The organism is Pseudomonas sp. R11-23-07 (assembly GCF_003852295.1).
Lineage (GTDB): Bacteria > Pseudomonadota > Gammaproteobacteria > Pseudomonadales > Pseudomonadaceae > Aquipseudomonas.
In genome coordinates, this window is the sequence record NZ_CP027761.1 from 3653839 (window position 1) to 3884524 (window position 230686).

Consider the following 230686-nt stretch of genomic DNA (forward strand, 5'->3'; position numbering starts at 1 on the left):
GTGGGACGCCTGATGATTGTCGATGCGATGCCTTTTTATACATTGCTGTTCGATCCCTTCGCGACCCGTGAAACGGCGACCCCGCAGGCGGCTGCGATGCGCGACGCAATGTTGACCGCAACCCCTGAACAGGCGCAAGCCCTGCAGCATGCCTCCATCGCCCGTCTCGCCAAAACTGAAGCGGTCAGGCCAGCCTTGGTCGCAGCGGGGATAAACTCGGACCGAGAGACTATGGCCAATGCCATGTATGAGCTGATGGTCACTGACCTGCGCCCTGAGCTTGGACGCATCAAGATGCCTGTCGAGGTCGTCTATGCCTATGACCCGCTTTACGGCATAGAGGCGTCCCACGTTGATGCCATGTTCCGTAACGCCTACGTCTCGACCCCAAATATCAGCTTCAGGCGTATCGACGGTAGTTTTCACTTCATCATGCTGGATCAGCCAGAACTGTTCGCCGACGCTGTCAGCAAGTTCCTGAATCCGTGAACGGCGGCGGAACTGCTAGAGTGATGAATTGCCCTGATGATCGGTAAATGGTACGGCGAAGCGACCACCCTCGACGGTAAACGTACGCAGCAACTGAGTGAACGTCGCGCCGATGGCACTTTCAACGTGAATTTCCGCGTGACCGACAAATCCGGCCAATGGTTTGAGCAAAAGGAATTCGGCCTATGGGGAGTGTCCGGCAAGATCTACTTCACTATCACTGCTTTAAGAGCAGTCCGTTACGAACGTGCACGATGTAACCCTGACCACCCGCCATTACGATCACATGAAAAGTTGATTCCACTTCCAACACGCAGTTGAAGCGGCAGGACCCGGTGAGCCAGCAAATCGAGATCATTTTTTTGGGACGTACCCTGGGCTGTGACTTTCGGGCTCACCGGGATCAGTCTCCGGCAGATCATCACGACGCACCCACTCCCCCAGATTGAACGCCTGATAAAGCTGGAAGCAGGCTGCATGAGCGTCCTTATCGGCAAAGAAGTGAATCAGGGCCGTCCACACGGCCCCCCCCAAACCCATTCAGCGATAAACCGGATAACGCCGGCACAGTGCGACAACCTGTTCGCGCACGTGGTGGCCGACCTTGTCACTGTCGCCATATTCCAGGGCGTCGAGTACGTCGCACAACCACCCTGCCACTTGCTCGCAGGCCTCGACACCGAAGCCCCGCGTCGTCACCGCCGGGCTGCCGATGCGCAAGCCGGAGGTCACGAAGGGTGAGCGTGGGTCATTCGGCACCGAGTTTTTATTCGCGGTGATGTAGGCGCTGTTCAATGCCGCATCGGCGTCCTTGCCGGTGTAGGGCTTGTCGGACAGATCGATCAGCATCATGTGGTTGTCGGTTCCGCCCGAGACGATCTTGTAGCCGCGCTTTTGCAGCACCGCCGCCATGGCGCGGGCGTTGGTCACCACTTGGGTCTGGTAGACGCGGAACTCGGGCGTCAGCGCTTCCTTGAACGCCACGGCCTTGGCTGCAATCTGGTGCATAAGCGGGCCGCCCTGCACGCCGGGAAACACTGCCGAATCGAGTTTCTTGTAGAAGGCTTCGTCCTGGCCCTTCGACAGAATCAAACCGCCCCGTGGGCCGCGCAGGGTTTTGTGCGTGGTGCTGGTGACCACATGCGCATGGGGCAGCGGGTCCGGGTATTCGCCGGCGGCGACCAACCCGGCGACGTGGGCCATGTCGACCCAGAATATGGCGCCGACCTTGTCGGCGATGGTGCGCATGCGTGCCCAGTCCTTGTAACGCGAGTACGCCGAGAAGCCGCCGATCAACATTTTCGGGCGCGTCTGCAGGGCAATTCGTTCCATCTCGTCGTAGTCGAGAAAACCAGTTTTCGGGTCCAGCCCGTAGGGCACGATCTTGTAATGCCGGCCCGAAAAGTTCGCCGGGTTACCGTGGGTCAGGTGGCCGCCCTGGGCCAGGTTCATGCCCATCACCGTGTCACCGGGGTTGATCAACGCGAGGAACACCGCCGCGTTGGCCTGCGCACCCGCGTGAGGCTGCACGTTGGCGTAGTCGCAGTTGAACAGGGTCTTGACCCGCTCAATCGCCAGGCGCTCGGCCACATCGATGTATTCACAACCACTGTAGTAGCGCTTGCCGGGATAGCCCTCGGCGTACTTGTTGGTGAGTACCGTGCTCTGGGTCTGCATGACCAGCGGGCTGGCGTAGTTCTCCGACGCGATCAGCTCAATGTGGTCTTCCTGGCGATGCGCTTCGTTATGAATCGCCTCACGCAGTTCAGGGTCGAAAGCATCCAGGGTGAGCGTTGAGTCGTACATGGTGGGGGCGTCCTCGGTTAACAAATTCAAACAGCGGGCGACAGCAGGCGAATGACACGTGCGGCGATCTCGTCGATCTGTGTGTCATCGCAGATCAGTGCGGGCAACAGGCGCACGGTGGTGCCACGGGTGACGGTGATCAGCAGGCGTTGTTCTTCACGGGCGCGGTCGACCAGCTCGCCGCACGGGCGGTTGAGTTCGACGCCGACCATCAAGCCGATACCACGAATGGCCACCACCTCGGGATGGTTGCCCAGCGCCAGCTTGAGCGCGGCCAGCAGGCGTCGGCCGCTGGCGGCGGCGCGTTGTGGCAGGTGCTCACGCTGCATGATGTCCAGCACCGTGCACCCCACGCGGCAGGCCAGCGGGTTACCGCCAAACGTGGACGCGTGGTGACCGGGGGAAAACAGCTCGGCGGCCTTGCCCCGCGCCAGGCATGCGCCTATCGGGTAGCCGTTGCCAAGTGCCTTGGCCAGGGTGATGACATCCGGCTCGATGCCCGCGTGTTGAAAGCCAAACCAGGCGCCGGTGCGGCCCATGCCGGTTTGCACTTCATCCATCATCATCAGCCAGTCGTGTTCATCGCACAGGGCGCGCAACCTTTGCAGGTAGCCCGCGAACGCCGCGTGCACCCCGCCCTCGCCCTGCACCGGTTCGACCAGCACTGCAACGATGTTGGGTGACTGCGCCGCAACCGCCCGAATCGCCTCGATATCGTTGTACGGCACACGCACAAAGCCGCGCATCAACGGTTCGAAACCGACGTGCACCGCCGGGTTGCCGGTGGCCGCCAGCGTGGCGAGGGTGCGCCCGTGGAAGCTGTTGTCCATCACCAGCACCTGCGGCTGGGCCACGCCTCGGGCATGGCCGTGCAGCCGCGCCAGTTTCAGCGCGGCTTCATTGGCCTCTGCGCCGGAGTTGCAGAAAAACGCGCGCTCCATGCCGGACAACAGGCACAACCGCTCGCCCAGTTGCTCCTGCCACGGGATGCGAAACATGTTGGTGGTGTGCAGCAACTGCGTGGCCTGCTCGGCGATGACGGCGGCAATTTCCGGGTTGGCGTGCCCCAGGCTCGTCACGGCCACGCCGGCGATGGCATCCAGGTATTCAACGCCATCGGTGTCCCACAGGCGGGCGCCCAGGCCTCGGCTGAACGAGACCGGCTGACGGGACGAGGTGTGCATCAGGTAAGCGGGTGCTGCGGACATTGCAGGCCTCCTATAGAGATCAATCAACGTTAAGGGGCGAGCGCCGGCAACTCGTCGTCGTTGCGCGGTCTAGCGTCGGCCGTGGGCCAGTAATAGGCATCGGGCATGGCCCGGGCACCGAAGATGGCTTGACCGACGCGTACCACGGTTGCACCCTCTTCAATGGCAATTTCAAAGTCGCCCGACATTCCCATCGACAACTGCTGCAGCGACACGCCCTCGGGCACATGCGCGAGCAAGCGGTCGCGCAATTCACGCAAGCGCACGAAGCAGGGGCGCACCCGCGCCACGTCGGCGCAAAATAGCGCCAGGGTCATCAGCCCGCGAACCCGCAGCGCTGGGAATGCCGGCAGCGCCGCGATGAACGCCGCCACATCCTCGGGAGCCAGGCCATACTTGCTGGCTTCGCCCGAGGTGTTGACCTGCACGAACACATCCATCTGCCGACCTTCGAGCTGCAGGCGATGGTCCAGCACTTCGGCCACGCGCAGGCTGTCGAGCGCCTGGAATTCACTGGCAAAACGCGCAACCTGCTTGGCCTTGTTGGTTTGCAGGTGGCCGATGACCGACCATTGCAGGCCGTGCAGGTCGCTCATGGCTTGCGCCTTGAGCTGGGCCTCCTGCACCTTGTTTTCACCGAGCAGGCGGCAACCGGCGGCATAGGCCAGGCGCAGATGGGCTTCGTCGAAGGTCTTGCTGACCGGCAGCAACCGCACGGTGGCCGGGTCACGCCCGACGCGGTGGCAAGCATCGATGATGCGTTGCTGCACAGCGGCGAGGTTGCGACGAAAGTCCTCGACGCTGACCGCCTGCGGATAGCGACCATGATCGGCGTGGAGCGTGGTGAGGTGTTCGCCTTGCCCATTCATCAGTGGGTCGCTCCCTTAGTGGTCACCGCAGCAGTTTTTTCACGACGTGGCAGTTGTCCATTGAGTACCGCATACGCCGCGAGGCCGATGAGCAAGCCCCAGAAGGCGCCGCCAATGCCAAGCAAGGTGATGTTGGCGGCGCACGCCAGAAAGGTGATCAGCGAGGCTTCACGGGATTTGACGTCCGCCATGGCATTGGCCAGGCTGCCGCCGATGGTGCCGAGCAGCGCCAGCCCGGCCAGGGTGGTAATGAACGTCGCCGGAAAGGTCATGAACACCGCCGCCAGGGTTACGCCAAAAATCCCCACCAGGATGTAGAACACCCCTGCCGCTACCCCGGCGATCCAGCGTTTGGAAGGGTCTTCGGACGCTTCCTTGCCGGTGCAGATCGCCGCCGTGATTGCCGCGATATTGAACGCATGGGAGCCGAATGGCGCCATCAGCAGCGAACCCAGCCCGGTCACGCTGAGAATCGGGTTGGCGCTGGTCTTGAAGCCGTCATTGCGCAGCACCAGCATGCCCGGCATGTATTGCCCCGTGAGGGTAATCAAAAAAAGCGGCAACGCCACGCTCAGCAACGCATTGAGCGAGAACTCGGGCCGCGTGAATACCGGTGTGGCGAACTCCAGCGCCAGTCCGGAAAAATCCACTCGCCCCTGCATCAGCAAAAAGCCTAGCCCCAGCACCAGAATGCCGACCACCGCGTAGCGTGCGCTCAAGCGTTTGAACACGATGTAGGCGCCGATCAGCAGCCCCACCAACAGCGGGTCGACCGTCATGCTCGCGAATGCACCGATGCCGAACTGCAAGAGAATGCCGCCCAGCAGGCCCGCCGCAACGCCGGGCGGGATCAGGCGCACAGCCCTTTCAAAATAGCCGGAAACCCCCAGCAGCACGAACGCCGCCGCTGAAATCAAATACGCACCAATCGCCTCGGCGTAGGGCGTGGTCGCCAGGGCAACGATCAAGAACGCCGCCGCCGGGGTCGACCAGGCGGTGATAATCGGCTCGCGGCTCACCCAACTGAGGAACAACCCGGTCACACCGACGCCAATCGACACCGACCAGACCCACGACGCCGTCAGCTCAGGGCTGAGGCCGGCAACCTTGGCGGCCTGGAACACTAGAATGAAGGTGCCGCCGTAATTGACGATCACCGAAATCAGCCCGGCAACCACCGGGTGCAGCACATCCCGCAGACGCAGGGACGACTGGGATTGAGTAGAGGGCATAAGTCTTGGCTCCTTGCTGGACAATGGATCAGGCCGTGGCCAGGCGGTCATTTATAGCCGTTGAATGGTGGGGTTTGCCCCTACGCTTGTGCGCAGCAGACCAGACCACTTTTTCGCGCAGGGGCGCTTACCCATGTGCGCGTGCGAAGTCAGCCATAAAGTCAGTCAGCGCCTCGACTGCGGTTAACGAGACGGCGTTGTAGAGGCTGGCGCGCAGGCCGCCGACACTGGCGTGGCCTTTCAAGCCGTTGAGGCCGGCGTCTTCGGCGCGGCGCAAGAAGGTCTTCTCCAGCGTCGAATCCGCCAGCACGAACGGCACGTTGTTGATCGAGCGGTACGCCGGCTGCACCCGATTGCGGTAGAACCCGCCGCTCTCGTCGATGGCGCGATAGAGCCGGTGCGCCTTGGCCTGGTTACGCTCATGCAAGGCCGGCAGGCCGCCGTTGTGCTTGATCCACTTGAGCGTCAGGCCGGTGAGGTACCAGGGAAACGTCGCTGGGGTATTGAGCATCGACTGCGCATCACTGATGTGGGCGTAGTTGAGAATGTCCGGAGTGAAGGCATGGGAGCGCTCCAGTAATGCGGGGTCGACGATGACCACCGTCAACCCGGCCACCCCCATGTTTTTCTGCGCGGCGGCATACACCAGGTCATGCCGGGCGACGTCCATCGGCTTGGACAAAAGGCTTGAACAGGCATCACACACCAGCGGCGCGGCGCTATCGGGCGGGGCGATGAATTGCACGCCGTGGACCGTCTCATTCTCGGTGTAATGCAGGTAGGCGGCGTCAGGATTGAGGTGCCAGCTCGCTGCGTCAGGCACGCGGTCGAAGCCGGTTGCGCGGGCACTGGCCGCGATTCGCACATCGCAATAACGCCGCGCCGCTTCAATCGCCTTGCCCGACCAGAGGCCGGTGTGCAGGTAGTCCGCCGTGCCTTTGTCGCCCAACAGGTTCATCGGCACCTGGGCGAACTGCAGCGAGGCGCCGCCTTGCAAAAACAACACTTTGTATGCGTCCGGCACGCCGAGAATGTTGCGCAGGTCCTGCTCCGCCTGGCGGGCAACGTCCATGAACACGCGGGAGCGATGGCTGATCTCCATCACCGACATACCGGTGCCGGCAAAATCAAAAAATTCTTCGTGTGCCTGGGTGAGCACTTCCAGCGGCACCGCCGTGGGGCCGGCGCTGAAGTTGTGGGATCTGGCCATCGTCGCGTAACTCCTGTTCAAGAACACTCGCATCGTGCAGGCTCGCCACGCGCCGGGGCCGGGCTGGCGAGGGCTGGATTCTACGGATAGACTGGCCTGCCATTACAGGCCAATTCCAAAGGATGGAGCAGACCGCATGGCAAAAACCTTCGAGCTCGAAACCCTGAAAATGCGCCTCAACGACGTGGAGTTTCAGCTGCTGGACTTGCACCAGCGCATCCAACGGGCGTTGCGCGCACTGATCCTCGACGGCGCCCTCGGCCCCGGCCTGAAACTGCCGGCCACACGGGTATTGGCAAAGTCACTGGGGTGCGCCCGCGACACCGTCGAGAACGCCTACGTGCAGTTGCATCGGGACGGGTTTATCGTACGCCGCGAGGGTGCCGGCAGTTACGTCTGCGACACGGTCGGCGTCGAATTGCGCGGCGCCACACGCCGGCGCATCAAGGCCCAGGAAGTGCGCAGCAACGCCGCCGCGCCCGGCGTCGAGCTGAGCCAGCGAGGGCGGATGATCTTCGAAACGGGCGGCGTCAGCGACCAGCAAGTCATCAAGGCCTTCGCCACCGGTTTGCCGGAAACCCGCAGTTTCCCCACGGATGTCTGGGAACGCCTGCAGCGCCAGGTGATGAAGGACTATCGCGCCAACGTGCTCTTGCACGGCGACCCGCAAGGCGCCGAGCCGCTGCGCAAGGCGATTGCCACCTACCTGAACCTAGAGCGCGGGGCCAAGTGTTCACCCGATCAGGTGCTGGTGCTGAGCAGCACGCGCCAGGCCTTGTACCTCTGCGCGCAGTTGCTGGTGGATGCCGGCAAGCCGATCCTGCTGGAAAACCCTGGCTATTACGGCGCACGCAAAGCCTTCGAGATCGCTGAAGCCAAGGTGCTGCCCATCGATGTCGATGAACGCGGCATCCGCACCGACCTGCTGTACGCCGACCGCAGCGGCGCCAACTGCGTGTACGTCACACCGTCGCACCAATACCCCACCGGCGTGACGCTGCCGCTGGAACGGCGCCTTGAGTTGATCAACTGGGCGGCGGAAAAAGGCAAGTGGCTGATCGAGGACGACTACGACAGCGAGTTCCATTACGACGGACAACCCACCGCCTGCGTGCAGGGTCTGGACAAGTATCAGCGCACGCTCTACATCGGCACGTTCAGCAAGACGCTCTACCCCGGCTTGCGCATGGGCTACATGGTGCTGCCCCACGAACTGGTCAAGCCCTTTGCCTACGCGCGCAGCATGATGGACGGGCATACGCCGCAAGTGCTGCAACTGACCCTGGCGCGGTTTATGGAAGACGGCCATTACAACGCCCACGTGCGGGCCATGCGCAAGCTCTATGCCGGGCGCCGCTCGATCATGCATGACGCCATTGGCAAGTACCTGGGCGAGGTCGTCACCGCCCAGTTGCCGCCGGGCGGGTTGCAGATTCCCTGTCTGCTGAAAGCGGGCTGGAGCGAAGAAAAAACCATCCGCCAGGCGGCCACCGCCGGCGTGCAATTGTCCGGACTCAGCAAGCTGTACGCAGGCGAACCGCAGCAATACGGCTGGCTGCTGGGCTACTCGTCGTTGACCGCGTATGAAATCGAAGCCGCCATGCTGCGCCTGGCCAATGCGCTGAAAATCTAGAGGCAGCCGCTCAGTAAGGCAGCTTGAAACGCTTGGTCAGTTCGCCGATGCCTTCGCGAATCGAGCGCTCGGTGCGACTGTCGAGGGCGCCGCTGCGCACGCCGCCGAGCATGGCGAGGATCATGTCGCCGATCTCGCGAAATTCATCCACGCCCATGCCCCGCGACGTGCAGGCCGCGCTGCCGATGCGAATGCCGGAGGTGGCACTGGGTTTGACCTCGTCGCCCGGCACGATATTTTTGTTCACGGTAATCCCGATCGCTTCCAGCGCCTGTTCGGCGACATTGCCGACCAAGCCCCACGGCCGCAGGTCAATCACGCCAAGGTGACAGTCGGTGCCGCCCGAGACCACCGACAACCCGCCTTCGGCCAAACGCCCGCACAAGGCCTGGGCGTTCGCAATCACCGCATGCGCGTAGGTGCTGAACGCCGGTTGCAAGGCTTCGCCGAGCGCCACTGCCTTGGCCGCCAGCGTGTGCATCAGCGGCGCGCCTTGCAGGCCGGGAAACACCGCCGCATTGATTTTCTGCGCAATGCCCGGCTCGTTGCACAGGATCATCCCGCCGCGCGGCCCGCGCAGTGTGGTGTGGGTGCTGATGGTGGTGACGTGGGCGAATGGCACCGGCGACGGGTACGCACCGCCCGCTACCAGTCCGGCGACATGGGCAATGTCGGCCATCAGGAAGGCCCCGACTTCGTCGGCAATTGCGCGAAAGCGCGCGAAGTCCAGCGCCCGTGAATAGGCCGAAGCGCCGACGATGATCAATCGCGGGCGTTCCTGGCGGGCCATCTGCTCGACCTGGTCCATGTCGACCCGATGGGTCAGCGGATGCACGCCATAACTGAGGGCCTGAAACCAGCGCCCGGACATATTGAACGCCGCGCCGTGGGACAGGTGCCCGCCGGACTTGAGGTCCAGGCCGAGGATCTTGTCGCCCGGTGCCAGCAGCGCTAGAAACACCGCCTGATTGGCCTGGCTGCCCGAGTGGGGTTGCAGGTTGGCGTAGGCACAGTTGAACAACCGCCGGGCGCGCTCGTTGGCCAGCTCTTCTACCGCGTCGACGTTGCAGCAGCCGGCGTAATAACGGCGCCCCGGATACCCTTCGGCATGCTTGTTGGTGAGCACCGAGCCCTGGGCTTCAAGCACTGCACGGCTGACAAAATTCTCGGCAGCAATCAGCTCGATTGACTGCATCTGGCGCTGGCGCTCGGCGTCGATGGCACGCCACACATCCCCGTCCGCCTGGGCCAGTGCGACGCCACTGAGCACCGGCAGCGCGTGCCCGTCTCGATAAGCGGAATGCGGCATGGTCACTCCCTGTGAAAACGTCGATTGGCAACGGCGTCTACCCTAGCGGCCCACGGCCCGCGCCGGTATACCAGTTTGCGCCAGCGTTGCAGACCACTGCGCGGCGCTGCGCCACGGCGCGAAACCAGTAGCGCTGCAAAGTGGTCTGGTGAACCTTTGAACATTGGACTATTCCGCAAGACCAACGCCCCACTAAGCTCTGCGCCGGTTTTGTCACCCCCATTCCACAGGTTCTGCCATGACGTCTTTTCGTATCGGACTGCTGCCGCAGGTCGCAGCCGCGCACTTTGTCAGTCATCTGCACATCATGGTGCTGGCGGCGTTGTTTCCCCTCCTCGCGGCTTTTTTCGACGTCGATTACGTGCAGTTGGGCCTGGCCCTGAGCCTGTTCAACATCGTCACCGCTCTGGTGCAGGCGCCGATGGGATTTGCCGTGGACCGTTTCGGCGCACGGCGCCTGCTGTTAGCCGCGCTGGCAGTGGGCAGTAGCAGTTTCCTGTTGATTGCACTAGTGCCCAGCTACCTTTGCTTGCTGATCGGCATGGCGCTGGCCGGCGTCGCCAACGCGGTTTACCACCCGGCCGACTATGCCCTGCTGTCCCGCCATATTGATCCTGCCCACATTGGCAAAGCGTTCTCCGTGCACACCTTCGCCGGCTTCCTCGGCGCCGCCGTGGCCCCGGTGTTTTTGTTGAGCATCGCCGTGGCGAGCACGCCGGCCATGGCGTTTGCCGCCGCCGCAGGCGTAGGGTTTGTCACGCTGGCGGTGTTGTCGATACCTGGCGCGGCACTGGCCCAAGTCAATTATGTGTCACCAGCGGCCGACCCGGCGGCCCTCGACACGCGTCGGCGCTCGTTGCTTTCGCCCTTGGTGCTGAGCCTGACGTTGTTGTTCGTGCTGCTGAACCTGAGCACCGGCGCAATTGAAAAATTCTCGGTCGCGGCCCTTATGCAAGGCCAGGGCGTGGCCTTGACCTGGGCCAACTCGGCACTCACCGCGTTCCTGTTTGCCAGCGCCTTTGGCGTGCTGGCAGGCGGCGCACTGGCCGACCGCACCCGCCGCCATGGCGTGGTGGCCGCCAGCGCGTTTGCCCTGGCCAGCGGGTTGATATTGTTGGTCGCCACGGCGCACTTGAGCGAGCTGGCACTGGTGCTGATACTCGGTGTAGCGGGTTTCCTGACCGGGGTGATCGCACCGTCCCGCGACATGCTGGTGCGCGCAGCGTCGCCGAAAGGCGCGGAAGGCAAGACCTTCGGCATTGTCTCCACCGGCTTCAATATCGGCGGCACCATCGGCCCGGTCGGGTTCGCCTGGCTACTCGACCAAGGCCACCACAACTCGATTTTCTGGGCCAGTGCTGCCTTTATGGGCCTGACGGTCGCGCTGACCCTGATGCAGGAACGGCACTTGGCCAAAGTCCGGAAAATGCCCGCATTACACCCGCAATTCAACTGACCTGGAGCAATATCCCCAGCGTTTTTTTGGCGCAAACTTGAAGGGCAACGTCCCGCATTTATTACGCGGCAACCCGCTTGTGCGGCCCCGTCGTGTTTACAAAGGACTGCACTCTTAACCCGAACACCAATAGCTGTTTTCTTTGGAGCTAAAACATGGACCGTTTGAATTGTGGTACCGATGACGTGGTACAAAACATGCTCGCCAAGTTGTCCGGGCTCTGGAAAACCCGCGCTGCCGTGAACAATCCGCAACCGGATTACTGGGGCCTGACCTTTGACCCGAAGAAGCAGGATTTCAGCCTGTCGCTGCTGCCGTTCCGTCATCACCAGGCCTGGCTCGAAGCACCGCAGGACCTGCAATCCAAGTGCCTGTCCTACGCGTGGGGCATCTACAACCTCAAGACGATCTACATCGAATGCGACGTGGTGGTGCCCGCCTGCGAGGACATCATCAAGACCCCGCCACACAGCCAGAACCGCGCCCTGCTGCAGGACGTGATGTCCCAGGCACTGCTGGACGAAGCCCTGCACACGCGCATGTCGATCATGGCCTGCAACTACATCTACGACATGCGCAAACTGACCCCGCTGGATTTCAGCGCGTTCAACCTGGTGACCTGGCGTGAAGCCCTGCTGGCCGACTGCACGGCCGAATGGGAGCGCCGCCTGACCCGTTTTGGTGTGGCGTGCGCGAGTGAAACGCTGATCACCGATTACCTCAAGACCATGGCCGAAGACACCAGCATCCAGGCGGTGTGCCACGAGGTCACACGCACCCACGCCATCGATGAATGGAGCCATTCCAGCGTGTTCAGTTTTGTCGCCTCCGACATCGTTCATGGCCTGAGTCGCACCGAGCGCGAGTACCTGCGCTCAATCATCCTGCGCACCGTGCAGATGTTCGCCAACAACGAAATGGGCGCATGGGCCAAGGTGTTCTCGATACTGCAGATGCCGCATGCCAGCGAGATCCTGCATGACGTGGGCGACAACAACGAAATCAGCGTATACACCGACTCGCTCCAGGCCCTGATCGACCGTATCGGCCTGACCGGCAAAGGCCTGAGCAGCGCCGAACACGCCATCGAAACCTTGAGCGAGAAGGCCCGCGCATGAACGCCATGACCCCACTGCAGGCCCGTTGCGAACGCGTGACCATTGAAACCGCCGCGATCAACGTCTTCAGCCTGCGCGCCGTGGGCGCCCACGCCGAGTTCCTCGACCGCCTGGAACCCGGCAAGCACGTGGCGCTGCGTTTTCCGGACACTACGGGCACGCCGCAGCAACGGCTGTATTCGATCACTCGCAGGCAAGGCGCCGACGGGTTCGAGATTGCGGTCAAGCGCGAAGGCCATGGCGGGGTCTCGGACCAGTTGCACGCTACCTTGCAGGAGGGCTCGCAGGTCGCGGTGGAGTTTGTGGCCGGGGACATCAGCCTGGGGTCGATCATCGGCTGCAAGCACGTCGGCATGCTCGCTGGCGGCATCGGGATCACCTTGCCAATCGCCTTGCTGCGCGGCCTGCTGGAACGCGCACGACGCGGCCTGGCGGTGCCCGAGGTAAGCCTGCTGTTGTGTGTGCCGACGGTGGCCGACATTCCCTTCCTGCATGAGTTGCTGGACCTGGAACTGAACACCCGCTGGTTTTCGCTGCAGGTCTTCATTACCCGCGAAGCTGTACGCAGCAACGGCCATTTCAGGGCCGGCCGCCCCACCGCCGCCGACCTGAACCTGCTGGGTAACCCGGACACGTTGGTGATCTGCGGCAGTCATCGTTTTGCCCAAGGCTTGCGCGACCAAACGCTGGCGCTGTTTCCGGACAGCCAATTGCTGATCGAATCCTTCACACCGCCGGTCAGGGCCGCGCAGGCGCAACCTGCGACCAGCGATGCGCTGCGCCTGCACATCAGCCACACCAACGAGTTACTGGAACTGCCCGCCGGCAAGAGCCTGCTGGAGATGCTCGAATCCAGCGGCATTGCAGTGCGCAGCCTGTGCCGCGCCGGGATCTGCGGCCACTGTCGGATCAAATTGTCCGAGGGCGAATACACCCTCGAACCCGACTTTTGCCTGACCGATAAGGACAAGAGCGAAGGCTTTGCGTTGGCCTGCTGCACCTTCCCGCAATCGGGGACGATCAAGGTCGACCTCAACCCCACTGCATAAACCGTCACGCCCTTATTTCAACCGCTGAGTGTTTCCATGAAAACTGCTATTGCACTGCGCCACATTCATTTTGAAGACGTGGGCACCCTGGATGTGGTGCTGGCCGATGAAGGCTACACCCTGATTTACCTCGACCCCACCGTGGACACCATCTATAGGGAGCAGGTGCTGCAGGCCGACTTGCTGATTGTGCTCGGCGGCCCGATTGGCGCGTATGACGAGGACCTGTACCCGTTTCTGCACGACGAACTGGAGCTGGTGCGCCAGCGCGTGGCGTCCGGCAAACCGTTGTTGGGCATCTGCCTGGGCGCACAGCTGATCGCCCGCGCCATGCACGCCAAGGTCTACCCGTTGGGCGTCAAGGAGATCGGTTTTTCCGCGTTGACCTTGACTCCGGCCGGCCAGGACTCACCGCTCGCCGCGCTGATGGACACGCCCGTGTTGCACTGGCACGGCGACCAGTTCGATGTGCCCGAAGGTGCCGTATTGCTGGCCAGCACACCAGTGGGCGCCCACCAGGCGTTTGCCGTGGGCCGCACGATTCTGGGCCTGCAGTTTCATCTTGAAGCCAACACCACTCACATCGAACAGTGGCTGGTTGGCCACGCCAGTGAACTCGCCCACGCCGGCATCGACGTCGTCGCACTGCGCGCCACGGCCGCTGGCCTGGGCGATCGCCTGACCCGCGCCGCTGGCAACGTGATGCGCACCTGGCTGAACAACCTGGGCCCCCGTTAACCCACTGGCGGCGGGCAACCGCCGCCGTTTAAGACCACCTGAAAAAAACCGTCAAGGATGAGGAGTCAAACATGATCGTCGTGTTATTCGAATTGCAGGCACTGCCCGGTCAGGGCGAGACCTATGTGGACCTGGTCAATAAGCTGACCCCGTTGCTGGAACCCATGGACGGGTTTATCTCCGTCGAGTGTTTTCAGAGCACGCTGAACCCCAAGAAGGTGATGTCGGTGACCACCTGGCGCGATGAGGAAGCCGTGGTGCAGTGGCGCAACGTCACCGCGCACCTGTCTGCACAACGCGCCGGGCGCGACAAGATCTTCGACGATTACCGCGTTCGCGTGACTTCGGTCATTCGTGATTACGGCCTGCGGGATCGTGAGCAAGCGCCGTATAACGTCGTTGTTGATGGAGCACACGCCACGGCGTAACGCCATGCTGATCGTTCCCACGCGGAGCTTGGGAACGATCATGGATTGGGCGCTGAAGGGCTGTCGCAGAGAGAGCGCTGCCGTAAGCATCACAACAACTGTTTGCGCCGCTGCTTCCTGTATGACAGGCATTGGAGCACTAAACCGCGGAGAACCCTGCCACCTTCAACCCATCTGCTCGAACCGCCGCCGCTTTAGGAACAACCCCACCCCCAGTGCAACGGCAAAGATCGACAGCAACCCCAAGTCAAATCCAAGCAAGCGGATGTGGCTCGCCGCAACGCAGCCGACCGCCCCCATCGCCACCAGCAGTACCCCTAACCACTTGCGAAGCGGGTACGACTTAAGAAACCGATCGAGCAGAAAGAACAGCACCAGAGCAGCGACCAGTTGGGTAATATCAGACATGGGTTTCTCCCGTCAGGTCTTGATGATCAGTGTCGAGGCGGTACGTTGCGGGCCGATACCGCCGTTCACCTGCGCCTCGATGCTCACCAGTATGTCGCCTGCATGATAGGTGGGCAGGGTTTCATTCACATACATGCGCACACCGGCGCCGACGGGGGGCCCCACGTAGGGGGAGGCAACGTAAGAGGTGACGCCCGCGAAGGCCGAGGCCGCCAAGTTGGCGATTCTGGTGCGCTGGGCGTTGAGCACATCGCCCTGCTGCCGAGTCAGCGGCTTGGAGATGCCGATCATCATCAGGCACGGCAGGTTCTTGGCCAGCATCTTGTCGTACACCTCGACGACCTTGCGGTTGACCTCGTAGTGCGCGCTCTTCGCCTCACCAAAATGCAGCTCGCGCAGCCGCCCGCGTTCGCTGTCGGTGAGGGTGATCTGCGAGACGTTGAACACGATCCCGTGATTGCCCATGTATTGGAAAGTCCCTTCGAACTTCATCGCACGCATCCTTTCGAGCCAAAGGCGGGGATTGTCTAGAAGGCGGGCGCTGGATTCAAATCATTTCACCTGGCTGGCAAGGTGCACAGCGCGGCGTAAGGTGCTGACGGTCATAATAATTGTCGAATTCACTGCTTTCGACGAACACGAAGCCATGGCGGGTGTAAAACGGTTCGAGGCACTTTCTTTGAGGGCACCTACTGTGATCGGCAGTGCGGCTGCATCCGCTGCTTCGAAAATCTGTGCGAGTACATCCGAGCCGATCCCCGAACCCTGCGCGCTCGGCCTCACGTATAGGTGCTAGTCCCTAACAGCGCATTAATTTTCGTATTAGCTATCCCGCTTTTCATCGCGAAATTTACCCTGCTTAGCGCTTATTTAAGGGACGTCGACTGGCGGTTCTTGGCCGATTCTGTTGAAAAAGTCGGCTTCGGTTTCCATGGCAGAAAAGTACGCGTCTGAGAGTGAAATCTGTGTTTTGCGCAGAAGGTTCAGGGCTCAGATTTGACGTAGCAGCGAGCAAAAAGGCGTTTTCACCGCTCAATGCATGGGTACTCAGGCCGGGTCGACTTTTTCAACACAATCGGCCGAATGTTGCCTGTCGTGAGGGGCAGGAAGCGACCCTAAGCTGACTGTGGCGACAGATGGAAGTCGGCCCCGAACAGACATTCAAGAGGGGACATCATTGGGATAGCTACGAAGCACCTCATAGGTCAATCCACTCAAAATATATGAGGCTCTCCATTCGAGAGATCCTGCATGTGACTCGCACAGCAAGCGAGCGATACATCCAGCTTCACCCATTGAAATCTCTTCCACTTCCGCGATATCTCCAGGAGCCACCTCCCGGGAGTTCAACCAATCAGAGAGCACTACCTTTGCTTGGCCAACATCGATCAGCTTTATGATGTCGCCTTTGGAAAGTGTCATGAAGTCTCGCCTAAACTTGTGCCGGTATCTGGTTTGTAAACGCGCTTGGAGATTTGCGAAAGGACTGCTTCTGGTCCCCCCGCTTTTACGATGGTAGCCTGACCCCGTTTTTACGCTACAGCGTCGGTAACCGGTCCAACGCACAAGTACGTTCTATTTTCGGCTCACCGGCGGTGGGCAAGCGTACGCCCGAATCGACATTGAATATGTCGATGTAACACCGGCTCAGCGAGCCCGGGACGTCGACAATCCCTCCCTTGATCACATAGCGTGCGCCCGGCGCAAATTCGCTGACAAACGCTACGCTGCACGAGCGATTGGCATTGGCCACGCCGCGCATTTCCAAGTGCAGCGGTTTGCCGGCTTCAATCGGAAAAAAACCCTCCGGCGTCGAGACATTCTTATAAACGGAAACCAACTGCTTCCCCATCCCCGACTCAGTCGCCACGGTTCTGCCGTATTTGCAGCCGATGGCAGGCGCCTGGACCAGAGTCACGCCGTTTCGATAATTTTCCATAGAGACCAGTTCGCTGCGGATCATCGCCTGGGGCGCCCCCGCAGGCACAAAATATTTCGGCGCTGGGGCGCAGCCTGCAAGCAGCAGAACTGAACACAGGTAAAGAGGCTTCATAATTTCCTTATTAATGGCGGAAGAGGCGGCGTTAACAGACCTGATCAATCAGAATGAGTCAAGCAATAAGTGAGAAGAACGAGCGTCTTACCAGGCTTGAAATAAAGGTGAATCGCCCCTGGTTTACTAGATAGGCGCAATGGCTGCATTTGGCCGTTAGCTGTCAGTCGCTCCATAGTCCCCACACCACCGCGAACCGTGCCGCAACCGCTGATCGCCCCACCCTTGCTCCGGCGCATGGCTCACCACCACTGATGCAGTTGCACTCCCAAAACTGGGAACAACCCACTGCGCCGATAAGTCTACCCGTCTCTACCCATCGTTAAGGTACAGCGCAATGGACAAGACAATCACCCTGGATCAACTGGCTACCACTGACCTTCGATCGATCAACGAGATATGGCTCGGCGGGGCTCATACCCCGCTATGTCTATGGCGGGGTGAGCAAGTCTTCACCCATGAAATGCTCAGCGAGGGCACCCACGATCAGAATGTCCGGCGTCTGTGCTTGCTGTTGGTCAACGCTGACGATCAAGGTGAAGTTGCCAGCGTTGAGTCGATCGCGCGCCAACGTCTGGAAGAGATGGGGAAGAACGGCGAGTTCTATCCGGCTGAGGAAGCGGACACTCATCAATAGTCGCCCCGCTTGGCCAGGCGCAGACGCCAATTCCCACCGTGTTGGAGATCGCATTCTTCCTCGGAATCGAATCCTACGCAGCGGTGCAGTAACGGCAGATCCACACCGGCATCGCTCAGCGCGGTGCCTGTCAGTTCACGCATTCGCTGGTCTTCTCCCTTGGCCAGGGCTTGCTCCTTGCTTGTTCGGGTATCGAATACCCAGATCACTCGCAGGCTTTGGGGGAAAGCGGCGTAGTTCACTTCGTGGGTCAGCCATTCAAAGCCAGGGATTTCAGCCTTGGCGGTTTCACAGGCTTCGGTCAGGGCGGCAACCAGACGACGTTCGATACCTGCGCTGTCGCGTTTGGTGGAGGGCATTGCGGGCTCCGGTGGGAAAGCGAAAGATTAACCAATAGAAAATATCACAGAGTGGCTTTATGCGATCTAGTCTCTATCAGGCAAAACAGCAACTCATAAGGACAGTAAACAGTACCCATCGCTTAATTAATCGAGGGATCGAACATGTTGAAGTCACTCAATATCATGGCAACTGCATTGGTGTTGGCCGGAATAATCTCCACCAGTACTTACGCAGCCGACACACCAAAAGCTGAAGCGGCGGCGCGCGGTCAGAGTATCGGCACCGCAACAGTTGCAGCGAATGCTCCAATGCCATGCCCACCTGCAAACCGAGGGGCCAGCGCGACGGGAACCGCGCCTGGCACCGATCATGCCGCCTGCACAACCGCCAAAAATAATGCGAGGGAGGCATTGCGCGCCCAAGTGCCTCAAACCTGCGCGGCTTACATTTCGTCAACCAAACCCTGCAAGGTCGTTAACTAGCGCACCCTGGGTTCAACTTGAAAAGTCCGCCGCAGAACCTGCGGCGGCCACCAAAACTGTAGGTTTAGCAGGCGCCCCCTTCAAAAAACGTTGTTCATGATCGGGGTCGGGCAGCAGGCAGGTGTCATATTTTCCGAAGAGTCGATAGCGGTTTAAAGCAATGCGATCGTAGGCCCAATCCCGAATTGGACGTGGGATGCCACGCAACAGCCCCAGTGGGCGCCAGCCGGCAGGCAGTTGGGCAATGATTTCGAAAACCGCATCTGAGCGCACCCAGTAATGCCGGTCACGAATTACCGCCATGGTATCGAACTGATTCAACGGCAGCCCCGCCCAGGCGAGCAGCGCCTGGCCCTCTGGCGACTGTACAGCCGCCAATCGCACGCGCCGTTGACGATCATGGCGAATCAGGAACCGAGCCCAGCCATTGCACAGCTTGCACACGCCATCGAAGAGCACCACGGTCTCGCCTGGTTTGAGGAAAGGCGCGGGAGAGGGGCGGGTTTGGGAGGCAGGCATGAGCATGGGTCCAATCGGGCCGGGTTCATCAGGACCGACTTACCCTCAGCCCTTCAACTCACTGGCCCGATTGCTCGCCGCATCATCGTAAGCCACATACAGCGACTCGGCGATTTGGCTCTTGATAGCCTTGCTGGACTCCAGGCCCAACACAAAACCCTCGGCTTTGCCGCCGGCGCGGTTGAGTTCTTCGTGGGTGGCAGCGCCGGTGATGGCGTCGAGGAGTTTGGCAGCAACGGGCCCGACGCCTTTGGGCAGGGAGATTTGGTCGATGGACATGGCGGTACCTTTAAAAAATGAACGGTAGCGCATAGATCACTGCCGGGATGGGCATGGTAGACCAGCTGGCAAGGAAAGGGGCTACTTTGCGCCGAAAGTGGCTAAATACCTGCCCCTCTCGCTCAGCCTCACACAACCCATTGCGCCGTTACTACGCCTGCGCCGCGCGCCGCGCATACATCGCCCGTTCCGTCTCCGCCGTGGCCCGCTCACCTTTGTAGGTCAGTTGAATGATAAAAAACCGTTCCCTGCCACCCTTCACATCCGAGGGGTCATAGGTTCTGAACAACGGCGCCAGATCAATGGTCTTGGCGAAATTTTCGTTGGTCAGGCTGTAGTAGCCCATGCCGCTGCCGGACCAGGGCGAGCCGGCGTCTGTCATGTCGATGGCGGCGTTGCGGAAGGTCACCGCGGCCGTTTTCAAATCAGCGGAGCCATTGAGCAGTTCGGTGAGCCGCTTGATATTCGCGTCGCTCAGCTGACCGGCCTTGTCGATGACTTTCAGGCGGCCATCGGCTTCGACGGTAAAACCATAATCGGTTCTGGCCAGGTCGGGGGCGGTGCTCTTAAGGGTGGATGCGAACGCGGTGAAGGCGCTTTTGAGCACCGCCTGGGCACTATGGAAGCGGTCGACGAAGCGAGGAAACTCCGGTGATTCGGAGCGCCCGACCCACACGTCGGTCACCTGCGGTGGCTCGCTCGCGGTTTGGGCGGCTTCGCTGGGATGATAGACCGCAGCCGGCCCGGCATCTGCCAAAGGTTGCTTGGCCGCCTCCGGCAGTGCCTGGGGCGTCAGTTTCTGCTCGGAAGGCGCAAGTCGGATATTGGCAGGGGCTATGGTGGTAGCGCTGATGGAGAGTGTCATTTCAATCTGTCCATGATTGGCGGGTTCATGAAGGTTATCGACGTGAAAGGCTTGATCTTTAGACCAGCTCGGGACGTAAACAACCGTCGTTGAACCTCGAGCACCAACGGCCTGGGCGCGCCCACCTGCCTGCCCTCAATCAGACGCCTGCGACAATGGTCGCGCCACCTGCTCCAACGCCTTGCGCTCGGCCGCCACACCCCAAATTGCCTGCACCAGGGCAGCCGCACACATCAACGCTGCCCCGATCAAATACCCCACGAACAAACTCCCGCGCTGTTGCGTCTGTATCAATTGCCCGAACAAGGTCGGCCCGATGATCCCGCCCAGCCCGGTGCCGAACGCATAGAACACCGCAATCGCCAGCGCGCGTATTTCCAGCGGGAAGGTCTCGGCCACGGTCAGGTACGCCGAACTCGCCGCTGCCGAGGCGAAGAAGAAGATCACCATCCAGGCCACGGCTTGCTGGGTCACGTCGAACCAGCCTTGCTGGAACGCGTAGCCACTGAGCGCCAGCAACACGCCGGAGGTGGCGTAGGTGAAGCTGATCATCACGCGCCGGCCGACCACGTCAAACAACCGTCCCAGCAGCAACGGCCCGCAGAAGTTGCCGAGGGCGAGCGGCAAGACGTACCAGCCGACGCGCTCGGCGGGCACGTCATAGAAGTCGGTGAGCACCAGCGCGTAGGTGAAGAAGATCGCGTTGTAGAAGAAGGCCTGGGCAGTGAGCAGTGTCATGCCGACCAGGGCGCGACGGCGAAAGCTGACGAACAGGGTGTGGAAAATCTCCGCCAGCGGTGTGTGGTCGCGCGCGTGCAGCCGCAACGGCGGGGCGGTCACTGGGGCCAGTGCGTGGCCTTGTTCGCGCAGGCGCGCTTCGATGCCGTCGACGATGCGTCGCGCTTCGTCGTGCTGGCCGTGAATCAGCAACCAGCGCGGGCTTTCCGGCAGCCACAGGCGCATCACCAGGATGATCAGGCCCAGCGCGGCACCGATGCCGAAGCACAGGCGCCAGCCGAGGTCGCCACCCACGACCTGCGGGTCGAGCAACACGATGGCGCCACCGGCCCCCAGGGCTGCGCCCAGCCAGAAGGTGCCGTTGATGGTCAGGTCGACCCAGCCGCGATAGCGCGCCGGGGTGAATTCCTGGATGGTCGAGTTGATTGCGGTGTATTCGCCACCGATGCCCATGCCGGTCAGGAAGCGGAACAGCAGGAAGGTTTCCAGGTTGAAGGAGAACGCCGTGGCTGCGGTGGCGCCCACGTAGAGCCACAGAGTGATGAAGAACAGTTTGCGTCGCCCCAGACGGTCGGTTAGCCAGCCGAACAGCAGCGCACCCAGCACGGCACCGGCGATGTAGACGCCACCGGCAAGGCCAATGTCGAGGTTGCTGAGGTTCAGGCCGGTGCTGCTTTTCAGCGCGCCGGACACCGAGCCGGCCAAGGTCACTTCCAGGCCGTCGAGCAACCAGGTGATCCCGAGGGCGAACACCAGCAAGGTGTGGAAACGGCCCCAGGGCAAGCGGTCCAGGCGCGCGGGCAGGTCGGTCTCGAACAGCGTGCCAGGGGTGTTTGAGTGTGGCTGGGTCATTGTCACATCCGTCCATGTGCACTGCCTCGTCCAGTTAGGAGTGAGGCTGTGGCGAGGGAGTTCAACGTGGTCGCGCTGAACGAACGGCGGGTGGGTGGAGTCGCAGTATCAGGCCCCGGCAAGGAACCCACTGATGCCTCTGAATAATGCTGCCCTCGCGATGCTGCTCACCCTGGCCGCCAGCACGGCGGCCATGGCCCAGGAGCCGCTGCGACTGGAAAACCTGAAACGCTGCGGCGACCTGCTGCAAAGCCGGGAGCAGGATTGGTGCCTGAGTGTGCACGGGCTGGGTGAAGCAACGCCGCAGGTGAAACTGGCGGGCAAGGCGCTGCCGGCGCAGACGCTCCAGCGCGACGGCGACCAGTTGCGCCTGCGCCTGGACAGCACGCACTACCAGAGCGGCCCGCTGTGGCTCGAAGACGGCCCGCGCGCCAGTAACGCGGCCTGGCTGACTCTGCGCAATAGCCATGTCGTCGCCGCCGGGCCCAGCGAAGTGGCGAAGAACATGGACGGCCTGACCACCTATGTCGACCTGGTCAGCGTGCTGATCGAGGAAGACCACGACGGCCGCCAGGAAGCCGAGCGCCTCGCGCGCAAATACGGCGCGAGCGTGGTCGGCAGCATCGCGCCGCTGAACCTGTTCCAACTGCGCCTGCCGGCCACCGACCTGCTGCAGCGCGACGCCTTGGTGCTACGCCTGGGCAGCGAGACCAGCGTGGATGCGGTGGTGATCGAAGAATCCGCCGCCGAAGAAACCGAGCACGCCGCCACGCGCCACGAAAAACCGCAGAAGCCATCGCCCGACTCCGATGAATGGGCCGCCAACCGCTTTCTCGACGCGGTGGCCTATTATCAGCGGCGCATCCCGGGCCAACACACACCTATCACGCCGCAACCGGTGCGCATCGGCCTGATCGAGCGCGGCGTGGATTTCGACACCGCAGATTTCGCCGACTACCTCGGTGCCTGCGCCCCCAGGCGTACCTGCGTCTACGCCCGCGATACGGGTGCGGCGAGCAGCCATGGCACCACCGTCGCCGGTATCCTTGCGGCAGGCTGGGACAACGGCGGCAACACCGGCTTTTTGCGTGGGCTGGACAAGGCCGGCGGTGGCTTTGACGTGATTGTCGAACGCAACTCCGATGCCGGCATCACGGCCAACATCGCCGCCTCGGTCAACCTCGTGGAGGACGGGGTGCGCGTGCTCAACTGGAGCTGGGGCATTCATCGCGTCGGAACCAAGGACGTCAATGGCAATGACGTCGACTCGCTGGTGCGCTCGGGAATTGCCATGAGTGGCTACGAAGAACTGCTCGAAGAGTTCTTCCTGTGGCTGCGCAAGGAACACCCCGATGTGATCGTGGTGAACTCCGCCGGTAACGGTTCGGCATTCTCTGGCAGCGACGAGTACCGCCTGCCCTCCTCCTTCATCACCGAGCAGTTGCTGGTCGTGGGCGGACACCAGCGTAACGTGCGTGGCGGCGTTGCCGTCGATGACCCAGCCTATGCCCTTACACGCAGCTCCTCGAATGTGGACATGCGCGTCGACATCACCGCTGCCGCCTGCGCCCACGCGTCCACGCCCGACGCCGGCCAGGAAGGCGCCGTGCATTGCGGCACCTCCTACGCCACGCCGATGGTCGCAGGCTTGCTGGCGGCGATGCTGTCGATCAACCCGCAACTGCAACCCGAACAGCTGCGCATGCTGTTGCGCCGCAGCGCCATGGCGATCGGCGAGAACCACGACTTTGAACGCAGCGACGCCCAGGACCTCACCGCGCCGATCCTTCCATCGGAGCGCAACTACCAGCTCAACGACAAGGACGTCGGGCGCTCGGCTCGGTTGGATATGCAGAAGGCGCTGGACCTGGCGGTGCAAAGCCGGACGCGGGTGCGCTGAACCGCACCTGATCGTTCCCACGCTCTGCGTGGGAATGCCTCCTGGGACGCTCCGCGTCCCACCTACTGCGCACAGATGATCAGGAATGCTCCAGCGCCACCGGTTTGACCGCCTGCCCCTGTTGACGCGAAGTGACCAGGCCGATAAAGGAGATCACCAGGGCCAGGCCAATCGTCGAGGACACTTCGGTGCGGTGTTCCGGCGTCACCATCATCACGGCCAGCGCCGCGCAGATGAACGCGATGACCAGATAAGTCAGCCAGGGAAACAGCCACATGCGAAAGGTCAGCTCGACGTTCTGCTTGAGCAGCAGCCGACGCATGCGCAGTTGCGAGATGGCGATGACCAGATACACCAGCAACGCGATGGCACCGGAACTGGCAAGCAGAAACTGGAACAGCCCGGCGGGCATGAAGTAACTCAGCAGCGTCACTCCCGCACCCAGGATGGTGCTGGCAATCACCGCCGCCCTGGGCACGCCCGCCGCTGACGTGCGTTTGAGGGCGCGTGGCGCATCGCCGCGTTTACCCAGGGAGAACAGCATGCGCGAGGAGATGTAGATCGAGGAGTTCATGCAACTGGCCACGGCGATCAATACCACCAGGTCGACCATGAACTTGGCGTTGGGAATGTTCATCAACTCCAGCGCACGCTGGTAAGAACCCACGGATGCCAGCAGGGGATCGTTCCACGGCACCACGGAAATAACGATCGAGATCGACAACAGGTAAAACACGCCGATGCGCCAGATCACCGAGCGGGTCGCCTTGGCGATGTTCTGCGCCGGGTTGCTCGATTCGGCCGCGGCGATGGTCACCGCCTCGGTACCGATGAAGCTGAACATGATGGTGATGAACGCCCCCACCACGGCCGACAGGCCATTGGGTGCAAAGCCGCCGTGCTCTTGCATCAAGCGGCTCAAGCCGCTGGCTTCACGATCCGGAATCCAGCCCATCAGCACGCTGAACCCCAGGCCGATGAAACCGACGATGGCGATGACCTTGGCCATCGCGAACCAGAACTCGAACTCGCCATATTTGGCAACGCTGAACAGGTTGGTGATCACCAGCAAAATGATCGACAACAACGCAAACAACCATGCATCGACCTGAGGAAACCACTGATTGAGCACATGCCCGGCAGCCAGCGCCTCGATCGGAATCACCAACACCCAGAACCACCAATACAACCAGCCGATGGTGAAGCCTGCCCAACGGCCAATGGCCTGGTCGGCATAGGTGGAAAACGAGCCGGTGTCGGGGCGCGCCACCGCCATCTCCCCGAGCATGCGCATCACCAGCACCACCAGCAGGCCGGAGCACAGATAAGCCAGCAACACCGCCGGCCCCGCCGCCGCGATGGCATGCCCGGAGCCGACAAACAACCCCGCGCCGATGATGCCTGCGATCGACAACATGGTGACGTGGCGCGGCTTGAAACCCTGCGCCAGCTGAGCGTTGGAATCGTTGCAGTTGAGGCTATTCATTGTTTTTGTTGTTCTCGGGCGACCAATACCCCTCACCTTAAGTGCGCAGGACAACGCCAAAGTAGCCTGAGCGCGGCATCATCGTGTCTGATCTCGACATCGGCCAATCGACTGCAACGTTTGAGGGCACAGCATGCGCACCGGGCAATCAATGGGGACGCATGATTGCCCGACAGCCCATCACGCTGCTGTACTGGACTTGAATAGCTCGCTCATGAGGTCGGTTGCCGCCCCATGCCCGAAGACATCAGCGGAATCACGCTGGGAAGGATCCAGTGTGCCTTCGGCTCTGATGCTTTGCCCGGTATAAACCAACGTTCCTTCCAGCACTTCGACCGCGCTGTGATAACCCAAGCCGACCAAAAACGCACCCGCCCCTGCCGCACGCGCATAGCGCTGGTCCTGCTCGGCCGGCGCCAAGACCGACATAGGCATGATGGTGCCACCGTCTTGAGCGCGGGGACCATCGGGCAGCGCACCCACGTATTGATCGTGTGCGCTTACGCCGCGCAGCATGTCCCAAGCCTGTAAAATCTCGGCCGGCGACGCTGACATATGCCCGACAAGCGGCTCGGTCGTTTCTTTGACGCGGGCCGTCCCAATGTCAAAAACCGCCCAGCGATTGTCAGGAATACGTTCAGATGCGGGGACATTGAGTGCCTTATCCGCTTCCAGCCCGCTGTTATGTACGCCTGCTCGAAAAGGCATGTCGGCCGGCGAATTGAACGAACGGACCTTTCGTTCAGCGCGTTTATCCGGGCCGACAACCGCAGAGCCGCCTTGCTCACGCAAGTGCTGGATGGCGACAGTATCCGGCACCTCCAGCCCCTGGGCTTTGAGCAGATGGTTGAGGGCTGTCATCAGCCCCTCATCTGCATTGCCGGGGGTGGTGTAAAACCCGCCGATATCGCCCATCAGTGCGATAACCACCGCTCTATCGGTGGCGCTCGCAGCCACGCTGCCCGTTGCCGCCTGCGCGCCTGCGGCTCGCGCCAATGCTGCAAGCAAGTCATCCGTCGTTTTTCCAGCCAGCAGCCGTCCTTCCCCCAGCAAATGAGCACCCATCATTTTCTGATGTTCTGCGCTCAGGTTCGAGACCACGCGATGCAACACCTTGGCTGCCGCCGCAAGCTCTCCGGTCAGGATGTCACTGGGCTTGTAAAGCACGCTTCTCGCCGCGACGGTCTGTGCGAAGGCCAACTCTTTGGTGGTCGCCCGGGAAGCCTGTCGCGCCGGGTCGCCATGGGTGATTTGCAGGTGAGCGGCGTCCTTGGCCTTAAGCACATCATTAAAGGCAGCGGCGTCTTTCGCGGCATTTTCCAGGGCGTGATAATTCATGAAAAGCTTATCGCCAATATGCTCGAACCCGGGTCTACCCGAAAAATCCTCAAGCAATTTATTCTGGACCTTCGGATGCGTCAGCGCGTATGAAATTTCATCCATCGAGTGCCCGCCATCCACGTAAATGAACAGCAAGGCCTGGATGGCCAAATAGGTTTCAAGGTCGTCAGGGTGTGTATCGGCATGCACCGCTTTGCAAGCACGTACCGCCCCCTGTTCAATCACGATTGAACCCGACGGCCCGTTGACGTAAGTCCCTGTGCCTTTTTCAAAAAGCGTCTTCATATAAGAACCGGGTTGAGATGCATCAGGATGTTCAGGATCCTGCATCTCAAGCCTGTCGGGGCAACGGGTGCTGGCGCTGGCTAACAACTGGTTCTTGTAGTCATTTTCATACGTAATATTAAAAGGTTCGTTCAGGCGCAAATCCCTGGGCGCCGCGTCGATGTTTCGCAAAATACCGACGTTGTAACTGTCGGCCTGCCTGAACAGGTTGCCTTCTCGGGCATTGAGTTCTATACGGCCTTTGCCCGGTGCCCTGATGGGATCAAACACACCGTCCCAATGACCTGCCGGGAGTTTTGCCTCGGCATCCGGTTCATTTTTCAGCGCGTAGCTCAAATATCGGTGTTTGTAGATATCAAACAAGGCCGCTCTGGCCTCGGGTGAAATACTCAAGGTTTCCAAGGTTTTCTCGGCACGCGTGTAGAAACCCTGAAGCTGATCCAAACCGACGATGCGGGTGTCGAAACTTTGATTTTTCCAAGCGGCCTCATATTTCTCGAACAACGGTGCGCTGACATAGTTGTCCTTGATGTAATTCACTTGGTTGTTTGAGATAGCGCAGAAGGTTTTATAAATGTCCGGCGAGCGGAAGTAATCCTGCAACGCATGTTTGGCATAGTAGCTTTCGAATGCACGCCGTACCGGGTCGTTGACCATTTTCAGCTTCATCGCACCGTCAGCAACTTGCGCTGAGCCGTTGACGACCAGCTTGACCAGCTCTGCTTTACGCTGATCAGGATCGTGGATACTGCGCAGTCGAGTGAGAATTTTCTGAGTTTGGGTTTCAGTCGGCCCCGCCATCCTGAACCTGTTCAACCCCAGGCTCAGCGCACCATCCTTGATTAACGCCTTGCCCGGCAAGATACGGTCCTGAGAGTATTTTTCAACGATATCACTGGTGATAACGGCGTTATAAATGGCGCCATTTCTGATTTGCGCGGGCTGCGCGTCGCCGTAGAGAAAACTGACCGGGCGCGCCTGCCCCTCAGCGTTGAGTGTGACTGTGGGCACTGCGTTCGACTGCAGTTCAATTGGCTTGTTTTTCAGGTAATCGAAGTTCTTCACGAACTCGACATTCTTCAAGTTGCTGTCAGGGTCAGACGCTAGCTCGGCCGACGCTCTTAAAACGGTAGTATTGTTAATCGGCACAGTGTTCACTCTCATTGGATAAGATAACTAACGTCGGACGATGCTTACTTGAAAATGCCGTGCAGCGATATCATCAGCCTGAAAAACCCATCCAACGCCCCCTGCAGATGTGTGGCTGAACCACTACACGTATCATCCAGCAAAGCCTTGACTTCGTAACCACGTAGACCTTTACCCAACACGGCCTGGCCCGTGACTACCGATGGCAATGGGTATTGCAGTGCAAGCAGCAGTTTTTCCGCATGAGTATTCAGCGTGGCGCCGTTCAAGGTAGTTAACTCACTCCACATCCACACCCTGTGATGATCAGCAGTCAGCATGATCGGGCTGATAGTTTTAAAGTTAAGTACGATCGACGAGTGACGATCAAAGTGCCCTATTTGTTCTTGGGGCACGCCAAAATCCAATAAAGTCTTGCGTAGTGTTTTCGATATATCAGAATTCACAGCCTATGCCCTCAAGCGTCAGCCACTGTGCCTCAAGCGGTTACAACCGACCTTCCTGAATTATCCAGATGCCCCCTTTCAATGCATGTAAGAGGGGCGGACTATGAGTGGCGAACTTCCACAAACAGTTCCACCTGGCAACTCACGCACCGTTCGTGCGTTAACCCGCCTGCATCATCATCTGCCACAAGGAAGCCCCCACGCCGGTGATGCTCTCGCCGGCGATAAGCCCGGCCGCTGCGGTAATCGCAAAACGCTCGGTAAGGCTTGGCCAACGGCAGCTGATCACCCAGGTCACCACCGCCCCCAACGCCATCATCAGCGACACGGAGGCCGGCAATACAAACGCCAGTCCCAATGCCGCCGCGCTGGGCAGATAGCGGGCACGATCGACAGGCAACATGCTGTCGAGCATACCCAGCGCTGCACCGATCAAGGCCGCGATGGCAATCGCCCAGCGAATGCTCGGCGACAGTGAGTCCAGCCCGTGGGTCAGGGTTTGCGCCACGGCTTTCCAGGTGGCCACGGCCGGCGCCGGCCATTGCTCGGTGAGCAGCATGCTCTGGGGGTCGGGGATCAGTGCCAGGTAGGCGAATACGCCGACGATGCTGCCGACGAAAATCCCCAGGATTTGCGCGATAACCTGCTTGTGTGGCGTAGCGCCAATCGCCTTGCCCACCTTGAAGTCGTTCATCAAGTCCGTGCATTGCCCGGCCGAACCGCCGGCCGTGTTGGCGCTCATCAGGTTGATCGGCACCTGCCCCGGCGCGGCGATGCCGAAGCTCAGTTGGGACAGCTGCCCGATTGCGCCAATCGGCGGTATACCAGTGGCCCCCACCACCCGCGCCGCCACGGCAGCCAGGCAGATTGCCAGGGGAATGGTCAACAGTGCCATCCACAGGTTGATACCGAACAACAGCGCCTGCAGGCTCACCACCAAGCCGATCGCCAGGATGAAGCCGGCGGCAGGGCCCGGCTTGGGCAGCGTCCACGGCGTGCCGCCGCCCGCCCGGGTGGAGCGATGCAGCGCCCACAACCGAATCGCCAATGACGCCAGGGTGGAACACACCATCAGGCTCACCCCTGGCCACAGCAGCCATTCCACCAGCGCGGCAAATTGTGGGCCGCTGCTACCCGCCGCAATGTTCACCAGTCCTTGCGCCAACAGCCATGGCCCCAGCCCGCCCCAGGCCAGCACGGCGCCGAGCAGCAAGGTCAGGCCGACGCGAATGCCGATGATGCCGCCGAACCCCAGTAACAGCAGCGAAGGGTCTGCGCTAAACGTCAGTCGCTCAAGCTGTGCGGTCGGCGACCAGCGCGGCAGCGCCCACAGGAAGGTATCCACCCACTTGACCAGCCCCGACAACATGGCGGCGCTGAGCAGCACTTTCAAGCGTGTCGCGGCTTCGCGCCCGTGGTTGTAGATGTGCAGCAAGGTCTCCAGGGTGGCCATGCCTTCGGGAAACTTCAGCGCCTTGTCATTGAGCAATGAGGGCCGCAGGTACCACGCGATCCAGATCCCCAGGAAGCTCACCGAAAACACCCAGGCGATCATCGGGATTGCCTCCAGCTGGTTGCCCGTGAGCAAGGTGTAAGCCGGGATGGGCGCGACCAGCCCGCCGGAAATGATCGACGCGGCGGCCGAGGCGACGGTCTGGTTGATGTTGCTTTCGTGCAGCGTCCACGGCACCGCCGCAGCAGAGCGCTTGGCCAGGCCTTGCCAGACCGCATAGCCAATCAGCAACGCGATGATCGACATGTTGAACGACCAGCCGATTTTGAGGCCCGCGTACACATTGGACGGGGTCAGCAGGATGCCGAGCAGGACCCCGGTGATGACTGCCCGCAGGCTGAGTTCGCGTTCTACGGGGAGGGGTGACGAGATGGGATGCATGCAGATTCCTTTCGACCAGAAGACAGCGCCACTGGTTAAGTGAGCGCTGCCTGGCGCAAAGGTTCAGCGGTCCTTCATGCGCCTCTATTTGGCGAACGCATACTCACCGCCCTGCTCCACTGCCTTGCGATAAGCCGGTCGTTGCTGGAGCTTGTCTACCCATGCCGCCAGGTTCGGGTATGCCTGCAGCTTGCCCTGCGCCTTGGCAATCTCGCCGATAAAGCTCATCTGGATGTCCGCACCGGTCAGCTCGTCACCCACCAGGTACGGGGTTTGCCCGAGCACGTCATTCAGGTAGCCGAGGTAGTTGGCCAGCTCCGATTCAATGCGCGGATGCAGCGGTGCGCCGGCTTCACCCAGGCGCCCGACGTAGAGGTTGAGCATCAACGGCAGCATGGCCGAGCCCTCGGCAAAATGCAGCCACTGCACGTATTGATCGTAGCTGGCGCTGGCCGGATCGGGCTGCAGTTGGCCGTTGCCGTGGCGGCGGATCAGGTAGTCGATGATGGCGGCCGATTCAATCAGTACACGGGAGCCGTCCTCGATCACCGGCGATTTGCCCAGCGGGTGAATGGCCTTGAGCTCGGGAGGCGCGAGGTTGGTTTTCGGGTCGCGCTGGTAGCGCTTGATCTCGTAGGGCAGGCCCAGCTCTTCGAGCAACCAGAGGATGCGCTGGGAGCGCGAATTGTTGAGGTGGTGAACGGTAATCATAGGGGGCAGCTCCGTTAGGGTTAAGGAGAAGACTACGCGGCAGCGGCAGAGTGCCCTGAATGGGCGCTCAGTCCAATCGAAACCGCGCCGTGTTAGCACTCAACGCCCGGCTGCCCTTGCTCAGGCTGTCGGCGGCCTGATTGACCGCCCGCGCGCCGTCGAGCAAGCGCCCGGCCGCCTGGTCCACCTGCTGGATATTGCCGCTCACCTCGTCGGCCGTTGTGGCCTGTTCTTCCACGGCGGCGGCGATTTGCGCAAGGGTGTCGGTGACGTTCTGCACGGCACCGGCGATTTCGCCGAGGCGCGTGCCCAGGCCGGTGACGGATTCGGCGTCACTGAGCGCCTGGTTGCAGGCGGCGCCCATCAGGCTGACGGCCTGGCTGACCGTGGCGCGCAAGCTGTCCACGGTGCTGGCGATCTGCGCGGTGGACGCCTGGGTGCGTTGCGACAGGCTGCGCACCTCATCGGCGACCACGGCGAATCCGCGACCTTGCTCGCCGGCGCGGGCAGCTTCGATGGCGGCATTGAGGGCCAGCAGGTTGGTCTGCTCGGCGATCCCGCGAATGGTGTCGACCACCGATTGAATCTGCTGGCCCTGCTGGCTGACTTGTTCCAGCGCGTTGGCGGTGTCGGTCAGGCGCTGGTTGAGTTGCTGGATGCTGGCCGTGGTGCGCTGGCTGTCGCGGCTGCTGTCCTCGGCAATACGCCGGGTCTGCTGGGCGCTGTCGGCAGCCTGCTCGCAACTTTTGGCGACGCCCAGGGAGGTGGCGGCCAACTGGGTGGCGGCTGCGGCAATCTGGCTGATCTGGTGTTGCTGGTCTTCGACTTCGGTGAGGGTGCTGCCCGATTGCGCGTTGAGGGTGAGCACGGTGGCGCCCAGCTGCTGGGTTTCATGATTGACGCCGAGCAGGCTGGCGCGCAGTTGCACCACGGCGACGTTGAGCGCCGTGCTGATGGCGGCCAGTTCGTCGCGCCCCTCCACCGCCACTTCGACGCGCAGGTTGCCGTCGCGCAAGGACTCGGCCAGCGTCGTGATGCCGCTGGCGCTGCGGCGGATCGACGCTTGCAGGCAGACGAACAGGTACAACGCCGCCAGCGCCAGCAGGCTGAACGTCGCCGCCACGGGGATGAAGTGCTGCAGCGAGCGCTCACGGTAGTAACTCAAGCGCGCGTCGAGCGAATGCAGCGACTGGCTGCGCAACGCGCCCAAGGCCGCGAGCATGGCGTCAACGCTTTGGTTGAACGCGGCGGTGTCGAGCTTGATGGTGCCGCCGAAGACGCCCTCGTCCAGGGTCTTCAGCTCGCTGTCCAGGCGTTGCAGGCTGGTTTCGTACTGCACCGTCCAAGGCTCGAGGCCTGGGTATTGCCTGGCTTTGAGCGCGCCGGCTGCCTTGACCAACTGGTCGCGCGCATCTCCGATGCGGCCGCGCAGGTCGCGCATCTGCAAACGGCTTTGCAGGGTGAACTGGCCCGAGGCGATCGAGGATTGGCCGACGCTGGCCGTGCGCCCGATACGCTCGATCAGGTCCGGGGTGTGCTGGCTGGAAATCTGCATCAACAGGTAGGTTTCCAGCCATGGATCGAGGATCAGGCCGGCGTCCAGGGTGATCTGTTCGCGCAGCGATTGCATGGCGGTCAGGGCCGCGGTGAAGCGGTCATAGCCATCCGGCCACCAGCCGACGGTGCGCAGGGCCTGGGTGTCCATGCCCTTGACCGCTACCTGCAAGGTGTCGAAGCGCGCCAGGGTATCGGCGCTGGCGTTATGGGTTCTGAGCGCGTCGCCCAGGGTTTGCAGGCCTTGCTGGATCACTGGGCTGCCAGCGTCCACCTTGTCCATTGCGGCCTGGGCGGCAGGGGTTGGCGTATGCAGGATGTCCAGGGCTTTCCAGCGGGCGGCCAGGTTGCGTTGGGCGGTCAGTTGCACATCGAGCGAGTCCAGCGCCAACAGTTGGCGCACACCGGACTGTTCGCTGGAAATCACCGCGAGCTTGTCGCGGTAATCCTGGCCGATCATCCACAGGCTCCCGGCCAGCGGCAGCATGAACAGGAAGAACAGCACCTGGAACTTGCGCGCGAAACCGAACCGCCCAAGCAGGCGGATACCCGGTGATAAAAGTCTTTGCATGCCCTGCAACTCCCCTGAACGAACTCAAGCTTCACAGCGTGTGAAATAACTAACGGCAAAATGCCATGTCATTGATTAGCAAGATATGGGCCGCAGGTTGAAACCTTGGCGATACGCGTGATGGCACCGCGAAACGGGACGGCGGTGCGCGAAAATGGGGCAAAAGCACTCAGTGGCGGGCACGCTCTGTAACCGCCGGGGACAAAAGTTTCGGGGGCGCTACGCTGTACGCGGCGGCGTTCAGCCCAGCACATGGGTAATCCATTGGATGTGCTGGGCAATTTCTTGCCGTTTTGCTTGCGGCACCGACTGCCTGGCCTTCTCGAAACCGGCAAGCGTCTTGTGTTTCTCGCGCAGCAGGCGTTGCCATTTCGCCACGAACATCAGGGTGCGCGCCTGCAGGTGCAGTGGCCCGAAGTACAGCTGCTCATCGGTGTAGTTCACCGGCCCGCTACGTTCGGCGACGATGATTTCGTAGTAGAAGCGATTCTCATGCAGCAGCTCCTCGTGCAGGATTCGGTAGCCGTTGTCCATCAACCAGTGGCGCAACGGTTGCTCGCCGCCGTTGGGTTGCAGGATCAGGCGTTCCCGGCCGCTCAACCGCGCTTTACCGCTGTCGAGGATGTCGCGGATCGTCTCGCCGCCCATGCCGCACAGGCTGACAGCGGTGATGGCGTCGTCCGGTTCGATGGCTGCCAGACCATCGGCCCGGCGTACGCGGATGCACTGCTCCAGGTCGTTGGCGTGTACGGTGCGCTGGGCCGCGCGAAAGGGCGTGGCCGCGACCTCTCCCGCCACAGCGTGGGCAATCACACCACGACGCATCAGCGCCACCGGCAGGTAAGCATGGTCCGAGCCGATATCAGCCAGGCGCGCGCCAACCGGCACCCATGCCGCCACGCGCTCCAGGCGCATGGACAATGTGTGTTCGTTCAACAGAGAGTCCTTGTCATTCGCCGGAAAATCGATCCCGGCTATTGGTCAAATGCAGCACCATCGCCGCCCGCGCGGCATCCGGATCCTGGCGCTTGAGCGCATTGAAGATCGCCTCATGCTCCAGGTTCGCCAGTTGCCCCAGCTTGGCAAAATCCGCGCCGCCGCGCTCGGCGCCCAGCACCAGGGCACGGGGGATCATCGCAGTGCCCAGGTGCTGCATGATTTCGCTGAAAAACGTGTTGCCGGTGGCCTCGGCGATTAGTTGGTGAAAGCGCTTGTCTTCTTCCACGCAGCTGTCGTTGTTGGCCAAGGAGGCCTGGTAGTCGTCCAGCGCCTGACGCATGTGCGCCAGTTGCTCGTCGGTACGGCGCAGCGCGGCCAGCGCCACGGCTTGCACCTCCAGACCCAGACGCAGCTCCAGCATGTTGCGCACGCTGGCGACCGTGTCCACATGCAGGCGCAAGCCTTGCTGGGGGTGTTGTGCCAGGACGAAGGTGCCGATGCCGTGGCGCGTCTCCACCAGGCCAGAGGCTTGCAGCTTGGAGATGGCCTCGCGCACCACCGTACGGCTGACCCCGTGCTCAAGCACGATGGTGGATTCGGACGGCAGTTTTTCACCGGGTTTGAGCTGCCCGAGCAGGATGCGCTGGGTCAGTGCGTGGACCACGCCCTGGGCCAGGTTGGTGGAGCGTTTGCGCACAGCGGGGGCGTTTTCAATGGGCATTGCCAGGTTCCACGGGGTTGGGCTGGTGGGAGCTTAACACTGGGCTCAGGCGCGGCGTTGGGTTGATTCATGAAACGTCCAACTTGTATGACAACCAACCTAAAACACATCAATTCCATTCCTGTATCGGGGATTTTTTGCCGGGGATTCTGACGGCTACAAGGCTTTTAAACCCATTAAAAATCTATTACATAACCAAAAGAACGCCTGCTCTTCGCTTTTATAAGAATAAATACAGATCCCAACGCATTGCGGTTTTCAAAAAACAACTTGTATGATGTCTGGCAACAAGACACGCAAACCCGCATAAAAACAAATCAGGGGGAGTTTTGAATTGTGAACAATTCAAGCTATGCATCTGCCACACCAGAAACTGATTCGGTGCTCACCCGCGCCGTGAGCAAAGTGAAGGGCCATGTGCTCCCACTGTTCGTGATCATGTTCATCCTCAACTACATCGACCGGGTCAACATCGGCTTCGTGCGCACGCACATGGAGCACGACCTGGGCATCGGCGCGGCGGCCTATGGCTTCGGTGCCGGGCTGTTCTTCATCGGCTACGCGATCTTCGAAGTGCCGTCGAACATGCTGCTGCAAAAAGTCGGCGCGCGCATCTGGCTGACCCGCATCATGTTCACCTGGGGCATCGTCGCCACGATGATGGCGTTCATCCAGAACGAAACCCACTTCTACATCCTGCGCTTTTTGCTGGGCGTGGCTGAAGCGGGCTTCTTTCCCGGCGTGATCTACTACTTCACCCGCTGGTTGCCAGGCGTGGAGCGCGGCAAAGCCATTGCGATTTTCCTCAGTGGCTCGGCGGTTGCGTCACTGATCTCCGGCCCGCTGTCGGGTGCGCTATTGCAGATCGAAGGCCTGGGCTTTCACGGCTGGCAATGGATGTTCGCCATCGAAGGCCTGGCCTCGGTGGCGCTGGGCTTCTTCGTCTGGTTCTGGCTGGACTCCAAGCCCCATGACGCCAAGTGGCTGAGCCGCGAAGAACAGGACGCACTGGTGGGCGCCATCGATCAGGAACAGCGTGATCGCGAAGCCCTGACCACGGTCAAACCGACCATCGGCAAACTGCTCAAGGACCGTCAGATCATGCTGTTCTGCGCCTTGTATTTCTGCATCCAACTGACGATTTACGCAGCGACGTTCTGGCTGCCGAGCATCATCAAGAAAATGGGTGACCTGAGCGATGTGCAGGTCGGGTTCTTCAACTCGATTCCCTGGCTGATCTCGATCATCGCCATGTACGCCTTCGCATCGCTGTCGGGCAAGTTCAAATTCCAGCAGGCCTGGGTCGCGGCAGCCTTGTTGATCGCGGCAGCCGGGATGTTCATGTCCACCACGGGCGGGCCGATCTTCGCCTTCGTGGCGATCTGCTTTGCGGCCATCGGTTTCAAATCCGCTTCTTCGCTGTTCTGGCCGATCCCACAGGGCTACCTCGACGTGCGCATCGCCGCCGCGGTGATCGCGCTGATCAACTCCATCGGCAACCTGGGTGGCTTTGTCGCACCGACCACCTTTGGCTTCCTGGAACAAACCACCGGCTCGATCCAGGGCGGGCTTTACGGCCTGGCCGGCACCTCTGTGCTCGCGGCCATCCTGGTGTTTTTCGCCAAGACGTCACCGTCTGCCGGCTTGATGTCGCCCAGCGTTGCGCCAACCGGCGCCGCCGTCAGCAAATCTATTTGAGCGTATAAGGACTTTGCCATGAACACGCCTGTTGTCACCCATTTCCAAGTCATCCCGGTCGCCGGCCACGACAGCATGCTGCTGAACCTCAGCGGCGCCCACGGCCCTTATTTCACCCGCAATATCGTCATTCTCAAGGACAGTTGCGGCAACACCGGCGTAGGCGAAGTGCCCGGTGGCGAGCGCATCCGCGAAACCCTGGAAGACGCGCGCGGCCTGGTGATCGGCCAGCCCATCGGGCAGTACCAGCGCATCCTCAATCAAATGCGCACCACCTTTGCCTCGCGGGACGCGGCCGGTCGTGGGCTGCAAACCTTTGATCTGCGTATCACCATTCACGCCGTTACCGCGATGGAGGCTGCCCTGCTCGACTTGCTCGGGCAATTCCTCGAAGTTCCGGTGGCGGCCCTGCTCGGAGAGGGCCAGCAACGCGATGCGGTAAAAATGCTCGGTTATCTGTTCTACGTCGGTGACCGCAGCGCAACGGACCTGGCCTATCGCAACGAGGCCGACGCCGACGACGACTGGTTCCGCCTGCGCCACGAGAAAGCCCTGACCGCCGACGCCGTGGTACGCCTGGCCGAAGCCGCCAAAGCCAAATACGGCTTCAACGACTTCAAGCTCAAGGGCGGCGTGCTGAGTGGCGATGCAGAAATCGAAGCCGTTACGGCCCTGGCCGAACGCTTCCCCGATGCGCGTATCACCCTCGACCCCAACGGCGCCTGGTCACTCAAGGAGGCGATCCGCCTGTGCCGTGACCAGCATCACGTACTCGCCTATGCCGAAGACCCCTGCGGTGCGGAAAACGGTTACTCGGGCCGCGAAGTCATGGCCGAGTTCCGCCGCGCCACAGGCCTGAAAACCGCCACCAACATGATCGCCACCGACTGGCGTGAAATGGGCCATGCGATCCAGCTGCAATCGGTGGACATTCCCCTCGCCGACCCGCACTTCTGGACGATGCAGGGCTCGGTGCGGGTAGCGCAACTGTGCAACGAGTGGGGCCTGACCTGGGGTTCGCATTCCAACAACCATTTCGATATTTCCCTGGCCATGTTCACCCAGGTGGCCGCCGCCGCACCCGGCGAGATCACCGCCATCGACACCCACTGGATCTGGCAGGACGGCCAGCGCCTGACCAAGGCGCCCCTGCAGATTGAGGGCGGCTACGTAAAAGTGCCGGCCAAGGCGGGCCTTGGGGTGGATATCGACATGGATGCCGTGGCCAAGGCCCATGAGTTATACAAAGGCATGGGGCTGGGCGCGCGGGACGACAGCGTGGCGATGCAGTACCTGATTCCAGGTTGGAGCTTCAACAACAAGCGACCTTGCCTGGTGCGGTGAGACCTCGAGGCAAAGCCGGCCACTGTCTTCAGTGTCATGGTCGATTATTGGCCGGCCGTCGCCGGCTTTGCCCCAGGCGCTTGCTTGCTCGCAATCGGCTGCACCGTCAGCTCCACTCCGAGTGCCACCATCAACTTCTGGATCGTCTCATAGCGCGTTTTGGAGCCGCCTTTGAGGGTTTTATAAAGACTCTCCCGATTAACCCCCGCCGCCTCGGCCACCTTGTTCACGCCCTGGGCCTTGGCCACCTCGGCAAGGGCCTTCATGAGGACGTGCGGGTCCTGAGACTTCATGCTCTGCGCCAGATAAGCGCTGATAGCCTGCGGATTGTCGAGGAAGCGTGAAGCTTCGTAGACACGGGTACCGGATGTATCCAGATCGAGGATCGGCATGTCCTCGGGTTTGAATTTCGATTTGCTCATTTCATCCACCTCTCAGGGCATCGAGGATCTCTTTTGCCCGCTTGATTCCTCTTTTCTGGTCGGTTTTATCGCTTCCCCATAACATCAAGTAAGCGGTGATGCCCGTGCGTACAAAATAAATCCTGTAGCCTGGCCCGACAAATACACGCATTTCGCTCAGGCCGTCGCCGACAGGCGCACAGTCGCCAAAATTGTTCTCTTCGGCGCGGTCGAGACGGGTCAGCACCGCTGCTTTCCCCCAAACATCCTTCATACCGTCGAGCCATGTATCGAACTCGGGCGTCCTGCCAATCGTATTGATCACAAAGCCACATGTAGCCTACTGGCTACTCCCTGTTGATGCCAGTGAATTTTTAATTGCGATGAAAGCCGCAAGCAAAACCCTAGTCCAGCACCCGCCCGAGCGGCCGATCGATACTATTAGCACCTGTTTCCCCCGCGTTTAAAGCGGCCGATCAAACAACGGCGCCCCGGCGTGGCGCCCTGATCGCCCGCTGACACAGCACACATCCAATGTGGGAGGGGGCTTGCTCCCGATGGCGGTCTATCAGTTAAAAAATGGCTGACTGACACACCGCCATCGGGAGCAAGCCCCCTCCCACATTTGGATCGGCGGAGGCCAACCCCTGTAAAAAGTCACCTGGCTCGCATTATTCTGTCCTGACGCTCGCAGCCCGAACCGGAGGCTTTCCATGAGTTCACCCAACATCAGCACCTTCATTACCCAATGGCCCTCACTCGGCCTGACTCCCCCAACCGCCTGGCAGGTATCCCAAGACTGCGAAAACCAGGTGCTAGCCCTGCTTTCGCGCCTTGGCCCAGGCTTTCGCCGCCACGGTGACTGCGCCATCCATGAAAGCGCCATCGTCGAAGAAGGCGCTGTGCTGAAGGGCCCGATTATCATCGGCGAAGGCTCATTCGTGGCGGCGGGTGCGTACCTGCGGGGCGGGGTTTATCTGGGCAGCCATTGCATCGTGGGGCCCAGCTGCGAATTGAAAAGCACCTTCATGCTGGGGGGCAGCAAGTTGGCGCACTTCAATTTTGTCGGCGACTCACTGATTGGCGAAGGCGTGAATATCGAGGCCGGCGCAATCATCGCCAATTATCGTAACGAACTGGATGGCGCGGCGATCAGGATCCGCCATGCAACCGGCGTGATAGAGACAGGCGTGAACAAATTCGGTGCCCTGGTGGGCGACGGCTGCAAGATTGGCGCAAATGCAGTCATCGCTCCCGGCGCGATATTGCTACCCAACAGCCATGTTCCACGTCTGGGGTTGGTTGACCAGTTCGCTTACGATTGAGCAGCAGGCGGCTTTCCTTGTTCAGGATGATCCGTAAAGCGTTCGGCGGTAAAAGGTCTGCGCGCCTACCAAAACTGCCTGTTCCAGTTCATGCTGCGCCCTCACTTCAAGGACGATAAAAACAGTGAAAACCGCCCTCGCCGCCCTGTTCCTGATTTGCCTGACCGGCCACGCATTCGCCAACGACTACCCTGTCGGCTTCAAAACCGTCACGCTGTCCGATGTACACAACCTGCGCCCGCTGGAATTAGTGGTCTGGTATCCCGCGATAACCGAAGCCACGCCACGGCTGATCCGAGACGACATGGTTTTCTACGGCACCCTCGCCGTACCCGACGCACCGCCGACCAACGGCGAACACCCGCTGGTGGTGCTTTCCCACGGCTATCGTGGCAATTGGGGCAATCAGGCGTGGCTGGGCAGTGCGTTGGCCCGTCAGGGTTATATCGTGGCGGCGGTCAATCATCCGGGCAGCACTACCAAAGATCGCAGCCCCGCCGCAGCCGCACGATTGTGGCAGCGGCCCGAAGACCTGAGTCGTGTCATTGACTCGGTGCTTGCACAGCCCGAGCAGTTCGGCGCCGTGGCGCAAAGCCGCATTGCACTGGCAGGTCACTCCCTCGGCGGCTGGACCGTGCTGGAAAGCGCCGGTGCGCGTTTTGATCCCGCGCGCTTCGCCAAGGATTGCGGCGTCCATCCACAACTGAGCAGTTGCAGCGTCTACCAGCAAATGAACCCCGCCGGTGCTCCGGCTGGCGAGGCTCAATTGTCTGCTGCCTTGAGCGACAAGCGCGTCACTGCGGTGGTGTCCCTGGACATTGGCCTGTCGCGCGGTTTTACCGATGCAAGCCTGGCCGCGCTGCCAGTGCCGGTACTGGTAATCGCCGCTGGCGTGCCATCCGTGGAATTGCCTACGCAACTGGAGTCCGCCGACCTGGCCAAGCGGCTCCCCAAGGCGTCAACGCAATACGTGGAAATCAGCGATGCGAGCCACTTCAGCTTTATGGCGCAGTGCAAACCCGGCGCAGCGGCAATGCTCGACGAGGATGCGCCTGGCGACGGCATCATTTGCCAGGATGGCGCGGGCGGGCGGCCTCGGGCGGCGATCCAGCAGCAGGTGGTCACGCTGATCAGCAAGTTCCTCGCACATTAATCTGTGGCGAAGGCGCTTGCTCCATCGCCGCAGGTACAGCGCATCCTTGACAGGTGCCTTTCAATCCAGGACCACGGCCACAGTTTTCAAACTGGTATCATCCGCGCCCTCCCCCATCAGGCCAACGCACATGAACCGCCAGAAAAAACTCAAGCAGCTCTTCAAGGCCAAGGCCAAAAAGGCCAGTGCCAAACTGGCGCCGAAGAGCAAAGATACATACGTCAGCAAGGCGGACCGTTTAAAGCTGGCGGCCGAGACCGGCCAGGAGTCGGTTACGCCCCCTGAGACGCCGGCTGAATAAGGCGCATCGCTGAAGGCGTGCCCGCTTCATATTTGCCCCAGATACGCCGCAGATGGCGCGCCGAACCAAAGCCTGCGCGTTCGGCGACGGTTTCGATGTCCAGGCTCGACTCCACCAGCAGCTTGCGAGCCACGGCCAGGCGCAGACGGTGCAGGTAATCCAGCGGGCTGATGCCGACATGCTCGTGGAACAGGCGCGCCAGATGGCGGCTGCCGGTGCAGGCCAGGTCCGCCATGCGGGTGACAGTCCAGGCGTCGCAGGGGGCGGCGGCAATGGCGTCTTGTACACGATGGACTGCCGGGTGCAGGTGATTACGACCGGCTATCCACGGCGATAACTGCGGGTCGGTGCCGCTGCGACGCAGGTACACCACCATGTCCCGCGCGACGGCGCACGCCAGCCTTGGCCCGGCACGCTCGGCGACCAGGTGCAGCATCATATCGATACCGGCGGTGATCCCGGCGCTGCAACTGACCCGACCATCGGTGACGTACAGCCGGTTTTCCAGGACCCGGGCCTTGGGCGCGAGAGCCTGAAGGGTGGCGCACAGCGTGTGGTGCGTGGTGCATTGGCGCCCGTCGAGCAGCCCGGCGCGGGCGGCAGTCAGCGCACCGGCGCACACGCATATCAAGCGCTCGGCTGAGGGTGCAAACACCGTCTGCAACCATTGCACCAGGCTGTCGCTGGCGGATTCGAAGGCCTGCTGGCGTGCTTTGTCCACCTTCATGCTGGAGCCGACCAACACCACCAGGGTGCCCGGCGCCAAGCGGGTCGGCAAGGGCGCCAGGCCGGTTAACGGCAAACCGATGGAGCTGTGCAGGGATTCCACCGGGCTGACGTACTGCAGCTCGAAATCCACCGCCGCCGGGTCGTCGGCCTGCGCGGCCAGGCGCAGCACTTCGGCAGGCCCCGCCAGGTCGAGCATCAGCACATTGGGCAACAGCACGAACAGCACCGGCACGCTCATGGATTCACCCCGCCAATGCCTGGGCGACGGTGACGATGCGCGCAAACCGATCCTCCAGCACCAGTTCCGTACGCTCGCGAATCTCCGCCGAGGTATACACCCGGCCGCTGCGTGCGTGGGTCATCGGGAAGGTCAGTGTAGCCTCGCTGACGAAGTCGACGCTAAACCCACTGTCCGACGCCTGCCGCGTGGTGGTTTCACAGCACTGTTCGGTACGAATGCCGCTGATGATCAAAGTGGTGACGCCCATCTGTGTGAGGCGCGCGGCCAGCGACGTACCGGCAAAGGCGCTGTGGTAGTGCTTATGAATGACCAGCTGCGGATCGATCGATAACTCGCTCAATGTCTTGACGTTACCCGATGCCATCGAAAAGTGCCCCTGGTCTTCCACATGAAAGACTTGTACCACCGGGATGCCCTGCTGAACACAGCCGTCGATGAGGGCCTGCTGGTTTGCCAGGTAATTCGGCAGGTCGTTTTCGGACCAGTAGGATGAATGACGGAATGAATGCTGGGCATCAATCACGATCAGGGCTTTGCGGTTCATGGCGGGTCCTTTTGGCTTATGTATGGAGGCAGTGCTGCAAGCCATGGTAAAGACCCTGCCGGATGCACAACAGGCGCAAGGCGGACCGGTTCAGGACCGATTCGGACATGTCAGTGGATGCCATGGCCGGCAGCTGCCAGCCAGGCGACTATGAACCGCTCGTTCAGCAACCACTCAAGGCGACCTGAGGCCGTTCGCCGGCGAAGAAAAACGGTCGCAGGCGTACGCCCACGCTATTGCCGATAAACGCCGCCACCAGCCACAGCCAACCATGCAGGCTCCCCGAGGCAATGCCGCTGAAGTAGGCGCCAATGTTGCAGCCGTACGCCAGGCGCGAACCATACCCGAGCAGCAAGCCGCCGATGACCGCCGCGATCAACGAGCGCGCCGGGATCTTCAAGCTCGGCGCGAAACGCCCGGCCAGGCCGGCGGCCAACAGCGCGCCAAGAATAATGCCGATGTCCATGACGCTGGTGATGTCTTCCCAAACCGGTGCGGCCAGGGCCTTGGCATTGCCCGGCACCTGCCAGAACGCCCAACTGGCCACGTCCACCCCCAGCCCGCTCGCCACCTTGGCGCCCCACAGCGCGAACGCTGAAGTAATGCCCCATGGCCGCCCGGCCAACGCCAGCGTGGCGTAGTTGAGCAAGGCCAAGCCAATCGCCCCCCACACCAACGGCCACGGCCCGCGCAGGAAGCGACGCAGCCCCCGATGTTCGCTTTTCACGCCGGCTTCGAGTTGGCCATGGCGGCCCTTCTCCAGGCGCACGGTCACCAGCGCAATGAGCGCGAACACAGCCAGGCTCAGGAGCAACGCCGGCAATACGCCGAAACTTTTGACGATTGAAACGGGCGGGAACGACGGCAAGGCAAACCACCAGTCGACGTGGTGCGTAGCGATCAACGATCCGCAGATAAAAAACAGCAGAGTCACCAGCATGCGCGCATTACCACCGCCCACGGTGAACAGGGTACCCGACGCGCAACCGCCGCCCAGCTGCATGCCGATGCCGAAGATAAACGCGCCGAATACCACTGACACCCCGGCCGGCGCCACCAGCCCGACCACCGGCTGGCCGAACAAGGTGCCCGCGCCCAGCGCCGGGAAGAACAACAACACCGCCACCGCCAGCATCACCATCTGCGCGCGCAAGCCGGCGCCGCGCCGATCATTGATAAACACGCGCCAGGCCGAGGTAAAACCAAAGGCGGCGTGGTACAGCGTCAAGCCCAATGCGGCGCCGACGACCAGCAACAACACCTGGCGCACACCCACTGTGTTTTGCAGGAATACGGCGCCCGCCACCAGGACGATAAAGGCCACCAATGGCGCGAACGGCTTGCGCGCCGGGGTCAGGGAAAGGGGAGTGCTCATGGGGACCTCAATGTGTTTGAAGGTGGCCAGTATAAACCCAGAGCGGTTGCAGGTAGGCGGCGCATTGCTGGCATGCCTACTGCGCGACCCAACGCTTTCGCAACCCTGCTTAAGCACCGCTGTCTTGCATAGGGGGGGCGGGTATGCAATTCTCGGCATAGGTAGGGGGGGTATACCATGGGCCATCTGGCATCGAACAAAGACGATCTGCTCAAGCGCGTGAAGCGCATTGCAGGCCAGATCCAAGCGGTAGAACGGGCGCTGGAGTCAGATCATGACTGTGCCAAAACGCTCCACCTTGTGGCCGCCACGCGCGGGGCCATCAACGGCCTGATGGACGAAATCATCGAAAATCACGCCAGGGAGCATGTTGCTGATCCGGCACTGAGCGACGAAGAGCGCGCCAAAGGCGTCGAAGAGCTTCTGGTAGCCATTCGACGTTATTCCAAATGACGAACGCAGGCGCAAATTTCATGAACGGCAACACTGGCTTCACGCACGAGCACGTATATCTCGGCGCGGCACATGATGAGAATGCAAAGCGCACCCTCTGGGTGGTGCTACTGACGGTTGTGATGATGGTCGGTGAGATTGCTGCTGGGTACATCACTGGGTCCATGGCGCTGCTGGCCGACGGGTTTCATATGGCGACCCATGCGGGAGCGCTGGGAATCGCAGCGGTGGCGTATGCATATGCCAAGCGTAATGCCTCCAGCACTCGATTCAGTTTTGGCACCGGCAAAGTTGGTGATCTGGGTGGCTTTGCGTCAGCGCTTATTCTGGGATTGGTCGCCCTGGGAATTGGCGCTGAATCGGTCATCCGCCTGCTCCAGCCTACCGACGTCCAGTTCGGAACGGCGACGCTGATTGCCGTCGTTGGCCTGATGGTCAACATAGTGAGCGCGCTCTTGCTCGGCCACGGTCACAGCCATGACCATGACCATCACGACCATAGTCATCACGCAGGTGATAACAACCTCAGGTCAGCGTACGTCCATGTGATCGCGGATGCCCTGACGTCTGTTCTTGCCATCGCTGCCCTGCTCGCTGGCCGCTACCTCGGATGGGTCTGGCTTGATCCGGCCATGGGTATCGTTGGCGCGATAGTCATCGCACGGTGGGCCTGGAGCCTGATGGGCGCATCTGCGGGTGTTCTACTTGATCAAACCGACGAGCATGTTGCAGAGGAAATTCGCGAGCTGGTTGAACAACCTGGCGACGCCAAAATTACCGACCTGCACGTGTGGCGGGTCGGTCCGCAAGCCCACGCTGCGATTGTCAGTGTTCTCGGTGACACTACAATCAATGCAGATAACATTCGGGAACGGCTGAAGCCTGTTCATGAAGTCAGTCACCTGACGGTTGAGTTTCGAGCATCGCTTCCTGCAGCGTAGTGCTCGTTAATACCACGCTGTTGCCGGGTCAAATCCCGGACAAAAAAAAGCCTGCATCTCTGCAGGCTTTTCTCTATCTGGCTCACGACCTGGACTCGAATAGAAAAATAAGCAACTGTTTTACAATGAAATTATTCTGATGTCTAAAATTTCTATCCCTATGTTTATCCTAATAAAACCCGTATTTTATGTGAATTCTTTACTGTGGTGGATGAGGAAAACACATCGGAGAGACTGCTTTGGCTGTGGATTCAACCGGTCGATACAACACGGTTAAAGGGGCCATGAGCGTGAGTCATTTACTCGCTGTCGGCAGCGATCTTCTTCAGGAAACTTTTCGGACACGGATATACTTTGTCTGAACCAATTCACATGGACGAATAATGATTGCCGCTGATGCCGCAACAACTGAAATCCTCCGAGTTCAAGCAATCGGTAAGCTTCGATCTGAGCTCAGCAAAGATATTGCTTTGACCGCAGATGTAGCGGCCGGCTGCGGCCTTTGGGATCTTTTACGATTGTGCTATTTGCTGAGAGTCACCCGGATGCTCAGCATGCCTGTTCCCGGTGCATCAGAGACATTGAGTCACGCGGAACAGGTTGCCTTGGATCTGGGCACTGAGTCCCTGAAATACGCGATCGCATTGCTAGCAAAGCACGGACAATGGTGTGATGACACCTCTGCGGACAAACCTCTTGATGGGTTTGACAACGAGCGTGTTATGACCATTTCCCAATATACGCGGCATATAAATACCAAGTTCGAAACCGAAATTGTTCTGCACTTTGCGAACGTGCGCCTTGTAGGGGACCGTGGCCAGAACTGTATGATCGACTTTGCCGCCGGCCTTGATGATCCGCGGCGTACAGAGTACTTACATTACGGATTGCGGGTTGAGTCTGCATCAGGAGGAAACGACGGTACCGTTCCAATAATTGACCTGATGAAAAAGCTTCATGACGATTACTCAGACGTCGCAGATTTGTTTGCAACCGCCACGGGGGTCACCCTGGAGGTCTATTGTGAAGGGATGCTTGAACTACATTCTGCGCTTGTTGCGCGTCTTCAGGAGGCTGAAGGTAGATGCGGTCTCCATGAAGATGGCGGAATAGATCTAACGCATGCGGAGTCTTTCATCGCCATTGCGAACGCGATGTTGTTTACAGACTCCGAGTTGGAAGCTGCTTTCAGTCCAGAGTTCGTAACCTACTTGCGTAGTCATACTTTTGACGGAACTGCTTTCAGCGACACTGAACTGCGATTCCATTATTTATCCAGGCGCCCTTTCTTATTTGGTGAAGGCTTTGCCATTTTCAGCCCTGAGCTAATCTTCGATAGTGTCTTGGGCAATACGCATTTCACCTTGCTAGAAAGCCCTGTAGCCAAGGCTAAGTACATGGAGCACAGATCAGCCCAGTTCATCGATAAGGTGGCGATGGTAGCAGCGGGCGCTGGTTATGAAGAGTTTGAACGGGAACTTGATTTGAAAGAAGGCAGGTACGATATAGGAGACATTGACCTAATTTTGCGCCACCCAAAAACGGGGCACACTGTATTGGTTGAAGGCAAGGGCCATTCATTACCCCTTCCTGTTTATTTTAGAGCGCCAGATGCTGTTGAAGACCATGTAAAGCGTACCCGAGACTGGGAAAAGAAAGTTCAGCGTAGAATCGATCATCTCAAAGGTAGTTCTTCAAGTTACCCTATCTCAGGAGCCTGGGATTATATAATTGTCAGTCTGATGCCTGAGCCACTTTCGCAGCACACCCACTTATTGGTACTCAGTATAGATGAGTTCGAATACTGGTTAGATCAGGACCCACGGCCAACCGCTTTTGCCGATCTTTTTAGTGCATTTTATGATCGTGCAAAAACGCCTCTCTCCATGGTTGAGTTACAGGAGCTCCAGGAAAGTGGTTTTACTCTGATCGGCCCGAACTCGCCTCCTGAATAAACTCACGGAGAGAACCAGGGGATGCTTTTAATGAGGATGGCGACCGCCTTGTAGTTCTGGCTAATCATGCTAAACAGCCATCTGCAATGCAGTTGCCTCCCAATACCTTTTTTGAGAGTGATACGCATGCAACGCCTGCAAAAAAAACGGTCTATTGAAGAAAGGTCTGATTCCCCCAAGAATCACACGAATCAAAACAATCACCCAAACACTCTGGATGTTTGGCTTTCTCGGCTGAGCCACATCTCTCAGTTCGGTCTTTTTGCGCTCACCATAGGTGCGCTTTATTTTACGGTGATACCTCTGTACAAAACAGCGGCTTTAGAGGAAAGCATTGCACGTCGTGAATCAGAGCTAAGCGCCACCAATACGAAGCTTGAGGCTGCAACTGTTGCGCTTGCAAAGGTAAAACTTGAAATGTACGAGCGTAATAGAAACGATTTGGTTAAAGGAATAGTTTCCGCTGCACCACTTTGCTCAGGGCTCATGGAGCCGCCGCGCGCCCTTGGTTCAGATACGAGCAATCATTACGCAGAAAGCTTATTAAAGGTCAACGCAGGCCAATGTTTACAGGATGCATTTCGAGAAAGTAATGCCGAAACGAAACTCACACCCGATGACCTTTCTTATCTAAAAGGAGCTATCGAAACCATTTTGACGAGCTTGGCACAGATGCAAAAACAGGCATCTTTTGAGATAGATTCTGTTCCAGAGCGAGCCGCAATAGACCCGTCCATCTTGGTTATAGAAGGACCTGAGATAGAGGACGTGGAACGTCTGGATAGGCTCATTAACGGCCTAGCACCTAGCTTTATTAACGGAAGTATGAAGTTGCAAGTCGCGATAGATAGTACGCGCAGTAGAATTTATTTCGCTTTCTCCAAGGCTGTCGTCAACGAAATCCTTAAGCTTAGGGATTTGGATTGGCCAAAAGGTAAATAGCGAGCTTTAAGAAAAGCTCGCTGAGCTATCGAGATTTTTTAATAAAGCGCACGTGAAGCCGATCAATCATTTCCATATTCCGGCTCGTACTCCATTTCTCGTTCGCTTTCTTCGGAGTACTCGTCGGAAAGACCAGCTTCGTCCAATGCGTCCTCGCCCTCGAGGTGTAGTTGGCAGGTTGGGCAGTAGAACTCCATAGGGGAGTAGAACTCATTGACCGTCTCGTAGCCTGAACCAAAGTCTTGATCAATCACTTCCTCATCTGCCCGATCGCCCCCTAGGAAGCCTGTGCAGGTACACGCAGGGCAGGTTTGCTCCCAGTGGTGATCCAAGGAATAACGGAAGTTTTCGAGGTAAGAGACGCTGTTAAAGCTTCTTGCCGCAATCTGAAGTGCCTCCTGGTCTTTTTTGGTGTGGTCTTTGACAAACGTCGCCTTCGCATCGGCAATTCTATGTCGCGCAGCCTGAGCCTTAATGTCACGAAAGTGTCGTAGCAATTCCAAAGGAATTTGGGACTCAGCGCCTACCCAAGCCTCTAGATCCAGACCCATTGAGATTAAGATAAGCTGCGCGGCGCTCCAGAATTCGCCTTCCCACGCGTCCAACGGCATCCCGGAAAATGCTGCGTGACCGGAATGAAGTTCGGCATTTCGGCGAGCTGATATGCGCTTGCAAGCCTCAGCATTGGGTGTGCCGAAATTCGGAACTGTATGCTTGAGCCGGGCAAAAACGACGTTAGCATCAACCGTTCTTACTACTGTGTTGGTATTGAATCCGCACGCTTCAAGAAGGCTGTTTGGATTGACGGCATCGACGACAAGGCTGGGATGAATTTTTGCTAGCGACGCCTTTGCTAACAGCTCCAAAGCCAAGGCCGCCCACATCTGGAAAACGTCATTATCCGCACCATCTTTGGCTTTCAGCGCACGATGTGCGAAAACTCGAGACTTCGCAAAAAGCGCGCCTGCGGATAGCGTCACAGGCTCGTGTTTGCCCGGCGTCGATTTCGAGTGCTTATCCATCTTTTCCATGTCGCTCATCGTCACTCCATTACCGTTGTGCGAAGAAGATAGCGGGAAGAGTCTTGCTCGGCATTCGCTCGCCGATGCAGGCATCGCCAATTGTCGATTACTGCGATTAGCCCAGGCGCCCATGCAATTTCGTCTGAGACCGAGGTTCCTTCTTCCTCTACCGTTTCCTGCAGGCGCTGCGCGGTTGAGTCCAGAGGAAACATACAGCCCGGATCAAAGCGGTAGTACGACTGTAGTGGACTTGTGACCGTCGCGTAGAAACTGTTGGCGCCATTGGACACCCTGAAATTTGCTTGCCGGGCCGCGTCGCTATTCAGCGCAAGGCATTGACGGGCATCCCAGATGATGGTTGCTGCCGTGTTTGCTGAAGCTTGCGCGCAGGCTAAGACCAAGTAACGAGGGGGAACCGGCCAGTGTGCGCCATCGGTGTGCCACGGAAATGATCCAGTACCATAAAGCGCACTTAAGGATCTAGGTTTAGCTGTGCTGGCATTGGTGGGTCGAAGATGATCTACCAGATCGCCTCCCTTGCGGTTGGCCCTAGGCGATCCCAGTTGCTGGGCTATATCGAAAACCTGATCCTGAAGGGTTTCCACTGCTGAGCCGGGGGCAGTGACTACAGCCCAGCCGTTTGTGACCAGCCTTTCTTTCACGCCCTCAAGCCGATCGCGCATTTATGGCTTCCTGTGGCGTCGTTGACATTGATTAATTGGAAAAGTGGGTCAATTCGAATGCAAACGTCTAGTCGAGTGTAGAAGTTCTGAACAGTTATGTTGGATTCTTTTTCAGTGGATTTTGCTTGGATAGAACCTGGCACGCAAAGTAGAAACGCGCAAGGTTGCTCGACTCGGTAGTAGAGTTAGGAGACATCCAGGATACATGGGCCTTGAACGCTGAGATCAGGCACAAAAAATCGATTGCGGCGATGGACTTGTAGAAGTTGATTGGCTTTCCATAGTCTTCGTCGGCGTACGCGCCATGAAGAATTCCGTGTCGGTTTGTCATATCGGGGTGCGGATATTTTTCTGACCCAATGTACATATTCCCTTCAGTAAAGTCCGAGAAGGAATCCATCATTGAAGCCAGTTCGCCCACTGCGCCTTTGTCGTTCTGAATGGCGTCTTTTTTGCAATCATCAGCAAGCGCTTTGAATCCGGGCCGAATATTTCCAAAGTGCACCCCACGATCGGCTGCGATCCTTTTGGCAGCACCCTCGATCACCGGCATCAAGCCAGCCACCGCGATGTGATCAAGCCCCATGAAATGAGCTTGAACTGCCTCAGAAATGATTACCTTGTAGTCCTGAACGAATGGGGTGATTGGGTATCGCTCTGTGACCATGGCCGCTAAATTGACTGGGGAGTACGCGAGCGCTAGCACATCTTCCAGATCATTTTGAGTAAATGACTTACCTTTCTTATTGATATTCGTACACACAGTACTCAAAAAACCGAGGCGTATGTATGGTGGTATGAACCACCCAACACTACCCAGCGTCGATCGGAAATGTTCCAAAGTCCCTTGCATATCAATCTCACATTCTTGACCAAGAGCAATCCTCCACGAGTCGCTCGTCGGCTTTACTTGCCGGCTAGGAAAGGTGGAGCCCAAAGCGTGCATCCGACGACGCCAGCATAGAAAGTTCAGAAATTGCGCCGCTGTACTCCCGAATTTCTGATAAAAGTTTTCGAACCAACACTATCAGGAAATCCCATGGCGTTTTTAGTAAAAACCGCAACACTCATAGCCTATCGTTCGGGGTACATCTGCAATAACCCAACGTGCAACGTACTCACGATTGGACCAGCAACCTCTGACCCACTGCTCAGTTTGAAGAAAGGAGAGGCAGCTCACATAGTCGGTGAAAAACCTGGCGCAGCACGCTACGAAGCTATCGGAAAAGCGCAGATTGAAAGCCCGGAAAATGGACTGTGGCTTTGCGTTGGGTGCCACACGCTGATCGATAAAAACAACGGCGCGGACTATAAAAAGGAAGTACTTATCGAATGGAAGCGTGACCATGAAGAGCTGATGTCAGTGCTGGTCAGAACACACCGTAGCCCGCTACCATTGGTGCGGCGCTATAGTGTTAACACCAAGGTTGCGCAAGACATGGTCGATACGCTTTCTCACCGTGGTGTCATGTTTCAACCGCATGTTATGGAAAATCCGCAGTACGCAATCGAGTCAATTAATCAGATCAAGCTCAGACTCCAACGATGCTTGCGACAGATTGATCTCGACAACAGGCTCAGGGACATCTGTAGCGATTTGATCAGTGCCTGTCGTGACGTGATGAACGAAAATTCGCGCGACGAGCGTTACTTTAACTCGTACATCGACATACTTCGGAGACGGTGTGGGCTTTCTCTGTACCGATTGCAGGACGAGTTTGGCTGCACCATAACGGGTGACATCACTGCAATAGTTCATCAATAAAACAGGATCAGCTCGCGGATGGCAGCCCTTTATTTCTGCCGAATAGTTTTATTTGAGCCTTACAGGCCGCTTTCACAAGCGGCTTTTATTATCAAGCGAACCCAAGATTTTTATTGTACTTGGCCAACTGATCCTCCCCGCCCACGCGAAAGATGTTCGCCAAATAATCCAGCAACACTACTTCCTGGCCATTGATTATCTGCCGCACATAAATCGCCGAAAACGGCGTCTCGCGCCTACCCACTAATCCCATGATCAAACTCCTCTCGAAGCCAAACCTTTAAAACCATCCCCACGTCATCCCGCCACGAATGTTGAGTGTTATCAGGGATCAAGGCCCCTGCGACCTGTGAGGGTTGTCCACTCACGCGGGACTGACGGCTCCTTACGACTGGGAGCTTGGGCATCTCATGATCTGGCCTCCTGAACACCTCCGAAGAGGTGGGCGGGTGGAGGCTGCGCTAACTGACGAGACCAGCGCCGGGAGATCCTGAGTCGGGTGAAGGCAGTGAAGCGATGACCGGGGCATGCCTGGCTGTCAGTCAGGTGCAGTCCATTCCGTGGGCTGCGGCACCATCATCTGCATCGCTGTTGCTGGTGACTTCGGTGTTTGTCACGCCGATTGTCACGAAGATAGTTGCGGCAACGCCTTGTACGACATGGCTGCAGCAGCGGTAGGAGCGCCCGTCTCTTTCCGGGAAAAAGAGACGGGCGCAGGTTGGCGCAAGGAAATGGCCAAGCGGATAGGTTGCTGCAGGGCAGCTATGAAAGGGAATGAGTTGCCGCAGTGGGCACGCTGGTAAAAGTAGGCATCCGTCACATCGCTGTGACCGTGCGAGCCGCCGGATGCTAATCGCACTTTGGGAGAACCACCACGGTATGGCGTAGCCTTAAAGGTTCTGGCTACCTGGGTTGCTGTCAACGACAGCGCTTTGCCCGATCTTTTCTACGCCTGTGGAGAATTTGGGTCAAGGCTCGAGTTTTTGGGAGTTCTGCGGCTGTTTATGAAATTATCCACTAATGGAAAACCGTGGTTTTCCACAGACAATTGCGTGGGCTTTAGTGAGGTCCATCCAAGCAGGGCGGCTTTGCAGCCCTGTTTGGATGGACCCGCGTGGACAAGCGGATCACTGAGGTATGAGAACCGAGCGCTTACTCAGTTGCGCCACGTTTTGCTTTTAATCGAGTGACATTCGCCCCCGCCTGATTGGCGAATTCGCGTGGGCTGACATGCTTCTGCTGATTAGCCTCAAGGTAGCGACTCCACCAATTCATGATCAGCCTGCGCTCCTCGATGAACTCGGCCTTGTGGATGTAAGCGGCGCGGACGTTGTTCCGCTCTTTGTGGCTCATCTGCTTTTCAATGGCGGTCTCGGACCACAGTCCTGATTCAATCAGCGCGCTGCAGGCCATCGACCGAAACCCATGCCCGCAGACCTCGGTTTTGGTGTCGTACCCCATCTTCCGAAGTGCGCTGTTCACTGTGTTTTCGGACATCGGTTTCCAAGACTTGGTATCGCCTGCGAACACCAAATCAAATTTGCCGGTGAGGGCGTGGATCTGCTCGAGCAGGGCGACCGTTTGCGGCGATAAGGGTACAAGATGGATATCGCCTGCCATCTTCGTACCCCTTGTGGAAAAGGGTACGCCTTCCAACGCTGGTCGCGTGTCGGGTATTTCCCAGACGCCACGTTTGAGGTCGAACTCGCTCCAGCGGGCGAAGCGCAGCTCGCTGGAGCGGACAAACACGTGCAGCGACAGCAAGACCGTCAGCCGGGTAAGTGCGCGGCCTTTATAGGTGTCGATCCGTTCCTGCAACTCAGGTAAGCGCGATAAGGATAAGGCGGGGCGGTGGACGACCCGCGAGGCTTTGATCGAGCCTACGAGGTCGTAAGCAGGGTTTACGGTGATAAGCCGGAGGCGCTTTGCCTCGCGCATGATGCTCTGCAGGTAGTTTTGTACCCTTAAAGCAATGTCTATCGTTCCGCGCTTCTTAATCGCGTCCAGGGGCCGCATAAGGTCGTGGGTATCAAGGTCGACAATGGCGCGGGTGCCGATCAGCGGGAAGAGGTGAGTTTTGAGACGACTCATCACTGTCTTGGAATAGTCCGGTGCCCACTTGGCTGACATTTCCGTGTGCCAGCCGAGGGCAACGCTTTCAAAGGTGCGGCCTTTGATCAGAGCGTCCGTCTTGGCTTGGTTCTTGGCTCCTATAGGGTCAATGCCATCCGCCAGCATTCGCTTGACCTCCAAGCGCTTGCGGCGAGCATTCGCGAGGCCAACGATGGGGTAGTTGCCGAATGAGGTCAGTCCTTCGCGGCCATCAGGTTTGACGTATCTGAGACGCCAGCCTTTGCGGCCATTGGGTTGGACTAGAAGGTAAAGGCCGTCGCCGTCGAAAAGCTTGTAGGCGCGGTCTGTGGGCTTGGCCGAACGGCAAGCGGCGTCGGAGAGTGGAGCAGTGGTGCGCGACATAAGGGTACTCCCTTTTATCGAACTGATCTTTATCCCAAACTCTACCCTTAAAACGGCTGGTACCCACCAGAATCCGGCGGAACGCCAAAACGAAAAAACCCGCCAGAAGGCGGGTTTTTCGGGGGTCTCAGAGATTTTAGTAGCTTTCTCTGGAACCTAGTCTGGCTCCACGACCTGGACTCGAACCAGGGACCCAATGATTAACAGTCATTTGCTCTACCAACTGAGCTATCGCGGAATGCGCCGTATGTTACTGATTAAAAAGAAGAAGTCAAGCCTCCTCTGACGTGTGTCACGCCGTGGTGGGATGACCGGTCGCAACCGCCTGCTCCCTGGCCAGTTCCAGCCATGCGCGCGCGGCGGGTGGCAAGTGGGCACTGGCGCGCCAGGCCAGGGCGATATGCCAGTCGGTGTGGGGCTCGTCCAAGGGGATCAATGCGATGCCGGCGTGTTGGTGTGTGTGCGCCAGCATCCGTGGCAGGAAGGCGACGCCCAGGCCGGCGGTGACCAGGTCGACGATAAAGTCGATCTGCCCACTACGAGCCGTCACCTTTGGCACTACGCCCTTGCGTTCGCAGGCGGCGAGGATTTTCGCGTTGAGGGCGAAACCGGCTTCGAACAGGATGAACGGCGAGTCTGCCAGGTCGGTGAAGTCGATGCGTTCGCGGCGCGCCAATGGGTGGCTGACAGGCAATACGGCGATCAGCGGTTCGTTGCGTACAGGCTGGTAGTCGAAGCCTTCATCCACCGGCAGCAGCAGGGCCGCCAGGTCGACCTCCCCGGCTTCCAGGCATTCGCGCAGTTTTTTGCTGCCGTATTCGGTGAGTTCGATGTCGATGTCGGGGTAGCGCGTGCGGTAGGTGGCGAACATTGTCGCAAACAGCACGCCGCAACCTACCGGTGGCAGGCCGATGCGCAGCACGCCGCGCTTGAGACCGCGCAGGTCGTTGATCTCCACCACCAGGTCATTGTGTTCGGCAAGCAGCACCAGGGCGCGGCGGTAGGTAATTTCGCCGGCGGCGGTGAGTTCGTTCTTGTGGCCAAGACGATTGAGCAGCGGTGTGCCCAACTCATCTTCGAGGGTCTTGACCGCCTTGCTGACTGTGGACTGGGTCAGGGACACCACCTCGGCCGCCTGGGAAAAACCACCCTGGCGCACCACTTCGACAAACGCTCGCAGGGTTCGCAGGTTCATCAGTATTCCTTTTGCGACTGGATTGCAGCGATAAAAGTTGTTTTTATCATGCCAGAACTTTGCTTATCGTGGGCCACTTTGCCGAGTGGAGCCCAAGCCATGATTATTTCGTCCGCCTCCGATTACCGTGCTGCCGCCAAGCGCAAGTTACCGCGTTTTCTGTTCGACTATATCGATGGCGGCGCCTACGCCGAACACACCCTGCGCGCCAATAGTTCGGACCTGGCAGAGATCAGCCTGCGCCAGCGCATCTTGCGCAATGTCGACAACCTGAGCTTGAAGACCTCGCTATTTGGCCAGGAGCTGGCCATGCCGGTCATCCTCAGCCCGGTCGGCTTGACGGGCATGTATGCACGACGTGGTGAAGTGCAAGCGGCCAAGGCGGCGGCGAGCGCTGGTGTGCCCTTCTGCCTGTCGACGGTGTCGGTGTGCCCGATCGAGGAAGTCGCCTCGCAAAGCCCGCAGTCGATCTGGTTCCAGCTGTATGTGCTCAAGGATCGCGGCTTCATGCGCAATGCCCTGGAGCGGGCGCAGGCGGCAGGCGTGACGACACTGGTGTTCACCGTTGACATGCCAACCCCTGGCGCGCGTTACCGTGATGCGCACTCGGGCATGTCCGGGCCGTATGCGGCGCAACGGCGGATATTGCAGGCCGTGACCAAGCCGCAGTGGGCGTTCGATGTGGGCTTGATGGGCCGCCCCCACGACCTCGGCAATATTTCCAGGTACCTGGGCAAACCCACGCACCTGGAAGACTACATTGGCTGGCTGGCCACCAACTTCGACCCGTCGATCAGCTGGAAAGACCTGGAGTGGATCCGCGACTTCTGGAAGGGCCCGATGATCATCAAAGGCATTCTGGACCCGCAGGACGCCAAGGATGCCGTAAGTTTCGGCGCCGACGGCATCGTGGTCTCCAACCATGGCGGCCGCCAGCTCGATGGAGTGCTGTCTACCGCCAAGGCGTTGCCGCCGATTGCCGAGGCCGTTGGCGATGACCTCACCGTGCTGGTGGATTCCGGCATTCGTTCCGGGCTCGACGTGGTGCGCATGCTCGCGCTCGGCGCCAAGGCCTGCCTGCTGGGGCGCTCCGCGGTGTATGCGCTGGCCGCCGATGGTCAGCATGGCGTGGAAAACCTGCTGGATATTTTCGCCAAGGAAATGCGCGTCGCCATGACGCTGACAGGGGTCACTTCCATCGCGCAGATTGACCGTTCTACGTTGGTAACCCCCTCTTCAAACATTCAATATTAGTCAGAGAAATGGCGCGACTGTTTGTCGACGGTTTTCATTAAAAACCAGTTCATTGATTTATATAGGTATTTATTAATTCAAACGATTGGCACGAATCTGGCTCTAACCCACTCACGCAGGTCAAGCGATGACAAGACGTGTGGCAGTGCCCTGGGCTTATAACCCGGCGTAAAGCGGTCTAAACTGTTTCCAATGTTTTACGGAACTGAAGGAACAGTAAGACGCTTGGCACTTGCCACTCTCATCCCGCCTGTAAGACAGTCATGTGCTTAGAGGCCGCCTACGTATGAAAACACCGACCCAGACCAACGCAATTGACTTTGACAGTGCCAAATTGCAACGCCTGGGGTTTGGTCAGCCGTCCCTTCGCCCCCATCGCCCCGCCACCCTCGGTCAGCTTCGCCAGCAACTGAACCAGCAATTGCAGACCAGCCTGGAACCGGAACGCATCCTCGGCTTGTTCTTCCGTGAAGTGCAACGCCTGGTGCCGCTGGACGCCCTGCAATACCGCTACGCGATCAGCGACCTGCGCCTGGAGTTCGGCCATCGCGGCCATCATTCGGTGAGCTACACCTTGAGCCATGAGGGCGAACACTTGGGCGAACTGGTGTTCCGTCGCAACCAACGCTTCCTCGAAGAGGAACTGGGCCAGCTCGAGTCCCTGCTCGCAACGCTGCTCTATCCAATGCGCAACGCCCTGCTCTACCGCGCCGCCACCCGCAGTGCCCTGCGCGATCCTTTGACCGAAACCGGCAACCGCGTGGCCATGGACCAGACCCTGCAACGGGAAATTGACATGGCTCGGCGCCATATGCACCCGCTGTCCCTGTTGATGCTGGACATCGATCACTTTAAGAAGATCAATGACACCCATGGTCATGCCGCCGGCGACAGCGTATTGCGCGCCGTGGCCGCAGCGATCAAAAGCCAGTTGCGCAACGTGGACATGGTGTTTCGATTCGGCGGGGAAGAATTTCTGATCCTGCTCTCCAACACCGGGCGCGATGCGGCGCGGATGGTCGGCGAGCGCCTGCGCCAGGCGGCACAAGCCCATGATTACTGGGTGGAGGGTACGCGGGTCGACTTGACGGTAAGCCTTGGCTGTTCGACGTTATTGGCGGCCGAGTCGGCGGAAAGCCTGCTGCGCCGGGCCGACAATGCCTTGTACGTGGCCAAGCGCGAAGGCCGCAACCGCTTGGCAATGGCGGGGTAAAACCCCGCCATCACAATGCCAGTCAGTTAACAGATGGCGCAGGTAATCGGTAACTTGTGGCGAGGGAGCTTGCTCCCGCTGGACTGCGTAGCAGTCCCTTCTTTTTGAACAAACAACAGGGCCGCTGCGCGCCCCAGCGGGAGCAAGCTCCCTCGCCACAGTACCGCGATCCTTCTTAAGTGAGTGGCATCAGCCATCACGGGTGCATCACGCCTCGCTGGCGACGCGCGCCTGGCGCTCACGAACGAGTACGGGCGCCTTTTCTTTCTCTTGCTCCAGGCGCATGCAGCTTTCCAGGAACAGGTACATATAGTCGTAGCTCTTGCACACCGCCTGGCGCAACTCCACCTGCAGAGCCGCGCTCGGGTTCGTGCCGGCCAGGGTGCAGATGATTTCCAGGGCTTCCCAAGGGTGCGCGTCATCATACTGGGCGTGCATCTTCAGCCACTTCATCGCGCGCTTGCGTTCTTCCTCCGGGAAGGCGGCGGCATACACGCCGGTGGAACAGACCACGGCAGACCACTCCCCAGTGGCGCCCTCGATGGCATAGTTGGTGGCGGCAATCGCAACGATCAACGAATCCGCCGAACTGGTGTGCCAGCACCAATGACTCAATGCGTGCAACTCCGGGGGCACGTCCTGTGCCTGCAGCTCTTCGAGACTGACGCCGTGGGCACGCGCCCAATGCACCCAATAATCGGCATGGTTCAATTCCACGCGGATATTGCGCATCAGCCAACGACGCGCCATGTCCTCCCCCGGATGGCGGGCAAACTTGGTCTTGGTGAGGTTCTGTGCCATGTACAAGGCGAACTGCTCCACCACGGGCCAGCCACCGATCAGGTAGTGGCGCATGGTCTTGGCGCTGAGCGTGTTATCGCGCATGCGTTGGTACAGTTCGTGTTCGACAACCCGACGCTTGCTCTCGCTACAGTCCAGGATCAATTGCTGCGCCCAGGCGGGGTAACTCGAGGCTTCCATAAGCGGGCCGGTTCTGTTGAAGGTGTCGATCACTGTAGGGCTCCTTTTTAAGTGTGATGTACAGACCAGCAAAGTTTCAGCGGAATGTGCCGGGCGCCTTGAATAACAGGGGCTGCGGCCGCGCAGGTCGGCACTGCAGGCTATCGAAGGTAAACAATTGCGGACGTTCGATCAGATAGCCCTGAGCGTAGTCCACGCCTATCTCAAGTAATGCCTGTTCGATCTGCGACGTTTCAACAAACTCGGCGATAGTGCGCTTACCCATCACATGGCCTATGTGATTGATCACTTCGACCATGGCGCGGTTAATCGGGTCGTCCAGCATATCCTTTACGAAACTTCCATCGATCTTCAGGAAGTCTACAGGTAAATGTTTGAGATAGGCGAACGAGGACATTCCGGCACAAAAGTCATCCAGGGAAAAGTGGCAACCTAACGCTTTGAGTTCATTAATAAAACGAATGGCACTGCCTAAATTGGCGATAGCGCTTGTCTCGGTTATTTCAAAACAAATCATTTCCGGAGGGATGTTGTAAGTGCCGAATTTCTCACGTAAAAAACCAAGAAAATCGTCATCGCCAATGGTTATTCCTGACAGATTAATCGCACACATGGCCATAGGTCGGCCCGGACGCTCGTGCATGCAACGCGCGATGATCTTGAAGACGTTCTCCACCACCCACCGGTCCAGGGAAGTCATCAAGCCGTAACGCTCGGCCGCCGGAATAAAACTGTCGGGCAGAATGATTCGCCCCGCCTCGTCGTGCAGCCGCAGGAGAATTTCGATGTGCCCATTGCCCGCTTCGGTATGGCCCAGAGGCGAGATTTCCTGGGAGTACAGGCAAAAACGATTCTCTTCCAACGCCATGTGCAAGCGCTGTACCCAGGCCATTTCGCCAAAGCGCAGGGACAGCTCCGAGTCATCGGCGTGATACACCTGCACTCGGTTACGCCCCTTTTCCTTGGCCATGTAGCACGCCATATCGGCGGCGCGCAGGGACGTTTCCAGGGTGGTCGGGGTGTGTGAGATATGCACCAGGCCGATGCTGACGGTGGTCATGAACGGCCGGCCCTTCCACACGAAATGCAGGTTCTGCACGGTATGACGCAGGCTCTCGGCGATCTTCTCGGCCACTGGCGCCGGGCAGTTCTCCAGGAGGATGCCGAACTCATCGCCGCCCAGCCGCGCCAGGGTATCGCCTTCGCGCAAGTCCGATTGCAGCAGCGCGCAAATGTGCCGCAGCAACTCGTCGCCCGCAGCGTGGCCGCAGGTGTCATTGACCAGTTTGAACTGGTCCAGGTCGAGAAACATCAAGGCATGGCGGCCGTTTTGCTGGCGTGTCACCTGCTGCAGTACCTGCTCCAGGCGGTATTCGAATTCACGCCGGTTGGCCAGGCCAGTCAAGGCATCGTGGGTCGCCTGCCAGGAAAGATTGGCGATGTACTGGCGCTCCTGGGTCATGTCATGCAGCACCAGCACCGCGCCACTGACCTTGCCGGCGCTGCGAATCGGCGCGCCCACCAGGGTCACGGAAACGGTGCTGCCGTCCAGGCGCTGGATCAACTTGGAATGTTCACTGCCGCCACTGAGTTCGCCCTTGATGATGTGCTCGATCAGGGTGAAACCATCCGGTTCCGCGTTTTCATCCAGCAACTTGAACAACGCCGCCAGCGGCAGGCCTTGGGCCTGGGCCGACTGCCAGTGGGTCAGCGCTTCGGCGGCGGGGTTCATGTAGGCAATCGCACCGTCCACGTCGGTGGTGATGACACCGTCGCCAATCGACTCCAGGGTAATCTGCGCCCGCTCCTTCTCCGCCTGCAGGGCATCGGCAAACGCGTGACGCTGGGCCAGCAACTTGTGCGTGCGCAGCAACGCCAGCACGATCAGCCCCAGGGCCGTGGCCAAATTGGTGATCAACAACAGGCGCAGGATCATCCGCGACCCTTCACCCAAGGCATCACTGAACGCCTTGGCCGCCGGTGTCACACCTTCGTTGATGGCCGTGATGCGCGCCTTCCACAGGCGCACATCGTCAGCATTGACCCGATCGGCAGTAACGGCGCCATGCATTGCCTGGGCGAGGTCGTCCAGCTGCAACAAGTAGCCGTCGCCCACCGTCCAGAGTTCGATGGCTTTTTCCAGGTAACTGAAATGGCGGAAGTTGAGGTACAGCCAGATCAGGCTGGAGACGTCGTCCGGGTGGTTGCCACCCTTGATGATGCCCTGGCGTGCGGCGGGGATATCCGGGGTGGGACGGTCCAGCGCAACGCGCAATTCATGCCCGCCCTGGGGCACGGCAATCGCTTGCTGATATTTGAGGTAAGTGGCGGCTTCGCGGTTATCGGCGTAAAGGGTCAGGTAGTAGATGGCGTCCTTCTGGCCCTTGGACCACAGACTTTCGCCAGCCACATAGCCACGCACCGCCGAGAGCACGTAGAGACTGACGCAGCCTAACAATGCCTGGAACAGCACGACGGCAATGAAGGGCCAGACAATGCCCAGCAACCGTGGCGTTCCGAGAGTCCGCTTTTGCTTCATGAAGTCCCTTGCACATGCACAGCTCAATACGCACGCGAAAATCCGCTCCCGGTCGCACAACCTAAGCTAAATCACCGCACTTGTTGCAAGTGTCCATACAATTTGGCGTACAGCCCCCCGTCGGCAATCAATTGCTGATGGTCGCCATCCTCGGCGATACGCCCGCCATCGAACACCAACACCCGATCCGCCTGTTTCACCGCTGAAAGGCGGTGGGCGATGATCAGTGTAGTACGCCCGCTGAGAAACCGCGCCAGTGCCTGGTGCAGGTTGTACTCGGTGGCCGCGTCCAGCGCCGAGGTGGCTTCATCCAGGATCACCACCTTGGGCTCGGCCAGCACCATGCGCGCGATGGCCAGGCGTTGCCGCTGGCCGCCGGAAAAGCGCACGCCAGAGCGACCCACTATGCTGTCCAGGCCCAACGGCAATGCCTTGACGGTCGCCTCCAACTGGGCGATTTCCAGTGCCTGCCAGCACGCCTGATCCGTACGCTCGCGGCCCATTGTCAGGTTGGCGCGCACGGTATCGTTGAACAGTGCCGGGTGTTGCAGCACCACCGCGACGTTTTCGCGAATGGTCGCCAGGCCGATGTCCTGCTGGGTCGCGCCGCCAAAACGGATGCTGCCGGCCTGGGGTGTGTAGAGGCCCAGCAACAGTTGCACCAGGGTACTTTTGCCGCCGCCGCTGGCGCCGACAATCGCCACCTTCTCCCCCGGCGCGATGGCCAGGTTCAATTGGTCGAGCACCAGGTCATCGCCGTAGCCGAAGTTCAGGCCGCGCACGTCGATGCCAACGGTTGCACGCCCGGTGAACGGATCGCTCCCCCCGGCGTACTGCGGCTCGTCGGCGCGGGCCAGCAGCTCGTTGATGCGCGTCAACGCGCCGCCTGCCGCGTAGTAGGCATATTGCAGGTTCAGCAATTGCTCCACCGGGCCGATCATGAACCACAGGTAGCTGAACACCGCCAGCATCTGGCCGATGGACAGGTCGGAAAACAGCACGGTGAGCATCGCCGCTGCGCGAAAAATGTCGATGCCGAACTGGAACAGCAAGCCACTGGCACGGCTGGACGCGTCGGTTTTCCATTGCGAGTGAATGGCGTAGTCGCGCACTTCCTGGGCACGCTGGCCCAGGCGCCCGAGGAAAAAGCCCTGGCGGTTGCCGGCGCGCACTTCCTGGATGGCGTCCAGGGTTTCGGTCAGCGCCTGGGTGAAGCGCGAGGTGCTGTCGTTTTCCAGTTTCTTCAAGTGTTTGACGCGCTTGCCCAACTGCACCGTGGCGTAGATCACCAGCGGGTTGAACAGCAGGATCAGCAGCGCCAGTTGCCAGTGCATCCACACCAGGATGGCCGAGGTGCCAACCAGGGTCAGCATCGCCACCAGAAAGCGGCTGAGGGTTTCGCCGACGAATTTGTCCAGTGTGTCCAGGTCGGTGACCAAGTGGGTGGTCACCGTGCCGCTGCCCAGGCTTTCGTATTCGCCGAGGGAGATGCGCTTGAGCCGCTCGATCAGCCGCACGCGGATGCGGTAGACGATGTCCTTGGCCAGTCGCGCAAACAACCGCGCCTGCACCACGTTGAACACCAGTGCGCCGCAGCGCAGGACCAGGGTGATCACCAGCATCAGGCCGATATAGCCGGCGGCCTGCTGCCAGCCCAGCGGCAAGGCGTGGTTCATCACCTTGAGCGCGGCATCGCCACGGCCCAACAGCACTTCGTCGACCAACAGCGGTAACAGCAACGGGATGGGTACGCTGCACAAGGTCGCGAGCACGGCCACGCTGTTGGCGATCCACAGGGATTTCCTGTGGCGCAGGGCCAGGCGGCGAATTTCCGCCCAGGTCAGGCGGTCGGTGCGCTTGGGTTCAGGCGTGTCGGGCTGATCATGCACAGGTGGCGCGCTCCAGCCATCGCCCCAGCAATGGCGACAATTCGGACAAGGGCTGGTAGCCATTGGTCAGCAGCGCCAACTGGCCATTGCGCTCGGCCAGCAAGGTCGGGAAGCCCGCGATGCCCAGGTCCTGTACCCAGGTGAAATCGGCGGCCGTGGCCGCGTGCTGTTCGGCGCGGTCGAACTCGCCGGCAAACTCGATACGCGGAATACCGGCCTGCTCGGCCAGCTCCACCAGCACATGGGCAGAGGTGACGTCACGGCCTTCTACATAGAACGCGTGCTGGATCAGCCCAAGCAGCTTCCAGGCGCAATCGGGCGCCAGGCTGCGCGCCGTGACGATGGCGCGGCACGCAGGCTCGGTGTCATAGACAAACCCATCGGGCAGCGCGCCTTCGCGCTTGAACGGCTGGCCGGTGGCGTCAGTCACCGCCTGCCAGTGCTCGAGGATATAGCGCCGGGTGTTCGGCTCCAGCGCCGCGCCGCTGCCGGTGCGCAAGCCGCCCACCACCAGGTGCAACTCCACACCGCCCGCCCGGGCCTGCTCAACCAGCGCCTGCGCCACCGGGGCAAAGCCCCAGCACCAGGAACACATCGGGTCCATCACATAGAGCAGGCGCGCGGGCATGGTTCAAGCCTCGGAAGGGGTTTGCTTGTAGTTGAAGCCAATCGGGTGCGGCATGTTGCGGGCCTTGGCCAGTTCGATCTGCTTTTGCCGGTCGATGGCGCTGCGACGGGTTTTCTCCGGCAGCTTATCCCAGCAATGCGGGCAACTGATGCCGGCCACGTAGTGCTCGGACGTGCGGTCTTCGACGCTGACCGGTGTGCGGCAGGCATGACATTGATCGTAGTCGCCTTCGCTCAAGTCGTGGCGCACCGTCACGCGATTGTCGAAAACAAAGCAGTCGCCCTGCCACTTGGTCTCTTCCTGCGGCACTTCTTCGAGGTATTTGAGGATGCCGCCCTTGAGATGATAGACCTCGTCAAAGCCCTCACTGAGCATATAGCTCGAGGCTTTCTCGCAGCGAATGCCACCGGTGCAGAACATGGCGACTTTCTTGTGCCTGGCCGGGTCGAAGTTGGCTTTGATGTAGTCGGGAAATTCGCGAAAACTGGTGGTTTTCGGGTCGATCGCGCCTTCAAAGGTGCCAATCGACACTTCGTAGTCGTTGCGGGTGTCGATCAACAGCACTTCGGGGTCGCTGATCAGCGCGTTCCAGTCCTTTGGGTCGACGTAGGTGCCGACCTGTTTGTTCGGGTCGACGCCGTCGACGCCCAAGGTCACGATTTCTTTCTTGAGCTTGACCTTGGTGCGGTAGAACGGCTGCTCGTCGCAGTACGACTCTTTGTGGTCGATGTCGTCCATGCGTGGGTCGTTCTTCAGCCAGGCCATCAGGCCATCGATGCCTTCGCGGCTGCCGGAAACGGTGCCGTTGATGCCTTCTTCGGCGATCAGCAACGTGCCTTTGATGCCGTTGTCGACCATCGCCTGCAACAGTGGCTCGCGCAGGGCAACGTAATCTTCAAGGGTGACGAACTTGTACAGTGCCGCCACGACGATAGGTTGGGTCATGGGTGTTCTCTCCAGGTGGCTACCCTCGTAAAGGGTGAACCGGATAAAAAAACGCGCCGGCCAGGCGGCGCGGCGCGCATTCTAGCAAAACCACGCCGCCGCCGCATCGACACACAGCCGCTGATATTGCCTCAACATCCTGGCGGCGATCGACTTCAGCGGTGTGGGTTGCGTACGCCCTCCACTCGGTACTTCTGGCCGCCGAGGTGTTTGAACATCAAACGATAGGCACTGCGACCACGAGAAGCGGCGTAACCGTGCAAGTCAGCAGACCACAGTTGATCTCTGTGGAGATGCCAATGAACCGCGCCAAAACGCCCTTCCTGCAAATGACTGAGGGTAAGGGCGATACTGCGGTCCTCGCGGCTCGACGAACTGATATCTCCAAGCACCTCGGTATCGATCTGCATCCGTGGAGCAGCGCCTCTTATCGCCCTCGGCACCCTCATCGGCAGTTGGGCCTGCGCTTGCCGACCACCGCGTGCGCGACTGGAACCGGCAACCTGTGTCGTCGCCCCCACCTCAAACGTGCTTGCCCCCGCCTGCTGACCGACAGCGGCAGCGGACTCACGCCCTGGTCTTCGCAGCAGTGCCGCGCCATAGCCCATGCGTTTCAACTCAGGCATCGGGTTACGACTGTCCATCAGTACGCCCTCGACGCCCCCCGATTCACCCACAGGCCCCGCATAGCCATAGATGGCCCCTTCCGATGCATGGAGGTAAAGGGACATGCCTCCCTCGGCAGGGCGGCGCGCATAGGCAAAATTCACCAGCCGCTCCGTTTCTTCGTGACTCAACCGTGCCTGCTGCGCCAACTTGATCGCCAGCTCTGAAATATCCCTGGCGAATTGTTCTTCCACTTGTTCGGCGGCCCTTGCCACGGCCTGCGGTTGCATTTGCAGATAGGCATTCAGGCGACTGGTACCAAACAGTACACCGCCCACCAGAGCCCCGATGGAAGCCCCCACCGTCGCATTCCCAAGCAGCGCCCCCACGCCCAGGCCCAGCAAGACCAAAAGCAGGAGGATTACAGTACCGCCCTGTATTTGGGTATTTTCCACATCGGCCGGCAGCAGCCCCATTGAATCAACGAATGTGATCGGGTTGTTGAACGCCATGAGATAGGGATTCAACTCTGCCCCGTCCCCTAGGGGGTCGGGGCTTATCCAGCGCTGTAACCAAGGGGCGTAGTAGCGGAAACCGTAGTAATACAAGCCGTTGCTGTCACGCTCTTTGCCTGAATATCGGCGCGTCTTGCAGCGACCCTCCACCTCGCTGCGCGATGCCCACCACGCCGTCCCTCCATAGGGAAAATAACTCTCCTGGCTCAATAACTCTGCCTGTTCGCCCAACTCCAGCCCATGACTCGATTGCTGATCCGTCAGGCAAAAGCGCAGGGTTGCATCGGCTGCTCCCTCATCGAGCCCCAGCTCCCATTGCAAGACCTCAACCGTGCACCGCTCCACTTCAAGACGCACAACATTCAGCCGGCGCAACGGTCGATGGCGAATTTCCAGGCCTGGCAGGTAATACACACGCGCCGTCTGCCGACTGCCGGCGACCTGCCGGTGCGTGAGCTTGAGCGCGCGCTGGCCGTCGCCTGCGTACACATAGGCCTCCTCATCCGGGTCCCCCTCCTCTCGCAGAATCGTCGTGACCTTGGTCAACTGATTACGCACGTTCCACGCCATCGGCAGGCCACGCCCCAGCTGTTGCTGATTGCCATTGGCATCAAAACCCTGCGCCCACTCGTCAACCGGATGCTCGCTCGACAACGCACGATTACTGCCAGTTGCGACCTGCATGTCGCGGGTATAGCCGACACCACTGGATGGCACATGGCGCAGGCGGGTCAGGTTGCCCCCCTCGTCATAGGCATAGTGCTGGGTATAGTTGCGCCATAAACCGGTGTCGGTCGAACCGAACGAAATACGCGCGGGCAGTGCCGGGCCGATGGCGGCGGCAGTACTTTCCCGGCCTGTGGCCTGGGTCAGTTGGTACAGCGAGTTGTACTCATAGCGACAGGAGGCATCTACTTGCGTGTTGTGGCTCCACCTGGTCGGTTGTGCCTGATCCTGCAGGCTTGAAACATTTCCCACGGGATCATAGTCGTAGCTCAAATCCTGTAGCGGCGCCGCCCGCTCGTTTTTGCGGTACGCCATCAGCCGACGCATACGGCCATCCTCGGCCCGATAGGTGGCCAGGCTACTCACGCCATTGCCCAGCAGGGCCGTCTCCACCTGGCCGGCGGCAGTGTAGACGTAGCCCTCTACCACGGTCTTGCGCGTACCACTCTTCAAGGTGAGGTGAATATTTTTCGCCTGCCCGTCCAGCCCATAGGCGAACTGTCGGGCATTGCCCTTGGCGTCGAGCTGTTCCACCGTGGTGCCCAGGGCGTCAAACGCCCAGCGTGTGGTGTAAAGCTCAGGTTGCAGTTGCTGGTCCTGATCGGCCGGGGCAAGCGGCCAGTCAACAGTGCCCGGGGCCTCGCGAAACCGCCGGGTTTGGCGCAGCACCTGCCCGGTCATTCCATAGGCGTCGAACACCTGCGTGCCCGCCGGGTCGGCATGGCGTACCAGGCGGCCACTGCGGTTAAGTGCGCGGTGCTCAGGCGTTGGCGCGGCATACGCCAGGCGTTCGACACACCGGAGTCGCGCTTCGTCGGCAGTTTGTTCGAACACCGCCACCGGACGCTGCAAGGTGTCGTAGTCGTGGCGCTGATAGGCACCGCGGCCGTCCCAGGCATGCAACAGCTGTCCCGAAGGCGCCGCCAGCATCAGCCGCATGCCGGCGTCCACATCGTTGCTGCGGATCAAGGTACCAGACAGGCTGTACACCGAGGCCTGATTCGCCTCGGTCAACGGTTCGCGCGATTTAAGGGCAGAAAGGCGCGGGTCCCACTGCTCAAGCAAAAGGCCGCTGGCCCCATAGACTTGACGCCTGACACGGGCCGTCGGCGCAGCCTGGGAGGTAGCGCATAGATAAGCGACGCTGCGCACGGTCAATCCACGGGGGTCGAAGGCCGCAAGCGAGGGCGTGTTTCGATGAAGTGAAGCAGACATGATCACATGACCTGAATTGCACAATGGTCAGCAAAGCCTAGGGTCCATGTCTGCACATAGGTGGTATCGGTGTATGGATGCCTCAACCGGCGGGGGCCGACGCAGCCTGTAAATAGCTATGCCTGGCCCCGTTAACCTGCGTGATAGCGTTTTTGATTGCCCGCCGGACCCATCGGCGGGCGTGAAGGAACGTATGAATATGCAAGCCGACAGCAGCTCCTTGCTCGCTCAACTGATTGATCACGCACACCCTCCCGCCCCCGGTCGGGACGATTTCAACACCGCGCTGCAGCGCCTCGACATTCATTCGGTATTCGACATTGTGCGTCTCAGCGAAAAGGCCTTCGCAGAGCAACTGGCCACCTGCAACGATGACGATGCCCACGCGGTATACCGCAAGGCCAAGAGCGCTGCAGCGCAACTGGAAAGGTTGTTTCGCGAACAGCAGGTCTCGTCGCAGCGCCCTACCCTGCGCGCTAAACGCGATGTCGCCGCCGATACCGATGCCACCTACCAGGCCTTGTTCAACGAAAATCGCGAACAGTTCTGCGCCAACGCGTCCATTGCCGCGGTCGATTCGCCGGCTGCCTACCTGCGCGCGCTTTATCTGTTCGCCCTGCAACTGGAACAGAATGCCAAGGGGGCCGACGTGCTCAAGCTGTCCGCCCGGCGTGCAGACCTCAAGGACCTGTTGATCGACCAACACAGCGTTACGGGCCAGGTGCCCATGTTGTCGATCATCAATCAGACCTTGCTCAGCAATATCGCCGACGCCAACGACGCCTACTCGCTGCTGAGCAATACCTGGTACCCGTTTTCGCTGCCGTATCATTTCCACCACCAGCAATGCCGGCTGGGCTTGTCGGGCGACAAGCCGATGTTGGGTGAGTTGAACTATCGCATCAGTCGCCAGTTGCCCCTGGCGGGAGCAACCAGCACTTACGGGCAAGTCGTTACCCGCAACAATGAGGTGCAATGCCTATTATCCGGGCTGAGCCCAGAACAACAGGCCCTGCTGAAAAGAGACTGGGTAACGGCGCAGGGCGCGCCAACCTTCTATCGCACGTACTTCAACTGGACGGCTGAAAAGGGGCCGGAAGACGTCACTGATTTCCTGCAGCATACGCAACTGGATGCCGAACAACTTCAAGCGCTGCTGGCACAGCAGACACAAGCACCGCGCCAATCGCCAAACTGCAAACAGCCCACCGGCCTCACTTACGGTGCCTGTTACATCAACGGCGCGCTTGCATCTGCCCCCACACTCGCGATCAGCCTGAACAAAGACGCCCCCGCCAAGCTGGTCAACGTGAGCCTTGAACGCTTCGACAGGCTGCAACGGATGATTCGCCTGCAGCGCTGGCTCGGCCTGCCTTTCGCGCAACTGGACACGTTGCTGGTCAGCGCGATGCGCTGCGAAGGCGCCAGCAACCGCGCGCTGCTGATCACCCATAACACCCTTCGGGCGCTGGGGGTCTTTTGCTATCTGAGCAAGCGCTACAGCCTGCAAGCCGAAGAGTTTGCCGCCTGGCTCCATCAGTTGCCCGTTCACGGTTCGGGTGAGCGCGTGTCGTTGTTCGATCAGGTGTTCAACCGCGCGGGTTCGGCCCTGCCTGCGCTGTGTCTGGACGAGCAGGCATTCGACGCAACCACCCGGCAACAACTCTGCGCCGCGCTGGGCCTGCAAGACACCCAGGACTCGCTGCAACTGCTGATCGCCGATGAGCCCGAAACCCGCACGGTCGAGACCGTCAGCGCACTCTATCGGCAAGCGCGAATCGCTCGGCTGTTCGGCTTGTCGGTCATGGAATGCCAGCAACTGCTGCAGTTGCCCGGCACGACGCCCTTTCTTACGCAACTGCGTCACCCAACGCTGAGACGCAAGCCGAAGGGCGCGGCTGACTTTCTCGATATGCTCATGCACCTGGAATGGGCCAGCCGTTGGCTCAAGGAGAATGGCAACAGCCTGTCACTGTTGAGGCACCAGCTATTGCTCGATCAGCAGGTCCAGGACCCGGCCATCAACCTGCTGTTGAAAGAGTTCGCGGCCTATGATCAGGCTTCTCTCTCCAAACAGCTGAACCTGCTTGAACTTCCCCAGCAACCCGCTGATGAAGCAGTTCGCTTGCCTGCCGTGGACTGGGAAGCCCTGGCCCTGCAAGTACTGCAACGGATGCGCTCAAACACGAGCATTGAGGTGGCGGTCGAGCAAGCGCTGTCCGCCATTGCCATCAGCACGGACGCTAATCGCACAACCTACTATATCGAGAGAGCCAAACCCAAGCTTCGTACCCTGATGGAGACGGTGCGTAATGAGTTCTGGGCGCTGTATCTACGCCTCAAAGAGATCATCCGCGCCGTACCCCAGCTGCCAGGCGATGCCAACGGTCATCAAAAATATGACAACCATTTCCTGCGCTTGCACGCGCCTGCAGCCCCACCCCTGCAAACCCTCGGCTATCTGATATTGCTGCTCCCCCACGCCGTCGATGTTCTGCAATTGCCGCTCAGCCGCCAGGCGCTTGATCAGTTTCTGATAAACCCACACTGGCTGGACAATGACTATCAAGCGTCTTCGGTCCTTGAACTGACCCCGCACACCCTCTACCTCATTCAGCAGTTCAACCATTGCATTGAGCGTTTTGGCCTGACGGAAGGGCAAATTCTCGATTACTTCGGACAGGCCAACGCGCGGCCCAATCGCGCGGCACAACACAACACTGAAGAAACCAGCGAGCATCTCGCCCGACTTTTTGGCTGGAGTGCCAGCGAAATAACCGTCTTCAGCAGCCAACTGAACCCTCCACGCATTACCTCCATGGATCGCCTGGACTGGCTGCTGCGCTGCCGCCAAGCCAGCACTGCAACCGGCCTGTCGGCCACCCTGCTGATTGCAGCCAGCCAACTTGAAACCAACTCGACGTTCGCTCAATGGAAGGCCGTCGGTGAGGCGCTCACGAGTGCCCATGCCTCTCCCGTCAACACGCCTTTACCTACCGACCTGCTCAAGGACTGATCATGTCTCACTCGCTTGACCAACAGCTTAATGAAAGCCTGCGCGACGCCATGCTCGCGTACTACCTCACCCATAAAGTGCCTGATGCGCTTAAGGCAACCATCGGCAATGCCGATGACCTTTATGCGTATTGGCTACTCGACGTACAAGTCAGCCAAGCCGTGCCAACCAGCCCGGTAGCCTGTGCCATTTCCAGCCTGCAGCAATACATCAGCCGCATTGAACTGGGCCTGGAGCCGGGCTATGCCCATCAGGGCATGACCGCGCAACAAAACAAGATCTGGCGCGAACAGTTGCACACCTACCCGCTGTGGAGTGCCAGTCAGCAATTGCACTACCACCCGGCCAACTATCTGGACCCGACGTTACGACGGAACAGGACCGACAATTTTCACCAGTTGCAAAACGACCTCAGCCAATACCGAATTCAAGCGGACACCGTCACCACGGCGGTTCAGCAGTATCTGGCCAGGTTCGAGGAAACCGCCAACATACGCACACTCAACGGCTATATAGACGCCGACTTGAACAACCTGCACAGCGGCACCTATTACTTCGTCGGTAAATCCACCTCCGAGAACACCTATTACTGGCGCTCGCTGGACCTGTCCAGGCGCTCCGGCGCGGTGCTCTTGCAGGACGCCTGGTCAGACTGGAAAAAAATCAACCTGTCGGTCTCCGACGCCACCGCCGAGCAAAGTATCCGGCCGGTGTACTTCAATAGCCGGCTATTTTTCATCTGGGCCGAGTGCATCAAACCCACCCCGTCCAGTTCGTTCAAGCCGGCGCGATCGGATTCGGAGGAAAAGGAAGATCTGGCCGATTGGATCAACACCCACTACGTCAAATTCCGGCTCAATTTTTCGTATAAGAAGCATGATGGCAGTTGGAGCGTGCCTCAGGCGTGCATTGAGCAATATTGCGCCACCGAAGACGTTAACGCATCCAGTTCGGAGCTGCTCAAAGGCATTACGCAAACGGTGGCAATCGTCGACAGCAAGAGCACGCCCGTGCTTTTTTTAAGTGTGCTCGCTACCAGCCGTAAAGATCCTAAACAGCAGGATAATTTCATTGGCAGGTTTTTCCAGGCCGTCCATATCGACCAGTCCTTCACTATCACCACCGTCGCCGATGGCGGCAGCCCCGGACGCTATAGCGTGCTGCCCGGCTCAGCGCTGGCCGAAGAAATAAACCGGCTGATGGAACCCTTCGACCCGTCCCAGAAGACCGAAGTACAGGCCATACTCAAGGGCGAGGTGCAGAGCACTAACGGGTATTACAGCGAATTGCTGCCTGACAGCGCCCGGCAGTTTCTCACGCTCTTCGCTCACAAGAACCAGGGCAACTCGCAGTTTAAAATAGCGCCCAAAGCCGACTACGAAATTACTATCGCGTCGCAAATGATTTTCACAGAAAACGACCATTGGAATTTTGAAAAAAAACAGACAAACATAAAAAACACCGATACCACTGACGTTTCTTTCGATTCAAACACTCAGGAACTTGTGTTCTCTTCTACTCTCAGTGGCCGTTTCCAGCACCAGTACGCCGTCACCTTAGACAAACAGCGGGATGTCACTATCAAGCTGATGACCCGTGATGCGCTGGATGACCCCAAAGCCACTCAACTTAAATTGAGCAAGGGCTCTATGATCAGCGGTGCCTCCACAAAGCAGAGAACTGAGTACTGCGCACTGTATTTTAAAAATTCGACCACCCATGAGGAATTCCCTAACGCTGTATGTGATGCTGACGGCGCACTGTTTACCCATCGAACAGACGCGCAAAACAACCTTTTGTTGGACGGTAACTATGTCGACAAAAACGCTTTCGTAAATCTATACACACACAAACAGTTCCATATCAACCTCGACCGTTATCACGTCTACACCAGTCCAGAGGATAATAAAAACAAGCTGCATTCGGAAAACACACTGATAGTCCAAAAGGCAAACGTGACCACGCCCAACTTACGCGCCTATAAACACGTCATCATGAGTGCGAACTTCAAAGACTACCCATTCACCGAAAACATCACTGCCAACTCTCATCGCATCATCAGTTTCCAGGACACCGCTCACGAAAGCCTCACCGGGTCCAGTCCCGAATTGCCTGAGGGGCATCGGGTCACGACGCGCATTCCGGTGACGCAGGCGCAGATGAAGTCCGGTTTCACCCTGCTACATGGGGTGGTGACGCTTGAGCCTGGCGAAGGCGGCGCGAAAATCCTCGGCTATGCATTGAATACGGCCACCCTGACGCTGACCACACCTGTTTCTGACCCCACGCCCAACCCGCAACTGGCGCCGACGATCAAAAGACTCGAATCGGGCGAACTCGGCACCGCTGAATTCATCGACTTTTCCAACAATTCGGCAAGCCTGCCTGCCGACATGCCCGCCACCCTGCGCATGAATACCTGTATTGCCGCCAAGCTGGTCCAGGCGGCCAATGTCAGCCTTGACTATTTGTTCTCGTTAACGCCAGAAACCTGGAAAGAGCCGCCACTCACACCTGGCGGCACAGCAGAAGGCATCGACTTCACGGGTGCTAACGGCAAGTACTTCTGGGAGCTGTTCCTGTACGCGCCCTGGCTGATAGCCCATCGCCTGAATCAGGAGCAACGCTATGCCGAAGCGCAAGCCTGGCTCGGCTATCTGTTCGACCCTGGGCGTGCCGCCGAGGCGTCCAGCAAACGGCCTGCCTTTTGGGGTTTGCGCGAACTGGCCCGTGAAGAACGGCTGCCCGGCTACACCAGCCACGATCCCCACGAACTGGCGATACGCTCACCCGTGCATTTTCGCAAGGCGATCTACCTGTTTTACCTGGATATCCTGCTCAATCGCGGCGATGCAGACTATCGCCAGCTCACCCCGGACAGCCTGACCCAAGCCAAACTCTGGTACACCCGAGCCCAGCATTTCCTTGGCCCACGCCCCAGGGTCAGCATCACTGAACCGTGGGCGCAAATCACCCTTGGCGCGCTGGCCACGCAGGGCTCTGAGGCCCTGGCCAAACTTGAGCAAACCAACCCGACCATCGACGTCAACCTGTCGGTCGAAGGCGATGCACTGCCTTGGCTCACGGACACCGATAATCTGCGCCTGCCTTTCAACGCCGAACTGGTGGCGCGCTGGGACAAGCTCGAAAGCCGTCTGCATAATCTGCGGCACAATCTGGACATCACCGGTAAACCCTTGCACCTGCCGCTCTACGGGGCGCCGCTGTCGCCTCTCAAACTGCTGGCCGCCCAAGGCCAAGGGGCTTTCGGCGAAAGTGGTGCCGCGCCGTTCGTCGACGCGCACGTCGGCCATTATCGCTTCCAGGTCATGTCGGGCCACGCGCTCACGGCCGCCGAAGCGGTGATTCAATTCGGCAGTACGGTGCTGACCCTGATTGAACGCAAGGAACAGGCGGAATATCTGGAGCTACAGCAACAACAGGCGTGGGACCTGGCCAATATCGTCGTGACCCAGCAAACCCAGGCGTTGCAGATCGACGCAAGGAACCGCCAGGCACTCGACGCCAGCCGACGCATGATCGAGTCGCGGATGCACTACTACGCACACCAGCTCACCGAAGGCATCAGCCCCGGCGAATCCCAGGCAGGCTTGCTCTACCTGATCAGCACCGGGTTCGACACCGCCGCTTGCGCCGCCGCCGCAGCGGCCGGCGTCGCGATGGTGGCACCCAATATCTTCGGTACCAGTGTCGGCGGCTCGCGCTGGGAAGGCCCGTTCTATGCCGCCCAAGCCATCGCCCAAGGCGTTGCCACGGCGCTGCGCGGCACCGCCGCAGACTTGGACCGTTCCGAGCAATTCAACCGCCGGGCGCAAGAGTGGGCCCATGCCCAGGAGCAGGCCCGACTCGAACTGGCCCAGGTCGATGCCCAATTACAGGCCTATGCCGAGCAGGAAAAAGCCACGCGCCTGCAATTGCGCCTGGCCCAGACCTCCCTGGCCCAAGCCTGGTCGAACTATCAATTGTTGGCCAAGCGCTTTTCCAAGGCACAGCTGTATGACTGGCTCAACGCTCAGTTGAGCACGTTCTATTACCAAGTCTATGACCTTAGCCTTTCCCTGTGCCGCAGCGCCCAGGCGTGCTGGCAATACGAGATAGCGGACTATGCGCGCACGTTTATCCAGCCTGGCGCCTGGAACAACAACTACCGAGGCTATCTGGCGGGTGAAGCCCTGAAGCTGTCGGTGTTGAACATGAACGCGGCCTATTTGAACCATAACGTGCGGGATCTGGAGATCGTCAAGACCATTTCCCTGCGCCACCGCCTGCACGAGTGCGAGCTCTCCCCCCCCGCAACCGACACCTCCCAGACGCCGCCTCCCACGACTGAAGAGAAGTGGACTGCTCATAAACGACAACTGGTCACTAAAGGCACGCTGTGCTTCAAATTACCCGCAGCACTGTTCGAAGAGGATTACCCCGGGCACATCCTGCGACGGATCAAGGGCATCAGCGTATCGTTGCCCGCGACCCTGGGCCCCTATGAAGACATCAAGGCGATACTGACCCAGACCCGCAACCAAATCGAACTGCCCACCGGCGAGCAGCGCACGGACCGGCGTGCCCATCAGCAAATCGCACTGTCCACCGGGCTGGATGACAACGGCCTGTTCACCCTCACGTTCGACAGCAACGAGCGTTATTTGCCGTTCGAATACACGGGGGCCATCTCCGACTGGACCCTGCAATTCCCCAACCCGAGCGGGCAAAAAGCCGTCCTGGAATCCATCAACGATATTGTTATTCACCTGCGCTACACCGCCAGGGCAGCCGCTGCCAGTGGGGGTCAGGCATGAGCGACGACACTTCCCTGCTACAGGTCAATACCCCGGCCCTGCCCAAAGGCGGTGCGGCCATCCAGGGCACCGGCAAGGGCTGGGGCGATATCGGCTCCAGCGGTACGGCAAGCTTTGAAATTGCCTTGCCGATTTCGCCCGGGCGTGGCTACGCGCCGGCCATGTCGCTGACCTATCACAGCGGCGCCGGTAACGGCCCCTTCGGCCTTGGCTGGGGAGTTCCCCAGCCTGCCGTCAGCCGGCGCACCTCCCATGGCGTGCCTGGCTACACGATGCACGATGTGCTGGTGGGCCCCGACGCGCAAATCTGGCTACCGGAACGCGACGCCGAGGGCGCGATCATCAGCAGCAGCCACGCGGCATTCAATGGTTTGCCACTGCCCATCGCGTATACGGTCACCCGCCACTTCCCCAGGGTCGAGGGCCGCTTCGACCGTATCGAACATTGGCAATCGGCAACCGACACGGCCGGCTTCTGGTTGATACAGGGTGCCGATGGCAGCCAGCACTTTTACGGAAAAACCGCGCTGGCCCGGATTGCCGATCCAGACCAGCCGCACCATGTGGCGCAGTGGTTGTTGCAGGAAAGCCTGAACGCCCACGGCGAGCACATTTATTATCACTACACGAAAGAAACCGACACCGCGCGCTACCCCAGGGACTGCCGCGCCCGGCACTACCTGCAAAGCGTCTGCTACGGCAACTTCACCGCCAGGGAGCAGGAGCAGCTTTACCTCTGGCAGACCGACGATAAACCGGACGTGGGCTGGCACTTCCAATTGCTCTTCGATTATGGCGAACGCGCCCTCGAACTGGATAAGCGCCCGACGTATTTGAAAATCCAGGACTGGCCGGCACGGCCCGACCCCTGCTCGGATTTTGCCTTCGGCTTCGAGTTACGCACCCTGCGCCGCTGCAGCCAGATCCTGATGTTTCACCACTTTCCCAAAGAAACGCAAATGGGTGCCGACCCGGTGCTGGTCCAGCGCCTGCTGCTGGAATACCGCATCTCCTCGCAAGTCAGCCTGTTGAGCGCGGTGCATGAGCAAGCCTTCGACAGCGCGGGCAACAGCGTGAGCCGCCCGCCGCTGGAGTGCCTTTATGAGTCGAGCCAGCTCAAGGTTGACCCTGGCCGCTACCAGGCATTCGCTGCATTGCCCAAGCCGCATGGCGGCGCTCGTTATCAACTGGTGGATCTGTATGGCGAAGGCCTGCCCGGTGTGTTGTACCGCGCAGACAAATGTTGGTATTACCATGAACCGCTCAGGCCGCAACACCCGTGCACCAGCAACGAGGTGACCTACGGCGCGGCCGTGGAGTTGACGCGGCTGCCGGTGGCCGACAGCACCCGGCCCATCCACCAGGCGCTGGCCGATGTGACCGGCGACGGGCGTTTGGACTGGCTGGTGGCGGGGCCCGGGATGAACGGTTTTTTCAGCCTGGACGAACAGCGCAACTGGTCAGCCTATACGCCGTTCGATGCATTCCCGTCGGAGTTCTTCCACCCGCAGGGCACGCTCGCTGACTTGATGGGGGCAGGCCGTCATGATTTTGCGATGATCGGCCCGCGTAGCGTGCGCCTGTATGAACATCGCCGGGCGTCCGGCTTCGCACCCGCCACCGAGGTGCCGCATGGGCCCGACGATGGCTTGCCGGTCATTTCCTCCTCGCCCAACGAACTGGTGGCGTTCAGCGATGTACTCGCCACCGGCCAACAGCATCTGGTGCGTGTCCGGCATAACGAAGTGAAATGTTGGCCGAACCTGGGTCGCGGCCGTTTTGGCCAGGGGTTCGTATTGGCCACGCTGCCGTTGCGTTATCAAACGTTCAACGCGGCGCATGTACTGCTCGTCGACCTCAATGGCGGTGGCGCGGCAGACCTGCTGTATTTGAGCGCCGCTCACCTGAGTATTTTCCTCAACAAAGGCGGCAACGGCTTCGAGACACAAGCGATCAACGTCCCGTGGCCAGATGGCGTGCAATATGACGACCACTGCCAGGTCAGCGTTATCGACGTGCTCGGCCTGGGCTGTCCGAGCCTGATCCTGACCGCTGCCCACCAGAGCTCCATCCACTGGCGCTATGACTTTTTCAGCCACAAGCCCTGGCTCCTCAGGCGCACCGATAACAACATGGGCGCCCAGGCGTTGATCAACTATCGCAGCAGTGCCCAGGAGTGGCTGGACGAAAAACGCGAGCTGCATGCCACGGGTCAGCCTGCAATCAGCCGGTTACCCTTTGCGCTGCTGCTGGTCAGCCAACAAAACCAACGGGACGAGATCACCGGCAACCAACTGACCCAGCGCATGAGCTATCGCCAGGCGTATTACGACCGCCTGGATCGCGAGTTCCGTGGCTTCGGGCTGGTGCTGCAAACCGACACCGAACGCCGCAAGGACGCACGCAACCCGCCAGGTTCCAGCGCACCTTTGCGCAGCAAAACCTGGTTTCATACCGGTCGATCCCTTGACATGCCCACCCTCGACCAAAGCCCTCACGACCCGCAAGCCGAGACTCTCGGGCGCACGCTGGTAAGCCGCTACAGGACGACGGCCCAGGCAGGGCCGCTGGATCATCACGACGACTTGATCAGCGATCCTGCGCCGGCGCTGGCACGCGAGGCGGCCCGTGCACTGAGTGGCAGTGTGCTGCGGGTCGAGGTGATGGCGGCGGACCCCACGGACGACGCCGTGCCCGTGCCCTACTCGGTCAAACACCAGCGGTATCTGGTCCGCGAACTGGCGCCGGCCAGTGCCCATACGCCCTACGCCCGGTTGCTGCCATTAGCCCTGGAGTCGATCAGCTATCAATATGAAGGCGTGGCAGACGATCCCCTCTGCCAGCACCAGATCAACCTGCGCTGGGACGCCTATGGTTGCCTGGCGCATGGCGTGACCCTGCATTATGCGCGCCGTACCACCGCCAGCGATCCGCCACCCGCCGTGCTGGTGAATGAGCACCAACAGCGCTGGTGGCGCGATACCCATGACAGCGCGCAACAGTTCTATTACCTGAGCGAAACGCTGGCACAGCCGATTCACCTGGACGGCGCACAGCAGTGGCGCCTGGCCTTGCCCTACAGCCAACGAGACAACGCCCTGGTGCTCGGCAAAGCGCCGGCGCCTGGCGGGCTGGCCCCCGGGCGCATCACCTATGAACGGTTCATCGACACTCGCGACGGGCCATTGGCCGCAGGGGCTTTGCGCACACTGAGCGGCTTGTCGGTGCAGCGCTACCGGCAGGCCGGTGGCTTAGGTAAAACCCTGGACCCCGGCGTCGCCACAACCCAGGCACTGACCGATTACCTGGAAACCGCCGAGCTGGATGACCAGGCCTTGAAGGTTTACAACGACATCCCGGCCATGCCCAACCAACCCACGGTGGACCTGGTGCAAACGCTCACCGAGAGTGGCTATCGCACCATGGCGATGTTTTTTCTGTTCGACGGCGAGGCGCCGCCCGCGCAAAACCGCCTGTGGTCGATTTGCCGCTACTTTCCCCGTTATGACAAGCCCAGCCGGTTTTGTCGGTTGAGGGCGCTGCAGGCCACCAAGGCCCACGGCGAAACGACCCTTCAATACGACGCCTACACGCTGCAAACCCTGCGGGTGAAAGCCCCCGACGATTGCGTGACCGTAGCCGAATACGACTATCGATTGCTGCTGCCGACAAAAATCGTCGACCCAAACGGCACGGTTCAAGAGGCGCTTTATGACGGTTTTGGACAGTTGCTTGCCAGCAGCTTTCACGGCCATGAACAAAGCCTCAGGGTGGGCTTCGCCGCGCTGGACAGCTACCGTCCGCTCAAGCATGTAACGCCTGGGTCTGCCATCGAACAGGCGCAAAGCGTGTTGCAAGACATGGCCAGCGCGCACTGCTACGCCCCGTTCAGTTGGATGGGCAGCATCGACCCGGCCCAGGTCAAGCCCGAGTGGATTACCAAAGGCTACCTGCTCCCCGGCGGGCATATCCGCATGAGCGCGCGATTGCGCCTGAGTGACGGTCGTCAAACGCTCAGCGACAGCGAAGTACAACTCAAGGCGTTGATCGATGCGGCCAGCCGGACGCCGGTACATGGGCTCGTGCTGCAAGCCGACCGCTACCCCGGCGATGCCGAACGACAGGTGCGCATGACCTTGACTTGCTGGGATGGCTTCGGCCGTTCATTGCAGACCAAGCAGAAGACCGAACCAGGCCCGGCCCATGCGGTCGACGAGAAGGGCGACCTGTTGGTCGACAAGCTGGCGGACGCATCCGGCATCTTGAAGCAGCAGCTGCGCCAAGTGCATGCCGACCCCCGCTGGCGCGTCAGCGAGCGCGTTGAATACAACAACAAGGGCTTGGTCATACGCCTCTACCGCGCCTACTTCGCCAACAGCCACGCCTACGTCAACGATCACTCCATGCGCGAGCTGGGCCACAGCGACCGGCAATTGTATGACCCTCTCGGGCGCCCGACACAGACACTCACCGCAGGAGGATTCATGCGGCGTACCACCTATTGGGCCTGGTACACCGTCAATGAGGATGAAAACGACACCTACGACGAGCTGCACCCCGCCCAGGGTACTGACTGACAACCCCTGAGGGCTGTCGCTATGTAAACAACTTTTGGTAACACGCAAACATGGGCCGCCGCGACGGCCCATCCTTGTGCTTGTCAGGATCGCCGGGCTGCGCTCCAGTTCGAGGCAAGGGTTGTGTACCCGCGCCTGGCATACACTACGAAAAAGCCGCGCCATTCGGTCAGTGCTGCAATCAGGCCGCGGGCCACCCTCACTATCGTGCGAGTGCTCCCGCTTTGCGCAGCCTGGGGCAGGCCCGTGAGCGCAACGGCCAACGCCTCAATCCCGGTCGCGGCCCAGTACGTCCACACCTGATTGAACATTCTACTCAGCCCGCCGTGCATCAGCGCCGCAGGGTCCGGCGCCTGCACGGTCAGGCCATGGGAATCGTGGGCGGCCGTGGGGTGACCGCTACGAATCATCGCTCCCATCGCCCCATCGTAGGCTTCAACTGCGGGGGACACATTGGGTTGCATCAGCGCAGGCAGTTCGCCGCCGTACACCGCGTTGGCGACGGTGGCGACCGCGTACGCTGCCGTCGCGCCGGCGGTGCGGCCGAGCCTGGCCCGCAGGGGCGTGCTGCCCCAGGATGACCCGCTGCCGTGACCACGCATGACCTGCTGCACCAGTTCCCTGGAGAGCGAGCGAACATGCCCGCTCAACCGTTGCACCGCTATGGGGTCCCACTGTTCCTCGGTTTGAACGCTCAGCGTGTCAACCTGGATGGCATAAGCAGCGCCCACAAGGCTTGCCGAAATAACACCGATCTGTGGCGCCATGCGGGTCCAGTTACCGGCGATACCGGCGCTCATATGGAACGTGGCCAGGGCATCCAGCGCGGCGACGCTATAGCGCAAGGCCTGATTGCGTTCCGGCGTGGGCTGGAGGGTGCTGAATACCGCCAGCTCGACACCCGTCGCGACGGCATTGGCGATATAGGTGGATAAACCATCGCGAATCGCGGCCGACGAGGCCGCTTGTATCCTCGAGCGCATAATCCACCCTATATTCGCCAGCCTGCGGCTGATGGAAAGCCTGCGTATTTGTTTGTCCCGGGGCGCCTCCAAAGCCGGGGTTGCGGCCAGCCCTTGCGCATCGTCCCTGGTGACCGGGTTACCGCCAACCATCGCGTACAGGTTCAAGCCATCGGCATCGCCGGTCGGGTCCGGGCTGATCCAGCGGCATAACCACGGTGCGTAGTACCTGTAGCCGTAGTAAGACAGCCCGCTGGCATCGCGCTCCTTGCCTGAATAACGGATGAACCGGTAACTCGCCTCGCTGGCGTTTTTCGCCGCCCACCACGCGGTCCCACCATAGGGGTAATAACTTTCCTGGCTGAGCAGTTGCGCCTGCTCGCCCAGTTCCAGGCTGCTGCTGCCCAAGTGGTCCGACAAGCCGTAACGGATCTGCGCGTCCTGGCGCCCTCCCGAAGGGTGGCGATCCCAAAGCAGGACACGGACGGTGGTGGTTCCGGCATCGAGGTTGAGGACATTCAGTTGCTCCCCCGTAGCGCTGTCATGGCGAATTTCCAGTCCCGGCAAGTAGCGCACCTCGGCGGTGTGCATCACGCCCCGGGCCTGGGCGACCCGGCGTTTGAGGATGCGCTGGCCGGTGGCATCGTAGGCGTAGCGTTCTTCATCGTCGTTGCCGCCCGCACGCCGCACCTGCGTGAGGCGCACCAGTTGATTGCGCACATCCCAGCCCATCGGATGGTCGCCTGCCAGCGCTTGCAGGTTGCCGTTGCGGTCAAAGCCCTGGCCCAACCCCGGCGCGCTGTTGCCATCGGCCTGGGGCCGAAAATGATTGCTGCCTGCGGCCACGCTCATCTGCCGCGTGAAGCCCGTGCCGCTGCTGGGCACATGTTGCAACGTGAGCACGTTGCCGGCGGCGTCATAGCTGAACCGCTGGGTGTAGCGACGCCATACACTGTCGTCAGTCGAGCCAAACGCTACCCTGGCCGGTAACGCCGAACCTCCCGGGTTACCGGCGGTTTCGCGGCCGGTGGCCTTGGTCAGTTGCGACAACGTGTCGTACTCATAAAGGCTGGCCGAACCGACTTGGGTGTTGCTGGACCATTGCGTCGGCTGGGCAAGGTCGTCGATCCGCACGACATTGCCAACGCCGTCATAGGCGTAGCGCAGGTCTTGCAGCGTCGCACCCGGTTGTGCGGGCAGATGGGCAGTCATCTGCCGCAAGCGACCATCGAACTCACGGTAGTGCATGGCCCGCACAACGCCATTGCCGGCGCGTTCGCCAAGCACCTGGCCGGCGGCGTTGTAGCGGCGATCGCCCAGCACCTGCGTACGCATGCCGCCTCTGGGCGTCACAGCGATACTCGCCGGTTGGCCGTCAATGCCGTAGGCGTAGTCGAAGCGATTGCCCTTGGCGTCCGTGTGATGCAACCGCTCACCCAGGGCGTTAAACCCCACGGATGTCTGGAACGTCTCGGCCTCCAGGCGCTGCTCGCGTTGTGCATCGGGCTCCGGCCAATCCAGTGCGGCACCCGCCAGCCGGAAGCGTCGGGTTTGCTGCGCAACCTGCGCGTGCAGCCCATACGCCTCGTGGAACAATGAGCCGCCGCCGTCATCGTGGCGAATCACCCGGCCACAGCGGTTGCGTGCGGCCTCTTCAGCCGAGGATAAAGCATAGGCAAGACGCTCGACGCACCGCGCTTGCTCATCAATGGCCGCCTGCTCGAACACGGCGACCGGACGCAGATACTGATCGTAGCGATGAGCCTGGTGCGCGCCCCGCCCATCCCATTCTTCGAGTAAATGCCCGGCCTCCCCCAGCAGCGTCAGCCGCCAGCCGGCATCCACGCTGTCGGTGCGCAACGCTTGTCCGCCAAGGCTATAGACCGTGCGTTGATTGGGCGCAGTGTCCGGCTGTGCGCGGGCCAACTGCAACAAACGCGGGTCCCATTGTTCAATCATCAAGCCCGTACTGCCAAACACCTGGCGATGAACGCGCACCTGCGGTTCAACCTCTGCACGTGCGCGGTGGTAGTTGATGTTACGAACAATTAACCCACGCGGGTCGACTGCGGCCAGGGACGGCGTGTTTCGATGGATGGAATCAGGCATGACCTCAAGACCTTATTTGCTGAATAAGTAGTCCTGAAAGCCTAGGGATGGGGGGTGGAGCAAGGTGGTGCTGGGGGATGTTTTGTGTATCCGGGTACTGGCATCGCCCCGACCCGCTCGCGCGGGTCGAGGCTGCGCTCAATGCCCGCCGGCGCAGGTCGGCGAAGCCGGCGCTGCGTCGATATTCGCCCATTCTTCAGGCGTGTAGGTATGCAGCGCCAGCGCATGAAACTCGTTCATCAGGTCACCCAGGCTGGCGTAGACCTTCTGGTGGCGCTTGACGCGGTTGAGCCCCTCGAATTGCTGGCTGACCAGCACGGCCTTGAAGTGGGTCTGCAACCCACGGCTGTGCATGTGGCTCTCATCCAGCACACTCAAGTGTTGCGGGTTCAGGGCGGCGAGTGCCGTTTCGATACGCTGTTGCATGGTCATTTCTGCTTACTTCTTCTTGGCCGGTGCGGCGGCTTTTGGCGTCAGCTCGTTGGTCATGTCTTCCAACAGCTTGTTCACCACCGGCACGGCGCTTTCCAGCTTGGCCTGGGTCATCTGGGCCGATTGCTGGGTCAGTTGCGGCATTTTTTCCAGGACTTTCTTGCCCAGTGGCGACTGGTAGAAAGCAACCAGGTCCTTGAGCTCCGATTCGCTGAAGTTGGTGGTGTAGAGCTTGACCATGTCCGGCTTCAGCTTCGGCCAGCCGATAGCCTGGTCCAGGGCGGCATTGGCCTTGGCCTGGTAGCTGTCGAGGACCGACTGCTTGGCGGCAGGCGCCTTGGTCTGTTCGAAACGCTGGGCGAACATTTGTTGCACTTGCATGTATACCGGGGTACCCAGCTTGTCAGCGTGGGCCAGGGTAAGGAAGGCTTCGGCACTGGCGTTGTGGCTGGCGGTATCGGCAAAAACCTGGCCGCTGGCGCAAACCAGAGCAACCGCGGTACAGATGGCACGAAGACGAGTCATCGAGTTTCCTTTCTAGCAGGCGAGGTAAAACCCCAAGGGCGACCATTCTGCGCCTAAAAAACCTCGCGGCTCAACCCCAGGCCTTGTCGGGCCTGGTTTTGCGGGGGGCAAATCCGATGAAGCGTGTTTTTTGGAACCCCCTGGGCCGATCACAGCCTAAACTGCGCAAACGAACCTGAAGGAGTGTGCCCGATGAGCCGTATCGAAACTGACAGCCTGGGAGACGTCCACGTCCCGGATGACGCTTACTGGGGCGCCCAGACCCAACGTTCGCTGGTGAACTTCGCCATCGGCGAACAGCGCATGCCGCTCGCGGTGCTGCATGCCCTGGCCCTGATCAAGAAGGCGGCTGCACGGGTCAACGACCGTAACGGCGACTTGCCCGCCGATATCGCCCGCCTGATCGAACAGGCCGCCGACGAAGTGCTGGACGGCCAGCACGACGACCAGTTCCCACTGGTGGTGTGGCAGACCGGCAGCGGCACCCAGAGCAACATGAACGCCAACGAAGTGATCGCCGGCCGCGCCAATGAACTGGCCGGCAACAACCGCGGCGGCAAAAGCCCGGTGCACCCCAACGACCATGTGAACCGCTCACAGAGCTCCAATGACTGCTTCCCCACGGCCATGAGCATTGCCACCGTCAAGGCGGTTCACGAGCAGTTGCTGCCGGCCATCACGGTGTTGTCCGGTGGGCTGGCGGAATTGGCGGCGCGGCATATGAAGCTGGTCAAGACCGGCCGCACCCACATGATGGACGCAACACCGATCACCTTCGGCCAGGAAGTCTCGGCGTTTATCGCACAGCTGGACTACGCCGAACGCGCCATCCGCAGCGCCCTGCCCGCCGTGTGCGAGCTGGCCCAGGGCGGCACCGCCGTCGGCACCGGGCTCAATTCACCCCACGGCTTTGGCGAAGCGATTGCCGCCGAGCTGGCGGCGTTGTCGGGCTTGCCGTTCGTCACAGCACCGAACAAATTCGCCGCTCTCTCCGGCCATGAGCCGCTGGTGACCTTGCACGGCGCGCTGAAAACCCTCGCCGTGGCGCTGATGAAACTGGCCAACGACCTGCGCCTGCTGGGCTCCGGCCCTCGCGCCGGGCTGGCCGAAGTCAAATTGCCAGCCAACGAACCGGGCAGCTCGATCATGCCCGGCAAGGTCAACCCCACCCAGTGCGAAGCGCTGTCGATGCTGGCCTGCCAGGTGCTGGGAAACGACGTGACCATTGGCATCGCCGCAAGCCAGGGGCACCTGCAGTTGAACGTGTACAAACCGGTGATCATCCACAACCTGCTGGAATCGATCCGCCTGCTGGCCGATGGCTGCAACAACTTCCAGGAACACTGCATCGCCGGCCTCGAACCGGACGCCGAACAGATGGCCGAACACCTGGAACGCGGGCTGATGCTGGTGACCGCGCTGAACCCGCATATCGGCTATGACAAATCCGCGCAGATCGCCAAGAAGGCCTATGCCGAAGGGCTGACACTGCGCGAAGCGGCGCTGGCGCTGGGCTATCTGACCGATGAGCAGTTCGACCAGTGGGTACGCCCGGAAAATATGCTGGAAGCCGGGCACTAAAAGCCTGGGGTAAGTGCAAATTTGGGAGAGGGGCTCGCCTTAATGCCAGTCAGTTAAGGCTCTTTGGAGCGAGCGTGCTCGCGAAGAACTCAAAGCCAACGCGTTTATCCAGAATGAACGAGTTGCCTGGGCGTTTTTCGCGAGCAAGCTCGCTCCTACAGTGCCCCCGATGCCATAGGTATCTACACAAGTTTGTAGCAGCCTACGGTCACCACGATGCGAAGCGAGCCGCTCTTGATCTTGATCCTGCCCTTGATCTTGGGCGCCCCGTTAAACCACGCTGGCCGAACGCAGGTTTGAATCCGTGGGTAACCCGGCAGGACGCCGGGTTAGCCGCCCTGCGCCATGGATGGCGCATGGCGGCGGCCCACGGATTCAAGCCTGCGTTCGGGCATGCCGAGCCTAGGCGAGGCACCGAGTGGTGGGGCGAGGACCTTTTGGTTACTTTTGGGTCCTTCCAAAAGTGACACGCTGTAAAAAGCGGAACCGCCAGCCGCCGTTACCGCAGCAACGGATATGTACTCGCTCTGATCCAGCATCATGGTCGGCTGCCAGGCCGCCATCGGGAGCAAGCCCCCTCCCACATTTGGATCGGCGTACCGCTCAAATACTCATGAAGCCATGCGCAATCGCCGGGCCCTGAGCCCGGCCATCAATGACGGCGCCAATGCCACCATCGCCGAGCCGATCACCACCACCAGCGCGCCAAAATACCCCAAGGCATTGATCGCTTCGGCCTGCACAAACTCCGGCCACAGCCACGCCGCCAACGCCACCGCCACAAAGGTCACCAGCGGCGTCAGCGCCAGGGTCGCACTCACCCGTGAGGCCTCCCAGTGGGCCAGCGCCTCGGCAAACGCGCCGTACGCCACCAGGGTGTTCATGCAGCACGCCAGCAGCAGCCAACCCTGCAGCGGGCTCAGTTGCAGCGCCTCCAGCGGGTGCGCCCAGGGTGTCAGCAACACGGCGCACGACAGGTAGATCACCATCATCACCTGCAGCGAATTCCACACGGTCAACAACTGTTTCTGGCCCAGGGCGTAAAACACCCAGATGCTGGTCGCCAGCAGGACGGTCAGTACCCCGGCGGTGTAGCTGCCCATCGAGGTGAGCAGCTCCAGCAGGCGCTGGTTGAAGAACAGCCCGAAGCCAACGATCAATATCACCAGCCCCGCGCCCTGCCCCAGGCTGAAACGCTCCTTGAACACAAACACACTGGCAACCATCAGAAAAATCGGCCCCATCTGCACCACCAGTTGCGCGGTGCCGGGGCTGAGCATTTTCAGGCCGACCAGATACAACACGTAGTTGCCGACCAGCCCGCACACCGCCATCGCCACCAGCCAGCCGCCCTTGGGGCCGAGCACCTTGCGACCGGGCAAACGCCGGGTCGCGGCGAGGTAAACAAACAAGCAACTGCCGGCCACTATCAGGCGAAACCAGGTGACGGTGATCGGGTCCATCACCTGCAAGACCTGTTTGAGCTTGATCGGCAGAATGCCCCAGAGCAGCGCGGTCAACAGGGTCAGGAAAAAACCGTAGACCCAGCGGCCGGAAGAAATGTGCATGAGTGCCCCAGATGCCAGAGGAATTGGAACCGGCATTCTAGGGGCAGGCGGTGCGCTTTGGGTATCACGCTGTGTTCATGGCACGCCCATCACCAGTACCCCGCTGCCGCTGATGGGGCCTGCGGCCGGCAATGAACCCGCTCGACGTACCAGGGAAAATGCCACGTCGTCGGCGCCCGTGCTGTTAGTGATGCGGGTCAGGAACGAACCGTTCACAGCCACCGCTGCGCCGCCGCGAACAAGCGCCGTGCCCACATCCCCATTGGTCATCATCAGCAGGCGTGAATCGAACGAAGAGCGGGTGCCCTTGTAAGTAATGGTGATGGGTGTATTGATCCCGCCATCCGGGCACGAATAGGTCAGCCTGCGGTTGCTGACGATAGTGGATGTCAGCGGGTCGGTGCCGATGGCCCGCTGGTGCACGTTGCCGAAGTTGATCTCGATGGGGTTGTTGTTATTGATCGTGCAGGTAGACGGGGAAACGGTGAAATTGTTGGCCGCGGTATACCTGACGGTGAGTTGCGGTCGAGTGCCGTCGTAGTTGTTCGAACTGGTGAGACGCAACAGACCAAGGTCGTCGCCAATTCGCACATCGAACGGGTTGGAGGGATAGTTACGTAGCAGAATATAGGGGGTGACATTGATCAGATGAACGCTCCCGTTGTTGGGGATGGTGACGATGCCGATACCCGACGGCACCGGCGTGTTGAGGAAAGCGCCATTGATGCGTAACCCGGTTCTTTCGCTTGCGAATTTCGGGCCGGGCGTCCAGGCGGTGCCTACCGTACTCCCGGTTGTCCAATAGTCCGCATGCCAGGCAGGGCCGCCGCTGTAGGTGAATCGACATTCCAGCCGTGCGCCTTCCAGCATAATCCTGCTGCGGTCGGCACTCAGAGTGACGGTAACGGGGACCTGCAGGTTCGGGTTGCCATTTTGCCAGGGGCCGCCATTGACACGGCAATCGACAGCGTGCGCGGTCGTGGTTATACCCGTCAGAACGAGAAGCACCAAGGCTCCAGATAGTCGTTGCATCTTGAACTCCATCAAACATCTGAAATGAGAGCACGTCCCTGTAAGAGCGGGCTTGCTCGCGAATGCGGTGGGTCAATCAGGTGGTTATCAACTGACACACCGTATTCGCGAACAAGCCCGCGCCGGCATGTGGAGCTGCACGCATCAGGGCACGCCCATGACAAGTACGCCGCTCCCGCTTATGGGCCCTGAGGCCGGTAGCGACCCATTGCGTCGAACCAGAGAAAACGTCACATCATCCCCCCCTACGCTATTGGTGATCTGGGTCCGGAACGAACCGTTCACAGGCACCGCTGAGCCCGCGCGAATCAGCGCCGTGCCCACGTCTGGATTGGTCATCCGCAGCAGCCGTGGGTCGAACGAAGACGGGCTGCCTTTGTAGGTGATGGTGATGGGTGTATTGATCCCGCCATCGGGGCATAAATAGGTGAGCCTGCGGTTGCTGACGATGGAGGACGTCAGCGGGTCCGTGCCGATGGCCCGCTGATGCACGTTGCCGAAATCGATCTCGATGGGCGCGTTGTTGTTGATCGTGCAGGTTGAGGGGGACACGGAAAAGTTATTCGCCGCAAGGTACGTGAGCGCAAGCACCGTGCTGGTGCCGTTGTAGTTGTTTGTCTGACGCAGGCGCAGCACGCCCAGGTTATCCCCTATCCGCACGTCGACCGGGTTCGTCGGGTTGTTGCGTATCAGGATGTAGGGCGTGACGTCGATGGGGACGCCCACACCGTTGTTGGGCATGACCGCCAACTGGATGTCATACGGCACCGGGGTATTGAGGTAAGCACCGTTGATGCGCAAGCCGGTGCCCAGCTGAGTGAATTTGGCGCCGGGCGTCCACGCAGGCCCGGCCTGTGTGGCGGTCCGCCACAAGTCCACGAACGAGGGAAAAGGCTGGCCCGGGGTGAATCGGCATTCCAACCGGGCTCCTTCGAGGTAGATACGCGAGTTATCCGAACCCGGTTGCACCATGACGGGCACCTGCAAGTTCAGCGTACCGCCTGCACCCACATACACCCACCTGCCACCATTCACACGGCAATCGGCGGCTGTCACAGCGGTACTCACACCGGTCGATACCAGAAGCACGGTGGCGCCAAATAATCGTTTCATCTTGAGCTCTCATTCCTCTGCCCTACCCAGGCCCAGCGCTATGGATAGTCCAACGTGAACGTTGAGGTCACCGTGTACGCACCGTGCCCGATGGTCTGATCCGCGATGGCTGTCGGCTCGCCCTGCACATAGGCCTTGAGCTCGATGGCATTGCTGCCGTCGCTCAACACCTGCTCGTCGCTGACGGCATTCAGGGGCAAGGGTTTATCGCTTAAGGTCTCGATGCCGACGCCAATGCCAGAGGCGCCGCTGCCACCGTCCAGCGCGAGCAGACCGGGAAGTTCTGTGTTTTCCCTACCGCCGAAGGTGATGGTCACCGAGTTGCCGATCGTGGTGTCGCAGTCTTCCAGGTGCAGCTTGAAACGCTTACCCACCGAGCGCGTGTTGATATAGAGGTGTTTGCTGGTCAGGTCCCAGAGTTCCAGCGTGATTGCCTCGTCGCCAGGGCGCAGGGTGCAGGCTTCTTCGACCAGGTTGCCTTTGAAACGCAGATTGTCCGCCGCGTGCCCCGTGGGCATCAGGCCGCAGATGAGCAGGAGTGCCAGGCCGTGCTTTTGAACCCGTTGATATCGCATCGATTCAGCTCCTACTGGTATTCGGCCAACAACGTGGCCACCGCCGTGAAACTGGCGGGAGGCAGCGTTGCGCCGGGCTGTTGCACCGGCACCACCTCCAATGTCGGCGGTGACGACAGGGTGATATCCAGCGGCGTATTGAGTGAAAATGGCAGGTCATTCTGAAAAACCCGAATGCCCAGCGCCGGCACGCTGGTCTGCACCGCTGCACCATCAAACGCCGTGGGGGTGCCGTTGACGCTCAGTTTCAGCGCCCACGGCAGCGTGTCGGTGCCGCAGTTGATCGCGTAGCCGACGCCCCTGCGATACCTCACACCGTCGACGCGTTTTACCCCGACATCGCCAAAGTCGACTTCAATGGTGTTGCCCGTATCGATGGTGCAGGGCGGCGGCTCATTCAACGTGCCGCTGAACGTCACGTTGGCCGACGCGCCACTGCACAGGCCGATGGCCCACAGGGCGAGCAACGCTCGCGGCTGCCAAGCTGTCATGGGTCGTTCCTCTTGTTATCCGTAGCCGTTTTATCGGTAGCCATCATTGGTAATCGACCACCAGAGTCGCGGCGGCATCGAAGGCCCCGCCGGTCAGCGTGCTGCCCGCACGCTTGACCGGCACCGCCTGTACCACGGGGAAATTGGGGTAGGTAAAACTCACTGCCGTATTCAGCGGCCAGTCCGCGCCATTCACAAACAGCCTGACCCCAAGATCGGCCTTGCGGGTCGAAAGCACACGACTGTCAAACGACGCCACCGTGCCCTTGAGTTCAAGGGTCAGCGCATTGCTGAACGGCGAATCACAGGTGACGGTATACGGCACATCGCGACGGTAGTTGACCCCGTCGACCCGTGACGTCTGCAGGTCATTGCCAAACGGCACGTCAAGCGTACTGCCACCGTTGATAACGCACGGCGGAGGCGCAATGATCACCGCGCGAATGGTCAAGCTGGTCTCGGCCTGCACGCCCTGACAGACCGCCAGCAACACGCCGCCGGCGATCAAACCGATTGATTTAGCCATCGCTGCACCCTTATTCATAATTGAGCCTGACTTCCACGACGGCCCTGAATGCCCCGCTGGTCAACGGCGCAGCGGTGCGCGTGGGCCGCACATTCCAGGTCTGGGTATTGCGGCCCACGGGCAAAAACAGCGGCTGACCGCGTGTGCCCAGTTGCACGTCCCGGCCGAGGGCATCGGTCAACTGCAGGCCCATGCCGGTGACGCCCTGCACTTTGACCAGCCGTGGATCGTCGGCATCGGCCGGCGCCTCGAACAGCACCGACAGCACCGGTTGGTAGGCGCTCCAGGTCAGGTTCCCCGTACGCTCATTGCGTATGCGGCCGGCGGTGCGCAGACAATCGGTGAACCGCAGCTGAAAGGCCTTGGCGGTCGCCTGGTCACCGGGGCGTTGCAACTGGCTGGTCGACACCGCGTCCAGATCGACGGTCTGGTGCAGGGAGCTCATTTCCAGGCTGCAAGGCGACTCATGCATGGAGCCGAGCACATTGAGCATGCCGCTCATGCCTTCGATATCCTCTTCATCCGCCGCCTGTGCCCCCATCGCCATGACCCATAACAGGCCGCCCAGGACCTTCACTTTTTGCGACTTCATGACGTTCTCCAGCAGCATTACTCGTTCGCCGGCGCGGCCTGGGGGTTCACCCTGCAAGTGTCGCCCGTGCAACTGAAGGCCAGCACCGGGCGCCCGCCATAATCGTTTACATAGGCCAGATAAGGGCTTGCCCCCAGCGCCTTGGCCGTGGCGCCCAGGGTCAACGCACCCTTGGGTGGCACCATCAGCGGCGTGAAGCCCGGCACGGTTTTGCCATCCTTGCTGCTGCGCGCATCCACCAGGGTCACGTAATACGGCGTCGGGTTGTTCACCCGGTATTGATCGCCTTCACGGGTCAGGGTCAGCTTCTCCTGCCAGGGGTTGGACAGGTCCTGCTGGCTTGGCGCAATGGCTTGCGGCCGGTAGAACAACTTGATGCGGGTTTGCAGGGCAATCTGCAGGGTGTTGGACTTATCACTGCGCGGCGGGATCTCCCGCAGGTTGAAGTAGTACACCGTCTCCCGGTCCTGCGGCAGCGCCTTGGCCGCCGGCAATGCCTGGACTTTCACCTGGCTCTGTTTGCCCGGCTCCAAGCGTTGCACCGGTGGCAGCACGATCAACGGCGTGGTGATTTTCTGACCGGCTTCATCCTCGATCCAACCCTGGGCCAGATAGGGCAGCTGGGTGTTGTTGTTGGTGATGTTCACGCTGGTGGCGTCTTTGCCACCGTCGAAAATCACCCGGGTACGGTCCAGGCCCACCGCCGCGTTGGCGCTCTGGCTCAAGCCCAGGGCCAACAACGCAAAGGCCGGGAATGTGGAACGTGTGGTCGGTCTCATGAGGCTGTGTTCTCCGTATCGGTAGGCTTGCCGGTCAGCCCGGCGGGCTCGGGCAAGAAGGGGTCAGCGGCTACCACTTGGCAGCGCAATTGCAGGGCGTCGGTCAAGCCATCGGCGGGCAAGGTGGCGGGCAGCGTGAGCAGGCAGCGCTCGTCGCCGCCCCAACTGACGGACATCTGCTCGCCGGCCTGGATGCCGCTCAGGTAGACGTGGCCGCCGTCATTCACAATGCCGGTGTCTTGTTGCTTGAGGTTCTTCACCGTCGCGCCGAAGGGCGGCGAACTGCCATCCGCCAGGCGCAGCACCGCCATGGCTTTTTCGCCGGCGATCACGTCCAGCGAGCGATAACCGATCGCGCCTTCGGTGAGCGTCAGTTGCGTGACCGACTGAGTGGCTTCGACGTTGCTCGGCAGGCGCTCCAGATCGACACTGGCGGCGGTACGCTGATAACTACTGATATCCGAGATCACGGCCTTGCCGAAGGCATTGCTGCGCGTCGGCGCGCCATAACCGCGTACGGGCACATCGGGCACTCCGGTGGTGTCGACCATCAGGCGGGTGCCGCCAGTACTGGTGGTGCGATGGAGCGCGGCACCGTAGGCCGTGACCGTGGCCCCGCCGCGCGCAGAGACACTGAGGCTGCCGGAACCGCCCTGCTGCCTGCCGGCGCTCACATCGATGTCGGCGTGGTCGCCCATATGGCTCAGGTAACCGCTGGCGGAGGTGTCGCTCGCGCTGAGCTGATAGCTGTTGCGCTCATCGAGGCGGTCGCTGTAGCGCGTGGCAACATTGTTGTTGCCGGCGGCTCGACTGGCGTCCAGCGAGAGCGTGCCGGTACGCCCCAACGGCAGGCTGACCGTCAGCGCCATGCCGTTATCCTGATAGTTGTATTCCTGGGTGCGGTACATGTTCAGGGACAGGCTCATGTTCTTGACCGTGCCCACATTGAAGTAGCGCGACAGCGACAGGTTCCAGCGCTGCGTGTCCGGCCGATCCCAGTAGGTTTGCTTGTTGTAACTGGCGTAGACGGTGGCGCCCAGGTCACGAAACTGCTTGTTGACCGTCACCGTATACAGCGCCTTGCTGCCGCCGATCGGCTTCCACCCCTCATTGGGGTCCCGATAATCCCCTCGCCCGCCGAGTTCGCCGTTCAGCCCGTAATACCGGGCGTCCAGGTATTCACTCATGCTCAGGAAGTTCTTCTCGGAAAAGCGGTAGCCGGCGAACGTCACCTGGCTGTCGTACTGTTCGAAATTCTTGGAATATTGAAGGCGGTAGGATTTACCCGAGAGCGTCTCGTTCCACACGCTGGCATGGGACTGCGTGACATCCAGCGAGACGGCGCCGAACGCCAGCAAGTCGCGGCCCGCGCCCACGGATAACGCCCGATAGTTGTTATCGGTGATCCCCCCACCGAACAACGACCAGCCATTGCTCACGCCCCAGGAAAACTCTCCGGTACCGAAGACGTTGCCATCGGAGCCGTTCTGCAGATTGGACGGTCGCCCGCTCGCCAGCTTGTAGCGGACCTGGCCTGGGCGCGTCAGGTAAGGCACACCGGCGGTGTTGAGCTGGAAGGTCTGCACCGAACCGTCCTGTTCTTCCACGCGCACATCCAGCTTGCCGGTCACCGCATCATTGAGGTCCTGAATGCGAAAAGGACCGGCCGCGACCAGCGTCTCGTAGAGCACACGCCCCTGCTGGCTGATGATGACTTTCGCATTGGTCTTGGCCACCCCGACCACTTCCGGCGCGTAACCGCGCAAGTTGGGGGGCAGCTGGCTCTGATCCGAGTTGAGCGAAGCGCCGGTGAAGCGGAAGCTGTCGAACAGGTCCGAATACAGGTAGCTCTCACCCACCACCAGGCGCGCCTGCAGCGCAGGAATGGCGCGATACGCGTAGTAGCGGCTCCACTCCAGCTTCTGCGGCCCGGCCGCTTCCTGCCGGCCGCTCTCCACGCGCCCTTGCCAATCGGCCCTTATGCGCCAGGCGCCGGCATTGGCACCCACCGTGCCGTTGCCGCTGAGGTTTTTGCGCTGGCCGTCATTGCGCTGATAGTTGGACTGCGCCGTCAGGCTGTAGTCCACCAGTAGCCCCGGCACGCCCTCGTCCCATCGGGAAGGCGGATCCCAATGGAGGGCGTTGTACTCGAGGTATGCCTGGGGCAGGTTGATGCTCAGGGTCGAGGTGGCCAGATCGCCACTCACCTCCATGCCCGGCAAGCTGGTGATATCCAGGCACTCGCCGTCTTTCCACCAGGTCAGTTTGTCGGCTTCGGAGGCTTTCAGGCCCAGTTGCTCGACCAGACTGTGCGACAAACAGGCCTGGCTGCCCTTGGGGTCATTATCGGGGGGATAGAACGCCACCGATTGTTCAGGAATAGGCTGGGCGTTCAGTTGCACAGCCATTGTGTAAGTGCCTGGCAGAATGAAGCCGCTGCGCGCAAATCGAGACAAGTCGATATTAGTGCGATCACCCAGATCGAGAACGTCGGTATTGAACTCGATATCGCCAGCGCCCATTGCAGTGCCCGCCAGTGACATCAGCCCGCCCAACAGTCCGGGACGGAGCGTATTTTTGATTTTCGACGTATTCAACATGCAAGCCTGTCCATCACTGTTCAAAAGTATTCCAACTTGAACCGCACCGCGGCACTGTGAGCCCCGACTGCCAATGGCAAGCCGTTGCCGACCAGGAAAAACCGGTAGTTGAGTGTCATGTCGCCCTCCGCCAGCGGCACCGGCGCCATGCGTTGCCCCGGAAGGCTTTCCTCGCCGGCAGCGTCCACGATGTGCAGGGCAACCCCCTGCGACTCGCCAAAGACCGCGAAGGAAAGCCCTGCCCTGTCGGTGGGGCCATCGAACGTCACGCGCATGTGCTCCCAGTCCGGCAGGGTTTCACCTGGGCGCAACGGGTCGGGGCGGGTCAACGAGCAATTGACCAGACGCAACTGGAAGGGATGGTCTTCGCCCCGTGTGTTGCGCAGGAGCCGGCCAACCGGTTCGGGCGGCATCTCGATGGTTTGATCGATACTGGCCAATTCCAGCCCGCAGGCGGAATCAACCACTTCCCCTCCCAGCTGCACGACCCCATCGCCTTGCGCAGACGCCTGGGCGACCACGCAAGGGCTGATGAACGTCGTCAGTGAAGAGGCGATAGCCAGACGTAGGAATGTGTTCACCTGGATCTCCCGTCAGCGTTCCCCCGCCACACTGGGTGGCGGGGGCACAACTTACTGATAAGCCAAGGTGAAATTGGTGACCGCGCTGAAGTCGCCGGGCACGATCGGGGCGGTGGCGGCGCCTTGTACATAAGCACCGAATTCCAGGGTGTTATCCCCAGCGGCGATGATTTGCGGGGCGGTAGGTACGCCCAACTCAACCGGCGCGCCGCCGTGAGTCATCATGATGCCCACGCCGCCCGCGCCGCCGACCGTACCGATCGCGCCCGGTACAGCGCCGGATGGCGCACCGGTGAAGGTGGTGGTGACCGTATTGTCAGTGAGGCCCGTCAGGTCGCACCCTTCCAGTTCGATCAGCACGCGCCGGGCCTCCGACTTGCCCCCCGATTGCAACTGATGCTTGGCAATTGCCCCCAGGCGAACAGTTTGATCAACGGAGTCAGGCTTGATAGAGCAAGCGCCCGAATGGACCGACCCCAAAAACGTAACCGTTCCATCTGCCGCGTGCGCCATAGACACCGAACCCGCCAGCAGACCGACAGACAACAGCACAGCTTTCATTTTGGTTTTCATCTACAGATTCCCACTTAACAAGTGTCATTAAGAAGCCCTGTCACCGTTAGGCGCAGGGCTGGTTAAAAAGGCGGTTTCACCCATGCATTGAGGAGGATGTTCCTGAGCTGCTTTCCAACTTTTTGTATTGCATTTCAGGACTACACTCAACGCCGGGCAAGTGTCCGCTTCACACTTGAAGAAGTAAGCCAGCTGTTTCTTTTAACGATGTAGCCTTTGATATCAAGGCTTGCAGGAAAATTATGGCACTTTGCCAAAACTTTGAAATTGACTGAAGGAATGGGACTACACGCGAGTTAATGCGAATAATTTAGCGCAGGGCATGTCCGTAAGAATAGGGCTACACGCACTAAACAAACAACAAAATTTATTGGGAATTTGCAACCGAAGAATATAGCTGCGGAGCGAGGGGTCTGTCCGAACGGATAGGTGATGGCACCGGGCTACGAACCGAGAGCCAGCCCCATTCTTCCTATTAAAAATATCAGCAGAATCAAAAAAAACACCCTGATAAACCTGCTGCCATATCTCAGCGCCAGGAAAACCCCGGTCAGGGAACCTGCAATATTACACAGGGCTACCACTCCACCTATTGCCCATAATACGTTGCCGGATGGCACAAAAAATATAAGGGCCGCGCTGAAAGTTCCTAAGTTGACCAGTTTTGCCGAAGCGGAGGCATTTAGAAAATCAAAACCAAAACACTTAACGAATACAAAGAGTAATAGGCTAGAGCATGTATGAGCAGTTTCGGAAAATGGGTGGAATTAGCGGATATGAATTCAGTGAATTACTGCCCATAAAAAACTCGTCTGGAATAAAAACGCCAAGTTTTCATCCTGCAACAAACAAGTTCGCAGTCTTGCTAACGGAACAGTTTAAAAAACTTTGATCTTTTCAATGCAGGATGGCTTGCGTGCAACGCTTGCCCGTTCTTGATCGAACATCATGGTCGGCTGTCAGGCCGCCATCGGGGGCAAGCCCCCTCCCACATTTGGATCCGCGGGGCATCAGTTCAGGCAGTCGTCGGCTGCCGAGCCGTCAGACTCCTGCCTTCAGTGGCCGCGCACTAGCGCACGGCTTCAAACAACCCAGTTGCCCCCATCCCGCCACCTACGCACATGGTGACGATGCCATAGCGCAAATCACGCCGTTGCAGCTCCCGCACCAGGTGGCCCACTTGCCGCGACCCGGTCATGCCGAAGGGATGGCCGATGGCGATGGAGCCGCCGTTGACGTTGTATCGGGCATTGTCGATTTCCAGGCGATTACGGGCGTACAGGCACTGTGAGGCAAACGCTTCATTGAGTTCCCACAGGTCGATATCCGCCACCTGCAAGCCTTTGGCCTTGAGCAGTTTAGGCACCGAGAACACCGGGCCGATGCCCATTTCGTCCGGCTCGCAACCGGCCACGGTAAACCCGCGAAAGAACGCCTTGGGCTTGAGCCCCAGCGCCAGGGCTTTTTCCAGGCTCATCACCAGGGTCATCGAGGCGCCGTCGGACAGCTGCGACGAGTTACCCGCCGTCACCGAACCGTCTTCGGCAAACACCGGCTTCAGGCTACTGAGGCTGGCCAGTGTGGTGTCGGGGCGATTGCAGTCGTCGCGGTCGACCACGCCATCGAGTACCTGCACCTGGCCGGTGTGCTTGTCTTCGACGCGGTACTTGACCGCCATCGGCACGATTTCATCGTCGAACAGGCCATCGGCCTGGGCCTGTGCCGTGCGCTGCTGGCTTTGCAGGGCGTACAGGTCCTGGTCCTCGCGGCTGACCTGGTAGCGCCGCGCGACGATTTCGGCGGTCTGGCCCATGGGCAAGTAGATACCGGGCACCTGCTCTTTGAGCAGCGGGTTGATCAGGTGGTCGGTGTTGACGCTCTTCATGGTCAGGCTGATGGATTCGACGCCGCCGGCGACGATGATGTCGCTGCAACCCGAGGCAATCTGGTTGGCCGCGATCGCAATGGCCTGCAAGCCCGACGAACAGAAACGGTTGAGCGTCATGCCCGCCGTGCCGGTGCCCAGCTGTGACATCACCGCCACGTTACGCCCGATGTTGTAGCCCTGGGCGCCTTCGTTGGAGCCGGCGCCGACGATGCAATCCTCCACCGTCGCCGGGTCGATGCCATTGCGGCTCAACAGCGCGTTGACGCAATGTGCCGCCATGTCATCAGGGCGAGTCTGGTTGAACTTGCCGCGAAAAGACTTGGCCAGGCCGGTTCGCACGCTGTCGACGATCACTACTTCACGCATGGGGCTACCTCGATCTTGTGGTTGTGGATCGAGGATAGAGCCGGGCCCTGGGCAGGCGCGATGATCATTCACTGCATGGATGCAAAAGCATGAGGCCGGGATGCGGTCTACCTGATGTGTGGAGATCAAATGTGGGAGGGGGCTTGCTCCCGATGGCGGTGTATCAGCCAGTAAATTCGCAGCTGACCCACCGCCATCGGGGGCAAGCCCCCTCCCACATTTGATTTGCGTTGTCAGGGATCACGCGCCAGGCAATGCCAGCTGCGGGTTGCCGAAGTGCGGCCACTGGCTTGAGTGAATGAGGTCAAACTGTGGGAGGGGGCTTGCCCCCGATGGCGGTGGGTCAGCTGCAAATTTGCTGACTGATACACCGCTATCGGGAGCAAGCCCCCTCCCACATTATTGAGCTAGACAGCCCGCTATTTCTTTTTCTTCTTATCGTGCTTGTCGCTCTTGGCAAACGCGTCTTCCAACGCGCGGTTGAGGGTGCGCAGCACCTTGATCCGCGCCCAGCGCTTGTCGTTGGCTTCTACCAGGGTCCAGGGCGCGATTTCAGTGCTGGTGCGGTCGACCATGTCGCCCACCGCCGCGCGGTAGTCGTCCCACTTGTCACGGTTGCGCCAGTCGTCCTCGGTGATCTTGAAGCGCTTGAAGGGAATCTCTTCGCGGGCCTGGAAACGCTCCAGCTGGGTGTCCTTGTCGATGGCCAGCCAGAACTTGACCACGATCACACCGGCATTGCGCAACTGCTCTTCGAAATCATTGATCTCGCCATAGGCGCGCATCCAATCGGTCGGGGTGCAGAAGCCTTCGATGCGTTCCACCAGCACCCGGCCATACCAGGAGCGGTCGAACACGGTGAACATGCCCCGCGCCGGGATCTTCTGCCAGAACCGCCACAGGTAGGGCTGGGCGCGCTCGTCTTCACTGGGCGCGGCAATCGGCACGATGTGGTACTGGCGCGGGTCCAGCGCGGCCGCTACACGGCGGATTGCCCCGCCCTTGCCGGCCGCGTCGTTGCCCTCGAACACACTCACCAGGGCGTGCTTGCGCATGCGTTTGTCGCGCATCAGGCCGGAGAAGCGCGCCTGTTCGGTAATCAGCTGTTCTTCGTAATCGTCCTTGTCCAGGCGCAGGCTCAGGTCGAGGCTGTCGAGCAGGCTTTTCTGGTCCACCGACGCGATCAACGGCGCCGGGTTCATGCCGCTGGCCTTGCCCTTGGGCAGTTTCAAGGCATTTTGCAGGCCCTCGAGCAGAATCTTGCCCACGGTGAGCCCACGGTAATTGGGGTCGACACCTTCGATCACATGCCACGGCGCATAGTCGCGGCTGGTACGGCGCAGCACGCGTTCGCCGAAATGCACGAATTTGTCGTAGGTCTCGGACTGCTGCCAGTCCAGCGGGCTGATGCGCCAACTGTGCAGCGGGTCATCGGCCAGCGCCTTGAGCCGCGCCTTCATCTGTTTCTTGGACAGGTGGAACCAGAACTTGAAGATCAGCGCACCTTCATCGCAGAGCATCTTCTCCAGGCGCTCGGCCCCGGCGATGGCCTGGTCGAGACGGGCGTCCTTGATCTGGTCGTGAACGCGGCTTTGCAGCATCTGGCTGTACCAGTTGCCGAAGAAAATCCCCATGCGCCCCTTGGCCGGTAATTGCCGCCAGTAGCGCCAGGCCGGTGGGCGCGCCAGTTCCTCATCGGTCTGCTGGTCGAAGGTGCGCACTTCGATCAGGCGCGGGTCCATCCACTCGTTGAGCAACTTGACCGTCTCGCCCTTGCCCGCGCCCTCGATACCGTTGATCAGGATGATCACCGGGAAGCGCTTCTGCTGCTGCAGCTCGTACTGCACTTCCAGCAGGGCTTCGCGCAGGGCCGGCACTGCGGCCTCAAAGGTGTCTTTGTCGATGGCGTGACCGATTTCGGCGGATTCGAACATGGGCAGCTCCGTTTCAAGATGGCTCAAGATTAGCGGATTGGGCAGCGGCACGCGGCAGGAAATTCCACCGAGGCTTGCCATGGCTCAATTCATGGCTCAATTCATGACGTGTCGATCGGCTAGAATGGCCGCCTGTGTTTGCCCGCTGTCTATTTATGAGCCGCCCATGACCCCCATCGCCCACGCCCAGCTCGACTGGGACGACCACGGCCGCCCGCATTCGCGGATGTTCGACGACGTGTATTTCTCCACCCAGTCAGGCCTTGAAGAAACCCGCTATGTGTTCCTGCAACAGAACCGTTTGCAGGAGCGCTTCGCCGCCTTGCCGGCGGGCGGGCGGTTGGTCATCGGCGAGACCGGCTTCGGCACGGGCTTGAATTTTTTGTGCGCCTGGCAACTGTTCGCCCAGCACGCGGTAGCCGGGGCCCGCCTGCATTTTGTCAGCGTGGAGAAATACCCGCTGAGCCACGCCGACCTGCGGCGCGCCCTGGGCCTGTGGCCGGAGCTGGCACCTTATGCCGAGCAATTACTGGCGCAGTACATCGCCATCCATCCAGGCTTCCAGCAGTTGGTGCTGGACCACGGCCGCGTGACCCTGACGCTGTTGATCGGCGATGCCCTGGAGCAATTGCCGCAACTGGATGCACAGGTCGATGCCTGGTTTCTCGACGGCTTCGCCCCGGCGAAAAACCCAGACATGTGGACCGCCGAGCTGTTCGCCGAACTGGCGCGCCTGGCAGCACCGGGCTCGACCATCAGCACCTTCACCAGCACCGGTTGGGTACGGCGGCTGATCAACGCCGCCGGGTTCAAGATGAAACGCACGCCGGGCATTGGCCATAAGTGGGAGATTTTGCGCGGGGAGTTTCTCGGTTGGCCCGAGCACACACCGCGTCCCGTCACCAGCGCGCCGTGGTTCGCCCGGCCGGCGCCCGTGCCGGGCGAACGCCGGGCCCTGGTGATCGGCGGTGGGCTGGCCGGATGCTGCACCGCAGCCAGTCTGGCCGCGCGGGGCTGGCAGGTGTGCCTGCTGGAACGTCACGCGGCCCTGGCCCAGGAAGCCTCGGGCAATCCGCAGGGCGTGCTGTACCTGAAACTGTCGGCCCATGGCACGGCGCTGTCACAGTTGATTGTCAGCGGCTTCGGCTACACCCGTCGGCTGCTGGAGCATTTGCAGCGCGGGGTGGACTGGGACGCCTGCGGTGTACTGCAACTGGCGTTCAATCCCAAGGAGGCCGAGCGCCAGGCCCAGCTGGCCGAGGCCTTCGCGCCGGACCTGCTGCACCGCGTGGATGCGGCCCAGGCCCAAGCCCACGCGGGGATACCGCTGGAGATGGGCGGGCTGTTTTTCCCTGAAGGCGGCTGGGTCAATCCGCCCGCCCTGTGCGCGTGGCAGGCGCGGCATCCCGGCGTGGAGGTGCGCTTGCATCAGGAGGCGCTCACCTTGCAGCGCGTCGACGGCCAATGGCAGGCCCGCAACGGTGACACGCTGGTCGCCAGCGCGCCCGTGGTGGTGCTTGCCGGTGCCGCCGAGATCAAGCGCTTTGCCTTCAGCGCCGCGCTGCCGCTCAAGCGGATTCGCGGGCAAATCACCTGCCTTGCGCAAACCGTCGAAAGCCGAGCGTTGAGCACGGTGGTCTGCGGGCAAGGTTATGTTGCGCCGGCACGTTTGGGCGAACACACCCTGGGCGCCAGTTTCGATTTCAAGAGCGAGGACCTCACCCCGACCCTCGCCGAACACGCCGATAACCTGACGCTGCTGCGGGAAATTTCCCCGGCCCTGCTGCACGCCTTGCACGCCGACACTCAGCCGCTTGAAACCCTGGAAGGCCGAGCGGCCTTCCGCTGCACCAGCCCCGACTATCTGCCCATTGTCGGCCCGCTGGCCGATGCAAGCGCGTTTGCCGAGGCGTATGGCGTATTGGCCAAGGACGCCCGCCAGGTACCCGATACGCCGTGCCCGTGGCTGGACGGTGTGTACATCAACAGCGGCCATGGTTCTCGCGGCCTGATCACCGCGCCTTTATCGGCGCAACTGCTGGCGGCGTGGCTGGATAACGAACCGCTGCCGTTGCCCGTCAGCGTTGCCCAGGCCTGTCATCCCAATCGGTTTGCCCTGCGCGAACTGATTCGCGGCAAAGCGCGACCAGCGCCCTGAGCGCAAAACGGCGAAAGCGGCGGCGCCATTAGCCAAAGTCCACTTATAACTTATCGTTCTAAAACTCCCGGGTTGTGCCTGGGGTCAGTTTCTGGGTAAGCGCCCTTTTGGTGCGTATTGAGTATTGACCCCTCCCCAACGGAAAAACCGGTAAGGAACTTATGTGTGGATTAGCTGGCGAGTTACGCTTTGATCATCAACCTGCCGACCTGGCAGCCGTGGAACGCATCACGCATCACCTCGCCCCTCGTGGCCCCGACGCCTGGGGCTTCCATGCCCAAGGGCCGATTGCCCTGGGCCATCGCCGCCTGAAAATCATGGACCTGTCGGACGGCTCCGCCCAACCGATGGTCGACGCCCAACTGGGCTTGTCCCTGGCGTTCAACGGCGCGATTTACAATTTCCCGGAACTGCGCCAAGAGCTGGAAGCCTTGGGCTATGCCTTCTATTCCGGCGGCGACACCGAAGTGCTGCTCAAGGGCTATCACGCCTGGGGCGAAGCGCTGCTGCCTAAGCTCAATGGCATGTTTGCCTTTGCCATCTGGGAGCGCGATGCCCAGCGTCTGTTCATCGCCCGCGACCGCCTCGGCGTAAAGCCCCTGTACCTGTCGCGCACCGGCCAGCGCCTGCGCTTTGCCTCGGCGTTGCCGGCGCTGCTCAAGGGCGGCGATATCAACCCGATTCTCGATCCGGTCGCACTCAACCATTACCTCAATTTTCACGCCGTGGTGCCTGCGCCGCGCACGCTGCTGGCGGGCATTGAAAAGCTGCCGCCAGCGAGCTGGATGCGCATCGAGGCGAACGGCAAGACCGAACAGCAAACCTGGTGGACCCTGCCCTATGGTCCCCGTGATGACGAAAAAAACCTGAGCCTGGAAGACTGGACCGACCGCGTGCTCGACAGCACCCGCGAAGCCGTGGCTATCCGTCAACGCGCGGCGGTTGACGTCGGCGTGCTGCTTTCCGGTGGCGTCGACTCGAGCATGCTGGTCGGCCTGCTGCGCGAAGTGGGCGTCGAAGACTTGTCGACCTTCTCCATCGGTTTTGAAGACGCCGGCGGCGAGCGCGGCGACGAGTTCCAGTATTCGGACTTGATCGCCAAGCACTACGGCACCCGTCACCACCAATTGCGCATCGCCGAAAGCGAGATCATCGAGCAGCTGCCAGCGGCCTTCCGCGCCATGAGCGAGCCGATGGTCAGCCACGACTGCATCGCCTTCTATCTGCTCTCGCGGGAAGTGGCTAAGCATTGCAAGGTGGTACAGAGCGGCCAGGGCGCCGACGAATTGTTCGCCGGCTACCACTGGTACCCGCAGGTGGACGGCGCCAGCGACCCGTATGCGGCGTACCGCGAGGCATTTTTCGACCGCAGCTACGACGACTATGCCGCCACCGTCGCGCCGAAATGGCTGACCGCCAACGACGCCGCCGGGGACTTCGTGCGCGAACATTTCGCGATGCCGGGCGCGGACGCTGCGGTAGACAAGGCCCTGCGCCTGGACAGCACGGTGATGCTGGTGGACGACCCGGTCAAACGCGTCGACAACATGACCATGGCCTGGGGCCTGGAGGCGCGCACGCCGTTTCTCGACTACCGCCTGGTGGAACTCTCGGCCCGCGTGCCGGGCAAGTTCAAGTTGCCCGACGGCGGCAAGCAGGTGCTCAAGGAAGCCGCGCGCCGCGTGATCCCCAGCGAAGTCATCGACCGCAAGAAAGGCTACTTCCCGGTGCCAGGCCTCAAGCATTTACAGGGCGACACCTTCAACTGGGTACGCGAGCTGTTGCTGGACCCGAGCCAGGACCGTGGCCTGTTCAACCCCGCCATGCTTGACCGCTTGCTGACGGACCCACAGGGCCAATTGACCCCGTTGCGCGGCTCCAAGCTGTGGCAACTGGCGGCGCTGAACCTGTGGCTCAGCGAACAAGGAATCTGATCGATGAAACCTAACGCTGCGGCATATAGCCAACGCTTACTCAAGGGCCAGGCGCCGACCTACGAGCGCCTGCAGGCCCGGCTTGCCGAAGACGGCAGCGCCCAAGGCCCCGACCCGATTGCCGTGCATTGCGGCTGGGGCCGCTTGCTGATCGGGCATACCTTCCCAGACCCCGCCAGCCTCGCCCAGGAGCTGCTCAACGAGCAGCCCGGCGAGCGTGACATCGCGCTGTATGTAGCCGCACCCCAGCAGATCCTGGGGATCGATCCGCAGCAGCTGTTCCTCGACCCTTCCGACACCCTGCGCCTGTGGTTTAGCGATTACCGCCCGGCCACGCGGGTGTTTCGCGGCTTTCGTATCCGTCGGGTACAAAGCGAGGCCGACTGGCAGGCGGTGAACCTGCTGTACCAGGGACGCGGCATGTTGCCCATCGACCCTGAACGCCTGACCCCGCGCCATCAAGGTGGCCCGGTGTACTGGCTGGCAGAAGACGAAGACAGCGGCGCGATCATCGGCAGCGTGATGGGCCTGAACCACCAGAAGGCCTTTCACGACCCGGAAAACGGTTGCAGCCTGTGGTGCCTGGCGGTAGACCCGCAATGCACGCGCCCCGGTGTGGGTGAAGTACTGGTGCGCCACCTGGTGGAACACTTCATGAGCCGTGGCTTGAGCTACCTGGACCTGTCGGTGCTGCACGATAACCGCCAGGCCAAGAGCCTCTATGCCAAGCTCGGTTTCCGCGCACTGACCACCTTTGCGATCAAGCACAAGAATGGCATCAACCAGCCGCTGTTTCTCGGCCCTGGGCCACAGGCAGGGTTCAATCCTTATGCGCGCATCATCGTCGAAGAAGCCCATCGACGCGGTATCGATGTGCACGTGGACGATGCCGATGCCGGTCTGTTCACCCTCAGCCACGGCGGGCGCCGCGTGCGTTGCCGGGAGTCGTTGAGCGACCTGACCAGTGCCATCAGCATGACCTTGTGCCAGGACAAGAGCCTGACCCACAAGGTGCTCAAGGCCGCCGGTTTGCAGCTGCCTTCGCAACAGCTGGCCGGCAGCGCCGATGACAACCTGGAATTTCTCGACGAGCACCAACGCATCGTGGTCAAGCCGCTGGATGGCGAGCAGGGCCAAGGCGTGGCGGTGGACCTGCGGACTATCGAGGAAGTACAAGCGGCGATTGACGCGGCGCGCCAGTTCGACAGCCGGGTGCTGCTCGAAAGCTTCCACGAAGGCCTGGACCTGCGCATCCTGGTGATCGGTTTTGAAGTGGTCGCCGCCGCGATCCGTCGCCCGGCCGAAGTGATCGGCGATGGTCAGCATTCGATCCGTGCCTTGATCGAAGCCCAGAGCCGGCGGCGCCAGGCCGCTACCGACGGCGAAAGCAAGATCCCGCTGGACGCGGAAACCGAGCGCACCCTGAAAGCCGCCGGGTATGACTACCAGAGCATCCTGCCACGCGGCGTGCAATTGGCCGTGCGTCGCACCGCCAACCTGCACACCGGCGGCTGCCTGGAAGACGTCACGGCGATCCTGCACCCGACCCTGGTGGACGCCGCCGTGCGCGCCGCCCGGGCGCTGGATATTCCCATGGTCGGCCTGGACCTGCTGGTGCCTGCAGCGGATCAACCCGACTACGTGTTCATTGAAGCCAATGAACGGGCCGGATTGGCCAATCATGAACCGCAACCTACCGCTGAGAAGTTTGTGGATTTGTTGTTTCCACATAGTCAGCCGGCCACCTGACCTCTGATCGTTCCCACGCTCCGCGTGGGAATGCCTCAAGGGACGCTCTGCGTCCGTTGTTGTGACGCGCAGCGTCACGGGCTGCATTCCCACGCAGAGCGTGGGAACGATCGCCCTCAACCCATCAGGAGTTTCCATGACCCGAACCATTCCCGAACCGGATCTCGCCTACTTGCAGAAAGTCCTGCTGGAAATGCTCGCCATTCCCAGCCCCACCGGGTTTACCGACACCATCGTGCGCTACGTCGCCGAACGCCTGGAAGAACTCGGCATCCCGTTTGAAATGACTCGGCGCGGCACGATTCGCGCCACCCTCAAGGGCCAGAAGAACAGCCCTGACCGCGCCGTCTCCGCGCACCTGGACACCATCGGCGCCGCCGTACGGGCGATCAAGGACAACGGCCGCCTGACGCTGGCGCCGGTCGGCTGCTGGTCGAGCCGTTTTGCCGAAGGCAGCCGCGTCAGCCTGTTCACCGACAACGGGGTGATTCGCGGTAGCGTGTTGCCATTGATGGCTTCCGGGCACGCGTTCAACACCGCCGTGGATGAGATGCCGGTGAGCTGGGACCACGTCGAATTGCGCCTGGACGCCTACTGCGCGACCCGCGCCGACTGCGATTCCCTGGGGATCAGCATCGGTGACTACGTGGCGTTCGACCCACTGCCGGAATTCACCGAAAGCGGTCACATCAGCGCGCGTCACCTGGACGACAAAGCCGGCGTCGCCGCCCTGCTCGCCGCGCTCAAGGCAATCATCGACAGCGGCGAACCCTTGCTTATCGATTGCCACCCGCTGTTCACCATCACCGAGGAAACCGGCAGCGGCGCGGCCGCCGCCCTGCCCTGGGATGTCAGTGAGTTCGTCGGTATCGATATCGCCCCGGTCGCCCCCGGCCAGCACTCCAGCGAACACGCGGTGAGCGTGGCGATGCAGGATTCCGGCGGGCCGTATGACTATCACCTGTCACGGCACTTGCTGCGCCTGGCGGCGGATAACGACCTGCCGGTGCGCCGTGACCTGTTCCGCTATTACTTCAGCGATGCGCATTCGGCAGTGACCGCCGGGCATGACATCCGCACCGCGCTGCTGGCATTCGGTTGCGATGCCACTCACGGTTACGAGCGCACCCATATCGACAGCCTGGCGGCCCTCAGTCGGCTGCTCGGCGCCTACATCCTCAGCCCACCGGTCTTTGCCAGCGATGCGCAACCGGCCCAAGGCTCCCTGGACCGCTTCAGCCATCAGATCGAGCATGAGACGCACATGGAGAGCGATACCCGCGTGCCGTCGGTGGACAGCCTGGTCGGCCAGAAGTCCGACGCCGACAACAGCTGATACTGGCAACCAAGGTCCCGGCACAGTAGCATCGCCGGGACCTGACACCTGAGGCTTGTATGCTGATTCCCTACGACGCGCTTGAAGTCGACACCCTGACCCGCCTCATCGAGGATTTCGTTACCCGCGATGGCACCGACAATGGCGACGACACACCGCTGGAAACCCGCGTATTGCGCGTACGCCAGGCACTGACCAAGGGCCAGGCGTTGATCGTGTTCGATCCGGACAGCGAACAATGCCAGTTGATGCTCAAGCACGACGTGCCCAAGCACCTGTTTGACTGACGGCGAGGCTAAGGGGTAGGTACCGGCACCGGATGAGTGGCGCTGGCCTGGCGTTCGAGGATTTTGCGGTAGACCTCAGCGCGATGCACGCTGATCCCTACGGGCGCTTCGATGCCAAATTTCACCTGGCGCCCGTTGATTTCGAGAATGTGCAAGACGATGTCATCGCCGATGGCGATGGTTTCGCCTACAACACGGCTTAAGACCAGCATGGCGGGTGTCCTTTTCGAGTGTCTGGCCCCCGACCTTGCTCGCTTGAAGCGTAACCAGCAATGGCACGCGGCCAAATCAGGCGTCACCTACATGGAGAGGTAATTTACCTGACAGACCGCATCCAGATCAGGCTTTGGTAGCCTGCGCCTTGGCGCGCATTTTATCGGCCATCAGCGTCATCTCGTCATACAGCAACTGCGGGTTTTTCTGCTTGAGCGTCCACGCCATCCGCCCCTGCTCGTGGGGCAGAATCATGAACTCACCGGCAGCCACGCGTTGATAAATGTAGTCGGCGATCTGCGTCGCCGAGATCGGTGAACTCTCGAGCAACTTGCCCACCTGCGCCTTCATCGCCGGGGTCGGCCCACGGAATGAATCGAGCAGATTGGTCTGGAAAAACGACGGGCATACCACATGCACGCCGATTTCCTGCTGCTTGAGTTCCACCAGCAGACTTTCCGACAGCGCCACCACACCGGCCTTGGCCACGTTGTAGTTGCTCATGGCCGGCCCCTGCATCAGCGCGGCCATCGAGGCGATGTTGATGATGCGCCCCTTGCTCTTTTCAAGCAGCGGCAGGAACGCCTTGCAGCCCTTGACCACGCCCATCAGGTTGATTGCGATCTGCCAGTCCCAGTCTTCAAGAGATAACTCGGCAAAGAACCCACCGGACGCCACGCCGGCGTTATTGACGATGATATCGATGCCGCCAAGCTTCACCTCGCAGGCCTGGGCGAACGCGGTGAGCTGGCTGTAGTCACGCACATCGCAGCGCTGGGTGAAACCATCGCCACCGGCTTCGCGCACCAGCCTGAGGGTTTCCTGCAAGCCAGTTTCGCTGACATCCGACAAGGCCAGCTGCCAACCCTCGCGGGCCCAGCGCAGAGCGATTTCACGACCCAGGCCGGACCCGGCGCCAGTGATCATCATGCGGTTTTGCATAGGAAGTAGCCTTGTGGTTCACCAGAGGAGTGACCGGCAGTGTAGCGAAGGTTTTTGCCGCGCCCACGCACCATCAGAGTGATGAATGCCCCAGGCAAACCGCGGGCTCGGTCGGATGCGCGCGCATAGCCTAAGTTCAATATTTTTCAATTAAGTTGATGTATTTGCGCAGGTGTTAAAAGAAATAAGCGAGCAACCAAATTGCTTAAAAAAAATACGGAATTTTCTGTGAAGTGACAGAGTCGGAGTTGTTAAGCCGTCCATAATCAAGTGGACGAGACTCCCGCTGAATAACCGGTCTTTACGCAAGGCCTATAAGGAATAAAACCATGAGCCTGATCCTGATCATTATCCTGATTCTACTGCTGGTCGGCGGCCTGCCAGTGTTCCCGCACTCGCGTAACTGGGGTTATGGCCCGTCGGGTATCCTGGGCGTAGTGCTGGTCGTTCTGCTGGTGCTGTTGCTGCTCGGCAAGATATAAACGCTGCGTACGCAGATAAAAAAAGAGGCCTCGATTGAGGCCTCTTTTTTTTTGCCGATGCGTTAGTCCGGCTTACCGTCTACGACGCCTGCGGTGTTATCCAGCAGGCTCTTGGTGGCGGTTTGCAGGAACGACTCGAGTTTCTGCTTCAGCACCGCTTCGTCGGGCGATTCGGCGATTACTTTGCCGGTCGGGTTGGCGCCCAGTTCGTATTGCCACAGTTTGGGTGGCATTTCCTTGGGCAAGACCAGCACGCGGTCAGCCGTGAGCAGGGCGACGGTCTGGTCGCTGCCCGACGGTTTGATCACGCCGAAGCCTTTGTCGCCTTCCGGCAGGTTGAGCAGGTCGCGGCCCCAGCACTGGTGCAGGGTGTCACCGCCCAGGCGGCCCATGATGGTCGGGACAATATCGATCTGTGTGCCCACGGTGTGGTCACGCTCGCCGAACTTTTCCTGCATGCCCGGCGCGATCATCAGCATCGGTACATTGAAACGGCCCAGGTCCATCTCGGTGATCTGCTGCTCGTTACCGAAGCCGTGGTCACCCACCACCACGAACAGGGTTTCCTTGAAGTACGGCTCCTTGCGGGCCTTCTCGAAGAACTGGCCCAACGCCCAATCGGAGTAACGCATGGCGGTCAAATGCTCGTTGAGGCTGCCACGGTCAGTGACTTTCTCGACCGGCAATGGCGTCGGCAACGCGTACGGGGTGTGGTTGGACAGGGTTTGCAGCAGCGCGTAGAACGGCTTGCCGCCTTCGCGGGCTTTCAGTTCTTCCAGGCCACGGTTGAACATGTCCTGGTCGGACACGCCCCAGGTCGGGTCGGAAAACACCGGGTTGACGAAGTCATTGCGGCCAATGAAGTTGGTCATGCCCTGGTTGCTGAAGAAGCCCGACTGGTTGTCCCAGGCGAAGTCGCCGTTGTAGACATACACATCGTCGAAATCACGCGCGCTGAGCAACTGCGGCAGGCCCGACAGCTTGTGGCTGCCTTCGGGGGTCTGCATCAGGTATTCGAAGCCCGGCAGGTTCGGGAAGCAGGCCATGGTGGCGAACATACCCTGGTGGGTGTGGGTACCGTTGGAGAAGAAGCGATCGAACAGCAGGCCTTCCTTGGACAACTTGTCGAAGTACGGCGTGATGTTGCCTGGACGGCCCAGGGCGCCCACCGAGTGACCGGCGAAGCTTTCCATCAGGATCACTACCACGTTCTTGATCGGCAGGGTCTTCTCGGCCGGTGGCGTGAAATCGCGGCGCACGGCAGCTGTGTCGGTATCCACCAGTTTTTCGCTCGGCAGTACCAGCATGTCCCGCACGGTCTGGGTGGCCAGCGGTTGCTCCAGGGTGGCCTTCCAGATGTTGGAACGCTCTTCGGAGAAGCGCGACTTGGCCGCAGCGATCAGCGACAGCGTGCCATTGAGGCCAAGCTGGTTGGCGAAGTTCGAATCAGTGGTGTAGACATCCCCCCAACGCAGCGGCGGCCCCTGGCGCAGGGTGCCGCGGATGGCGACCACCGCGACCAGCAGGCACACCACGAACACCGCGATGCGGCTGTACCACGGCGCCACCGGGCGCGTGCCGATGCTGCCGCCACTGAACGGGCCACGCGGGCGCGTTGCGCGGTCGGCGCCCTTGAAGGCCATGCTCAGGATCAGCGTGCCCACGGCCCAGGCCAACAGGTAACGCACCACCGGGAACCCGTACCAGAGCATGCTCATCACGGTTTTCGGGTCTTCCTTCACATACTGGAAGACCAGGCCGTTGAGGCGCTGGTGGAATTCACGGTAGAAGTCCATCTCCATCAGGCCGAGGAACAGCGCGATGCTGGACGCGACGGTCAACCACAAGCGGAAGAACCCACGCGCCGCCATAGCCCGTACGCTGAACAACGCCAACAGCAGCGGGATCAGCAGGTACATCACCAGGCGGATATCCAGGCGCAGGCCATTGGCGAACGCTTCCAGGAAGGTCGAGGCCGGTGTGTCGAGGATCATCTCGCGGTTGTAGACCAGCAACGCCAGGCGCAGCAGGGAGAACATCACCATCATGACCAGTGCGCAAAGCAGCGTGTACGCCAGATGGGATTTGACGGTCGGTTGCAGCAGGCGATTTGAAGCGCGCGGCTGATTCAGGGCGTCCGGGTTTGCCATGTCGTTTTAGGACCCATTGGAAGTTGAAGTTGCGAAATAATGCAGTGGCGTCCGTCCCTCGCCCAGGCTGGCCGGGGTGGGCGGTTAACGCGGTGGGGCAAATGGTGCCCGATCAACGGCATCAACGCTATAAATTACTGAACGAGCGCCGCCGCCGTGCCTTTATGGGCACTTGGGGATAGAGCCTTGGCAGCGGAACCCTTGGCAGCGGAACAATGCGGGCGAATTGTCTTGGATGGGATGTGAAAATTTCGTGCAGCGAATATTTCGACACACAAATCTCCCATCCTCAATGAAAGCAAATGTGGGAGGGGGCTTGCCCCCGATGGCGGTGGGTCAGCACTGGATAGAGTGACTGTCACTACGCCATCGGGGGCAAGCCCCCTCCCACATTATTGTGCTCACTCTGGATTTGAAGTGAGCGAGCGATCAGATGCGCACGTTACCGCGCGGCCCGGCGATCGCCCAGATGATCAGGCCCAGTACCGGCAGCAGCAGGATCAGCAAAATCCACAGCACCTTGGCGCCCGTGCTCGCGCCGCTTTTGAACACGTTGATGATCGCCCAGATATCCAGCGCGAGGATGATCAGGCCAATCAGGCCGTTGAAAGTGGAACCCATGGTGTCGCTCCTAAGTGAGGGCATGCCCTTGTAGGATAGTCAGCCCTGGCCGGGGTTCCGTTTTATTTCAGACGTGTACGGCAATCTTCAAGGCTTCCAGCGACGGTTCGGCCTGGATGCCGACCTCGGCGCACAGCTCCAGCACGCGCGGCAGGTCATTGCCGAACACCAGCACGGCCTGGATTTCGTCATCGAGCAACTGGCTGAAGTTGAGCAGCACATAGCCGCCGTCTTCCGGGCTCAGAGCGCTCATTTGGATCTGGATGCGGTTGAGGGCCGTCAGGTCTTCGGTCTTCGCCAGTTGCTTGGGCTTGAGGTTGAATGCCACGCCCGGACCAAACGAGGCGACGATCTGGGCAAACAGGTCGGCGTAGGTGTCGGCCTGGAACAGCACGGTGTCCGGCAGGCTGCCGATGACCACCCACTCCCCCAGCGGAATCGGGAAGGTGTCGTCGTAGTTGATATCCGGATTGGCCGCCAGAAAAGCCGCAGGGTCCGCGTAGGCCTGAGCCGCTTCGTCGGCGATACGCACCACCTCGTCCTCGGCCATGACGCCGGCGCTGATTTTGCTGATGAGTTCGACGAGAGCGGTTTTCATGGGGTGGTCCTGTGACGGGCGGGTTTTCGAGGGCGCGTAGCCTACACCAGTTTTTGCAACAACGCCGCCGTATCCACGGCCCCCATGGTCTGCGCCGCTGCCAGCGCCGTCGCGTCCTGGGCGTCGGTAGCCTTGGGATTGGCCCCTTGGCCGAGCAGGTATTCGAGCATTTCGACGCGGTTGAACATGGCCGCCATCATCAATGCCGTGCGCCCATCCGAAGAAGCCGCTTCAATCGGGGTTCCGCCCTCGATCAGCGCCTTGACCACGGCCAGGTTGCCCTTGAAGGCCGCACCGGCAATCGGCAGTTGGTTCTTATCGTTGGCAATCAGGGGATCGGCCTTGAACTCCAGCAGCACTTTTACTGCCTCGGCATGGCCGTGGTAGGCCGCAAGCATCAGCAACGTGTCACCGTTGTGATTCCGAAAGTTGGCCGGCAAGCCTTTGGTCAAGAGCGCTGCGAGCATGGCGGCGTCGCCTTTGCGGGCGACGTCGAAGACTTGCTCGGCGAATTCGGCGGCTTCGTCTTCGGTCATCTGTTTGGGCTGAGTCGACATGTAGGGCTCCTGTGTGATGCTGTATATGGCGCCCAGTGTCGCGATGGAGTTCCCTGCTGTCATGGCTTTTTTGTCAAAAATGCCGATAGGCACAATCAATAGCGAACGTGGTGCCAGCCCTTCTTTAGCTGTACACGCGGGATTTAAACTGAGTCGTCTCCCGATTAGCGCCTGCGGCCTGAATGGAATTTATCCGCGAAACCCACGGTCATAATCGGTAGGAAAAACGCATTGCGCGCAAAAAGTAACCGGTTGGATAACGCAAAATGCAGGATGCACGATAGCTCTTCATGCAAATTGCACGAAAACGAAAATCCTGAAAAATTATAAATTATTGATTTATAAGGATTTTTTAAGACACTCAATACTGGCACAATCACTGCACCTCTCACTCCATGCTTGCCCACTTGAGCCAATGGAGCTGATAGACATGAGCCTGATCCAAGATAAATTCGCTTCGGTATTTTCCAACTACGACGTCACCACCCAGCCACGTCCGGACGGCGGCATCCTGTTGACCCTGCGCAACAGCGAAGGCAAGCAGGTGAAACGCTCGATCTCGTATCAGCAGTTGCACACCGCCGACCAACTCACTTGGGTGATCAGCGCGATCCGCCGCGACCTGGCCGAGCAAGCCAGTGAACTGCCGCAAATTTCGATGCTGCAAAGCCAGAACCGCTTTGCCTTGCCGACCTACCACTCGGCATAAGCTTCACCCAGCTACAGAGGGCTGCGACGCCGTTGAGCGTCGCGGCCCTTTTTTATGCCGTCAGCACAGGCCCTGGCGCGCCGCCTCATTCATCGCCTGCACGCGGTTATTCACATCGAGCTTGCCGTAGATATTGCGCAGATGGAATTTGACCGTGGCCTCCGAGGTGCAGCGAATCCTGCTCATCTCCCATATGGTCTTACCTTCGGAGGCCCACCGCAGGATCTGCAGCTCCGTCTTGGTCAGGGGCTTGCCGAGCAAACTCAAGCGTCTTCTGATAACCGTCGGCAAAACGTCCAACGGCTGAGATAACTCCTCGGGGCGATTCATTACTTTCTCCTTTTTTATATGCTGATGCGCTGTCACCCTTCGGATTCTTCCTATAGACAGCGACATAAACATTGAACGAGGAGAGAGTTACATAACTGGCGAAATGAGAGAGCAAGGCCGAGGATAAACAGCCAAGCCCTACATGTATTTAGGCTTCTTCCCACAGCACATTCCAACTTGCCGGGGTTGAACATTTAAAATGTCTTGCATTAGTCGTCCAGCTTGGCAAAGTCACGGGCGATGTCATTACCGGTCAAGGTCGGCACCGAACCCTCTGCAGTATTGAACATATGCAGCGCGACAAAATGCGGGTTCTCGCCCATGTCGAACCAATGGGGCATGTTGGCGGGCACGATCAGCAGGTCGTTCTTTTCACACCGCACGCCGTAGACATAATCGCCAATGCGCAACGCGAACAATCCCTGGCCAGCGATGAAGCCGTGCGCTTGATCTTCACGGCAGGTGTGCTCGCTCAGGCGCTCGGCCCACAACGTGTCTTTATCGGGATGATCATCGGTCACGCTGATCACCTTGACGCGGGCGTAGCCAAGCGCTTCGATCTGCGACTGATACGCCGCAATCATCTGCGCCTCGCTGGCGCCCTTTTCCAGCGCGCCGGGCTGCCAGCGCGCAAAGCGCACGCCTTTTTCGGCCAGGGTTGACTGAATGTCGTCGAAGTGGGTCAGCACTTTGTTCGGGGTGTCGGGTGTAGTGAGGGGGTAGACAGCGACGTAGCTCATTGCACGGCTCCTTGGTTCGGCTCTTGCAATCGAAGGCCAATGATAACGGCGGCAGCCAGGGCCGCGATGCTGGCGATACTGAAGGTGAGGGTCGGGCCCAGCAGGTTCCAGCTATAACCGGCATACAGCGCACCCAGCGCACCGCCGGTGCCGGCCAGTGCGGCGTAAAGCGCCTGGCCCTGGCCTTGCTGGCGATCGCCGAAACTGCGCTGCACGAAGGCGATGGCCGCCGCATGGAAACTGCCGAACGTGGCGGCATGCAGCACTTGCGCCAACAGCAGCACCCAGAAAAATTCGGCAAACGCACCGAGCAGCAACCAGCGCAGTGCTGCCAGCAGGAAACTGGCCAGCAGTACCCGGCGCACGGAAAAGCGCGTCAGGATGCGACTCATGCCCAGGAACATCAACACCTCCGCCACCACCCCGAGCGCCCACAGCAGGCCGATCACGCCACGGCTGTAGCCCAGGTGTTCCAGGTGCAGCGTGAGGAAGGTGTAATACGGGCCATGACTCATCTGCATCAGCGCCACGCAGGCATAGAAGGCCAGCACGCCGGGGCTGCGCAATTGGCGGATAAACCCGTCACCGGCCAGGCGCTTGCCGTGGCTGGTGGGCTGCGCATTCGGCACCCACAGGCTGGCGCCGATGATGCCGGCCATGATCACCACGACCACCACCGGGTAGATATCCACGCTCAGCCAGTCGAACAGGCGGCCCATGATCACGACGGTGAGGATAAAGCCAATGGAGCCCCACAAGCGTATCTGGCTATAGCGCGAGGTTTGCTGTTGCAGGTGAGCGAGGGTGATCACTTCGAACTGCGGCAGTACCGCGTGCCAGAAGAACGCGTGCAAGGCCATGACCAGGGCCAGCCAGGCGTAAGTCTTGCTGACGAAAATCAGCGAGAAACTCAACAGCGTGCACACCGCGCCAAAGCGCACGATGGCCAGGCGTCGCCCGGTGTAATCGCCCAGCCAGCCCCAGAGATTGGGCGCCACGCAACGCATCAGCATGGGGATGGCCACCAGCTCGCCGATACGCGCGCTGGAAAAGCCCAGGTGATCGAAGTACAACGCCAGGAATGGCGCCGTCGCCCCGAGCAGGGCGAAGTAGAACAGGTAAAAGCTGGAGAGGCGCCAATAAGGGAGGGCTGTCACCTTCAGCCCTTCACAGTTGGCCCAGTACCGGCGTACTCACCTGCACATCAGCGTTTTGCCCGCGGTTGCGCAGCAGGTGGTCCATCAACACGATGGCCATCATTGCCTCGGCAATCGGCGTGGCGCGGATGCCGACGCACGGGTCGTGGCGGCCTTTGGTGATCACGTCCACCGGGTTGCCATGCACATCGATCGAGCGGCCCGGCGTGGTGATGCTCGACGTGGCCTTGAGCGCCAGGTGCGCCACGATCGGCTGGCCCGAGGAGATACCGCCGAGGATGCCGCCGGCGTTGTTGCTGAGGAAACCCTGCGGGGTCATCTCATCGCGATGCTCGGTGCCGCGTTGGGCCACACAGGCGAAACCGGCGCCGATTTCCACACCCTTGACCGCATTGATGCTCATCAGTGCATGGGCCAGTTCAGCGTCGAGACGGTCGAAGATCGGCTCGCCCAGGCCCGGCTTGACGCCCTCGGCCACCACGGTGATCTTGGCACCGACCGAATCCTGATCGCGGCGCAACTGGTCCATGTAGGCTTCCAGTTCTGGCACCTTGTCCGGGTCGGGGCAGAAGAAGGCGTTGTCTTCGACGCTGTCCCAGGTCTTGAACGGGATTTCAATCGGGCCGAGCTGGCTCATATAGCCACGGATGACGATGCCCTGGGTTGCCAGGTATTTCTTGGCGATGGCACCGGCCGCCACGCGCATCGCGGTTTCGCGGGCCGAGCTGCGGCCGCCACCACGGTAGTCGCGTTCGCCGTATTTGTGATGGTAGGTGTAGTCGGCGTGGGCCGGGCGGAACAGGTCCTTGATCGCCGAGTAGTCCTTGGACTTCTGGTCGGTATTGCGGATCAGCAGGCCGATGGCGCAGCCGGTGGTGCGGCCTTCGAACACACCGGAGAGGATCTCGACTTCATCGGGTTCCTGGCGCTGGGTGGTGTGACGGCTGGTGCCGGGCTTGCGACGGTCCAAGTCACTTTGCAGGTCTTCCAGAGACAGCTCGAGGCCGGGCGGGCAGCCGTCGACAATGGCGACCAACGCCGGGCCATGGCTTTCGCCCGCGGTGGTGACAGTGAACAGCTTGCCGAAGGTATTGCCGGACATGCAGGGCGCTCCGTGAAGTCAGTTGAAACAAGTCAACCGTAATAACTTAAGGCGGCCAGTATACGCAGGCTAACCCACTAGTTCATCCTCGAAACCTTACCGGTAGACGTTGGTCCAACCGGCACCTCTCCAATGATGGCGCGATGATGCTGCGAGTTTTGCTGTTCACCCTCACCTTGTTTACCGTCGCGGCCCAGGCCGCCTCCCCTGTCGTGCTGCAACGGCCGATCAGCCTGGACACCGGCAGCGGTGAGCTGTTTGGCTCGCTGCTACTGCCGCAGTCCGAGCAACCCGTGCCGGTGGTGCTGATCATCGCCGGCTCAGGCCCCACCGACCGCAACGGCAACAGCGCCGATGGCGCGCACAATGACAGCCTCAAGCGCCTGGCCTGGGTGCTGGCCCGGCACAATATCGCCAGCGTGCGCTATGACAAACGCGGCGTGGCCGCCAGCCTCGCCGCGACCCCTGATGAACGCAACCTGACCCTCGACGCCTACGTGTCCGACGCCGTGGCCTGGGGCAAGTTGCTCAAGGCCGACAAGCGCATGGGCCCGCTGATCGTGCTGGGCCACAGTGAGGGCGCGCTGGTCGCCGCCCTCGCCGCGCCGCAATTGAGTCCGGCCGGGGTGATTTCCCTGTCCGGCAGCGCCCGCCCGGTCGACCAGGTGATTCGCCAGCAACTGGCCGATCACCTGCCCCCGGCCCTGCTGCTGCGCAGTAACGACATTCTCGACCACCTCAAGGCCGGCCAGGTGGACGCCGATGTGCCGCGCCCGCTGGAAGGTATTTTCCGACCCAGCGTGCAGCCTTATCTGATCAGCCTGTTCCGCGCCGATCCGTCGGCGGCCTTTGCACGGCTGACCATGCCCGCCCTGATCATTCAGGGCACCAACGACATCCAGGTCGGCGTCGGCGATGCCCAGCAGCTGAAAAAAGCCAAGCCGGACGCGCAGTTGACCGTGATCGAAGGCATGAACCATGTCATGCGCATCGTGCCCAACAACGTCAAGCAGCAACTGGCGTCCTACAACGACCCGAAATTGCCCCTCGCCGCCGAACTGGGCGAGCGGATAGTGCGCTTTATCGACGGACTTACCTCTCGTTAAGCGGCAATTGGCCTCCAGTCCTGAAGAAAGCGGCCGATAAGCCCTGAGTCGACCGTAAAAAGACGGTCGGCTCGCAGGGCTTGGACAGGATCGCGCCGCATGACAACCACAGAAGCAACCCCAGAATCCACAGCCGACATCCCGGCTGAAACCGAGGCCGCCGCAGCAGCGGCGCTGCCCTGGGCGGACGTGCACGCCGAACATTTCAAGATGCTGCGCCTCGCCCCGCTGGCCACCGACCGTGCGACCGGCGCGCGGCCATTGCGCTTTGTGCAGTTCGGTTATGCCGAGCGCCATGACTCGCATCACAGCCTGTTGCGCATGGTCATCCAATTGCCCGGCCAGCGCGTACGCCGCGAGCAGAACCAGCTGGATATCTGGGTAGATCACGATAAACATCGCGTGCACTTCGGCCCGGGTAACAGCCTGGAAATCGAACCGGTCAACCGCGGTCTTGGCCGTTTCCTGGTCGCCCAGGCCGCTGCATGGGCCAAGAAGAAGTGGTCACACTACCGCGTTGACGGCGTGGACCTGGCCAACAAGGACGCGCTCAACGAAGCCACGCGCCTGCGCCGCGATCACTTCCTGCGCATCCAGGGTTTTGACGTGGCCTACGCCGACGTACAACACCTCAAGGGTAACGTGCAGCCGGGCAAGGTCAGCGAGGTGCTGGACAGTTGGAACACCGAGAAGGTGCAATTCGTCGAAATCCTCGAAGCCGCGCAGATGCTGCAACAGGCCGAGCACAACCTGGCCGAGCACGAAGTGAGACTGCGCAAGGAAGAGGAAAAGGTCACCAAGTTCAAGCGCGAGGACAGCGGGTTGCGCTTTACCATCACCTGCCTGGTGGCGTTTACGGTGTTTCAGGCGGGACTGTTGATCTGGATCGCCACGCACCGCTAGCAGGGTGAAATGCGATCAACCTGTGGGAGGGGGCTTGCTCCCGATAAGGGTGTGTCAGTACTGCATCTGTAGCTGACACACCGCTATCGGGAGCAAGCCCCCTCTCACATTGACCACATGGCTCCCGTTATACCCTGGCGGCAAACACCGTCTGATGCGCCCTGCACTGCTCAGCCGTGAGCATGAACACCCCATGCCCGCCGCGCTGGAAGTCCAGCCAGGCAAAGTCCACTTCCGGGTACAGCGCTTCGACGTGTACCTGGCTGTTGCCCACTTCGACAATCAGCAAGCCTTTCTCGCTCAGGTGGTCCGCCGCTTCGGCCAGCATCCGCCGTACCAGATTCAAGCCATCATCGCCGCAGGCCAGGCCCAGTTCAGGTTCGTGCTGGTATTCATCCGGCATGTCGGCGAAATCTTCGGCATCCACATAAGGCGGGTTCGACACGATCAAATCGAAGCGCTGCCCCGGCAGGCCCTCGAAGCCGTCGCCCTGCACCGTATACACGCGCTCATCGACGCCATGCCGCTCGATGTTCTGGTTGGCCACCTCCAGGGCTTCGAAGGACAAGTCGCCCAGTACCACCTCGGCGTCCGGGAACTCGTAGGCACAGGCGATGCCGATGCAACCGGAGCCGGTGCACAGGTCCAGAATGCGCGCCGGCGGCTGGGCCAGCCAGGGTTCAAAGCGGTTTTCGATCAGCTCGCCAATCGGCGAGCGCGGAATCAGCACGCGTTCATCGACAATGAACGACATGCCGCAGAACCAGGCTTCTTTCAGCAAGTAGGCGGTGGGAATACGCTCATGGATGCGACGATGCAGTAAACGCTGCACATGGGAGATTTCCTCTTCTTCCAGATTGCAGTCCAAGTAGCTGTCGGCAATTTCCCACGGCAGATGCAGGGCGCCGAGCACCAGTTGCCGGGCTTCGTCCCAGGCATTGTCGGTGCCATGGCCAAAAAACAGGTCTTCCCCATGGAAACGGCTGACAGCCCAACGGATATGGTCGCGCAAAGTGCGCAGGCGGGAAGTGATCACGGGGGCAGACTCCTGAAAAAAACGACTGGCGATTCTAACAGCGTTCACCTGTACCGACGATGTACGAAACGCCTTTGCCATACGTCGGATTTCATCCAAATTGCCACCATTGGCTTAAACAACTCACCCACTTGACAGGGCTGCACGTCAACAACGGCGTACCTTACGATGGTAGCGATTCACAGAACCGCTCAGCCAGTGGACAATGTCACAAAAGCCCCCCTGACAGGAGCCCCAGAATGTCCGTTCCAAAGACGATGTTTCAACTCAGCGGTCGTGGTTACGCAGCTGCCAACCTTGCCCATGCGACGCTCGTGATCATCGACGCCCAGAAGGAGTACCTCAGCGGCCCACTCGCCCTCCCGGGCATGGACGCGGCGGTCGGCAACATCAAGCAACTGGTGGCCGCTGCGCGCAACGCCGGGCGGCCGATCGTGCATGTGCGTCACCTGGGTACCGTGGGCGGCCTGTTCGATCCGCAAGGCGAGCGCGGCGAATTCATCCCCGGCCTGGAACCTGAAGGCGACGAAACCATCATCGGCAAGTTGCTGCCCAGCGCCTTCCACGGCACCGGCCTGGAAAAACACCTGCAGGACCTGGGTTCCCTGGACCTGATCGTCTGCGGTTTCATGAGCCACTCCAGCGTCAGCACCACGGTGCGCGCCGCCAAGAACCTCGGCTTTCGCTGCACCCTGGTGGAAGATGCCTGCGCCACCCGCGATTTGCCCTACAAAGGCGGCGTGCTCAGTGCCGAGCATGTGCAGCAAACCGAAATGGCCATCATGGCTGACAACTTCGCCACCCTGGCATTGACCAAAGACCTCATCTGATCGCCCCTGTAATGAGCGGTGCGCCCGGTGATTGCCCCGCTCATCCGCAAAGCAGGTTCATTTCGCGCATTTACCCCGGGCACAGGAACAACCTGTGTATCTTCCGGTCGAAGGGCCGATACCCTGGAGGAAAGGTCGGAATGAAGATATCCGATGGTTTTGATGCTCGTCGCTTGCGCCCCAAGGGCCCGAGCAACTGGCGTCTGCGCCTGGTGGCGGGCATTGCCGCGCTGCTGGCGATTGTAGGTGTGGCGCTGGCGGGCGCGGGTGGCGCCGGCCTGTTTGGGCATTCGCCAGCACTGGGCGAGCTGAATGCCAGCCCTGGCGGCTCGGCGATCCTGCTGGGCATCGGCCTGCTGGTGGTGTGGTTGGGTGTGTGGTTGTGGCGCCGCAGCCGGCGCAGAATGCGCCAGCCGCTCTCGTTGAACATCGCTTCGCACCTGATGAAAAAACACGACTGATGGCGCTTGGATAGCATTTGCTGCGCCCTGTCCGCCGCGATTTAGGTAAACTGCCCGCCCTTCGCGGAGGCTGACATGCAAGACGACGATTTTTCCCTGTTCAAGAACGAGCTGCGCGGCGTCAAGCCGATCAAGCACGACCGCGCCGACACCGGCAAACCCAAGGCTGATCGGGCGCAGATTGCCAAGCTGCGCCAGGCCGCGACCGTGCGCACCGATGCCACCACCGTGGATGGCTTGTCAGACCAGTTCGTGATCGACGTAGGCCCCGAAGACGAGCTGATGTGGGCGCGTGACGGGGTACAGGAAAGCCAGATGCGCAAGCTCAAGGCCGGCCAGATCCCGTTCGAAGGCAGCCTCGACCTGCACGGCATGACCGTGGAAAAAGCCCGGGAAACATTGTGGGCCTTCCTTGCCGAAGCCACCAAGTTCGAAATCCGCTGCGTGCGCGTCACCCATGGCAAGGCCGTGCGGCTGGACGGCAAGCGGCCGATGATCAAGAGCCACGTCAACACCTGGCTGCGCCAGCACGCCCAGGTCCTTGGCTTTACCTCGTGCCAGGCCCGCCACGGCGGCGCCGGCGCGGTGTATGTAATGCTCAAGCGCACCATGATGGAAGGCCGCGACGAGTAACAAGTGCCATCGTCAGGCTTGCAGCGATGTGTCCGCCCCCGTAACCTTGCGCTTTGCGAAAATCCCACAGGTAGTTTCATGTCCCTGGAACAGAATTACACAGAGATTCTCGGCCAACTCGGCGAGGACATCTCCCGTGAGGGCCTGCTCGACACGCCAAAGCGTGCCGCCAAGGCGATGCAGTACCTCTGCCGCGGTTACGAACAGACGTTGGAAGAAGTCACCAACGGTGCCTTGTTCAGCTCCGACAACAGCGAAATGGTGCTGGTCAAGGACATCGAGTTGTACTCGCTGTGCGAACACCACCTGCTGCCGTTTATCGGCAAGGCCCATGTTGCCTACATCCCGAGCGGCAAAGTGCTGGGGCTATCGAAGGTCGCGCGGATCGTCGACATGTATGCGCGTCGCCTGCAGATCCAGGAAAACCTCAGCCGCCAGATCGCTGACGCGGTGCTGCAAGTGACCGGCGCCCTGGGCGTGGCGGTGGTGATTGAAGCCAAGCACATGTGCATGATGATGCGCGGTGTGGAAAAACAGAACTCGTCGATGATCACGTCGGTGATGCTCGGTGAGTTCCGCGAGAACGCGGCCACCCGCAGCGAATTTCTCAGCCTGATCAAGTAAGTGGCTGTGTAGGAAAAGCCGGCGTTCATCGCCGGTTTTTTTTCGCCTGCAGAATTCAGGTAAGCTGCGACCCCTTCTTCATGGGCAAGAGGCTTTCAGCCATGTTCGTCAAAGCACTTCGAGTGGGCCTCGGCCAGATCATCATCGCCGGCGACTTCCTGACCCGTCCGCGCAAAAAGCAGCGCCCGGCCGAACAACAGGCCAAGGTCAACGCAGCCGCCAAGGACCTGACCCTGTATCAGTTCCACGCCTGCCCTTTCTGCGTGAAAACCCGTCGCACCCTGCATCGCCTGAATGTGCCGGTAGCACTCAAGGACGCTAAGAACAACGAGCACGACCGCCAGACCTTGCTGGAGCAAGGCGGCAAGATCAAAGTGCCGTGCCTGCGCATCGAGGAAAACGGCCAGACCACCTGGATGTATGACTCCAAGGTCATCATTGACTACCTGGACAAGCGTTTCGCCGCGATCTGAATGTTCTGTGGGAGGGGGCTTGCTTTCGATAGCGGTGTAATAGTCAGCAATTTTTTGACTGACAGACTGCTATCGGGAGCAAGCCCCCTCCCACATTGGACCTGCGGCGCTTGGGCTGGATCATCCGGAACCCAGGACCAGAAAAGCCTGTTTCCCGGCATTTCCTGAAGAAACCGGCTCAACCTGTGGGAGGGGCTTGCTCCCGATGGCGGTGTAATAGTCAGCAATTTTTCAACTGACCGACCGCTATCGGGGGCAAGCCCCCTCCCACATTTAGTTTGGTGCTGACATATCCAGGTCCAGCAGCGCCGAACCCAGGCACTTGCCGTGGGCATCCAGTGCCAGCGAACGCGTGACGCCGCCGCGCAAAATGCCCGGCAGCACGAAGTTCAGCGCCTGTACGTTGGGCAATGCATAGCGTTGCACCGGCGCCGCGCCAGGGTCCAGCAGGTCTGCGAAAAACGCGGCGACGCGCTCGGCGGTCAGCTGTTCACACAGCAACGGGTAATCCTCGGCGCGATAAGCAATGATCGAGATGTTCGACGTGTCGCCCTTATCCCCGGTGCGGGAGTGGGCCAGTGAATGCAACTTCATGCTTCTATCCTCGGTTTGACCCTGTCACGAGGCAGCAGCAACGACGCCACCGCCACCACCTGGCGCACGCTCTTGCTCGCCCCGCCACCGCCAGCGGGGCCGTTGGTGTAGAGGGTTTCCACTTCATTGCCGATGCGCACGGCGTCGCTGCGTTCTTCACACCGGGCGGCGACCCGCAGGCGCACTTCCCAAGGCTCGGCATTGCTGCGCGGGCCATGCAAGGCATCCATGCCGATCAACTCGGCGCGCACTTCCTGCATCTTCACACCGGTCAGTTCCAGACGCTTGAGCACCACCCCGCGCGCCAGTTGCGCCCGTGCGACAGCGCCCGGGCCGCCGTAGGACATCTGCCCCTCACCGATCCAACCATCAAGATAACCGACGCTGACTTTCAGCTGTTCGGGCCGCGCCCGCCCTGTGGCGCCGTGGGCACGCACCCGATCAACGCCCTCCTCGACAAACCCCACCTGTGAAAAATCGGCCGTGACGTCCGGGGTCAAATACGCTTGCGGGTCGTGCACTTCGTAGATCAGTTGTTCGCTGCAGGTGGCGCGGCTGACCTGCCCTCCAGAGCCCGCCACCTTGGTGATCAAGGCAGTGCCGTCGGCGGCGATCTCGGCCAACGGAAAGCCCAGTCGTGCCAGGTCATCCACATCCTTGAAGCCTGGGTCCGCAAAATAACCGCCGCTGACCTGCCCGGCACATTCGAGCAAATGCCCGACCAGGGTGCCCTTGCCCAGGCGCTGCCAATCGTCGGCGGCCCAGCCGAACTCAAACATCTGCGGCGCGAGAAACAATGACGGGTCGGCCACACGCCCCGTGATCACCACATCGGCATCGGCGCGCAGGGCTTCAAGGATGCCGTCCACGCCCAGGTAGGCATTCGCCGAAATCAGCCGCTCACCCAGCGCACCCAGGGTCTGGCCGTTGTCCAGCAACTGCTCGGGCCGCAACGCCGCCAGCACGTCATCGCCCATCACGGCCACCACTTTGAGGTTCGTCCCCAGTTCACGGGCGATGCGCCGCACTTCGACGGCGGCCGACACCGGGTTGGCCGCGCCCATATTAGTGATCACGCGCAAACGGCGGCGGCCTTCGTGCAGCCCGACAAAGGGCAGCACCCGGCGCATGCGCTCGCTCAACAAAGGGTCATAGCCGCCCGCCGGATCGCTGATGCGCGCCTGTTGGGCCAGGGCGATGGTGCGTTCGGCCAGGCATTCGAACACCAGGTAATCCAGGTCGCCCTGTTCGGCCAGTTCCACGGCGGGTTCGATACGGTCACCGGAGTAGCCGGCACCGGCGCCGATGCGCAAGGTTTTCATCTCAGATAACTCCCAGGAGCAGCGCGGTCAGGGTCATCAACACCGACGCGGCGAACAGAAAAGGAATGGTGAAGCGCTGGTGATCGGCCAGCTCGATCTTGCACAGGCCCACCAACAGGAAAGTCGCGGGGGTCAGCGGGCTGACCGGAAAGCCCGTGGTGTGCACGCCCAGTAACGAGGCCTGGGCCACTTGCAGCGGGTCGACACCCAGCGCCTTGCCAACTTCGGCAATCACCGGCATCACGCCGAAATAGTAGGAATCGGGGTCGAACAGCATGCTCAACGGCATGGAAATGAAGCCCACCACCGCAGGGATCAACTTGCCATGACCCGCGGGAATCTGCGCCACCGCCACTTCGGCAATCGCCTTGAGCATGCCGGTGCCTTGCATGATGCCGGTGAACACGCCGGCGGCAAGCAGGATGCTGGCCATGGTCAGGGCGGTTTTCGCATGGGCGTCGATACGGGCGCGCTGGGCGTCGACGTTGGGGTAGTTGATACACAGCGCCACCACGGTGCCGAGCATGAACATCACCACCGGGTCGACCCAGCCGGCGATCATAACCACCATCACCAGCACAGTGAGGATCAGGTTGACCCAGAACAACCGTGGCCGACGCAGCTGGATATCGGCGTCACTGAGCACCCGTTGCGGCACCGCGTCCACGCTGGAGCCGGCCCCCAGGCCCAGGCGTTTTTCTTCACGATGGCCCAGCCACCAGGCGCAGGCGAACACAAAGATCAGCCCGACGATCTGCACTGGAATCAACGGTTGGAACAGGTCCGCCACCGGCACATGCAGGGCTGCCGACGAGCGCAGCACCGGGCCGGTCCACGGCAGGAAATTGACCCCGGCCGCCATGGCACAGACACACGCCAGAATGCGTTTGTCGATGCCCAGCCGCGTATACAGCGGCAGCATTGCCGGCACCGTCACCAGGAAGGTCACCGCGCCGGACCCGTCCAGGTGCACCAGCAGCGCCAGGGTCGCAGTACCGACGACAATTCGTGTAGGACGCGTCCCTACCGTGCGCAGAATCCGCTCGATGATCGGGTCGAGCATGCCGGCATCGGTCATGATCCCGAAAAACAGAATGGCGAACACAAACATGCCTACCACGGGGGCGACGTTCTTGATGCCGGTGATGATGAAGGCGCTGGTTTGCAGACCGAAGCCACCGAGCAACGCGGCGATGATCGGCAGGGCGATCAGCGCCACCAGCGGCGAGAGGCGCTTGCTCATGACGGCAGCAAGCAGACACAGAATGGTAATGACACCCAGGGTAGCGAGCATGGGTTACTCCAGAGCGGCCTTGATGGGCCGGTTATTGTTTTCCCTGGAGTATTGGAATCAGGTTAGGCTTTGTAAATTGGAATATTCAGACACCGGTGTTCGAAAAAACAAAATGAAGCCGCCCGTATGAAAAACAGCATCCAACACATCCAGGCATTCCTCGCCGTTGCTCGCACGGGCAGCTTTACCAAGGCCGCCAGCGAGCTGAACCTGTCCCCCTCGGCGCTGACCGTGCAGGTGCAACAACTGGAAGAGTGGCTGGGTGTCGCCCTGCTCGACCGCAGCCCGCGCCATGTGGCTATCACCGCCGCCGGCCACGACGCGCGTGGCCCCATGGAAAAACTGCTGCTGGACCTGGACAACATCGTCACCGGCTCGCGCGATCTCGCGGCGCTGCGCCGTGGCGTCGTTACGATCGCCGCCCTGCCCTCAGTGTGCGCCGGCAGCCTGCCGCCGGTGTTGCGCCTGTTTCGCGAACGCTTCGCCGGGATTGAAGTGCGCCTGCATGACTTGGTGGCCCACCGCATCCAGGCCCAGGTGCGTTCCGGCGAAGTGGACTTCGGTATCGGCGTGCGCGCGCGCCTGAGCCACGGCCTGGACTTCGTGCCGGTCCTCAATGACCGGCTCTGCGCGTTCGTGCCGCTGGATCACGCCCTCGCCCACCACCGGCAGCTGACCCTGGAACAACTGGCGGACCAGCCGATTATCCTCACCGGTCGCGACAGCAGCGTGCGCGAACAGGTGGATGCGTTGTTCGATGAAACGCGGCTGACGCTCAATGCGGGCATGGAGGCCAATTACATGTCCACGGTGCTGGCGCTGGTGCGCCAGGGATTGGGGATCAGCGTGCTGCCGGAGTCGGCGGCGGACAGCCTGGAGGGGTTGAAGCGGATCAACATCGACCATCCTGGGGTGAACAGGGAGATCGGCTTGATCAGTCGTAGCGGGATGGCATTGAGCCCGGCGGCGCAGCGCTGCTTTGAACTGCTCAACGCAGAGTTATCTGACACACCACCGGACTAAATGTGGGAGGGGGGCAAGGCTTTTTGTAGGAGCGAGCTTGCTCGCGAAGAACTCAGGGCCACCGCGTTTATCCAGAATGAACGCGTTGCCCGGGCGTTTTTCGCGAGCAAGGGCTAGCCGCCCGCCTCGCTCCTACAGTGAGCCCATCCCACTTTCGGAAGGTGGCTCAGCCCAGCATCGCCACATGGTTTGGATGACTGGCCACGCGCTGCAACCATGCCTGCACCGCCGGATAAGGCGCCAGGTCAAAGCCGCCTTCATGGGCCACATGGGTGTAGGCATACAACGCGATATCGGCAATCGAATACTGCTCGCCCACCAGGTACGGCGTGGCTTGCAGCTGACGTTCCATGACCTTCAGTGCCTTGTAACCGCCCTTGTGGCTGGTCTTGTATTCTTCGAGGCGATCCTGCGGCATGTTCAGGTAAAACTGAATGAACCGCGCTACCGCAATATAAGGCTCGTGGCTGTATTGCTCGAAGAACTGCCACTGCAACACCTGGGTGCGCAAGCGCGGCTCACTGGGTAAAAACTCGCTGCCATCGGCGAGGAAGTTGAGGATCGCGTTGGACTCCCACAAGCAGGTACCGTCTTCCAGTTCCAGCACCGGGATCTTGCCGTTGGGGTTCTTGGCAAGAAATTCAGGGGTTTGGGTGTCACCCTTGAGAATATCGATATCGATCCATTGGTACGGGATGCCCAACAGGCTGAGCATCAATTTGACCTTGTAGCAATTGCCCGATCTGTAATCGCCATAAACCTTGTACATGGGCTCCCCTTATGCCGCTTTGCGCGCTCTGAGCGAACGCTCGCGCCATCAAAGTGCGGGTATCGAGGGATGGTTTCAAGGCGTGCGGCAGAATAAATCTGGACGCACGCGCTGGAAGCAGCCTTTCATCCCTTTTCGCCAAGATAATCGAAAACATTATTTGCTTTATTTGTATACAAAAGCATAATTCGCCTCGTGCGAGCTCCTGACCTAACAGTCAACAAAACCCGCCAGTACCTCAAAGCGCTGTTGCCTACTCATGTGACCGGCGCTGGAAATAACAATAAAACGATTGAGGAGTACTCGCTGTGGATAGCCGCAAAACCGAAGCCCCTACGCTGGATCTCGCCGCGCCCCAAGGCGGCTGGCTGGAACGCCTGTTCAAACTGCGTTTGCATGGCACCACAGTGAAGACCGAGCTGATCGCCGGCCTCACGACGTTCATCACCATGGCCTACATCATCTTCGTCAACCCCAACATCATGGCCGACGCCGGCATCGATCACGGCGCGGCCTTCGTCGCCACCTGCATCGCCGCCGCGCTGGGTTGCCTGTTGATGGGCCTGTACGCCAACTGGCCGGTGGGCCTGGCGCCGGGCATGGGCTTGAACGCGTTTTTCACCTACACCGTGGTCGGCACCATGGGCTACCACTGGGAAACCGCGCTGGGTGCGGTATTTATCTCGGGCGTGCTGTTCATGGGCCTCACCTTGTCCCGCGTGCGCGAATGGCTGCTCAACAGCATTCCGGTGAGCCTGCGCCACGCCATGGGCGCGGGTGTCGGCTTGTTTCTCGGGGTGATCGGCCTGAAGACCGCCGGCATCATCGTCGACAGCCCCGCCACGCTGATCAAGCTCGGTTCGCTGCACGAGCCCGCGCCCCTGCTGGCGGCGGTGTGCTTCCTGCTGATTGCGATCCTCAGCTACCACCGCGTGTTCGGCGCGATCCTCATCAGCATCATCGCCGTGACCCTGGCCGGCTGGGGCCTGGGCCTGGTGCACTACAACGGCATTCTCTCCACCCCGCCCAGCCTTGCGCCAACCTGGATGGCCATGGACGTCAAGGGTGTGTTCAATGTCAGCATGATCAGCGTGGTATTTGCCTTTCTTTTTGTACACATGTTCGACACTGCCGGTACACTGATGGGCGTTGCGCAACGGGCCGGGCTGGTCAATGCCGACGGCAAGATCGATAACCTGGCCCGTGCATTGAAAGCCGACAGCGCCTCCAGCGTGTTCGGGGCCATGGTCGGCGTGCCGCCCGTGACCAGCTACGTGGAAAGCGCCGCCGGGGTGGCTGCCGGCGGGCGCACCGGGCTGACGGCGGTGACGGTGGGTATTTTGTTCGTGGCGGCGATGTTTTTTGCGCCGCTGGCGGGCATGATTCCAGCCTATGCCACGGCGGGCGCGTTGATTTACGTGGCGATGCTGATGATGGCCAGCATGGCGCATATCAATTGGGACGAGGCCACCGACAGCATTCCGGCCATCGTCACGGCGATCATGATGCCGCTGACCTTCTCGGTGGCCGACGGCATCGCGCTGGGCTTTATCACCTATGTCGCGCTGAAGGCCGGCACCGGTAAGCACAAGGAAATTTCCGTCAGCCTGTGGGTGCTGTGCGTGATATTTATCGCCAAGTTCGCCTTCCTGTAAGGCCCCACGGCTGCACCGCGCCTCACCCCATCGGGTGGGGCTTTCGTACGATTGGAGGACTGCAATGAACCTGGAAACCTGGCTGCTGTTCAGCGGCGCGGCGCTGGTGGTGATCCTGATCCCTGGCCCTCTTTCCCTGCTGATGATCAGCAACAGCTTGAACTACGGCCTGCGCCGTTCGTACCCGGCGTTCCTCGGCGGGGTATTTGCCTCGATCTGCCTGCTGAGCGCCTCGGCCTTGGGCCTGGGCGCGCTGTTGCTGGCGTCCGAGCAAGTGTTCAGCGCGCTGAAAATCGTCGGCGCGATGTACTTGTTTTACCTGGCCTGGCAGAGCTGGCAGCAATCACGTCGGCCGGCCGAGGGCGCTGATGTGCCACAGGTGGCGTCGACCCCACGTTTTCGCGTGCTGTTCGGTCGCGCCTTTGTGCTGGGGGCCAGCAACCCCAAGGACATCCTGTTCTTTGCCGCCTTCCTGCCGCAATTTCTCAGCGCGGATCAGGCATTCCTGCCGCAGCTGTTGACCATGATCGCCACCTGGACCGTGCTCGACCTGCTGTGCAAGCTTGGTTACGGCCTGGGTGCGCGGAGCGCCGCGCGGTATTTGCGTAGCGGCTCGGGCCAGAGCTGGTTCAACCGCATCAGCGCCGCCTTGTTCGGCTGCGCCGGCGTGGCCTCGCTGATCAAGGCTCGAGCGCCACTGGGTTGAATGCGCAGCCGAAAAAAAGCCCGCAGTGTGGGCGGGCAAAAAACCAACGAAGAGCTTGGGGGTATGAAGCGAGGTGACGCTCAGCTACCGCGATAGGTCGAATAGCTGTAAGGCGAAATCAGTAACGGGACATGGTAGTGATCCTGCTCGGCGCTGATGCCGAACCGCAGCACTACCACATCGAGGAAAGCCGGCTCCGGCAACTGCACGCCACGGGCGCGGTAATAGTCGCCGGCGCTGAACTGCAGTTGATAGACACCGCTGCGGTAGTCGTCGCCCTGCAGCAACGGTGCGTCGCAGCGACCGTCGTCGTTAGTCACGGCGGTGGCGACCAGCGTTAGTTGCGCGCCGTCGACGCGGTATAGCTCAACCATGATTGTGCTGCCGGGGCAGCCGTGCGCGGCATCCAAAACGTGTGTGGTCAAACGTCCCATGGCGTTTATGCGCCTCCCGAAGTCAGTCATAAAGAACCCGCACTTTTTCAGGGCATCGAAAAAGCCGGCGAGAGCTGATTAAGACATTTTTCAAAAAAATTGTACACAATAAAAACCACAAAGCTGAGGATTCTCTCGCCATTGCTGCACAAAGGATCAATTCCTCGATCATCCTTGCTTTCAAACGACCTTTTGTCCATTTGCTGACCAGTCAGGCAAGTTTCTTGCTACAGCTTTTCCAGGCACCCTCAGCGAAAAAATGCAGAAATGCAGGCTTACAAAGTGAGCAATAAGTTGTATACAATCATTCATCGCTGTGACGCCACCCAGTCTTTCTGCTGCCCGGCCGCCACACACATTTGCTACCACGAACAAGAAGGAAGACTGCAGTGAGCGCTGACTACCCACGCGACCTGATCGGTTACGGCAGTAACCCTCCTCACCCCCACTGGCCGGGCAATGCACGCATCGCGCTGTCGTTCGTACTCAATTACGAAGAAGGCGGCGAGCGCAATATCCTGCATGGCGATAAAGAGTCCGAAGCCTTCCTCTCGGAAATGGTCTCGGCGCAACCGCTGCAGGGCGCGCGCAACATGAGCATGGAGTCGCTGTACGAATACGGCAGCCGTGCCGGGGTGTGGCGCATCCTCAAGCTGTTCAAGGAATTCGACATCCCGCTGACCATCTTCGCCGTGGCCATGGCCGCCCAGCGCCATCCGGACGTAATCCGCGCCATGGTTGCCGCCGGCCACGAGATCTGCAGTCACGGCTACCGCTGGATCGACTACCAGTACATGGACGAGGCCCAGGAACGCGAGCATATGCTCGAAGCGATCCGTATCCTCACCGAGCTGACCGGTGAACGCCCGCTGGGCTGGTACACCGGCCGCACCGGCCCCAACACGCGGCGCCTGGTGATGGAGGAAGGCGGCTTCCTGTATGACTGCGACACCTACGACGACGACCTGCCCTACTGGGAGCCCAACACGCCCACCGGCAAGCCGCATCTGGTGATCCCTTATACCCTGGACACCAACGACATGCGCTTCACCCAGGTGCAGGGTTTCAACAAGGGCGACGACTTTTTCGAGTACCTCAAGGACGCCTTCGACGTGCTCTATGCCGAAGGGGCCGAGGCGCCGAAGATGCTTTCCATCGGCCTGCACTGCCGCCTGATCGGGCGCCCGGCGCGCCTGGCTTCGTTGAAGCGCTTTATCGAGTACGCCAAAAGCCATGAACAGGTGTGGTTCACCCGCCGCGTCGACATCGCCCGGCACTGGCAGCACACCCACCCCTGCACGGGAGCGGCGAAATGACTGCGTTCCAAACCCTTGAACCGTCGAGCCTGAGCCGCGATGATTTTGTCGCCGCCTTCGCCGATATCTACGAACACTCGCCATGGGTGGCCGAAAAGGCCTTCGACCTGGGCCAGGATGCGTCGATCGACCAGATCGAAACCCTGCACCAGCGCATGAGCGATATCCTGTTGAGCGCCGATCATGCCAGCCAGCTGGCACTGATCAACGCTCACCCGGACCTGGCCGGCAAAGCCGCCGTCCAGGGCCAGCTTACCGCAGCCAGCACTGGAGAACAGGCTGGCGCCGGTATACACCAATGCACGGCCGAAGAGTTCTCGCGCTTCACCGAGCTGAACGAGGCCTACAAGGCCAAGTTCAAGTTTCCCTTCATCATGGCGGTAAAAGGCAGCAACCGGCACCAGATCCTGGCCGCGTTCGAAACGCGCATTCACAACTCGGTTGAAGCCGAGTTCAACTGCGCGCTGGCTGAGATCAACAAGATCGCGTTGTTCCGATTACTGACCCTCTAAACGACCATCCCCAGCCACTCTATTCAAGGCAGACAAGAAGAATGAAAGCGCAACCCGTACCTTTCGAGAAGTTCGTCAACCTCGCCGACGCCCGCCTGGGCACCAAGATCATCGAAGTCACCGATGACTGGTTCGCCGATGCCAACCGCCTGTTCCAGCCGACCCCGGCCGTGTGGAAGGAGGGCGTTTTCGATGACAACGGCAAGTGGATGGACGGCTGGGAGTCACGCCGCAAGCGCTTCGAAGGCTACGACAGCGCGGTGATCCGCCTGGGCGTGCCGGGCTCGATCAAGGGCGTGGACATCGACACCTCATTCTTCACCGGCAACTACCCGCCGTCGGCCTCCCTGGAAGCCTGCTTCCTCGCCTCGGGCGAGCCGGATGCCAACACCCAGTGGGTGGAAGTGCTGTCGGCGGTCGAGCTGCAAGGCAACAGCCACCATTACCACGAGATCCACAACACGCAGGCGTTCAGCCACCTGCGGTTCAACATCTACCCGGATGGCGGCGTGGCCCGTCTGCGCGTGTACGGTGTGCCGTTCCGCGACTGGTCTGCGGTGGGCGACAACGAACAGGTCGACCTGGCCGCCGCGCTGAATGGCGGTCGTGCCCTGGCCTGCTCCGATGAACACTTCGGACGCATGAGCAACATCCTCAACCCCGGCCGTGGCATCAACATGGGCGATGGTTGGGAAACCGCACGTCGCCGTACGCCGGGCAATGACTGGGTGATCGTCGCGCTGGGCCATCCTGGCGAAATCGAGAAAATCATCGTCGACACCCTGCATTTCAAGGGCAACTACCCGGACACCTGCTCGATCCAGGGCGCGTTCGTCAAGGGCGGCACCGACAGCCAGATCGAGACCCAATCGCTGTTCTGGCGTGAACTGCTGCCGGCACAGAAACTGGAAATGCACGCCGAACACACCTTCGCCGAGCAGATCAAGGCGCTGGGGCCGATTACCCACATCCGCCTGAATGTGTTCCCGGATGGGGGCGTGAGTCGCCTGCGGGTGTTGGGCAAGGTAGCCAAATAAGCAGTAACCCCTGTGGCGAGGGAGCTTGCTCCCGCTGGAGTGCGAAGCGCTCCCAGGATTTCAGGGCCGCTACGCAGCCCAGCGGGAGCAAGCTCCCTCGCCACAACAACAGATCCAACACAGCATTCGGATAAGAAGACAGCCATGCGCACACTGACGATCGAGCCCCTGACCAAAGAAGCCTTCGCCCCCTTCGGAGACGTTATCGAAACCGATGGCAGCGATCACTTCATGATCAACAACGGGTCGACCATGCGCTTTCACAAACTGGCGACGGTCGAAACAGCACAGCCTGAAGACCACGCCATCATCAGCATCTTCCGCGCCGACGCGCAGGACATGCCGCTGACCGTGTGCATGCTGGAGCGACACCCGCTGGGCAGCCAGGCCTTCATTCCGCTGCTCGGCAACCCCTTTCTGATCGTGGTCGCGCCACTTGGCGATGCACCTGTATCAGGCTTGGTCCGCGCCTTCGTCACCAACGGCAGGCAGGGCATCAATTACCATCGCGGCGTCTGGCACCACCCGGTGCTGACGATCGAAAAGCGGGATGACTTCCTGGTGGTTGATCGCAGTGGCACAGGCAATAACTGCGATGAGCATTTTTTCAAAGAGGATGAGCGGTTGATCCTCGCCCCCCACCAATAAGAGAAGGTCTGATCACCCGACAACAAGGGCGACAGGCGAGAGGTAAAGACTGTGGAAGCACATTTGATGGAATGGCTGAACCTGAGCGTGCGCTGGGTTCACATGATCACCGGCGTCGCCTGGATCGGCGCTTCTTTCTACTTCGTCTGGCTGGAAAACAACCTCAATCGCGTCAACCCCAAGAGCGGCCTGGCCGGTGACTTGTGGGCGATCCACGGTGGCGGCATCTACCACCTGGAAAAATACAAACTGGCCCCGCCGACCATGCCGGACAACCTGCACTGGTTCAAATGGGAAGCCTATTTCACCTGGATGTCGGGCATTGCGCTGCTGTGCGTGGTGTTCTACTGGAATCCGACCTTGTACCTGCTCGCCCCCGGCAGCAGCCTGAGCGGCACCGAAGGCGTCTTGCTGGGCATCGGCTCACTGTTCGTCGGCTGGTTCGTCTACTCCTTTCTCTGCGACTCGGCCCTGGGCAAACGCCCTGCCCTGCTCGGCTTGATCCTGTTCGTGCTGTTGATTGCAGCAGCCTACGGCTTCAGCAAGGTGTTCAGCGGCCGTGGCGCCTACCTGCATGTGGGTGCGGTGATCGGCACGATCATGGTCGGCAACGTGTTCCGCATCATCATGCCCGCCCAGCGCGCACTGGTGGCGGCCATCGCCGAGAACCGCACCCCCGACCCGGCGCTGCCGGCCAAGGGTTTGCTGCGCTCACGGCACAACAACTACTTCACCTTGCCGGTGCTGTTCATCATGATCAGCAACCACTTCCCGAGCACCTATGGCAGCCACTACAACTGGCTGATCCTGGCCGGGATCGCGGTGGCGGCAGTGTTGGTGCGGCACTACTTCAACACCCGGCATAACAGCCAGAAGTATGCGTGGACCTTGCCGGTGGGTGCGCTGGCGATGATCAGCCTGGCCTACGTGACCGGGCCCTCGCCGGCGCCGGAAGTGGCCAAGGCACCGGCGGCGATCGAGTACCAGCCGTTGCCGGAAACCGCCCTGGGTGGTGGCTTGAAACCGGCTGCGCCTGCAGCCCCGGCAGCTGAACCGGCACCGGCCCAGGCCACCACCGACTTTGGCCAGGTGCACCATGTGATCGAGCAGCGTTGCACCGTCTGCCATTCGGCCAAGCCCACCAGCCCGCTGTTCAGCACCGCACCGGCCGGGGTGATGTTCGACACGCCGGCGCAGATCCAGCAACAGGCGGCGCGCATTCAAGCACAAGCCGTGGCGAGCCAGATCATGCCGCTGGGCAACATCACCCAGATGACCCAGCAGGAGCGGGATTTGATTGGCACCTGGATCAATCAGGGGGCGCGTACCAACTGATTGATTCATGGAGATCCAATGTGGGAGGGGGCTTGCTCCCGATGGCGGTGGCTCAGTCACAGATACTTTGAATGACACACCGCTATCGGGAGCAAGCCCCCTCCCACAGGTGGACTGCCGTGTTTTGAAGATCGCGTTCCACACAACACAAAAATAAAAAGATCCGAGGTGTTGCATGTCCCAGTTAGAAACGCAGAACCCTGCCGCACCCGCCATGGTGCGGCTGCCCCTCTTGCAACTGATTCTGGTAGGCCTGCAACACGTCTTGCTGATGTACGGCGGTGCTGTCGCCGTGCCCCTGATCATTGGCCAGGCCGCAGGCTTGAGCCGTGAAGAAATTGCCTTCCTGATCAACGCCGACCTGTTGGTCGCCGGTATCGCCACGATGGTGCAGTCGTTCGGCATCGGCCCGGTGGGTATTCGCATGCCGGTGATGATGGGCGCCAGTTTCGCCGCCGTCGGCAGCATGGTCGCCATGGCCGGCATGCCCGGTATCGGCTTGCAGGGGATCTTCGGTGCGACCATCGCCGCCGGGTTCTTCGGCATGCTCATCGCGCCGTTCATGTCCAAGGTCGTACGTTTTTTCCCGCCGCTGGTGACCGGTACTGTGATTACCGCCATCGGCCTTTCGCTGTTTCCCGTGGCCGTAAACTGGGCCGGTGGCGGCAGCGCCGCTGCGACATTCGGCTCGCCGGTGTACCTGGCGGTCGCTGCCCTGGTGCTGGCGACCATCCTGTTGATCAACCGTTTCATGCGCGGTTTCTGGGTGAACATCTCGGTACTGATCGGCATGGCGCTGGGCTACGCCTTGTGCGGCACGCTCGGCATGGTCGACCTCAGCGGCCTGGCCCTGGCGCCGTGGGTGCAAGTGGTGACGCCGCTGCACTTCGGCATGCCCAGGTTCGAGCTGGCGCCGATCCTGTCGATGTGCCTGGTGGTGGTGATCATCTTTGTCGAATCCACCGGCATGTTCCTCGCCCTGGGCAAAATCACCGGCCAGGACGTCACGCCGAAGATGCTGCGTCGCGGTTTGCTGTGTGATGCCGGCGCGTCATTCTTTGCCGGGTTCTTCAACACCTTCACCCACTCCTCGTTCGCGCAGAATATCGGCCTGGTGCAGATGACCGGCGTGCGTTGCCGCTCGGTCACGATCATGGCCGGGGCGTTTCTGATTGTGCTGAGCCTGCTGCCCAAGGCCGCCTACCTGGTGGCGTCGATTCCACCGGCGGTGCTGGGCGGCGCGGCGATCGCCATGTTCGGCATGGTCGCGGCGACCGGCATCAAGATCCTGCAGGAAGCCGACATCGCCGACCGGCGCAACCAGTTGCTGGTGGCGGTGAGCATCGGCATGGGCTTGATCCCGGTAGTGCGTCCGGAGTTCTTCGCGCAATTGCCAATGTGGATGAGCCCGATAACCCACAGTGGCATCGCCATGGCCACCCTGAGCGCGTTGTCGTTGAACATACTGTTCAACATTCTCGGCGGTGCTGAACGCCCCGCCGTCGAGCACGCCCACCCCTGACGCACGCCCCACCGTCGCCCTGTGTGCGCTGTAACGGCGCACTTGAGCCCGGACGTGGGAGCCAGTATTCTCCGCGCCCGCTTGAACCGACGGCTTTTTCACCGCCTTGGCGCGGCTTTTGCTATAGCCATAAAGTTGACCAATCAGACGAGTTCTTCAGCAGATCCAAAGGCGCCACACCAGAGCGCCAGATTAGAAAAAACATAAAACTTTAACTCGGGAGCACCGAATGAAACCTATGTTCAAAGGCCTGATGCTGGCGGGATCCCTGCTGGCCGGTGGCCAAGCCGTGGCCGGTGATTTGCTGCAGTGGCAGAACAACAGCCTGACGTATCTATGGGGCAAAAGCTTTACCGTCAACCCGCAGATCCAGCAAACCGTCACGTTCGAACATGCCGACGCGTGGAAGTACGGCGACAACTTCTTCTTCCTTGACCGCATCTTTTACAACGGCAAGGAAGACGGCAACGTCGGTCCGAATACTTACTACGGCGAGTTCAGCCCACGTTTGTCGTTCGGCAAGATTCTGGATAAAGACCTGGCATTCGGCCCGATCAAAGATGTATTGCTGGCCTTCACTTACGAGTTCGGCGAAGGCGATAACGAGTCGTACCTGCTGGGCCCGGCGATTGACTTTAATATTCCGGGTTTCGACTACTTCCAGTTGAACTTCTACCAGCGCCAGACCGAAGGCAATCGCCCCGGCGACGGCGTGTGGCAAATCACGCCGGTGTGGTCGTACACCCTTCCCGTGGGCAACTCCGATGTGTTGATCGACGGTTTCATGGACTGGGTGGTGGATAACGACAAAAACGCCCGTGGCACCTATCACGCCAACCTGCACTTCAACCCGCAGGTCAAATACGACCTGGGCAAGGCGCTGCATTGGGGCGACAAACAGTTGTATGTGGGGTTTGAATACGACTACTGGAAGAACAAGTACGGAATCGAAGATTCGGGGGCGTTCAAGACGACCCAGGACACGGCGAGCTTCCTGGTCAAGTACCACTTCTGATTGAACACCGCATAACCAATGTGGGAGGGGGCTTGCTCCCGATAGCAGTGTGTCAGTCAACCTATCAGTGACTGAACCACCGCTATCGGGAGCAAGCCCCCTCCCACATTTAGATAAGTGGCAGGCCTAAGAACCGGGTGATCTCCTCGCGCTTGGCCAACGCATCTTGGCGCCCCAACTCGATCAACTCACTGCAATATCCCGCCTCGAACAGCAAGTAACTCAACACCCCTGCCCCACTGGTCTTGGTCGCCCCTGGCCCGCGCAAAAACAAGCGCAATGCCGCCGGTAATTCCTGCCGATGCCGGGCCGCGATTTCGTCGATCGGCTGGCTGGGCGCAATCACCAGCACCTCCACGGCCGCCACCCCCGGCGAGACATGGCTGAATTGGTTCAAGCGTTCCAGCAATTCGATATCACTTTCCAGGCTGTCAATGAACGTGCTGTTGAGCATGTGCCCGCCGATCTGCGCCAGCGTCGGTTCCTGGCCGGTGTAGGTGCGTTGCATCGAGGGTTCATTGCCGCGCGGGTTACCGCTGACGCCCACCACCAGCACGCGACTCGCGCCCAGGTGCAGGGCCGGGCTGATCGGGGCCGACTGGCGAACGGCGCCATCACCGAAGTATTCCTGGTCGAGCTTCACCGGGGCGAACAGCAAGGGAATCGCCGAACTGGCCAGCAAGTGTTCCACCGTGAGTGGCGTCGGCACACCAATGCGCCGATGGCGCAGCCAGGGTTCGATGGTGCCGCCGCCTTGATAGAAGGTCACCGCCTGCCCGGATTCATAGCCGAACGCGGTGACCGCCACGGCGTGCAGATGCCGGTGCCGGATGGCGTCGTCAATGCCCGCCAGATGCAGTTTGTCCTGCAGCAGATCGCGCAGCGGTGAGCTGTCGAGCAACGCCACCGGGAGCTGCCTGCCCAGGCCCAACAGGCTATGAATCAGGAAGCGACTGGCCTGGCGGACCACGCCCGGCCAGTCGCTGCGCAGCACCAGGTGGCTGCGAAAGCCTTGCCAGAATGCGGTGAGGCGCTGGACAGCGGCGGTGAAGTCCGTCGCGCCACTGGCCAGGGTGACCGCATTGATCGCCCCGGCCGACGTGCCGACGATCACCGGAAACGGGTTCGGCGCCCCCGGCGGCAGCAATTCGGCGATCGCCGCCAACACTCCAACCTGATACGCCGCTCGCGCCCCGCCGCCGGAAAGAATCAAGCCTGTGACCGGTTCAGCTGGGCGCATTGCGTCACTCCATATGGGAAAGGTAAGTCTTACCGGCGGCGTTTTTCGTACAGCTTGGGTTCACCCGGTGGCCGGCTCTTGAAGCGGCGGTGGGTCCACAGGTATTGCTCGGGACAGTCGCGCACCGAGGCCTCGACCCACTGGTTGATGCGCAGGCAGTCGATTTCGTCAGTCTCGCCGGGGAAATCCGTCAAGGGTGCATGAATCACCAGTCGGTAGCCGCTGCCATCGGCCAGGCGTTCCTGGGTTAACGGCACCACCAGGGCTTTGCCCAGGCGCGCGAACTTGCTGGTGGCCGTGACAGTGGCGGCCTGGATGCCGAACAGCGGCACGAAGATACTTTGCTTGGCGCCGTAGTCCTGGTCCGGCGCGTACCAGATCGCCCGGCCGGCGCGCAGCAGCTTGAGCATGCCGCGTACGTCGTCGCGCTCCACCGCCAGGGAATCGAGGTTGTGGCGCTCCCGGCCACGGCGCTGGATAAAGTCGAACAGCGGGTTGCCGTGCTCGCGGTACATGCCGTCGATGGTGTGCTTTTGCCCGAGCAGGGCAGCGCCGATTTCCAGGGTGGTGAAGTGCAAGGCCATCAGGATCACGCCCTTGCCGTCCAATTGCGCCTGCTTGAGATGCTCCAACCCTTGCACATGGGCCAGGCGCGCCAGGCGCGGTTTGGGCCACCACCAACTCATGGCCATCTCGAAGAAGGCGATACCGGTGGAGGCGAAATTTTCCTTGAGCAGGCGTTTGCGCTCCTTGGCGGATTTTTCCGGGAAGCACAACTCCAGGTTGCGCGCGGCGATGCGGCGGCGCTCACCGGCCACGCGATACATGCCCGCGCCCAGCAGGCGACCAATGGTCAGCAGCACGCGGTACGGCAGTTGGGTGACCAGCCACAGCAGGCCCAGCCCCAGCCATAATGGCCAAAAACGCGGGTGAAGAAATACAGCTCGAAAACGCGGGCGATCCATTACAGATTCCGGTAAAGACAAGGGCCGCGCATTCTACAACGGTTCGACTCGGCTTGCGGCGGGTGAGTGTTCTCGTTATAAGTCTCGACACTTTTCGTGACAAGCCGCTTTGCCGACCATGAGCCAAACCGAACCGCTAGACCAAGATCCCGTGTTCCAGCTGAAAGGCAGCATGCTCGCCATTACCGTGCTGGAACTGGCCCGCAATGACCTCGACGCCCTGGACCGCCAACTGGCCGCCAAGGTCGCCCTGGCGCCGAATTTCTTCAACAATGCCCCGCTGGTGCTGGCCCTGGACAAGCTGCCGGCCGGCCAGGGCGTCATCGACCTGCCCGGGCTGATGCGCGTGTGCCGCTCCCATGGCCTGCGTACCCTGGCGATTCGCGCCAGCCGTATCGAAGACATTGCCGCGGCCATCGCCATTGAACTGCCAGTACTGCCGCCGTCCGGCGCGCGCGAGCGTCCGCTCGAACCATTGGTCGGTGAACAGAAGAAAAAACCGGAAAAACCACCGGAACCCACGATCCGGCCGACCAAGATCATCACCTCGCCCGTGCGCGGCGGGCAGCAGATTTACGCCCAGGGCGGCGACCTTGTGGTGGTGTCCTCGGTCAGCCCCGGCGCGGAACTTCTCGCCGATGGCAATATCCATGTATACGGCCCGATGCGCGGACGTGCCCTGGCCGGCATCAAGGGTGATACCAAGGCGCGGATTTTCTGCCAGCAGTTGACCGCTGAACTGGTTTCCATCGCAGGTCAGTACAAGGTGTCCGAAGACTTGCGCCGTGATCCGCTGTGGGGGGCTTCGGTACAGGTCAACCTGTCGGGCGATGTGTTGAACATCATCCGTCTTTAACGGATACTGCCGCATTTTCCAAGCATCTCTAGGCTCTGATAGCAAAGCGAAACCGGCAATACTTGCGTAGGACTAGTTGAAGTTGGCGTTTTCCCCGGAAAAATCCTGGCTTCTTCCTACAAAGGCTGTCCGCCTGCAGCGAGTTTCAAGAGATGTTTTTCAGGGACCAAAAGTCCTTTTTCCTTAGGGGTGAAACACCTTGGCCAAGATTCTCGTGGTTACATCCGGCAAGGGTGGTGTGGGTAAGACCACCACCAGCGCCGCTATCGGTACCGGCCTCGCTCTGCGCGGCCACAAGACAGTCATCGTCGACTTCGACGTGGGTTTGCGTAACCTCGACCTGATCATGGGCTGCGAACGCCGCGTGGTATACGACTTCGTCAACGTGGTGAACGGCGAAGCCAACCTGCAACAGGCCCTGATCAAGGACAAGCGCCTTGAGAACCTGTATGTGCTGGCCGCCAGCCAGACCCGTGACAAAGATGCGCTGACCAAGGAAGGCGTAGGCAAAGTCCTCGCCGAACTGAAAGAAACCTTCGAATACGTGGTATGCGATTCCCCGGCCGGCATCGAAACCGGTGCTCACCTGGCGATGTATTTCGCCGATGAAGCCATCGTGGTGACCAACCCGGAAGTGTCCTCGGTACGTGACTCGGACCGTATGCTCGGCCTGCTGGCCAGCAAGTCCCAGCGCGCCGAAAAAGGCGAAGAGCCGATCAAGGAACACCTGCTGCTGACCCGCTACAACCCTGAGCGCGTCAGCAACGGTGAAATGCTCGGCGTTGAAGACGTCAAGGACATCCTCGCGGTGACCCTGCTCGGTGTGATCCCGGAATCCCAGGCCGTGCTGAAAGCGTCCAACCAGGGCGTGCCGGTGATTCTCGACGACCAGAGCGACGCCGGCCAGGCGTACAGCGATGCTGTGGATCGCCTGCTGGGCAAGACCGTGGAACACCGCTTCCTCGATGTCAAGAAGAAGGGATTCTTCGAGCGTATCTTTGGAGGCAATTGAACAATGAAATTTCTCGACTTCTTTCGCGCCAACAAAAAGCCAAGTACCGCGTCGGTCGCGAAAGAGCGTCTACAGATCATCGTGGCGCACGAACGCGGCCAACGCAGCACCCCGGATTACCTGCCAGCCTTGCAGAAGGAACTGGTCGAGGTAATCCGCAAGTACGTCAATATCGGCAACGATGACGTGCATGTCGCCCTGGAAAATGACGGCAGCTGCTCGATTCTGGAACTCAATATCACCCTGCCTGATCGTTGATCGAACAGGCGGCCGCCACGGCGGCTCGATCACCTTGATCCCTTTTCGGGAACCGGGTGGGCGAGCCGCCGTTGGCGTTTGTTACGAGGCTGTTTAATGCCGCTGTCCAACATCCATATCCTGCATCAGGACGACGCTGTCCTGGTGGTGAACAAGCCGACCCTGCTGCTCTCGGTGCCCGGCCGCGCCGACGACAACAAGGACTGCCTGATCACCCGCCTGCAGGAAAACGGCTACCCCGAAGCCCGCATCGTCCATCGCCTGGACTGGGAAACCTCGGGCATCATCCTGCTGGCGCGGGACGCTGATACCCACCGCGAACTGTCACGCCAGTTTCACGACCGCGAAACAGAAAAGGCCTACACCGCCTTGGCTTGGGGCCAGCCGGAACTGGACAGCGGCAGCATCGACCTGCCCTTGCGCTATGACCCGCCGACCAAGCCGCGCCATGTGGTCGACCATGAGTTCGGCAAGCACGCGCTGACTTTCTGGAAGGTGCTGGAACGTTGCGGCGACTGGTGCCGCGTCGAACTGACACCAATCACCGGGCGCTCGCACCAGTTGCGCGTGCACATGTTGTCCATCGGCCATCCGCTGCTCGGCGATGGCCTGTATGCCCACGAACAGGCCCTCGCCGCCTGGCCGCGCCTGTGCCTGCACGCGAGCATGCTGAGCTTCACTCACCCACAAAGCCACGAGCGCTTGCGCTTCGAGTGCCCGGCGCCTTTTTAGATTGTGAATACGGTCAAATGTGGGAGGGGGCTTGCCCCCGATAGCGGAGTGTCAGTCACTGAATCTGTTGACTGACCCACTGCCATCGGGGGCAAGCCCCCTCCCACATTTGTTCTGTGCACTTCTTGCCCTCGGACGGTAAACTCCGCGCATTGCTGTCTGGAGCTATTTATGCGCGATGCGTTGAATCAAGGCCTGATCGACTTCCTCAAGGCCTCCCCTACTCCTTTTCATGCCACTGCCGCCCTCGCCCAGCGCCTGGAAGCGGCCGGTTACCAGCGTCTCGACGAGCGTGACACCTGGGCCACCGAAGCCAACGGTCGCTATTACGTGACCCGTAACGATTCCTCGATCATCGCGTTCAAACTGGGCCGCCATTCGCCGCTGCAAGACGGCATCCGTATGGTCGGCGCCCACACCGACAGCCCGTGTCTGCGGGTCAAGCCCCAGCCCGAGCTGCAACGCCAGGGTTTCTGGCAGTTGGGCGTGGAAGTCTACGGCGGCGCCTTGCTGGCCCCGTGGTTCGACCGCGACTTGTCCCTGGCCGGCCGCGTCACGTTCCGCCGCGATGGCAAGGTCGAAAGCCAGCTGATCGACTTCAAGCTGCCGATCGCCATCATTCCCAACCTGGCCATCCACCTGAACCGTGAGGCCAACCAGGGCTGGGCGATCAATGCCCAGACCGAACTGCCGCCGATCCTCGCGCAGTTTGCCGGTGACGAGCGCGTGGACTTTCGCGCCGTGCTCACCGAACAATTGGCTCGCGAGCATGGGCTGAACGCCGACGTGGTACTCGATTACGAGTTGAGCTTCTACGACACTCAAGGCGCTGCGGTGATTGGCCTCAATGGCGACTTCATTGCCGGTGCGCGCCTGGACAACCTGCTGTCGTGCTACGCCGGGTTGCAAGCCCTGCTCACCAGCGACACCGATGAAACCTGCGTGCTGGTGTGCAACGACCATGAAGAAGTCGGCTCCTGCTCGGCTTGCGGCGCCGATGGCCCGATGCTCGAACAGACCCTGCGTCGCCTGCTGCCAGAAGGTGAAGAATTCGTACGCACCATTCAGAAATCCCTGTTGGTGTCTGCAGACAACGCCCATGGCGTGCACCCGAACTACGCTGAAAAACACGACGCCAACCACGGTCCCAAGCTCAACGCCGGCCCGGTGATCAAGGTCAACAGCAACCAGCGCTACGCGACCAACAGCGAAACCGCCGGGTTCTTCCGCCACCTGTGCATGGCCCAGGAAGTGCCGGTGCAGAGCTTTGTGGTGCGCAGCGATATGGGCTGCGGTTCGACGATCGGGCCGATCACCGCCAGCCACCTGGGTGTGCGCACCGTGGACATCGGCCTGCCGACGTTTGCCATGCATTCCATCCGCGAGCTGTGTGGTAGCCATGACTTGGCGCATCTGGTGAAGGTATTGGGCGCGTTCTACGCCAGCCGCGACCTGCCCTGATTTGCCAGGCTGACTCAGTCAAAAATGTGGGAGGGGGCTTGCCCCCGATGGCAGAGTGTCAGTCAAAGTATCTGTTGACTGACCCACCGCTATCGGGAGCAAGCCCCCTCCCACATTGGTTATGCGTGCACCTGATCCATATCACCTGCATTTCCCCCGATCCGACCTAGACTTGTCAGAACTCCCACTCCGACAAGGCCGTCGCCTGATGATCTCCATGTCCTCTTTCCACGCCATGCTTATCCCGATCATGATCGGCATGCTCCTGCTCGCCGTCGGCTTCAACTTTCGCGACAAACCCCTTGGCGTGTTCGGCATGTGGGTCGGCATGCTGCTGATCCTGGGCACTGTGGTGTACAAGATCCTCGCCAAACTGGCGGAATAACAAATGCGCTCGCATCTGGCATAGCGGCCTCGTACACTCGGCCAATTCGTCGTTTTCAAGGTTGACTGCCTCGTGCTTTCCCGTCTGTTTGCCCTGCCCTGCTACCTGCTCATCGCCCTGCTCACGCTGCTGCCTATCACCTGCGCCCAAGCCGTGGGCTTGCCCGGAATGCTGGGCAGCTCCAACAAAGCCCAGCCCCAGGCCGAGGTGCCTTTGGGGCAGTCGCTGGACGAGGTGATCAAGACCCTGGAGAACGATCAGCAGCGCACCCAGTTGCTGAGCGACTTGAAGAAACTGCGCGCCGCCACGCAAAAAGCCCAGCCGGCGGCCGAACTCGGTGTGCTCGGCCTGATCGGCAGCACGCTGTCGGGCTTTGAACAGCAGTTTTCCGGCGCCGACAGCCCGCTGGGCCGCTGGTCCAATGAAGTCGACCTGGCCAGGGACGAACTCAGCGCACTGATGCTGCCGGCCACTGAATGGCTGCCGATCATCTTTGGTTTTGCGGTGATCCTGGCGGTATGGAGCCTGCTGGCCGCCGCGCTGATCTGGCTCAGTCACCGCGTGCGCGAACGCTTCGGCCTGCCTGAAGAGCTTCCGCAACACCCACGCACCTGGGACATGCTGCGCTTCGCCCTGCGCAAACTCGGCCCGTGGTTGATCGCCCTGGTGATCACGGTTTACCTGAGCTACGCCCTGCCCTCGTCCCTGGGCAAATCCCTGGCGATGGTGCTGGCTTACGCCCTGGTCGTCGGCACCTGTTTCTCGGCGATCTGCGTGATTGCGTTTTCCCTGCTGGACGGCCCGCACCGCCATCGCGCCCTGTATATCCTGCGCCATCAGGCCTTTCGCCCGCTGTGGTGGATCGGCAGTTTCGCCGCCTTTGGTGAAGCCTTGAGCGACCCGCGGCTGGTCACGGCGCTCGGCCAGCACCTGGCTCATACGGCTGCAACCGTGGCCAATGTGATGGCGGCGCTGTCCACTGGCGTGTTTATCCTGCGCTTCCGTCGGCCGATCGCTCACCTGATCCGTAACCAGCCACTGTCGCGCCGCCTGACGCGCCGCGCCCTCACCGATACCCTGTCGATCATCGGCACTTTCTGGTACTTGCCGGCATTGTTGCTGGTGGGTATTTCGCTGTTCGCCACCTTCCTGTCCGCCGGCGACACCAGCACCGCCCTGCGCCAGTCGCTGCTGTGCACCGTGTTGCTGGTGTTGTGCATGGTGATCAACGGGCTGGTGCGGCGCCACGCCCTCAAGCCGCAACGCGGGCACAAGCGCCATGCGCTGTACTCCGACCGCCTGAAAAGCTTCGTCTACACCCTGGCGCACCTGGCGGTGTGGCTGGTGTTTATCGAACTGGGCCTGCGCGTGTGGGGCCTGTCGCTGATTCGCTTTACCGAAGGCGACGGCCATGAAATCAGCGTCAAGCTGTTCAGCCTCGGCGGGACTTTACTGTTTGCCTGGCTGATCTGGATTCTGAGCGACACCGCGATCCATCACGCCCTGACCCGCTCGCGCAAAGGCCTGGCCAACGCGCGGGCGCAAACCATGATGCCGTTGATCCGCAACGTGCTGTTCGTGACCATCTTTATCATCGCCGCCATCGTCGCCCTGGCGAACATGGGCATGAACGTCACGCCACTGCTGGCCGGTGCCGGTGTAATCGGCCTGGCGATCGGTTTCGGTGCGCAGTCGCTGGTGGCCGACCTGATCACCGGCCTGTTCATCATTATCGAAGACTCCCTGGCCATCGATGACTACGTGGACGTCGGCGGCCACCTCGGCACCGTCGAAGGGCTGACCATCCGCACCGTGCGCCTGCGCGATATCGACGGCATCGTGCACACCATTCCCTTCAGCGAGATCAAGAGCATCAAGAACTACTCGCGGGAATTCGGCTACGCGATCTTCCGTGTGGCGATCCCCTACAACATGGAGATCGACGACGCGATCAAGCTGATGCGCGATGTCGGCCACGCCATGCGCAATGATCCACTGCAACGCCGCAATATCTGGTCGCCGCTGGAGATTCAAGGCGTGGAGAGTTTTGAATCGGGCAGCGCGATCCTGCGCGCACGGTTCAAGACGGCGCCGATCAAGCAGTGGGAAGTGTCGCGGGCGTTCAACCTGTCACTCAAGCGGCATCTGGATGAAGCCGGGCTCGACCTGGCGACACCGCGCTTGAGTGTGCAGGTGGTGACGGGAGGATTGGAGAAAGACAAACCGCAGGACGGTACAAATTAACTGTGGGAGGGGGCTTGCTCCCGATGGCAGTGGGTCAGCTGAAAAATAAGCTGACTGACAGACCGCTATCGGGGGCAAGCCCCCTCCCACATTTGAAGCGCGGCGCTTACGCGAGTGCAGCGCCATCCATCTTCTGGCGCAAGCTCAGCGGACGCATATCCGTCCAGTTCTCTTCGATATAGGCCAGGCACTCTTTCTTCATGCCGCTCTTGCCCACGGTTCGCCAGCCTTCCGGCACGGCCTTGTAGTCGGGCCAGATCGAATACTGTTCTTCGTGGTTGACCACTACCTGAAACAGGATGTCGTCGCGGTCAAATACTGAGGTCATTGCGGTTCTCCGTCGCTCAAAGGCTGGCCGCGCACCATGCGCAGCGCTGATATCTCTAGAAACGTTTCAGGGGCCGGGAAAATTAGAGGCTGGCGAGCGCCGCCGCCACGGCGCGCCCGAAGATCTCGGCGACCCGGTCGATCTCGGCGGCGGTGATCACCAGCGGTGGAAGGAAACGCACCACGCCGCCATGCCGCCCGCCCAGCTCCAGGATCAGGCCGCGCTTGAGGCATTCACGTTGTACCAACGGCGCGAGCTGGCGATGCACCGGTGGGTGGCCTTGGATATCGCGCACGCCATCCGGGTCAACCAGTTCCACGCCGAGCATCAGCCCACGCCCGCGAATATCTCCCAGGTGCGGGAAGTCGCGCTGCAGCAGACGCAGATGTTCACTCAGGCGCTCGCCCATCGCCGCCGCATGGGCGGCCAGGTCGTGCTCCTTGAGGTAGCGCATCACTGCCGAACCCGCCGCCATTGCCATCTGATTGCCACGGAAGGTCCCGGCATGGGCGCCCGGCAACCAAGTGTCGAGCCAGTCGCGGTACACCACCACTGCCAGCGGCAGGCTGCCACCAATGGCTTTGGACATCACCACCACGTCGGGAATGATGCCCGCGTGTTCGAAGGCAAACATTTTGCCGGTGCGGCCAAAGCCACTCTGGATTTCATCGACGATCAGCGCGACGCCCGCCTGTTCGGTGATACGCCGCAGCCCGCGCAGCCAGTCGAGATCGGCCGGGACCACGCCGCCCTCACCCTGCACCACTTCGACAATCACCGCTGCCGGCGGCAACACGCCGGCTTCGGGATCGTTGAGCAGGTTTTCCAGGTAATGCAGGTTGACCCGCACGCCCTGCGCGCCACCCAGGCCGAACGGGCAGCGGTAGTCGTAGGGGAATGGCAAAAATTGCACGCCGTTGCCAAGCAATGCGCCCAGCGGCTTCTTCGGCCCGAGGCTGCCCATCAGGCTCAACGCGCCCTGGCTCATGCCGTGATAACCGCCCTGGAACGACAACACCGTACTGCGCCCGGTGGCAGTGCGTACCAGCTTCAAGGCCGCTTCCACCGCATCGGTGCCGGTGGGTCCGCAGAACTGGATTTTCGCCTCGCGCGCCAGTTCCGGCGGCAGCAGGCCGAACAAATCCTGCACGAACTGATCCTTGACCGGCGTGGTCAGGTCCAGGGTGTGCAACGGCAACTCATCGCTCAACACTTGTTGAATGGCCTGGATCACCACCGGGTGGTTATGGCCGAGCGCCAGGGTGCCCGCGCCGGCGAGGCAGTCAATGAAACTGCGGCCTTCCACATCTTCGACATAGATACCCTTGGCCCGCTTGAGCGCCAGGGGAATGCGCCGCGGGTAGCTGCGGGCATTGGACTCCTGCTGGCGTTGGCGAGCCAGCAACGGGCTGTCGTCGAACTGGTAGAGCGTTTCGCTGACGTGCACAGGCGCGGCTTCGATGGGGCTGGTGGCGACTGACATCTCTCGATCCCTCAATACGCGGGTGATGGTGGTCATCCGTGGGGGGCGGGGAATGCGCACGGACTTCATGTTCTGAAGACGCATCAGGTGCGGGGGGATTTAGGGACCTGGTCAGATTTACAGACGTGTGCAAATCAAATGTGGGAGGGGGCTTGCTCCCGATGGCGGTGTATCAGGCAGCCAATGGTTAGCTGACACTCCGCTATCGGGAGCAAGCCCCCTCCCACATTTGAATGGCGTTTGGTTTCAAAGCCCGCGGTATTTGTCGTTGAGCGAATACAGGATCGCGCAGGTCTCGGCATCCAGAAGCCCTGCGTAATCCCGCGCCCGAAAGTGCATTTGAAACGCCCGTGTCCGCTGTTCAAAGGTTTGGCGGTTCCACGCCGGTTTGTAGCCATACCGCTGAAAGGCCCGCTCTACCTCCACCTCCGGCGGTAACCCCAGGCTAAACCGGCGTTGGTACATCGCTCGGGTTGCCTCGTCAAACCAGGCGCCTACTCCGGCCTCATACAGGCAGCGCCAAGGCAGCTCGGGCCCCGGGTCGCTTTTGCGCCAGTACGCCACATCCGAATGCCCGAGAATATCCACCGGTCCGATCCGCGGATAACGCTCCAGAATATCGCGCACCAGCGTAATCAAAACCTCCACCTGTTGCTCGCGATACGCCGGGAAGGTGAACACGCCTTTGTCATCGCGCGCCAGGTTGACGATTTCGATGCCAATCGCGCGACTGTTGAGGTTATCCCGCCCATCCCAATGGCTCGCCCCGGCATGCCAGGCGCGCTTGTCCTCGGGCACCAGGCGAAACACGCGCAGTTCGTCATAGCCGGCGGCGCGGTAGGCCGGTTCGTCAGGATCGGGCAGCAGATAGTGAGCGCTGACCCCGTTCTGGGTCAGGGTGCGCAAGGACGAGACAAAGGGCGCCGCGGTGTAATGCAAGAGTACTTGCCCCACCGGCTCGCCGTTACGTTCGTTGAAGTCCCTGGCAGGGAAACTGGTATCGATGACCAACATAAGATCCGTCCTTTTCAGTACGGGCCGAATCATTCGGCCCTTTCAAGCGCAAAAAAATTACCGCCATCCTGAAGGCGTGAGCTTCAAGCGGGCGGTAACTATTTGGCACTTGCAGAAAAGTCAGCGTCGCAGCGGCATGCCCAATTCAACCCGCAGGCCATCCGCCTGGCTGTCGAACGTCAACGAGCAAGCGCAGCGCTGGACGATCGCTTGAACAATCGCCAGGCCCAGGCCACAGCCTTCGCTGCTGCCGTTGCGCCAGAAGCGCTGGGTGAGGTATTGCAGGTCTTCGCTGGATATCTGCGGGCCATGGTCACGCACGCGGAATATCACCTTGTCAGCGCTGGACGACACCTTCAGCTCCACCCGGGTATCGGCCGGAGTATGGCGCAGAGCGTTGTCCAGCAAGTTGCGCAAGGCCGCGACGGCCAGGCCAACGGGCATGTCCACCGGGGTGGCGGCAAGGCTGTCCGCCAGGACCAGGTCGATGCGCGAATTGTCCCCGGCGTTGGCGTCCTGGATCGCCAGCCTGGCAACGTCCTCGGCGCTGGACTGCAAACCGTCATCGAACGACAAGCTGCCCTCTACCCGCGCCAGCAGCAACAGTTGCTCCAGAGTGCGATGCAAGCGGTCGGCGCCTTCCTCGGCGTGGGCCAGGGACTGGTCACGCGCCGCGCCTTCGGTCATGCGGGCCACTTGCAGGTGGGTCTTGATCGCGGTCAACGGGCTGCGCAGTTCATGGGCGGCGTCGCCGGTCAGGCGGCGTTCGCGCTCGATGGTCTTGGCGATGCGTTGCAACAGTTGGTTCTGGGTGTCGAGCAACGGCTTGAGTTCACTGGGCAGCGGGTGGATCTGCAGCGGTTCGAGCGAGTCGGCGCTGCGGCGCATCAAGGCGTCCCGCATGCGATTGAGCGGCACCAGACTCTGGCCGATGCCCAGCCACAGCAAGCACAGGCACCCCAGCAAGGCCACGCCGACCGGCACTGAGGCCGCCAGCAGGATCGACAGGTTCAGCGCCTCACGCTCCACCTGACGGTCGGCCGTGGTGATCAGCAGGTCGCCACGGGACAGGGTGAAACTGCGCCAGCCCACGCCATCGATCATCTGGTCGCGAAAACCGCTCTTGCGCGACTCCAGCCCCTCATCCGGCGTGGTATGGCTGCGCGCCAGGATTTCGCCATGCAGGGAACTGACCTGGCAGGCCATGCCCCCCGGTACATTGAGTTGTTCGGTGCGCAAATGGGTGCCGGCACCGACGCTGGCCAGGCCCGGCATCTGTTCGGTCAGCCCGGCCACCATACGCGCCGAGGCGACCAGGCGCTGGTCGAGGGAAAACATCATCTGGTTGCGCAGGTCGTTGAGCATCCAGGCCGCCGCCAGGGCCCAGATCAACACAAACGCGGCGCCGAGCTTGAACGTCAGGCGCAGGCGCAGGCTCATCACGAAGCATCCTCTCCTGTATCGGCCGGGCCCAGGCGATAGCCGAGGCCGCGCACGGTCTCGACGATGCCATTGCCCAATTTGCGCCGCAGGTGGTGGATATGCACATTGAGCGCGTTGCTTTCCAGTTCGTCGTTGAACCCGTAGACGCTGTCCTTGAGCTGCTCGCTGGAGAGCACACGGCCCTTGTTGTGCAGCAGGGCCTGCAACAGCGCTTGTTCACGACGCGACAGGTCCACCGGCTGGCCGCCCAGGAAAGTCTCGCGACTGCTGGGGTCGTACGCCAGGCGGCCATGTTCGATCAGGTTGACACTGCGCCCCGCCACGCGGCGCAGCAGGGTTTGCAGGCGGGCGGCGAGCTCGCGCAGGTCGAAGGGCTTGAGCAGGTAGTCATCGGCACCCGCCTGCAGGCCGTCGACGCGGTTGGTCACCGAGTCACGCGCGGTGAGGATCAGCACCGGAATTTCCAGGCCCTGGCTGCGCTGTTGTTGCAGCAGTTTCAGGCCGTCCTCGTCGGGCAGGCCAAGGTCGAGCACCATGATGTCGAAGGTCGCCGCCCTGAGCATCGCCCTGGCCGCCGCCGCTGTGCCCACGCGTTCGACCGTGAAACCCTGGGCGGTGAGGCCGGCCACGATGCCGCTGGCGATCAGTTCGTCGTCTTCACAGACCAGTACGTGCATGCTGAACCCTTCATGAAAGATGCGGGTGATTAGAAAAGGCACGGATTAAGCGCGCATTATGCCGCGAACTTCGCAACACCATAGAATCTCTACACTCTAGAATAGCGCCCGGTTAATCATCGGTTAATCAACGCCACACACTGTGTGTCTCACTTGTATCGAACTAAGGCTGGACCATGCGGCATCTATTGACCTTTCTGCTGGTGTTGTTCGCGGGGCTGGCCCAGGCCGCGCCGGGCAACCCTTTCGAGACCAAACCTGATTTCCTGCCGGTGGGCAAAGCGTTCACCTTTACCTCCGAACGTCTTGAAAGCGGCGAGACCCAGCTGTACTGGCAGATTGCCGACGGTTACTACCTGTACCAGCAGCGCATGAAGTTCGACGGCTTGGCCGACAAGCCCGTGTTGCCCCAGGGCGAAGCCCATAGCGACGAGTTCTTCGGCGAACAGCAAGTGTATCGCCAGGGCCTGGAAGTGAAGATCCCGGCTGGCGCCACCGGCCAGGTCAAACTGGGCTGGCAGGGCTGCGCCGATGCCGGCCTGTGCTATCCGCCGCAATCGATCACCGTGGACCTGGGCGGCAACCCGGCAGTCGCCGCCACCGCCGAGGCCCAGGACCAGAGCCTGGCCAGCGGCCTGCAACAGCGCAGCCTGGGCTGGAGCCTGTTGATCTTTTTCGGCCTGGGCCTGTTGTTGGCGTTTGCGCCCTGCTCGCTGCCGATGCTGCCGATCCTCGCCGGGCTGGTGGTGGGCAGCGGTGCCAGCCCGCGTCGCGGCTTTGCCTTGGCCAGCAGCTACGTGGTGTGCATGGCCCTGGTGTATGCCGCGCTGGGCGTGATGGCCGCGTTGCTCGGTGGCAACCTTGCCGCACTGCTGCAAACCCCGTGGATCCTCGGCAGTTTCGCCGCGTTGTTCGTGCTCCTTGCCCTGCCGATGTTCGGCTTCTTTGAACTGCAACTGCCGGCCTTCCTGCGCGATCGCCTGGACCATGTCAGCCGCAAGCAAAGCGGTGGCAGCCTGGTCGGTGCCGGCATTCTCGGCGCGTTGTCCGGCCTGCTGGTGGGCCCGTGCATGACCGCCCCCCTGGCCGGCGCCTTGCTGTATATCGCCCAGAGCGGCAATGCGCTGCACGGTGGCCTGATCCTGTTTGCCATGGGCATCGGCATCGGCATCCCGCTGTTGCTGCTGGTCACCGTGGGCAACCGGTTCCTGCCCAAGCCGGGCACCTGGATGAACGTGCTCAAGGGCATCTTCGGCTTCCTGTTTCTCGGCACCGCCGTACTGATGATCCGCCCGGTGGTCGACGAAAGCCTGTGGATCGGCCTGTGGGGCGCACTGGCGCTGGTCATGGCCTATTGTGGCTGGGCCCTGGCCCGTGAATACGGCCTGGCCGCCAAGGTGTGTGGCGCCGGTTCCCTGCTGCTGGGACTGTGGGGCGCGATATTGGTAGTGGGCGCGGCGGGTGGCAGCGATGAGCTGTGGCAACCGCTGAAGGTCTACAGCGGCGCGCAGGTCTCGGTCACCGCCAGCGCGCACGATGCGTTCGTGACCATCAACGACCCCGCCGCCCTGCAAAGCCAGCTCGACAGCGCCAAGGCCCAGGGCCAATGGGTGCTGGTGGATTACTACGCCGACTGGTGCGTGTCGTGCAAGATCATGGAAAAACAGGTGTTCGGTAGACCTGAAGTGATGGATGCCTTGAAAGACGTGCGCCTGCTGCGCCTGGACGTTACCGCCGACAACGCCGCCAGCCGCGAACTGCTTGGCCGTTACAAAGTCCCTGGGCCACCGAGCTTCGTGTGGATCGGCCCGGACGGTGAAGAACGTCGTGCCCAGCGCATCACCGGCGAAGTGGATGCCGCCGCCTTCCTGCAACGCTGGACGCAAACCCGAGACGCGCGCTGATGCTGACCCTCACCATCGGCACCTTCGCCATCGCCCTGAATCATATCCTGCTGATCAGCGCGCTGATTCTTGCCACCCTGGTGGGCTGGCGCGTGGCCAAACGTGGCGGTGAAAACCCCGAATCGGTGCTGTTCAGCCTGTTCCTGCTCGGCATGCTGACCGCGCGCGTCAGCTTTGTACTGATGTACTGGAGCGATTACCGCAACGACTGGCTGCAGATGGTCGACCTGCGCGACGGCGGCTTTCTCGCCTGGCCCGGCGTTATCGCCTTGGTGCTGGGAGCGCTGGCCTACGGCTGGCGGCGCCCGGCCCTGCGCAAGCCACTGAGTGCCGGGGTAATCAGCGGCCTGGTGTTCTGGGGCATGGCCAGCCTGTCCCTGCACCTTTACGACAAGGGCTCGCAACTGCCGGACATCACCTTGCGCGATGCCAACGGCAATGTGGTGCAACTGGCCGATTACAAAGGCGGCCCGCTGGTGATCAACCTCTGGGCCACCTGGTGCCCGCCGTGCCGTCGGGAAATGCCGGTGCTGGAACGCGCGCAGCACCAACGCCCGGACGTCACCTTCCTGTTCGTCAACCAGGCCGAGAGCATGCAAAGCGTCAGCACGTACCTGGCCACTCAGGGCCTGAACCTGGATAACGTGCTGTTCGACGCCAGCGGTCGCCTCGGCCAGGCCGTGGGTTCCATGGCCCTGCCCACCACCCTGTTCTACACAGCCGACGGGCGCCTGATCAACAGCCACCTCGGCGAACTGTCCCAAGCCAGCCTGGCCCGTGCCATGGAACCCTTCGACACCGCCCCACAAAGGAAACCCACATGCCTCGCCTCCGCCACCTGCTGACCCTGCTGCCTTTGACGCTCGCCGCCACCCTGGCCCAGGCCGAAGACTGGCCGGCCCCGATCAAACAGATCGAAGCCAAGGGCGCTAAAATCCTCGGCAAATTCGACGCCCCCAGCGGCCTTACCGGCTACGCCGCGCAGTACCAGAACCGCGGCATGGCGCTGTACCTGACCGCCGACGGCAAAAGCGTGATCGCCGGCAACCTGTACGACGCCCAGGGCAACGACCTGAGCAGCGCGCCCCTGGAAAAACTGGTGTACGCACCGATGTCCAAGGAAGTCTGGGCCAAGATGGAAAAGAGCAGCTGGATCCAGGACGGCGACGTCAATGCACCGCGCACCGTCTACCTGTTCAGCGACCCCAACTGCCCGTACTGCAACATGTTCTGGGAACAAGCCCGCCCTTGGGTAAAAGCCGGCAAGGTGCAGTTGCGCCACATCATGGTCGGCATCATCCGCGAAGACAGCCCAGGCAAATCCGCAGCGCTGTTAGCCGCCAAAGACCCGCAAAAAGCCCTGGAAGAACACGAAGGCGCCGGCAAGGGCAGCAAGTTGCAGGCACTGGCCAAAATCCCGGCGGATATCGAGGCCAAGCTCGATGCCAATATGAAGTTGATGGAGGAACTGGAGTTGTCGGCGACGCCGGCAATTTTCTATCTGGATGACAAGGGTGGCTTGCAGCAACAGCAAGGGGCGCCGTCGCCGGAGAAGTTGGTGAAGATACTGGGGCCCAAATAAGCAACGCGCATACGTTATGGATAAGGCCTCCGAACATCGAAGGCCTTATGCTTGATCCACCTCAGTTAACTATTGCTGGACTTCGTTGAGCTTGAGCATAGTGACTCCAAAATCGTTACCACGGACCGCACCCATTTGGTGATTATTAACGCTAAGTCTTGCGGTCCTTGAAGTAGCTACGAATACGCCCTCAAGTGTCTGCCAGGTTGTCGGAGGTTGTATCACCGCGGTTATATCTTTTCTATCAACGGCTAACGCCATGAGGGGGGAGGCGCCTTGACCACTACTATTACAGACCAAGGCTGAGAAATGATATGAGCGCCCCGGTTCCAGATCGGTGAAAATCTTAAACATTTTCTCGCTCTCAGTAGCAGGGTTGGATGTATCTGTATAACTGTAGTCACGCAACCAGTAACCAATCCAGCCGCCCCACGGATCATCTCTCAACTCCAGATCGTTGGGGTCTAATGCGCCTAAGCCTCTCTGCCAACCATTCCAGCCTTTGCCGGATGGGTCAAAATCAGTGAGGTCGTAAAGCGCTCTGATGAAGTTCAACGTCAACGGCTGAAACTTGATCTCGACGCTTTTAACCGGATCTGGGCCTATGAAATGCGAAAAGTTAATGGTGATCTGCGTATTACTTGCTAACTTCTCCAAATCCGAGCGTGGGATCAAGCACGACAATTCGTACCTATCACTGCTTTCGAGGCGCCTCGCCATGATCGGTACGGTGGTCGAAGAGCCATCTTTTGCAGTTCCTTCAAGCGTCATAACCCCGAAATGCCCCTCCATGAAAAACCACCACGCCAAATCGACGTCGACATCGGAGCTCTTGACGATGACCTCTGCATCCTTCCCTGGGAAGGTACGCAGATCCAGGATGTTGCCAGTGGCCTGCCTCACCACGGGACGAGGACGCCGCGCCATGATGGGCTCACCAACCTGCAACTCCAGTGTCTCGGACACCATCTGCTTGCAGGCATTGATCACGGTATAAGAAATCAGTGCGGTCTTGCGCAAGCTGTTGATCACTTGTTCGCGGGAGGCAAGGAAAGTGACCGGGTCGGACGTACCCTGCTGCAAAGGCAGTGACCAGCAACTGTCCTCCCCTTTCAAGCACCATTGGGCAGTATGCTGGTGGCTCGGCTGATAGCCATCGTAAACCGCCTCGACATGCCCCCCTTCGCGACCGTTCCACGCCACCAAAACACCGCCCTGTGCCTCCCTGACTGTGGGTGCCCGTGGCGTCAGGGGTTGCTGGTAAATTGTGAATGTTGCGGGTGGGAATTCGAGGACGTCCTTCAGTTCGCTCGCCTCGCAAAAGCTGGCCTTGACGCGCAGTTCAAACTTGGAGCAATCGCCGATCTTCTCCAATGCAACCCTTGGAATATCAGCCCTGACGGCGTCGCTTTTCCAAGCGTCCGTGACAACTTCACCGTCCAGGATATCCAAGCGGTAAGCGCTGCCGTCTGCATGTTTAGCATCGATCCACATCCAGCAATGGCTCGCGCACTGACCATATGCCCCCAAGGGCGCTATCACGTTTGCATCCCCTGAAAAGTTATCAAGGCACAACAACCGATCCGGGTTCGCTTCTTCAATCAACGGGCGCTCAAATTCGGCGGTTAAAACCTTGATCACCCTTACTGGGGACGGCTGTACCCTGCCACTGACGGCGAGGTCATAGCTCAACGTCATCTGCTTGTTGAAGAAACATGCCACCACACAGGCCGGCAGTTTGACGAGAGGCATCTCGCCGTCCTGTTCAACCGTGTAATCCCCCAACGGCTTTTTCGCATAACCGGGCCCGCTTACATAAAACCGCACCTCGTCACCTTTGTAAGTGTCCAGCCCCTGGATGACGATCTCCCCTCCCTCCTGGGTGTTTTCAGGATTGAGGCACCACTCACCGTTGTAATGCGCAGACTCGCGCAAGTGCGGCGGTTTCAGATCCAGCGCAGGGTCGACGCGTAGCAATGAGGTAGTGCGCTGGTGGAAATCCTCGGCGTTCACTGGGAGCGGATTCTCCAGAAGCGGATCGCCAGGCGCAGGGTATACCGGGGCGGTGGTGTCCCAAATCACCCCCAGGTGGGCGGTGATCGCCGAATGGTCGTCCAGCCTGGACAGCCAGCCTCGCGAAAGCGTAAAGCGGAAAACATGGTCTGGATGGGCTTCGTGCTCCTGCACCACATGATCCCTGGCCACCCAGGCGAAGCGATAGGGCGCGACATGCTGGTTACCCGCAACAACGGCAAACAACCGCTGCCCGGGTTGAATCATCGGCCAGGCCTTGATCGCGACAATTTCATCCCCCGTAAACTCCTGCATGCGCAGGTACCAGGTACTCCACTCCTCCTTGGCATGGGTAAACACCGGCCTTGAGACGACGAGATGCTCCTCCCTGATCTGTTGGATTTCCAGCTCCAGCGTCAAGGACTCCAATGCCCGCCCCCCTGCATTGGCCGTGTACTTGATCAATACCGTGTGCCCGATGCAGTAGCTGACCCACGGTGCCGGAATGTCGACGACATTCACGCCGTTTTCGACAGAAACTGGCTCGAATCTCGGCTCGTCCTGATCCTTGACCGCCATATAGAACATGACGTTGGTGGCATTCGCTGGCAGCGTCAGCGTGGCCGTCGTGCCATCAATCGCATCAATGGGATACAGCACGCTGTTGTTCGCAGCGTGCTCGATAATCGCATAGGGCAGTTCCGTTTCAACAGCTGGCAGCGAATTAGCTGCCTGAACGGAACCGGTTTTTTTTGCAGGTATTTTGCTCGCCACGATAAGACTCCTGTCCAGCGTTAGATCACCGTCGGGACTGGCCAGACTGGCCAGAAACTGCGGTTATCTAACCCTTGGATCAAGAACCTTGCCTACTGTCAGAATTAACAGTTCTGCTGGACAGTCTAGGCGTTTCAGACCAGCGGCCGTCTCAAAACCCCGCCAATGCGCCATCCATGCAACGCCAACTCAGCCAGGAGAATACCCGCACTGGGCGGGCACTCACCTAGAACAACAACTCATGGGGTTCGCTAACTGTATATCAGCAAACACAGCTTACTCGCGGTAGCACATGCTGAAGTTATCGATAAACGAGTAGTCCTCTACAAGTACCGTCATCCACGCTACCGAGGTCCCAGGCGACGTTGCCAACTCGACCCAGAAACCGCCTCGCCAATCCTCGGTATAGGTCTCTTGCCGGACCACATTACCGGCGGGGCCATAAAAGGTGACTGTCCCTGGACGTTGTTTCCAGGACCAACTGAACCTGACAGATTCCAGCTCACGACTGAAATCAAATCGATGCAGCTGTGGTGGAATTTGATGATCGGAATGTTGGCACATGACAAGGTGGTTACCTGAGTAATAGTTGTCGTTACCATAGGTCGTTATACCCGCCAGACCCGCCCCCGATTGAAAGGTTATTTTCATCAACTTCGTCTGAATACTGCCGCCTGCGGCAAACGTCCCCTGCGCCAATCCCTCAAAGCGCTCTTCCTGACAGATCAGTTGCCGCTTCACAATCAGGTTCAACACTGGAAAAGTGATGGAATCCCTTTCTGGATCGTTGCTATCTGGCGCTGTAATGCAGGTGACGGTCAGCGGAGAATCATGTTTTAACAGCAAAATATCTGATCGACTCATCGTTTGAGAGAGCCCCGCTTGGGCCTCCTCGGCGGTAAGCGGCAGGCCCTTCACCACATAGAAAGTATGCTCAGTGCCATCTTTTTTGATACCCGTGCATTTGAGCCAGACACGTTGCCCGGCCAGTGCAAACCACCAGGTTTCAACTGTGATTAGAGCATCTGCGGGGAAGGTAGCCAGATCGAGAATGCCGTATTGAGTAGCGCGTGGCGTGGCCTGTTCCACCACCGGCGTCGGCAGGCGCACCGGTACGCTGATGTGCAAATTCAAATCATCTGAAGTCTGCACCTTGCAAGCACTGGTGACGGTGTAGTTGATCTTTACCGTTTTGCCGATGCTTTCGATCACCGCCTCTCGAGGTACCAAAAAAGTAGTGGTTCCGCTGGCGGTGCCCGGCTGGGAGTCCAGCGGCCAGCACGCTCCGTCTGGCTTCGTCCAGCACAGACTGAGGGTGTGACTGGGGTGGTTACCGAGGTAACTCACCTCGACATGCACGCCATTTCGTCCATTCCACACGGTCAGCTCGTTGCCCACAGCCTCATGCACGGTGGGCGCTTTGAGCACTCGCTGTTCCTGGACGATGGCGAAAGATCGAGCCGGGAATTCGTGGGCGGTCGATCGATCGCACTGTCCATCGAAGCTCGCCGCAAAATGCAGCTTGAAGTCGCTGCAATCCGCCAGTTTTTTCAGAGCATTCCGGACGATGGACGTATCCACGCCATCGATTAGCCAGTGCGGCTTCAGTGGCACGTCCTGCAACACATCCAACTGCAAGGCCGCGCCGTCCTCATCCACGCCCGTCAGCCACATCCAGCAACATTGGCCCTCTTTGGCATAGTCAAAAAGAGGTACCACACCCGTGGCATCGTTGTTGAACGTAGTGAGATTAACGGTCCCCATCGTCGCTTCTTCGATATCCGGTGTGGTCAGGTGCGGAGCAAGCACTTTGATGTGGCGATCGGGGGAAGATTGGGGTAGATAACTGTTGAACTGGAGGCAGTAGTTGAGCGTCAGCGTCTTGTCGAACAGCGCTGCAACGATATCGGGGGCAACATCGTACGACAGGCTCGTCTCGTCTTTCTTCACGTCCTGGCAGCCGAGGGCCACCGGCGCGTAATTCGGGCCCGACGCATAGGCACAGACATGGTCGCCCTCGAACATGCCGTCGTAGCTGACGATTGCATGCCCGCCGTTGACCGTATTGGTAGGGTTGACCTGCCATTGACCTGGGCGTAGCTCCACCGACTCCTTCAAGTGCGGTGGGTTCAGTTCCTGTCCGGGGTCGACCAGCAACAACGAAGTGGTGCGCAGGTGGAAATCCTCGGCGTTCACTGGGAGCGGATTCTCCAGAAGCGGATCGCCAGGCGCAGGGTATACCGGGGCGGTGGTGTCCCAAATCACGCCCAGATGGGCGGTGATCGCCGAATAGTCGTCCAGCCTGGACAGCCAGCCTCGCGAAAGCGTAAAGCGGAAAACATGGTCTGGATGGGCTTCGTGCTCCTGCACCACATGATCCCTGGCCACCCAGGCGAAGCGATAAGGCGCGACATGCTGGTTACCCGCAACAACGACAAACAACCGCTGCCCGGGTTGAATCATCGGCCAGGCCTTGATCGCGACAATTTCATCCCCCGTAAACTCCTGCATACGCAGGTACCAGGTACTCCACTGCTCCTTGGCATGGGTAAACACCGGCCTTGAGACGACGAGATGCTCCTCCCTGATCTGTTGGATTTCCAACTCCAGGGTCAGGGATTCCAGTGCCCGCCCCCCTGCATTGGCCGTGTACTTGATCAATACCGTGTGCCCGATGCAGTAGCTGATCCACCGTGCCGGAATGTCGACGACATTGACGCCGTTTTCCACAGAGATCGGCTCGAAGCTTGGCTGGTCCTGATCCTTGACCGCCATATAGAACATGACGTTGGTGGCATTCGCCGGCAGCGTCAGCGTGGCCGTCGTGCCATCAATCGCATCAATGGGATACAGCACGCTGTTGTTCGCAGCGTGCTCGATAATCGCATAGGGCAGTTCCGTTTCAACGGCTGGCAGCGAATTAGCTGTCTGAACGGAACCGTTTTTTTTTGCAGGTATTTTGCTCGCCACGATAAGACTCCTGTCCAGCGTTAGATCACCGTCGGGCCCGGCCGGATGGGCCGGAAACTGCGGTTATCTAACACGTGGATCAGGAATCCTGCCTACTGTCAGAATTGACAGTTCTGCTGGAAAAACCCGATCTTCCAGACCAACGGCCGCCTTACAATCCCTCCAGTTCCGCCATCAAATCACTCAACCGATCCACCTTCTCGGCACTGATCTCATTCCCCGCCAACCCCTCGATATACTCGGCCAGCTCCGCCACCGTGCTGCATTCGAACATCGCCCGCAGCGGCACATCCCGCTGCAGCGTCTTCTGCACCCGTGAAGCGATCTGTGTCGCCAGCAGCGAGTGTCCGCCCAGTTCGAAGAAGTTGTCCTGCACCCCTACCCGTTCGACCTTGAGCACTTCGGCCCAGATCGCGGCCAGGGCGGTTTCCAGTTCATTGCGCGGTGCCAGGTAGTCCTGGCTGTGCAACTGGCCGATCTCCAGGGCCGGTAGGGCCTTGCGGTCGAGTTTGCCGTTGGCGTTGAGCGGCAGGCGCTCAAGCCACAGCCAGTGCAGCGGCACCATGTATTCCGGCAGTTCGGCGCGCAGGCGTTGCTTGATACGGTCCAGGCGTTCGCCAGGGTTCAACGCCTCATCCGCAGCCACCAAATAGCCAACCAGGTGCTTGCCGTTGACGCCCTCCTGGACACCGACCGCCGCATCACGCACCTCGGGTTGTTCGTGCAGGCGCGCTTCGATTTCACCCAGTTCGATGCGGTAGCCGCGAATCTTCACCTGGTGGTCAACCCGCCCGACATACTCCAACACGCCGTCACTGCGTCGCCGTGCCAGGTCGCCGGTGCGGTACAGCCGCTCGCCTGGTGCGCCGAACGGGTTCGGCACGAACACCGGTGCGGTGCGCAACGGGTCGCTGACGTAACCCCGACCGACCCCGGTGCCGGCCACGCACAATTCACCGACGGCGCCTTGGGGCACCAATTCCAGTGCGCCGTCCAACAGGTACAAGCGGTTGTTGTCGGTGGGCATGCCAATCGGCAAATAGGTGCCCCGCGTCGAGGCCAGGTCGACGCGGTAGAACGCCACATCGTCCGAGCATTCCGCCGGGCCATAGGCGTTGACCAGGCCGATGTGCGGATAGCGCAACAGCCACTGGTGCGCCAGCTCCGGCGGCATCGCTTCCCCGGTCGGCAGCATCCAGCGCAGGCCGTCGAGGCGGATAGCGTCCTGGGCGAGCATGCCCTGGATCAGTGACGGCACGCTTTCCAGCACAGTAATGCCCTGTGCCTGGACATGGGCCAGCAAGCCCTGGGGATCATGGGCAAGGGTGTTGGGCACGATGTCTACCCGCGCGCCGAACAGCGGCGCGGCGAGGAATTGCCACACGGAAATATCGAAGCTTTGCGAAGCCGTCTGCGCGATTACATCCGTCTCGCTCAGTTGCAGGTAGGGCACCTTGCTCAACTGGTTATTGAGCATGCCGCGCTGTTCGACCATCACGCCTTTGGGCAAGCCGGTGGAACCCGAGGTATAGATCACATAGGCGAGGTTGTCCGGAGCGCTATAGACACCGGGATTCTCGCCACGGGCCGGGATTTCTTCCCACACCAGCAACTGGCAGTCGAAGCCTTCGAGCAGTTCGATCGCCTGTTCCCGGCAGGCTTCGCTGCACACCAGCAACGGTGTGCGGCTCAGGTCGATGATGCGGCTCAGGCGCTGGCTCGGCAGGCCCGGATCCAGCGGCAAGTAGCCGGCACCCGCCTTGAAGCTGCCGATGATCATGCCCAGCAGCTCCAGATTACGCTCGGCCAGCAACGCCACCGGCTGGTCCGGGCCGACACCCGCCGCCATCAGCGCATGCCCCAGGCCGTTACTGCGCCGGTTCAACTCGTCATAGCTCCATTGCCGGTCTAGACAACTGGCGGCGATACGCTGCGGATGCTGCGCCACCTGTTCCTCGAACAGCTCGATATAACTGCGCTGCAGCGGGTAGTCGTGTTCGCTCTGGTTGCAGCCGTGCACCAGGAATTCACGTTCCTGCTCGCCAATCAGCGCCAGCTCGGCCATGTCGCCATGGAAGCCCTGCACCAGCGCCAGCAGCAGGCGCTTGAACTCGCCGAGCATGCCTTGCACGGTGCTTTCATCGAAGTAGCGCTGGTCATAGGACAGGTGCAGGCCAAGATCATCGCCGGGGTAGCACACGGCGGTCAGCGGGAAGTTGGTGTGGGTGCGGCCGGAGTCCGAGGTAGCCTTCAGGCTTTGCGCGTGGCTCAGCACGGAGGTTTCCACCGGGGCGTTTTCGAACACGAACAGGCTGTCGAACAGCGGCTGGCCCTTGGGCAGTTCGCTGAGTTCCTGAATCGTTACCAGGGGCAGGTATTCGTACTCGCGCAATTGCATGTTGCTGTCGAGCAGGCCGCTCAGCCAGTCGCGCACGCTGCAACGCTGGTCGTCTGCCGGCAGTTTTACCCGCAGGGCGATGCTGTTGATAAACAGGCCGACGGTGCGTTGCATCTCGGGCATCTGCACCGGGCGCCCGGCCACGGTGACGCCGAACAGCACGTCACGCTCGCCGCTCAAGCGCCGCAGTACCAACGCCCAGGCCGCCTGGGCGAAGGTGTTGACCGTCAATTGGTGGGCTTGGGCCAGCTCGCGCAATTGCGCACCATCACGGGCATCCAGGCGGGTGTAACAATCGCCGACCACCATGCCGCCGCTGTGGCCTGCGTGTTCGCGCAGGAAGGGCCGGTCGCTCGGGATCGGCGTGGTGCGCTCGAACCCTTGCAGGTTGCGCTGCCACCACTGGCGCGCTTCGTCCAGGTCCTGGCGTTGCAGCCAGGCGATGTAGTCGCGGTAACGCGGCGGCGTCGCCAGTGGCGCATCGCGACCTTCGCCCAGGGCCCTGTAGATTTCGAAAAAATCATTCATCAAAAGCGAACGGCACCAGGCATCGATGAGGATGTGGTGATTGCTCATCATGAACCAGTAGCGCGTCTCGCCCACGCGGATCAGGCGCAGGTGGAACGGCGCCTGGTTGAGCAGATCGAAACCGGCTTCGCGTTCGGCCTTAAGCAAGGCTTGCAGACGCGGTTCGTGCTCGTGCTCGGGATCGGCGCTCCAGTCCAGGTATTCGATCGGCGTGCTGCCCGGCTTGTGGATCACTTGCAGCATGTCTTCGCCGACGTTCCAGCAGAACGAGGCCCGCAAGGCTTCGTGGCGGGCGATCACCCGTTGCCAGGCCTCGGCGAAACGCTCGGGGTCCAGGGCGCTGTCGATGCGGTAGCGGTCCTGCATGTAATACAGGCCGGTGCCCGGTTCCAGCAGGGTGTGCAGCAGCAGGCCCTCTTGCATCGGGGTCAGCGGGTAGACGTCTTCGATGGCGCTGGCGGGTACTGGCAAGCTGTCCAGTTGCGCCTGGGTCAGCTGGGCCAGCGGGAAGTCGGACGGTGTGAAGCCGCCAGCATCGTCTTCGAGACAATGGGCGATCAGGCTGTGCAGCTCGGCCAGATACGCCTCGGCCAGTGCGCGGATCGTCTGCTGATCGTGGCGTTCGCGGCTGAAGGTCCAGCGCAGCACCAGTTCGCCGCCGTACACCTGGCTGTCGACACTGAGCTCGTTGGGCAGCGGTGCGTCCGGATCGTGCGCGAGCCCGGCGGATTCATCCAGCGGATGGAACAGCGCATCGGCGCCGAAGCTCTGGTCGAACTGGCCGAGGTAATTGAAGGTGATCGCGGCGCTCGGCAACGCTGCGAGGGTGCGTTTGCACAGGTCGTCTGCCATGTAGCGCAGCACGCCGTAGCCCAGGCCTTTATGCGGCACGCCGCGCAGTTGCTCTTTGATCGCCTTGATCGAATCGCCCGGTTGCGCCTGCGGGGTCAGGCGCACCGGATAAGCACTGGTGAACCAGCCGACGCTACGGGTCAGGTCGATGTCATCGAACAGGCTTTCGCGGCCGTGGCCCTCCAGTTGAATCAACGCCGAATCATGGCCGCTCCAGCGGCACAGCACTCGGGCCAGGGCGGTCAGCAGCAGGTCGTTGACCTGGGTGCGGTAGGCGCTTGGCGCGTGTTGCAGCAATTGCCGGGTGCGTTCGGCATCCAGGCGCACGCTGACCGTCTCGGCGTCACGGTTGCGCCGTGCACCTTGTGGGCGAGCCACCGGCAACGCCAGCGCCGGGCCAGCCAACTGCGCTTGCCACAGGCTCAGTTCTTCGCGCAGGGATTCGCTGTGGGCATACGCCTGCAAACGCGCCGCCCACTCGCGCAACGCGCTGGTCTTGGCCGGCAGGCTGACGGACTGGCCATCGCTCAGTTGGCGATAAACAGTTTGCAGGTCTTCGAGCAACACGCGCCATGACACGCCGTCCACCACCAGGTGATGGATGACGATCAGCAGGCGCTGCTGGCCTTGGGGGCCGTCCACCAGCAAGGCGCGCAACAGCGGGCCGTGTTCCAGGTCGAGGCTGCGCTGGGTGTCGGTGAACAGCGCGGTGCAGTCGGCCATGTCGCGCACTTGCGCCTGCATCAGTACGCCACCTTCGGACACGGCCAGGTGTTCGGCGTGCCATTGGGCGTCGCGGCGGGTGAAGCTCAGGCGCAGCGCATCGTGATGCTCCAGCACCGCCAGCAGGGCCTGCTCCAGGCGGCGCGGGTCGAGCAGTTGCAGCGGCTTGAGCAGCAGCGCCTGGTTCCAGTGCTGACGCGCCGGAATATCGGTGTCGAAGAACCACTGCTGGATCGGCGTAAGGCCCGAGGCTCCGGTAATCACACCTTGCTCGGCGCTGACCTGCTCGGCGCGCGTGGCAACGGCGGCCAGGCTTTGCACGGTCTGGTGCTGGAACAGGTCACGCGGGCTGAAATGAATGCCCGCCTGCCGCGCCCGGCTGACCACCTGGATCGACAGGATGGAATCGCCGCCCAGCTCAAAGAAGTTATCGTCCAGGCCGACTTGCTGCAGGTTCAACACCGCGCACCAGATCGCTGCCAGGCTGTGCTCCAACGCGTTGCGTGGCGCCACGTAGTGTTGGCGATTCGCCTCGGGGTCCGGCTCGGGCAAGGCACGCCGGTCGAGCTTGCCGTTGGCGGTCAGCGGCATGCTGTCGAGCACCATCACATGGGCGGGCACCATGTAATCCGGCAGTTGCGCCTTGAGCCGGGCCTTCACCGCGTCGCGCAACGCGCCGTGCTCAGCGTCGCTGACCAGATACGCCACCAGCTGTTTGCCACTCGGCGAATCCAGCGCCAGCACCACCGCTTCGCGCACGGCGTCATGTTCCAACAGGCGGGTTTCGATCTCGCCCAACTCAATGCGGAATCCGCGAATCTTCACTTGATGGTCGATACGCCCCAAGTATTCCACCAACCCATCGGCACGTTGGCGCACCAAGTCACCGGTGCGGTACAGACGCCCGCCATTCGCCGCGAACGGGTCGGCGACAAAGCGCTCCGCCGTCATCCCCGCACGCTGGTGATACCCCTGGGCCAGGCCTGCTCCGCCGACATACAACTCACCGCTCGCGCCTTGCGGCACCAGGGCTAGGTCGGCATCAAGAATGTAAGCCACGCGTGCGCCGATGATGCTGCCAATCGGCACGCTGGCGGCGCCCTCTTCCAGTTGCTCCGGCGCCAGGCAGGCCAGTGGCATCACCACGGTTTCGGTCGGGCCATAGGCGTTGAAGAACACCTGTGGTTGGAAGGCGCTGCGAATGCGCTGCAGGTGTTCCCCGGTCAAGGCTTCACCGCCGGTGATGCACATGCGCACCGGCAGGGACTGCTGTTGCGTGGCCAGCCACTGCGCCAACTGGCTGCCGTAGCTGGGCGTAAACCCGAGGATGCTGATGCGGTGGGTGCGGATCAGCGTGCAGATTTCCTCGACATCCCACTGCCCCTGGGCGCGCACTACCACCTGGGCACCGCTGAGCAACGGCACCAGCAAGCGCTCGGTGGCGGCGTCAAAGTTGATCGAATAAAAATGCAGTTCGCAGTCGTCCGGGCGCATGCCGAAACGCTCGATCACCGCCTGGCAATGCATGGCGATTTCGCCATGGCACACCACTACACCTTTGGGCTTGCCGGTGGAACCGGAGGTGTAGATCAGGTACGCCGGGTGTTGCGCCAGGCTGATCATCGGCAGCTCGCCGGCCGGGTAGTTGCTCAGCAGCGGCAGGTCCTGTTCCAGGCACCAGGTCGCGACGCTCGCCGGCAACGGGCCGAGGGCTTCGAACATCGGCGCATCGCTGAGCAGCAGGCCGATGCCGCTGTCTTCGATCATGTAATGCAGGCGGTCCAGCGGGTATTCCGGGTCCAGCGGCACGTAGGCGCCGCCGGCCTTGAGGATCGCCAGCAGGCCGATGACCATTTCCAGCGAACGCGGCAGCGCCAGGCCGACGCGCACCTGCGGGCCGACGCCGCGCTCGCGCAGCATCCAGGCCAGGCGATTGGCGCGTGCATCAAGTTCGGCGTAAGTGAGCGTCACCCCGGCAAAGGTCAGCGCCGGCGCATCGGCACGCTTGCGCGCCTGCTCACTGAACAGCGGGTGAATGCACTGGTCGAGCCGATGCTCACCGGCCTCCACCCCGAGGCTGTCCTGCACGGCGCGCTGCTCGGTGGCGCTGAGCAGGGGCAATTCGCTGAGGCGTTGCTGCGGGTTGTCGATCAGCGCTTCCAGCAGGTTGCGCCAATGCTCAGCCATGCGAGCAATGCGCGGCTCGTCGAACAAATCGGTGCTGTAGGTCAGGCAGCAGCCCAGACGATGGTCGAGGTCAGTGACTTCCAGGTTGAGGTCGAACTTGGTAGCGCGGGCATCGTTGGCCAGGTACTCGACAGTCATGCCGGCCAGTTGGCGGCGTTGCTGGAACTCCCAGCGCTGCACGTTGCACATCACTTGGAACAGCGGGTTATATGCGGCGCTGCGCGGCGGTTGCAGCGCCTCCACCAGATGGTCGAACGGCAGGTCCTGATGGGACTGGCCTTCGATCACGGTGTGACGCACCTGCTCGAACAGCTGCGCGACATTCATCTGCCCATCGAGTTGGCAACGCACTACCTGGGTGTTGAGGAACGCACCGATCAGCCCTTCGCTTTCCGGACGGATCCGATTGGCTACCGGCGCGCCGATGCGCAGGTCGGTCTGGCCGCTGTAGCGGTAGAGCAACACGGCCAGGGTGGCGGTCATGGTCATGAACAGGGTCAGGCCATGCTCGGCGTTGAACGCGCGAACACGGGCGGCCAGCGCGTCGCTCAGGTCGAAGCGATACAGCTCGCCCCGGTGACTTTGCACCGCCGGGCGCGGGCGGTCACCAGGCAGCTCCAGCAGCGGGTGTTCGCTGCCCAGTTGCGCGGTCCAGTAATCCAGCTGGCGTTGGCGCTCGCCCGCTTCCAACCACTGGCGCTGCCACACGCTGTAGTCCAGGTATTGCACCGGCAGCGGCGCCAGCGGTGAGTCGCGCTCGTCGATAAAGGCTTCGTAGAGCGCGCTGAGTTCACGGGCAAAGATGTCCATGGCCCAGCCTTCGGTGACGATATGGTGCAGGGTCAGCACCAGGTAATGCTCCTGCTCACCTGCCTTGACCAGGCAAGCGCGCAGCAACGGCCCGGTTTCCAGGTTGAACGGCGTATGCGCTTCCTGATCCGCCAGTTGCTGCAAACGCTGCTGACGCTCGGTTTCAGTCAGTGCCGAGACGTCCTGCCAGTCCATGCGCAGGCCGGTCTGTGGCGAGACCTTTTGACAGGCCACGCCATCGACGCTCGGGAAGGTGGTGCGCAGGGTTTCGTGACGCATGATCAAGGCCTGCAGCGCCGCCTCGAAACGCCCCACATCCAGCACCCCGCGCAAGCGTGCCATGCCGCCGACGTTATAAGCCGGGCTGTCCGGTTCCATCTGCCAGAGGAACCACATCCGCTGCTGGGAATAGGACAGCGGCACGGGTTGGCTGCGGTCGACCCTGCCGATTGCAGTCTGTTGGTTGCGTTGGCCCGAGGCCTGGATCAACCCGACATGCTCGGCAAACGCACCCAGCTCGCTGGCGTCGAACAAGGTGCGCAACGGCAGTTCGACATCGCAGACCTGGCGGGTGCGGGAGACGATTTGCGTGGCCAATAGCGAGTGGCCGCCGAGGGCGAAAAAGTCGTCGCGCAGGCCAATACGGGGCAGCCCGAGCACTTCGCGCCAGATCGCGGCAATTTGCTGCTGCAACGGCGTTTCGGGTTCGACGTGTTCGCGGGTTTGCCACACCGGTTCGGGCAGTGCGCGGCGGTCGAGTTTGCCACTGGGGCTCAGGGGCATCGCGTCCAGGCGCATCAGGTAGGCAGGCACCATGTACTCGGGCAGGACAACGGCCAGGGCGGCTTTCACTGCCTGTGCATCCAGTTCGGCCGGGCCGGTGTAGTAACCGATCAACTGGCCGTCCCGCACCTGCACCACGGCGTGGGCGATGCCGTCCAACGCCAACAGGCGCGCTTCGATTTCCTGCGGTTCCACCCGAAAGCCGCGCAGCTTGACCTGCTGATCGAGACGGCCCAGGTATTCCAGCACGCCATCCACGCTCCAGCGCGCGCGGTCGCCGGTGCGATACAGACGCGCCCCGGCGGCGTCCAGTGGGTCGGCGACAAAGCGTTCAGCGGTAAGCCCCGCACGACCGAGGTAACCGCGCGCCAGGCCGATGCCGCCGATGCACAGTTCACCCGGCACACCGGCCGGCAGCGGGTTGAGCTGGTCGTCGAGCACCCGGCAGATCACATTGCCCAGTGGCCGGCCAATCGGCGAGCGCTCGCCGTCCTCCACGGCGCAGTGCCAATGAGTGACGTTGATCGCGGTTTCGGTCGGGCCATAACGGTTGTGCAGTTGCACCGCCGGCAGGCGCGCCAGGACGCGGTTGCGCAACTGCGCGGGCAAGGCTTCGCCGCCGGAGAACAGCCGGCGCAGGCTGGTGCATTCGGCCACCAGCGGTTCGTCGATAAACACCTGCAACAGCGGCGGCACGAAGTGCAACGTGGTCACGCCATGTTCCTGCACCAATTGCGCGATGCGATGAGGATCACGGTGCTCGCCAGGGCCGGCCAGTACCAGACGGCACCCTGTGATCAGCGGCCAGAAGCACTCCCACACCGACACGTCGAAACTGATCGGCGCCTTTTGCATCAGCACGTCGCTGGCATCCAACGTGTAGGTGGCCTGCATCCACTGCAACCGCTCGGCCAGCGCCGCATGGGTATTGCCCACGCCCTTGGGCTGGCCGGTGGAGCCGGAGGTGTAGATCACGTAGGCGAGGTTGTCGCCGTGCAGGTGCAGGCCCGGTGGCTGGGTCGGCCAGCGGTCCAGGTGCAGGCTGTCCATGGCGATCACACACACGCCTGCCACCGTCGGCAGTTGTTCCAGCAGTGCGGTTTGGGTCAACAGCAAGTGCACGCCGCTGTCCTCGAGCATGTAGGCCAGGCGCTCGGTGGGGTAATCCGGGTCCAGCGGCACATAAGCGCCGCCGGCCTTGAGGATCGCCAGCAAGCCGATCAGCAACTGCGGCGAACGCTCGGCGGCGATGCCCACGCAGACGTCCGGGCCGACGCCCTTGTCGCGCAGGTAATGCGCCAGGCGGTTGGCCTGGGTATGCAACTGGGCAAAGCTCAGGCTGCCAGCTTGCCAGACCAGCGCAGTGGCGTCCGAAGTGTGCTGGTTGAGCAGCTCGGGCAACCACTGCCGGGCCGGCGCGCACGGTGCCTGGCTCCATGCCTGTTGCTCGTCCTCTGCGGTCAGTTTCAGCTCGCCCACAGCTTGCTGCGGTTGTTCGCAGACCGCTTGCAGCAGGTGAATGTAATGCTCGGCCAGGCGCTGCACGGTTGCCGGCTCGAACAGCTCATCGGCGTAGTCGAAGGCCAGGCTCAAGCGCCCGGTGCGGTCTGCTTCGCTGTGCAGTTGCAGGTCGAACTTGGCTTCACGGCTGTGCCACGGCAGTTCCTCGGCGAGCAGCCCCGGCAGGCGGCGCAGGGCGCTGAGGTCACGTTGCTGGTGGTTGAACATGACTTGGAACAGGCCCTGTTCCCGCGCCTGGGGGAAGGCCTCCAAGAGTTGTTCGAACGGCAGATCCTGATGCGCCTGGGCGTCCATTGCCGCCTGGCGTGTCGCGGCCAACAGCTGGTTGAAAGGCTGGCGCCCGTCGAGCTCGGCACGCAATACCAGGGTGTTGATGAAGAACCCGACCAGCCCTTGGGTTTCCTGGCGTGAGCGATTGGCATTGGGCACGCCGATGCGGATATCGCGCTGGCCGCTGTAGCGATACAACAGCGTCTGGAACGCGGCCAGCAGCAGCATGAATGGGGTGGCTTCATGGGCCTGTGCAGTCTGGCGAATCGCGTCACTGAGCTTGGCGCTCAGGCGTACGGTATGGCGCGAGGCGCTGTTCAGACGCTGCGCAGAGCGCGGGTGGTCAGTGGCCAGGTCGAGCGTCGGGTGATCGCCCTCAAGCGTTGCCTGCCAGTACGCCAGTTGCCGCTGGCCTTCACCTGCGGCCAGCCATTGGCGCTGCCAACTGCCGTAGTCGGCGTATTGCAGGCTCAGTGGCGGCAGCTCCAGGAGTTGGCCCTGGGACGCGGCCGCGTAGAGACGGGAGAACTCGTCAATCAGAATAGTCAGCGACCAGCCATCGGCGATGATGTGGTGCAGGGTGACCAGCAACTGGTGGTCTTCTTCATCCAGGCGCACCAGGGTCACCCGCAGCAGCGGGCCTTTTTCCAGGTCGAACGAAGTACGTGCCTGGTCTTCGCGGATTTGCTGCGCGCGGGCTTCGCGCTCGGCGCCGGGCAGGTCGCTGAGGTCGATGACGTGCAGGTCGAACGCCACGTTGGACTCGATGCGCTGGAACCCTTCGCCGTCACGCTCATAGAAACGCGTGCGCAGGGCTTCGTGGCGCTGGACCAAGTGCTGGAAGCTTGAGCGCAGCGCGTCTTCGTCCAACGCGCCGCGCAGGCGCAGGGCGCCGGGAATGGTGTAGGCGCTGCTGTCGGGGTCCAGCTGCCAGGTGATCCACAAGCGGTTCTGGGCCAGGGATTGCGGCAGCTCGTGCTGGCGCGACAGCGCAGCCATTGCGCCTTGTGCAACGCCGCCGGCCTGCTGCACCTGCGCGACGCTGGCGGCGAAGCCTTGCAGGGTGGGCGCCTCGAACAGTAGGCGCAGGTTCAGCTCCAGGCCCAGGGTTTCACGCAGGCGCGCGACCACCTGGGTGGCGCTGATGGAGTTGCCGCCGAGCAGGAAAAAATGATCATCGGCGGCAACCGTGGCCACTTGCAGCTGCTCACACCAGATCGCGGCGATCTGCTGTTGCAGGGCCGACGCCAGCGCGACCTCACTCGCCGGCGCTTGCACCTCGGGAAACTGCGCATAGCGGTCGAGGCTGCCATCGGCATAGCGCAGCGCACACGCCGCCCGTTGCACCTTGCCGCTGGAGGTTTTCGGCAGCGCGCCAGGATTGAGCAGCACCACCACGCTAGGCGCCTCTTGGTAAGCCTCGGCCACCGCTTGGCGAATCGCCTTGATCAGCGCTTCAGGCGGCAGGATTTTCTGCACGCTGCGGCTGATTTCCGCAGCGATACCGATGCCTTCCAGGCCCTGATCATTCACCGCAAAGGCCGCCACCCGGCCTTTGCGCACCGCCTCGACCTCACGTTCGATGGTTTGCTCGATGTCCTGTGGATACAGGTTGTGCCCGCGCACGATCAGCAGGTCTTTCAAGCGCCCGGTGATGTACACCTCACCGTCACGGATAAACCCCAGGTCGCCGGTGCGCAGCCAGGTCCGGCCGGCGTGCTGGACGAATGTCTTGGCGGTGGCTTCAGGGTTGCGCCAGTAACCCTGGGCGATGCTCGGGCCGCTCGCCCAGAGTTCGCCCACGCAGTTGTCGGCCAACTCGCTCAGCGTGTGGGGATCGGCGATCAGCACGGCGTGGTCCGGCTGGTGAGTGCCGCAACTCATGACGGCCCTGCCCTGCCCCGGCGCGGCGCGGTTGGCGGCCAGCGCGTGCTCATCGACGTGCAGCGCAGGGATGCCTTGGCCACGGGTGCCGCCCGCGACGAACAGGGTCGCCTCGGCCAGGCCGTAGGAAGCAAAGAAATTGTTTGAGGTGAAACCGCAGGCAGAGAACTTCTCGGCAAAACGTTCCAGGGTGTCCAGGCGGATCGGTTCGGAACCGGAATAGGCCACGCGCCACTGGCTCAGGTCCAGGCGTTCCAGGGCCGACTCGCTGACCCGTTCGCTGCACAGGCGGTAGGCGAAATCCGGGCCGCCGCTGATGGTGCCGCCGTATTCGCTGATCGCTTCCAGCCAGCGTAACGGCCGCGCCAGGAAGTAGGCCGGCGACATCAACACGCACGGCACGCCGCTGAAGATCGGCTGCAGCAGGCCGCCGATCAGGCCCATGTCGTGGTAGAGCGGCAGCCAGCTGACGATGACGTCGTGCGGGTTGAGGTCGATGCCAAAGCCGCGACGGATCAGCACTTCATTGGCCACCAGATTGCCGTGGCTGACTTGCACGCCCTTGGGCAGGGCGGTGGAGCCGGAGGTGTATTGCAGGAATGCGATGTCGTCGGGTTGCAGCTCGGGGGCGACCCAGTGATCGGCCAGCTGTGCGTCGAGGGTGTCTACGCTCAAGACTGGTGGTGCGTTGTCAATCTGCGCCAGGCTTTCGCCGAGGCTGGCGATGGTCAGCAGCAGGCGCGGCTCGGCATCGCTGATGATCGACAGCAAGCGCTCCTGGTGATGTCGCTTGGTGGATTCCGGCGGGTAGGCCGGTACCGCGATCACCCCGGCGTACAGGCAGCCGAAGAACGCCGCGACATAGTCCGGGCCGCTGGGGAACAACAGCACTGCGCGCTCGCCCATCGCGACATCGGCTTGCAAGGCGGCAGCGATGGTGCGGGCGCGTTGGTCCAGGTCACGGTAGCTGAGCACCACGCTGTGCTCGGCGGACTCGGCCAGAAAGCGCAGGGCTATCTGGTCCGGCGTCTGTGCGGCACGGCGTTGGAGGGACTGGACCAGGGTGCGGGGAAGTTCGAAGGCGTCCATCATGGGGTTCCTGCCTGAAATCGGCTTACGGGAAAGTCGGGAAGTCGGTGAGATTCAGCCGGCGGCCAGTTGCCGCGCCGCGCCAAGGCGCCAGCGGGCCAGGTGCTCGTCGGCATAGCGGCGCACACAGCGCAGCACGGCGCTTTCGTGCTGCACGAGGAAGAAGTGGTGACCGTCGAACATGTCGAGGGAAAAGCCGCTGGCGGCCTCGAGCTGCCAGTCGAGCAATTGGTCGGCGCGCACGCTGTCCTGCTTGCCGCCGAACACATGGATCGGCACGCCCAGGGGCTCGCGCTCGCCATAGGTGAAGCTGCCGCAGAGCAGGAAATCGGCGCGCAGGATCGGCAGCATCAACTCCATCAATTCAGGATTGGCCAACGCGGCGTCGCAGGTGCCCTGCAGTTCGCGCAAGCGGGCGATCAGTTGTTCGTCGGTCTTTTCGATGGCGTATTCGCTGACATCGCGCCGCGCCGGGCCGGCGGTGCCGGAGGCGAACAACGCCAGCGGCGCCGGCACATTGCGCGCTTTCAATGCATGGGCCAGTTCGAACGCCAACAGGCCGCCGAGGCTGTGGCCGAACAACGCATAGGGGCCATTGAGGTCGCGGCTGATTTCAGTCGCGAGCTGGGCAGCCAAGGCCTTGATATCGCGCTGCAGCGGCTCGCCCATGCGCATGCCACGCCCTGGCAATTCCAGCGGGCACACCTGCAACCAATCCGGCAGCACGCGGCGCCAACGTGCGTAGACCGAGGCGCTCGCGCCGGAATGGGGCAGGCAGAACAGGCGCAGCGGCGTTGGCGTACTCATCACCCGAGGACTCCAAGCTGAAACACGCTGTGTGCACGATAAAAACCCATTTCGCCCTCCTGCGGGTGCTGATCCTTGGCCGTTTGTTTACAGGCCTGTCACCCAGAAGAACGGACGGACCCGGCAAATAATTAGTCGCCGGGGGCGAGCGAGACGCGGTTCACACCTTACCGCAAGGCATAAGATTAGTTCGCCTTCTCATTTGACAATCATTATCATTCAGCATAATTTGTTGCCCGATGTGTAGGAGGCCTCAGCAAGGACGCCCTCCCCTAACCTCTTTTGCAACCAGGTGATTTCCATGACGGAACCAGTATCCACAGGCAGGTGCGACTCACCACTTCTCCAGGCGTTCGTCGACAATCGACTGATCCTGGTGAAGATCGCGGCACGTATTACCGGCTGTCGTTCCCGCGCCGAGGATGTGGTGCAGGACGCTTATTTTCGGCTGCAGTCGGCCCCAACGATCACCTCTTCGTTCAAGGCCCAACTGAGCTATCTGTTCCAGATCGTGCGCAACCTGGCGATCGATCACTACCGCAAGCAGGCTCTGGAGCTCAAGTATTCCGGGACCGAAGAGGAAGGCTTGAATGTGGTGATCCACGGCGCTTCACCGGAAACTTCCCATATCAATTTCAACACCCTGGAAAACATCGCCGACGCCCTGACCGAGCTGCCGCAGCGCACCCGCTACGCCTTCGAGATGTACCGCCTGCACGGCGTACCGCAGAAGGATATCGCCAAGGAACTCGGGGTTTCGCCGACCTTGGTGAACTTCATGATCCGCGATGCGCTGGTGCACTGCCGCAAAGTGTCGGGCAACCACAGCGATACGTTTGCGCGCAGGGTCTGAAAAACACATGTGGGAGGGGCCAAGCCCCCTCCCACATTTGATTTCCAGCGCTCTCAGGGGACTGGCATTACATCGATGCGATACGGCTCGAAGATCTTGAGCATCTGGCCATTATCCCGCAGCTGCTTGAGCAACCCGGCAAACGCAGGCCCGGTGATCGGGGCTTTGGGCCGTAGCAACGCGTAATGGTGATAGACCTGGTCGATGCGCTCCGACACCAGGAATGTTCCCGCCATCTCGATATTGCGCACCATGAAGTCACTCAGGTACGAACGGGTGACCAAGGCGATATCAGCACGCCTGCGGGCGACCATCAGCAAGTTGCTGTCATGGGAGTACGTCAACGTTGCGTTGAAGTGCTCGGCCAGGTACTTGGGGTCGGGGTTGAAGTTCGCGAAGGCGTAGTGATAGCCGCTGAACACCGCCAGGCGTTTGCCGGCAAGGTCGCTGAAATAGCTTTGGTCGCGACCGGGCTCACGCTCGGCGACGAAGATTTCAGCGTCTTCCAGGCCCATGTCGACGCTGGTATGGGCCACGTCTTTCCAGCCCCAGGACGGGTTTTCAAAGATCGCCATGTCGACCCGGCCTTGCTCGAAATCGCGAAAACGCCTGGGGATCGAAGTGGGCACCAGCACAAACTGATAGTCGCTTTGCACGGCGTTCAGCGCTTCGACCAATTGCGGCAGCAATCCGGTATCGGCGCCTTGCTCAGGGCGTACGGTATACGGCGGAAAATGTGCCGCGCCGATCCTCACCAACTGCGCGGCGCTGGCCTGCGTCCACCCTGCGGTACCCAATGCCCAAAATGTCAGTCCTGCAGCCAGCCGCCATGGCGAAAACATCTAGGCACACACCGTGAATTCTATGATGGCGATAAGCTAGGCGTTTTTCCCTGGGGAGACAATGTTCACCCGCAAATTAATAGCCGCACTTCAGTCCGCCTTGAGCACCATCAACAGCGCTTCGTCGGCCAGCTCTTCGAGGGTCAGGCTGCCTTGGGTGCGAAACCACGTGGTGGTCCAGGATAACGCGCCGGTCAGGAAGCGCCGGGTGATGAACACGTCGCCCCTGATATAACCGGCGGCCTTGGCTTCGCCCAGTACCTGCAGCCAGATGTCCTCATACACATCGCGCAGGGCCAGTACCTGAGCCTGACCATCGGCAGACAACGAGCGCCATTCATACACCAGCACCGCCATCGCCTCACCGCTGCCGCCCATGATCGACTGCAATTCGCAGCGGATCAGCGCCAACACGCGCTCGCGCACCGTGCTCGCTGCTTCCAGCGCAGCCCGCACCATCGCGGTGTTGTAGAGGATGGTTTCTTCCATCACTGCGCGCAGGATCTCGTCCTTGCTCTTGAAGTGATGAAAGATGCTGCCGGACTGAATGCCCACCGCACTGGCCAGGTCGCGCACGGTGGTGCGCTCGAAGCCCTTGTTGCGAAACAGGTGCGCCGCGGTTTGCAGCAACTTGCCCCGGGCACTCTCGGGGTCGGTCAATTGCCCAGCGTCGACCAGGGTGCGCATCACCCGCAGGGCTTGGGGGTCGTCCATGCTGCTGTCCCTCATGTCTACTATCGTCTTGGGCGGCAATTTAGGCCGTGGCCGCCACCCGAGCAAGCGCTTGGGCAAAACTTGTGTACGGGGTTTACCAACCAGGCGAATCAGCCCCCTGGGCGGAACTACAAGGCCCGGCTACGCTCTATCCCCATCAGGACAGGAACAGTACGGGAACCTGCGCATGCCTCATTGGCTGATTATTGACCTTGAAGCCACCACGGATGACGGCGGCTGGCCCGTGACGGAGATGGAAGTCATCGAAATCGGCGCAAGCCTGGTCAACCGCCAGGGCCGCGAGCTGGATCACTTCCAGCGCTTCGTGCGCCCCCTGCGGCGGCCGCTGCTGACGCCTTTTTGCCGCCAATTGACCCATATCACCCAAGCCAATATCGACGCGGCAACGCCGATCACCGAGGTGTGGCCGCTGTTCGAGCGCTGGCTGGGCCAGCATCAGGCACGCCTGGAAGGCTGGGCCAGCTGGGGCGACTACGATCGCGTGCAGCTTGAGCTGGAGTGGCAACGCCATGGCCTGGCCAGCGCGCTCGGCCAGACGCCCCATGTCAACCTCAAGCAACGGTTCGCCAAGGCCCGGCGGCTGGACAAGCCCTTGGGGCTTAATGGCGCGCTGCAATTGGCGGGGATGCAGTTCAGTGGCCAGCAGCATCGGGCGCTGGAGGATGCGCGCAACACCGCACGCCTGTTGCCGCTGATTTTGCCGGTCTAGGCAGCTCTGAAAGGCTTGGGCATACTGATCAACCTTTTTGCCTTAATGCTGCCCACCTGTAGGAGCGAGCTTGCTCGCGAAGATCGCCAACGATAACGCAGCGCATCTGGTTTGACGGGGTGCTCTCAGGTTTTTCGCGAGCAAGCTCGCTCCTACAGTGGCTGGCGTAAGTTCTGACCCTTTTTTCCGAGGACTCACTCATGTTCAAAGTCAACGAATACTTCGACGGCACCGTCAAGTCGATCGCTTTCGGCACCGCGGAAGGCCCAGCGACCATCGGCGTGATGGCCCCGGGTGAATACGAGTTCGGCACCGACCAGCGTGAAATCATGCACGTCGTTTCCGGCGCGCTGATCGTCAAACTGCCTGACGCCGAGTGGGAAACCTTCGCCGCCGGCAGCCAGTTCAACGTCCCGGCCAACAGCAAATTCCAGTTGAAGGTTGGCGTAGACACCGCTTACCTGTGCGAATACCGCAGCTGAGCCTGACTCGGCGCAAAAAAATGCCCGTCTCCTGCGAGACGGGCATTTTTTATTCCAGCACCGTTACCGGCATCCCGACTTCCAACTGGCCAACCCCATCGTTGACCAGGTTCTGACCGAACATCGCGCCCTTCTCGGTGCTGCGATAGGCCTGCAGGGTGGCGAACGGCTCGCGGTCCGGGCTGCGCTCGCCGGTCTGGGGGTCGACGGTCGTGAGAATGCAGCGTGAACAAGACTTGACCACGCGAAACTCCACATCGCCGATGCGCAAGCGTTTCCAGCCATCCTCGGCAAAGGCCTCGCCGCCTTCGATCACCAGGTTGGGACGAAAGCGCAGCATTTCCATCGGCCGGCCAATATGCGCGCACAAATCGTCCAGGGAAGCCTGGCCGATCAGCAGCAAGGGGTAGCCGTCGGCAAACCCCACTTGATCGTCATCCCGGCCAAAACCGGCCTGGGTCGAGCGTGCACGCTCCAGGGGCATATGCACCAGGCGCGTGGGCTTGCCGATGAAGGCGCTGACCCAGGCCGCCGCCGCATCGCCCGCGTCCGGCACGCGCAGGGTGTCGTGCCAGATGGTCACACCGCGCAATGCATCGGCGCCGGGCAATGCCACGTCGAGCGTCCCATAGCCAGGCGAGCTGAGGGTCAGGCCGCCCGCCGCGTTCCACAGCGCCGTCAACTGGCTCATCTTCGCCACGGCGCGTTGCGTAAGGAAGCGCCCGCTGGCTTCGTCCACCAGCATCCAGCGTCGATCCCCTGCCAGCCCGAGTTTATCCAGGCCACTCTGCTGCAAGGCCTCGGCCTTGCCGGATTTCAAGGGGTAACGGTACAACGCGCTGAGACGGAGCATGAGCCTGCATTCCTGGGGAACAAAGTGGCATACCCTAGTGTCATGCAGGCACTTCGTCCAGCATCAGTCGTTGACGCACCACATCCACCAGCTTGTCCGGCTGGAATTTGGAGAGGAAATTGTCACAGCCGACCTTCTTGACCATCGAGTCATTGAAGCTCCCCGACAGCGAGGTGTGCAGCACCACGTAGAGGCCACGCAGGCGCGGGTCATTGCGAATTTCGGTGGTGAGGCGGTAGCCGTCCATCTCGGGCATTTCGGCGTCGGTGAAGATCATCAGCAGCTTGTCGGTCATCATCTGGCCGCTGTCGGCCCAGGCCTTGAGCATGTTCAGCGCCTTGAGGCCGTCGCTGGCGATGTGCATCTTCACGCCCAACTGGCCCAGGGTGTCCTTCAACTGCGACAGCGCTACGTTGGAGTCGTCCACCAGCAACACTTCACGGCCACGGGCGCGTTCCAGCACTGGGTCCTCGAGTTTTTCCCGGGAGACCTTGGCGTTATAAGGCACGATTTCCGCCAGGACTTTTTCCACATCGATAATTTCCACCAACTGGTCATCGACCTTGCTGATGGCAGTGAGATAGTGCTGGCGCCCCGCGCTGGCCGGCGGTGGCAGGATGGCTTCCCAATTCATGTTGACGATGCGGTCGACGCCGCCCACCAGGAACGCCTGCACCGAACGGTTGTACTCGGTGACGATAATGGTGCTGTTGGGCCCTGGCACCAGGGGGCGCATGCCGATGGCCTGGGACAAGTCGATCACCGGCAACGTCTGGCCACGCAGGTTGACCACGCCGCAGACAAACGGATGGCGCTGCGGCATCAGGGTCAGCTTGGGCAGTTGCAGCACTTCCTGCACCTTGAACACGTTGATCGCGAACAGCTGCCGCCCGAACAGGCGGAACATGAGAATCTCCAGGCGATTCTCACCCACCAATTGCGTGCGTTGATCTACGGTGTCGAGAATGCCGGCCATTAAGAGCTCCTGGTGTGCACATGGGTTGCGCGCTGAGAGGGTGTGCAGTTCGTATAAGCAAGTTATCGGCGGCAAGCGCCAGACCTTGACCCCGCTAAAATGCCATGTAAATACATTGATGTCACACTGACATCATGCTTTACTGCATCAGCCCTGTCCTCGGGCTGCGTGGGCCTTGCACGACACTCCAATCGGCGTGCGGTTCCATGACGTAGGGGATTCCCCTATGCGCAATCAGGCCCGACCTGATATTCGCGATATCTAATAGCCATTAATGTGACGCCATTCTCATTGCATGAATGGAGTCAGGCTTTTGTTTGCCATCCCACGCCCTAGGCCCATGGGCCTTCCAGGCACTCACGTATCGGCAACTGAAGTCGTGTCATCCCGCTCAACTGGGACTACGCACGACTTTCGTGAGCATTTCAATAAATGTCCTACTGGAATATCGGAATCAGCCTACAAGCTCAAATCATATTTCAGCGCTAGTTTTAAGCTATTCACCCGGTGCGACATCTCATCACCCGAGCTTGAGTTGCGGAGACATGCATGATGAATAGCGCGAAAGAATGGCAAACGGCACTTCCCGAGTTTCTGCTGGAGGCCGAAATGCTGCTGATCAAGTCCCAAGAGTGCTTGAGCCACCTGCATTTGATCCGCAACGACAGCGACGCCATCGACTGCATGAAAACCAGCCTCGCCAAACTGGCTGAAAAGGCCGACAGCCTGGCGCTGCAGGCGATCAGCGAGTTCTCGCGGCACCTGCAGGACCTCATTGCCAACGCCGAAAACCCGATGCAACTGCATGACCAGGCACTGGATGCGTTACATGACTGCCTGACGCTGCTGGCCTGGCAATTGGAGCTGATCGACACGCGCACCGGTGAGTTGGCCCTGGACGAGACCGAGCAAACGTCGTTGATCGCGACGGTTACCTTGCAGATTCCGCAAAAGGATTTCCGGCATAAACCACAGCAGCGGTTGCATCATGCGTCCTGAGTCCCAAGCATGTCACCGACGATAGCTGACCTGTCCAAAAACGACCGATAACGGCGAGAAAGGCAGAAATATCACTTAGCCATCTACGCAATAACTATACAAACCAACTTTACCAATACAACTTTTTCAACTCTGGGATTACCCCCCAGAGTATTTGCGCGGGCCATAAACCAATCAGGCGACCAACGGTAACAGGGGTGGTACTATGCCCCCACTCGAAGTGACTCAACTTCATCATGGTTAAACACGATTCGGCAGCGTATTCCAAACAGAGCCCGGCCAACCGGTCTCCCCGCAGCGAACCCTCAGTGGCTCCATCCGCTATGTACGCCAACCTCAAGCCCCTTTTCTCAAGGTCTGTGTCGCGCAGCAACGCACGCCGCATCGTCCTTGCGCTGTGCCTGTGTTCGTTGTCGGTCAGCGTGTGGGCCTACGCGCATGCTTCGCCCTGGTCGCTGCTGATCCTGCTGGTCAACCTGGCCACGCTGGCGGTGGTGGGCCTGCACCAATGGCGTTCACGCAAATCCATCAAATTCCAACCCCAGGAATTGGCCGACCGACTGTTGCAGGTCCAGGAAAACGAACGCCATCGCCTCAGTCGCGAGCTGCACGACGACATCGGCCAACTGCTGACCGCCGCCAAGCTGCAAAGCGAATGGCTGCAGCGTCGCCTGCCGCCAGAGCTGCACGACCACTGCACGGTGCTGTGCAACACCCTCGACGAAACCCTGGCCAAAGTGCGCGACGTGTCGGCCATTCTCAACCCGCGCCAGTTGGCCAGCCTGGGCCTGGAAGCCAGCTTGCGCGCGCACCTGCTCAAGACCCTGGAAAACACCTCGGTGTGCTGGAGCCTGGAATGCCAGCAACGCCTGACCGGTATTCCTGAAGAAATGGCCGTGGCGGCGTTTCGCATCACCCAGGAAGCCGTGACCAACATGCTCCGTCACGCCCAGGCACACAACCTGCGGGTGTGCCTGCGGCGCCTGCCCGAAGGCTTGTCGCTGATGATCTGCGATGACGGCCAGGGCTTTTCGCCGGCTACCGACCCAGGCCTTGCGGGCCAACGCGGCATGGCCGGCATGGCCGAGCGGATAGACCAGCTGGGCGGCACCTTGTCGGTCAGCAGCCAGCCAGGCCAAGGCACGCGGATCGACGCGCTTTTCCCCTGGGCGCCCCGCGCCCTCGAACGGGCCAGTTCCCCTAAGGGTTTCGAGTGACCTGCAATTTACTCCTGGTGGATGACCACGCGCTGATTCGCGCAGGCGTGCGTGCGCTGGTCCTGGACATGCCCGGCTACGACGTGATCGGTGAAGCCAGCGATGGCGCGCAGGTGCTCGCGCAATTTCGCGCCCTGCAACCGGATATCGTGCTGCTGGACCTGTCGATGAAACACACCAGCGGCCTGGATGCCTTGCAGGAACTCAAGGGCGCCTATCCCCTGAGCAAAGTGCTGATCCTGTCGATGCACACCGACCCCGACCTGATCATGCGCGCGCTGGAATCAGGTGCCCACGGCTACCTGCTCAAGGACATGACCGCCAACGAGCTGGAACACGCCCTGCATGCCTTGCGCAACAACGAGCGCTACCTGAGCCCGGCGATCGCCCACACCGTGATCAATCAAGCACTGATCCGCAGCAACGGCCATGCGACGTCCGCGCCCCATAGCCACAACTTGACGGCGCGCCAGTTGGAAATCCTGCGCCTGATCGTGCGTGGCAAGTCCACCCGGGAAATCGCCCACGGCCTGGGCCTGAGCATCAAGACGGTAGAAGCGCATCGCTCGCAGATCATGAAGCGCCTGCAGATTTTCGACGTGGCGGGCCTGGTGTTATTCGCGGTGCGCGAGCAGATCATCAGCCTGGACGACTAGGGGCGAACCCAGCGGCAGGTGCACGCGCAGCGCCTTGGGCAGGGCCTCGAAATGCAGATCATCGCCCTCCAGCGGCTCGCCATCGAGGTTGATGTACAAACCCTGCGCCACCTTGATATTGACCCACGGCAGGCGTGCCCGCACGAACATGGTGTCCAGGCCCCAGCCGTTGCTCATCAATTCGCGCAAGGTGCCGACTACCTCCTGGGGCGCCGGCAGGATGCTGATGTCCAGCAGGCCATCATCGGCCAGCGCCTCCGGGCACAGCACATGCCCGCCCCCGGCCTGGCGCCCGTTGCCGATCCCCAGCGCGAGCAGCTCGCCTTTCCAATGGAAATCCGGGCCTTCCAGCTCACCGTAGGCAGCCTTCAATTCACTGAAACGCGACAAACCGGTGAACAGGTAGGCGGCACCGCCGAGGATTTTCTTCAGGTCTTCGGAGGTGTTGGCGGTGACTTGGCTACCGAAACCGCCGGTGGCCATGTTCAAGAATATCTGCCCGCCGACCTGGCCCAGGTCAATCGCCCTCGGTTCAACATCCAGCAACGCCAGGGCACCAGCCGGCTCCAACGGCACGCCGGCGGCCTTGGCGAAGTCATTGGCGGTGCCCAGCGGCATCAGCACCAGGCTGGCATCGGTATTGGCGTGAGCCATGGCTTCGGCCACATCGCGCAGGGTGCCGTCGCCACCGCCGGCGATGATGTGGGTGTAACCGTCGGCCAGGGCTTCATTGACCAGGCGCTGGGCATCGCCACCTTCCCAGGTCACCCGCACTGCCAGCGCCCAACCCTGCTCACGCCGGGCCAGCACGGCCGCGCGCACGTCCTCGTTGAGGGCTTGTTTGCCGTGGAGGATCAACAGGGCTCTGGCGGTGGTCATTTGGGGAACTCTCCTGGGTCAAGATGCTTGCAGGATGTTGACCCTTGGGGATGAGGAAAAGTCTGTGGCTGGACAAATTTGATTGATGTACGCAGATCAACATGTGGGAGGGGGCTTGCTCCCGATAGCGGTGGGTCAGCTCTAGTTAAGCTGACTGATACACCGCCATCGGGAGCAAGCCCCTCCCACATTGAATCCAGCAAGCCCGGCCCGAATCAGCTCTTGTGCAACTTGCTCATCAACTGCGCCTCGGCCTGGGTCAACCCGCACGACTGGGTCAGCTCATCCACCGTCGCGCCCATGCCCACCAGCTTGGCCGCCTGGGCGAACGACAGGTTCGCGGGATCACGCTGCTCCAACTGCACCAACTTGTCCGGCAACGGCCCGAGAATCGCGCGCAGTTCATGCACTTCATCCCCAACCCGCACCGCACTCTGCTGGAAATGATCGACACGCTTGACCAGCTCCAGAATGCGCCGGTCACGCACCGCATCGCGCTCGGCCTGTTGCAAGGCCAACTCCCGCTGCTGGCGCACATAGCGCAGCACAAACGCCAACGTCCCGGCCCACAACAGGGCCAGGACGATCACCGCCGCCTCAAGGAACAATCAGATGCTCTCCAGGTCCGACCACTCTTCTTCGCTCATCATTTTGTCCAGCTCAACCAGAATCAACAGCTCGTTGTTCTTGTTGCACACGCCCTGGATAAACTTGGCGGATTCTTCGTTGCCCACGTTCGGCGCGGTTTCCACTTCCGATTGGCGCAGGTAGACCACTTCGGCCACGCTGTCGACCATGATCCCGACCACTTGCTTGTCGGCTTCGATGATGACGATGCGCGTGTTGTCGTTGACATCGGTCGGCGCCAGGCCGAAGCGTTGGCGCGTGTCGATCACCGTCACCACGTTGCCGCGCAGGTTGATGATGCCCAGCACGTAGCTCGGCGCACCCGGGACCGGAGCGATCTCGGTGTAGCGCAGCACTTCCTGCACGCGCATCACGTTAATGCCGTAGGACTCGTTGTCCAGTTTGAAGGTCACCCATTGCAGGATCGGATCATCCAAACCTTGTGCGGACGCTGACTTGTTCATGCTTCTGACCCCTTCAAATGCCGCTATCGACGGCGTGTGTGCTAATGGGCCGCGCAACCGCACGACCTTTATTGTTCAATCAACTGCGTTTGTTCTGCGCCATTTCCTTGACCGCACCGCTGGCGATCAACTCTGCCAGTTCGGCGACGTCGAGCAACGCGCACATGTGTTCGATCACGGTGCCCGCCAGCCACGGCCGTTGGCCACGGTGGCTGCGCCACTTGATTTCGTTCGGGTCCAGGCGCAACGAGCGGCTGACTTGATGCACCGCCAGCCCCCACTCGTAGCCCTGCACCGAGATCACATACTGCAGGCCCTGGCGGAAGTCGTCGCGGTAGCGGTCGGGCATTACCCAGCGCGCGGTATCCAGCACCTTGAGATTGCCGGCCTGGCTGGGCAGGATGCCGAGGAACCACTCCGGTTGCCCGAACAACGGCGTCAGCTCCTGGCCTTCCAGGGAATAGATCGAGCCCAGACACACCAGCGGCACCGCCAGGGTCAACCCGGCGACGTCGAACAGCAGGCATTCGAACGGCTCGGCGGCCCACGACGGGCGACCATCGCCGGTCACCGGCGGCGGCGTGATGCTCGGCGGCAGGTGCACTTCCACGATCGGCTCGACCACCACCGGCGCCACCACCTCAGGCGTGATCGGCACCACGACGGGCGTCGCTTCGACGTGTGCATCGCGGGCCTGTTCCTCAAGCACCGCCAACTGGAACTCATCCAGCGCAGCGTCAGGCTCGACGGCCGGCTCCAGCACCAGGATCGGTTCCGGCAGTTCCTCGGCGGTCGCATCCTGCAGCAAGGCATCCAGGTAGGATTCCAGTGCCAGTTGCGGCCGGGTCTTGAAGTCGAGGGGACGGTTCATCAGGCCACCTGCGCCACAAGCTGCTGGGACAACAGGTGCTTGAGCAACGCCCGATAAGCCAGCACGCCACGGCTCTTGCCGTCGAATTGCGACGGCGTGAGCCCGGCGCGGCTGGCGTCACGCAGGCGCGTGTCTACCGGGATGTAGCCGTTCCAGATGGTGTCCGGATAGGCATCGCGCAGTACGCGCAGGGTGCCGAGGGAGGCCTGGGTACGCCGGTCGAACAAGGTCGGCACGATGCTGTACGGCAACGCCTGCTTGCGCGAACGGTTGATCATCGCCAGGGTGCTGACCATGCGCTCCAGGCCTTTGACGGCCAGGTGTTCGGTCTGTACCGGGATCACCAACTGCTGGCTGGCCGCCAAGGCGTTGACCATCAGCACGCCGAGCAAGGGCGGGCTGTCGATAATGGCGTAGTCGAAGTCCTGCCACAGTTGCGCCAGGGTCTTGGCGATCACCAGGCCCAGGCCGCTCTGGCCCGGCGACTGGCGCTCAAGGGTGGCCAGGGCGGTGCTGGACGGCAATAGCGAAATACTGTCGCTGCTGGTGGGCAGCAGCAGTTGCCCAGGCAAGTCGCCGGGCACGCTGCCTTTGTGCAGGAACAGGTCGTAGCAACTGTGTTCCAGCGCATCCGGGTCGTAACCGAAATAGCTGGTCATGGAGCCGTGGGGGTCCAGGTCGACCACGACCACGCGCTTGCCTGCCTCGGCCAGCAAACCGGCTAACGCGATGGAGGTGGTGGTCTTGCCGACTCCACCCTTTTGATTGGCAACTGCCCAGACTCTCATTCGGTTGATTCCTCCCGGTGGGCACACGCGCGACCGAGACATTGCATAGGTTAGTGAGCCGGTGACGGAGAATTGACGGAGCTGGCCCGCACCAGCGGCTTTGCAGGGGCCGGTGCAGTTTGTGTGCCAGCGCGCCTCAACGCCGCATCCGGTGTTGCATTCGCCGTGCCGGTGCCGGTCAGGCTGCGGCGTACATCCAGGTTGCGCGACACCACCAGCACCACCCGCCGATTGCGCGCGCGGCCTTCGAGCGTGGCGTTATTGGCCACCGGCTGGAATTCACCGTAGCCCACCGACGCCAGGCGCTGGGGGTTCACGCCCTGCATCGCGAGCATGCGCACGATGCTCGCCGCCCGGGCCGAGGACAGTTCCCAGTTGGTCGGGTACTGCGCCGTACTGATCGGCAGGTTGTCGGTAAAGCCTTCGACGTGGATCGGGTTTTCAAACGGCTTGAGGATCGCTGCCACCTTGTCGATGATGGTGAAGGCCTGGTCGCTCGGCAGTGCATCGGCGCTGGCGAACAACAGGCTGGAGTTCAGCTCGATCTCCACCCACAGTTCATTGCCGCGCACGGTCATCTGGTTGGAGCTGATCAGGTCGCCAAATGCGGCGCTGATATCGTCGGCAATGCTCTTGAGCGGGTCGCTGGTGCCGCCGACACCGGCGGCGGTTTCATCGCTGTCGTTGACCAGCGGCTTGGCCGGGGTCACCGTCTTGGGTCGTTCATCGCCTATAGGGATAGGCTTGAGCGCGCGATCAGAGTCGGAAAACACCCCGATCAACGCTTCGGAAATAACCTTGTACTTGCCTTCGTTCACCGACGAGATCGAGTACATCACCACGAAAAACGCAAACAGCAAGGTGATGAAGTCCGCGTAGGACACCAGCCAGCGTTCATGGTTGACGTGCTCTTCAGGCTCGCGACGGCGACGGCTCACAGGCACTTCCCTCTCTGACCAACAGCGAACACTTCATTGTGGCGAGCGAGCTTGCTCGCGCTGGGGCGCGAAGCGGCCCTGAACCCAGACGCTGCGACCTGTCTGAAAGACCGTGTTGCCTGGAGTGGGGCTGCTTCGCAGCCCAGCGCGAGCAAGCTCGCTCGCCACATGCCCATGTGCATCAATCCATGAAGCCCTGGAGCTTCAATTCGATGGAGCGCGGGTTTTCACCCTCGGCGATCGACAGGATGCCTTCGAGCAACATCTCGCGGTAACGGGACTGGCGCATGGCAATCGACTTGAGCTTGCTCGCCACCGGCAACAACACCAGGTTGGCGCTCGCCACACCGTAGATGGTGGCGACAAATGCCACAGCAATGCCGCTGCCCAGTTGCGAAGGGTCGGCCAGGTTGCCCATCACGTGGATCAGGCCCATTACCGCGCCGATGATGCCGATGGTCGGCGCGTAGCCGCCCATGCTTTCAAAGACTTTGGCCGCGTTGATGTCGCGGCTTTCCTGGGTGTAGAAATCCACCTCGAGGATGCTGCGGATCGCCTCCGGCTCGGCGCCATCCACCAGCAGTTGCAGGCCTTTGCGGGCGTAGCTGTCGGGCTCGGCATCGGCCACGCTTTCCAGGCCCAGCAGGCCTTCCTTGCGTGCGGTGAGGCTCCAGTTGACCACGCGGTCGATGCCGCCTGGCAGGTCGACCCGTGGCGGGAAAATGATCCAAATCAGGATCTGCATGGCGCGCTTGAACGAGCTCACCGGCGCCTGCAACAACGCCGCGCCCACGGTGCCACCGATCACGATCAGCGCCGCCGGGCCGTTGGCCAGGGCGCCAAGGTGGCCGCCTTCAAGGTAGTTGCCGCCGATAATGGCGACAAACGCCAGGGTGATGCCGATCAGGCTCAAGACATCCATCAGAGGCAGGCCTCCACCAGATGCTTGCCGATGTCGTCCAGGCTGTAGACCGCATCGGCCAGGTCAGCCTTGACGATCGCCATGGGCATGCCGTAGATCACGCAACTGGCTTCGTCCTGGGCCCAGATTGCACTGCCGCCCTGCTTGAGCAGGCGCGCGCCCTCACGGCCATCGGCACCCATGCCGGTGAGCACCACCGCCAGAACTTTGTCACCGTAGGACTTGGCCGCCGAGCCGAAGGTGATATCCACGCACGGCTTGTAGTTGAGGCGCTCGTCGCCCGGCAGGATTTTGATCGCGCCACGGCCATCCACCATCATCTGCTTGCCACCCGGGGCCAGCAGCGCCAGGCCAGGGCGCAGGATGTCGCCATCCTCGGCTTCCTTGACGCTGATGCGGCACAGCTTGTCCAGGCGCTCGGCAAAGGCCTTGGTGAACGCAGCGGGCATGTGCTGGATCAACACGATCGGCGCCGGGAAGTTGGCCGGCAACTGAGTCAATACACGCTGCAAGGCCACCGGCCCGCCCGTGGACGTACCGATCGCCACCAGTTTGTAGGCCTTGCGCTTGGGCGCGGGCGAATGGGCGCTTGATGCAGCCGTGCGGGTAGGCGCTGCCGGCGCGGGCCGAGCGACGGGTGCGGGCGCCGGGCGGCTGAACGATGATGTCGGCGCGGCCACAGGTGCAGGCGCAGGTGTCGGCGCGGGCGCGCTGAACAGACTGCGGCGGTTACTGCGCGAAATGCTGTGCACCTTCTCGCACAGCATCTGCTTGACCTTATCGGGGTTACGCGAGATGTCTTCGAAATTCTTCGGCAGGAAATCCACCGCGCCGGCATCCAGCGCATCCAGGGTGACCCGGGCGCCTTCATGCGTCAGCGAGGAGAACATCAATACCGGTGTGGGGCAGCGTTGCATGATGTGACGCACGGCCGTGATGCCATCCATCATCGGCATTTCGTAGTCCATGGTGATCACGTCCGGCTTCAACGCAATGGCTTGATCGATCGCCTCTTTGCCGTTGGTGGCCGTGCCGACTACCTGGATCGTTGGATCGGCGGAAAGAATCTCCGAGACGCGGCGGCGGAAGAAACCCGAATCGTCCACCACCAGGACCTTGACTACCATAAACACTCCGTTAGACGGGGCGGGCGCTACCGCCCTGCCCCGCCAGAATCAAATACGCCGTGCGGCGTAACGCTTGAGCATGCTTGGAACATCGAGAATCAACGCGATGCGACCGTCACCGGTGATGGTCGCGCCAGACATGCCCGGGGTCCCCTGCAGCATTTTGCCCAACGGCTTGATGACCACTTCTTCCTGGCCCACCAGTTGGTCGACCACAAAGCCGATGCGCTGGGTGCCCACCGACAGAATCACCACATGGCCTTCGCGCTGCTCTTCATGCTTGGCCGATGCCACCAGCCAGCGCTTGAGGTAGAACAGCGGCAGGGCCTTGTCACGCACGATCACCACTTCCTGGCCGTCCACCACGTTGGTGCGCGACAGGTCGAGGTGGAAGATCTCGTTGACGTTGACCAGCGGGAAGGCGAAGGCCTGGTTGCCCAGCATCACCATCAGGGTTGGCATGATCGCCAGGGTCAACGGCACCTTGATGACGATTTTCGAGCCCTGGCCCTTGGTCGAGTAGATATTGATCGAGCCATTGAGCTGGCTGATCTTGGTCTTCACCACGTCCATGCCGACGCCACGGCCGGACACGTCGGAGATCTCGGTCTTGGTCGAGAAGCCGGGGGCGAAGATCAGGTTGTAGCATTCGGTGTCGGTGAGGCGATCGGCGGCATCCTTGTCCATCACACCGCGCTTGACCGCGATATTGCGCAAAACCGCCGGGTCCATGCCTTTGCCGTCATCGGTGATCGACAGCAGGATATGATCGCCCTCTTGCTCCGCCGCCAGGATCACCTTGCCGCCCCGCGATTTGCCCGAGGCTTCGCGTTCTTCCGGGGTTTCCACGCCGTGGTCGACGGCGTTGCGTACCAAGTGGACCAGCGGGTCGGCCAGGGCCTCGACGAGGTTCTTGTCGAGGTCGGTTTCTTCGCCCACCAGTTCCAGGTTGATTTCTTTCTTGAGCTGGCGCGCCAGGTCGCGCACCAGGCGCGGGAAACGGCCGAAGACTTTCTTGATCGGCTGCATCCGCGTTTTCATCACGGCGGTTTGCAGGTCGGCGGTGACCACATCGAGGTTCGACACGGCCTTCTGCATGGCTTCATCGCCACTGTTCAGGCCCAGGCGCACCAGGCGGTTACGCACCAGCACCAGCTCGCCGACCATGTTCATGATGTCGTCCAGGCGCGCAGTGTCTACGCGCACCGTGGTTTCGGCTTCAGTGGCAGGTTTATCGGCAACCGGCGCAGCGGCAGGACGCGCCGGAGCTGGCGCGGCAGCCGGTGCAGGCGCTGGCTTGGCGACCGGCGCTGCGGCTTTGGCGGCGGCAACCGGTGCGGCTGTAGCGACCGCTGCAGCGGCGGCCGGAGCCGGGGCCACTTCGGTGAACTTGCCTTTGCCGTGCAACTCGTCCAGCAAGGCCTCGAACTCGTTATCAGAAATCAGCCCGTCACCGGCAGGTGCTGCACTGGCCGCCGGAGCGACGGCGGCAGTGGCAGCGACCTGCGGCAAGGCTTCGGCGACGAACGTGCCTTTGCCATGCAGCTGGTCGAGCAGCGCCTCGAATTCATCGTCGGTAATATCGGTACTGGCGTTGGCCGCCGGTGCCGCTGGCGCAGCCGCCGGTGCCACGGCATCGGCCGCGAACTGGCCTTTGCCATGCAACTGGTCGAGCAGGGATTCGAATTCTGCGTCGGTAATGTCTTCGCTGGTCGGTGTGGCAACCGGCGCCGTTGCAGCCGGTGCTTCAGCCTCGGCCTTGACCGCATTGAGCGAGTCGAGCAGTTGCTCGAACTCGCTGTCGGTCACATCCGCCTCGGCTTCCACCACTGGCTCAGGCACGGCTTGCACAGCCGGTGCTTGCGCAGCCGGTTCGGCCAGGCGCGCCAGGGCGGCCAGCAGTTCCGGAGTGGCGGCGGTGACCGGTGCACGTTCACGAACCTGGCTGAACATGGCGTTGACCGCATCCAGTGCTTCGAGAATCACGTCCATTAATTCCGAGTCAACCTGACGCTCACCCTTGCGCAGGATGTCGAACACGTTCTCGGCGATGTGACAGCACTCCACCAGCTCATGGAGCTGGAGGAAGCCGGCGCCCCCTTTTACAGTGTGAAAACCGCGAAAAATTGCATTGAGCAGGTTCGCATCATCCGGACGGCTTTCCAGCTCGACCAGTTGTTCGGACAGTTGCTCTAAAATTTCGCCGGCCTCTACAAGGAAATCCTGAAGGATTTCTTCATCGGCGCCGAAGCTCATGTGGGTGCTCCTTAGAAGCCTAAACTGGACAGCAAATCGTCTACGTCATCTTGACCGGATACGACGTCTTCACGTTTATCGGCATGAATCTGCGGACCTTCACCCTTGGCGAGGTGTTTTTGTGGATCTTTTTCCGAGAGGATCGCTTCGCGGTCATGTTCGATGCCGGCAAAACGGTCGACCTGGCCGGCCATCAGCACCAGTTTGAGCAGGTTGCTTTCCACTTCGGTGACCAGTTGGGTCACACGCTTGATCACTTGGCCGGTGAGGTCCTGGTAATCCTGGGCGAGCAGAATGTCGTTGAGGTTGCCGGCCACCGTGCGGTTTTCCTGTTCGCTGCGCGACAGAAAACCGTCGACCCGACGCGCCAGTTCACGGAACTCTTCAGCCCCTACTTCGCGGCGCATGAAGCGGCCCCAGTCAACGCTCAAGGCCTGGGCTTCATTGGCCATGCCATTGACCAGAGGCGTGGCGTTTTCCACCAGGTCCATGGTGCGGTTGGCCGCTGCCTCGGTCAGCCTGACCACATAGGACAGGCGTTCGGTGGCATCGGTGATCTGGGAAATTTCTTCGGCCTGGGGCATGCGCGGGTCAATCTGGAAATTGACGATCGCACTGTGCAGCTCACGCGTGAGCTTGCCCACTTCCTGGTACAGGCCGCGGTCACGGGTCTGGTTAAGCTCATGGATCAACTGCACCGCATCGCCGAACTGGCCCTTTTCAAGGCATTCGACCAACTGGTGAGCATGTTTTTTCAGGGTCGACTCAAAATCGCCCTGTGACGTTTCGTTATGGTCCATAGCTCCCCCGTGGCAGCATCAATGGCCGATGCGTTCGAAGATTTTTTCGATCTTCTCTTTCAAGGCCAGGGCAGTGAATGGCTTGACCACATAGCCGTTTACCCCGGCTTGGGCGGCTTCGATGATCTGTTCACGCTTGGCTTCGGCGGTCACCATCAACACCGGCAGGCTGCGCAGTTTTTCATCGGCGCGCACATGGCGCAGCAAGTCGATACCGGTCATGCCGGGCATGTTCCAGTCGGTTACCAGAAAGTCGATGCTCCCGCTGTTGAGGATCGGAATCGCCGTAATGCCGTCATCCGCCTCGACCGTGTTAGTGAACCCAAGGTCACGCAACAGGTTTTTTATGATCCGCCGCATCGTTGAGAAGTCATCAACGATGAGGATTTTCATGTTCTTGTCCAATTCGACCTCCAAGCAGTCTTAAACGCGCCCAGCACCTGGACGCGCCACTTCAATCAACAGGCGTTACACAAAAAGGACTGCCCAGGGCACCACGGAGCGAACCCGCGAAGGCCGAAACCTTCGCGGTAGCGTCTGCAGTGTCCCCACACTGCCTGTCAGCGCGCGCGCCACTCTCCCAACCGCCCCCGCAAGCGGGCCGCGCACTGGCTATGCAACTGGCTGACACGCGATTCGCTGACCCCCAGGACCTCACCGATTTCCTTGAGGTTCAGCTCCTCGTCGTAGTACAGCGCCAACACCAGGCGCTCGCGCTCCGGCAAATTGGCAATGGCCTCCGCCAGCGCTCCCTGGAAACGTTCATCTTCCAGATCGCGCGACGGTTCCATATGCGCGCTCGCGCCGTCCTCGTGCAGCCCTTCGTGTTCGCCGTCCTGCAACAGGTCGTCGAAACTGAACAGGCGGCTGCCCAAGGTATCGTTCAAAATCCCGTAATAATCGTCGAGACTCAATTGGAGTTCGGCCGCAACTTCATGATCTTTAGCGTCACGACCGGTTTTTGCTTCAATTGCACGAATTGCGTCACTGACCATGCGCGTATTGCGGTGTACCGAACGCGGCGCCCAATCCCCTTTACGCACTTCATCGAGCATCGCGCCACGGATGCGGATACCCGCATACGTCTCGAAACTCGCGCCCTTGCTTGCGTCGTATTTGGTCGACACTTCGAGCAGGCCGATCATCCCGGCCTGGATCAGGTCTTCCACCTGCACGCTGGCAGGCAGGCGCGCCAGCAGGTGATAGGCGATGCGCTTGACCAGTGGCGCATAGCGCTCGATCAACTCGCCCTGGCTGTCACGGGCCGACTTTTTGTAAAGGTTGTAGCCGCTGGATGTCATAGCACAGGCCCTGCGCTCGTCTGATGCACCAATCGCTCGACAAAAAACTCCAGATGCCCCCGAGGGTTGGCAGGCAACGGCCAGGTATCGACCTTCTGGGCTATCGCCTTGAACGCCAGTGCGCACTTGGAACGAGGGAACGCTTCGTAGACCGCACGCTGCTTTTGCACGGCCTTGCGCACACACTCGTCATAGGGAACTGCACCGACGTATTGTAAGGCGACATCGAGGAAACGATCCGTGACCTTGGTCAACTTGGCGAACAGGTTGCGCCCTTCCTGCGGACTTTGGGCCATGTTGGCCAGCACGCGGAAACGGTTCATGCCGTAGTCACGGTTAAGCAGTTTGATCAGGGCGTAGGCGTCGGTGATCGAAGTGGGTTCATCGCAGACCACCAGCAGCACTTCTTGCGCGGCGCGTACGAAGCTGACCACCGACTCGCCGATCCCGGCGGCGGTGTCGATCACCAGCACGTCGAGGTTGTCGCCGATATCGCTGAAGGCCTGGATCAGGCCGGCATGCTGCGCCGGGCTCAGGTGCACCATGCTCTGGGTGCCCGAGGCGGCCGGCACGATGCGGATACCACCGGGGCCCTGGAGCAGCACATCGCGCAGCTCACAGCGGCCTTCGATCACATCGGCGAGCGTGTGTTTGGGTGTCAGCCCCAGCAGAACGTCCACGTTCGCCAGGCCCAGGTCAGCATCCAGCAGCATGACGCGACGGCCAAGCTCTGCCAGGGCCAGGGACAAATTCACTGACACGTTAGTTTTGCCGACGCCACCTTTGCCGCCGGTCACCGCGATCACCTGTACGGGATGCATGCTGCCCATTTTATTTCTTTACCTTGTCTTGCTTAGACGCAGGCTACATGGCTTGGTCGCGTGTATCGCTTGCAGACCATCGATGTAGGTACATTTCACGGTGTTCATCCTGCCTTATCCCACCCGCTTTGCCGGGTTGTGATAAAGGTCGGCGAACATGTCGGCCATCGCTTCCTCGCTAGGCTCGTCTTGCATTTGCACACTGACAGCACGGCTGACCAACTGATGACGGCGCGGCAGATGCAAATCATCCGGAATCCGCGGCCCGTCGGTCAGGTAGGCGACCGGTAATTCATGACTGATCGCCAGGCTCAGCACTTCGCCGAGGCTGGCGGTTTCATCCAGTTTGGTCAGGATGCAACCGGCCAGGCCGCAGCGTTTGTAGCTGTGATAGGCAGCGGTAAGAACCTGTTTCTGGCTGGTGGTTGCAAGCACCAGGTAATTTTTCGACTTGATGCCGCGTCCGGCCAGGCTTTCAAGCTGCATGCGCAGGGCCGGGTCGCTGGCTTGCAGGCCGGCGGTATCGATCAACACCACGCGCTTGCGCAGCAGCGGGTCGAGGGCATTGGCCAGGGACTGGCCCGGGTCGACGTGGGTCACCGGCACATTGAGGATACGGCCCAGGGTCTTGAGCTGTTCCTGGGCGCCGATGCGGTAGCTGTCCATGCTCACCAGCGCGATATTCGACGCGCCGTACTTGAGCACATAACGCGCGGCCAGCTTGGCCAGGGTGGTGGTCTTGCCCATGCCGGCGGGGCCGACCATGGCGATCACACCGCCTTCTTCCAGGGGTTCGATTTCCGGGGTGGCAATCATCCGCGCCAGGTGCGCCAGCAGCATGCGCCAGGCTTGGCGCGGCTCTTCGACTTCGGCGGTCAGCGCCAGCAGGTCGCGGGACAACGGGCCGGACAGGCCGATGCGCTGCAGCCGGCGCCACAGGTTGGCTTGTTGCGGCTTGCTGCCTTGCAGTTGGCTCCAGGCCAGCGAGCCCAGTTGCACTTCGAGCAGCTCGCGCAGGCCGTTGAGTTCAAAGCGCATCGAATCGAACACACGCTGGTCGACTGCGGCGGCCGGGGCTGGCGCTGCAGGACGTGGCGGCTCGACAAACGTAGGTTCCACCAGCGGCTCGGCGGCGGTCAGTGGCAGGCCGGCGAACAATTGGCGGTTGGTGGTGGCGTCGCTGTCACCGCGCATGCTCAGTTCGGCCTGGGCCGAGACGATGCGCGAAGCGGTCTTGCGCAGCTCGTCTTCGAGCTCCATGTTCGGCACACGCGGAGCCAGGGCCTGAGGCGTGTAATCCAGGGCAGCCGTCAGCTCGACACCGCCAGCGATGCGACGATTACCGATAATCGCGGCATCGGCGCCCAGCTCATCGCGGACCAACTTCATGGCCTGACGCATATCGGCGGCGAAAAAACGCTTTACTTGCATAACCCACTACCCTCAGCCGTTGGGCCCTACTGTCGCGACGATAGTCACTTGCTTATTGTCAGGAATTTCCTGGTAAGCCAACACGTGCAAATTCGGTACTGCCAGGCGCCCGAAGCGCGACAACATCGCGCGGACCGGACCGGCCACCAGCAGAATCACCGGCTGGCCCTGCATCTCCTGGCGCTGCGCGGCTTCGATCAACGAACGCTGCAGCTTTTCAGCCATGCTTGGCTCCAGCAGAACGCCCTCTTCCTGGCCTTGCCCTGCCTTCTGAATACTATTGAGCAATATCTGTTCCAACCTTGGCTCCAAGGTGATAACAGGCAGCTCAGACTCAACGCCTACAATGCTTTGCACGATGGCGCGGGACAAACCGACCCGTACCGCCGCCACCAGAGCGGCAGTATCTTGACTCTTGGCGGCATTGTTGGCGATGGCCTCGGCGATGCTGCGAATATCCCGCACGGGCACCTGTTCGGCGAGCAAGGCTTGCAACACCTTGAGCAACTGCGACAACGACAGCACGCCCGGCACCAGCTCTTCGGCCAGTTTTGGCGAGGCTTTGGCCAGCAAACCCATCAATTGCTGGACTTCCTCGTGGCCGATCAGCTCGTGGGAGTGTTTGTAGAGAATCTGGTTGAGGTGGGTAGCGACCACGGTACTGGCGTCCACCACGGTATAACCGAGGGACTGCGCCTGGCTGCGCTGGCTGACTTCGATCCACACCGCTTCCAGGCCGAAAGCCGGATCTTTGGCGGTGATGCCGTTGAGCGAACCGAACACTTGCCCTGGGTTGATCGCAAGTTCGCGGTCCGGGTAGATCTCGGCTTCGGCCAGGATCACGCCCATCAAGGTCAGGCGGTAGGCGCTGGGGGCCAGGTCGAGGTTGTCGCGGATATGCACGGTGGGCATCAAAAAGCCCAGGTCCTGGGACAGCTTCTTGCGCACACCCTTGATCCGCGCCAGCAGTTGGCCGCCCTGGTTGCGGTCCACCAACGGGATCAGGCGGTAACCGACTTCCAGGCCGATCATGTCGATCGGGGTCACGTCGTCCCAGCCCAGTTCCTTGGTTTCCTGGGCGCGGGCCGGCGATGGCAGCAATTCCTGCTGGCGGGCGACTTCCTGCAGGGCCTGAACCTTGACCGCATTCTGTTTCTTCCAGAACAGGTAGGCCGCGCCGCCGGCCATGGCCGCCATGCTCAGGAACGAAACGTGGGGCATGCCCGGCACGATGCCCATGACGGCCATGATACCGGCGGCCACGGCCAGCGCCTTGGGCGAAGCGAACATCTGCCGGCTGATCTGCTTGCCCATGTCTTCGGAGCCCGAAGCACGGGTCACCATGATCGCAGCAGCTGTGGATAACAACAGTGATGGCAATTGCGCCACTAAACCGTCACCGATGGTCAGCAAGGCGTAGACCTTGCCCGCATCGCCGAAGGTCATGCCGTGCTGGAAAATACCCACGGCTATGCCGCCGATCAGGTTGATGAACAGGATCAGCAGGCCGGCGATGGCGTCACCGCGCACAAACTTACTGGCGCCGTCCATGGAGCCGTAGAACTCGGCTTCCTGGGCCACTTCCAGGCGACGGCTCTTGGCCTGGTTCTGGTCGATAAGGCCGGCATTGAGGTCGGCGTCGATAGCCATCTGCTTACCGGGCATCGCATCCAGGGTAAACCGCGCGCTCACCTCGGAAATCCGCCCGGCGCCCTTGGTGACCACCACGAAGTTGATGATCATCAGGATCGCGAACACCACGATACCGACCACGTAGTTACCGCCGATCACCACTTCACCGAAGGCCTGGATCACCTTACCGGCGGCGGCGTGACCGTCCTGGCCGTGGAGCATCACCACGCGGGTGGACGCCACGTTCAGCGCCAGGCGCAGCAGGGTTGCCACCAGCAGGATGGTCGGGAACACCGCGAAATCCAATGGCCGCAGGGCGTACACACACACCAGCAGCACCACCACCGACAGGGCGATGTTGAAGGTGAAAAACACGTCGAGCAGGAACGGCGGCATCGGCAACATCATCATTGCCAGCATCACCAGCAACAACAACGGCACGCCCAGGTTGCCCCGCGACAGGTCAGTCAGGGTGCCACGGGCCGTGCTGAGCATTTGAGAGCGATCTACCACCGGTCTTCCTCGTGTCCTTGAAGCAAAGTTTTGACGCTGGGGGGCGTCCTGCAGGCGGTATTGCAAGAAGCCTTCCAACTTTGCTTTTGGGCCCAGGATGACCTTGGAAGTGACGCAGCCTACCGGGTATGACTCAGGTTAAATGTGGGAGGGGGCTTGCTCCCGATGGCGGTGTGTCAGGCCCCCAATAGGTGGCTGATACGCCGCCATCGGGAGCAAGCCCCCTCCCACATTTGCACCCGGGGTGGTCTTTAAATAGGCCGTATATTCGAGGCCTGAACACTTGCCGTTCTCCACACACTTATGGACCCGTCCCGGTATCGTTGTGCGCACTGACGGGGAGCGCATAAACGCCCTGGGGTTTATGGATCATTTGAAACGTTAACTTCTTTCCAATCGACAGTGCAGCCCCCCGCCAATCGCTCCAATCGATAAAGACGCAGTCATGCCCGTCATCCAGCGCAATCAGCCACTTGCCCCTGGCCAGCTCACGTTTGACTGTACCCGTCGTCACTTTCAATACCGTTCTCCCTGCATCTCGTTCACAGCCTGCGCGCAGTGTCTGGTGCAATAGAACCGCGAGACGCTGGCGCTGGCTACTGTCAAAGTTGACAGGTAGACGCAAACGACCATGGGTGCTAGCGAGGGGCTTTCGGTGTTTTTTTCCGCTTGCGAGGTTTTCGCATGGTGGGAGCGGCTGGCGGGACTTCACCGCACTTGGCATCTGTCGACTGCACGGCAACCGCGTTGCCATCACGATCCCGGACAATCAAACCAATGCCCTTGACCGCATCGAACCACTTGACCGTAGCCCTATCCATCACCGCCTCCCGAGCCGCGCATGGCTGCGCAGCTCATCGCTGTATCAAACAGTGAAGGCGGCGCATTGGCTACTGTCAAAGTTGACAGGTAATGGGCACCTTCCTGTAGGAGCGAGCTTGCTCGCGAAGGTGGGTAACGATAACGCGCAAATCAGGATGAACGCGGCGACTCGGAGTTTTTCGCGAGCAAGCTCGCTCCTACAGAGGCAGACATAAAAGCGCGTTTTCAGGAGTCGCGACGCAAATCCGGCGGGATCGGCAGGTCCTTGAGCGGATCGGGCCGCTTGCCCTTGCCCGCCCGGTACTGGCGGATCTGGTAGACGTAGGCCAATACCTGCGCCACGGCCAGGTACAGCCCGGCGGGGATTTCCTGATCGAGGTCGGTGGAATAGAAGATCGACCGCGCCAGCGCCGGTGATTCCAGCAGCAGGATGTCGTTGGCCACGGCGATTTCACGAATCTTGAGCGCGGTAAAGTCGCTGCCCTTGGCCAGCAACATCGGCGCGCCGCCCTTCTCCGGGTCGTACTTGAGGGCGACGGCGTAGTGGGTCGGGTTGGTGATGATCACATCGGCGTCGGGCACCGAGGCCATCATCTTGCGCTGGGACATTTCCCGCTGCAGTTGGCGGATGCGTTGCTTGACCTCCGGGCGCCCTTCCTGGTCCTTGTGTTCGTCACGCACTTCCTGCTTGGTCATCAGCAGTTTCTTGTGGCTTTCCCACAGCTGGATCGGCGCGTCCACCGCCGCGATGATGATCAGCCCAGCAGACATCCACAACGCACTCCAACCCACCACTTGCAGGCTGTGGATGATCGCCGACTCCAGCGGTTCATGGGCGATGCGCAGCAAGTCGTCGATGTCGGACGACAACACCGACAACGCCACGAACAGAATCAGGATGAATTTGGCCAAGGCCTTGAGCAGCTCCACCAGGGCCTTGGTGGAAAACATGCGCTTGAGCCCGGCCGCCGGGTTCATGCGGCTGAACTTGGGCGCCATGCTGCTGGCGGCAAACAGCCAGCCGCCGAGGGCGACCGGGCCGATCAGCGCGGCGAGCAGCAAGGTGATCAGGATCGGTTGCACCGCCAGCAGCGCGATCTTGCCCGAATGCAGCAGGTAGAGCCCCATGGAATCGGGGTTGAGCAACACCTCGCGGGGCAAGGTGAAGTTGTGCTTCATCAGCTCCAGCAAGTCCAGCGCCAGGCCACCGCCGTAGATCAGCAAGGCGCCGGCACCGGCCATCATGGTCGCAACGGTATTGAGCTCTTTGGAGCGTGCGATCTCGCCCTTTTCCCTGGAGTCCTTTTTACGTTTCTCCGTGGGGTCTTCTGTCTTGTCCTGACCACTCTCGCTCTCGGCCATGGCTCAGCGCGCCCGTGCCAGGTCACGTAAGAACTGCAAGGCGTCGGTCGCCAGCGGTTGATACTGATTGAGAATGTCAGCCAGGCCGACCCAGAAAATCCCCATGCCCAACACCAGGGTCAAGGGGAAACCAATCGAGAAGATGTTCAGCTGCGGCGCCGCGCGAGTCATCACGCCAAACGCGATGTTGACCACCAGCAACGCCGTGATCGCCGGCAACACCAGCAGCAAGGACGCGCCCAGCACCCAGCCGAGGCGCCCCACCAGTTCCCAGAAGTGGTTGACCACCAGCCCCGAGCCCACCGGCAAGGTGGTGAAACTTTCGGTCATGACCTCGAACGCCACCAGATGGCCGTTCATGGCCAGGAACAGCAAGGTCACCAGCATGGTCAGGAATTGCCCGATCACCGCCGCCGACACACCGTTGGTGGGGTCGACCATGGACGCGAAGCCCATGCCCATCTGCACCGAGATGATTTGCCCGGCGACCACAAACGCCTGGAAGAACAGGCTCAGGGAAAAGCCCAGCATGGCGCCGATCAGGACCTGTTCGGCGATCAGCATCAATGCGCTGAGGTCGAGAGCGTTGACCGGCGGCATCGGCGGCAAGCCGGGCACAATCACCACGGTGATCGCCACCGCGAAATACAGGCGCACACGCCGTGGTACCAGGGTAGTGCCGAACACCGGCATGGCCATCAACATGGCCGTGACGCGAAACAGCGGCAGGATGAACGAGGCCACCCAGGTACTGATCTGGGTGTCGGTCAAGGCCAGTAACGATTGCATCGGCTCAGCCGATCAACTGCGGAATACTGCCGTACAGCTGCAGGATGTATTCCATGAAAGTTTGCACCAGCCACGGGCCGGCGACGATCAGGGTGATCAGCATCACCAGCAGGCGCGGCAGAAAGCTCAGGGTCTGTTCGTTGATCTGGGTGGCGGCCTGGAACATCGCCACCAGCAGGCCGACCAGCAGGCTCGGCACCACCAGCACGGCGACCATCAAGGTGGTCAGCCACAGCGCTTCACGAAACAGGTCGACGGCAACTTCTGGAGTCATCGCGCTATACCCCTCCGAAACTGCCGGCCAGGGTGCCGATAATCAGCGCCCAGCCGTCCACCAGCACAAACAGCATGATCTTGAACGGCAACGAGATGATCAGCGGCGAGAGCATCATCATACCCATCGCCATCAGCACGCTCGCCACCACCAGGTCGATGATCAGGAACGGGATGAAAATCATGAAGCCGATCTGGAACGCGGTCTTCAATTCCGAGGTAACGAAGGCCGGCACCAGGATGGTCAGCGGCGCCTGGTCCGGCGTGGCAATGTCGGTGCGCTTGGACAGGCGCATGAACAGCTCGAGGTCGCTGGAGCGGGTCTGCGACAGCATGAAGTCCTTGATCGGGCCCTGGGCTTTGTCGATGGCGTCCTGGGCGGTCATTTTCTCCGCAAGGTAAGGTTGCAGGGCTTGCTGGTTCACCTTGTCGAACACCGGCGCCATGATGAACAGCGTCAGGAACAACGCCATGCCGGTAAGGATCTGGTTCGACGGCGTCTGTTGCAGGCCCAGGGCCTGGCGCAGGATCGAGAACACGATGATGATCCGCGTGAAGCTGGTCATCAGCATGACGAACGCCGGGATAAAGCTCAGCGCAGTCATGATCAGCAGGATCTGCAGGCTGACCGAGTATTCCTGCGCGCCGGCCGCATTGGTGCCCAGGGTGATCGCCGGGATCGACAACGGGTCGGCGCCCAGGGCCATCGGCGCGGCCAGCAACAGCATGAGCGTCAGGAACACGCGCATTACTTCTTATCCTTCTGATCCTTGCCCAGCAATTCCATCAGGCGCTGGGCGAATTCTGGCGTGGCGGCCTCGGTCTTGGCCGCGTCCACCGGTGTCTTGAGTACGTGCAGCGGGGTAATGCGGCCGGGGGTGAGGCCGAGCAAAATCTGCTCCTCGCCGACCTGCACCAGCACCAGCCGATCGCGCGGGCCGAGGGCACGCGAGCCGATCAGCTCGATGACCTGGGCGTTGCCCGGGCCGATACGCTGCACGCGGCGCATCAGCCAGGCCAGCACGAAAATCAGGCCGACCACCAGCAACAGGCCGAGCATCAATTGCGTCAACTGCCCGCCGACGCTGCCGACCGCAGGTGCCGCAGCCGCTTGCGCGATCGGCTCAGCCGCCAGGGCGCCCAATGGCAGCGCCAGCAACAGTCCCGCCATGCTGTACTTCATTTCAGCGCAACTTCTTGATGCGTTCGCTCGGGCTGATCACGTCCGTCAGGCGAATGCCGAACTTCTCGTTGACCACCACCACCTCGCCATGGGCGATCAGCGTGCCATTGACCAGTACGTCCAGCGGCTCGCCGGCCAGGCGGTCGAGCTCGATCACCGAGCCCTGGTTGAGCTGCAGCAGGTTGCGGATGTTGATTTCGGTGCTGCCCACTTCCATGGAGATCGACACCGGAATGTCCAGGATCACGTCCAGGTTGGGGCCGTCGAGGGTCACCGGTTCGTTGTTTTTCGGCACGCTGCCGAATTCTTCCATCGGCAGGCGTTTGCCGGCCGGCGCGGAGGCAGCGTCGGCGGCCAGCAGCGCGTCGATATCGTCCTGGCCGACATCGCCGGTTTCTTCCAGGGCCGCAGCCCACTCGTCAGCCAGGGCCTGGTCTTCGGCGGAAGTGTTTTCGTGTTCGGTAGCCATTACATGTCCTCGGCGCAGCAAACAATCATGAATAGGGGGTGCATCAGCGGCGATTGATCGGCTCAATCACCTGCAACGCCAGGTTGCCCTTGTGGGAACCGAGCTTGACCTTGAACGACGGCACACCATTGGCGCGCATGATCAGTTCTTCCGGCAGTTCGACGGGGATCACGTCACCCGGCTGCATGTGCAGAATGTCGCGCAGGCGCAACTGGCGACGGGCCACGGTGGCGCTCAGGGGCACGTCGACGTCGAGCAGATCTTCGCGCAGGGCCTTGACCCAGCGTTCGTCCTGGTCGTCGAGGTCGGACTGGAAACCGGCGTCGAGCATTTCGCGTACCGGCTCGATCATCGAGTACGGCATGGTCACGTGCAGGTCGCCGCCACCGCCATCGAGTTCGATGTGGAACGTCGACACCACAATGGCTTCGCTCGGCCCGACGATGTTGGCCATGGCCGGGTTCACTTCCGAGTTGATGTACTCGAAATTGACTTCCATGATCGCCTGCCAGGCTTCCTTCAAGTCAATGAAGGCCTGCTCCAGCACCATGCGCACCACGCGCAGTTCGGTGGGCGTGAATTCACGGCCTTCGATCTTGGCGTGACGGCCGTCGCCACCGAAGAAGTTGTCCACCAGCTTGAATACCAGCTTGGCGTCGAGGATGAACAGCGCGGTGCCGCGCAACGGCTTGATCTTGACCAGGTTGAGGCTGGTGGGCACGTACAGCGAGTGCACGTATTCACCGAACTTCATCACCTGCACGCCGCCCACCGCCACGTCCGCCGAACGGCGCAGCATGTTGAACATGCTGATACGGGTGTATCGGGCGAAACGTTCGTTGATCATTTCCAGGGTCGGCATGCGTCCACGGACGATGCGATCCTGAGTGGTCAGGTCGTAACTTTTGACGCTGCCGGGTTCGGCAGCCATTTCGGTCTGTACCAGACCATCGTCGACGCCATGCAACAGCGCGTCGATTTCATCCTGGGACAGCAGGTCTTGCACGGCCATGTCGTGGTCCTACTGCAATACGAAGTTAGTGAAGAGCGCCTGCTCGACCACGACTTTGCCGAGCTCTTTCTGGGCCACTTCCTGCACGCTGGCAGTGACCTTCTGGCGCAGCATTTCCTGGCCCACCGCAGTGGCCAGGCTGTCGAAGCTCTGCCCGGAGAACAGCATCACCAGGTTGTTGCGGATCACCGGCATGTGCACCTTGAGCGCGTCCAGGTCCGCCTGGTTGCGCGCCAGCAAGGTGATGCTCACCTGCAAGTAGCGTTGGCGACCGTTCTGGTTGTAGTTGGCGACAAACGCCGGCAGCATCGGCTCGAAGATTGCCGGTTGCTTGACGTTAGTGGCGGCGTCGGCAGCGGGAGCCGGCTTGCTGGCACTGCTGTGCATGATGTACCAGGTGCCACCCACCGAGGCGCCAATGGCCAGGAGCAGGCCCAGCACAATCAGCAGGATCAGCTTGAGCTTGCCTTTGCCTGCGGGGGGAGTTGCTGCGTCGTCGCTCTTCGCCATGCCAATAATCCGTCACTATTCTGGGATTCATAGATCTACGGAAAGGCAAGAGCAAGTGTTATGCCAGAGTTGTCTGGCATCAGGACGACAGGACAACACAAATAAAATGTGGGAGGGGCGGTGCGACGATTCGACTTGCTCCCGATAGCAGTGTGTCATTCAACAAATCTGTTGCTGATACACCGCAATCGGGAGCAAGCCCCCTCCCACATTTTGATCTCTGTTCGGCTTGGGTCAGGCGTAGTAGTCGACAGCGCTGGAGCCGATCACACTGCTCACCACCGGCGCGACGGCGGCCGCAACTTCGCCAGAGTCGGCAACCTCGCCAGCGCTACTGCGGCCGCCACTCACGCCCCGCGCCTGGCTCTGCTGTTGCTGCTGCTCCTGCCCGCGAGACTGGTCGGACACATTCACGTCCACCTGCCCCATGCCTTGTTGGGCGAACATCTCGCGCAGGCGCCCGGACTGGCTTTCCAGCGCTTCACGGACCACCGCATGGCCGCTCATGAAGCTCACTTGGGCCTGCTGGTCGGGCGTCATGTTGACCTTGATGTCCAGGCGCCCCAGTTCGGCCGGCTGCAGCTGGATTTCGGCCGACTTGAGGTTGGCGCTGGAGAGGTACATCACGCGGTTGACCACTTCTTCGGTCCAGCCGCTCTGGTGCATGGCCAGCGGGGCGTTGGTCACCGGCGGCAAGGCGTTGGCGGTTTTCGGCGTGGCGGCCTGGGTCAGCGCGGCGAGGCGGTTGGCGAAGTCATCCACGCGGGTGTCGCTGCTGGCGTCCTTGAGGTCCTTGAGGCCGTCATCGATCAGCGCGCCGAAGGCTTTGTCGCCGCCCTGGTCAGTGCTGTCCTTGGTGGCTTGTTGATCGACCATAGTGGCCAGGCCTGCCGCGAAATTCTGCGCGGCGGTCGGTTGATCCAGAGGCGTGGCTGGCGCAGTTTTCTGCGGCGCCTGGCTGCTGGCCGACACATGACCGCCCTGCTCCATCGCCAAGCGTACGGCGGGCATGGCATCCAATGGGTCGGCTTCGGGGTCGAAGGCGGGTGATTTGGCCGTGTCGACCACTGCGACGGGGGCGGCGGCGGCCGGCTGGGGCTTGTCATCTTCCACGACCGCCACAGGCGCTGGCGTTTCCACCGGCACGGCAACGGGGGTGACCGTGGCGATCAGCGCGGGGTCGACCGGCGGATCAGCCGGCGGCTGTTGCGCCAGGGACGGGTCGGCGGCTGTGTCGGCGGCGTCCTCGTCGGCCTTGGCCGGCTTGGCAGGCAAGGGATTGCCGCTATCGGCAACCGCCGGCGTGCTGGCGGCAGATTGATCGCCGGCTGCCGTCGGCGCCGACTTGCCTGGGGCTTCGGCGGTTTTCAAGGCAGGTTTGGCGCCTTGGTTGGCGAACACTTGAGCGAAGCCAGGGCCCTTGTCCCGTGGGTCCGCAGCCGCTGCCACAGGGGTGGCGGCAGGCGCTTGAGGCTTGGCCGCGGGGGCAGCCTGAAGGAGCGAATTAGGGGCGACTGGCATAGGTAAAGGTCTCCACTGCATGGGGGTCGGGGATGCAGTATCCAGAGATAGAGCAAGAGTCGGGCCAAGTCGCCCAGGGCAGCTAAATCGCGGTTTGAAGTGCTTCAGAGACTGAAGCGCTGCCGCTCCGACTCATACAGCGGCCGGACCAGGGCAAACTCATGATCGATCTGATCGACCAGGGCCCCGAGGTCCGCCGTCGTGCCAACGGACTCCACTTCCAGGCGCTGACACAACTGCGCCAGTCGCACCGCCCCAAGGTTGCCGCTGCTACCCTTGAAGCTATGGGCGATGCGCCCCAGTGCCTTGGCGTCATCACGCGCCTTGCGCAAGGCGGTGACGCGCTCTTCGGAGTCATGAAGGAAGGTCTCCAGCAACCGTGGGTACTCGTCCTCCATCACCTCCTGCAAGCCCGACAGCACGTCGGGGTCCAGATGAATCTCAGCCACTTGCTCGCTCCTTGATCAAGAATCGGCGGATTATGCCAGAGCCTCCCAGCAAAACTCCACGCAGACACTGCGCCCGCCATCGGACCAGCGTACCGCGCTGCAAAGTTGACGCACCAGGCTCAAGCCGCGGCCAGACAGACGGTCAGCATCCAGCGGCCGCGCCAGCACCTCGTCAACATCGAAGCCAGGCCCGCTGTCCTCGACACGCAACGTCATCTTGCCGCCCTTTGCAGTCGGGGACACCTGCACATGTATGCGGATATGGCCGCTGTTCAATTGCGCCAGCCGCTCGTTGCGCAGGCGGTAGTACTGCGCAAACCCTTCGGCATCTTGCTTGAGCTGTGAATCCAGCCCCAGTACCCCATGTTCGAGGGCATTGGCATACAACTCGGCCATCACCGTGTAGAGCGCACCGCTCTGCTCACGCAGGCCGTGGACCTCCAACAGTAATTGCAGCAGATAGGGCAATGGGTTGTAGCGCCTGAGGGTCTGCGCGCGAAATTCAAAACTCACCGACCAATTCAGCGGGCACGACTGGCCACTGTCGGAATACATCGGTTCCGCCACGCGCAGCGGTTGGCCGGACAGCAAGGTGATTTCAACCATGCTGACGTCGTCCCGTGCCTCACCGCGAAATGCCGCCAGCGCCTGCTCGATATCCTCGAACAAGCGGTCGGGCTCGCGGTTGGCGGCAAACACCTGCTGCAAACGCTCGGCGCCGAACAACTGGTCATTGGCGTCGGCGGTGTCCAGCACCCCATCGGAGAGCAGGAACACCCGGTCGCCCAGGGCCATGGGCCAGACTTCGGTGCTGTCATCGAATGCCTGGGCCGACAGCACGCCCAACGGCAGATGCCGCGACATCAACGGCGTGCGCTTGCCGGTAGCGACCTCATGCACATAGCCCTCGGGCATGCCGCCGTTCCACACCTCCACCACGCGCCGCTCGGTGCTCAGGCACAACAGTGTGGCGCAGCAGAACATGTCCACCGGCAGGATGCGCTTGAGCTTGGCGTTCATCTCGCGCAGGGTCTGCGTCAGCCCATAGCCCTTGGCGGTCATGCCATAGAACACTTCGGCCAGGGGCATGGCACCGATGGCCGCCGGCAGGCCGTGGCCGGTGAAATCGCCGAGCAACACGTGCATGTCGCCGGACGGCGTATAGGCCGCCAGCAACAGGTCCCCGTTGAACAGTGCATAGGGCGATTGCAGGTAGCGGATATTCGGCGCCGCGTTGATGCAACCCGAATGCGCGACCTTGTCGAACACGGCCTTGGCGGTGCGCTGCTCATGTAACAAGTAATCGTTGTGACGGGCGATCTGGTCACGCTGCTGCAGCACCGTGGCTTGCAGCCGCCGCAGGCGGTCCATGGCGTTGATCTTGGCGGCCAGAATCAACTGGTTATAGGGCTTGGGCAGGAAATCGTCGCCGCCGGCGTCCAGACACTCGGCCAGTGCGGCGCTTTCGCGCAGCGAGGTCAGGAAGATGATGGGGACCAACTGCTCGCCCGCCAATTGCTTGATCCAGCGCGCGGCGAGAAAACCATCCATCACCGGCATCATCGCGTCCATCAACACCAACTGCGGGCGCTCGCGCGCAAACACCTCAACGGCTTGCTCGCCATTGGTCGCGGTGAGCACATGGTGACCCTGACGCCGCACGATGGTCGACAACAACAGCAAGTCGGCGGCACTGTCTTCGGCAATCAGGATGGTCAGCGGCTCGGATAAGGGCGCCAGGACTCTCACGAGATATCGAAAAGCTTGTCGAAATTGGAAATGGCGAGGATTTTGCGCACGTCCGTGTTGCTGTTGGTCACGCGCACGTCTGAATTATCGCCACCGGCATGGTCCCGCAGCAGCAGAAGCATGCCCAGAGCCGAGCTGTCCATATACGTGGTTTCTTTCAGGTCCACGACGTACGACTCAGGCACCTTATAGAACCGCTCGTAGGCATCACGAAATGCCTGGTGGCTGCCGAAATCGAATCGGCCCTTGATCGTGATCGTCAACTTCTTCCCATCCAGGGATACATCTGGCTCGATCGACATGTGACTGCTTCCTTGTCATTGGCACTAGACACAAGGTGTAGCAGCTGAACTGGATGTGAGCAACACAGCATTTCAAATGTGCCCTGTTTCCCTGGTTAGAACTGTTCCTGGCGGGGCAGGCGCTGGGACAGCTCATCCAGCAGCTTTTGCTCACGCTTGTCCTCGAGGGCTCGCGCTTCGTCGAGATAGCGCTGCACCAACTTGCGCAAACCTTCGACGCGGGCGAACGCCGCTTGCCAGCTTTCGCGCGCCTTGTCGAGGTTGTTCTGGTGCCAGGCCAGGCTCTGGCGCTGTTGGCCGACGGCGGTTTCCAGTTGGTTGAGAAAGCCCTGGTACCCCATCAGCCATTGGCCCGACACGCCCTTGCTGCCGCGCTCGATCCACTGTTGCTGATACTCGAGGCGAAAGCGCTCGAGGTCGCCCAGCTTGCTTTCCGCCAGGCGCACCTGGCCCTGGAAATAGCCCAGGCGCTGCACAGCGGTCTTTTCGGCCTTTTCGGCCATTTCCACCACCGGGGCCAGGCGCGCGGCGCGACTGTTGGCCATGGCTTAGCCGCCTGGCGCGGGGGCGAAGATGGACTGCAGATGCGCTTCGCTTTCGCCCATGCTGATCTTGTCGTTCAGCCCCTGGCGCAGGTAGGTCACCAACTGCGGTTGCAGCGCAATGGCCAGGTCGGTCTCGCGATCGCCGCCGGCCACGTAGGCGCCAACGCTGATCAGGTCGCGGCTCTGCTGATAACGCGACCACAGCTGCTTGAAGTATTGCGCGCGGGCCATGTGCTCCGGCGTGACCACCGCCGGCATCACCCGGCTGATGGACGCCTCGATGTCGATGGCCGGGTAGTGCCCCTCTTCGGCCAGGCGCCGCGACAGCACGATGTGCCCGTCAAGCACGCCCCGCGCCGAGTCGGCAATCGGGTCCTGTTGGTCATCGCCTTCGGACAACACGGTGTAGAACGCGGTGATCGAGCCCCCGCCGGCCTCGGCATTACCGGCCCGCTCCACCAGCTTGGGCAGCTTGGCGAACACTGACGGCGGATAGCCCTTGGTCGCCGGCGGCTCGCCGATGGCCAGGGCGATCTCGCGCTGGGCCTGGGCGAAACGGGTGAGCGAGTCCATCAGCAACAGGACATTCTTGCCCTTGTCGCGAAAATATTCGGCGATGCGCGTGCAGTACATCGCCGCACGCAAGCGCATCAGCGGCGCGTCATCCGCCGGCGAGGCGACGACCACCGAACGCTTGAGCCCTTCCTCACCGAGGCTGTGCTCGATGAATTCCTTGACCTCACGGCCACGCTCGCCGATCAGCCCGACCACGATGATGTCGGCCTCGGTAAAGCGCGTCATCATGCCCAGCAACACCGATTTACCCACACCGGTACCGGCGAACAGGCCCAGGCGCTGGCCGCGACCGACCGTCAATAAACCGTTGATGCTGCGAATGCCCACGTCCAGCGGCACGCTGATGGGGTTGCGGTTGAGCGGGTTGATAGTGGGGCCGTCCATCGGCACCCAGTCCTCGGCTTTCATGCCGCCCTTGCCATCCAGCGCGCGACCGGCGCCGTCGAGTACGCGGCCGAGCATGCTCATGCCCATCGGCAGGCGCCCGGTGTCGGCCAGCGGCACTACGCGGGCGCCGGGGGCGATGCCGGCGAGGCTGCCCACCGGCATCAGGAAAATCTTGTTGCCGGAAAAGCCCATCACTTCGGCTTCGACCTGCACCGGGTGGTAGCTGTCGTCGTTGATCACCATGCAGCGGCTGCCCATGGCGGCACGCAGGCCCTCGGCTTCAAGGGTCAGGCCGACCATGCGCAACAGGCGCCCTTCAAGGATCGGCTGGCCGGGCAACTCGGTGGCCTCGGCGTAGCTGCCCAGGCGCTTGGCGAAGCTGGTGCGGTCAAGGCGCATCGGTGGCGTCCAGGTCAACGCTAAGGTCAGGCTCGGCCGGGTGCAGCACCTGCTCATGCAACTGGTCGAGCAATTTGGTCATGATCTGGCTGATGCGGGTTTCCACCGTGGCATCGATGCGGCTGTGCTCGGTCTCGACGCGGCAGCCACCGGGCTGCAACGCCGCGTCCTCGACGATGCGCCAGGTTTCTTCATGGCGCTCGCGCAAGGCTTTGACCTGCTCGAAATCCTGCGGGTTGATGTACAGCCGCACATTGCCGACACCCAGGGGCAGCAGCTTGAGGGCTTCGCGCATCACGCTTTCGATCTGGCTGGAATCAAGCACCAGTTCACGCTGGATCACTTGGCGTGCGATGTGCTGCACCAGGCCGACCATGGATTTTTCCAGCTGCGCGTCCTGTTCGGCGATGGGGTCGAACAGGTTGCCCATCAAGCGCTCCAGGCTGGCCAATTGGCCACTGAGGGCTTCTTCGGCTTCCTGGCGAACCTTGAGGGTGGTGCTGCGAAAGCCGTCTTTTTCACCGGCCGCGAAGCCTTCGTTGTAAGCCTCCTGGCGGATGGCTTCCAACTCTTCAAGGGTCAGCGGCTGGACTTCTTCCAGCGGCACTTCTTCCATCTGTGCCGGCGGTTCCTCCACCGGCTCAGGTTCTGGCTCCGGCACGTGGGGGTCGAAGCTGGGCAACGACCAGATGTCGAACCCGCCGACATCCCGCGCGCGAATCAGGTCGCTGGGCGTCTCATCTTTGTTCGACATGCGGGGCGCCTTAAATCATTTCTTCGCCGCCCTTCCCGCCGAGAACGATTTCTCCGGCTTCGGCCATACGGCGGGCAATGGTGAGGATTTCTTTCTGCGCGGTTTCCACGTCGCTGACGCGCACCGGGCCCTTGGCTTCCAGGTCGTCGCGCAACAGTTCGGAGGCACGCTTGGACATGTTCTTGAAGATCTTTTCCTTGACGCCCTCGTCCGAGCCCTTGAGGGCCAGCACCAGCACGTCGGACGACACTTCGCGCAGCAACGCCTGGATGCCACGGTCGTCGACATCGGCGAGGTTGTTGAACACGAACATCAGGTCTTCGATCTGGCCGGACAGGGTGTCGTCGATCTCGCGGATCGAGTCCATCAACTGGCCTTCGACCGAGCTGTCGAGGAAGTTCATGATGTCGGCTGCACGCTTGATCCCGCCCAGGGTGGTGCGCGAGGCGTTCGAGTTGCCCGAGAACTGTTTCTCCAGAATCGTGTTGAGTTCTTTCAGCGCCGCCGGCTGCACGGTGTTGAGCGACGACACGCGCAGGATGATGTCCAGGCGCACTTTATGGTCGAAGTGGCCGAGCACTTCGCCGGCCTGGTCCGGGTCCAGATAGGCCACGACAATCGCCTGGATCTGCGGGTGTTCGTAGCGAATCACGTCGGCGACCGCGCGCGGCTCCATCCACTTCAGGCTGTCGAGGCCACTGGTGTTGCCGCCCAGCAGGATGCGGTCGATCAGGCCGTTGGCCTTGTCTTCGCCCAGGGCCGAAGTGAGCATTTTGCGGATATAGCTGTCGGAGCCGACGCCCAGGCTGGTCTGGTCGCCGACGATCTCGACGAACTCGCTCATCACCTGCTCGACTTGCTCACGGTGCACATTGCGCATCTGCGCCATGGCCACGCCGACGCGCTGGACCTCTTTGGGGCCCATGTGGCGCAGCACTTGGGCGGCGTCGGTCTCGCCCAACGACAGCAGCAGCACGGCGGCTTTGTCGACCCGGGAGAGCTTGGCAACAGCGACTCGATCATTCATCAGCGTTAATCCACTCTTTCACGACCTGGGCCACACGGCCCGGGTCTTCTGCCACCAGACTCTTGATTGCGTTCAACTGAGCGTCATAGCCTTCGCTCGGGCTTGGCAACAGGATGCTTTGCGGGCCGCCCAGGCTGACGCGGTCATTGGCCAGTTCGCCATCCAGTCCGCCCATGCCGCCCAGTTCGACGTCGCTACCGGCCAAGGCCAGTTGTTTCTTGCCATGCCCGGTGATGTTGTTGAGTACCGGCCGCAGCACACCAAATACCAGCACCAGGATGAACAACACCCCCAGCACTTGCTTGACGATGTCCCAGAACCACGGCTGGGTGTAGAACGCCGGGTCGGCGATCACTTCGCCGCGCTCGGCGGAGAACGGCATGTTGATTACGCTGACACTGTCGCCACGGCTGGCGTCGAAGCCGACGGCGTCCTGCACCAGGCGGGTAAAGCGCGCCAATTCGTCGGCACTCCATGGCGCACGGGTAACGGCACCGTCAGCGGCGTTGACCTTGACCTGGTCATCGACCACCACCGACACCGACAGGCGATTGACCTTGCCCTGCTGCTGCTTGGTGTGGCTGATGGAGCGGTCGAGCTCGAAGTTCTTGGTGGACTGGTTACGCTTGTCCGCCGGGTACGGCGCGAGCATCGGCTGGCCGGTGGCCGGGTCCATGATCTGCTGGCCGTTGGCGTCCAGCAGCGGTTGGCCGGCTGCAATCGCACCAGCGGTGGCAGCGGCGCCACCGGTGGTTTGCGGGGCGGAAGCCGGTGCCGGTGGCTGGTTGCTCAGGGCCCCCGGTACACCTTGCGGGCCGTTGCTGGCGGTGCGTTGTTCGCTGGTGGACTGCTCGCTGCGCAGGGCGGGCTGGTCCGGATTGAATTGTTCGGACGTCGATTCGACGGCGCTGAAGTCCACGTCGGCGGACACTTCAGCCTTGTAGCGGTCGTTGCCCAGCACCGGCTGCAGGATGTTATGCACGCGCTGGGTGAGCATGCTTTCCATGCGACGGCTGTAGTCGAACTGCTTGCCGGCCTGGGTCAGCGCGGAGTTTTCGGCCATGTCGGACAGCAGGTTGCCCTTCTGGTCGACCACGGTGATCTGCGACTTGCTCAACTCCGGCACGCTGGTGGCCACCAGGTTGACGATCGCCAATACCTGGCCAGGCTCCAGGGAGCGGCCGGAAAACAGTTCGACCAATACCGAGGCACTCGGCTTGCGTTCGTCACGCACGAACACCGAGCTTTTCGGGATGGCCAGGTGTACGCGGGCACCCTTGACGTTGTTCAGGCTGGAAATGGTCCGCGCCAGTTCGCCTTCCAGGCCGCGACGGTAGCGGGTGGCTTCCATGAACTGGCTGGTGCCCAGGCCCTGGTCCTTGTCGAGAATTTCAAAGCCGATATTGCTGTCGGACGGCGTGACGCCGGCGGCCGCCAGTTTCATCCGCGCACGCGCCACATCGTCGGCCTTGACCAGCAAGGCACCGGAGTTGGGCTCCACGGTGTAGGCGATGTCGGCGGCGGCGAGGGTTTCCATGATCTGCTTGGAATCCATGCCCGCCAGGCTGCCGTACAGCGGCCGGTAATCAGGCTGCTGCGACCACAACACCACGGCAAAACCAATCGCCACGCTGGCAGCCAGGCCGACCATCAGGCCCACCTGACGCAACATGGTCATTTCCGAGAGGTTTTCCAGGAACGACAGGCCAAACAGCGGCGGCTTGCCGTCTGTCTTGGCGGGTACGTTGTCCACGACTGCTTCTGCCATGACTTAAATCTCGCCCTTAAACCGGCATCTGCATGATGTCTTGGTAAGCCTGAACCAGCTTATTACGCACTTGGGTCAAGGCCTGGAAGGAAACACTGGCCTTTTGCGAGGCGACCATCACATCGGTGAGGTCCACGCCGCTTTTACCGATCTCGAACGCGGTCGCCAACTGGCTGGACGCCTGCTGGGTATCACTGACTTTATTGATTGCCTGACCGAGCATGTCGGCAAAACTGCTTTGGCCCAATTCCGGCGCTGGCGCGACAGATTTCGGTTGAGCCATGGCATCCATTTGCATGGAGCGCATATCCAACATCAACCGATTGAACTCAATACCCTGGCTCATGACCTTCTCTCTCCGACGACCCGCAATTTTTTGACACTACGCAGCGGTTACCAGGGGAGGTGCAACAAGGGTGCCAGCTTCGTTGCGACTCGTAAGAAAAGCCGACAAACCCTGTCAGCCTAGGCTTTGCTCAGGTGGCGAAAAGATACGCTTCCACATCCATGCCCGCGTCGCGCATCTGCGCCAGCTTGTAGCGCAGGGTGCGCGGGCTGATGCCGAGGCGCTCGGCCGCTTCTTTGCGGCGGCCGCGCTCGGCGCGCAGGGTGTCGATGATCATCTGGAATTCGCGCCGGCGCAGGTCATCGCCCAAGGCGCCGGCCGATTCGGCTTCGGCAAGCACCGGTGCCGGCGCCAGGCTCGGCAACGGCGCCACGCCATTGCCCATGGCCAGGCAGAAATCCTGGGGCTGGATCAAGCCGCCTTGCTGCAGGATCAGCGCGCGCTGGATCGCATTGTCCAGTTCGCGCACATTCCCCGGCCAGGGGTAAGCGACCAGGCAGGCCTGGGCCTCGGCCGACAGCCGCGCCTGGGCGTGTTTCATTTTTTTGACGTGGTTGTTCAGCAGGCGCTCGGCCAGGGGAATGATATCGGCCGGGCGTTCGCGCAACGGGCGCCAGGCCAGCGGGAACACCGACAGGCGATAGAACAAGTCTTCGCGAAAGCGCCCCGCCGCCACTTCGCCCGCCAAGTCGCGGTTGGTGGTAGCGACCACGCGGATGTCCAGCTGGATCGGCTTGCGTGCGCCCACCCGCTCTACTTCGCGCTCCTGCAACACGCGCAGCAACTTGGCTTGCAGGCCCAGGGGCATTTCCGAAATTTCGTCGAGCAGAATGGTGCCGCCATCGGCCTGTTCGAACTTGCCGGCCTGGGCCGCGATAGCCCCTGTGAACGAGCCCTTCTCATGGCCGAACAGGGTGGCTTCGAGCATGTTGTCCGGGATCGCCGCGCAGTTGATCGCGATAAACGGCTGCTGGGCACGGCTGGATTGCTGGTGGATATAGCGCGCCAGCACTTCCTTGCCGGTGCCGGACTCGCCGGAAATCAACACCGTGGAATCGCTGCGTGCCACACGGGCCGCCAATTCCAGCAATTGCGCGCTGGCCGGTTCGAAGGCGATCGGGCCCTCACCCGCCACCGCCGAGATGACGCCCAGGGCATGCCGGGCGACCAGTTCGATCAGCGCCTTGGGCTCGAACGGTTTGACCAGATAATCCGCCGCCCCCTGGCGCATGGCGTCCACGGCCCGCTCCACGGCGCCATGGGCGGTCATCAGCAGCACCGGCAATTGCGGCTGGCGTGCGCGCAGCAGGCCGAGCAACTGGTGGCCGTCCATGCCGGGCATGTTCACATCGCTGACCACCAGGCTGAACGCCTCCTGCTGCACCGCCTCCAAGGCCTCCTCGGCAGAGCCGACCGCGCGGTAGTCATGGCCCGCCAACAGCAGCGTGTCAGCCAATGCTTCACGCAGGGCGCGATCGTCTTCAACCAATAAAACCTTGATAGCCATGATCCTTTTACTCCGCGCTCGCCGCGCTGGAAAACAGCGGCAAGGTCATCAATGCACAGGTGCCGCGCCCCAACCGGGAGCGCAACTGCAATTCTCCCTGATGCGCACGGGCCACTGCCTTGACCACGGTCAGGCCGAGGCCGGTGCCGTTGGTCTTGGTGGTGAAAAAAGGTTCGCCCAGGCGCTGCAGCACGGCCGGCGCGATACCGCTGCCGCTGTCGCTGATGCACAGGCGCAGGGTTTGCTCGCGGCGATACAGGTGCACCTTGAGGCGTGCACCGGGGCCACTGGCCTGGGTGGCGTTTTCGATCAGGTTGAGCAGCGCGCCGACCAGGGTGTCACGGTTGCACAGCAACTCGCCCTGGTGGCTGTCGCACTGCCAGCGCAGGCTGGCGCCCTGGATATGCGTAGCGGCTGCCGCTTGCAGGGCCTGCATCAAACCGGCCGGGGTCAGGCGGTCGGTCAACGGCAATTCGCCACGGGCAAACACCAGCATGTCGCGCACCTGATGTTCCAGCTCGTGCAGGCGCTCCTTGAGACGCCCGGCAAAACGCTGGTGGGTGGCCGCCGGCAACTGCTCATCAGTCAAATGACTGGCGTAGATCAACGCCGCCGACAACGGCGTACGGATCTGATGCGCGAGGGACGCGACCATCCGCCCCAACGACGACAACCGCTCATGCCGCGCCAGTTGGTCTTGCAGATGACGGGTTTCTGTCAAATCGTTGAGCAGCACCAATTGGCCCGGTTCAGCATCCAGGGAGCGGGTGGCGATGGACAGGCGGCGCCCGTCTTTAAGGGACACTTCGTGGCCGTCATCCTCACGCGGCGCGAAGCAGCGGGTGATGACGTGGCGCCACAGCTCGCCTTCCAGCGGCAGGCCGAGCAAGTCGCAGGCCGCCGGGTTGGCTTCGCGCACACGGCCCTGGTCATCGATGACGATCACGCCACCGGGCAACAGCGAAAGCAGATTCTGCAGGCGGTTGGCCAGGCGCTCTTTTTCGGCCAGTTCCTGCATGCGCTGGGCGCTGACCACCGCGAGTTCGCCTTTAAGCTCGGACACCCGGGCTTCAAGCAGACTGTAGGAATCGGTCAGCTGGCTCGACATCTGGTTGAACTGCGAGAACGCCTGTTCAAGACCCTGGCGGGTCGGCGGCTCTACAGGCGAAACCAGCCCCTGGATGGCAGGGGCCGGAGATAGTTGGGCGGCGTGGGGCATCATGCTCTCTCGCTTGGCTGACCGTCAGTTAAACGGAACGTTGCGAGGGCTGTAGCAATACCCGTGCCGAAAAAAAACTACCTAAGAATCAATCGGTTGAAAAACAGGCGTCAATCATCCGCCTGTTCATCGCCCTCTTTGCGGCTCATACCGTACTTGCGCATCTTTTCCACCAGGGTGGTGCGACGGATACGCAGGCGCTCGGCGGCACGCGCGACGATGCCGTTGGCGTCGTCCAGGGCCTGCTGGATCAGGCCTTGTTCCAGGTTGCCGAGGTAGTCCTTCAGATCAAGGCCTTCGGGCGGCAGCATGGCCGTGGCACCGAAGTCCGGCGCGTGGCCGTTGATCGCCACGCGCTCTTCCATGTCACTGCGCAGGCTGTCGACCAGTTGCTCGTCTTCATCGTCGACGTAGCGGAATTTCTTCGGCAATTCGACCACGCCGATCACACCATAGGGGTGCATGATCGCCATGCGCTCCACCAGGTTGGCCAGCTCACGGACGTTGCCCGGCCAGCCGTGACGGCACAGCGACATGATCGCGGCGGAGTTGAAACGGATGGAGCCGCGTTTTTCGTGCTCCATGCGCGAGATCAATTCGTTCATCAACAACGGGATGTCTTCCACACGCTCACGCAGCGGCGCCATCTCGATGGGGAATACGTTGAGGCGGTAATACAAGTCTTCGCGGAAGCTGCCGACCTCGATCATGCTTTCGAGGTTCTTGTGGGTCGCGGCAATGATGCGCACATCCACGCTCTGGGTCTTGTTGCTGCCCACGCGCTCGAAGGTACGCTCCTGCAACACGCGCAGCAGCTTGACCTGCATTGGCAGCGGCATATCGCCGATTTCGTCGAGAAACAGCGTGCCGCCATTGGCCAGTTCGAAGCGCCCGGCACGACTGGTGATCGCGCCGGTAAAGGCGCCCTTCTCGTGGCCGAACAATTCGCTTTCCAACAGCTCTGCCGGGATGGCCCCGCAGTTGACCGGCACGAACGGCCCGTCGCGACGTTTGGAATGGTAATGCAGGTTGCGCGCGACCACTTCCTTGCCGGTGCCCGACTCGCCCAGGATCAGCACGCTGGCGTCGGTGTCAGCCACTTGCTGCATCATCTGGCGCACGTGCTGGATCGCCCGGCTGGTGCCGACGAGGCTGCGGAACAGGTTGGGTTCACGGTGACGGCCGCGCTCGCGGGCCTGGTCATACATCTCGCGATAGACCTGGGCGCGGTGCAGGGAGTCGAGCAGCTTGCTGTAGCTGGGGGGCATTTCCAGGGTGGAAAGTACCCGGCGGCGCTGGTCTTCAGGCAGGTCGACGGAAGAAATATCGCCCATCAGCAACACGGGAAGGAACTCATCCCAGGTTGACAGTGTCTTTAACAAGCCCAAAACAGCGCCAGGAGCGTTTACCGTCCCGATCAGCACACAAATGACTTCACGGCTCGACGCCAACGAGCTGACCGCCTGCTGCCAATCATGGCTACCGCAGGGCAAATTTTCTTCACCGAGAAAATTTAAAATCACCGCTAAATCGCGGCGGCGGACGCTATCGTCATCGATCAGCAGAATTTTGGTTTCACGCCACATGCAATAGCAACTTCCCTAGTAAAACTTCCTGCCCCGGAATGAAGGCAATCAAGACGTCTGTAAGACTTATCTTCTACTAGACGTCTGAAATCTGAAAACAGCACTAGTTAAGTCAAAAATGCTGGCACAGTCAAATATATGACGCGCCGTTCGGACCAACCGCGCCCCTATCAGCCGAACAGATGGTAAACCTTTGACGCACTTTTCGCTTGGTTGATCTGTGACATCTCTTCGAAAATCGCCTGGCGCTCGCCGGTCGTCACCTCGAGCAACTGCTGGTACACCGCCAACAGCGCCTCCAGCTTTTCTCGCAACGCATCCTCGTCCACCGGCGCTTCGCTGAGCACGTTATCGATCACGTTGCGACAGCCCAGGTCCAGCTCGCCAATGGCGTCCCAGTTGCGCGCAGCCAGTGCATCGACCAGGGCTTCACGGGTTTCATCAATGCGTTGCAGTGCGTGGCTCATGACGATTTCCTCAAGGCGCGATGGCCTTATTGTGCGGCGCCCTGGGGCGCGGCGATGGCATCCCAGCCTTCTTTCACGGTAATCAGCAGACGCGCGACTTCGTCGATCATGTCGGCGTCATTGTGCAGATTGGCTTCCATCAAGCGATTGGTCATATAGACATACAAGCCTTCCAATTGCTGAACGTATTCCTTGTTGTCGCTTTTTTCCGCATCCAGGCCGTCACGCAAACCTATCAGGATGTCGGCAGCCTTACCCAGCATCAGGCCTTTCTGCGCAATATCACCCCGCGCCAGTGCGCCCTTGGCTTGCGCCATACGGTCCAGCCCGCCTTCCATCAGCATCTGCACCAGGCGATGCGGGCTGGCTTCAGAAATCTGGGCATGGGAATTGACCTTCTGGTATTGGCGAAGGGCTCTCATGGGATTCATGTTTCTACCTCGTGACAGGCAACAGCGGTAAGGGTTGCAGTAACCATTATGTCGACTGGATCGCAAAAAACTTTAACCCGCCGGCCTTGGAAAAAACAAAGCCCAGGTCAACGGACCCGGGCCTTTTCATGCGCATTCAATTAGTCGTCGCTGCTTTGCGACTTACTGATCGCATTGAGCGTACCGAGGATGCTGTTGCTCTGCTGGCGCAACTGCGCCACCAGCGTATCCATGGCGGTGTATTTACGGGTCAGCGCGTCTTGCAGGGTGGTCAGGCGCTCATCCAGGCTGGTCTGTTGCTTGGTCAGATCCTTGAGGCTGTCGGCCAGCGATGTGGTGCGCGTCGCCAGGATCCCGGTGGTGGGCTTGGCATAGGCGTCGGTCGCAGCCGTCAGGCGCGCCAGCAGGCCGGTCTTGCCACTGAAGATACTGTTGATGTCAGCGGGATTGCTCAGCACCGCCTTGTCCCACTGCTTGCTGTCGATGCTCAATGCACCGGTATTCTGGTCGGTCGTGATGCCAAACTGCGCCAGGGACTTTAAGGTGCCGTTACCGGACAGCGCGTTGAACTCGTTGCGGATCGCTCCCTGCAAGGTGCGCATGGTCGAATCGCCGGTCAGGGTCGCCGCGATGGAGTTACCGGCGGCATCCTTGGTCACCTTGGTCTCGGCGTTCATGGCCTTGAGCAACGCGTTATAGGTGTCGACGAAACCCTTGACTCCGGATTTCAGGGAGGTGGCGCTGGTAGACACGGAAATGGTCAGGGCCGTACGAACCGGATTGTCTTTATTCGGATCGTTGGCAATAACGGTAGGCGAAACGGTGAGCAGCTTGATACTCACCCCGCTCACCGCATCGGTAATGCTGTTGGTCTTGGATTCGGCAGCAATACCATCGATGGTGTACTTGGCATTCTGAGGCGGAGTCACCACGGTGTAGCCGGTGTCCACCCCCGAGTCACCCGACATGGTCAAATCCGAACCGACCCCGGCATTGGTGGAGGTCAGGATCAGGCGCGAACCGTTGGAGTCAGTCAGGATGTTAGCACTCAGGCCGGCAGTGCCGAACTGTGAGTTGATCGAGTCACGAACCTGTTGCAGGGTCGCACCCGCCGGCACGCTAAGGTCGAAGTTCTTGCCCGATTGGGTGATCGTCAGCTTCGTCGGGCTGTTGGTATTATTCACGACCGTAGACTGGCCACCGGCAAAACTTTTGGTCGACAGCTTCGAAGGGGTCGCCAACTGATTGACCACCAGCGAGAAGCTACCGCTGGCGGCGCCTGGGTTGGCCGTCATGGTGGCGACCTTTTCATCCGACGAAGTGCCGGTCAAGCCAGTAAAGCTGTTGTCGGTGCTCATGCTGGTCAGCGCACCGCGAAAGGCGTCCAGGGCAGCCTGGATCTTGCCGATCGACGAAAGCTGAGTGGTGGCCTTCTGCGACTGGAGGTTGATCTGCGCCTGCTTTGGCGCGCGCTCGCCATCCACCAGGGATTTCACAAGCGCCTGGGTGTCGAAGCCCGACCCCACGCCAGTAATCGTTGTACCCGCCATCATCTTTCTCCTATTACGGTGGCTGCCGTTATCTTGACGACTTTCGCTTCAAGCCCTAACAGCAACAAGTATCATGCCAGCTCAAACTTTGTCGTCAAACAACACGTGGCTGGCGCTGGACAAGCTTTGCGCCAGCTTCAAGGCCGTTTCCGAAGGGATCTGGCGGATTACTTCACCGGTATCGGTGGCAATAACCTTGACCACGACCCTATGGGTGGAATCATCAATGGAAAAGTCCAGGTTGCGCTGGGCCGCTTGTACGAATTCTTTAATATCAGTGACCGCTTTTTCCAGATCGCCCTTTTGGGACTTATCTGCGGCTGGCGCGGCCAGCTCAACCTTGCTCTTGTCTTTGTCGGCAACCACAGGCGCCATGGAGGCTTGAACGGCCTGCGGCGGATAAGACTGGTTCAGCTTCACACTCATGTCCATGTCCAATCTCCTCTGACTGGAAAAGACGAAAGGGCACGTAAACGCGCCCTTCCGTCAGTTACCAAGCGCCGTAATTACTGAAGCAGCTTCAGTACAGCGGATGGCAGCTGGTTAGCCTGCGACAGGATCGCAGTGGAAGCCGACTGCAGGGTTTGCTGCTTGGTCAGTTCAGCGGCTTCGGAAGCGAAGTCGACGTCCTGGATGGTGCTACGAGCAGCGGTGGTGTTTTTCTGGATGTTGGACAGGTTGTCTACAGTGCTGGTCAGACGGTTCTGTACAGCGCCCAGGCCCGAACGGGAGCTGGAGATGGTAGCGATAGCCTGGTCGATCACGGAAACGGCGTTCTGAGCCTTGGTGGCGTCGGTCACGTCGGTCTGCGATACGGAGGTCTTGGCCGAGGCAGCGGAAGTCGCAGCACCGAACACTCCAGTCACACCGGCACCTTCCAGGGAGTAGCCCTTGGAAGAGTTCAAGGTCACAGCACCGGTAGCGATAATGCCATCGGCCAGGGCAACACCGGTACCGTAAGCGCCTGCGCCATCTTTGGTGGCAACGGTGATGGTGCCGGCAGCGGTCGAAGCGCTGAATGCAAGGTTTTCACCGGTATCGGATTTAACCGACAGTGTGCCTTTGGATTCGTCGTAGTTAACGCTGATACCCAGTTTGGCGGAGTTCGACTTCAGTTGGTCAGCCAGGTTGGCAGTGCTGGATACGCCAATGAACGTGGTGGCTTGGCCGCCAACGGTCATGGTGAACGAAGCTGGAGCAGCCGCTGCGCCTGCAGCAACAGTGAACTGAGCTTCGGTGCTGGCAGTAGCGCTCAGGCCACCGACGGCGCCATTGAGCTGTGCAGCGATGGTTTTGGCGGAAGCAGCAGCGCCGATGTTGACGGTTTTGGTCTCGCCGTTACCGGTGACAGCAATGTCGCCACCTGCAACACCAGCACCTGGAGCGACGCCCAAGCTTTTGATCTGCTGCGAACCAATGTTGTTGGCTGCAACGTTGTCCAGGCTCAGGTTGATGGTTTCGTTAGCGTTGGCGCCAACCTGAATAGCTTTGGTACCGTACGAACCGTCCAGCAGCTTCTGGCCACCGAAAGTGGTGGTTTGCGAGATACGGGTCAGTTCCGAAGTCAGAGCCTGGTATTCGTCGTTGTTCGACTTACGGTCGTCGGTGCTCAGGGAGCCGGTAGCCGAAGACAGGGCCAGGGTACGCATTTTTTGCAGAATGTCGGTCGAAGCCTGCATTGCGCCTTCAGCGGTTTGCGCGATGGAGATACCATCGTTGGCGTTCTTCACTGCTTGACCCAGGCCGTTGATCTGGCTGGTCATACGGTTGGAGATACCCAGGCCAGCTGCGTCGTCTTTAGCGCTGTTGATACGCAGGCCGGAAGACAGGCGCTGCATGGAAGTGGCCAGGGCGCCGCCAGCTTTGTTCAGGTTGCCCTGAGTAGTGATCGAAGCAATGTTGGTGTTTACTGTTAAAGCCATGACGAAATCCTCGATGGATGGATACTGCGGCTTCCGGCCCTGGCAACCGCCGGGTGTGGCCTGAGAACCTACGTAATAGTTATCGTCGTGGTAGCCGGTTGCTTGAGGGTTTTTTTGATTTTTTTTACTAGCCCTGTGCCAGCCCTTGCATTTCAAGGGCTTACCACTGCCAAAAACCCAGGGTTTATTGGTTTTTCTGGCGCCAAATAAAAAACGCCGATGATCTTTCGATCATCGGCGTTTTTTCGTGCGCCCTTAAAAGGTCATGGGCGATACAGAATTGCCGAGCCCCAGGACAGGCCCACGCCAAACCCACTGATCGCCACGCGCTTCCAGGTGGCGTCCATCACGTGCTTTTCCAGCAGCAACGGAATGCTCGATGACACGGTATTGCCGGTCTCGACCATGTCCTTGATGAACTTGTCCACTGGCGCATCTTCAAAACGGCGCGCCACGGCGTCGACAATCGCCGCACTGCCCTGGTGAATGCAGAACGCATCGATGTCATCGGCCTTGAGGTCCGACTCGTCGAGCAGCTCGTGCAGATGCGCCGGCACCTTGAGCAAGGCGAAGTTGAAGACCTGGCGGCCGTTCATGAAGAACACACCATCGCTGACCTTCAGGTGCGGCGCACCGGAACCGTCGGTGCCGAACTTGGATTTGCCCAGCAACCACGGCGCGTCTTCGCCCATCCAGGTGGCGGTGGCGGCGTCGCCGAAGAGCATGGTGGTGTTGCGGTCTTCCGGGTCGACGATCTTCGAATACGGGTCGGAGGTGATCAGCAGGCCGTTTTTCAGGCCGGTGGCTTCCATGAAGCCCTTCATCGCGTAGATGCCGTACACGTAACCGGAACAGCCCAGGGAAATATCGAAGGCAGCCACGTGGGTTGGCAGACCCAGTTTGTCCTGGACGATAGCTGCGGTGTGGGGCAGCCCTTCTTCATCGCCGTTCTGCGTGACCACAATGACGGCGTCGATGGACTCACGCTTCAAGTCCGGGTTGTTGGCAAACAAAGCGTTGACCGCCTCGACACACAGATCGGAGGTTTCCTGCGTGGCTTCCTTGCGTGGCAGGAACGCCGAACCGATCTTGCCAATGATGAACTCTTCATCCTTGGCGAATTTGGCACCCTGGGCGTAGTTATCGATACCGTCCGCCGGCACGTAACTGGCGATGCTTTTTATGCCAATCATTGTGGCTTCCCAATACTAAATAGCTGGAGACACCCCGGGTGTCTGTGCCCGAAGTGCTGACAATAAAGGGGATAACCCCATAAAAAATTCGCTGAAAGCCGCGCAGTAACGACGGCAAGGCGACTTATCCTTTTTACACAATACAGTGAAGATGCGCTTTATGACTCACAGGTCACTCAATTTCCATGCATCGGTGCGAAATCTGTAAACACGTCGGCTGCAAAAATGACAACGGCCCAGCCCGTTTCCGGGATGAGCCGCTGATCTACCGCCTGAAATCACATCTTGTTGAACAAGCTCAACTGGGAAATTTTAACGAAGGCCAGTTGCGAAGCCTGCAGCATGGTTTGCTGCAGCGTTAGATTGATCGCCGCCTCGCCCATGTCGATATTGGCCAAGTCACTCATGGTGCTGGTATTGGCGATACCCACACTGGTGTTTTCACTGGCCTGGATGTCCAGTGCGTTTTCCCGCGCACCGATGGAACCGCGGACATTAGTGATCTGCGAACTCGAATTGGCGAGGTTGCTGATGGACGCATCCAGCACGTCCTTGAGCTTTATCGTCGCTGCGGGATTACCGTCCGCCGGCAACTCCAGGGCTTTGCGCAATTGACCGAGGGTGTCCAGCGCATTCTGGGTTTTCTGGGTATTGGCCCCCACGGCAAACTGATCACCCGGCTGCGGTGGCCCGGCGCTGACATCAAAGGTCACACCCGCAGCAGTTACCGTGGTGCCCCCGCCGGTATCGCCGGTCGCGATGGCCTTGCTGTCGGTCGTGAAAGGCTGGGCGTATACCTCATAGGCGGTCGCACTGGTGAACTTGATCAGCGCCCCGCTGTTGGTCGGGAAGGTGCTGGCGTAGTTCGCCTGATTGGATACGCGGGCGCCTGTCAATTGCACCGTGGACGCATTGCTCGGCGTACGCGAAACACTGAACGTGTCTGGTTTGGCTTCAAGGCTGAAGGACCGATCCTTGACCAGTGCGTCGGAGTTGGCGCCTGGCGCGACATCCCCCAGATTCAAGGTGATGTCGAACTTCACCCCGCGCAACGCCACGCTCGAACTGCCTTCCTTGGTGGCGTCGAACGTGCCGTTGCCAGGGATCTCCGAGGTCACGTCATTGCCGTTCTTATCGGCCACTTTGTATTGGGTGCTGCTGGTGAAGGTCAGCTTGTAGGGCTGGCCATCGGCAAACGTGTTCGAATAATCGGAGCTCGACGTCACCAGCCCGGCCGATAACGCAACTTTGTTGTCGTTGACCGTCGGCGGCACCGTCTGCGGCACTGGCGCTTGCCAAACGGCCTGGGTACGGCTGGAATTGGCTGCGCCTTCCAGGATGGTTTTACCGGTATCACCGGCGCTGACCGTCAGCGTATTGGAAACCTGCAGGCTCAGCGGAGTTTCGTCGCCCTGATAGCTGTAGGTACCGTCATTGTTACGGGTGTAGGGCGGCGTCTGGGTCTTGGAGCCGGAAAACAGGTAATTGCCGGAGGAGTCCTTGCTGTTAAGCAGGCCCAGCACCTGGTCTTCAATGGCGCCTACTTCGCTGGCGATCGATCGCCGATCAGCGTCGCTGACCGAACCACCGGCACGCAGGGCCAATTGAGTGGCGCGCTGCATGGCGTCACTGATCGCGTCCAGCACGCTTTCCTCATTGGTCAGCGAGTTCTTCAAACTGGTGATGTTGCCGTTGAACTGCCCCAACATGTCTTTCTGTTGTTGCAGCAACAACAACCGTGCCGCCGCCACCGGGTCATCCGCTGCGGTTTGCACGCGTACGCCAGAGCTGGCCTGATCCTGCGCCTTCACCACGCTGGAGTAGTTATCCGAATACTTGGCGGAACTGGTTTCGAAATATTGAGCGGTAGAAATACGCATCGTCCCAGACTCCCTTAAAGACTATTGATCAGCGTGCTGAAGGTTTCTTGCGCAGCCTTGATGATCTGCGACGACGCGGTGTAGTACTGCTGGAACTTGATCATGTCGCCCGCCTCTTCATCCAGGTTGACCTGGGACACCGAGTTGCGCGCGTCCTGGTTGGCCTTGAGCAAGGCGCCGGTGGCGGTAGTGTCGGTATTGGCCGAAGCGGCCTTGGCGCCCACGGTCGAGACCAGGCGGCTGTTGGCCGCCACCAGGCTCAAGCCGCCGCCAGTGCCGTCGGACAGGCCGACTGTAGTTTTGGTCTGCAGGTCGAGCAGGGCCTGGGCGTTACGGTTATCCGATTTGCCCGAGGCGTTGAAGGAAAACGTAGTGCTGTCGCCCGCAGCGGGCGCACCGGCGACGGTGGTATCGAACTTGAAGCTCTTGGCCGGCACCAGCAGCGTGCCGTTGGCATCGCGCATCGGTACGTCGACGGTGATCTTGTTGCCCTGGCCCGGCACGATGGTGCCGGTGCCGATCGAGTTACCCTGGGCATCGTTGAGCGTGTAGCCCTGGGTGCCATCAGCCGCAGGCTTGCCGAACACCATCTTTACCGGCATCGAATGTTCAATGCCGGTACGCAATTGCGCGGTGTCGGCACCACCATGAATATCGATCGGCAGGGTCAGGGTCGGCGGGGTAAAGGTGCCGGTGCCCTGGTTGGTCTTGCTGCCCTCGCCCAGCAATGGCCCGGCGAACGCGATTTTATTGGCGTCGGTCAACGCGGTGCCGATGGTTGCCGCGCCCGTGGCCGTTGGGCTGACTTTGAAACTGTCGCCCGCCGCAATCGGCCCCTTGCCATCCAGGGCCAGCGTGAAGCCGTCGATCACCGGTGGCGGCGTGGTCGTGGTGTCGAACGCGCCCATGGCTTTGCCGTCGGAACGCACCACGGTGTAGTTGTTGCCGCTGGTAAAGGTGACTTTATAGTCGTAGGTCGACAGCTTGCTGGTGTCGCTGATGCTCACGTTCAAGTTGCCGGAGCCAGTGCTGTTGCCCATCGAGCCCTGACTGCGCTGGGCAATCGCGGCCGCGCTGTTGATGTCCTTGAACAGCGACGAACCGAAGTCACCGTTCAGGTCCAGGCCCTGGCCCAGTTGGCTGTTGACGGTATCGGCGGTCGCCAGGGCGATGCGCCCCAGGTCATTGATGGCCGGCATCAGGGCGTCGCTGCGATAACGCAACAAACCGCCAATGCTGCCGCCACTGAGCACGTTGCCCAGGTCGATAGCCGTACCGCCGCCGGCATTGAGCTGGATGGTGTACTGGCTTGGATCACTGCTGCTCGATACCGCCGAGATCGTGTTGGACTGATCGCCCAATACCAGGGATTGGCCGGTGCCGGTGCTGACGCTGAACACGCCGTTCTTTTCGCTGGTGGTCACGCCGACCAGTTCATTGAGCGAACGCACTGCCTCGTTACGCGCATCCAGCAGGTTGGCCGGGGCGCTGTTGCTGGAGCCTTGGGCCAGGGTGATTTGCTTGTTGAGGGAAGCAATCGAGGAGGTCAACTGGTTGACCTGATCGCTCATGGTCACCAACTGCCCGTTGATCGACTCTTTCTGCTCATTCAATTGGCTGGAGATCGAGTTGAAACGGTTGCTCAGGGTCTGGGCGCTGGTCAGCAGCACTTGCCGGGCGGACACATCGCTGGGGTTGGCCGCCGAAGTCTGCACAGCGGCGAAGAACGCGCTGAGTACCGAAGACATGCCGGTGGTCTTGTCCGACAGGGTTTTGTCGATGGCGCTGGCCTGGCTGGAATAGGCCTTGGCGTCGTTGTTGAGCGCCGTGCTGTTCTGGTAGGCCGCGTCGAGGAATTCGTTATACACCCGGCGCACATCGGCCAGGGTCGTGCCGCTGCCGATGTACACGCCGCCGTAAGGGTTGTTGGCATTGGCATTCTGCGTGGTCTGCTGACGCGAATAACCCGAGGTGTTGGCGTTGGCGATGTTATTACTCAAGACCGACAACGATCCTTGAGCGGCATTGAGCCCTGACATCCCGATACTGAGCAAACTCATGGTTCAGACCTTATAAATGTGTGGTTGCGCCAGCGGCAGCGTAGTTCTGGTAACTGTTCATGTTTTTGGCGATCTGCGAAATCTTGCTGGCATAGGCCGGATCAGTTGCATAACCGGCCTTTTGCAACTCGCGTACAAACTGTTCCGGGTTATCGGCTGATTTCACAACTTCTTTATAGCGATCATTGCTTTGCAGCAGGGTCACGAGGTCATGGAAGCTGTCCTGATAGGAGCTGTAGGAGCGGAACTGCGCCGTCTCCTTGACCATCGCGCCGTCGCGAAACTCGCTGGTGATCGCACGCGCCTGGCCGCCCTGCCAGCTCTGGCCGGCCTTGATGCCGAACAGGTTGTGGCTGCTGCTGCCATCCTCGGCGCGCATCACTGATTTGCCCCAACCGGTTTCCAGGGCGGCCTGGGCCACCAGGTACTTCGGATCGATACCGATACGCGCGGCGGCGGCCTTGGCCATCGGCAGCATGGTGGCGACGAATTCATCCTGCGAGCTGAAGGCTTTTTTCGCCGGCGCCAGCGGTGGCTGGGCGATGGCGCGGCCGTAGACCTGCATCTTGCCGCTCGGCACGGCGACGCTGCGGGCGCTGCTGTTGACCACGTTGTCGTCGGCAGCACTGTTGCGCAGTGGCGCGCTGGTGGTTTGCGCAGCGACCGGCGTGCTCGGCACGATGCCCGCGAGCAGGCGGTCGGTCAGCTTGCTTGGCAAGGCGATACGCCGCTGGTTCATCAGCTCCATATCGTTGGCATGCGCACTGGCGCCTTCGGGCACCGCCACACGGTAGGCCCACAACGGGCGCTGGCCGTTGGAGCGACCCAACGGGCCTTGCGCCTGGGTGCCGGCGGCGATTTCCGTCGGCACGTCGGCTTTTTTCGCCGGGGCATCGGCTGCCGGGCCCTGCAAGGTGGCCGCCTGGGCGTCCACCGGTTTGTTCTTCTGCATCTGGCGCATCAGCACGTCGGCCAGGCCGATACCACCGCCTTCGCGGGACATCGACACCGCCAATTGCTGGT

198 protein-coding genes, 1 tRNA gene and 2 pseudogenes (2 of these 201 running past the window's edge) are annotated in these 230686 nt (G+C 61.1%); 66 read left to right on the forward strand and 135 right to left on the reverse strand.

Annotated features, from left to right (window positions below; genetic code table 11):
- Both C4J84_RS16720 and C4J84_RS16725 read left to right on the forward strand, forming a co-directional pair.
- Window positions 1-489, forward strand: partial view of an alpha/beta fold hydrolase gene (locus tag C4J84_RS16720; protein WP_124435757.1) — the 3' portion only. 411 nt of this gene lie to the left of the window's left edge; the window shows 489 of its 900 coding nt (coding positions 412-900); the start codon falls outside the window, past its left edge; it ends in the stop codon at window positions 487-489.
- Window positions 490-525: 36 nt separating this feature from the next.
- Window positions 526-810 (forward strand): hypothetical protein, encoded by a 285-nt coding sequence (locus tag C4J84_RS16725; RefSeq protein ID WP_256681359.1) that lies wholly within the window; start codon window positions 526-528, stop codon window positions 808-810.
- Between the two features lie 219 nt (window positions 811-1029).
- Here the strand turns inward: C4J84_RS16725 and glyA are convergent, their stop codons facing one another.
- From glyA to serC, 5 genes are all read right to left on the reverse strand, one after another.
- A complete protein-coding gene (gene glyA / locus C4J84_RS16730; RefSeq protein WP_124371291.1) occupies window positions 1030-2295 on the reverse strand; it encodes a serine hydroxymethyltransferase in 1266 nt (421 codons plus the stop codon).
- Between the two features lie 26 nt (window positions 2296-2321).
- Window positions 2322-3503, reverse strand: a complete 1182-nt coding sequence (locus C4J84_RS16735; protein ID WP_124371292.1) for an aspartate aminotransferase family protein — start codon at window positions 3501-3503, stop codon at window positions 2322-2324.
- 29 nt (window positions 3504-3532) lie between these two features.
- On the reverse strand, window positions 3533-4372 hold the full coding sequence (locus tag C4J84_RS16740; protein ID WP_124371293.1) for a YggS family pyridoxal phosphate-dependent enzyme: 840 nt from the start codon (window positions 4370-4372) through the stop codon (window positions 3533-3535).
- The gene (locus C4J84_RS16745; RefSeq protein WP_124371294.1) at window positions 4372-5604 is read right to left on the reverse strand and encodes a benzoate/H(+) symporter BenE family transporter; all 1233 of its coding nucleotides are present in this window, start codon (window positions 5602-5604) and stop codon (window positions 4372-4374) included. The genes C4J84_RS16740 and C4J84_RS16745 overlap by 1 nt, the downstream gene beginning before the upstream one ends.
- Window positions 5605-5731: 127 nt before the next feature.
- Entirely contained in the window at window positions 5732-6814 is a 1083-nt protein-coding gene (serC, locus tag C4J84_RS16750) for a 3-phosphoserine/phosphohydroxythreonine transaminase (protein WP_124371295.1), read from the reverse strand.
- Between the two features lie 136 nt (window positions 6815-6950).
- Here serC and C4J84_RS16755 point away from each other — a divergent pair, with 136 nt between their 5' ends.
- Window positions 6951-8447 (forward strand): PLP-dependent aminotransferase family protein, encoded by a 1497-nt coding sequence (locus tag C4J84_RS16755; RefSeq protein WP_124371296.1) that lies wholly within the window; start codon window positions 6951-6953, stop codon window positions 8445-8447.
- Between the two features lie 10 nt (window positions 8448-8457).
- Here C4J84_RS16755 and C4J84_RS16760 read toward each other — a convergent pair whose 3' ends face one another.
- Complete coding sequence (locus tag C4J84_RS16760) at window positions 8458-9756, reverse strand: serine hydroxymethyltransferase (RefSeq protein ID WP_124371297.1); 1299 nt, start codon at window positions 9754-9756, stop codon at window positions 8458-8460.
- Window positions 9757-9994: 238 nt separating this feature from the next.
- On the opposite strand from C4J84_RS16760, the gene C4J84_RS16765 reads away from it, so the two are divergent.
- The 5 genes from C4J84_RS16765 to C4J84_RS16785 all read left to right on the forward strand — a co-directional run bounded on the left by C4J84_RS16765 (window position 9995) and on the right by C4J84_RS16785 (window position 14545).
- Window positions 9995-11212, forward strand: a complete 1218-nt coding sequence (locus tag C4J84_RS16765) for an MFS transporter (protein WP_124371298.1) — start codon at window positions 9995-9997, stop codon at window positions 11210-11212.
- A gap of 155 nt (window positions 11213-11367) precedes the next feature.
- On the forward strand, window positions 11368-12330 hold the full coding sequence (locus C4J84_RS16770) for a diiron oxygenase (RefSeq protein WP_124371299.1): 963 nt from the start codon (window positions 11368-11370) through the stop codon (window positions 12328-12330).
- Complete coding sequence (locus C4J84_RS16775) at window positions 12327-13379, forward strand: 2Fe-2S iron-sulfur cluster-binding protein (protein ID WP_124371300.1); 1053 nt, start codon at window positions 12327-12329, stop codon at window positions 13377-13379. Before C4J84_RS16770 ends, C4J84_RS16775 begins: the two co-directional genes overlap by 4 nt.
- A gap of 36 nt (window positions 13380-13415) precedes the next feature.
- Window positions 13416-14117: a glutamine amidotransferase gene (locus C4J84_RS16780; RefSeq protein ID WP_124435758.1), complete on the forward strand. Its 702-nt coding sequence runs from the start codon at window positions 13416-13418 to the stop codon at window positions 14115-14117.
- Window positions 14118-14188: 71 nt separating this feature from the next.
- The gene (locus C4J84_RS16785) at window positions 14189-14545 is read left to right on the forward strand and encodes an antibiotic biosynthesis monooxygenase (protein WP_065880860.1); all 357 of its coding nucleotides are present in this window, start codon (window positions 14189-14191) and stop codon (window positions 14543-14545) included.
- A 165-nt stretch (window positions 14546-14710) separates the two neighbouring features.
- Here C4J84_RS16785 and C4J84_RS16790 read toward each other — a convergent pair whose 3' ends face one another.
- The 5 genes and pseudogenes from C4J84_RS16790 to C4J84_RS16810 form a co-directional block, all read right to left on the reverse strand.
- Complete coding sequence (locus C4J84_RS16790; protein WP_065874196.1) at window positions 14711-14953, reverse strand: hypothetical protein; 243 nt, start codon at window positions 14951-14953, stop codon at window positions 14711-14713.
- Window positions 14954-14965: 12 nt separating this feature from the next.
- Window positions 14966-15445 carry a hypothetical protein gene (locus C4J84_RS16795; protein WP_124371302.1) on the reverse strand — a complete coding sequence of 160 codons (480 nt, stop codon included), beginning with the start codon at window positions 15443-15445 and terminating at the stop codon, window positions 14966-14968.
- 55 nt (window positions 15446-15500) lie between these two features.
- Window positions 15501-15745, reverse strand: a pseudogene (locus tag C4J84_RS26495) (GNAT family N-acetyltransferase); the annotation flags it as partial.
- 369 nt (window positions 15746-16114) lie between these two features.
- Window positions 16115-16375, reverse strand: coding sequence for a hypothetical protein (locus C4J84_RS16805; protein WP_124371303.1), 261 nt, complete (start codon window positions 16373-16375; stop codon window positions 16115-16117).
- Window positions 16376-16490: 115 nt separating this feature from the next.
- Window positions 16491-16916 carry a hypothetical protein gene (locus C4J84_RS16810; protein ID WP_256681358.1) on the reverse strand — a complete coding sequence of 142 codons (426 nt, stop codon included), beginning with the start codon at window positions 16914-16916 and terminating at the stop codon, window positions 16491-16493.
- Between the two features lie 427 nt (window positions 16917-17343).
- On the opposite strand from C4J84_RS16810, the gene C4J84_RS16815 reads away from it, so the two are divergent.
- Window positions 17344-17643 carry a hypothetical protein gene (locus C4J84_RS16815; protein WP_124435759.1) on the forward strand — a complete coding sequence of 100 codons (300 nt, stop codon included), beginning with the start codon at window positions 17344-17346 and terminating at the stop codon, window positions 17641-17643.
- Here the strand turns inward: C4J84_RS16815 and C4J84_RS16820 are convergent.
- From C4J84_RS16820 to C4J84_RS16840, 5 genes are all read right to left on the reverse strand, one after another.
- Window positions 17637-18002, reverse strand: coding sequence for a hypothetical protein (locus tag C4J84_RS16820; protein WP_124435760.1), 366 nt, complete (start codon window positions 18000-18002; stop codon window positions 17637-17639). The two genes, C4J84_RS16815 and C4J84_RS16820, sit on opposite strands and share 7 nt — an antisense overlap.
- 477 nt (window positions 18003-18479) lie before the next feature.
- Entirely contained in the window at window positions 18480-18986 is a 507-nt protein-coding gene (locus C4J84_RS16825) for a thiol-disulfide oxidoreductase DCC family protein (protein ID WP_124436332.1), read from the reverse strand.
- Between the two features lie 45 nt (window positions 18987-19031).
- Window positions 19032-19265 carry a hypothetical protein gene (locus C4J84_RS16830; protein WP_124367724.1) on the reverse strand — a complete coding sequence of 78 codons (234 nt, stop codon included), beginning with the start codon at window positions 19263-19265 and terminating at the stop codon, window positions 19032-19034.
- Between the two features lie 151 nt (window positions 19266-19416).
- Window positions 19417-20130, reverse strand: coding sequence for a hypothetical protein (locus C4J84_RS16835; protein WP_124435761.1), 714 nt, complete (start codon window positions 20128-20130; stop codon window positions 19417-19419).
- Between the two features lie 135 nt (window positions 20131-20265).
- The gene (locus C4J84_RS16840) at window positions 20266-21720 is read right to left on the reverse strand and encodes an MFS transporter (protein ID WP_124435762.1); all 1455 of its coding nucleotides are present in this window, start codon (window positions 21718-21720) and stop codon (window positions 20266-20268) included.
- 133 nt (window positions 21721-21853) lie between these two features.
- On the opposite strand from C4J84_RS16840, the gene C4J84_RS16845 reads away from it, so the two are divergent.
- A complete protein-coding gene (locus C4J84_RS16845) occupies window positions 21854-23620 on the forward strand; it encodes a S8/S53 family peptidase (RefSeq protein ID WP_124435763.1) in 1767 nt (588 codons plus the stop codon).
- A gap of 79 nt (window positions 23621-23699) precedes the next feature.
- Here C4J84_RS16845 and C4J84_RS16850 read toward each other — a convergent pair whose 3' ends face one another.
- The 8 genes from C4J84_RS16850 to C4J84_RS16885 form a co-directional block, all read right to left on the reverse strand.
- Entirely contained in the window at window positions 23700-25106 is a 1407-nt protein-coding gene (locus C4J84_RS16850; RefSeq protein WP_124435764.1) for an amino acid permease, read from the reverse strand.
- A gap of 180 nt (window positions 25107-25286) precedes the next feature.
- Window positions 25287-27797 (reverse strand): hypothetical protein, encoded by a 2511-nt coding sequence (locus tag C4J84_RS16855; protein WP_164487815.1) that lies wholly within the window; start codon window positions 27795-27797, stop codon window positions 25287-25289.
- 128 nt (window positions 27798-27925) lie between these two features.
- Window positions 27926-28276 (reverse strand): type III secretion apparatus InvB, encoded by a 351-nt coding sequence (locus C4J84_RS16860; RefSeq protein ID WP_177412751.1) that lies wholly within the window; start codon window positions 28274-28276, stop codon window positions 27926-27928.
- A 211-nt stretch (window positions 28277-28487) separates the two neighbouring features.
- On the reverse strand, window positions 28488-30221 hold the full coding sequence (locus C4J84_RS16865; protein ID WP_124435767.1) for an OPT family oligopeptide transporter: 1734 nt from the start codon (window positions 30219-30221) through the stop codon (window positions 28488-28490).
- Between the two features lie 84 nt (window positions 30222-30305).
- On the reverse strand, window positions 30306-30932 hold the full coding sequence (locus C4J84_RS16870; protein ID WP_124435768.1) for a glutathione S-transferase family protein: 627 nt from the start codon (window positions 30930-30932) through the stop codon (window positions 30306-30308).
- 67 nt (window positions 30933-30999) lie between these two features.
- Entirely contained in the window at window positions 31000-33057 is a 2058-nt protein-coding gene (locus tag C4J84_RS16875) for a methyl-accepting chemotaxis protein (protein WP_124435769.1), read from the reverse strand.
- Window positions 33058-33297: 240 nt separating this feature from the next.
- Complete coding sequence (locus C4J84_RS16880; protein ID WP_124435770.1) at window positions 33298-33993, reverse strand: tRNA (adenine(22)-N(1))-methyltransferase TrmK; 696 nt, start codon at window positions 33991-33993, stop codon at window positions 33298-33300.
- A 13-nt stretch (window positions 33994-34006) separates the two neighbouring features.
- Window positions 34007-34717: a FadR/GntR family transcriptional regulator gene (locus tag C4J84_RS16885; protein WP_124435771.1), complete on the reverse strand. Its 711-nt coding sequence runs from the start codon at window positions 34715-34717 to the stop codon at window positions 34007-34009.
- 336 nt (window positions 34718-35053) lie between these two features.
- Between C4J84_RS16885 and C4J84_RS16890 the strand changes: the two genes are divergently transcribed.
- Both C4J84_RS16890 and gudD read left to right on the forward strand, forming a co-directional pair.
- Window positions 35054-36415: an MFS transporter gene (locus tag C4J84_RS16890; protein WP_124435772.1), complete on the forward strand. Its 1362-nt coding sequence runs from the start codon at window positions 35054-35056 to the stop codon at window positions 36413-36415.
- An 18-nt stretch (window positions 36416-36433) separates the two neighbouring features.
- Complete coding sequence (gene gudD / locus C4J84_RS16895; RefSeq protein ID WP_124435773.1) at window positions 36434-37759, forward strand: glucarate dehydratase; 1326 nt, start codon at window positions 36434-36436, stop codon at window positions 37757-37759.
- A gap of 44 nt (window positions 37760-37803) precedes the next feature.
- Here gudD and C4J84_RS16900 read toward each other — a convergent pair whose 3' ends face one another.
- Both C4J84_RS16900 and C4J84_RS16905 read right to left on the reverse strand, forming a co-directional pair.
- Window positions 37804-38181, reverse strand: a complete 378-nt coding sequence (locus C4J84_RS16900; RefSeq protein ID WP_124371320.1) for an addiction module antidote protein — start codon at window positions 38179-38181, stop codon at window positions 37804-37806.
- 1 nt (window position 38182) lies between these two features.
- Entirely contained in the window at window positions 38183-38485 is a 303-nt protein-coding gene (locus tag C4J84_RS16905; protein ID WP_124371321.1) for a type II toxin-antitoxin system RelE/ParE family toxin, read from the reverse strand.
- A 388-nt stretch (window positions 38486-38873) separates the two neighbouring features.
- Between C4J84_RS16905 and C4J84_RS16910 the strand changes: the two genes are divergently transcribed.
- The 3 genes from C4J84_RS16910 (at window position 38874) to C4J84_RS16920 (ending at window position 40939) form a co-directional block, all read left to right on the forward strand.
- Entirely contained in the window at window positions 38874-39485 is a 612-nt protein-coding gene (locus C4J84_RS16910; protein WP_124435774.1) for a transferase, read from the forward strand.
- A gap of 124 nt (window positions 39486-39609) precedes the next feature.
- Window positions 39610-40638, forward strand: a complete 1029-nt coding sequence (locus C4J84_RS16915; protein WP_124435775.1) for an alpha/beta fold hydrolase — start codon at window positions 39610-39612, stop codon at window positions 40636-40638.
- Between the two features lie 130 nt (window positions 40639-40768).
- Window positions 40769-40939: a DUF2986 domain-containing protein gene (locus C4J84_RS16920; protein WP_124435776.1), complete on the forward strand. Its 171-nt coding sequence runs from the start codon at window positions 40769-40771 to the stop codon at window positions 40937-40939.
- Here the strand turns inward: C4J84_RS16920 and C4J84_RS16925 are convergent.
- The 3 genes from C4J84_RS16925 to C4J84_RS16935 all read right to left on the reverse strand — a co-directional run bounded on the left by C4J84_RS16925 (window position 40911) and on the right by C4J84_RS16935 (window position 43828).
- Entirely contained in the window at window positions 40911-41906 is a 996-nt protein-coding gene (locus tag C4J84_RS16925; protein WP_124435777.1) for a GlxA family transcriptional regulator, read from the reverse strand. The genes C4J84_RS16920 and C4J84_RS16925 overlap by 29 nt on opposite strands.
- Before the next feature lie 4 nt (window positions 41907-41910).
- The gene (locus C4J84_RS16930; RefSeq protein WP_124435778.1) at window positions 41911-42453 is read right to left on the reverse strand and encodes a cysteine hydrolase family protein; all 543 of its coding nucleotides are present in this window, start codon (window positions 42451-42453) and stop codon (window positions 41911-41913) included.
- A 163-nt stretch (window positions 42454-42616) separates the two neighbouring features.
- Window positions 42617-43828, reverse strand: a complete 1212-nt coding sequence (locus C4J84_RS16935; protein ID WP_124435779.1) for a YeeE/YedE family protein — start codon at window positions 43826-43828, stop codon at window positions 42617-42619.
- A 177-nt stretch (window positions 43829-44005) separates the two neighbouring features.
- On the opposite strand from C4J84_RS16935, the gene C4J84_RS16940 reads away from it, so the two are divergent.
- The 4 genes from C4J84_RS16940 (at window position 44006) to C4J84_RS16955 (ending at window position 48119) form a co-directional block, all read left to right on the forward strand.
- Window positions 44006-44281, forward strand: a complete 276-nt coding sequence (locus C4J84_RS16940) for a metal/formaldehyde-sensitive transcriptional repressor (protein ID WP_124371326.1) — start codon at window positions 44006-44008, stop codon at window positions 44279-44281.
- A 20-nt stretch (window positions 44282-44301) separates the two neighbouring features.
- Entirely contained in the window at window positions 44302-45222 is a 921-nt protein-coding gene (gene dmeF / locus C4J84_RS16945) for a CDF family Co(II)/Ni(II) efflux transporter DmeF (protein ID WP_164487816.1), read from the forward strand.
- Between the two features lie 383 nt (window positions 45223-45605).
- Window positions 45606-47177 (forward strand): hypothetical protein, encoded by a 1572-nt coding sequence (locus tag C4J84_RS16950; protein ID WP_124371328.1) that lies wholly within the window; start codon window positions 45606-45608, stop codon window positions 47175-47177.
- Window positions 47178-47303: 126 nt separating this feature from the next.
- On the forward strand, window positions 47304-48119 hold the full coding sequence (locus C4J84_RS16955; protein ID WP_124371329.1) for a hypothetical protein: 816 nt from the start codon (window positions 47304-47306) through the stop codon (window positions 48117-48119).
- A gap of 62 nt (window positions 48120-48181) precedes the next feature.
- Here C4J84_RS16955 and C4J84_RS16960 read toward each other — a convergent pair whose 3' ends face one another.
- The 3 genes from C4J84_RS16960 to C4J84_RS16970 form a co-directional block, all read right to left on the reverse strand.
- On the reverse strand, window positions 48182-49159 hold the full coding sequence (locus C4J84_RS16960) for a hypothetical protein (RefSeq protein WP_124371330.1): 978 nt from the start codon (window positions 49157-49159) through the stop codon (window positions 48182-48184).
- A gap of 2 nt (window positions 49160-49161) precedes the next feature.
- A complete protein-coding gene (locus C4J84_RS16965; RefSeq protein WP_124372455.1) occupies window positions 49162-49824 on the reverse strand; it encodes a TauD/TfdA family dioxygenase in 663 nt (220 codons plus the stop codon).
- Window positions 49825-49918: 94 nt separating this feature from the next.
- Window positions 49919-50770 carry a hypothetical protein gene (locus C4J84_RS16970; RefSeq protein ID WP_124371331.1) on the reverse strand — a complete coding sequence of 284 codons (852 nt, stop codon included), beginning with the start codon at window positions 50768-50770 and terminating at the stop codon, window positions 49919-49921.
- A 93-nt stretch (window positions 50771-50863) separates the two neighbouring features.
- Here C4J84_RS16970 and C4J84_RS16975 point away from each other — a divergent pair, with 93 nt between their 5' ends.
- Window positions 50864-51589 (forward strand): HNH endonuclease signature motif containing protein, encoded by a 726-nt coding sequence (locus C4J84_RS16975; RefSeq protein ID WP_124371332.1) that lies wholly within the window; start codon window positions 50864-50866, stop codon window positions 51587-51589.
- A gap of 91 nt (window positions 51590-51680) precedes the next feature.
- Here the strand turns inward: C4J84_RS16975 and C4J84_RS16980 are convergent, their stop codons facing one another.
- The 4 genes from C4J84_RS16980 to C4J84_RS17000 all read right to left on the reverse strand — a co-directional run bounded on the left by C4J84_RS16980 (window position 51681) and on the right by C4J84_RS17000 (window position 55259).
- Window positions 51681-51842 carry a phage major tail tube protein gene (locus tag C4J84_RS16980; RefSeq protein WP_256681360.1) on the reverse strand — a complete coding sequence of 54 codons (162 nt, stop codon included), beginning with the start codon at window positions 51840-51842 and terminating at the stop codon, window positions 51681-51683.
- 899 nt (window positions 51843-52741) lie between these two features.
- The gene (locus C4J84_RS16990; RefSeq protein WP_124371333.1) at window positions 52742-54064 is read right to left on the reverse strand and encodes an integrase arm-type DNA-binding domain-containing protein; all 1323 of its coding nucleotides are present in this window, start codon (window positions 54062-54064) and stop codon (window positions 52742-52744) included.
- Between the two features lie 162 nt (window positions 54065-54226).
- Window positions 54227-54302 (reverse strand) — tRNA-Asn (locus C4J84_RS16995).
- A 54-nt stretch (window positions 54303-54356) separates the two neighbouring features.
- Window positions 54357-55259 carry a LysR family transcriptional regulator gene (locus tag C4J84_RS17000; protein WP_124371334.1) on the reverse strand — a complete coding sequence of 301 codons (903 nt, stop codon included), beginning with the start codon at window positions 55257-55259 and terminating at the stop codon, window positions 54357-54359.
- Window positions 55260-55358: 99 nt separating this feature from the next.
- On the opposite strand from C4J84_RS17000, the gene lldD reads away from it, so the two are divergent.
- Together lldD and C4J84_RS17010 are read left to right on the forward strand one after the other, a co-directional pair.
- Complete coding sequence (gene lldD / locus C4J84_RS17005; protein ID WP_124371335.1) at window positions 55359-56513, forward strand: FMN-dependent L-lactate dehydrogenase LldD; 1155 nt, start codon at window positions 55359-55361, stop codon at window positions 56511-56513.
- 286 nt (window positions 56514-56799) lie between these two features.
- On the forward strand, window positions 56800-57726 hold the full coding sequence (locus tag C4J84_RS17010; RefSeq protein WP_124363669.1) for a GGDEF domain-containing protein: 927 nt from the start codon (window positions 56800-56802) through the stop codon (window positions 57724-57726).
- Window positions 57727-57933: 207 nt separating this feature from the next.
- Here C4J84_RS17010 and C4J84_RS17015 read toward each other — a convergent pair whose 3' ends face one another.
- From C4J84_RS17015 to C4J84_RS17040, 6 genes are all read right to left on the reverse strand, one after another.
- Entirely contained in the window at window positions 57934-58707 is a 774-nt protein-coding gene (locus tag C4J84_RS17015) for a TenA family transcriptional regulator (protein ID WP_372238021.1), read from the reverse strand.
- 76 nt (window positions 58708-58783) lie between these two features.
- On the reverse strand, window positions 58784-61246 hold the full coding sequence (locus C4J84_RS17020) for an EAL domain-containing protein (RefSeq protein WP_124371337.1): 2463 nt from the start codon (window positions 61244-61246) through the stop codon (window positions 58784-58786).
- 71 nt (window positions 61247-61317) lie between these two features.
- Entirely contained in the window at window positions 61318-63135 is a 1818-nt protein-coding gene (locus tag C4J84_RS17025) for an ABC transporter ATP-binding protein (protein WP_124371338.1), read from the reverse strand.
- Window positions 63128-63730, reverse strand: a complete 603-nt coding sequence (locus C4J84_RS17030) for a DsbA family protein (protein WP_177412780.1) — start codon at window positions 63728-63730, stop codon at window positions 63128-63130. Before C4J84_RS17030 ends, C4J84_RS17025 begins: the two co-directional genes overlap by 8 nt.
- 36 nt (window positions 63731-63766) lie before the next feature.
- Window positions 63767-64708, reverse strand: coding sequence for a rhodanese-related sulfurtransferase (locus tag C4J84_RS17035; RefSeq protein WP_124435781.1), 942 nt, complete (start codon window positions 64706-64708; stop codon window positions 63767-63769).
- A gap of 155 nt (window positions 64709-64863) precedes the next feature.
- Window positions 64864-67770: an RHS repeat-associated core domain-containing protein gene (locus C4J84_RS17040; protein ID WP_124371339.1), complete on the reverse strand. Its 2907-nt coding sequence runs from the start codon at window positions 67768-67770 to the stop codon at window positions 64864-64866.
- Window positions 67771-67963: 193 nt separating this feature from the next.
- Here C4J84_RS17040 and C4J84_RS17045 point away from each other — a divergent pair, with 193 nt between their 5' ends.
- From C4J84_RS17045 to C4J84_RS17055, 3 genes are read left to right on the forward strand one after another with little or no spacing between them, the layout of a single operon-like run.
- Window positions 67964-70786, forward strand: coding sequence for a Tc toxin subunit A (locus tag C4J84_RS17045; protein WP_124435782.1), 2823 nt, complete (start codon window positions 67964-67966; stop codon window positions 70784-70786).
- Between the two features lie 2 nt (window positions 70787-70788).
- Window positions 70789-75603 (forward strand): neuraminidase-like domain-containing protein, encoded by a 4815-nt coding sequence (locus tag C4J84_RS17050; protein ID WP_124435783.1) that lies wholly within the window; start codon window positions 70789-70791, stop codon window positions 75601-75603.
- Complete coding sequence (locus C4J84_RS17055) at window positions 75600-80180, forward strand: SpvB/TcaC N-terminal domain-containing protein (protein ID WP_124435784.1); 4581 nt, start codon at window positions 75600-75602, stop codon at window positions 80178-80180. The genes C4J84_RS17050 and C4J84_RS17055 overlap by 4 nt, the downstream gene beginning before the upstream one ends.
- 83 nt (window positions 80181-80263) lie before the next feature.
- Here C4J84_RS17055 and C4J84_RS17060 read toward each other — a convergent pair whose 3' ends face one another.
- From C4J84_RS17060 to C4J84_RS17070, 3 genes are all read right to left on the reverse strand, one after another.
- On the reverse strand, window positions 80264-83251 hold the full coding sequence (locus tag C4J84_RS17060) for an RHS repeat-associated core domain-containing protein (protein ID WP_124435785.1): 2988 nt from the start codon (window positions 83249-83251) through the stop codon (window positions 80264-80266).
- Window positions 83252-83389: 138 nt separating this feature from the next.
- The gene (locus C4J84_RS17065; protein WP_124363679.1) at window positions 83390-83683 is read right to left on the reverse strand and encodes a BolA family transcriptional regulator; all 294 of its coding nucleotides are present in this window, start codon (window positions 83681-83683) and stop codon (window positions 83390-83392) included.
- A gap of 6 nt (window positions 83684-83689) precedes the next feature.
- Complete coding sequence (locus tag C4J84_RS17070) at window positions 83690-84208, reverse strand: DUF2059 domain-containing protein (protein ID WP_003236690.1); 519 nt, start codon at window positions 84206-84208, stop codon at window positions 83690-83692.
- Between the two features lie 192 nt (window positions 84209-84400).
- On the opposite strand from C4J84_RS17070, the gene C4J84_RS17075 reads away from it, so the two are divergent.
- Window positions 84401-85789 carry a class II fumarate hydratase gene (locus C4J84_RS17075; protein WP_124371345.1) on the forward strand — a complete coding sequence of 463 codons (1389 nt, stop codon included), beginning with the start codon at window positions 84401-84403 and terminating at the stop codon, window positions 85787-85789.
- 611 nt (window positions 85790-86400) lie between these two features.
- Here C4J84_RS17075 and C4J84_RS17085 read toward each other — a convergent pair.
- The 14 genes and pseudogenes from C4J84_RS17085 to pap all read right to left on the reverse strand — a co-directional run bounded on the left by C4J84_RS17085 (window position 86401) and on the right by pap (window position 100407).
- Window positions 86401-87357: a DMT family transporter gene (locus C4J84_RS17085; RefSeq protein ID WP_124371346.1), complete on the reverse strand. Its 957-nt coding sequence runs from the start codon at window positions 87355-87357 to the stop codon at window positions 86401-86403.
- A 75-nt stretch (window positions 87358-87432) separates the two neighbouring features.
- Window positions 87433-88389, reverse strand: a complete 957-nt coding sequence (locus C4J84_RS17090) for a fimbrial protein (RefSeq protein ID WP_124410427.1) — start codon at window positions 88387-88389, stop codon at window positions 87433-87435.
- Between the two features lie 144 nt (window positions 88390-88533).
- Window positions 88534-89502 (reverse strand): fimbrial protein, encoded by a 969-nt coding sequence (locus C4J84_RS17095; protein WP_124435786.1) that lies wholly within the window; start codon window positions 89500-89502, stop codon window positions 88534-88536.
- Between the two features lie 38 nt (window positions 89503-89540).
- Window positions 89541-90077: a fimbrial protein gene (locus C4J84_RS17100; protein WP_124435787.1), complete on the reverse strand. Its 537-nt coding sequence runs from the start codon at window positions 90075-90077 to the stop codon at window positions 89541-89543.
- A gap of 11 nt (window positions 90078-90088) precedes the next feature.
- Window positions 90089-90568 (reverse strand): fimbrial protein, encoded by a 480-nt coding sequence (locus tag C4J84_RS17105; RefSeq protein WP_124367773.1) that lies wholly within the window; start codon window positions 90566-90568, stop codon window positions 90089-90091.
- 43 nt (window positions 90569-90611) lie between these two features.
- Window positions 90612-91094, reverse strand: coding sequence for a fimbrial protein (locus C4J84_RS17110; RefSeq protein ID WP_124435788.1), 483 nt, complete (start codon window positions 91092-91094; stop codon window positions 90612-90614).
- Between the two features lie 10 nt (window positions 91095-91104).
- Window positions 91105-91686, reverse strand: coding sequence for a fimbrial protein (locus C4J84_RS17115; RefSeq protein ID WP_124371352.1), 582 nt, complete (start codon window positions 91684-91686; stop codon window positions 91105-91107).
- A gap of 17 nt (window positions 91687-91703) precedes the next feature.
- Window positions 91704-92465 (reverse strand): fimbria/pilus periplasmic chaperone, encoded by a 762-nt coding sequence (locus C4J84_RS17120; protein ID WP_124435789.1) that lies wholly within the window; start codon window positions 92463-92465, stop codon window positions 91704-91706.
- Window positions 92462-95065 carry an outer membrane usher protein gene (locus tag C4J84_RS17125; RefSeq protein ID WP_164487817.1) on the reverse strand — a complete coding sequence of 868 codons (2604 nt, stop codon included), beginning with the start codon at window positions 95063-95065 and terminating at the stop codon, window positions 92462-92464. The genes C4J84_RS17120 and C4J84_RS17125 overlap by 4 nt, the downstream gene beginning before the upstream one ends.
- Before the next feature lie 20 nt (window positions 95066-95085).
- Window positions 95086-95646, reverse strand: a complete 561-nt coding sequence (locus C4J84_RS17130; protein WP_124367777.1) for a fimbrial protein — start codon at window positions 95644-95646, stop codon at window positions 95086-95088.
- A gap of 51 nt (window positions 95647-95697) precedes the next feature.
- Complete coding sequence (locus tag C4J84_RS17135) at window positions 95698-96219, reverse strand: fimbrial protein (protein ID WP_124367778.1); 522 nt, start codon at window positions 96217-96219, stop codon at window positions 95698-95700.
- A 443-nt stretch (window positions 96220-96662) separates the two neighbouring features.
- Window positions 96663-96938, reverse strand: a pseudogene (locus C4J84_RS17140) (TSUP family transporter); the annotation flags it as partial.
- A 350-nt stretch (window positions 96939-97288) separates the two neighbouring features.
- Window positions 97289-98473 (reverse strand): thiolase family protein, encoded by a 1185-nt coding sequence (locus tag C4J84_RS17145; protein ID WP_124435790.1) that lies wholly within the window; start codon window positions 98471-98473, stop codon window positions 97289-97291.
- Window positions 98474-98892: 419 nt separating this feature from the next.
- Complete coding sequence (pap, locus tag C4J84_RS17150; protein ID WP_124407779.1) at window positions 98893-100407, reverse strand: polyphosphate:AMP phosphotransferase; 1515 nt, start codon at window positions 100405-100407, stop codon at window positions 98893-98895.
- A gap of 166 nt (window positions 100408-100573) precedes the next feature.
- Between pap and mnmC the strand changes: the two genes are divergently transcribed.
- From mnmC to C4J84_RS17175, 5 genes are all read left to right on the forward strand, one after another.
- Window positions 100574-102565, forward strand: a complete 1992-nt coding sequence (gene mnmC / locus C4J84_RS17155) for a bifunctional tRNA (5-methylaminomethyl-2-thiouridine)(34)-methyltransferase MnmD/FAD-dependent 5-carboxymethylaminomethyl-2-thiouridine(34) oxidoreductase MnmC (protein ID WP_124435791.1) — start codon at window positions 100574-100576, stop codon at window positions 102563-102565.
- A 161-nt stretch (window positions 102566-102726) separates the two neighbouring features.
- Window positions 102727-104499 carry an N-acetylglutaminylglutamine amidotransferase gene (locus tag C4J84_RS17160; RefSeq protein ID WP_124371359.1) on the forward strand — a complete coding sequence of 591 codons (1773 nt, stop codon included), beginning with the start codon at window positions 102727-102729 and terminating at the stop codon, window positions 104497-104499.
- Window positions 104500-104502: 3 nt separating this feature from the next.
- Entirely contained in the window at window positions 104503-106248 is a 1746-nt protein-coding gene (gene ngg / locus C4J84_RS17165) for an N-acetylglutaminylglutamine synthetase (protein ID WP_124435792.1), read from the forward strand.
- A gap of 136 nt (window positions 106249-106384) precedes the next feature.
- Entirely contained in the window at window positions 106385-107584 is a 1200-nt protein-coding gene (locus C4J84_RS17170) for an osmoprotectant NAGGN system M42 family peptidase (protein WP_124371361.1), read from the forward strand.
- A 59-nt stretch (window positions 107585-107643) separates the two neighbouring features.
- Window positions 107644-107871, forward strand: coding sequence for a YheU family protein (locus C4J84_RS17175; RefSeq protein ID WP_003236706.1), 228 nt, complete (start codon window positions 107644-107646; stop codon window positions 107869-107871).
- 8 nt (window positions 107872-107879) lie between these two features.
- Here the strand turns inward: C4J84_RS17175 and csrA are convergent, their stop codons facing one another.
- Together csrA and C4J84_RS17185 are read right to left on the reverse strand one after the other, a co-directional pair.
- The gene (gene csrA, locus C4J84_RS17180; RefSeq protein ID WP_124371362.1) at window positions 107880-108083 is read right to left on the reverse strand and encodes a carbon storage regulator CsrA; all 204 of its coding nucleotides are present in this window, start codon (window positions 108081-108083) and stop codon (window positions 107880-107882) included.
- Window positions 108084-108210: 127 nt separating this feature from the next.
- A complete protein-coding gene (locus tag C4J84_RS17185; protein ID WP_124371363.1) occupies window positions 108211-109026 on the reverse strand; it encodes an SDR family oxidoreductase in 816 nt (271 codons plus the stop codon).
- A gap of 329 nt (window positions 109027-109355) precedes the next feature.
- Here C4J84_RS17185 and C4J84_RS17190 point away from each other — a divergent pair, with 329 nt between their 5' ends.
- Entirely contained in the window at window positions 109356-109508 is a 153-nt protein-coding gene (locus tag C4J84_RS17190) for a DUF3309 family protein (protein ID WP_003192767.1), read from the forward strand.
- Between the two features lie 62 nt (window positions 109509-109570).
- On the opposite strand, the gene C4J84_RS17195 is transcribed toward C4J84_RS17190, so the two are convergent.
- The 4 genes from C4J84_RS17195 to C4J84_RS17210 form a co-directional block, all read right to left on the reverse strand.
- On the reverse strand, window positions 109571-111658 hold the full coding sequence (locus tag C4J84_RS17195) for an LTA synthase family protein (RefSeq protein ID WP_124435793.1): 2088 nt from the start codon (window positions 111656-111658) through the stop codon (window positions 109571-109573).
- A gap of 429 nt (window positions 111659-112087) precedes the next feature.
- Complete coding sequence (locus tag C4J84_RS17200) at window positions 112088-112279, reverse strand: PLDc N-terminal domain-containing protein (protein WP_003172956.1); 192 nt, start codon at window positions 112277-112279, stop codon at window positions 112088-112090.
- Between the two features lie 67 nt (window positions 112280-112346).
- Entirely contained in the window at window positions 112347-112877 is a 531-nt protein-coding gene (locus C4J84_RS17205; protein WP_124371365.1) for a hypothetical protein, read from the reverse strand.
- A 41-nt stretch (window positions 112878-112918) separates the two neighbouring features.
- A complete protein-coding gene (locus tag C4J84_RS17210; protein ID WP_124435794.1) occupies window positions 112919-113434 on the reverse strand; it encodes an ankyrin repeat domain-containing protein in 516 nt (171 codons plus the stop codon).
- Window positions 113435-113864: 430 nt separating this feature from the next.
- Between C4J84_RS17210 and C4J84_RS17215 the strand changes: the two genes are divergently transcribed.
- Window positions 113865-114143: a DUF3509 domain-containing protein gene (locus C4J84_RS17215; RefSeq protein WP_003172952.1), complete on the forward strand. Its 279-nt coding sequence runs from the start codon at window positions 113865-113867 to the stop codon at window positions 114141-114143.
- Between the two features lie 60 nt (window positions 114144-114203).
- Here the strand turns inward: C4J84_RS17215 and C4J84_RS17220 are convergent, their stop codons facing one another.
- From C4J84_RS17220 to aroC, 4 genes are all read right to left on the reverse strand, one after another.
- Complete coding sequence (locus C4J84_RS17220) at window positions 114204-114473, reverse strand: response regulator transcription factor (protein WP_124367793.1); 270 nt, start codon at window positions 114471-114473, stop codon at window positions 114204-114206.
- A gap of 209 nt (window positions 114474-114682) precedes the next feature.
- Window positions 114683-115213 carry an acireductone dioxygenase gene (locus tag C4J84_RS17225; RefSeq protein ID WP_124435795.1) on the reverse strand — a complete coding sequence of 177 codons (531 nt, stop codon included), beginning with the start codon at window positions 115211-115213 and terminating at the stop codon, window positions 114683-114685.
- On the reverse strand, window positions 115210-116370 hold the full coding sequence (locus C4J84_RS17230) for an MFS transporter (protein ID WP_124435796.1): 1161 nt from the start codon (window positions 116368-116370) through the stop codon (window positions 115210-115212). The genes C4J84_RS17225 and C4J84_RS17230 overlap by 4 nt, the downstream gene beginning before the upstream one ends.
- Window positions 116371-116380: 10 nt before the next feature.
- Window positions 116381-117472: a chorismate synthase gene (aroC, locus tag C4J84_RS17235; RefSeq protein ID WP_124435797.1), complete on the reverse strand. Its 1092-nt coding sequence runs from the start codon at window positions 117470-117472 to the stop codon at window positions 116381-116383.
- Window positions 117473-117615: 143 nt separating this feature from the next.
- On the opposite strand from aroC, the gene C4J84_RS17240 reads away from it, so the two are divergent.
- Window positions 117616-118578 carry an alpha/beta hydrolase gene (locus C4J84_RS17240; protein ID WP_124435798.1) on the forward strand — a complete coding sequence of 321 codons (963 nt, stop codon included), beginning with the start codon at window positions 117616-117618 and terminating at the stop codon, window positions 118576-118578.
- A 99-nt stretch (window positions 118579-118677) separates the two neighbouring features.
- Window positions 118678-119481 (forward strand): hypothetical protein, encoded by an 804-nt coding sequence (locus C4J84_RS17245; RefSeq protein ID WP_124407789.1) that lies wholly within the window; start codon window positions 118678-118680, stop codon window positions 119479-119481.
- Between the two features lie 127 nt (window positions 119482-119608).
- On the opposite strand, the gene prmB is transcribed toward C4J84_RS17245, so the two are convergent.
- Window positions 119609-120517, reverse strand: coding sequence for a 50S ribosomal protein L3 N(5)-glutamine methyltransferase (gene prmB / locus C4J84_RS17250; protein ID WP_124435799.1), 909 nt, complete (start codon window positions 120515-120517; stop codon window positions 119609-119611).
- A gap of 239 nt (window positions 120518-120756) precedes the next feature.
- On the opposite strand from prmB, the gene C4J84_RS17255 reads away from it, so the two are divergent.
- The 5 genes from C4J84_RS17255 (at window position 120757) to C4J84_RS17275 (ending at window position 123538) form a co-directional block, all read left to right on the forward strand.
- A complete protein-coding gene (locus C4J84_RS17255) occupies window positions 120757-121347 on the forward strand; it encodes a cysteine hydrolase family protein (RefSeq protein WP_124435800.1) in 591 nt (196 codons plus the stop codon).
- A gap of 140 nt (window positions 121348-121487) precedes the next feature.
- On the forward strand, window positions 121488-121808 hold the full coding sequence (locus tag C4J84_RS17260) for a hypothetical protein (RefSeq protein WP_124363713.1): 321 nt from the start codon (window positions 121488-121490) through the stop codon (window positions 121806-121808).
- Between the two features lie 75 nt (window positions 121809-121883).
- Window positions 121884-122441 (forward strand): Smr/MutS family protein, encoded by a 558-nt coding sequence (locus C4J84_RS17265; protein WP_003175227.1) that lies wholly within the window; start codon window positions 121884-121886, stop codon window positions 122439-122441.
- Window positions 122442-122519: 78 nt separating this feature from the next.
- Window positions 122520-123065 (forward strand): GTP cyclohydrolase I FolE, encoded by a 546-nt coding sequence (gene folE / locus C4J84_RS17270; RefSeq protein WP_124363714.1) that lies wholly within the window; start codon window positions 122520-122522, stop codon window positions 123063-123065.
- A 101-nt stretch (window positions 123066-123166) separates the two neighbouring features.
- Window positions 123167-123538 carry a glutathione S-transferase N-terminal domain-containing protein gene (locus C4J84_RS17275; protein ID WP_124363715.1) on the forward strand — a complete coding sequence of 124 codons (372 nt, stop codon included), beginning with the start codon at window positions 123167-123169 and terminating at the stop codon, window positions 123536-123538.
- Window positions 123539-123811: 273 nt separating this feature from the next.
- On the opposite strand, the gene C4J84_RS17280 is transcribed toward C4J84_RS17275, so the two are convergent.
- Genes C4J84_RS17280 through C4J84_RS17290 form a run of 3 tightly spaced genes read right to left on the reverse strand, consistent with a single transcriptional unit; the run spans window position 123812 to window position 126748 of the window.
- Window positions 123812-124132, reverse strand: a complete 321-nt coding sequence (locus C4J84_RS17280; RefSeq protein ID WP_124435801.1) for a hypothetical protein — start codon at window positions 124130-124132, stop codon at window positions 123812-123814.
- Complete coding sequence (locus tag C4J84_RS17285) at window positions 124129-125454, reverse strand: acyclic terpene utilization AtuA family protein (RefSeq protein WP_124435802.1); 1326 nt, start codon at window positions 125452-125454, stop codon at window positions 124129-124131. Before C4J84_RS17285 ends, C4J84_RS17280 begins: the two co-directional genes overlap by 4 nt.
- Before the next feature lies 1 nt (window position 125455).
- The gene (locus C4J84_RS17290; protein WP_124363718.1) at window positions 125456-126748 is read right to left on the reverse strand and encodes a CitMHS family transporter; all 1293 of its coding nucleotides are present in this window, start codon (window positions 126746-126748) and stop codon (window positions 125456-125458) included.
- 126 nt (window positions 126749-126874) lie between these two features.
- Between C4J84_RS17290 and C4J84_RS17295 the strand changes: the two genes are divergently transcribed.
- On the forward strand, window positions 126875-127771 hold the full coding sequence (locus tag C4J84_RS17295; protein ID WP_124435803.1) for a LysR family transcriptional regulator: 897 nt from the start codon (window positions 126875-126877) through the stop codon (window positions 127769-127771).
- Window positions 127772-127937: 166 nt separating this feature from the next.
- On the opposite strand, the gene C4J84_RS17300 is transcribed toward C4J84_RS17295, so the two are convergent.
- The gene (locus C4J84_RS17300; RefSeq protein ID WP_124363720.1) at window positions 127938-128540 is read right to left on the reverse strand and encodes a glutathione S-transferase family protein; all 603 of its coding nucleotides are present in this window, start codon (window positions 128538-128540) and stop codon (window positions 127938-127940) included.
- A gap of 308 nt (window positions 128541-128848) precedes the next feature.
- Between C4J84_RS17300 and C4J84_RS17305 the strand changes: the two genes are divergently transcribed.
- Both C4J84_RS17305 and C4J84_RS17310 read left to right on the forward strand, forming a co-directional pair.
- Window positions 128849-130195: an NCS2 family permease gene (locus tag C4J84_RS17305; protein WP_124435804.1), complete on the forward strand. Its 1347-nt coding sequence runs from the start codon at window positions 128849-128851 to the stop codon at window positions 130193-130195.
- Between the two features lie 64 nt (window positions 130196-130259).
- Window positions 130260-130901 (forward strand): LysE family translocator, encoded by a 642-nt coding sequence (locus tag C4J84_RS17310; protein ID WP_124435805.1) that lies wholly within the window; start codon window positions 130260-130262, stop codon window positions 130899-130901.
- A gap of 80 nt (window positions 130902-130981) precedes the next feature.
- Here C4J84_RS17310 and uraH read toward each other — a convergent pair whose 3' ends face one another.
- Window positions 130982-131335 carry a hydroxyisourate hydrolase gene (gene uraH / locus C4J84_RS17315; protein ID WP_124435806.1) on the reverse strand — a complete coding sequence of 118 codons (354 nt, stop codon included), beginning with the start codon at window positions 131333-131335 and terminating at the stop codon, window positions 130982-130984.
- Window positions 131336-131724: 389 nt separating this feature from the next.
- Between uraH and puuE the strand changes: the two genes are divergently transcribed.
- From puuE to C4J84_RS17355, 7 genes are all read left to right on the forward strand, one after another.
- Window positions 131725-132651, forward strand: coding sequence for an allantoinase PuuE (puuE, locus tag C4J84_RS17325; RefSeq protein WP_124404827.1), 927 nt, complete (start codon window positions 131725-131727; stop codon window positions 132649-132651).
- Window positions 132648-133163, forward strand: a complete 516-nt coding sequence (gene uraD, locus C4J84_RS17330; RefSeq protein WP_124435807.1) for a 2-oxo-4-hydroxy-4-carboxy-5-ureidoimidazoline decarboxylase — start codon at window positions 132648-132650, stop codon at window positions 133161-133163. The genes puuE and uraD overlap by 4 nt, the downstream gene beginning before the upstream one ends.
- A 41-nt stretch (window positions 133164-133204) precedes the next feature.
- Window positions 133205-134200, forward strand: coding sequence for an allantoicase (alc, locus tag C4J84_RS17335; protein ID WP_124367808.1), 996 nt, complete (start codon window positions 133205-133207; stop codon window positions 134198-134200).
- A 144-nt stretch (window positions 134201-134344) separates the two neighbouring features.
- On the forward strand, window positions 134345-134848 hold the full coding sequence (locus C4J84_RS17340) for an ureidoglycolate lyase (RefSeq protein ID WP_124363727.1): 504 nt from the start codon (window positions 134345-134347) through the stop codon (window positions 134846-134848).
- A gap of 51 nt (window positions 134849-134899) precedes the next feature.
- Window positions 134900-136183 carry a urate hydroxylase PuuD gene (locus C4J84_RS17345; protein ID WP_124435808.1) on the forward strand — a complete coding sequence of 428 codons (1284 nt, stop codon included), beginning with the start codon at window positions 134900-134902 and terminating at the stop codon, window positions 136181-136183.
- 175 nt (window positions 136184-136358) lie between these two features.
- Window positions 136359-137705, forward strand: coding sequence for a nucleobase:cation symporter-2 family protein (locus C4J84_RS17350; RefSeq protein ID WP_124435809.1), 1347 nt, complete (start codon window positions 136359-136361; stop codon window positions 137703-137705).
- A 229-nt stretch (window positions 137706-137934) separates the two neighbouring features.
- Window positions 137935-138720 carry an outer membrane protein OmpK gene (locus C4J84_RS17355; RefSeq protein WP_124435810.1) on the forward strand — a complete coding sequence of 262 codons (786 nt, stop codon included), beginning with the start codon at window positions 137935-137937 and terminating at the stop codon, window positions 138718-138720.
- Between the two features lie 109 nt (window positions 138721-138829).
- Here the strand turns inward: C4J84_RS17355 and C4J84_RS17360 are convergent, their stop codons facing one another.
- Window positions 138830-139960 carry a patatin-like phospholipase family protein gene (locus C4J84_RS17360; protein WP_124371385.1) on the reverse strand — a complete coding sequence of 377 codons (1131 nt, stop codon included), beginning with the start codon at window positions 139958-139960 and terminating at the stop codon, window positions 138830-138832.
- Window positions 139961-139989: 29 nt separating this feature from the next.
- On the reverse strand, window positions 139990-140925 hold the full coding sequence (locus C4J84_RS17365; protein WP_124435811.1) for a lipid A biosynthesis lauroyl acyltransferase: 936 nt from the start codon (window positions 140923-140925) through the stop codon (window positions 139990-139992).
- Window positions 140926-141043: 118 nt separating this feature from the next.
- Between C4J84_RS17365 and minC the strand changes: the two genes are divergently transcribed.
- From minC to C4J84_RS17395, 7 genes are all read left to right on the forward strand, one after another.
- Window positions 141044-141781, forward strand: coding sequence for a septum site-determining protein MinC (gene minC, locus C4J84_RS17370; protein ID WP_124363733.1), 738 nt, complete (start codon window positions 141044-141046; stop codon window positions 141779-141781).
- 199 nt (window positions 141782-141980) lie between these two features.
- Complete coding sequence (gene minD / locus C4J84_RS17375; RefSeq protein ID WP_124363734.1) at window positions 141981-142793, forward strand: septum site-determining protein MinD; 813 nt, start codon at window positions 141981-141983, stop codon at window positions 142791-142793.
- A 3-nt stretch (window positions 142794-142796) separates the two neighbouring features.
- The gene (minE, locus tag C4J84_RS17380) at window positions 142797-143051 is read left to right on the forward strand and encodes a cell division topological specificity factor MinE (RefSeq protein ID WP_003175252.1); all 255 of its coding nucleotides are present in this window, start codon (window positions 142797-142799) and stop codon (window positions 143049-143051) included.
- A gap of 96 nt (window positions 143052-143147) precedes the next feature.
- On the forward strand, window positions 143148-143783 hold the full coding sequence (locus C4J84_RS17385) for an RluA family pseudouridine synthase (RefSeq protein ID WP_124367815.1): 636 nt from the start codon (window positions 143148-143150) through the stop codon (window positions 143781-143783).
- Window positions 143784-143954: 171 nt separating this feature from the next.
- The gene (locus C4J84_RS17390; RefSeq protein ID WP_124371387.1) at window positions 143955-145244 is read left to right on the forward strand and encodes a M18 family aminopeptidase; all 1290 of its coding nucleotides are present in this window, start codon (window positions 143955-143957) and stop codon (window positions 145242-145244) included.
- 217 nt (window positions 145245-145461) lie between these two features.
- Window positions 145462-145629 carry a hypothetical protein gene (locus tag C4J84_RS26300; protein ID WP_164485221.1) on the forward strand — a complete coding sequence of 56 codons (168 nt, stop codon included), beginning with the start codon at window positions 145462-145464 and terminating at the stop codon, window positions 145627-145629.
- 72 nt (window positions 145630-145701) lie between these two features.
- Window positions 145702-147873: a mechanosensitive ion channel family protein gene (locus C4J84_RS17395; protein ID WP_124371388.1), complete on the forward strand. Its 2172-nt coding sequence runs from the start codon at window positions 145702-145704 to the stop codon at window positions 147871-147873.
- Between the two features lie 106 nt (window positions 147874-147979).
- Here C4J84_RS17395 and C4J84_RS17400 read toward each other — a convergent pair whose 3' ends face one another.
- From C4J84_RS17400 to C4J84_RS17420, 5 genes are all read right to left on the reverse strand, one after another.
- Window positions 147980-148201, reverse strand: a complete 222-nt coding sequence (locus C4J84_RS17400; protein ID WP_057721389.1) for an MbtH family protein — start codon at window positions 148199-148201, stop codon at window positions 147980-147982.
- A gap of 82 nt (window positions 148202-148283) precedes the next feature.
- Window positions 148284-149684 (reverse strand): aspartate aminotransferase family protein, encoded by a 1401-nt coding sequence (locus tag C4J84_RS17405; protein WP_124371389.1) that lies wholly within the window; start codon window positions 149682-149684, stop codon window positions 148284-148286.
- Window positions 149685-149930: 246 nt separating this feature from the next.
- Entirely contained in the window at window positions 149931-150698 is a 768-nt protein-coding gene (locus tag C4J84_RS17410; RefSeq protein ID WP_124435812.1) for an N-acetylmuramoyl-L-alanine amidase, read from the reverse strand.
- A 120-nt stretch (window positions 150699-150818) separates the two neighbouring features.
- Window positions 150819-152138 (reverse strand): ATP-binding protein, encoded by a 1320-nt coding sequence (locus C4J84_RS17415; RefSeq protein ID WP_124371391.1) that lies wholly within the window; start codon window positions 152136-152138, stop codon window positions 150819-150821.
- Window positions 152138-152818, reverse strand: coding sequence for a response regulator (locus C4J84_RS17420; protein WP_124371392.1), 681 nt, complete (start codon window positions 152816-152818; stop codon window positions 152138-152140). Before C4J84_RS17420 ends, C4J84_RS17415 begins: the two co-directional genes overlap by 1 nt.
- 176 nt (window positions 152819-152994) lie before the next feature.
- Here C4J84_RS17420 and dsbD point away from each other — a divergent pair, with 176 nt between their 5' ends.
- Genes dsbD through dsbG form a run of 3 tightly spaced genes read left to right on the forward strand, consistent with a single transcriptional unit; the run spans window position 152995 to window position 156304 of the window.
- Window positions 152995-154722: a protein-disulfide reductase DsbD gene (gene dsbD / locus C4J84_RS17425; protein ID WP_124371393.1), complete on the forward strand. Its 1728-nt coding sequence runs from the start codon at window positions 152995-152997 to the stop codon at window positions 154720-154722.
- Window positions 154722-155567, forward strand: a complete 846-nt coding sequence (locus C4J84_RS17430; protein ID WP_124371394.1) for a TlpA disulfide reductase family protein — start codon at window positions 154722-154724, stop codon at window positions 155565-155567. The genes dsbD and C4J84_RS17430 overlap by 1 nt, the downstream gene beginning before the upstream one ends.
- A complete protein-coding gene (gene dsbG / locus C4J84_RS17435; RefSeq protein ID WP_124367825.1) occupies window positions 155543-156304 on the forward strand; it encodes a thiol:disulfide interchange protein DsbG in 762 nt (253 codons plus the stop codon). Before C4J84_RS17430 ends, dsbG begins: the two co-directional genes overlap by 25 nt.
- 69 nt (window positions 156305-156373) lie before the next feature.
- On the opposite strand, the gene C4J84_RS17440 is transcribed toward dsbG, so the two are convergent.
- The 4 genes from C4J84_RS17440 to C4J84_RS17455 form a co-directional block, all read right to left on the reverse strand.
- Window positions 156374-159091, reverse strand: a complete 2718-nt coding sequence (locus tag C4J84_RS17440) for a hypothetical protein (protein WP_124435813.1) — start codon at window positions 159089-159091, stop codon at window positions 156374-156376.
- Window positions 159092-159367: 276 nt separating this feature from the next.
- Window positions 159368-162061 carry a hypothetical protein gene (locus C4J84_RS17445; protein ID WP_124371396.1) on the reverse strand — a complete coding sequence of 898 codons (2694 nt, stop codon included), beginning with the start codon at window positions 162059-162061 and terminating at the stop codon, window positions 159368-159370.
- 151 nt (window positions 162062-162212) lie between these two features.
- Window positions 162213-175109 carry a non-ribosomal peptide synthetase gene (locus C4J84_RS17450; protein ID WP_124435814.1) on the reverse strand — a complete coding sequence of 4299 codons (12897 nt, stop codon included), beginning with the start codon at window positions 175107-175109 and terminating at the stop codon, window positions 162213-162215.
- Window positions 175110-175160: 51 nt separating this feature from the next.
- A complete protein-coding gene (locus C4J84_RS17455; RefSeq protein WP_124435815.1) occupies window positions 175161-175913 on the reverse strand; it encodes a thioesterase II family protein in 753 nt (250 codons plus the stop codon).
- Window positions 175914-176214: 301 nt separating this feature from the next.
- Between C4J84_RS17455 and C4J84_RS17460 the strand changes: the two genes are divergently transcribed.
- On the forward strand, window positions 176215-176766 hold the full coding sequence (locus C4J84_RS17460) for an RNA polymerase factor sigma-70 (protein WP_124363749.1): 552 nt from the start codon (window positions 176215-176217) through the stop codon (window positions 176764-176766).
- 53 nt (window positions 176767-176819) lie between these two features.
- Here the strand turns inward: C4J84_RS17460 and C4J84_RS17465 are convergent, their stop codons facing one another.
- Window positions 176820-177608, reverse strand: coding sequence for an ABC transporter substrate-binding protein (locus C4J84_RS17465; RefSeq protein ID WP_124435816.1), 789 nt, complete (start codon window positions 177606-177608; stop codon window positions 176820-176822).
- A gap of 90 nt (window positions 177609-177698) precedes the next feature.
- Complete coding sequence (locus tag C4J84_RS17470) at window positions 177699-178322, reverse strand: TetR/AcrR family transcriptional regulator (RefSeq protein WP_124367830.1); 624 nt, start codon at window positions 178320-178322, stop codon at window positions 177699-177701.
- 187 nt (window positions 178323-178509) lie between these two features.
- Between C4J84_RS17470 and C4J84_RS17475 the strand changes: the two genes are divergently transcribed.
- Window positions 178510-179052, forward strand: a complete 543-nt coding sequence (locus C4J84_RS17475; protein ID WP_124363752.1) for an exonuclease domain-containing protein — start codon at window positions 178510-178512, stop codon at window positions 179050-179052.
- A 200-nt stretch (window positions 179053-179252) separates the two neighbouring features.
- Window positions 179253-179534 carry a pyrimidine/purine nucleoside phosphorylase gene (locus tag C4J84_RS17480; RefSeq protein ID WP_124363753.1) on the forward strand — a complete coding sequence of 94 codons (282 nt, stop codon included), beginning with the start codon at window positions 179253-179255 and terminating at the stop codon, window positions 179532-179534.
- Window positions 179535-179583: 49 nt separating this feature from the next.
- On the opposite strand, the gene C4J84_RS17485 is transcribed toward C4J84_RS17480, so the two are convergent.
- Together C4J84_RS17485 and C4J84_RS17490 are read right to left on the reverse strand one after the other, a co-directional pair.
- Window positions 179584-180387 (reverse strand): MOSC domain-containing protein, encoded by an 804-nt coding sequence (locus C4J84_RS17485; RefSeq protein WP_124367832.1) that lies wholly within the window; start codon window positions 180385-180387, stop codon window positions 179584-179586.
- A 40-nt stretch (window positions 180388-180427) separates the two neighbouring features.
- Window positions 180428-181363 carry a chemotaxis protein CheV gene (locus C4J84_RS17490; protein WP_124435817.1) on the reverse strand — a complete coding sequence of 312 codons (936 nt, stop codon included), beginning with the start codon at window positions 181361-181363 and terminating at the stop codon, window positions 180428-180430.
- Between the two features lie 549 nt (window positions 181364-181912).
- On the opposite strand from C4J84_RS17490, the gene C4J84_RS17495 reads away from it, so the two are divergent.
- The 3 genes from C4J84_RS17495 to C4J84_RS17505 all read left to right on the forward strand — a co-directional run bounded on the left by C4J84_RS17495 (window position 181913) and on the right by C4J84_RS17505 (window position 184235).
- A complete protein-coding gene (locus C4J84_RS17495) occupies window positions 181913-182362 on the forward strand; it encodes a hypothetical protein (protein WP_177412752.1) in 450 nt (149 codons plus the stop codon).
- Window positions 182363-182685: 323 nt separating this feature from the next.
- On the forward strand, window positions 182686-183579 hold the full coding sequence (locus C4J84_RS17500; RefSeq protein WP_124436335.1) for a sensor histidine kinase: 894 nt from the start codon (window positions 182686-182688) through the stop codon (window positions 183577-183579).
- Complete coding sequence (locus tag C4J84_RS17505; RefSeq protein ID WP_124435818.1) at window positions 183576-184235, forward strand: response regulator transcription factor; 660 nt, start codon at window positions 183576-183578, stop codon at window positions 184233-184235. Before C4J84_RS17500 ends, C4J84_RS17505 begins: the two co-directional genes overlap by 4 nt.
- Here C4J84_RS17505 and yegS read toward each other — a convergent pair.
- The 45 genes from yegS to flgJ form a co-directional block, all read right to left on the reverse strand.
- A complete protein-coding gene (gene yegS / locus C4J84_RS17510) occupies window positions 184194-185114 on the reverse strand; it encodes a lipid kinase YegS (protein ID WP_124435819.1) in 921 nt (306 codons plus the stop codon). The two genes, C4J84_RS17505 and yegS, sit on opposite strands and share 42 nt — an antisense overlap.
- A gap of 215 nt (window positions 185115-185329) precedes the next feature.
- The gene (locus C4J84_RS17515; protein ID WP_124363758.1) at window positions 185330-185722 is read right to left on the reverse strand and encodes a DUF2802 domain-containing protein; all 393 of its coding nucleotides are present in this window, start codon (window positions 185720-185722) and stop codon (window positions 185330-185332) included.
- Window positions 185723-186205, reverse strand: coding sequence for a chemotaxis protein CheW (locus C4J84_RS17520; protein WP_124363759.1), 483 nt, complete (start codon window positions 186203-186205; stop codon window positions 185723-185725). It abuts the gene before it with no gap.
- A 79-nt stretch (window positions 186206-186284) separates the two neighbouring features.
- Complete coding sequence (locus C4J84_RS17525) at window positions 186285-187076, reverse strand: CheW domain-containing protein (RefSeq protein WP_124435820.1); 792 nt, start codon at window positions 187074-187076, stop codon at window positions 186285-186287.
- A complete protein-coding gene (locus C4J84_RS17530; RefSeq protein ID WP_124371406.1) occupies window positions 187076-187864 on the reverse strand; it encodes a ParA family protein in 789 nt (262 codons plus the stop codon). The genes C4J84_RS17525 and C4J84_RS17530 overlap by 1 nt, the downstream gene beginning before the upstream one ends.
- Window positions 187865-187914: 50 nt before the next feature.
- Window positions 187915-188802: a flagellar motor protein MotD gene (motD, locus tag C4J84_RS17535; RefSeq protein WP_124363762.1), complete on the reverse strand. Its 888-nt coding sequence runs from the start codon at window positions 188800-188802 to the stop codon at window positions 187915-187917.
- A gap of 181 nt (window positions 188803-188983) precedes the next feature.
- Complete coding sequence (locus C4J84_RS17545; RefSeq protein WP_124363763.1) at window positions 188984-189724, reverse strand: flagellar motor protein; 741 nt, start codon at window positions 189722-189724, stop codon at window positions 188984-188986.
- Window positions 189724-190851, reverse strand: coding sequence for a chemotaxis response regulator protein-glutamate methylesterase (locus C4J84_RS17550; RefSeq protein WP_124435821.1), 1128 nt, complete (start codon window positions 190849-190851; stop codon window positions 189724-189726). The genes C4J84_RS17545 and C4J84_RS17550 overlap by 1 nt, the downstream gene beginning before the upstream one ends.
- Window positions 190852-190899: 48 nt before the next feature.
- The gene (locus tag C4J84_RS17555) at window positions 190900-193107 is read right to left on the reverse strand and encodes a chemotaxis protein CheA (RefSeq protein WP_124435822.1); all 2208 of its coding nucleotides are present in this window, start codon (window positions 193105-193107) and stop codon (window positions 190900-190902) included.
- Window positions 193108-193118: 11 nt separating this feature from the next.
- Entirely contained in the window at window positions 193119-193907 is a 789-nt protein-coding gene (locus tag C4J84_RS17560; RefSeq protein ID WP_124367838.1) for a protein phosphatase CheZ, read from the reverse strand.
- An 18-nt stretch (window positions 193908-193925) separates the two neighbouring features.
- The gene (locus tag C4J84_RS17565; protein ID WP_005790040.1) at window positions 193926-194300 is read right to left on the reverse strand and encodes a chemotaxis response regulator CheY; all 375 of its coding nucleotides are present in this window, start codon (window positions 194298-194300) and stop codon (window positions 193926-193928) included.
- Window positions 194301-194467: 167 nt separating this feature from the next.
- Window positions 194468-195208 (reverse strand): RNA polymerase sigma factor FliA, encoded by a 741-nt coding sequence (gene fliA / locus C4J84_RS17570; protein WP_124359259.1) that lies wholly within the window; start codon window positions 195206-195208, stop codon window positions 194468-194470.
- A complete protein-coding gene (gene fleN, locus C4J84_RS17575; RefSeq protein WP_003192912.1) occupies window positions 195205-196038 on the reverse strand; it encodes a flagellar synthesis regulator FleN in 834 nt (277 codons plus the stop codon). The genes fliA and fleN overlap by 4 nt, the downstream gene beginning before the upstream one ends.
- Window positions 196039-196143: 105 nt before the next feature.
- The gene (gene flhF / locus C4J84_RS17580; protein WP_124363767.1) at window positions 196144-197460 is read right to left on the reverse strand and encodes a flagellar biosynthesis protein FlhF; all 1317 of its coding nucleotides are present in this window, start codon (window positions 197458-197460) and stop codon (window positions 196144-196146) included.
- A gap of 12 nt (window positions 197461-197472) precedes the next feature.
- The gene (gene flhA / locus C4J84_RS17585; protein ID WP_124430905.1) at window positions 197473-199587 is read right to left on the reverse strand and encodes a flagellar biosynthesis protein FlhA; all 2115 of its coding nucleotides are present in this window, start codon (window positions 199585-199587) and stop codon (window positions 197473-197475) included.
- Between the two features lie 1065 nt (window positions 199588-200652).
- A complete protein-coding gene (gene flhB, locus C4J84_RS17600) occupies window positions 200653-201789 on the reverse strand; it encodes a flagellar biosynthesis protein FlhB (protein ID WP_124363769.1) in 1137 nt (378 codons plus the stop codon).
- A gap of 3 nt (window positions 201790-201792) precedes the next feature.
- Window positions 201793-202578, reverse strand: coding sequence for a flagellar biosynthetic protein FliR (gene fliR / locus C4J84_RS17605; protein ID WP_124363770.1), 786 nt, complete (start codon window positions 202576-202578; stop codon window positions 201793-201795).
- Between the two features lie 4 nt (window positions 202579-202582).
- Window positions 202583-202852: a flagellar biosynthesis protein FliQ gene (gene fliQ / locus C4J84_RS17610; protein ID WP_057721355.1), complete on the reverse strand. Its 270-nt coding sequence runs from the start codon at window positions 202850-202852 to the stop codon at window positions 202583-202585.
- A 4-nt stretch (window positions 202853-202856) separates the two neighbouring features.
- On the reverse strand, window positions 202857-203600 hold the full coding sequence (gene fliP, locus C4J84_RS17615) for a flagellar type III secretion system pore protein FliP (protein ID WP_124363771.1): 744 nt from the start codon (window positions 203598-203600) through the stop codon (window positions 202857-202859).
- Window positions 203600-204034 carry a flagellar biosynthetic protein FliO gene (gene fliO / locus C4J84_RS17620; protein WP_124367841.1) on the reverse strand — a complete coding sequence of 145 codons (435 nt, stop codon included), beginning with the start codon at window positions 204032-204034 and terminating at the stop codon, window positions 203600-203602. The genes fliP and fliO overlap by 1 nt, the downstream gene beginning before the upstream one ends.
- Window position 204035: 1 nt before the next feature.
- A complete protein-coding gene (gene fliN, locus C4J84_RS17625) occupies window positions 204036-204503 on the reverse strand; it encodes a flagellar motor switch protein FliN (RefSeq protein ID WP_124371416.1) in 468 nt (155 codons plus the stop codon).
- A gap of 43 nt (window positions 204504-204546) precedes the next feature.
- Window positions 204547-205515, reverse strand: a complete 969-nt coding sequence (fliM, locus tag C4J84_RS17630) for a flagellar motor switch protein FliM (RefSeq protein ID WP_124363773.1) — start codon at window positions 205513-205515, stop codon at window positions 204547-204549.
- Window positions 205516-205524: 9 nt separating this feature from the next.
- The gene (fliL, locus tag C4J84_RS17635; RefSeq protein ID WP_124363774.1) at window positions 205525-206025 is read right to left on the reverse strand and encodes a flagellar basal body-associated protein FliL; all 501 of its coding nucleotides are present in this window, start codon (window positions 206023-206025) and stop codon (window positions 205525-205527) included.
- Window positions 206026-206259: 234 nt separating this feature from the next.
- Complete coding sequence (locus tag C4J84_RS17640) at window positions 206260-207546, reverse strand: flagellar hook-length control protein FliK (protein WP_124435825.1); 1287 nt, start codon at window positions 207544-207546, stop codon at window positions 206260-206262.
- A 104-nt stretch (window positions 207547-207650) separates the two neighbouring features.
- Complete coding sequence (locus tag C4J84_RS17645) at window positions 207651-207995, reverse strand: Hpt domain-containing protein (RefSeq protein ID WP_124367843.1); 345 nt, start codon at window positions 207993-207995, stop codon at window positions 207651-207653.
- A 30-nt stretch (window positions 207996-208025) separates the two neighbouring features.
- The gene (locus C4J84_RS17650; protein ID WP_124371418.1) at window positions 208026-209744 is read right to left on the reverse strand and encodes a fused response regulator/phosphatase; all 1719 of its coding nucleotides are present in this window, start codon (window positions 209742-209744) and stop codon (window positions 208026-208028) included.
- Window positions 209741-210046, reverse strand: a complete 306-nt coding sequence (locus C4J84_RS17655; protein WP_124367845.1) for an STAS domain-containing protein — start codon at window positions 210044-210046, stop codon at window positions 209741-209743. Before C4J84_RS17655 ends, C4J84_RS17650 begins: the two co-directional genes overlap by 4 nt.
- A gap of 95 nt (window positions 210047-210141) precedes the next feature.
- Complete coding sequence (gene fliJ / locus C4J84_RS17660) at window positions 210142-210591, reverse strand: flagellar export protein FliJ (protein WP_124363779.1); 450 nt, start codon at window positions 210589-210591, stop codon at window positions 210142-210144.
- A gap of 3 nt (window positions 210592-210594) precedes the next feature.
- A complete protein-coding gene (gene fliI / locus C4J84_RS17665; RefSeq protein ID WP_124363780.1) occupies window positions 210595-211953 on the reverse strand; it encodes a flagellar protein export ATPase FliI in 1359 nt (452 codons plus the stop codon).
- Window positions 211943-212707, reverse strand: coding sequence for a flagellar assembly protein FliH (fliH, locus tag C4J84_RS17670; protein WP_124407820.1), 765 nt, complete (start codon window positions 212705-212707; stop codon window positions 211943-211945). The genes fliI and fliH overlap by 11 nt, the downstream gene beginning before the upstream one ends.
- Before the next feature lie 10 nt (window positions 212708-212717).
- The gene (gene fliG / locus C4J84_RS17675) at window positions 212718-213734 is read right to left on the reverse strand and encodes a flagellar motor switch protein FliG (protein WP_057721344.1); all 1017 of its coding nucleotides are present in this window, start codon (window positions 213732-213734) and stop codon (window positions 212718-212720) included.
- Window positions 213727-215502, reverse strand: coding sequence for a flagellar basal-body MS-ring/collar protein FliF (gene fliF, locus C4J84_RS17680; RefSeq protein WP_124404858.1), 1776 nt, complete (start codon window positions 215500-215502; stop codon window positions 213727-213729). The genes fliG and fliF overlap by 8 nt, the downstream gene beginning before the upstream one ends.
- A 16-nt stretch (window positions 215503-215518) precedes the next feature.
- Entirely contained in the window at window positions 215519-215848 is a 330-nt protein-coding gene (gene fliE, locus C4J84_RS17685; protein WP_017134937.1) for a flagellar hook-basal body complex protein FliE, read from the reverse strand.
- A gap of 130 nt (window positions 215849-215978) precedes the next feature.
- Complete coding sequence (locus C4J84_RS17690; protein WP_124367848.1) at window positions 215979-217355, reverse strand: sigma-54 dependent transcriptional regulator; 1377 nt, start codon at window positions 217353-217355, stop codon at window positions 215979-215981.
- A 7-nt stretch (window positions 217356-217362) separates the two neighbouring features.
- On the reverse strand, window positions 217363-218574 hold the full coding sequence (locus C4J84_RS17695) for a PAS domain-containing sensor histidine kinase (RefSeq protein WP_124436336.1): 1212 nt from the start codon (window positions 218572-218574) through the stop codon (window positions 217363-217365).
- A gap of 110 nt (window positions 218575-218684) precedes the next feature.
- Window positions 218685-220160 (reverse strand): sigma-54 dependent transcriptional regulator, encoded by a 1476-nt coding sequence (locus tag C4J84_RS17700; RefSeq protein WP_124363784.1) that lies wholly within the window; start codon window positions 220158-220160, stop codon window positions 218685-218687.
- A gap of 170 nt (window positions 220161-220330) precedes the next feature.
- Window positions 220331-220627 carry a flagellar protein FliT gene (fliT, locus tag C4J84_RS17705; protein WP_124363785.1) on the reverse strand — a complete coding sequence of 99 codons (297 nt, stop codon included), beginning with the start codon at window positions 220625-220627 and terminating at the stop codon, window positions 220331-220333.
- Window positions 220628-220653: 26 nt separating this feature from the next.
- On the reverse strand, window positions 220654-221058 hold the full coding sequence (gene fliS / locus C4J84_RS17710) for a flagellar export chaperone FliS (RefSeq protein WP_124435826.1): 405 nt from the start codon (window positions 221056-221058) through the stop codon (window positions 220654-220656).
- Window positions 221059-221198: 140 nt separating this feature from the next.
- The gene (fliD, locus tag C4J84_RS17715) at window positions 221199-222608 is read right to left on the reverse strand and encodes a flagellar filament capping protein FliD (protein ID WP_124435827.1); all 1410 of its coding nucleotides are present in this window, start codon (window positions 222606-222608) and stop codon (window positions 221199-221201) included.
- A gap of 81 nt (window positions 222609-222689) precedes the next feature.
- On the reverse strand, window positions 222690-223040 hold the full coding sequence (locus tag C4J84_RS17720; protein WP_124435828.1) for a flagellar protein FlaG: 351 nt from the start codon (window positions 223038-223040) through the stop codon (window positions 222690-222692).
- Window positions 223041-223114: 74 nt separating this feature from the next.
- The gene (locus C4J84_RS17725; RefSeq protein WP_124435829.1) at window positions 223115-224530 is read right to left on the reverse strand and encodes a flagellin; all 1416 of its coding nucleotides are present in this window, start codon (window positions 224528-224530) and stop codon (window positions 223115-223117) included.
- Window positions 224531-224793: 263 nt separating this feature from the next.
- Complete coding sequence (locus C4J84_RS17730) at window positions 224794-225723, reverse strand: ketoacyl-ACP synthase III (RefSeq protein ID WP_124435830.1); 930 nt, start codon at window positions 225721-225723, stop codon at window positions 224794-224796.
- A gap of 278 nt (window positions 225724-226001) precedes the next feature.
- Window positions 226002-227603 (reverse strand): flagellar hook-associated protein 3, encoded by a 1602-nt coding sequence (locus C4J84_RS17735; protein WP_124435831.1) that lies wholly within the window; start codon window positions 227601-227603, stop codon window positions 226002-226004.
- Window positions 227604-227617: 14 nt separating this feature from the next.
- The gene (gene flgK, locus C4J84_RS17740; RefSeq protein ID WP_124435832.1) at window positions 227618-229663 is read right to left on the reverse strand and encodes a flagellar hook-associated protein FlgK; all 2046 of its coding nucleotides are present in this window, start codon (window positions 229661-229663) and stop codon (window positions 227618-227620) included.
- Between the two features lie 10 nt (window positions 229664-229673).
- Window positions 229674-230686, reverse strand: the 3' portion of a protein-coding gene (gene flgJ / locus C4J84_RS17745; RefSeq protein ID WP_124367857.1) for a flagellar assembly peptidoglycan hydrolase FlgJ. Its footprint extends 253 nt past the window's final position; the window shows 1013 of its 1266 coding nt (coding positions 254-1266); the start codon falls outside the window, past its right edge; it ends in the stop codon at window positions 229674-229676.

Bases quoted from the DNA above. Each gene is read 5' to 3' on its own strand.
- glyA (WP_124371291.1), bottom strand. From the start codon at position 2,295: ATGTACGACTCAACGCTCACCCTGGATGCTTTCGACCCTGAACTGCGT.
- C4J84_RS17560 (WP_124367838.1), bottom strand. From the start codon at position 193,907: ATGGACCATAACGAAACGTCACAGGGCGATTTTGAGTCGACCCTGAAA.
- C4J84_RS17115 (WP_124371352.1), bottom strand. From the start codon at position 91,686: ATGAAGTCGCAAAAAGTGAAGGTCCTGGGCGGCCTGTTATGGGTCATG.
- C4J84_RS17020 (WP_124371337.1), bottom strand. From the start codon at position 61,246: ATGAAGCAAAAGCGGACTCTCGGAACGCCACGGTTGCTGGGCATTGTC.
- C4J84_RS17015 (WP_372238021.1), bottom strand. From the start codon at position 58,707: ATGGAAGCCTCGAGTTACCCCGCCTGGGCGCAGCAATTGATCCTGGAC.
- C4J84_RS17555 (WP_124435822.1), bottom strand. From the start codon at position 193,107: ATGAGCTTCGGCGCCGATGAAGAAATCCTTCAGGATTTCCTTGTAGAG.
- fliH (WP_124407820.1), bottom strand. From the start codon at position 212,707: ATGTCGAACAAAGATGAGACGCCCAGCGACCTGATTCGCGCGCGGGAT.
- C4J84_RS17520 (WP_124363759.1), bottom strand. From the start codon at position 186,205: ATGAACAAGTCAGCGTCCGCACAAGGTTTGGATGATCCGATCCTGCAA.
- C4J84_RS17120 (WP_124435789.1), bottom strand. From the start codon at position 92,465: ATGAGACCGACCACACGTTCCACATTCCCGGCCTTTGCGTTGTTGGCC.
- fliT (WP_124363785.1), bottom strand. From the start codon at position 220,627: ATGAGCCACGCACTGCAACGCATTGATGAAACCCGTGAAGCCCTGGTC.
- C4J84_RS16980 (WP_256681360.1), bottom strand. From the start codon at position 51,842: ATGGGATTAGTGGGTAGGCGCGAGACGCCGTTTTCGGCGATTTATGTG.
- aroC (WP_124435797.1), bottom strand. From the start codon at position 117,472: ATGTCCGGCAATACCTTCGGCAAGCTGTTCACTGTCACCACCGCGGGC.
- C4J84_RS17260 (WP_124363713.1), top strand. From the start codon at position 121,488: ATGAAGATATCCGATGGTTTTGATGCTCGTCGCTTGCGCCCCAAGGGC.
- C4J84_RS16910 (WP_124435774.1), top strand. From the start codon at position 38,874: ATGAGTTCACCCAACATCAGCACCTTCATTACCCAATGGCCCTCACTC.
- serC (WP_124371295.1), bottom strand. From the start codon at position 6,814: ATGGCCAGATCCCACAACTTCAGCGCCGGCCCCACGGCGGTGCCGCTG.
- C4J84_RS16975 (WP_124371332.1), top strand. From the start codon at position 50,864: ATGGCGTTTTTAGTAAAAACCGCAACACTCATAGCCTATCGTTCGGGG.
- C4J84_RS16790 (WP_065874196.1), bottom strand. From the start codon at position 14,953: ATGTCTGATATTACCCAACTGGTCGCTGCTCTGGTGCTGTTCTTTCTG.
- C4J84_RS16820 (WP_124435760.1), bottom strand. From the start codon at position 18,002: ATGCCCTCCACCAAACGCGACAGCGCAGGTATCGAACGTCGTCTGGTT.
- C4J84_RS17480 (WP_124363753.1), top strand. From the start codon at position 179,253: ATGTTCAAAGTCAACGAATACTTCGACGGCACCGTCAAGTCGATCGCT.
- fliA (WP_124359259.1), bottom strand. From the start codon at position 195,208: ATGACATCCAGCGGCTACAACCTTTACAAAAAGTCGGCCCGTGACAGC.
- C4J84_RS17310 (WP_124435805.1), top strand. From the start codon at position 130,260: ATGAACCTGGAAACCTGGCTGCTGTTCAGCGGCGCGGCGCTGGTGGTG.
- fliD (WP_124435827.1), bottom strand. From the start codon at position 222,608: ATGGCGGGTACAACGATTACTGGCGTGGGGTCGGGCTTCGACACCCAG.
- C4J84_RS17145 (WP_124435790.1), bottom strand. From the start codon at position 98,473: ATGCGTGAAGTAGTGATCGTCGACAGCGTGCGAACCGGCCTGGCCAAG.
- C4J84_RS17135 (WP_124367778.1), bottom strand. From the start codon at position 96,219: ATGAAAACCAAAATGAAAGCTGTGCTGTTGTCTGTCGGTCTGCTGGCG.
- C4J84_RS17490 (WP_124435817.1), bottom strand. From the start codon at position 181,363: ATGGCCGGCATTCTCGACACCGTAGATCAACGCACGCAATTGGTGGGT.
- flgK (WP_124435832.1), bottom strand. From the start codon at position 229,663: ATGAGTTTGCTCAGTATCGGGATGTCAGGGCTCAATGCCGCTCAAGGA.
- C4J84_RS17495 (WP_177412752.1), top strand. From the start codon at position 181,913: ATGATGAATAGCGCGAAAGAATGGCAAACGGCACTTCCCGAGTTTCTG.
- fliQ (WP_057721355.1), bottom strand. From the start codon at position 202,852: ATGACTCCAGAAGTTGCCGTCGACCTGTTTCGTGAAGCGCTGTGGCTG.
- C4J84_RS17420 (WP_124371392.1), bottom strand. From the start codon at position 152,818: ATGCACGTACTGGTCTGTGAAGACGACGAACTGATCGCCAGCGGCATC.
- C4J84_RS17695 (WP_124436336.1), bottom strand. From the start codon at position 218,574: ATGCCCCACGCCGCCCAACTATCTCCGGCCCCTGCCATCCAGGGGCTG.
- fliL (WP_124363774.1), bottom strand. From the start codon at position 206,025: ATGGCGAAGAGCGACGACGCAGCAACTCCCCCCGCAGGCAAAGGCAAG.
- C4J84_RS17720 (WP_124435828.1), bottom strand. From the start codon at position 223,040: ATGGACATGAGTGTGAAGCTGAACCAGTCTTATCCGCCGCAGGCCGTT.
- C4J84_RS16815 (WP_124435759.1), top strand. From the start codon at position 17,344: ATGGACAAGACAATCACCCTGGATCAACTGGCTACCACTGACCTTCGA.
- C4J84_RS16970 (WP_124371331.1), bottom strand. From the start codon at position 50,770: ATGCACGCTTTGGGCTCCACCTTTCCTAGCCGGCAAGTAAAGCCGACG.
- C4J84_RS17285 (WP_124435802.1), bottom strand. From the start codon at position 125,454: ATGAAAACCTTGCGCATCGGCGCCGGTGCCGGCTACTCCGGTGACCGT.
- C4J84_RS16960 (WP_124371330.1), bottom strand. From the start codon at position 49,159: ATGAGCGACATGGAAAAGATGGATAAGCACTCGAAATCGACGCCGGGC.
- C4J84_RS17245 (WP_124407789.1), top strand. From the start codon at position 118,678: ATGACAACCACAGAAGCAACCCCAGAATCCACAGCCGACATCCCGGCT.
- C4J84_RS17300 (WP_124363720.1), bottom strand. From the start codon at position 128,540: ATGTACAAGGTTTATGGCGATTACAGATCGGGCAATTGCTACAAGGTC.
- C4J84_RS17110 (WP_124435788.1), bottom strand. From the start codon at position 91,094: ATGGCTAAATCAATCGGTTTGATCGCCGGCGGCGTGTTGCTGGCGGTC.
- gudD (WP_124435773.1), top strand. From the start codon at position 36,434: ATGAACACGCCTGTTGTCACCCATTTCCAAGTCATCCCGGTCGCCGGC.
- C4J84_RS17350 (WP_124435809.1), top strand. From the start codon at position 136,359: ATGTCCCAGTTAGAAACGCAGAACCCTGCCGCACCCGCCATGGTGCGG.
- fliM (WP_124363773.1), bottom strand. From the start codon at position 205,515: ATGGCCGTGCAAGACCTGCTGTCCCAGGATGAAATCGACGCGCTGTTG.
- C4J84_RS16745 (WP_124371294.1), bottom strand. From the start codon at position 5,604: ATGCCCTCTACTCAATCCCAGTCGTCCCTGCGTCTGCGGGATGTGCTG.
- C4J84_RS17100 (WP_124435787.1), bottom strand. From the start codon at position 90,077: ATGCGATATCAACGGGTTCAAAAGCACGGCCTGGCACTCCTGCTCATC.
- mnmC (WP_124435791.1), top strand. From the start codon at position 100,574: ATGACCCCCATCGCCCACGCCCAGCTCGACTGGGACGACCACGGCCGC.
- C4J84_RS17030 (WP_177412780.1), bottom strand. From the start codon at position 63,730: ATGTGTTCCTGGTGCTGGGGCTTTGCCCCGGTGGCGCAGGCGCTGGTT.
- C4J84_RS16875 (WP_124435769.1), bottom strand. From the start codon at position 33,057: ATGCAAAGACTTTTATCACCGGGTATCCGCCTGCTTGGGCGGTTCGGT.
- C4J84_RS16785 (WP_065880860.1), top strand. From the start codon at position 14,189: ATGATCGTCGTGTTATTCGAATTGCAGGCACTGCCCGGTCAGGGCGAG.
- C4J84_RS16755 (WP_124371296.1), top strand. From the start codon at position 6,951: ATGGCAAAAACCTTCGAGCTCGAAACCCTGAAAATGCGCCTCAACGAC.
- C4J84_RS17485 (WP_124367832.1), bottom strand. From the start codon at position 180,387: ATGCTCCGTCTCAGCGCGTTGTACCGTTACCCCTTGAAATCCGGCAAG.
- C4J84_RS16760 (WP_124371297.1), bottom strand. From the start codon at position 9,756: ATGCCGCATTCCGCTTATCGAGACGGGCACGCGCTGCCGGTGCTCAGT.
- dmeF (WP_164487816.1), top strand. From the start codon at position 44,302: ATGAACGGCAACACTGGCTTCACGCACGAGCACGTATATCTCGGCGCG.
- C4J84_RS26300 (WP_164485221.1), top strand. From the start codon at position 145,462: ATGTCCTCTTTCCACGCCATGCTTATCCCGATCATGATCGGCATGCTC.
- C4J84_RS17700 (WP_124363784.1), bottom strand. From the start codon at position 220,160: ATGTGGCGTGAAACCAAAATTCTGCTGATCGATGACGATAGCGTCCGC.
- C4J84_RS17010 (WP_124363669.1), top strand. From the start codon at position 56,800: ATGAAAACACCGACCCAGACCAACGCAATTGACTTTGACAGTGCCAAA.
- C4J84_RS17195 (WP_124435793.1), bottom strand. From the start codon at position 111,658: ATGGCAAACCCGGACGCCCTGAATCAGCCGCGCGCTTCAAATCGCCTG.
- fliE (WP_017134937.1), bottom strand. From the start codon at position 215,848: ATGAGCCAGGGTATTGAGTTCAATCGGTTGATGTTGGATATGCGCTCC.
- C4J84_RS16770 (WP_124371299.1), top strand. From the start codon at position 11,368: ATGGACCGTTTGAATTGTGGTACCGATGACGTGGTACAAAACATGCTC.
- C4J84_RS17065 (WP_124363679.1), bottom strand. From the start codon at position 83,683: ATGACCATGCAACAGCGTATCGAAACGGCACTCGCCGCCCTGAACCCG.
- C4J84_RS17035 (WP_124435781.1), bottom strand. From the start codon at position 64,708: ATGACCCAACCTATCGTCGTGGCGGCACTGTACAAGTTCGTCACCCTT.
- C4J84_RS17390 (WP_124371387.1), top strand. From the start codon at position 143,955: ATGCGCGATGCGTTGAATCAAGGCCTGATCGACTTCCTCAAGGCCTCC.
- C4J84_RS17640 (WP_124435825.1), bottom strand. From the start codon at position 207,546: ATGCCAGTCGCCCCTAATTCGCTCCTTCAGGCTGCCCCCGCGGCCAAG.
- C4J84_RS17075 (WP_124371345.1), top strand. From the start codon at position 84,401: ATGAGCCGTATCGAAACTGACAGCCTGGGAGACGTCCACGTCCCGGAT.
- C4J84_RS17275 (WP_124363715.1), top strand. From the start codon at position 123,167: ATGTTCGTCAAAGCACTTCGAGTGGGCCTCGGCCAGATCATCATCGCC.
- C4J84_RS17460 (WP_124363749.1), top strand. From the start codon at position 176,215: ATGACGGAACCAGTATCCACAGGCAGGTGCGACTCACCACTTCTCCAG.
- C4J84_RS16850 (WP_124435764.1), bottom strand. From the start codon at position 25,106: ATGAATAGCCTCAACTGCAACGATTCCAACGCTCAGCTGGCGCAGGGT.
- C4J84_RS17730 (WP_124435830.1), bottom strand. From the start codon at position 225,723: ATGATTGGCATAAAAAGCATCGCCAGTTACGTGCCGGCGGACGGTATC.
- C4J84_RS17545 (WP_124363763.1), bottom strand. From the start codon at position 189,724: ATGGATGTCTTGAGCCTGATCGGCATCACCCTGGCGTTTGTCGCCATT.
- C4J84_RS17265 (WP_003175227.1), top strand. From the start codon at position 121,884: ATGCAAGACGACGATTTTTCCCTGTTCAAGAACGAGCTGCGCGGCGTC.
- flhA (WP_124430905.1), bottom strand. From the start codon at position 199,587: ATGCTCAGCACGGCCCGTGGCACCCTGACTGACCTGTCGCGGGGCAAC.
- C4J84_RS17240 (WP_124435798.1), top strand. From the start codon at position 117,616: ATGATGCTGCGAGTTTTGCTGTTCACCCTCACCTTGTTTACCGTCGCG.
- C4J84_RS16830 (WP_124367724.1), bottom strand. From the start codon at position 19,265: ATGTCCATCGACCAAATCTCCCTGCCCAAAGGCGTCGGGCCCGTTGCT.
- C4J84_RS17530 (WP_124371406.1), bottom strand. From the start codon at position 187,864: ATGAGAGTCTGGGCAGTTGCCAATCAAAAGGGTGGAGTCGGCAAGACC.
- C4J84_RS17355 (WP_124435810.1), top strand. From the start codon at position 137,935: ATGAAACCTATGTTCAAAGGCCTGATGCTGGCGGGATCCCTGCTGGCC.
- C4J84_RS17475 (WP_124363752.1), top strand. From the start codon at position 178,510: ATGCCTCATTGGCTGATTATTGACCTTGAAGCCACCACGGATGACGGC.
- C4J84_RS17500 (WP_124436335.1), top strand. From the start codon at position 182,686: ATGTACGCCAACCTCAAGCCCCTTTTCTCAAGGTCTGTGTCGCGCAGC.
- C4J84_RS17385 (WP_124367815.1), top strand. From the start codon at position 143,148: ATGCCGCTGTCCAACATCCATATCCTGCATCAGGACGACGCTGTCCTG.
- C4J84_RS17085 (WP_124371346.1), bottom strand. From the start codon at position 87,357: ATGCACATTTCTTCCGGCCGCTGGGTCTACGGTTTTTTCCTGACCCTG.
- C4J84_RS17160 (WP_124371359.1), top strand. From the start codon at position 102,727: ATGTGTGGATTAGCTGGCGAGTTACGCTTTGATCATCAACCTGCCGAC.
- C4J84_RS17400 (WP_057721389.1), bottom strand. From the start codon at position 148,201: ATGACCTCAGTATTTGACCGCGACGACATCCTGTTTCAGGTAGTGGTC.
- C4J84_RS17280 (WP_124435801.1), bottom strand. From the start codon at position 124,132: ATGAAGTTGCATTCACTGGCCCACTCCCGCACCGGGGATAAGGGCGAC.
- C4J84_RS17055 (WP_124435784.1), top strand. From the start codon at position 75,600: ATGAGCGACGACACTTCCCTGCTACAGGTCAATACCCCGGCCCTGCCC.
- C4J84_RS17290 (WP_124363718.1), bottom strand. From the start codon at position 126,748: ATGCTCGCTACCCTGGGTGTCATTACCATTCTGTGTCTGCTTGCTGCC.
- pap (WP_124407779.1), bottom strand. From the start codon at position 100,407: ATGTTCGAATCCGCCGAAATCGGTCACGCCATCGACAAAGACACCTTT.
- C4J84_RS17090 (WP_124410427.1), bottom strand. From the start codon at position 88,389: ATGCAACGACTATCTGGAGCCTTGGTGCTTCTCGTTCTGACGGGTATA.
- fleN (WP_003192912.1), bottom strand. From the start codon at position 196,038: ATGGGCAGCATGCATCCCGTACAGGTGATCGCGGTGACCGGCGGCAAA.
- C4J84_RS16840 (WP_124435762.1), bottom strand. From the start codon at position 21,720: ATGACCCAGCCACACTCAAACACCCCTGGCACGCTGTTCGAGACCGAC.
- C4J84_RS16835 (WP_124435761.1), bottom strand. From the start codon at position 20,130: ATGACACTCTCCATCAGCGCTACCACCATAGCCCCTGCCAATATCCGA.
- uraD (WP_124435807.1), top strand. From the start codon at position 132,648: ATGACTGCGTTCCAAACCCTTGAACCGTCGAGCCTGAGCCGCGATGAT.
- C4J84_RS17525 (WP_124435820.1), bottom strand. From the start codon at position 187,076: ATGAACCGTCCCCTCGACTTCAAGACCCGGCCGCAACTGGCACTGGAA.
- C4J84_RS16950 (WP_124371328.1), top strand. From the start codon at position 45,606: ATGATTGCCGCTGATGCCGCAACAACTGAAATCCTCCGAGTTCAAGCA.
- C4J84_RS16900 (WP_124371320.1), bottom strand. From the start codon at position 38,181: ATGAGCAAATCGAAATTCAAACCCGAGGACATGCCGATCCTCGATCTG.
- C4J84_RS17105 (WP_124367773.1), bottom strand. From the start codon at position 90,568: ATGACAGCTTGGCAGCCGCGAGCGTTGCTCGCCCTGTGGGCCATCGGC.
- yegS (WP_124435819.1), bottom strand. From the start codon at position 185,114: ATGACCACCGCCAGAGCCCTGTTGATCCTCCACGGCAAACAAGCCCTC.
- C4J84_RS17095 (WP_124435786.1), bottom strand. From the start codon at position 89,502: ATGAAACGATTATTTGGCGCCACCGTGCTTCTGGTATCGACCGGTGTG.
- C4J84_RS16935 (WP_124435779.1), bottom strand. From the start codon at position 43,828: ATGAGCACTCCCCTTTCCCTGACCCCGGCGCGCAAGCCGTTCGCGCCA.
- C4J84_RS16765 (WP_124371298.1), top strand. From the start codon at position 9,995: ATGACGTCTTTTCGTATCGGACTGCTGCCGCAGGTCGCAGCCGCGCAC.
- C4J84_RS16940 (WP_124371326.1), top strand. From the start codon at position 44,006: ATGGGCCATCTGGCATCGAACAAAGACGATCTGCTCAAGCGCGTGAAG.
- C4J84_RS16825 (WP_124436332.1), bottom strand. From the start codon at position 18,986: ATGCCTGCCTCCCAAACCCGCCCCTCTCCCGCGCCTTTCCTCAAACCA.
- C4J84_RS17125 (WP_164487817.1), bottom strand. From the start codon at position 95,065: ATGTTGAATACGTCGAAAATCAAAAATACGCTCCGTCCCGGACTGTTG.
- C4J84_RS17415 (WP_124371391.1), bottom strand. From the start codon at position 152,138: ATGAGCCTGCGCCTGCGCCTGACGTTCAAGCTCGGCGCCGCGTTTGTG.
- fliO (WP_124367841.1), bottom strand. From the start codon at position 204,034: ATGAAGTACAGCATGGCGGGACTGTTGCTGGCGCTGCCATTGGGCGCC.
- C4J84_RS17175 (WP_003236706.1), top strand. From the start codon at position 107,644: ATGCTGATTCCCTACGACGCGCTTGAAGTCGACACCCTGACCCGCCTC.
- C4J84_RS17340 (WP_124363727.1), top strand. From the start codon at position 134,345: ATGCGCACACTGACGATCGAGCCCCTGACCAAAGAAGCCTTCGCCCCC.
- C4J84_RS17225 (WP_124435795.1), bottom strand. From the start codon at position 115,213: ATGAGCTACGTCGCTGTCTACCCCCTCACTACACCCGACACCCCGAAC.
- flhB (WP_124363769.1), bottom strand. From the start codon at position 201,789: ATGGCCGAGAGCGAGAGTGGTCAGGACAAGACAGAAGACCCCACGGAG.
- fliI (WP_124363780.1), bottom strand. From the start codon at position 211,953: ATGCGCCTTGACCGCACCAGCTTCGCCAAGCGCCTGGGCAGCTACGCC.
- C4J84_RS16885 (WP_124435771.1), bottom strand. From the start codon at position 34,717: ATGCCCATTGAAAACGCCCCCGCTGTGCGCAAACGCTCCACCAACCTG.
- C4J84_RS17185 (WP_124371363.1), bottom strand. From the start codon at position 109,026: ATGCAAAACCGCATGATGATCACTGGCGCCGGGTCCGGCCTGGGTCGT.
- C4J84_RS16805 (WP_124371303.1), bottom strand. From the start codon at position 16,375: ATGACACTTTCCAAAGGCGACATCATAAAGCTGATCGATGTTGGCCAA.
- C4J84_RS17205 (WP_124371365.1), bottom strand. From the start codon at position 112,877: ATGAAAACCGCTCTCGTCGAACTCATCAGCAAAATCAGCGCCGGCGTC.
- C4J84_RS17430 (WP_124371394.1), top strand. From the start codon at position 154,722: ATGCTGACCCTCACCATCGGCACCTTCGCCATCGCCCTGAATCATATC.
- fliP (WP_124363771.1), bottom strand. From the start codon at position 203,600: ATGCGCGTGTTCCTGACGCTCATGCTGTTGCTGGCCGCGCCGATGGCC.
- folE (WP_124363714.1), top strand. From the start codon at position 122,520: ATGTCCCTGGAACAGAATTACACAGAGATTCTCGGCCAACTCGGCGAG.
- fliR (WP_124363770.1), bottom strand. From the start codon at position 202,578: ATGCAATCGTTACTGGCCTTGACCGACACCCAGATCAGTACCTGGGTG.
- C4J84_RS16740 (WP_124371293.1), bottom strand. From the start codon at position 4,372: ATGAATGGGCAAGGCGAACACCTCACCACGCTCCACGCCGATCATGGT.
- C4J84_RS16775 (WP_124371300.1), top strand. From the start codon at position 12,327: ATGAACGCCATGACCCCACTGCAGGCCCGTTGCGAACGCGTGACCATT.
- C4J84_RS16965 (WP_124372455.1), bottom strand. From the start codon at position 49,824: ATGCGCGATCGGCTTGAGGGCGTGAAAGAAAGGCTGGTCACAAACGGC.
- lldD (WP_124371335.1), top strand. From the start codon at position 55,359: ATGATTATTTCGTCCGCCTCCGATTACCGTGCTGCCGCCAAGCGCAAG.
- C4J84_RS17000 (WP_124371334.1), bottom strand. From the start codon at position 55,259: ATGAACCTGCGAACCCTGCGAGCGTTTGTCGAAGTGGTGCGCCAGGGT.
- fliS (WP_124435826.1), bottom strand. From the start codon at position 221,058: ATGAATCCCATGAGAGCCCTTCGCCAATACCAGAAGGTCAATTCCCAT.
- fliJ (WP_124363779.1), bottom strand. From the start codon at position 210,591: ATGGCCAACAGTCGCGCCGCGCGCCTGGCCCCGGTGGTGGAAATGGCC.
- C4J84_RS17365 (WP_124435811.1), bottom strand. From the start codon at position 140,925: ATGGATCGCCCGCGTTTTCGAGCTGTATTTCTTCACCCGCGTTTTTGG.
- C4J84_RS17190 (WP_003192767.1), top strand. From the start codon at position 109,356: ATGAGCCTGATCCTGATCATTATCCTGATTCTACTGCTGGTCGGCGGC.
- C4J84_RS16735 (WP_124371292.1), bottom strand. From the start codon at position 3,503: ATGTCCGCAGCACCCGCTTACCTGATGCACACCTCGTCCCGTCAGCCG.
- C4J84_RS17550 (WP_124435821.1), bottom strand. From the start codon at position 190,851: ATGGTAGTCAAGGTCCTGGTGGTGGACGATTCGGGTTTCTTCCGCCGC.
- minC (WP_124363733.1), top strand. From the start codon at position 141,044: ATGAGCCAAACCGAACCGCTAGACCAAGATCCCGTGTTCCAGCTGAAA.
- C4J84_RS17170 (WP_124371361.1), top strand. From the start codon at position 106,385: ATGACCCGAACCATTCCCGAACCGGATCTCGCCTACTTGCAGAAAGTC.
- C4J84_RS17295 (WP_124435803.1), top strand. From the start codon at position 126,875: ATGAAAAACAGCATCCAACACATCCAGGCATTCCTCGCCGTTGCTCGC.
- C4J84_RS17220 (WP_124367793.1), bottom strand. From the start codon at position 114,473: ATGAATCGCCCCGAGGAGTTATCTCAGCCGTTGGACGTTTTGCCGACG.
- C4J84_RS16870 (WP_124435768.1), bottom strand. From the start codon at position 30,932: ATGATTACCGTTCACCACCTCAACAATTCGCGCTCCCAGCGCATCCTC.
- C4J84_RS17725 (WP_124435829.1), bottom strand. From the start codon at position 224,530: ATGGCTTTAACAGTAAACACCAACATTGCTTCGATCACTACTCAGGGC.
- C4J84_RS17040 (WP_124371339.1), bottom strand. From the start codon at position 67,770: ATGTCTGCTTCACTTCATCGAAACACGCCCTCGCTTGCGGCCTTCGAC.
- C4J84_RS17050 (WP_124435783.1), top strand. From the start codon at position 70,789: ATGTCTCACTCGCTTGACCAACAGCTTAATGAAAGCCTGCGCGACGCC.
- C4J84_RS16795 (WP_124371302.1), bottom strand. From the start codon at position 15,445: ATGAAGTTCGAAGGGACTTTCCAATACATGGGCAATCACGGGATCGTG.
- fliF (WP_124404858.1), bottom strand. From the start codon at position 215,502: ATGGCAGAAGCAGTCGTGGACAACGTACCCGCCAAGACAGACGGCAAG.
- C4J84_RS16865 (WP_124435767.1), bottom strand. From the start codon at position 30,221: ATGCATCCCATCTCGTCACCCCTCCCCGTAGAACGCGAACTCAGCCTG.
- C4J84_RS16810 (WP_256681358.1), bottom strand. From the start codon at position 16,916: ATGATCCGCAGCGAACTGGTCTCTATGGAAAATTATCGAAACGGCGTG.
- alc (WP_124367808.1), top strand. From the start codon at position 133,205: ATGAAAGCGCAACCCGTACCTTTCGAGAAGTTCGTCAACCTCGCCGAC.
- dsbG (WP_124367825.1), top strand. From the start codon at position 155,543: ATGCCTCGCCTCCGCCACCTGCTGACCCTGCTGCCTTTGACGCTCGCC.
- C4J84_RS17470 (WP_124367830.1), bottom strand. From the start codon at position 178,322: ATGGACGACCCCCAAGCCCTGCGGGTGATGCGCACCCTGGTCGACGCT.
- ngg (WP_124435792.1), top strand. From the start codon at position 104,503: ATGAAACCTAACGCTGCGGCATATAGCCAACGCTTACTCAAGGGCCAG.
- C4J84_RS17360 (WP_124371385.1), bottom strand. From the start codon at position 139,960: ATGCGCCCAGCTGAACCGGTCACAGGCTTGATTCTTTCCGGCGGCGGG.
- C4J84_RS16930 (WP_124435778.1), bottom strand. From the start codon at position 42,453: ATGAACCGCAAAGCCCTGATCGTGATTGATGCCCAGCATTCATTCCGT.
- C4J84_RS17210 (WP_124435794.1), bottom strand. From the start codon at position 113,434: ATGTCGACTCAGCCCAAACAGATGACCGAAGACGAAGCCGCCGAATTC.
- C4J84_RS16920 (WP_124435776.1), top strand. From the start codon at position 40,769: ATGAACCGCCAGAAAAAACTCAAGCAGCTCTTCAAGGCCAAGGCCAAA.
- C4J84_RS17405 (WP_124371389.1), bottom strand. From the start codon at position 149,684: ATGTCAGTCGCCACCAGCCCCATCGAAGCCGCGCCTGTGCACGTCAGC.
- fliG (WP_057721344.1), bottom strand. From the start codon at position 213,734: ATGAATGATCGAGTCGCTGTTGCCAAGCTCTCCCGGGTCGACAAAGCC.
- C4J84_RS16955 (WP_124371329.1), top strand. From the start codon at position 47,304: ATGCAACGCCTGCAAAAAAAACGGTCTATTGAAGAAAGGTCTGATTCC.
- C4J84_RS17455 (WP_124435815.1), bottom strand. From the start codon at position 175,913: ATGAGTACGCCAACGCCGCTGCGCCTGTTCTGCCTGCCCCATTCCGGC.
- C4J84_RS17565 (WP_005790040.1), bottom strand. From the start codon at position 194,300: ATGAAAATCCTCATCGTTGATGACTTCTCAACGATGCGGCGGATCATA.
- minE (WP_003175252.1), top strand. From the start codon at position 142,797: ATGAAATTTCTCGACTTCTTTCGCGCCAACAAAAAGCCAAGTACCGCG.
- C4J84_RS17690 (WP_124367848.1), bottom strand. From the start codon at position 217,355: ATGGCTATCAAGGTTTTATTGGTTGAAGACGATCGCGCCCTGCGTGAA.
- C4J84_RS16845 (WP_124435763.1), top strand. From the start codon at position 21,854: ATGCCTCTGAATAATGCTGCCCTCGCGATGCTGCTCACCCTGGCCGCC.
- uraH (WP_124435806.1), bottom strand. From the start codon at position 131,335: ATGGGACGTTTGACCACACACGTTTTGGATGCCGCGCACGGCTGCCCC.
- C4J84_RS17465 (WP_124435816.1), bottom strand. From the start codon at position 177,608: ATGTTTTCGCCATGGCGGCTGGCTGCAGGACTGACATTTTGGGCATTG.
- C4J84_RS17060 (WP_124435785.1), bottom strand. From the start codon at position 83,251: ATGCCTGATTCCATCCATCGAAACACGCCGTCCCTGGCCGCAGTCGAC.
- C4J84_RS17255 (WP_124435800.1), top strand. From the start codon at position 120,757: ATGTCCGTTCCAAAGACGATGTTTCAACTCAGCGGTCGTGGTTACGCA.
- C4J84_RS17450 (WP_124435814.1), bottom strand. From the start codon at position 175,109: ATGATGGACGCCTTCGAACTTCCCCGCACCCTGGTCCAGTCCCTCCAA.
- C4J84_RS17655 (WP_124367845.1), bottom strand. From the start codon at position 210,046: ATGTCGATCGAGCCAGATGTATCCCTGGATGGGAAGAAGTTGACGATC.
- csrA (WP_124371362.1), bottom strand. From the start codon at position 108,083: ATGCTGGTCTTAAGCCGTGTTGTAGGCGAAACCATCGCCATCGGCGAT.
- C4J84_RS17215 (WP_003172952.1), top strand. From the start codon at position 113,865: ATGAGCCTGATCCAAGATAAATTCGCTTCGGTATTTTCCAACTACGAC.
- C4J84_RS16925 (WP_124435777.1), bottom strand. From the start codon at position 41,906: ATGAGCGTGCCGGTGCTGTTCGTGCTGTTGCCCAATGTGCTGATGCTC.
- fliN (WP_124371416.1), bottom strand. From the start codon at position 204,503: ATGGCTACCGAACACGAAAACACTTCCGCCGAAGACCAGGCCCTGGCT.
- C4J84_RS17410 (WP_124435812.1), bottom strand. From the start codon at position 150,698: ATGTTGGTCATCGATACCAGTTTCCCTGCCAGGGACTTCAACGAACGT.
- C4J84_RS17070 (WP_003236690.1), bottom strand. From the start codon at position 84,208: ATGACTCGTCTTCGTGCCATCTGTACCGCGGTTGCTCTGGTTTGCGCC.
- C4J84_RS16990 (WP_124371333.1), bottom strand. From the start codon at position 54,064: ATGTCGCGCACCACTGCTCCACTCTCCGACGCCGCTTGCCGTTCGGCC.
- C4J84_RS16725 (WP_256681359.1), top strand. From the start codon at position 526: ATGATCGGTAAATGGTACGGCGAAGCGACCACCCTCGACGGTAAACGT.
- C4J84_RS17200 (WP_003172956.1), bottom strand. From the start codon at position 112,279: ATGGGTTCCACTTTCAACGGCCTGATTGGCCTGATCATCCTCGCGCTG.
- dsbD (WP_124371393.1), top strand. From the start codon at position 152,995: ATGCGGCATCTATTGACCTTTCTGCTGGTGTTGTTCGCGGGGCTGGCC.
- C4J84_RS17045 (WP_124435782.1), top strand. From the start codon at position 67,964: ATGAATATGCAAGCCGACAGCAGCTCCTTGCTCGCTCAACTGATTGAT.
- C4J84_RS16780 (WP_124435758.1), top strand. From the start codon at position 13,416: ATGAAAACTGCTATTGCACTGCGCCACATTCATTTTGAAGACGTGGGC.
- C4J84_RS17735 (WP_124435831.1), bottom strand. From the start codon at position 227,603: ATGCGTATTTCTACCGCTCAATATTTCGAAACCAGTTCCGCCAAGTAT.
- flhF (WP_124363767.1), bottom strand. From the start codon at position 197,460: ATGCAAGTAAAGCGTTTTTTCGCCGCCGATATGCGTCAGGCCATGAAG.